The organism is Aquimarina penaris (assembly GCF_040786285.1).
Taxonomy (GTDB): Bacteria; Bacteroidota; Bacteroidia; order Flavobacteriales; family Flavobacteriaceae; genus Aquimarina.
In genome coordinates, this window is sequence record NZ_JBFMKQ010000004.1 from 403,700 (window position 1) to 584,935 (window position 181,236).

General features: G+C 33.5%; 167 protein-coding genes (1 of these 167 running past the window's edge). 80 read left to right on the forward strand and 87 right to left on the reverse strand.

The genetic code is table 11. The features are described 5' to 3' along the window. Window positions 1-215: the 5' portion of a fluoride efflux transporter CrcB gene (crcB, locus tag ABW637_RS18740; protein WP_367586254.1), read on the reverse strand. The gene continues 151 nt to the left of window position 1, outside the view; only the first 215 of its 366 coding nucleotides appear in the window; its start codon is at window positions 213-215; its stop codon lies beyond the left edge, outside the window. Between the two features lie 67 nt (window positions 216-282). Further along, entirely contained in the window at window positions 283-1,317 is a 1,035-nt protein-coding gene (locus tag ABW637_RS18745; protein ID WP_367586255.1) for an SRPBCC family protein, read from the reverse strand. Window positions 1,318-1,409: 92 nt separating this feature from the next. On the opposite strand from ABW637_RS18745, the gene ABW637_RS18750 reads away from it, so the two are divergent. After that, on the forward strand, window positions 1,410-3,455 hold the full coding sequence (locus ABW637_RS18750; protein ID WP_367586256.1) for a dipeptidyl-peptidase 3 family protein: 2,046 nt from the start codon (window positions 1,410-1,412) through the stop codon (window positions 3,453-3,455). 76 nt (window positions 3,456-3,531) lie between these two features. Here the strand turns inward: ABW637_RS18750 and ABW637_RS18755 are convergent, their stop codons facing one another. From ABW637_RS18755 to ABW637_RS18770, 4 genes are all read right to left on the reverse strand, one after another. Further along, window positions 3,532-4,002, reverse strand: a complete 471-nt coding sequence (locus tag ABW637_RS18755; protein WP_367586257.1) for a hypothetical protein — start codon at window positions 4,000-4,002, stop codon at window positions 3,532-3,534. A gap of 104 nt (window positions 4,003-4,106) precedes the next feature. Further along, window positions 4,107-4,733, reverse strand: coding sequence for a response regulator (locus tag ABW637_RS18760; protein ID WP_367586258.1), 627 nt, complete (start codon window positions 4,731-4,733; stop codon window positions 4,107-4,109). Beyond that, a complete protein-coding gene (locus ABW637_RS18765) occupies window positions 4,730-6,577 on the reverse strand; it encodes a sensor histidine kinase (RefSeq protein WP_367586259.1) in 1,848 nt (615 codons plus the stop codon). The genes ABW637_RS18760 and ABW637_RS18765 overlap by 4 nt, the downstream gene beginning before the upstream one ends. A 116-nt stretch (window positions 6,578-6,693) precedes the next feature. Next, window positions 6,694-7,416: a hypothetical protein gene (locus ABW637_RS18770; protein ID WP_367586260.1), complete on the reverse strand. Its 723-nt coding sequence runs from the start codon at window positions 7,414-7,416 to the stop codon at window positions 6,694-6,696. Window positions 7,417-7,838: 422 nt separating this feature from the next. Between ABW637_RS18770 and ABW637_RS18775 the strand changes: the two genes are divergently transcribed. Continuing rightward, window positions 7,839-8,225 (forward strand): pyrophosphohydrolase domain-containing protein, encoded by a 387-nt coding sequence (locus ABW637_RS18775; protein WP_367586261.1) that lies wholly within the window; start codon window positions 7,839-7,841, stop codon window positions 8,223-8,225. Window positions 8,226-8,299: 74 nt separating this feature from the next. Here the strand turns inward: ABW637_RS18775 and ABW637_RS18780 are convergent, their stop codons facing one another. Beyond that, window positions 8,300-9,367: a branched-chain amino acid aminotransferase gene (locus ABW637_RS18780; protein ID WP_367586262.1), complete on the reverse strand. Its 1,068-nt coding sequence runs from the start codon at window positions 9,365-9,367 to the stop codon at window positions 8,300-8,302. A gap of 176 nt (window positions 9,368-9,543) precedes the next feature. Here ABW637_RS18780 and ABW637_RS18785 point away from each other — a divergent pair, with 176 nt between their 5' ends. The 3 genes from ABW637_RS18785 (at window position 9,544) to ABW637_RS18795 (ending at window position 11,760) form a co-directional block, all read left to right on the forward strand. Beyond that, a complete protein-coding gene (locus tag ABW637_RS18785) occupies window positions 9,544-10,047 on the forward strand; it encodes a DUF4920 domain-containing protein (RefSeq protein ID WP_367586263.1) in 504 nt (167 codons plus the stop codon). Next, window positions 10,044-10,733: a tRNA (5-methylaminomethyl-2-thiouridine)(34)-methyltransferase MnmC2 gene (gene mnmC2 / locus ABW637_RS18790; protein ID WP_367586264.1), complete on the forward strand. Its 690-nt coding sequence runs from the start codon at window positions 10,044-10,046 to the stop codon at window positions 10,731-10,733. The genes ABW637_RS18785 and mnmC2 overlap by 4 nt, the downstream gene beginning before the upstream one ends. Window positions 10,734-10,851: 118 nt before the next feature. Beyond that, window positions 10,852-11,760 (forward strand): TIGR01777 family oxidoreductase, encoded by a 909-nt coding sequence (locus ABW637_RS18795; RefSeq protein WP_367586265.1) that lies wholly within the window; start codon window positions 10,852-10,854, stop codon window positions 11,758-11,760. A 54-nt stretch (window positions 11,761-11,814) separates the two neighbouring features. On the opposite strand, the gene ABW637_RS18800 is transcribed toward ABW637_RS18795, so the two are convergent. Further along, a complete protein-coding gene (locus ABW637_RS18800; protein ID WP_367586266.1) occupies window positions 11,815-12,486 on the reverse strand; it encodes a YceI family protein in 672 nt (223 codons plus the stop codon). A gap of 163 nt (window positions 12,487-12,649) precedes the next feature. On the opposite strand from ABW637_RS18800, the gene ABW637_RS18805 reads away from it, so the two are divergent. The 15 genes from ABW637_RS18805 to ABW637_RS18875 all read left to right on the forward strand — a co-directional run bounded on the left by ABW637_RS18805 (window position 12,650) and on the right by ABW637_RS18875 (window position 27,774). Beyond that, window positions 12,650-13,198, forward strand: a complete 549-nt coding sequence (locus ABW637_RS18805) for a nucleotide exchange factor GrpE (RefSeq protein ID WP_367586267.1) — start codon at window positions 12,650-12,652, stop codon at window positions 13,196-13,198. Window positions 13,199-13,204: 6 nt separating this feature from the next. Next, window positions 13,205-14,317 carry a molecular chaperone DnaJ gene (gene dnaJ, locus ABW637_RS18810; RefSeq protein WP_367586268.1) on the forward strand — a complete coding sequence of 371 codons (1,113 nt, stop codon included), beginning with the start codon at window positions 13,205-13,207 and terminating at the stop codon, window positions 14,315-14,317. A gap of 401 nt (window positions 14,318-14,718) precedes the next feature. Further along, window positions 14,719-15,984, forward strand: a complete 1,266-nt coding sequence (locus ABW637_RS18815) for an ankyrin repeat domain-containing protein (RefSeq protein WP_367586269.1) — start codon at window positions 14,719-14,721, stop codon at window positions 15,982-15,984. 53 nt (window positions 15,985-16,037) lie between these two features. Next, window positions 16,038-17,486, forward strand: a complete 1,449-nt coding sequence (locus ABW637_RS18820; RefSeq protein WP_367586270.1) for an ankyrin repeat domain-containing protein — start codon at window positions 16,038-16,040, stop codon at window positions 17,484-17,486. A gap of 122 nt (window positions 17,487-17,608) precedes the next feature. After that, window positions 17,609-18,538, forward strand: coding sequence for an ABC transporter ATP-binding protein (locus tag ABW637_RS18825; protein WP_367586271.1), 930 nt, complete (start codon window positions 17,609-17,611; stop codon window positions 18,536-18,538). After that, entirely contained in the window at window positions 18,531-19,829 is a 1,299-nt protein-coding gene (locus ABW637_RS18830; RefSeq protein WP_367586272.1) for an ABC transporter permease, read from the forward strand. The genes ABW637_RS18825 and ABW637_RS18830 overlap by 8 nt, the downstream gene beginning before the upstream one ends. 4 nt (window positions 19,830-19,833) lie before the next feature. Further along, complete coding sequence (locus tag ABW637_RS18835; protein ID WP_367586273.1) at window positions 19,834-20,730, forward strand: mechanosensitive ion channel family protein; 897 nt, start codon at window positions 19,834-19,836, stop codon at window positions 20,728-20,730. A 46-nt stretch (window positions 20,731-20,776) separates the two neighbouring features. Next, on the forward strand, window positions 20,777-21,676 hold the full coding sequence (locus ABW637_RS18840; protein WP_367586274.1) for a DUF2715 domain-containing protein: 900 nt from the start codon (window positions 20,777-20,779) through the stop codon (window positions 21,674-21,676). Beyond that, window positions 21,676-22,839: a sigma-54-dependent transcriptional regulator gene (locus ABW637_RS18845; RefSeq protein WP_367586275.1), complete on the forward strand. Its 1,164-nt coding sequence runs from the start codon at window positions 21,676-21,678 to the stop codon at window positions 22,837-22,839. Before ABW637_RS18840 ends, ABW637_RS18845 begins: the two co-directional genes overlap by 1 nt. Window positions 22,840-22,953: 114 nt before the next feature. Continuing rightward, the gene (locus ABW637_RS18850) at window positions 22,954-23,475 is read left to right on the forward strand and encodes a hypothetical protein (RefSeq protein ID WP_367586276.1); all 522 of its coding nucleotides are present in this window, start codon (window positions 22,954-22,956) and stop codon (window positions 23,473-23,475) included. A 140-nt stretch (window positions 23,476-23,615) separates the two neighbouring features. Beyond that, complete coding sequence (locus tag ABW637_RS18855) at window positions 23,616-24,494, forward strand: PPK2 family polyphosphate kinase (RefSeq protein WP_367586277.1); 879 nt, start codon at window positions 23,616-23,618, stop codon at window positions 24,492-24,494. A gap of 101 nt (window positions 24,495-24,595) precedes the next feature. Further along, window positions 24,596-25,933 carry a M20/M25/M40 family metallo-hydrolase gene (locus ABW637_RS18860; RefSeq protein ID WP_367586278.1) on the forward strand — a complete coding sequence of 446 codons (1,338 nt, stop codon included), beginning with the start codon at window positions 24,596-24,598 and terminating at the stop codon, window positions 25,931-25,933. Next, window positions 25,930-26,325: a hypothetical protein gene (locus ABW637_RS18865; protein WP_367586279.1), complete on the forward strand. Its 396-nt coding sequence runs from the start codon at window positions 25,930-25,932 to the stop codon at window positions 26,323-26,325. The genes ABW637_RS18860 and ABW637_RS18865 overlap by 4 nt, the downstream gene beginning before the upstream one ends. Continuing rightward, window positions 26,325-27,026 (forward strand): hypothetical protein, encoded by a 702-nt coding sequence (locus tag ABW637_RS18870; protein WP_367586280.1) that lies wholly within the window; start codon window positions 26,325-26,327, stop codon window positions 27,024-27,026. The genes ABW637_RS18865 and ABW637_RS18870 overlap by 1 nt, the downstream gene beginning before the upstream one ends. After that, complete coding sequence (locus tag ABW637_RS18875) at window positions 27,013-27,774, forward strand: hypothetical protein (protein WP_367586281.1); 762 nt, start codon at window positions 27,013-27,015, stop codon at window positions 27,772-27,774. The genes ABW637_RS18870 and ABW637_RS18875 overlap by 14 nt, the downstream gene beginning before the upstream one ends. Before the next feature lie 185 nt (window positions 27,775-27,959). Here ABW637_RS18875 and ABW637_RS18880 read toward each other — a convergent pair whose 3' ends face one another. Beyond that, the gene (locus tag ABW637_RS18880; RefSeq protein WP_367586282.1) at window positions 27,960-28,325 is read right to left on the reverse strand and encodes a hypothetical protein; all 366 of its coding nucleotides are present in this window, start codon (window positions 28,323-28,325) and stop codon (window positions 27,960-27,962) included. Between the two features lie 88 nt (window positions 28,326-28,413). On the opposite strand from ABW637_RS18880, the gene ABW637_RS18885 reads away from it, so the two are divergent. The 4 genes from ABW637_RS18885 (at window position 28,414) to ABW637_RS18900 (ending at window position 31,867) form a co-directional block, all read left to right on the forward strand. After that, complete coding sequence (locus ABW637_RS18885; protein WP_367586283.1) at window positions 28,414-29,784, forward strand: MATE family efflux transporter; 1,371 nt, start codon at window positions 28,414-28,416, stop codon at window positions 29,782-29,784. Window positions 29,785-29,887: 103 nt separating this feature from the next. Continuing rightward, entirely contained in the window at window positions 29,888-30,973 is a 1,086-nt protein-coding gene (locus ABW637_RS18890) for an OmpA family protein (RefSeq protein WP_367586284.1), read from the forward strand. A gap of 73 nt (window positions 30,974-31,046) precedes the next feature. Further along, window positions 31,047-31,274 carry a DUF8828 family protein gene (locus tag ABW637_RS18895; protein WP_367586285.1) on the forward strand — a complete coding sequence of 76 codons (228 nt, stop codon included), beginning with the start codon at window positions 31,047-31,049 and terminating at the stop codon, window positions 31,272-31,274. 17 nt (window positions 31,275-31,291) lie between these two features. After that, window positions 31,292-31,867, forward strand: a complete 576-nt coding sequence (locus ABW637_RS18900) for a phosphatase PAP2 family protein (RefSeq protein ID WP_367586286.1) — start codon at window positions 31,292-31,294, stop codon at window positions 31,865-31,867. Window positions 31,868-31,913: 46 nt separating this feature from the next. Here the strand turns inward: ABW637_RS18900 and ABW637_RS18905 are convergent, their stop codons facing one another. Continuing rightward, window positions 31,914-34,160, reverse strand: coding sequence for a transglycosylase domain-containing protein (locus ABW637_RS18905; RefSeq protein ID WP_367586287.1), 2,247 nt, complete (start codon window positions 34,158-34,160; stop codon window positions 31,914-31,916). Window positions 34,161-34,202: 42 nt separating this feature from the next. Then, window positions 34,203-35,723, reverse strand: coding sequence for a BCCT family transporter (locus tag ABW637_RS18910; RefSeq protein ID WP_367586288.1), 1,521 nt, complete (start codon window positions 35,721-35,723; stop codon window positions 34,203-34,205). 336 nt (window positions 35,724-36,059) lie between these two features. On the opposite strand from ABW637_RS18910, the gene ABW637_RS18915 reads away from it, so the two are divergent. Together ABW637_RS18915 and ABW637_RS18920 are read left to right on the forward strand one after the other, a co-directional pair. Further along, window positions 36,060-36,338: a hypothetical protein gene (locus tag ABW637_RS18915; protein ID WP_367586289.1), complete on the forward strand. Its 279-nt coding sequence runs from the start codon at window positions 36,060-36,062 to the stop codon at window positions 36,336-36,338. 414 nt (window positions 36,339-36,752) lie between these two features. Further along, window positions 36,753-38,021, forward strand: a complete 1,269-nt coding sequence (locus ABW637_RS18920; protein ID WP_367586290.1) for an acyloxyacyl hydrolase — start codon at window positions 36,753-36,755, stop codon at window positions 38,019-38,021. A gap of 5 nt (window positions 38,022-38,026) precedes the next feature. On the opposite strand, the gene meaB is transcribed toward ABW637_RS18920, so the two are convergent. The 3 genes from meaB to ABW637_RS18935 all read right to left on the reverse strand — a co-directional run bounded on the left by meaB (window position 38,027) and on the right by ABW637_RS18935 (window position 40,048). Continuing rightward, entirely contained in the window at window positions 38,027-39,115 is a 1,089-nt protein-coding gene (gene meaB, locus ABW637_RS18925) for a methylmalonyl Co-A mutase-associated GTPase MeaB (RefSeq protein ID WP_367586291.1), read from the reverse strand. A gap of 73 nt (window positions 39,116-39,188) precedes the next feature. Then, window positions 39,189-39,743 (reverse strand): DUF2911 domain-containing protein, encoded by a 555-nt coding sequence (locus ABW637_RS18930; RefSeq protein ID WP_367586292.1) that lies wholly within the window; start codon window positions 39,741-39,743, stop codon window positions 39,189-39,191. Between the two features lie 83 nt (window positions 39,744-39,826). Beyond that, window positions 39,827-40,048 carry a hypothetical protein gene (locus tag ABW637_RS18935; protein WP_367586293.1) on the reverse strand — a complete coding sequence of 74 codons (222 nt, stop codon included), beginning with the start codon at window positions 40,046-40,048 and terminating at the stop codon, window positions 39,827-39,829. 289 nt (window positions 40,049-40,337) lie between these two features. Between ABW637_RS18935 and ABW637_RS18940 the strand changes: the two genes are divergently transcribed. The 5 genes from ABW637_RS18940 (at window position 40,338) to ABW637_RS18960 (ending at window position 45,549) form a co-directional block, all read left to right on the forward strand. Then, entirely contained in the window at window positions 40,338-40,829 is a 492-nt protein-coding gene (locus ABW637_RS18940) for an RNA polymerase sigma factor (protein ID WP_367586294.1), read from the forward strand. Next, window positions 40,813-41,421 (forward strand): hypothetical protein, encoded by a 609-nt coding sequence (locus ABW637_RS18945; protein WP_367586295.1) that lies wholly within the window; start codon window positions 40,813-40,815, stop codon window positions 41,419-41,421. Before ABW637_RS18940 ends, ABW637_RS18945 begins: the two co-directional genes overlap by 17 nt. Next, window positions 41,393-42,775 carry a hypothetical protein gene (locus ABW637_RS18950; RefSeq protein WP_367586296.1) on the forward strand — a complete coding sequence of 461 codons (1,383 nt, stop codon included), beginning with the start codon at window positions 41,393-41,395 and terminating at the stop codon, window positions 42,773-42,775. The genes ABW637_RS18945 and ABW637_RS18950 overlap by 29 nt, the downstream gene beginning before the upstream one ends. 392 nt (window positions 42,776-43,167) lie before the next feature. Then, the gene (locus ABW637_RS18955; protein ID WP_367586297.1) at window positions 43,168-43,806 is read left to right on the forward strand and encodes a hypothetical protein; all 639 of its coding nucleotides are present in this window, start codon (window positions 43,168-43,170) and stop codon (window positions 43,804-43,806) included. 183 nt (window positions 43,807-43,989) lie between these two features. Further along, window positions 43,990-45,549: a leucine-rich repeat domain-containing protein gene (locus ABW637_RS18960; protein WP_367586298.1), complete on the forward strand. Its 1,560-nt coding sequence runs from the start codon at window positions 43,990-43,992 to the stop codon at window positions 45,547-45,549. Window positions 45,550-45,618: 69 nt separating this feature from the next. On the opposite strand, the gene ABW637_RS18965 is transcribed toward ABW637_RS18960, so the two are convergent. Beyond that, complete coding sequence (locus ABW637_RS18965; protein ID WP_367586299.1) at window positions 45,619-45,969, reverse strand: DUF6249 domain-containing protein; 351 nt, start codon at window positions 45,967-45,969, stop codon at window positions 45,619-45,621. A 150-nt stretch (window positions 45,970-46,119) separates the two neighbouring features. On the opposite strand from ABW637_RS18965, the gene ABW637_RS18970 reads away from it, so the two are divergent. The 4 genes from ABW637_RS18970 to ABW637_RS18985 all read left to right on the forward strand — a co-directional run bounded on the left by ABW637_RS18970 (window position 46,120) and on the right by ABW637_RS18985 (window position 49,185). Further along, window positions 46,120-46,707 (forward strand): RNA polymerase sigma factor, encoded by a 588-nt coding sequence (locus tag ABW637_RS18970; RefSeq protein WP_367586300.1) that lies wholly within the window; start codon window positions 46,120-46,122, stop codon window positions 46,705-46,707. Next, on the forward strand, window positions 46,691-47,086 hold the full coding sequence (locus ABW637_RS18975) for a hypothetical protein (RefSeq protein WP_367586301.1): 396 nt from the start codon (window positions 46,691-46,693) through the stop codon (window positions 47,084-47,086). The genes ABW637_RS18970 and ABW637_RS18975 overlap by 17 nt, the downstream gene beginning before the upstream one ends. 75 nt (window positions 47,087-47,161) lie before the next feature. After that, window positions 47,162-48,490, forward strand: coding sequence for a flavin-containing monooxygenase (locus ABW637_RS18980; protein ID WP_367586302.1), 1,329 nt, complete (start codon window positions 47,162-47,164; stop codon window positions 48,488-48,490). Next, window positions 48,490-49,185: a peptidoglycan DD-metalloendopeptidase family protein gene (locus ABW637_RS18985; protein WP_367586303.1), complete on the forward strand. Its 696-nt coding sequence runs from the start codon at window positions 48,490-48,492 to the stop codon at window positions 49,183-49,185. The genes ABW637_RS18980 and ABW637_RS18985 overlap by 1 nt, the downstream gene beginning before the upstream one ends. A gap of 74 nt (window positions 49,186-49,259) precedes the next feature. Here ABW637_RS18985 and ABW637_RS18990 read toward each other — a convergent pair whose 3' ends face one another. The 5 genes from ABW637_RS18990 to ABW637_RS19010 form a co-directional block, all read right to left on the reverse strand. Beyond that, window positions 49,260-51,170: an Ig-like domain-containing protein gene (locus ABW637_RS18990; RefSeq protein WP_367586304.1), complete on the reverse strand. Its 1,911-nt coding sequence runs from the start codon at window positions 51,168-51,170 to the stop codon at window positions 49,260-49,262. 331 nt (window positions 51,171-51,501) lie between these two features. Beyond that, the gene (gene secA, locus ABW637_RS18995; RefSeq protein WP_367586305.1) at window positions 51,502-54,858 is read right to left on the reverse strand and encodes a preprotein translocase subunit SecA; all 3,357 of its coding nucleotides are present in this window, start codon (window positions 54,856-54,858) and stop codon (window positions 51,502-51,504) included. 245 nt (window positions 54,859-55,103) lie between these two features. Further along, window positions 55,104-55,325 carry a DUF2795 domain-containing protein gene (locus tag ABW637_RS19000; RefSeq protein WP_367586306.1) on the reverse strand — a complete coding sequence of 74 codons (222 nt, stop codon included), beginning with the start codon at window positions 55,323-55,325 and terminating at the stop codon, window positions 55,104-55,106. Window positions 55,326-55,462: 137 nt separating this feature from the next. Further along, on the reverse strand, window positions 55,463-56,038 hold the full coding sequence (locus ABW637_RS19005) for a cob(I)yrinic acid a,c-diamide adenosyltransferase (protein WP_367586307.1): 576 nt from the start codon (window positions 56,036-56,038) through the stop codon (window positions 55,463-55,465). A 110-nt stretch (window positions 56,039-56,148) separates the two neighbouring features. Further along, a complete protein-coding gene (locus ABW637_RS19010) occupies window positions 56,149-56,316 on the reverse strand; it encodes a hypothetical protein (protein ID WP_367586308.1) in 168 nt (55 codons plus the stop codon). Between the two features lie 107 nt (window positions 56,317-56,423). Between ABW637_RS19010 and recR the strand changes: the two genes are divergently transcribed. From recR to ABW637_RS19025, 3 genes are all read left to right on the forward strand, one after another. Then, window positions 56,424-57,044: a recombination mediator RecR gene (gene recR / locus ABW637_RS19015; protein WP_367586309.1), complete on the forward strand. Its 621-nt coding sequence runs from the start codon at window positions 56,424-56,426 to the stop codon at window positions 57,042-57,044. Window positions 57,045-57,088: 44 nt separating this feature from the next. After that, window positions 57,089-58,198 carry a glycosyltransferase family 2 protein gene (locus tag ABW637_RS19020; protein ID WP_367586417.1) on the forward strand — a complete coding sequence of 370 codons (1,110 nt, stop codon included), beginning with the start codon at window positions 57,089-57,091 and terminating at the stop codon, window positions 58,196-58,198. A 90-nt stretch (window positions 58,199-58,288) separates the two neighbouring features. Next, complete coding sequence (locus tag ABW637_RS19025; protein ID WP_367586310.1) at window positions 58,289-59,629, forward strand: dihydrolipoamide acetyltransferase family protein; 1,341 nt, start codon at window positions 58,289-58,291, stop codon at window positions 59,627-59,629. 84 nt (window positions 59,630-59,713) lie between these two features. On the opposite strand, the gene ABW637_RS19030 is transcribed toward ABW637_RS19025, so the two are convergent. The 7 genes from ABW637_RS19030 to ABW637_RS19060 are packed head-to-tail and all read right to left on the reverse strand — an operon-like array spanning window position 59,714 to window position 66,759. Continuing rightward, on the reverse strand, window positions 59,714-60,076 hold the full coding sequence (locus ABW637_RS19030; RefSeq protein ID WP_367586311.1) for a hypothetical protein: 363 nt from the start codon (window positions 60,074-60,076) through the stop codon (window positions 59,714-59,716). A gap of 39 nt (window positions 60,077-60,115) precedes the next feature. Then, window positions 60,116-61,276 carry a metal ABC transporter permease gene (locus ABW637_RS19035; protein WP_367586312.1) on the reverse strand — a complete coding sequence of 387 codons (1,161 nt, stop codon included), beginning with the start codon at window positions 61,274-61,276 and terminating at the stop codon, window positions 60,116-60,118. Then, on the reverse strand, window positions 61,269-62,399 hold the full coding sequence (locus tag ABW637_RS19040) for a metal ABC transporter permease (protein ID WP_367586313.1): 1,131 nt from the start codon (window positions 62,397-62,399) through the stop codon (window positions 61,269-61,271). The genes ABW637_RS19035 and ABW637_RS19040 overlap by 8 nt, the downstream gene beginning before the upstream one ends. 5 nt (window positions 62,400-62,404) lie before the next feature. Next, window positions 62,405-63,142 (reverse strand): metal ABC transporter ATP-binding protein, encoded by a 738-nt coding sequence (locus ABW637_RS19045; RefSeq protein WP_367586314.1) that lies wholly within the window; start codon window positions 63,140-63,142, stop codon window positions 62,405-62,407. Continuing rightward, window positions 63,142-64,056: a metal ABC transporter solute-binding protein, Zn/Mn family gene (locus tag ABW637_RS19050; RefSeq protein WP_367586315.1), complete on the reverse strand. Its 915-nt coding sequence runs from the start codon at window positions 64,054-64,056 to the stop codon at window positions 63,142-63,144. The genes ABW637_RS19045 and ABW637_RS19050 overlap by 1 nt, the downstream gene beginning before the upstream one ends. After that, entirely contained in the window at window positions 64,053-64,529 is a 477-nt protein-coding gene (locus ABW637_RS19055) for a thioredoxin family protein (RefSeq protein ID WP_367586316.1), read from the reverse strand. The genes ABW637_RS19050 and ABW637_RS19055 overlap by 4 nt, the downstream gene beginning before the upstream one ends. Window position 64,530: 1 nt before the next feature. Then, window positions 64,531-66,759, reverse strand: coding sequence for a TonB-dependent receptor (locus ABW637_RS19060; RefSeq protein WP_367586317.1), 2,229 nt, complete (start codon window positions 66,757-66,759; stop codon window positions 64,531-64,533). 50 nt (window positions 66,760-66,809) lie between these two features. Between ABW637_RS19060 and ABW637_RS19065 the strand changes: the two genes are divergently transcribed. From ABW637_RS19065 to ABW637_RS19085, 5 genes are all read left to right on the forward strand, one after another. Continuing rightward, the gene (locus ABW637_RS19065; RefSeq protein ID WP_367586318.1) at window positions 66,810-67,496 is read left to right on the forward strand and encodes a metal-dependent transcriptional regulator; all 687 of its coding nucleotides are present in this window, start codon (window positions 66,810-66,812) and stop codon (window positions 67,494-67,496) included. An 80-nt stretch (window positions 67,497-67,576) separates the two neighbouring features. Continuing rightward, window positions 67,577-68,356 (forward strand): exonuclease domain-containing protein, encoded by a 780-nt coding sequence (locus ABW637_RS19070; RefSeq protein ID WP_367586319.1) that lies wholly within the window; start codon window positions 67,577-67,579, stop codon window positions 68,354-68,356. 22 nt (window positions 68,357-68,378) lie between these two features. Next, a complete protein-coding gene (locus tag ABW637_RS19075) occupies window positions 68,379-68,990 on the forward strand; it encodes a fumarylacetoacetate hydrolase family protein (protein ID WP_367586320.1) in 612 nt (203 codons plus the stop codon). After that, window positions 68,991-69,329: an Hpt domain-containing protein gene (locus ABW637_RS19080; protein WP_367586321.1), complete on the forward strand. Its 339-nt coding sequence runs from the start codon at window positions 68,991-68,993 to the stop codon at window positions 69,327-69,329. A gap of 5 nt (window positions 69,330-69,334) precedes the next feature. Further along, entirely contained in the window at window positions 69,335-70,576 is a 1,242-nt protein-coding gene (locus ABW637_RS19085; protein ID WP_367586322.1) for a CinA family nicotinamide mononucleotide deamidase-related protein, read from the forward strand. A gap of 25 nt (window positions 70,577-70,601) precedes the next feature. On the opposite strand, the gene ABW637_RS19090 is transcribed toward ABW637_RS19085, so the two are convergent. From ABW637_RS19090 to ABW637_RS19105, 4 genes are all read right to left on the reverse strand, one after another. Beyond that, window positions 70,602-70,982, reverse strand: a complete 381-nt coding sequence (locus tag ABW637_RS19090) for a hypothetical protein (RefSeq protein WP_367586323.1) — start codon at window positions 70,980-70,982, stop codon at window positions 70,602-70,604. Window positions 70,983-71,124: 142 nt separating this feature from the next. Next, the gene (locus ABW637_RS19095) at window positions 71,125-71,526 is read right to left on the reverse strand and encodes a hypothetical protein (RefSeq protein ID WP_367586324.1); all 402 of its coding nucleotides are present in this window, start codon (window positions 71,524-71,526) and stop codon (window positions 71,125-71,127) included. Window positions 71,527-71,665: 139 nt separating this feature from the next. Further along, on the reverse strand, window positions 71,666-72,067 hold the full coding sequence (locus ABW637_RS19100) for a hypothetical protein (protein WP_367586325.1): 402 nt from the start codon (window positions 72,065-72,067) through the stop codon (window positions 71,666-71,668). Window positions 72,068-72,144: 77 nt separating this feature from the next. Next, window positions 72,145-72,546 (reverse strand): hypothetical protein, encoded by a 402-nt coding sequence (locus ABW637_RS19105; RefSeq protein WP_367586326.1) that lies wholly within the window; start codon window positions 72,544-72,546, stop codon window positions 72,145-72,147. 235 nt (window positions 72,547-72,781) lie between these two features. Between ABW637_RS19105 and rpmB the strand changes: the two genes are divergently transcribed. From rpmB to ftsY, 4 genes are all read left to right on the forward strand, one after another. Then, window positions 72,782-73,021: a 50S ribosomal protein L28 gene (gene rpmB / locus ABW637_RS19110; protein WP_210195611.1), complete on the forward strand. Its 240-nt coding sequence runs from the start codon at window positions 72,782-72,784 to the stop codon at window positions 73,019-73,021. 26 nt (window positions 73,022-73,047) lie between these two features. Beyond that, window positions 73,048-73,230: a 50S ribosomal protein L33 gene (gene rpmG, locus ABW637_RS19115; RefSeq protein ID WP_027395522.1), complete on the forward strand. Its 183-nt coding sequence runs from the start codon at window positions 73,048-73,050 to the stop codon at window positions 73,228-73,230. A 6-nt stretch (window positions 73,231-73,236) separates the two neighbouring features. Further along, window positions 73,237-73,389 carry a DUF4295 domain-containing protein gene (locus tag ABW637_RS19120; protein WP_201922289.1) on the forward strand — a complete coding sequence of 51 codons (153 nt, stop codon included), beginning with the start codon at window positions 73,237-73,239 and terminating at the stop codon, window positions 73,387-73,389. Window positions 73,390-73,516: 127 nt separating this feature from the next. After that, window positions 73,517-74,470 (forward strand): signal recognition particle-docking protein FtsY, encoded by a 954-nt coding sequence (ftsY, locus tag ABW637_RS19125; RefSeq protein ID WP_367586327.1) that lies wholly within the window; start codon window positions 73,517-73,519, stop codon window positions 74,468-74,470. 265 nt (window positions 74,471-74,735) lie between these two features. Here ftsY and ABW637_RS19130 read toward each other — a convergent pair whose 3' ends face one another. Both ABW637_RS19130 and ABW637_RS19135 read right to left on the reverse strand, forming a co-directional pair. After that, a complete protein-coding gene (locus tag ABW637_RS19130; protein WP_367586328.1) occupies window positions 74,736-74,984 on the reverse strand; it encodes a hypothetical protein in 249 nt (82 codons plus the stop codon). Window positions 74,985-75,021: 37 nt separating this feature from the next. Continuing rightward, window positions 75,022-76,188 (reverse strand): hypothetical protein, encoded by a 1,167-nt coding sequence (locus tag ABW637_RS19135; protein ID WP_367586329.1) that lies wholly within the window; start codon window positions 76,186-76,188, stop codon window positions 75,022-75,024. A 107-nt stretch (window positions 76,189-76,295) separates the two neighbouring features. Between ABW637_RS19135 and ABW637_RS19140 the strand changes: the two genes are divergently transcribed. The 3 genes from ABW637_RS19140 (at window position 76,296) to ABW637_RS19150 (ending at window position 80,298) form a co-directional block, all read left to right on the forward strand. Beyond that, window positions 76,296-76,814, forward strand: a complete 519-nt coding sequence (locus ABW637_RS19140; protein ID WP_367586330.1) for an RNA polymerase sigma factor — start codon at window positions 76,296-76,298, stop codon at window positions 76,812-76,814. Between the two features lie 63 nt (window positions 76,815-76,877). After that, window positions 76,878-77,792 carry a FecR family protein gene (locus ABW637_RS19145; protein ID WP_367586331.1) on the forward strand — a complete coding sequence of 305 codons (915 nt, stop codon included), beginning with the start codon at window positions 76,878-76,880 and terminating at the stop codon, window positions 77,790-77,792. A gap of 34 nt (window positions 77,793-77,826) precedes the next feature. Beyond that, window positions 77,827-80,298 carry a TonB-dependent receptor gene (locus tag ABW637_RS19150; RefSeq protein ID WP_367586332.1) on the forward strand — a complete coding sequence of 824 codons (2,472 nt, stop codon included), beginning with the start codon at window positions 77,827-77,829 and terminating at the stop codon, window positions 80,296-80,298. Window positions 80,299-80,307: 9 nt separating this feature from the next. On the opposite strand, the gene ABW637_RS19155 is transcribed toward ABW637_RS19150, so the two are convergent. Beyond that, window positions 80,308-81,417 (reverse strand): serine hydrolase domain-containing protein, encoded by a 1,110-nt coding sequence (locus ABW637_RS19155; RefSeq protein ID WP_367586333.1) that lies wholly within the window; start codon window positions 81,415-81,417, stop codon window positions 80,308-80,310. A 139-nt stretch (window positions 81,418-81,556) separates the two neighbouring features. On the opposite strand from ABW637_RS19155, the gene rimO reads away from it, so the two are divergent. Beyond that, window positions 81,557-82,858: a 30S ribosomal protein S12 methylthiotransferase RimO gene (gene rimO, locus ABW637_RS19160; protein WP_367586334.1), complete on the forward strand. Its 1,302-nt coding sequence runs from the start codon at window positions 81,557-81,559 to the stop codon at window positions 82,856-82,858. 12 nt (window positions 82,859-82,870) lie between these two features. Here rimO and ABW637_RS19165 read toward each other — a convergent pair whose 3' ends face one another. From ABW637_RS19165 to ABW637_RS19195, 7 genes are all read right to left on the reverse strand, one after another. Continuing rightward, on the reverse strand, window positions 82,871-83,302 hold the full coding sequence (locus tag ABW637_RS19165; protein WP_367586335.1) for a response regulator: 432 nt from the start codon (window positions 83,300-83,302) through the stop codon (window positions 82,871-82,873). Between the two features lie 3 nt (window positions 83,303-83,305). Then, window positions 83,306-84,784 carry a sensor histidine kinase gene (locus ABW637_RS19170; RefSeq protein WP_367586336.1) on the reverse strand — a complete coding sequence of 493 codons (1,479 nt, stop codon included), beginning with the start codon at window positions 84,782-84,784 and terminating at the stop codon, window positions 83,306-83,308. Between the two features lie 288 nt (window positions 84,785-85,072). Then, window positions 85,073-85,243: a hypothetical protein gene (locus tag ABW637_RS19175; protein ID WP_367586337.1), complete on the reverse strand. Its 171-nt coding sequence runs from the start codon at window positions 85,241-85,243 to the stop codon at window positions 85,073-85,075. 666 nt (window positions 85,244-85,909) lie between these two features. Continuing rightward, complete coding sequence (locus tag ABW637_RS19180) at window positions 85,910-86,365, reverse strand: tRNA (cytidine(34)-2'-O)-methyltransferase (protein ID WP_367586338.1); 456 nt, start codon at window positions 86,363-86,365, stop codon at window positions 85,910-85,912. A gap of 26 nt (window positions 86,366-86,391) precedes the next feature. Beyond that, on the reverse strand, window positions 86,392-86,916 hold the full coding sequence (locus ABW637_RS19185) for a hypothetical protein (RefSeq protein ID WP_367586339.1): 525 nt from the start codon (window positions 86,914-86,916) through the stop codon (window positions 86,392-86,394). A 57-nt stretch (window positions 86,917-86,973) separates the two neighbouring features. Then, a complete protein-coding gene (locus ABW637_RS19190) occupies window positions 86,974-89,145 on the reverse strand; it encodes a M3 family metallopeptidase (protein ID WP_367586340.1) in 2,172 nt (723 codons plus the stop codon). A gap of 1 nt (window position 89,146) precedes the next feature. Further along, window positions 89,147-91,627: a M14 family metallopeptidase gene (locus ABW637_RS19195; protein WP_367586341.1), complete on the reverse strand. Its 2,481-nt coding sequence runs from the start codon at window positions 91,625-91,627 to the stop codon at window positions 89,147-89,149. A gap of 126 nt (window positions 91,628-91,753) precedes the next feature. Here ABW637_RS19195 and bshC point away from each other — a divergent pair, with 126 nt between their 5' ends. Then, window positions 91,754-93,349 carry a bacillithiol biosynthesis cysteine-adding enzyme BshC gene (gene bshC / locus ABW637_RS19200; protein WP_367586342.1) on the forward strand — a complete coding sequence of 532 codons (1,596 nt, stop codon included), beginning with the start codon at window positions 91,754-91,756 and terminating at the stop codon, window positions 93,347-93,349. A 112-nt stretch (window positions 93,350-93,461) separates the two neighbouring features. On the opposite strand, the gene ABW637_RS19205 is transcribed toward bshC, so the two are convergent. Next, the gene (locus tag ABW637_RS19205; RefSeq protein ID WP_367586343.1) at window positions 93,462-94,034 is read right to left on the reverse strand and encodes a pyridoxamine 5'-phosphate oxidase family protein; all 573 of its coding nucleotides are present in this window, start codon (window positions 94,032-94,034) and stop codon (window positions 93,462-93,464) included. 154 nt (window positions 94,035-94,188) lie between these two features. On the opposite strand from ABW637_RS19205, the gene guaA reads away from it, so the two are divergent. From guaA to ABW637_RS19225, 4 genes are all read left to right on the forward strand, one after another. Continuing rightward, on the forward strand, window positions 94,189-95,721 hold the full coding sequence (gene guaA, locus ABW637_RS19210; RefSeq protein ID WP_367586344.1) for a glutamine-hydrolyzing GMP synthase: 1,533 nt from the start codon (window positions 94,189-94,191) through the stop codon (window positions 95,719-95,721). Between the two features lie 51 nt (window positions 95,722-95,772). Beyond that, window positions 95,773-97,953: a LysM peptidoglycan-binding domain-containing protein gene (locus ABW637_RS19215; RefSeq protein ID WP_367586345.1), complete on the forward strand. Its 2,181-nt coding sequence runs from the start codon at window positions 95,773-95,775 to the stop codon at window positions 97,951-97,953. A 423-nt stretch (window positions 97,954-98,376) separates the two neighbouring features. Then, a complete protein-coding gene (locus ABW637_RS19220; protein ID WP_367586346.1) occupies window positions 98,377-98,913 on the forward strand; it encodes a DUF922 domain-containing protein in 537 nt (178 codons plus the stop codon). A 24-nt stretch (window positions 98,914-98,937) separates the two neighbouring features. Then, on the forward strand, window positions 98,938-99,156 hold the full coding sequence (locus ABW637_RS19225; protein ID WP_367586418.1) for a DUF3820 family protein: 219 nt from the start codon (window positions 98,938-98,940) through the stop codon (window positions 99,154-99,156). A 1-nt stretch (window position 99,157) separates the two neighbouring features. Here the strand turns inward: ABW637_RS19225 and ABW637_RS19230 are convergent, their stop codons facing one another. After that, on the reverse strand, window positions 99,158-99,670 hold the full coding sequence (locus tag ABW637_RS19230) for an SRPBCC family protein (RefSeq protein ID WP_367586347.1): 513 nt from the start codon (window positions 99,668-99,670) through the stop codon (window positions 99,158-99,160). Window positions 99,671-99,868: 198 nt separating this feature from the next. Between ABW637_RS19230 and ABW637_RS19235 the strand changes: the two genes are divergently transcribed. Beyond that, entirely contained in the window at window positions 99,869-101,440 is a 1,572-nt protein-coding gene (locus ABW637_RS19235) for an amidohydrolase family protein (protein WP_367586348.1), read from the forward strand. Window positions 101,441-101,492: 52 nt separating this feature from the next. On the opposite strand, the gene lysA is transcribed toward ABW637_RS19235, so the two are convergent. Then, window positions 101,493-102,725: a diaminopimelate decarboxylase gene (gene lysA / locus ABW637_RS19240; RefSeq protein WP_367586349.1), complete on the reverse strand. Its 1,233-nt coding sequence runs from the start codon at window positions 102,723-102,725 to the stop codon at window positions 101,493-101,495. A gap of 152 nt (window positions 102,726-102,877) precedes the next feature. Here lysA and ABW637_RS19245 point away from each other — a divergent pair, with 152 nt between their 5' ends. From ABW637_RS19245 to ABW637_RS19255, 3 genes are all read left to right on the forward strand, one after another. Further along, a complete protein-coding gene (locus ABW637_RS19245; RefSeq protein WP_367586350.1) occupies window positions 102,878-103,513 on the forward strand; it encodes an LON peptidase substrate-binding domain-containing protein in 636 nt (211 codons plus the stop codon). Between the two features lie 156 nt (window positions 103,514-103,669). Further along, a complete protein-coding gene (sucC, locus tag ABW637_RS19250; RefSeq protein WP_367586351.1) occupies window positions 103,670-104,863 on the forward strand; it encodes an ADP-forming succinate--CoA ligase subunit beta in 1,194 nt (397 codons plus the stop codon). An 88-nt stretch (window positions 104,864-104,951) separates the two neighbouring features. Further along, window positions 104,952-105,458, forward strand: coding sequence for a cupin domain-containing protein (locus ABW637_RS19255; RefSeq protein WP_367586352.1), 507 nt, complete (start codon window positions 104,952-104,954; stop codon window positions 105,456-105,458). 4 nt (window positions 105,459-105,462) lie between these two features. Here the strand turns inward: ABW637_RS19255 and ABW637_RS19260 are convergent, their stop codons facing one another. After that, on the reverse strand, window positions 105,463-107,067 hold the full coding sequence (locus ABW637_RS19260) for a class I SAM-dependent methyltransferase (RefSeq protein ID WP_367586353.1): 1,605 nt from the start codon (window positions 107,065-107,067) through the stop codon (window positions 105,463-105,465). Between the two features lie 74 nt (window positions 107,068-107,141). Continuing rightward, window positions 107,142-107,408, reverse strand: a complete 267-nt coding sequence (locus ABW637_RS19265) for a DUF1456 family protein (RefSeq protein WP_367586354.1) — start codon at window positions 107,406-107,408, stop codon at window positions 107,142-107,144. Window positions 107,409-107,492: 84 nt separating this feature from the next. Between ABW637_RS19265 and ABW637_RS19270 the strand changes: the two genes are divergently transcribed. Both ABW637_RS19270 and ABW637_RS19275 read left to right on the forward strand, forming a co-directional pair. Beyond that, window positions 107,493-107,894, forward strand: a complete 402-nt coding sequence (locus tag ABW637_RS19270; protein ID WP_367586355.1) for a TerB family tellurite resistance protein — start codon at window positions 107,493-107,495, stop codon at window positions 107,892-107,894. 629 nt (window positions 107,895-108,523) lie between these two features. Beyond that, window positions 108,524-108,958, forward strand: coding sequence for an Hsp20/alpha crystallin family protein (locus ABW637_RS19275; protein WP_367586356.1), 435 nt, complete (start codon window positions 108,524-108,526; stop codon window positions 108,956-108,958). 71 nt (window positions 108,959-109,029) lie between these two features. On the opposite strand, the gene ABW637_RS19280 is transcribed toward ABW637_RS19275, so the two are convergent. Both ABW637_RS19280 and ABW637_RS19285 read right to left on the reverse strand, forming a co-directional pair. Then, window positions 109,030-109,788, reverse strand: a complete 759-nt coding sequence (locus ABW637_RS19280; RefSeq protein ID WP_367586357.1) for a LytR/AlgR family response regulator transcription factor — start codon at window positions 109,786-109,788, stop codon at window positions 109,030-109,032. Window position 109,789: 1 nt separating this feature from the next. After that, complete coding sequence (locus tag ABW637_RS19285; RefSeq protein WP_367586358.1) at window positions 109,790-110,869, reverse strand: sensor histidine kinase; 1,080 nt, start codon at window positions 110,867-110,869, stop codon at window positions 109,790-109,792. Between the two features lie 260 nt (window positions 110,870-111,129). On the opposite strand from ABW637_RS19285, the gene ABW637_RS19290 reads away from it, so the two are divergent. Both ABW637_RS19290 and ABW637_RS19295 read left to right on the forward strand, forming a co-directional pair. Further along, window positions 111,130-113,514 (forward strand): TonB-dependent receptor, encoded by a 2,385-nt coding sequence (locus tag ABW637_RS19290; protein WP_367586359.1) that lies wholly within the window; start codon window positions 111,130-111,132, stop codon window positions 113,512-113,514. Between the two features lie 26 nt (window positions 113,515-113,540). Continuing rightward, a complete protein-coding gene (locus ABW637_RS19295; protein ID WP_367586360.1) occupies window positions 113,541-114,080 on the forward strand; it encodes a DUF1569 domain-containing protein in 540 nt (179 codons plus the stop codon). A gap of 70 nt (window positions 114,081-114,150) precedes the next feature. Here the strand turns inward: ABW637_RS19295 and ABW637_RS19300 are convergent, their stop codons facing one another. The 3 genes from ABW637_RS19300 to ABW637_RS19310 all read right to left on the reverse strand — a co-directional run bounded on the left by ABW637_RS19300 (window position 114,151) and on the right by ABW637_RS19310 (window position 116,086). Continuing rightward, window positions 114,151-114,777 carry a DUF2306 domain-containing protein gene (locus ABW637_RS19300; RefSeq protein ID WP_367586361.1) on the reverse strand — a complete coding sequence of 209 codons (627 nt, stop codon included), beginning with the start codon at window positions 114,775-114,777 and terminating at the stop codon, window positions 114,151-114,153. Window positions 114,778-114,864: 87 nt separating this feature from the next. Continuing rightward, window positions 114,865-115,332, reverse strand: a complete 468-nt coding sequence (locus tag ABW637_RS19305) for a GNAT family N-acetyltransferase (RefSeq protein ID WP_367586362.1) — start codon at window positions 115,330-115,332, stop codon at window positions 114,865-114,867. 40 nt (window positions 115,333-115,372) lie between these two features. Beyond that, window positions 115,373-116,086, reverse strand: coding sequence for a helix-turn-helix domain-containing protein (locus ABW637_RS19310; protein WP_367586363.1), 714 nt, complete (start codon window positions 116,084-116,086; stop codon window positions 115,373-115,375). A gap of 175 nt (window positions 116,087-116,261) precedes the next feature. Here ABW637_RS19310 and ABW637_RS19315 point away from each other — a divergent pair, with 175 nt between their 5' ends. Then, a complete protein-coding gene (locus tag ABW637_RS19315) occupies window positions 116,262-118,418 on the forward strand; it encodes a molybdopterin-dependent oxidoreductase (protein WP_367586364.1) in 2,157 nt (718 codons plus the stop codon). Window positions 118,419-118,474: 56 nt separating this feature from the next. Here ABW637_RS19315 and ABW637_RS19320 read toward each other — a convergent pair whose 3' ends face one another. The 6 genes from ABW637_RS19320 to ABW637_RS19345 form a co-directional block, all read right to left on the reverse strand. Continuing rightward, window positions 118,475-118,819 carry a 5-carboxymethyl-2-hydroxymuconate Delta-isomerase gene (locus ABW637_RS19320; RefSeq protein ID WP_367586365.1) on the reverse strand — a complete coding sequence of 115 codons (345 nt, stop codon included), beginning with the start codon at window positions 118,817-118,819 and terminating at the stop codon, window positions 118,475-118,477. A gap of 215 nt (window positions 118,820-119,034) precedes the next feature. After that, entirely contained in the window at window positions 119,035-120,054 is a 1,020-nt protein-coding gene (locus tag ABW637_RS19325) for an adenosine deaminase (protein WP_367586366.1), read from the reverse strand. Between the two features lie 31 nt (window positions 120,055-120,085). Continuing rightward, window positions 120,086-122,092: an excinuclease ABC subunit UvrB gene (gene uvrB, locus ABW637_RS19330; RefSeq protein ID WP_367586367.1), complete on the reverse strand. Its 2,007-nt coding sequence runs from the start codon at window positions 122,090-122,092 to the stop codon at window positions 120,086-120,088. A gap of 49 nt (window positions 122,093-122,141) precedes the next feature. After that, entirely contained in the window at window positions 122,142-124,964 is a 2,823-nt protein-coding gene (locus tag ABW637_RS19335) for a T9SS type B sorting domain-containing protein (RefSeq protein WP_367586368.1), read from the reverse strand. 26 nt (window positions 124,965-124,990) lie between these two features. Then, window positions 124,991-125,827 (reverse strand): ABC transporter permease, encoded by an 837-nt coding sequence (locus ABW637_RS19340; protein WP_367586369.1) that lies wholly within the window; start codon window positions 125,825-125,827, stop codon window positions 124,991-124,993. 4 nt (window positions 125,828-125,831) lie between these two features. Then, a complete protein-coding gene (locus ABW637_RS19345; RefSeq protein ID WP_367586370.1) occupies window positions 125,832-126,731 on the reverse strand; it encodes an ABC transporter ATP-binding protein in 900 nt (299 codons plus the stop codon). Between the two features lie 146 nt (window positions 126,732-126,877). Here ABW637_RS19345 and ABW637_RS19350 point away from each other — a divergent pair, with 146 nt between their 5' ends. Further along, a complete protein-coding gene (locus tag ABW637_RS19350; RefSeq protein WP_367586371.1) occupies window positions 126,878-127,945 on the forward strand; it encodes a hypothetical protein in 1,068 nt (355 codons plus the stop codon). 55 nt (window positions 127,946-128,000) lie between these two features. Here the strand turns inward: ABW637_RS19350 and ABW637_RS19355 are convergent, their stop codons facing one another. From ABW637_RS19355 to ABW637_RS19380, 6 genes are all read right to left on the reverse strand, one after another. Continuing rightward, window positions 128,001-128,774 (reverse strand): TSUP family transporter, encoded by a 774-nt coding sequence (locus tag ABW637_RS19355; protein ID WP_367586372.1) that lies wholly within the window; start codon window positions 128,772-128,774, stop codon window positions 128,001-128,003. 6 nt (window positions 128,775-128,780) lie between these two features. After that, a complete protein-coding gene (locus ABW637_RS19360; protein ID WP_367586373.1) occupies window positions 128,781-129,839 on the reverse strand; it encodes a nucleoid-associated protein in 1,059 nt (352 codons plus the stop codon). A 70-nt stretch (window positions 129,840-129,909) separates the two neighbouring features. Further along, window positions 129,910-130,425, reverse strand: a complete 516-nt coding sequence (locus ABW637_RS19365; RefSeq protein WP_367586374.1) for an IS1096 element passenger TnpR family protein — start codon at window positions 130,423-130,425, stop codon at window positions 129,910-129,912. A gap of 42 nt (window positions 130,426-130,467) precedes the next feature. Continuing rightward, window positions 130,468-131,484, reverse strand: a complete 1,017-nt coding sequence (locus tag ABW637_RS19370) for a COX15/CtaA family protein (RefSeq protein WP_367586375.1) — start codon at window positions 131,482-131,484, stop codon at window positions 130,468-130,470. Window positions 131,485-131,701: 217 nt separating this feature from the next. Next, on the reverse strand, window positions 131,702-133,129 hold the full coding sequence (locus tag ABW637_RS19375; RefSeq protein ID WP_367586376.1) for a CCA tRNA nucleotidyltransferase: 1,428 nt from the start codon (window positions 133,127-133,129) through the stop codon (window positions 131,702-131,704). Window positions 133,130-133,137: 8 nt separating this feature from the next. Beyond that, entirely contained in the window at window positions 133,138-133,707 is a 570-nt protein-coding gene (locus tag ABW637_RS19380; protein WP_367586377.1) for an L-threonylcarbamoyladenylate synthase, read from the reverse strand. Between the two features lie 331 nt (window positions 133,708-134,038). On the opposite strand from ABW637_RS19380, the gene ABW637_RS19385 reads away from it, so the two are divergent. Further along, window positions 134,039-134,998 (forward strand): hypothetical protein, encoded by a 960-nt coding sequence (locus ABW637_RS19385; protein ID WP_367586378.1) that lies wholly within the window; start codon window positions 134,039-134,041, stop codon window positions 134,996-134,998. Between the two features lie 147 nt (window positions 134,999-135,145). Here the strand turns inward: ABW637_RS19385 and ABW637_RS19390 are convergent, their stop codons facing one another. Beyond that, window positions 135,146-136,132, reverse strand: a complete 987-nt coding sequence (locus ABW637_RS19390; RefSeq protein WP_367586379.1) for a glycosyltransferase — start codon at window positions 136,130-136,132, stop codon at window positions 135,146-135,148. A 95-nt stretch (window positions 136,133-136,227) separates the two neighbouring features. On the opposite strand from ABW637_RS19390, the gene ABW637_RS19395 reads away from it, so the two are divergent. From ABW637_RS19395 to ABW637_RS19405, 3 genes are read left to right on the forward strand one after another with little or no spacing between them, the layout of a single operon-like run. Then, window positions 136,228-137,334, forward strand: a complete 1,107-nt coding sequence (locus ABW637_RS19395; protein ID WP_367586380.1) for a glycosyltransferase — start codon at window positions 136,228-136,230, stop codon at window positions 137,332-137,334. Continuing rightward, complete coding sequence (locus tag ABW637_RS19400; RefSeq protein ID WP_367586381.1) at window positions 137,334-138,131, forward strand: glycosyltransferase family 2 protein; 798 nt, start codon at window positions 137,334-137,336, stop codon at window positions 138,129-138,131. The genes ABW637_RS19395 and ABW637_RS19400 overlap by 1 nt, the downstream gene beginning before the upstream one ends. Before the next feature lie 5 nt (window positions 138,132-138,136). After that, window positions 138,137-138,934, forward strand: coding sequence for a lipopolysaccharide kinase InaA family protein (locus ABW637_RS19405; RefSeq protein WP_367586382.1), 798 nt, complete (start codon window positions 138,137-138,139; stop codon window positions 138,932-138,934). Here the strand turns inward: ABW637_RS19405 and ABW637_RS19410 are convergent. The 3 genes from ABW637_RS19410 to ABW637_RS19420 all read right to left on the reverse strand — a co-directional run bounded on the left by ABW637_RS19410 (window position 138,909) and on the right by ABW637_RS19420 (window position 141,699). Beyond that, a complete protein-coding gene (locus ABW637_RS19410; protein WP_367586383.1) occupies window positions 138,909-139,676 on the reverse strand; it encodes a glycosyltransferase family 2 protein in 768 nt (255 codons plus the stop codon). The two genes, ABW637_RS19405 and ABW637_RS19410, sit on opposite strands and share 26 nt — an antisense overlap. Before the next feature lie 71 nt (window positions 139,677-139,747). Then, window positions 139,748-140,812: a glycosyltransferase family 9 protein gene (locus tag ABW637_RS19415; RefSeq protein WP_367586384.1), complete on the reverse strand. Its 1,065-nt coding sequence runs from the start codon at window positions 140,810-140,812 to the stop codon at window positions 139,748-139,750. A 71-nt stretch (window positions 140,813-140,883) separates the two neighbouring features. Beyond that, a complete protein-coding gene (locus ABW637_RS19420) occupies window positions 140,884-141,699 on the reverse strand; it encodes a 2,3,4,5-tetrahydropyridine-2,6-dicarboxylate N-succinyltransferase (protein WP_367586385.1) in 816 nt (271 codons plus the stop codon). 128 nt (window positions 141,700-141,827) lie between these two features. Here ABW637_RS19420 and ruvX point away from each other — a divergent pair, with 128 nt between their 5' ends. The 9 genes from ruvX (at window position 141,828) to mazG (ending at window position 151,220) form a co-directional block, all read left to right on the forward strand. After that, window positions 141,828-142,238 carry a Holliday junction resolvase RuvX gene (gene ruvX, locus ABW637_RS19425; RefSeq protein ID WP_367586386.1) on the forward strand — a complete coding sequence of 137 codons (411 nt, stop codon included), beginning with the start codon at window positions 141,828-141,830 and terminating at the stop codon, window positions 142,236-142,238. Between the two features lie 33 nt (window positions 142,239-142,271). Further along, the gene (gene def, locus ABW637_RS19430) at window positions 142,272-142,862 is read left to right on the forward strand and encodes a peptide deformylase (RefSeq protein ID WP_367586387.1); all 591 of its coding nucleotides are present in this window, start codon (window positions 142,272-142,274) and stop codon (window positions 142,860-142,862) included. 76 nt (window positions 142,863-142,938) lie between these two features. Next, window positions 142,939-143,358, forward strand: a complete 420-nt coding sequence (locus ABW637_RS19435) for a DUF5606 family protein (RefSeq protein WP_367586388.1) — start codon at window positions 142,939-142,941, stop codon at window positions 143,356-143,358. Between the two features lie 205 nt (window positions 143,359-143,563). Beyond that, entirely contained in the window at window positions 143,564-145,204 is a 1,641-nt protein-coding gene (pyrG, locus tag ABW637_RS19440) for a CTP synthase (RefSeq protein WP_367586389.1), read from the forward strand. A 92-nt stretch (window positions 145,205-145,296) separates the two neighbouring features. Next, window positions 145,297-147,195 carry a membrane protein insertase YidC gene (yidC, locus tag ABW637_RS19445; protein WP_367586390.1) on the forward strand — a complete coding sequence of 633 codons (1,899 nt, stop codon included), beginning with the start codon at window positions 145,297-145,299 and terminating at the stop codon, window positions 147,193-147,195. Between the two features lie 142 nt (window positions 147,196-147,337). Further along, a complete protein-coding gene (locus ABW637_RS19450) occupies window positions 147,338-148,033 on the forward strand; it encodes a toxin-antitoxin system YwqK family antitoxin (protein WP_367586391.1) in 696 nt (231 codons plus the stop codon). Window positions 148,034-148,136: 103 nt separating this feature from the next. Then, entirely contained in the window at window positions 148,137-149,324 is a 1,188-nt protein-coding gene (gene mnmA, locus ABW637_RS19455; RefSeq protein WP_367586392.1) for a tRNA 2-thiouridine(34) synthase MnmA, read from the forward strand. A 168-nt stretch (window positions 149,325-149,492) separates the two neighbouring features. Further along, complete coding sequence (locus ABW637_RS19460; RefSeq protein ID WP_367586393.1) at window positions 149,493-150,437, forward strand: NAD(P)H-dependent flavin oxidoreductase; 945 nt, start codon at window positions 149,493-149,495, stop codon at window positions 150,435-150,437. Window positions 150,438-150,446: 9 nt separating this feature from the next. Then, complete coding sequence (gene mazG, locus ABW637_RS19465; RefSeq protein ID WP_367586394.1) at window positions 150,447-151,220, forward strand: nucleoside triphosphate pyrophosphohydrolase; 774 nt, start codon at window positions 150,447-150,449, stop codon at window positions 151,218-151,220. 71 nt (window positions 151,221-151,291) lie between these two features. Here mazG and ABW637_RS19470 read toward each other — a convergent pair whose 3' ends face one another. The 9 genes from ABW637_RS19470 to ABW637_RS19510 form a co-directional block, all read right to left on the reverse strand. Beyond that, window positions 151,292-154,738: a starch-binding protein gene (locus ABW637_RS19470; protein WP_367586395.1), complete on the reverse strand. Its 3,447-nt coding sequence runs from the start codon at window positions 154,736-154,738 to the stop codon at window positions 151,292-151,294. A gap of 273 nt (window positions 154,739-155,011) precedes the next feature. Continuing rightward, window positions 155,012-155,638 (reverse strand): class I SAM-dependent methyltransferase, encoded by a 627-nt coding sequence (locus tag ABW637_RS19475; protein ID WP_367586396.1) that lies wholly within the window; start codon window positions 155,636-155,638, stop codon window positions 155,012-155,014. A gap of 5 nt (window positions 155,639-155,643) precedes the next feature. Continuing rightward, window positions 155,644-157,977, reverse strand: a complete 2,334-nt coding sequence (locus tag ABW637_RS19480) for a DUF349 domain-containing protein (RefSeq protein ID WP_367586397.1) — start codon at window positions 157,975-157,977, stop codon at window positions 155,644-155,646. Between the two features lie 172 nt (window positions 157,978-158,149). Beyond that, entirely contained in the window at window positions 158,150-158,881 is a 732-nt protein-coding gene (locus ABW637_RS19485; RefSeq protein WP_367586398.1) for a shikimate dehydrogenase family protein, read from the reverse strand. Beyond that, window positions 158,878-159,903 carry a DUF368 domain-containing protein gene (locus ABW637_RS19490; protein WP_367586399.1) on the reverse strand — a complete coding sequence of 342 codons (1,026 nt, stop codon included), beginning with the start codon at window positions 159,901-159,903 and terminating at the stop codon, window positions 158,878-158,880. The genes ABW637_RS19485 and ABW637_RS19490 overlap by 4 nt, the downstream gene beginning before the upstream one ends. Window positions 159,904-159,906: 3 nt before the next feature. Next, window positions 159,907-160,872 (reverse strand): DUF368 domain-containing protein, encoded by a 966-nt coding sequence (locus ABW637_RS19495; RefSeq protein ID WP_367586400.1) that lies wholly within the window; start codon window positions 160,870-160,872, stop codon window positions 159,907-159,909. A gap of 79 nt (window positions 160,873-160,951) precedes the next feature. After that, window positions 160,952-162,340, reverse strand: coding sequence for a tetratricopeptide repeat protein (locus ABW637_RS19500; protein ID WP_367586401.1), 1,389 nt, complete (start codon window positions 162,338-162,340; stop codon window positions 160,952-160,954). 330 nt (window positions 162,341-162,670) lie between these two features. Beyond that, window positions 162,671-163,861, reverse strand: a complete 1,191-nt coding sequence (locus ABW637_RS19505; RefSeq protein ID WP_367586402.1) for an aspartate aminotransferase family protein — start codon at window positions 163,859-163,861, stop codon at window positions 162,671-162,673. Between the two features lie 60 nt (window positions 163,862-163,921). Then, complete coding sequence (locus ABW637_RS19510) at window positions 163,922-165,814, reverse strand: OstA-like protein (protein WP_367586403.1); 1,893 nt, start codon at window positions 165,812-165,814, stop codon at window positions 163,922-163,924. A gap of 472 nt (window positions 165,815-166,286) precedes the next feature. Here ABW637_RS19510 and ABW637_RS19515 point away from each other — a divergent pair, with 472 nt between their 5' ends. After that, window positions 166,287-167,459: a TolB family protein gene (locus tag ABW637_RS19515; RefSeq protein ID WP_367586404.1), complete on the forward strand. Its 1,173-nt coding sequence runs from the start codon at window positions 166,287-166,289 to the stop codon at window positions 167,457-167,459. 80 nt (window positions 167,460-167,539) lie between these two features. Here the strand turns inward: ABW637_RS19515 and ABW637_RS19520 are convergent, their stop codons facing one another. The 11 genes from ABW637_RS19520 to thrS all read right to left on the reverse strand — a co-directional run bounded on the left by ABW637_RS19520 (window position 167,540) and on the right by thrS (window position 180,499). Further along, the gene (locus ABW637_RS19520; RefSeq protein ID WP_367586405.1) at window positions 167,540-168,811 is read right to left on the reverse strand and encodes an adenylosuccinate synthase; all 1,272 of its coding nucleotides are present in this window, start codon (window positions 168,809-168,811) and stop codon (window positions 167,540-167,542) included. Further along, a complete protein-coding gene (locus ABW637_RS19525) occupies window positions 168,811-169,278 on the reverse strand; it encodes a Fur family transcriptional regulator (RefSeq protein ID WP_367586406.1) in 468 nt (155 codons plus the stop codon). The genes ABW637_RS19520 and ABW637_RS19525 overlap by 1 nt, the downstream gene beginning before the upstream one ends. A 30-nt stretch (window positions 169,279-169,308) precedes the next feature. After that, on the reverse strand, window positions 169,309-171,513 hold the full coding sequence (locus ABW637_RS19530) for a RelA/SpoT family protein (protein WP_367586407.1): 2,205 nt from the start codon (window positions 171,511-171,513) through the stop codon (window positions 169,309-169,311). Between the two features lie 177 nt (window positions 171,514-171,690). Then, window positions 171,691-172,923: a M48 family metallopeptidase gene (locus ABW637_RS19535; protein ID WP_367586408.1), complete on the reverse strand. Its 1,233-nt coding sequence runs from the start codon at window positions 172,921-172,923 to the stop codon at window positions 171,691-171,693. Window positions 172,924-173,006: 83 nt separating this feature from the next. Then, window positions 173,007-173,825: a TrmH family RNA methyltransferase gene (locus ABW637_RS19540; protein ID WP_367586409.1), complete on the reverse strand. Its 819-nt coding sequence runs from the start codon at window positions 173,823-173,825 to the stop codon at window positions 173,007-173,009. 42 nt (window positions 173,826-173,867) lie between these two features. Next, the gene (locus ABW637_RS19545) at window positions 173,868-176,630 is read right to left on the reverse strand and encodes a PAS domain-containing hybrid sensor histidine kinase/response regulator (RefSeq protein ID WP_367586410.1); all 2,763 of its coding nucleotides are present in this window, start codon (window positions 176,628-176,630) and stop codon (window positions 173,868-173,870) included. A gap of 6 nt (window positions 176,631-176,636) precedes the next feature. Next, window positions 176,637-177,041, reverse strand: coding sequence for a hypothetical protein (locus tag ABW637_RS19550; RefSeq protein WP_367586411.1), 405 nt, complete (start codon window positions 177,039-177,041; stop codon window positions 176,637-176,639). Window positions 177,042-177,213: 172 nt separating this feature from the next. Next, on the reverse strand, window positions 177,214-177,558 hold the full coding sequence (rplT, locus tag ABW637_RS19555; RefSeq protein ID WP_367586412.1) for a 50S ribosomal protein L20: 345 nt from the start codon (window positions 177,556-177,558) through the stop codon (window positions 177,214-177,216). 139 nt (window positions 177,559-177,697) lie between these two features. After that, window positions 177,698-177,895 carry a 50S ribosomal protein L35 gene (gene rpmI, locus ABW637_RS19560; RefSeq protein WP_025743024.1) on the reverse strand — a complete coding sequence of 66 codons (198 nt, stop codon included), beginning with the start codon at window positions 177,893-177,895 and terminating at the stop codon, window positions 177,698-177,700. A 67-nt stretch (window positions 177,896-177,962) separates the two neighbouring features. Next, window positions 177,963-178,472: a translation initiation factor IF-3 gene (gene infC / locus ABW637_RS19565; protein ID WP_367586419.1), complete on the reverse strand. Its 510-nt coding sequence runs from the start codon at window positions 178,470-178,472 to the stop codon at window positions 177,963-177,965. An 80-nt stretch (window positions 178,473-178,552) separates the two neighbouring features. Continuing rightward, entirely contained in the window at window positions 178,553-180,499 is a 1,947-nt protein-coding gene (thrS, locus tag ABW637_RS19570; protein WP_367586413.1) for a threonine--tRNA ligase, read from the reverse strand. Window positions 180,500-181,236 lie beyond the last annotated feature (737 nt).

Genomic DNA, 181,236 nt, shown 5'->3' on the forward strand with positions numbered 1-181,236 from the left:
AAACCGGTTGCCAAAAGTAAAACAGTATTTTGTGATAAGGAATTGGCTTTTAAGGATAACCCAAGAATGACACCAATTAATAAGCTGCCAATAATATTAACCGTTAAAGTCCCAAAAGGAAAGTTATAAAGGTTTTGATTGAGAAATTTACTAATTAGATAGCGGGCAACACTACCGGTTCCTCCACCAATAAATACTAAAAGTAATTGTTTCATTAATCATCAATTAAAAAAAACTGCATTTTAAACAGAATGGTAAAATGCAGTTTTTATATAGTAATTCCTATTTTATTGGAACATAAATTTCTGTAATCCATTCTGCGGGATTGGGCTGTAATCCCGGGTCTGTTTTATATACTTCAAAAGCAGGAGATTTGGCGTCGGGTTCTAAACCATTATCTGCGATATATTTATATCCTGTTTCCCAAGCTTCCTTCAAGTTAGCATAATCTCCCTTTAATGTTGTCTTAACTACTTTTTGTTTTGGTAAGAAATCACAAAGGATTACACTTTCTTTGGGAGTTACGACTTTTTCTCTTGTAGGTATTGCCGAAGAGAAAATTGTAGTCCCTTGTTCAGGGTTAAATTCGTTATACAAGGTAAACGGCATCCCGGTTTGCGGAAGATTGTTCTGTTTCATATATGTATTTACCGCAGGAAGCATTTGCGCCATCTTTTCTGCCATTCCTGCAATAGAAGATGTTGTAGCAGTATACATGTAAAATCCTCCTTCATGCTCGGTTACACCGTCAACGTTAATAGAGTATTCTTTCATTTTTTCTTTGGTATAAATATCTAGTTTTTCGAGCCCTCTTTGATACATTGGTCTTAGCATTTGCGAAACGGTACTATCTTGTGTAGCCCAGAATGCTTTTTCCATAAAAGACTGTGTGCCCTTCATTCCCCAGGTTACTTTTGTCTTATTGCCTTCAATTTTTTCAAACTTCCAATACACATCACTTTTACTTTCACCCATTGGAGTAACGAAAGTGATATTTTGATCAATACTGCTAAAAGGAGAAGCTTTTTTAGTTTCCATTTTGCCGTCTCCCTGTGTTTCACTTTTCCAACTATAAGAAGCTCCCTCGCCACTGGTTTTTTCTGGATATTCCATAATTAGATCATCAGATTCATCCATCCAAGGACCCCATTTTTCCCAAGTTTTATACTCGTTAATGGTATTAAATAATAGCTCATCTGGGGCATCAATTACTCTGCTTTCTTCAACTTGAAATTCTCCATCGATAGTAGCGACATATACGGCACCACCAATGATGACTAATAATAATAGAAAAAATAAATACTTGATTATTTTCATGTTAGTTAGTTTAGATTGTTTGATTAGCTAATATAACTAATTTTTGCCTCCTTTTATTTTGTTACATTTGTCAAAACAATAAACACTCAATAATGAAACTCAATAGAATATTATTTTTTATTGCTATTACCAGTATGCTAATGGCATGTAAAAAAGATCCTAAAGTACAGGATCAAATTGATCAACAAGAACAAACAACGGTAGAAGAAAAATTTGATTATGTTGTAGAGCAGTTTGCCGACCTTAAAATCCTGAGATATCAAATCCCGGGATGGGATAATCTTACTTTAAAAGAGCAAAAATTAGTCTATTATCTTACCCAAGCTGGTTTAAGTGGAAGAGATATTATGTGGGATCAAAATTACCGTCATAATCTAGTCATTAGAAAAGCCTTAGAAAAGGTATATACTTCATACGAAGGTGACAAAAATTCTAAAGATTGGAAAGCTTTTGAAACTTATGTAAAACGTGTTTGGTTCTCTAACGGGATCCACCATCATTATAGTAATGACAAAATCAAGCCAGAATTTAGCAAAGATTATTTTAGTTCTCTTCTTGCTGCGACTGGTACAGAGGTGTCAAAAGATGCGTATGAAGTGATTTTTAATGACAAAGATGCTAAGAAAGTAAATCAAGCAAAAGGAGTTGATAATGTGGCAATGTCTGCGGTTAATTTTTATGGCCCAGGTGTTACTAATGCAGATGTAGAGTCGTTTTACGGAAAAATGAAGTCTCCTAATCCTGATAAGCCATTATCATTTGGTTTAAATTCTCAGTTGGTAAAAGAAAATGGAACACTTAAAGAAAGAGTGTATAAATCAGGAGGATTATACGGATCTGCTATCGATGAAATTATCAAATGGCTTGAAAAAGCAAAAGAAGTAGCCGAAAATGAGGCGCAAGGGGATGCTTTAGGATTATTGATAGAGTACTACAAAACGGGGAATTTACAGACGTGGGATGATTATAATGTAGCCTGGACTGCAGCAACCGATGGAAATATTGATTACATCAATAGTTTTATCGAAGTATATAATGATCCATTAGGGTATAGAGGTTCTTATGAAACTATTGTAGAAATTAAGGATTTTGATATGTCTAAGAAAATGGCGGTATTATCTGATAATGCACAATGGTTTGAAGATAATTCTCCATTAATGGATGCACATAAAAAAGATAGTGTTGTAGGTGTTTCTTATAAAGTAGTTGCCGTAGCAGGAGAAGCAGGAGACGCTTCACCAAGTACGCCAATCGGAGTTAATCTACCTAATGCCAATTGGATTAGAGCAGCAGTAGGATCTAAATCTGTATCTCTGGGTAACATTATTAGTGCATATAATAATGCAGGAGGTTCTGGTCGTCTAAAAGAATTTGTTCACGATAGTATAGAATTTGAACTAGAAGAAAAGTATGGACAGTTAGCCGATAAGCTACATACTGCATTACATGAAGTAGTTGGTCATGCATCAGGGCAATTGAATCCTGGAGTAGGTGAGACCAAAGAAACGCTTAAGAACTATGCATCTACCATGGAAGAAGGTCGTGCTGATTTGGTAGGATTATATTACTTGATGGATCCAAAATTACAAGAACTTGGTTTAGTTGAAGACTGGGAAAAGACAGGTAAAGCTGCTTATGACGGTTATATTAGAAATGGTTTGATGGGGCAGTTGATCCGTTTAAATCTTGGAGATGATGTAGAAGAAGCTCATATGAGAAACAGACAATGGGTAAGTGCCTGGGCGTTCGAAAAAGGAGCTAAAGATGGTGTAATCGAAAAAGTAACCAGAGATGGTAAAACGTATTATGATATCAAAGATTATAAGAAGTTACGTGATATTTTTGGACAGTTGCTACGCGAAACACAACGTATCAAGTCTGAAGGTGATTATAAAGCAGCAGAAGCTTTAGTAGAAGGATACGGAGTAAAAGTTGATCAAGCAATACATGCAGAAGTATTAAAGCGTAACGAGCAATTTACATCTGCACCGTATAGTGGTTTTGTAAACCCGGTTTTAGTGCCAGAAATGGATGATAACGGAGAGATTACTAAAATTAAGGTAACACAGCCAGAAGATTTTGCTTCTCAAATGTTAGACTATAGTAAGAATTATAACTTCTTACCTGAGGTGAATTAATTTAGGTAAAGATTATATTTTAAAACCTCTTTTCTTAATTAAGAAAGGAGGTTTTTTTAATGAAGTTTTCATTGGATTAACTGGTTACATTAATTTTTATACATTCAGATGATTTGTTTGGTGACTTTGTTCCGCTTGATGAAATCAATTGACCATTTGCCAGAAACATATTTGTGTTCCAGTCTATAGTATTGCCATCCAAAAAATTATAGCTAACTGTTCCAGTAGACGAACAGTTACCTGGAGCATTCGTCCATATAAAACCATTGTTTATCGAGCCTACAATTTCACCATTAACTAGGATTTCAATTTTTGTTATAGGAATGCCATTAAAGGAGTTAAATCGTGCATAAAAGGTAATTTTAGAATATATGCAAGAACCATCATTCTCGTCTGCGTTTGAATTATAATTTAAAGCGTTAGAATCGTTGCATCCTATGACTGCTTCTTCAATAGGAATTGGAGTAGCATCGTCATCATCGTCGCTATTACAAGAAATAGTAGATATTGTTAATAGAGTTAAAAAAAGGATAAGTGATTTTTTCATGATCGTTTGATTTTAGATTAATATGTGTTTAAATTACCTTTAAAAAGAGCACAAAAATATACCCATAGCAGGGTATATTTGTCATTTTTAAGTAGTCTAACTATCTAAAAATCATACTTTTTCTCAATAGCATATCGCAATAATTCTCCTTTGCCATGTAGGTCTAGCTTGCGGATGATATTTTTACGATGTGTTTCTATGGTAGAGACCGAGTTGAAACGGATGGCAGCAATCTCAGATGAGGTTTTTCCCTGTCCGATAAGCTTTAAGATTTCTCGTTCGCTTTTTGATAATACTTGCTTCTTAGAAGGTTGTTTAGCATCTTTTGTAAACAGTGAAGGGTCAAGAGCCGCATCAAAATAAGTTCCCCCTTGTGCGACTTCTTGTATTGCGGTTAAGACTTCTTCTAGCGGAGAGTTTTTAAGCAGGTATCCTGAAGCACCAGCTTCAAGCATTTGTCGTACAGCATCTTCTTGATCAAACATAGAGAAAGCAATGATTTTGGTATGTGGCATTTCTTTTTTAATAATGTTAGTCGCGGCGATACCATCAATTTTTGGCATTCTGATATCCATCAGTACAACTTTGGGTTGTTTTAGTCGTACTATCTTTAATAGTTCTTCACCATCATTAGCCATACCCACAATACTGATCTCTTCTTCGTATTTAAGAAGAAGTTTTACCCCGTCTATTAAAGATTGGTGATCTTCGGCTATAGCTACAGTAATCATATGGGTATATTTATAATGATGTTGGTTCCTTTTCCAAGAGTGGAGTCAATCTCGAAAGTCCCCTCAAGATGTTCTACACGTTTTTCGATAGTTGCTAGCCCCATACCGTCTTTTTCTGGCAATACTTTGGCATCAAATCCTTTACCGTTATCCTCTACAATGATGTTTAATAATGAATCATGATTTGTAAGAGAAATATGAATTTCGGTGGCATGGGCATGTTTGATAATGTTAGTAATTAGCTCCTGGATCATTCTAAAAATAGTAATCTCGAGCGTGTTATCTAATCGTTTTTCGAGCCCATAATCTTGTACTTCGACTAATAACTCATTAGAATTGGATACTTTTTTGGCTAGCTTTTTAATGGCGGGTAATAATCCTTGTTTAGCCATTACACCACTGTTTTTTTCATGTGCTATCGTACGCACTTTTTGATAAGCTTCTTCAAGTAAGTTATCTGTTTTGTTGTATAGTTCTGTTATATTTTTAGTTTCGGAATTGTCTTTATTATTCTTTAAATGCTGAAAATGAAGTTTTACTGTGGCTAATGTACTCCCTAAATTATCATGTAGGTCATTGGCCAAGCGCTGCCGCTCTTTTTCTTGTCCAGCAATCATGGCATCAATACTGGCTAGTTCTTGTTCTTTTAAGAGCTTTTCTGTTTTCTGGATCTCAATTTCTCGTTGCTGTTCTGCAATACGTTGTTTACGCCTGGTATTTTTGTAGATTAATAACGTAATAATCGATCCTAATGCTAATAAAGATATACTAGCGATTAATTGATTTCTGGTTCTTCTTTGTTTTACTTCTGTTTTTAGATTGGTGTTTAGGAGTTGGATGATTTTTTTTTCTTTTTCGGCGGTTTGGTATTTAGTTTGAATTTCAGAAATTTTAGTTTTTTGTACTATTAAATCAAGACTGTCCTCGATTTTTTTTTCGATTAGTTGCATTTTATATGCATTCTTGTAATCATTTAAACTCTTATACCCACTTGTAAGATATTGATAAATACTTAATTGTTCTCTTAAACTTTGATTTGGTATTTTTAATTTTTTTAAACTGTCCAATTTTTTTATTGATTCTTCATACCTACCAATTCCTTGTAGGAAAATTGCCTGATTAATTTCTAGACCTAATGATCTAATTTTACAATATGAGGAATTACACTTGTCATATTCTTTTTTCGCAAGATTATAATATTGTAAAACACTGTCATTTTTTTTTAAAAAAAGCATGTAGTAATTTCCTTTTAATTGGAAAGATTCTCCAAAGGTAATGGGATGGTTGACTCTTTCTGCTTTAAGGAATAAACTATCAAAAAGTGAAATTGAAATTAGTTTTTTTTGAGAATAATTCTCCTGCATTTTTAAACCGATATTCCAAAAAATATATTTGTATTTATCAAAATCATCACAGATGTTTTTTTCGTATCTTTTTAAACTTTCTTTTAATGGCGGTATGTTTTTTTGCGTTTTAAAAAAGTAATCACAAATTCTTCTTAAGGATTCGCTGCTTAAGCACTTGTTTTTGTATTTTTTTGATAGATGATATGCCGTTTCATATTCGCTTATGACATCTGAATCCCTATACTTTAGTTTACTTAGTATATAATCACCTTTATTAATATGATAGATTATGTTTATAAAGGTATTACCTTCTTTACTTTTCCTCAGAGATTTGAAGTTTGAATAAGTGGAATCACTAATCCTGTGATTTTTTAGTTTTTCTAATTGACATTCAATAAAAGCAAATAAGAAAGGCGATTTAATTAGATGTTTATTTCGTTCTAAATAATCTATTCGATGATTCTTTAAAGGAATAATATATTCTTCGATAAAAGTCATTTCATATCTATTCTGACTATAAGAAGGGTTAAGGCTAAAAAGTATCAGAATTGATATGAAATAAAACTTGTTAATATTACATAAATTATACCGCAACTTGAATGTATTAAGTAATATTACATTAGTAAATTTAGAGAACATATGACCCCAGCACAGCAAAACTTATCAATTTCTTTAATAAATTTTTCATCGAAATAAAGAGGAAGGTTTTGAGAATTGATTCTTATAGAATCTAAAGATTCTTTTAAATATTTTGGGTTTATTTCAACCTCAATTAGCTCTTTCTTATTTACTGTTTCACAAGGTTTAGCTATTCTTGTTCTTCCACTTATAGGGCTACTACCTGATGTATTTAGGTCTATAAAAGTTGTTAATTTGTATTTGTATCCCTTATGATTATATAACTCTAAAGTAGGAACTCCTTTAATTTTAAAGAATGAAACCGGGGTTTTGCCAATCGATCTAACAGCAAGATCTAGTTTTGAAAAAGTAAATTTATCTCCTCTTTGAGTACCATCTACTTTGCATAAAATCATAAATGGTATCTTGCTTCGATCTGAACTAATGTGGATCACTTGTGGTTTCTTTTCATTTAAATCAAGGTTGAATCGTAAAGTGCTTTTAAAACCCTTGTTAAAGGTTTTTGGGATACCAGTTTCGTTCAATAAATTTAAAAAATTTGCTTGAAACCCTTTATTTAAAATACAACTGTCTAATTGATTTTTGGTATTATCTAGTTGACTTTTTGCGTCGATTAATTCTTTTTTATACTTGCGATTACAACTAGATAGGCAAAGTAAAAAAAATGTTAGTGCTATAAATGTTAGACATGTTTTCATTTTTATAAATTTTAGTTATTTAGTTACTTCCCAAATCTCTCAAAAAAGAGTATATCAATCCATACCCAATACATGGTATATTGCTTTGTTGACGATAAATGTTTACATGAAATAATTAGACTATAGTCTAAATAGGGGTATAGCTACAATGCAAAGATGCGATAGAAAAAAGGGGTGTGTTATGGTTTACTCAGGTTGTAAATACGTTTTTAACGCAAACAACAATATAATAAAGATAATAAAACCAATTAAAATAAACAGGCTGCCTTTGTAATATTTGCGATGTAGCTTAAGATCCTTTCTGTAGCTAAAAATCATTAGAATGATAAAAGCAACTACAAAAAATCCTGCAAATAGTAACTGGCCCTGACTAAACATATTTTGTTATTTTTACGGCAAAGATAATCTATAAAAATATACTGATGAAGGATAAAATTAGTGCGGTACAAGAATTTCATACGGCGTTTGAGATTGGGTATAAAAATGAACCTATTGCTGATCTGGGAGAAGCAAAAAACACGCTGCGGTTTAATTTAATGAAAGAAGAAAATGAGGAGTATCTAGAAGCAGCACAAAATAATGATTTAGTTGAGGTGGCAGATGCCTTGGGCGATATGCTCTATATTTTGTGTGGTACCATCATCGAACATGGGATGCAGCATAAAATTGAAGAAGTGTTTAACGAGATTCAGCGAAGTAATATGAGTAAATTGGGAGAAGATGGTAACCCTATCTATCGAGAAGATGGTAAAGTGCTCAAAGGGCCAAATTACTTTAAACCCAATATCAAAGAAATTTTAGATCGATAAAAAAATTCCCGAAGAACATTCTTCGGGAATTTTTTATTTGAAAGATTCGTAATTCTGAATTCGTAATTCAAAAACTACACCTTATATCTCCATCCAAAAGAATCCTCGGCTTTATTATATTGAATATCCATCAATGCTTTCTTGAAATGCGAAGCATAGGAGTTTTCTTGTTTTGCTAATTCGTAATGCTCACCTTTATATCCAAAAGCTTTTACAGGGCTTACTACTGCTGCAGTTCCTGCTCCGAAAATCTCTTTCAAGCTACCATTCTTTGCGGCTTCAACAATCTCACTAACTTTTACAGGTCTAACGTCTACCTTAATCCCTTCTTTTTCGGCTAAGGCAATTAAACTTTTACGAGTTACACCATCAAGAATTCGATCACTAATTGGTGCAGTTAATAAGGTGTCATTCACTCTAAAAAATACATTCATAGTACCGGCTTCTTCCATGTATTCATGGGTATCAGCATCTGTCCAAACAATCTGTTGGTATCCTTTCTCTTTGGCGAGTTTGGTTGGATAAAATTGACCAGCATAGTTTCCAGCTGCTTTAGCATATCCAAAACCTCCATTTGCCGAACGACTATATCTTTCTTCAACTAATACACTTACTTCGCCGCTATAGTATGATTGCGCCGGAGAGCAAATAATTAAAAATTTATATTCATCAGCTTCAGATGCAGAAACACTGGCCTGAGTAGCAATCACAAATGGTCGAATGTATAAAGAATTTCCAAAACCTGGCTTAATCCATTCGTTATCTAATTTGAGTAGCGTATTTAATCCTTCAAAAAAGTAATCTTCAGGGAAATCTGGCATTGCTAATCGCTCTGCAGACTTATTAATACGATTATAATTCTCATCTGGTCTAAACAAAAAAGTATCTCCGTTATCATCCTTGTAGGCTTTCATTCCTTCAAAAACAGCCTGGCCATAGTGAAAAACACGTGCAGATGGCTCCATACTCAATGGACCATAAGGAACAATCTTTGGTGTTTGCCATTCTCCATTGATATAATCACAGACAAACATATGATCAGTAAAAATATTTCCGAAATTAAGATTTTCAAAATCTACTTGTCCAATTTTGGACTCACTAACTTTATTAATTTCTAAGGTCTGCGAAATTGTATTTTTCATTTGACATTTTTTAAGGTGATCACAATCTGTTAGTAGTATAAATTCATTGTATTTTGTCAAAAAAAGATATGAATACTAACAACTAATCTTATAATTCACAAAAATACCCTTTTCTGATAAAATAAGAATTTTTAAAATACGTAATTTTACCATCAAAGACCAATAATTATAGAATAATGAATAAAAGCATACTTTTTTTAACGGGATTATTGTTTATAACGACTAACTGTAGAAATAAAAATGAAGTTTCTACATCGATGGATGATATTATGTCAGAAAATTATGATTCTTATGGAGAAGAAATATCTTCTAAAAAGATTTATTATAAAAATCTAATAACCGAAAAGTACGATGATCTTACAGAAGAAGATACAGTAGATGTTGCTTTTACTGGAGTTGTGAATTCTGTTTGTAAGGCTAAGGGATGTTGGATGAGAGTGGCATTGAGTGGTGAGAAAGAAGTAATGGTGAAGTTTAAAGATTATGGTTTTTTTGTTCCAAAAGATATTGAAAATGACACCGTAATTATTGAAGGAAAAGCATTTGTGAGCGAAATATCTGTCGAAGAACAACGTCATTTTGCAAGTGATGCAGGAAAATCTGAAGATGAAATTGCTGCGATTACTCAGCCTAAGAAGACCTATTCTTTTATAGCAGATGGTGTTTTGATTAAGAAATGATGGAAAACCAATTAAAACGAGAAATTATTACTACCGCAGATGGTTCGACAACAATTCACTTACCAGAGCTGAATGAACAGTACCATTCTAAACATGGCGCTATTAATGAAGCAAAACATGTGTTTATTAAAAATGGTTTTGATTATGTTCTAGGTCTAGGTGTTTTAAAGAAATTGAATATCCTTGAAATAGGTTTCGGAACAGGGCTAAATGCTTTTATCACCTTTCTTGAAGCAGAAAAAATTAATCAAAAAATTCATTATGTTGGAGTAGAGGCGTATCCCGTTGCGTTTGACGAGGCAATTTTAATGAATTACTCTGCAGAACTTTCAACCGAAGAAAAAGAACCAATATTTGAGTTATTACATCAATCTGCCTGGGAAGTTCCATTTGAGATTTCTCCTGATTTTGTGCTTACCAAGCGCAAACAATTTTTTGTTGATATCGAGGATAAAGATATCTTCAATCTTATATATTTTGATGCTTTTGGAGCTAGAGTACAACCCGAACTTTGGACAGTAGAAATCTTTCAAAAGATGTATAACGCGCTTCAGCCAAAAGGGGTTCTAGTTACGTATTCGGCAAAGGGTAGTGTAAGGCGTGCAATGCAAGAAGTGGGTTTTCAGGTAGAACGACTTCCTGGTCCTCCCGGTAAACGAGAAATGCTTAGAGCCACAAAAGTGTAATTTAAAACGTTGTATTTTTTTACTTTCTTTTTTATAAGATGATGAACGATTGTTAAACCTATAATAAAGAGATTGTTTTTGTTATAAGGTGATGGTATTTTGCACCAAATTATAATAAATGAAGGTTTTAATTACTGGTGCCACAGGATTAATAGGCCAGGAAATTGTAAGGCTATGTCATCAATCTGATATTGATGTAAATTATCTTACGACCAGTAAAAATAAACTAAGTACTACTTCTAATTATTCCGGTTATTTCTGGAATCCTGAAAAAAATGAAATTGATGTAAAATGCTTAGAGGGTGTTGAGGTCATCATTAATCTTGTTGGAGCAACAGTGGCAAAAAGGTGGACATCGACACATAAAAAAGAGATCCTAAATAGCAGGATAGGGACCGCTAGTTTACTTTTAGAAACCCTAAAAAATGTAAAACATTCTGTTCGGCATGTCATTTCGGCAAGTGCAATAGGAATCTACCCTGATTCCTTTCAGAATTATTATATGGAGGATTCTCCAGAACGAGATACAAGCTTTTTAGGACAAGTAGTCACTAAATGGGAAGATGCTGTTCTTCAATTCAAAACCATAGGAATTGATGTTAGCTTATTGCGTATAGGACTTGTATTGTCTGATCAAGGAGGAGCGTTTCCGAAAATAGCAAAACCAATTCAATATGGTTTTGGAGCTTTTTTTGGTAACGGTAAACAATGGCAGAGCTGGATACACATTCAAGACCTTGCTAGAATGTTTATGTATGTAATGCATGAAGAATTGAACGGAGTTTTTAACGCAGTAGCACCTAATCCGGTTTCTAATAAAAAATTGACCCGAGCTATAGCAGAAAAGTTGGATAAAAAAATAATCCTTCCTAATGTACCGAGGCTTACTTTACAATTGTTTTTAGGAGAGATGCATATTCTTCTATTCTCTAGTCAGCGTGTTTGTAGTAATCGAATTTTGGCATCTGGATTTGAGTTTCGGTATGATAATATCGTTTCGGCAATCGATGCTCTTATTTCAGAATAATCAAAAAAAACCGACACATAGTTGCATCGGTTTTTTAGTTTATTGTAGAGAGGATTAAGCTTTTTTGGCTTTTACACTAATTTTTAATTCTATATCATCATTGATGAATTTATCCCCTAGGTTTTCAAATATTGATTTTGAAGCATAGTTTACACCCCATTCTGTACGATTAATAGTAAATACTTCTGTACTTAATGTCATCGTATCTCCTTCTATAGAGGTGCTTGCAGGAAACGAAATATTCTTTTCGATTCCTTTTATAGTAAGATTACCTTCTAGATAAGTTTTTCCTTCTTTTTGAGTAATTCCTGTAATTTCAAAAGAAGCTTTTGGGAATTTAGCAACATTAAAGAAATGATCTTCTTTTCCTTCTCCTTCACCTCTAAGATGACCTTCAAGTCCTGTTTTTTCTTCACCTTCAAGATCTGTGACATTAATCGTGGTCATGTCAATCATAAAAGACCCGCTCTCAATTTTTCCTTCTTGCGTTTTTACAGTTCCTTGTTCTAATTGTATGGTACCTGTATGTTTGCCTGCTGGTTTTGATCCAGTCCATTCTATAATACTAGATGCTGGGTCTACAACATAAGAGATAGCTTCTGCAGTAGCTTCTTTAACTTCTTCGGCTGTAGCAGCTTCGGTTTCATTCTTTTTTTCGCTTTTACAGGAAAAAGCAGTCATCACAAGTGCCATTATGATTAGTGTATTGATCAATTTGATTTTCATAGATAATAGTTTACTGGGTTTTTAAAGGGATCAAAATTATTTTTTTGTGAATGAAACACTCTTAAATATATACTAAAATATTCCTGTGACATTATGACATTAATTCAAAAATGGCAGTACTTTTGCTACTTCAAAATCAAAACTTATAAAAGGTACGAGTTACATGAGTAAGAAGAATAAAAATACTGAAGATGTAAAAGATCAAGTAGAAGAAATACTTGATACTCCTGTTGAAGAAACAGAGAAAGAAACAGAAATAGTAGATGTAGAAACACAGCTTAAAGAAGAATTAGAGAAAGAAAAAGATAAATTTTTAAGACTTTTTGCTGAGTTCGAAAATTATAAAAAACGTACTTCTAAGGAGCGCATAGAGTTATTTAAGACAGCAAGTCAGGATGTTATCCAATCCATGTTACCTGTGTTAGATGATTTTGATCGTGCATCAAAAGAAATAGAGAAATCAGAAGACAAAGATCTTATCAAAGGAGTAGAACTTATTCATAATAAACTGAAGGAAACTCTGAAGAGTAAGGGATTGTCTGAAGTCGAAGTTGGAGCTGGTGATGCTTTCAATGCTGATGATCATGAAGCAATAACACAAATCCCTGCTCCTAGTGATGATTTAAAGGGTAAGATTGTAGATGTTATAGAAAAGGGATATAAACTGGGAGACAAAGTTATTCGTTTTCCTAAAGTAGTGACTGGTCAATAATACATTATGAAAGAAGATTTTTACGACATATTAGGGATAAGTAAAGGTGCTACTGATGCAGAAATCAAAAAAGCATATCGTAAGAAAGCTATTGAGTTTCATCCTGATAAAAATCCAGGAGATAAAACAGCTGAAGAAAAGTTTAAAAAAGCAGCAGAAGCTTATGAGATTTTAAGTGATCCTGATAAAAAAGCTCGTTATGATCAATATGGACACCAAGCTTTTGAAGGCGGTGGCTTTGGTGGTGGCGGTGGCATGAATATGGATGATATATTCAGTCAGTTTGGTGATATCTTTGGCGGTGGCGGTTTTGGTGGCTTTGGCGGTTTTGGCGGAGGCGGAAGACAACGCCGTGTTAAAGGAAGTAATCTTCGTATTCGGGTTAAGCTTACCTTAGAAGAGATCGCAAATGGTGTAGAGAAGAAAATCAAAGTAAAACGAAAAATTCAAGCTCCGGGTACTACCTATAAAACTTGTGGAACATGTAATGGTACTGGACAAGTTACCAGAATCACCAATACAATTCTCGGAAGAATGCAAACTGCAACCACTTGTTCTACATGTGGAGGAGCCGGACAGTCTATTGATCATAAACCAGCAGATGCAGATGCTCAAGGTCTAAGAGTAACAGAAGAAACCGTAAGTATAAAAATCCCTGCAGGAGTAGAAGAAGGAATGCAGCTAAAAGTATCTGGAAAAGGTAATGAAGCTCCGGGTAATGGTATTGCAGGAGACCTTCTTGTGGCTATAGAGGAGCAAGATCATCCTTTTTTACAACGAGAAGGAAACAACTTGCACTATGACCTGTATATAAGCTTTTCTGAAGCGGCTTTGGGAGCATCCAGAGAGATTGATACCGTTTCGGGTAAAGTACGTATCAAAATTGAAGAAGGTGTGCAAAGCGGTAAAATCCTGAGATTACGAGGAAAAGGTATTCCTAGTATTAATGGGTATGGTAAAGGTGATCTTTTGGTACATGTAAATGTCTGGACACCAAAAACATTAAATAAAGAACAAAGAGAGTTTTTCGAAAAAATGGCCAAAGATGATCACTTTATGCCAAATCCTGATAGTGGAGAAAAGTCATTTTTTGAAAAAGTAAAAGATATGTTTTCTTAATAAATTCGGGTAATTTATCATATGATGAATCATTTGTTTTTATTAACTTTTGATTAAGAAAAATTCGTATATTTGAATTATCACTAATCTATTTAGTGATAATTTTTCTTTTTCATAGCAATTTTTTTCCCATCCTTAATACTTGTATTCAGGGTGGGTTTTGTTTTTTATTAATTTTTTAAACATACAAATAGTGCTATTTATGTCGCCAATAAATAGTAACTTACATATATGATAATTACTGATGTAAATTGAATATAATATTCATTCTTTTACAGATTCAAAAAGAACAATTAACGTAAATGGTGTCATTTAGACCATGAGAAACAAATAAGGGCAGATTTCAATCAAAAACCCTCCCAATTGCAGGATAGAAGTATTAAAATACCACTCAAAAATAAATGAAATACTTAAAAGAATCTAAATATATTTGGGACAAATTTGTGCCAACCGAAGGAAAAGCCGATACTGTACAAGGAGAGTTATTGCGATCGTTGGAGAAATTACGTTGGGAAGCTCAAAATAATGGAAATAAAAATTGGGACGAACGTTTTGAAGATTTTGCAGATTATATAAGCGATACCTTATGTACTTCAGGAATATTTAATGATAAGGCACGTATAGAGATCCAAAGAAGTATTGATTGTATCAAAGATTTTGAATATCCAGAGGTAAAAGATGATATCTATGACTGTATATCTGATTATATAGTAGAATGGTATCTGGATATGAATGGAGAGATTCCTGAGGAGGCAAGAACAAAACAAGATGAGGGGGCTTATTTTTTTAGGTTTGAAAAAGTATTTAAAATAGTAAATAAAATATTACTTCCAAAATCAGATTTCAGAGAATCAGAAATGTTTCCAGAAGTTATATTAAAATTTCCATGTAAAAAATGTAATGAAACTAATGAAGTTAAGATTATACCTTTTAAAACAGGAACCTCTTTAGATATATTGACTCAAAAAAAATTAATAAGTAAAGAAGAATTGATTAAAAATGGAGTGGCTAAATCTGCTGCTAAATTTCAATCACATTTGGGAGAGTTAATATTTTGCAATCTTCCGGCCTTATATGAAGGTTTTAAGTGTAGTTCTTGTAGTGAAACGTATCTTATAGTATTTGGATCTGGAGAATCGCAACCAGGAAGAATGACTTGTCAAATATCAGGAATATGGAAAGTCGAATTTGATGATATTAATTTGGAAGCGCTTAAAGAAGAAATTTTTGGGCACTTGATATATAAAAGAGATACAGAACTTAAGAAAATTCTTGAAAAATATCCTGCTCGTATTGATGAGTTTATAAAAAGTGGTTATAATGGTCTTATGCATGCGGTTATTGATAACAATATTGAAATAGTAAAACTCTATTTAACGTATGGAGCAGATCCAAACCTTAAAGATAAAACCAATGATTCTGCACCTCTTCATTATGCCGTTGACAGGCATAATTATGAAATCGTCAGGTTACTATTGGAGTATAAAGCCGAAGTAAATTCACTGGATTCTTATGGCAATAATGCGTTATTTGCAGCATTAAAAAGTAGAAATGAAGGACGAGAAATTATTGATCTTTTATTAGAGTATGATGTAGATAAAGCGCATAAAAACCACTATGGGAATAGTGCAGAAGATCGTGCCAAACGGTTTAAATTTAAGCTCTAATCCTGTGCTAACCTAAAAAATGATGCTTTAAATACAGCTTAAAATGGGTGTCCATGAAGAATACAAACTTCTTTAAACTTGCTATAAAAAACGATGAACTGGTAAAGTTTGCAATGGGAGAAGATACATATTTTATCCAGGACAGAGAATATGATGAACATTCTGTTGTTGGTTCTTGGAATACGTATGTTTTACCTTATTTTAAGAATAATAAGAATGATTGTATAAAAAATGTGAGGTTGATGTTTTCTCAATTGTCTAAGGCTGATCAGATATCGATTTGTGTCAAAGTAGAAAAGTTACTTTATCATTTGTATGTGTATTATTACTTTAAAAGTAAAGGAGATATCAATTTTTCAATTGATGATATTGAAGAAGTTATACTAATCGAAATAGAAAAATGCAGAAAGAATATTCAATTTGCAAACGATACTGCAAAATTAAATGGACTTATTACTTCAGTTCAAGCTGTAAAAAATAAAGGAGGTCTTTTAGGATATTCATTAGAGATTGTAAAATTGGATTATGAGGCTTTCTATAAAGCAGTGTATAAGAATGATGTGAATAGTGCTACCAAAATGATTGAAAAGGGCATTGATGTAAATAAAAAGAATGAATTTGGAAAAGCTGCTTTACATGAAGTTGTTATGAATGGGCAATTAAATATGGTCAAATTGCTTCTAGAATCTAAGGCAGATATTGATGTATTAGATGATCAAAGTTATACCCCGATTCATTATGCAATTTCTGGGAGTCGTCCAGAGATTTTAGAGATATTAATATCCCAAGGCGCTAGCTTAAGTTTCAAAGATTCATACGGCAATAATTTAATTTCAATAGCAGTTAATGGGTATAGAGAGGATGATAGTATTATTAAAATACTATTAAAAAATAAAGTAGATCCAACTATTCCCAATTATTATGGAAATGACACCTTAGGTCAGCTAGAGATGCCAAAAAATGAAAAAATTAGAGTGTTGTTTTCAAAATGGGGTAATTTTCAAACATATCAAAAAAATGAATATGATAAGTTACGCGTTGCTATTTCTAAAAATGATATCGATACAGTTTCAGAGTTAATTCGGCAAGGAATTGATATTAATGAATGTACTCAATTTGGTAATACTGCTTTACATTCGGCGATGCGAGATGATCGTCTTGATATTGTAAAATTGCTTATTGATTCGGGAGCCGACATAAATATGTTGGATACTGAAGGGTATAGTTCTTTATATTTATCGGTTTCAAGAACACTTCCAGAGATTTTAGAAGAACTTATAAAGAGTGATGCAAGCCTAAATTTTAAAGGCCCTGATGATTATTCACTAATTAAAACTGCAATTATGCGATATCAAGGAGATGATCGCATTATCAAAATATTGATCAATAGTAAAGCGGTTCAAGTATTAGTAAACCAAAAAATAAAAAAAGAAATAATTAAATTATTAAAAAAAGCGAAAAACAAAAATATTAAACCTTTGTTTGCTCAATGGTTAGATTAATACTAATTTTTTTTGTTTTATAGGAAAGTTATTATATCAATATTTAATAATTATTAGCATAAGTTTTTAAGTTTTCGTATCATTCGGGTTTCATATAAATTATAACAATATCATTAGTATTTATGACTAATCTTTTAGAGGTCAGGCAAGCCACAAAACGATTTGGAACCTTTACAGCTCTTAATGATGTATCCATACAGGTGCCAAAAGGGAGCATTTTTGGATTATTAGGACCTAACGGAGCTGGTAAAACAACATTAATCAGGATTATCAATCAAATTACATTACCCGATGAAGGAGATGTATTACTGGATAATGAGCTGCTAAAACCAGAGCATATTAAAGATATTGGATACTTACCCGAAGAAAGAGGACTTTATAAGTCTATGAAGGTTGGTGAGCAAGCTTTGTACCTGGCACAGCTAAAAGGACTTAGTAAGAAAGAAGCTAAGGAGCGTCTTAAATATTGGTTTAATAAATTTGAGATTGCCCATTGGTGGGATAAAAAAATACAAGAACTTTCTAAAGGGATGGCACAGAAAGTTCAGTTTATAGTTACCGTACTTCATAGACCTAAACTTTTAATATTTGACGAACCATTTAGTGGTTTTGATCCCATTAATGCAAATGTGATTAAAGATGAAATCCTACAATTGCGTGATGAGGGTGCAACCGTAATATTTTCTACCCATCGCATGGAAAGTGTTGAGGAATTATGTGATCACATCGCATTGATCCATAAATCAAAAAAAATAGTAGAGGGTAAGCTCTCTGATATTAAAAGAGAATATAAATCCAATACCTTTGAAGTTGGACTTTTAACCGAGAATAATAATGGTTTGTATCAAACTCTTAATGAAAAATTTGAAATTATTCCTGCAGATTTTAGAACTATAGATGAGCAATTGAAAGTAAAAATAACCTTAGACCAAAATATGTCATCGAATGAGTTGTTATCATACTTGTCGGATAAAGCCCAAGTAATGCGTTTTAATGAAGTAATACCAACAGTCAACGAAATATTTATTAAAACGATCACAGACAATGAGTAATCTAAAACTAATTATAAAAAGAGAATTCATAGCTCGTGTACGCAACAGAACATTTGTTGTCATGACTTTTTTAAGTCCTTTGATTTTTGTGGGGATGATATCATTAATTACATGGCTGGCAACTCTAAATAATGACGAGACGAGGGAGATCGCTTTTTTTGATGAAACGGGTGTGTTTATTTCAGATCTTAAGAATTCGGATCAAATAAACTATATTAATTATAGTAATCTAACGTTAAACAATGCTAAAGATTCGGTAGTACTTAAAGAATTATATGGATTACTATATATTCCTAAAAAACAATCCAATCGAGAGCTGGCAGAATCTATACAATTTTATGCAGATGAAGCACCTAATATTTCCATTCTCAATGATATAGAAGAGGTAATTGCTGGTAAGTTAACCAATCAAAATTTTGAAAAAAAAGGATTGGATCTAAATGTGATTGAAAATTCTAAAGCCAACGTTAGTATTCAGATCGAGAACTTTTCTGGGGAGAAGACTTCAAAAATGTCTAGCTATGTAAAAATGATTTTTGGTGGAGCAGCGGGGTATTTACTTTTTATGTTTGTTATTATTTATGGTAATATGGTGATGCGATCCGTTATAGAGGAAAAAGCAAACCGTATCATCGAAATTATTATTTCTTCCGTAAAACCTATGCAATTAATGATGGGTAAAATTTTAGGAACATCTTTGGCAGGAATTCTTCAATTTGCTATTTGGATACTATTAGGAGGTGTTTTGTTAACTATAGCAACCTCTTTTTTTGGGATAGAACCACAACCAGTGGGTATAGAGCAATCTTTAGCTATGCAAGAAGGTAACCAACAAGAAATACAGCTAGTACTTCAGGACATCTTGAAACTTCCGTTAGTGACTATGGTGATATCATTTTTAATATATTTTATAGGAGGATATTTTTTATATAGCTCGATTTATGCTGCGATAGGTGCGGCCGTAGATAGTGAGACAGACTCTCAGCAGTTTATGTTACCCGTAATTTTACCACTGATGTTAGGGATTTATGTGGGGTTCTTTTCGGTAATAGAAAACCCTCATGGTACGGTCTCAACCGTATTTTCTATGATACCTTTAACGTCACCAATTGTAATGCTAATGCGTATTCCTTTTGGAGTAAATTGGTGGGAAGTTGTGATTTCGATTATTCTTTTAATAGGAAGTATCATATGTATAACCTGGTTAGCAGGAAGAATTTATAGAGTTGGTATTCTTATGTATGGAAAAAAACCAAGCTATAAAGAACTATTTAAGTGGTTAAAATATTAATATCATGATATTTCAAGAAGAAATCACAGAGCAGGTAAAGGATGTAATCCAAAAAGACATTTGGGGAGCAATTAAAGATTTTTTAGGGTACGAAATCTTTCATTTTGGCACAGAACACCCGATTGTACTCACAGTACAATTACTATTGTTTGTAATAGTAATTCTTTTAATGACCTCTTATGCATTAAAAGTCTTTAAAAGAATCATTACCAGAAAACTTCAGAGTGAGGATAAACTAAAGTTTGAATCTATATTCTCATTCTTGAAATATTTTGTGTATATCATTGTTATTTTTGGTGCGCTAGACGGTATCGGATTCAATATTACCGCAATTTTCGCAGCATCTGCAGCATTATTAGTTGGTGTTGGTCTTGCACTACAAACTTTTATTCAGGATATCTTATCAGGAATTTTTATCTTTATGGATCAAACGGTACATGTTGGAGATATTATAGAAATAGAAGATAAGGTTGGACGCGTAGAAGAAATTAAATTGAGAACTACCAGAGCGGTTACCATAGATAATAAAGTACTTATCATACCCAACCATAAGTTTATGACATCGTCGCTTTATAATTGGACACAGAACGGAAGCATGACAAAAGAGTCAATTAGCATTGGCGTAGCATATGGTAGCGATACTCAATTAGTAAAAGATTTATTGATAAAAGCTGCATTGTCTAATGATAGTATTTTAAAAACCCCTGCACCTTTAGTACTATTTACAGATTTTGCAGATAGCTCATTAAATTTTAAATTGATATTTACAATGAGTGATAGCTTTCAGGCGGGAATTCCTAAAAGTGAAATACGATTCGAGATAGATCGTTTGTTTAGAGAGCATAATATTAGTATTCCATTCCCTCAACGAGAAATCACTATCTTAAAAGAAAAAGAATAACACATAAAATAGCTATCAAGAGCCAAATAACCGATACTTCCCAAAAATGAGAAACAAGGATCTAATTTTAATATGCATATTCATCTGTGCTATTTGTAATATAAGATCCCAGGAAACAGATTTAGCAAGGATCGAATACGCCTATATTCCGCAAGCAAATAGTGACAATGTGTATAGTCGTTTTAGAATTTCTGCAAACTATCCCATAAAAATGAAAAAAAAGGGATCGTATTTGGTTATCTCGCCACAATATCGATATAATAGCCTAAGCCTAAAGGATGCACTGATATTTGAGCAAGGGGGTGACCTAAATGCTTTTCAGACGTTCGGAGTAGAATTTGGATATACTTTCAAGATGAAAAATGACTGGAGGTTTGGAGCTAAATTAGGATCTCAAATCTCATCGAATTTTGAAGGTTCTGGTGTCGAAAGTGATGATTTTAGGTATTCTGTATCGCTATATTTAGTGAAGAGTTATAAAAACCAGCAAGCTCCAAAAACTGCTAGATTAATACTTGGTTTGAGATATGCAGTACCCGCAAGTATTAATTTTCCGTTACCGATTATTAATTATTTTAAAAGATTTCATCCGAGCTGGTCGTATTCTGTGGGTACACCCAAGACAAGTATAAAATATTTTTTTAATGAGAAAAATACACTTCAGGCCTTTGTAGGACTAGATCGATTTTATGGTAATTTACAGAATAACAGGGCGTTTGTAGATGAAAACGGAGAAGTTAAAGTTGCAGAAAATGCATCTATGCTTAATGTTATGGGAGCATTAGGCTATCAATACTATTTTACGGAACACTTATTGTTCTACACATATGCAGGATATACATTAAGTAATGAAATTCGTTTACGAGATGATAAACAAGAAAATGTATTAACCATCAACAATGGTAATACATTCTATTTTCGTAGCGGAATTAAACTAAAAATATAATGGCAAAAATATTAGTAATCGAAGACGAAGCAGCAATCCGAAGAGTTTTGGTTAAAATCCTATCTGAGGAAAGTGATAAATATGAAGTTTTTGAGGCCGAAGATGGTCTTGCCGGAATAGAGAAGATCAAAACTGAAGAATATGATCTGGTATTGTGCGATATTAAAATGCCTAAAATGGATGGAGTAGAGGTACTTGAAGCCATAAAAAAGATAAAACCCGAAATTCCAATAGTAATGATTTCTGGTCACGGAGACTTGGATACAGCTGTTAATACAATGCGACTTGGAGCCTTTGACTATATTTCTAAACCACCTGATTTAAATCGTTTACTTAATACCGTACGTAATGCGTTAGATCGAAAAGAACTTGTTGTAGAAAATAAAAGACTTAAGAAAAAAGTCTCTAAAAACTATGACATGATTGGAGAGTCTAAAGCTATTTCTGATATTAAAGATATTATCGAAAAAGTAGCTGCTACAGATGCTAGAGTTTTGATTACAGGACCCAACGGTACAGGTAAAGAATTGGTAGCGCATTGGATTCACCAAAAAAGTGAGCGATCTGTAGGACCTATGATAGAGGTTAACTGTGCAGCGATACCGGGAGAATTAATAGAAAGTGAGCTTTTTGGTCATGTAAAGGGAGCATTTACATCGGCTAATAAGGATAGAGCAGGTAAATTTGAAGCTGCCAATGGTGGAACAATTTTTCTAGACGAAATTGGAGATATGAGCCTTTCTGCACAAGCAAAAGTGCTAAGAGCATTACAAGAAAATAAAATACAGAGAGTTGGTAGCGATAAAGACATTAAAGTAAATGTACGAGTAGTTGCTGCAACAAATAAAGATCTTAAAAAAGAGATAGCCGAGAATAAATTTAGAGAAGATTTATACCATCGTTTGGCAGTGATCTTGGTTAAAGTACCCGCACTTAATGAAAGAAGAGAAGATATTCCTCTATTGGTTGATTATTTTACTAAAAAAATCTCTGGGGAACAAGGATCTCCTATAAAGTCATTTTCAGCGAAAGCGATCAAACAATTGCAACAATATGATTGGACAGGAAATATCAGAGAATTACGCAATGTTGTTGAACGTTTGATTATCCTTGGAGGAAAAGAGGTAAGCGAAGAAGACGTGAAACTTTTTGCAGCAAAATAAATGCTATACTTACATTAAGGTAGTTTATGATCTACATCGAGGAGTATATTTTTTTAACCAACTCGTGTAATGAATAAATCTTATATTGCGACCAAAGTAAGATAAGCCCCATTGATGAAGAAAATTCTGTTTTCAATTTTAGCATTGTTTTTTGCAATACATAGTGCTGCCCAATATGACCCAGGTGCCGTAAATTACGGTGTTGTAGCTATTAAAAATTTTGGACTTGAAAACGAAGCAGGACTTGGTGCCCGAGTAGAGTACGCCTTTAATTGTTATACGACATTTATTGGAGAGTATAATCGTTCATTTGCTATAGGAGCAGAAGATACTTACGAAGGATATAATGAATTAGCAATAGGTGTAAATTTAATTTTATTTAACTGGTACCCAACTACAATTACTGCAGGTATGGGGTACATAGGTAATGATTCGGGTATTTTTGAAGATATCGAAGACCAAGCTTTTCTTGGTATTAGAGCTGGTAATTTTAATCATGGAGCCCAAATTAAAATCAGAGCCTTACATCAGGTTTCTACACCAGTACATATTTTTGCAGAACTCAATGTGAAAAGTTTAGGAAGACGATATGACACTTTTCTGATCGGATTTAGCTATGATTTTGATGCTCGATAAATCATATTGATTTATGTACAAGTAAGATTTTTATGTAGTATTTACATGAGTAATCATGATACTGTTATTTAAGAAGATACTAAAGTTTTCCTGTAAATAGAAAACTTTAGTATCTTTCGAAGTATAACACAAATCACATTATGAATACGATACATCCCAAAGACTTTAAAGTCTCTTCATCTATAGAATTATCCAAAATACCTACCACATATGACCTTGATGCCAGTGAGAAAAAAATAGAAAATGAACTTGAAGAAGTGCGTGAAAAGCTGGGAAAACTTCAAGATACATTATATGCGCATGGCAAATATGCAGTTTTAGTTTGTTTGCAAGGAATGGATACCTCGGGTAAGGATAGTTTGATTAGAGAGGTTTTTAAAGATTTTAACACAAGAGGAATTGTTGTACATAGCTTTAAAGTTCCTACAGAATTAGAGTTGGGCCATGATTATTTATGGCGCCATTATATAGCCTTGCCACAACGCGGTAAATTTAGTGTCTTTAACAGAACACATTACGAAAACGTATTAGTAACTCGTGTACATCCAGAATATATAATGGGTGAAAATATACCCCATATAGATAGTGTTGAAGATATTAATGATGAATTTTGGGAAACACGTTTTGAACAGATAAGAAATTTTGAAAAACATTTAGCACAAAACGGGACATTGATCTATAAGTTTTATTTACACTTGTCTAAAAATGAGCAAAAAAACAGATTGCTTCGTAGATTAGAGAAAAAAGAAAAAAACTGGAAATTTTCTGCGGGAGATCTTAAAGAGCGAAAACTTTGGGATCAATATCAAAATTGTTATCAGGATGCCATTAACAGAACCTCAGAGGAACACGCACCATGGTATGTGATCCCGGCAGATGATAAGCCTACGGCTAGGTATATTGTAGCAAGAACATTATATGATACTTTAAAAGAGTATGATGATATACAAGAGCCAGAATTGGATGAAAAAACAAAAGCAAATTTAGGTTTATATAAACAACAGTTAGAGAATGAATAACGCTAAAACCATATAGGTTTATAGTATAATTGATGAAATAAAAAAACGCAATGTCAAAAAACATAATCCCCTTTCTTTTTGCAATTCTATCATTGAATTGCATGGCACAAAACGAAGTAAAAGAAGATGCTACAATACTTAAAAAAATATACGACACTTCATTATTGAATGGCAAAAGCTATGATTGGTTAGATTATCTATCCAATCAGATAGGAGGAAGGTTATCGGGTTCTATAAACGCGCAAAAAGCTGTAGAATGGGGAGAAAAAGAATTGAAAGAATTAGGAATTGATAAGGTTTGGTTGCAGTCTGTGATGGTGCCTAAATGGACTCGTGGTGTAACCGAATTTGCTTTTATCGAGACAGAACCAGGCAAAACAACAAATGTGCCTATTTGCGCATTAGGAGGCTCGGTTCCTACGCCTATTGGAGGAATTAAAGCCCCTATTATTGAAGTACAAGGATTAGAAGATCTTAGAAAATTAGGAAGTGACGAAATTACCGGAAAGATGGTGTTCTTTAACCGGCCAATGCAAGCAGATCTAATAGAAACATTTAGAGCGTACGGAGGTTGTGTAGATCAACGATATTCTGGCGCTGCAGAAGCGGCTAAATATGGAGCAATAGGAGTCATCGTGCGTTCTATGAATCTGCGATTAGATGATTTACCGCATACTGGCGCCATGAGTTATGGGGATTTGCCCGATATGGATAAAATTCCTGCAGCGGCAATTAGCACCAATGGTGCTGATTTATTAAGCTCTATGCTGAAACTCGACCCTAAGATCAAGTTTCATATCAATATGAATTGCCGTACATGGAAAGATGTAGAATCTTTTAATGTTATTGGGCAAATTACAGGTAGCGAATTCCCTAATGAATATATGGTCGTTGGTGGTCATCTGGATTCATGGGATTTGGGAGACGGTTCTCATGATGATGGAGCAGGAGTAGTACAATCTATGGAGGTATTACGATTATTTAAAGAAATTGGATATACACCTAAGCGATCTATTCGAGTGGTATTGTTTATGAATGAAGAAAATGGATTACGTGGAGGTAAAAAATATGCCAAGGTTGCTAAAAATAAAGGTGAAAATCACGTGTTTGCCCTAGAAAGTGATTCGGGAGGTTTTACACCCAGAGGCTTTTCTTTTGATTGCGATGAAGCAAACTTTAAACAAGTACAAAGTTGGAAATCATTATTTGAACCATACCTGGTACATTATTTTGCCAAAGGCGGAAGTGGTGCAGATATAGGCCCACTTAAAAAGGATGGGATCGTACTTGCAGGATTACGACCAGATTCACAACGTTACTTTGATTATCACCATGCCAAAAATGATACTTTTGATGCCGTTAATAAACGAGAACTAGAATTAGGTGCAGCCACTATGGCAAGTTTAGTATATCTTTTCGATAAATATGGGGTGAAATGATATTAAGAAGAGCTTGTATATTCACTTTTATCTTAACACTATTATCTAGCTGTGATCCGGCTAAGAAATTGATTATTAACAATAAAACTACTAATGAAATAAGTCTTAAAATAGTAAGTGATACCGAAAATAGATTACCTGTTGTTAGTGAAACTGACACACATGATTACTTTTTAAGACAAAGCGGTAAAGATTCTAAAGCACTTTTTATATATAAAATGGGTACTTGGGGAAAACAAGAATTAGATTCAATTAGGGAAACAATAGTAGAGGTTAAGGTTTTTACGTTAACCGATACGTTATCTTATAAAACACAAGCAGAGTTAGCCTCGATAGTATCTATAAAAAGAAAAGGGTTGTTAAAAAGTGTTTTAAAGGTAGTGATAAAGTGATGAATGAAAATTTACTTGGCGTACTAATACTAACGCTATACTTTTCTCCTGTATTCTATCAATTAGTCATAGTTATTAAAGAATATAAAACAGGGAATAGGAAACCATTTAAAAGGCTTCGTAAGTTTTTGGAAATAAGCTTTTTAGTTCTTATTCCTTTGGTTATCATATTTGGAGCTATAAGCCATACCAATTATTTTAATTATGAAAAACCCATTACATATGATGAAGTTGATCGAATTACCTTTGAGAATTTTAGAGGAGTAGAATTCTTTAAAAAATCCTTGTATGGTAATGAACATTTTGCTTATGTGGTGACAACAATAGAGAGTGAGATAGAAGGTAATGAAGTTACGGTTCAGTCTTATTTTCATCCTTCACGTTCATTCGTTTATAATTCACACTCTAATAGTAAAGAATTATTATCGCATGAAATATATCATTTCAAAATAACGGAGTTATACGCCCGAAAAGCAAAGCAAAGGTTATCTAGACTTGAGACTAATGATTCGAATATTATTAAAGAAATAATTGATAAAACTTGGATTGAAGAAAGAGATTATCAGAAAAAGTACGATTATGATACTTTTCATAGCTACGTTTTTAGCGAGCAAAAAAAATATGAAAAAGTAGTAGATAGTTTACTAAATTTGCTTTCGAAATATGAAAAACCAAAAATTACTATTAATGGCAAAAATTAATATTTTTATACTAGCATTTGTTTCTTTGTTTCTAGCAAATTGTAAAACTGAAAATGAAAAATATCCAATAGATAAACGATATTGGGATACGATGGATTATGCAAATGTTATACGTGAATTGAAATATGGTTATGAGCCTGACGAGAAATTGCCAAGTTATAGTGATCCCGAAAATAGGATAGTATTTGAAAAATTGGTGGATCAACAAAATTTCAAAATTGTATTGGATGATAATGAGCTGGGAAAGAAGCATAGAAATGAAATTTCGTCTGATTTCTTTATGCGTTGGAAAGACATGAATAGTATTTATAGAAGCACAGATAGGAAAGATAATTACATTTATGATAGAGAATTAATTAAAGTTTGGCATTTCGGTTTAAGTCTACAATTAAGGTATTTTAAACTAGGGAATGATGTGATCATCGAAAGCTCTGATGATCCAAATTCTGGTCAGGCCAGTAGAGTAATCAATTCTAATAAAAGAACATTGGTAGGTAATTTTAATTATTATCTTGATGAAATTAATGATGAAAAAGCTTTTTCTGACGAAGGGAAAGAATTGCTTAGTAATGGGATTGATCTATATTTCACAGAATTAATAGAACTATATCCAAAAGCTAATTATAGTGGAATGCTAAAAAAAATTGAATTGATGCAAAAGAAGAGTAAGTCTGAAAGTATAAAAACATCTTTAGACAAACTTAAAAAGTTAATAGAATCAAATAAAGATCAGAATAATAGTTTATAAGTTTTTCGCCTCAAATCTTAAACTCGATAGGGAAGGAGTTTTTTCTGAACGATAATCTATATTAAAAATAAGCAATCAAACCACCCCATTCATATCATCAATATTATATATTAATAAAGTATACAAAGTTTGGTAGAAAACAAATTTATAGCCTTAGTTACGATTTAGAGTGTAAAATAGAAGTCTTAACAAGCAAAATCCCCACCACAAAACACTGCCATGTAGATAACAGCTGCAATACCAACAAGAATATCCAGGATGGGTAAGCTTGCAAATACTATAGCTAAAAGATGTTTCTTTCTCATGAATAGTATCCAGGCAACGATGATACTTATACCTGTTATAATGGGGTAGGCAACTAGAGTAATGACTAAGGTAATTGTAGGAATACTATCTTCGGATCCAGGGCTATCAAACATCATAGCAGACATCATAATCATTGGGAGAGACGGTAAAACAAGAATCCCAAAAATAACACTAGCTACAATAAGATAAATTCGGGTGTTGTTTCTTTTTTTGATTTCAGTTTCAGTAATAATAGCTTCTGACATACATTTAGAATTAAAGAACGTTAAATATACGATAAGAATATTTTAGTTTATTTTGGTTCTAATACCTTTACGTCTTCAAAACCAAAAAATGCTAGATCAATACACTAAAGAATTTCGATATAACCTAAAATTGGCAGCTCCGGTAATGATGGGCATGTTAGGACACACACTTGTGGCCCTGGTAGACAATATTATGGTAGGTCAATTAGGAACTGCAGAATTGGCAGCGGTATCTTTAGGTAATAGTTTTATGTTTATAGCCATGTCGTTGGGTATTGGATTTTCTACGGCGATTACCCCTTTGGTAGCAGAAGCAGATGCAGAGAACAATTTTAAAAATGGTAAATCGGCTTTTAAACATGGATTGTTTTTGTGTACTACGCTGGGAATCGTATTGTTTTTAATGATTCTTTTAGCAAAGCCATTGATGTATTTAATGAAACAACCAGAAGAAGTGGTTGAGTTGGCTATACCGTATTTGGATCTGGTGGCTTTTTCTTTGATACCTCTAATCGTTTTTCAGGCATTAAAACAATTTTCAGACGGTTTATCAATGACCAAATACCCTATGTATGCCACTTTGATTGCCAATGTAATTAATGTCGTATTGAATTACCTTTTGATTTTCGGGAAATTTGGTTTTCCAGAAATGGGAATTGTAGGAGCGGCTATAGGTACATTAGCTTCTCGATTTGTAATGGTTATATTTTTATGGATCTTGCTTAACAAGAAAGAAAAATCCAATGGGTATGTTACTCAAATTAAGTTTTTTGTTCTGGAAAGCAAAATGATCAAAAAGATCCTAGAATTAGGTTTTCCTTCATCACTGCAAATGTTTTTCGAAGTAGCCATATTTACAGCCGCCATATGGTTATCTGGGATTTTAGGTAAAAATCCGCAAGCAGCCAATCAAATTGCATTAAATCTATCTTCGATGACCTTTATGGTAGCTATGGGATTAAGTGTCGCAGCGATGGTGCGAGTTGGTAATCAAAAAGGGCTGCAGAAGTTTAAAGATTTAAGAAGAATAGCAATTTCAATCTTTCTGTTGTCATTTTTGATAGCAACAGTTTTTGCAATCATTTTTATTTTGTGCAATCAAATGCTGCCTATGATCTATTTAGATGTTAATGATGCAACGAATCTAGCAGACAATACCGAGGTAATTAGTATTGCAGCCAAACTTTTAATTATAGCAGCATTATTTCAAATATCAGATGCAATACAAGTAACTGTATTGGGAGCACTAAGAGGGCTTCAGGATGTAAAAATCCCAACGGTAATTACATTTGTAGCGTATTGGGTGGTGGGATTTCCTATTAGTTATTACTTAGGATTATTTACAGAATATGAAAGTTCAGGAATTTGGATTGGGCTATTAGCCGGGCTAACAACTTCGGCATTATTGTTGTATTTTAGATTTAATAAGTTAACAAATCGTTTAATCAATAGAGGTTAATTATTCGAAAAAAATAAAGAAGAAATACGTTTAACAGACTTATTACGTTTATTTGGTATTAACGAATAATTAACTATCTTTCCAAAAAAACAGAACACAAAAAATGAGAGTCCCAAATTCTAAATTTTGTCTACTGCTGATTGCCTTTACAGTAGCGTTTACGCAAAGTGGTAAAAGCCAAAACTTCGAACACAGTATCGCCCAGAATTTAATCCCAAACCCTAGTTTTGAGAATATCAATACGACCATTAGACGTATGGATATGGAAATGCAAAATTTTGGGATTATGAAAGATTGGAAACCCTCTATCAATACCCCTGACGTATACCACCCAGGATTAGAATCGGTTAGGTTTATTCATAAATCACCAAATTTTTTAAAACAGTTTGGGGCGCAAGAGCCAAAAACTGGAGAAGGGAAAGTGGGAATGTATATTGCAGGAGGAATGCATAAAGAAGGAGTAACTGCTAAGCTAAAGCGACCATTGGGAGCAGGTAAATATTATTATTATCATATGTATGTCTCTCTTGGAGAAGGAATATCTAATTCATGTACCTCTTCTATAGGAGCTTATTTTAGTGCCAGAGTTCCGAGAATATCGGCCACATCAAAACTTCCTTTACATGTAGAATCTTCTAAAATGGTTTGTAATACTAAAGGCTGGACCAAAGTTTGTGGAGTATATAAAGCAAAAGGAACCGAAAAATATATCTCTCTTGGGTATTTTTCAGATAACCCAAAGGGAAAATCTGTAAAAGGTAGTAAATATGATACAGGGTATTATTTTGTAGATGATGTACTGCTTATGGAAATGAAAGCTCCAAAAAACCTTGTTGCAGGACAAGTGTGTAATATGGCCCTTGATTTTTCACCCATTGATTTTTTGATTGGTGAGAGTGAAGCATATACAGAAATCAAGAAAGCATTGGATTCTTATATCCAGTATGTAACTATATTTAAAGTAAACACCGTTAAAATTATTGGTCATGCCGATGATGCAGGTTCTAGATTCGAAAATGAAATCATGTCTGCTATGAGAGCTAGTAATGTGAAGAAATATATGGTTGAAAAAGGAGTTGATGAATCTTTAATCGAAATTGTTGCTGCCGGAGATACGTCTCCCGTTGTTACCACAGGTTCTGATTTAGATCCTGACTCTAATAACAGGGTAGAGATTAAAATTAAATAACAGTTCGATAATAATGTTCTGGTTTGCCCAAAAAGATAGTACCTTTGAACCTTTATAATTTTAAGTATTCATTATGGGCTTTCCAAAATTCTTATTAGGAGATAATACTGATTATCCAGAAGCTATATTTGTTGTACATACAGAGTTTCCCAGGTTTATTATTAATTTGGAAAATGACGAAGTAGAATGGCTTGAGGAGTTTGATCAACATGATGAAAAAGAGCTTCAGAGTGAGGCAGAGAGCCTTTTTCAAGCGGCAAATGACTTCTATGACCGCGAGATTGAACGCTACGATGACTAAAAGATTTAACTTGACAGATGGAAGAACTCATACAACTAGATAAAGATCTTTTTTTATATCTCAATAATTTAGGAACTTCTTCATGGGATTGGTTTTGGTTGTTTATGACCGAAAAGTTATATCAAATCCCTTTGTACCTGGTTTTACTATTCTTTTTTTATAAATACTTTGGGATACGAGGTACGATAATTACTTTACTCGTTGTTGCAGCTCTTATTGCTGCTTCAGATCAATTATCAAATTTGTTTAAAAATGTTCTTTTTATGAGGCCCAGGCCCTGTAGGGCAGATGGAGTAGCAGATTTCACAAGATTTATTGCAGAACGTTGTGGGCGTCATGGGTATTTTTCGGCTCATGCAGCAAGTTCTATGGCATTAGCATTCTTTACGGGATTAGCTCTTCAAAAACACCTTAAATATATTTTTCCATTTATGGTAGTATGGTCTATTGTAGTAAGCTATAGTAGGATCTATGTTGGAGTACATTATCCTGGCGATATTATCACAGGAATGGCAATAGGTATTCTATTAGGATTGGGAGCGTTTAAACTTCATACATACCTTGTTCAACGGTATGGAAATGTAATAAGTTAAACCTTTTTAGGTTAATCAAAGATGCTTTCACCTTCTTTCATAAAATTTACTTTTCACTTTTAAACTTTTTCTTTTTCTTCTTTTTGCCAAAAAGCCGTTTTAAAATGTTGTCTCTTTTTTCTGATTTACAGTCCAAATCTTGCAACACTTCTTCAGATGGTTCTTCAAATTTACTTTTTGTAATAGGGTCAAAAGTGGCATCGAGATTCATTTTTTGATACAATTTTGCGAAAATGGGTAGCGCAGTATTTGCACCTTGACCTAAAGCTGTAGTTTTAAAACCAATATTGTAATTATCATTTCCGACCCAGCTTACTGTCACAAGTTGGGGTGTGATACCAACAAACCAGCCATCTTTGTTATCTTGTGTTGTTCCTGTTTTACCAGCGATATCATTTTCTAACTGGTAGGTAGTTCTTAATCTGGTAGCAGTACCTTGTTCTACAGTAGATTTCATCATTTCTAAAAGCACTTGTCTTGTGTAATTGCTATAGGCGGGTGTTTCTGCAATTACAGGGCCAAAAGAGGCAATAAGGTTACCGTTTTTATCTTCAATTTTAGATATATAATAGGGTTTTACTGCTTTTCCATTATGAACATAACTGGCGTAAGCTCCCGCTAGGTCTTTAATCTTAATACCATCTGTACCTAATGCCATAGCAGGTTTTTCTGAAAGAGTATCAGTAATTCCTAACTTTCTAACCTGATCAATCACTTTTGGAATACCTACTTCATTTAAAACTTTTACAGCAATCGTATTCACAGAAGTACTCAATGCTTTTTCTAAAGTAAAGTTAAGGTGAGGATCCTCTTCTTCTGATGAATTTTTAGGAGTCCAGTTATCCAAATTGGTATATGTGATTTCTTTTGTCGAAAAATATGTACAAGGTTTCATACCATTTTCTATAGCCGTGGTGTACACAAAAGGTTTAAATGTAGAACCTACTTGCCTTTTGCTTTGCGATACATGATCATATTTAAAATAGCGATAGTCAATTCCGCCAAGATATGCTTGGATTGCCCCTGTAGAGGGTTCTATAGCAATCATTCCTGCATTAAGAAACTTGAGATAATGCTGAAGACTATCCAGTGAAGATACTTTTACCGTGTTATTTCCTGCCCATTCAAACAATTCTATATCCTTTTTTATAGAAAGAGAATCCTTAATTTGATCTTCGGTGAATCCTTGTTTTTTATAGTTCTTATAAATATCAAGACCTTTCATAGCTTTCTGTACAAGGCCTTTGTTGTTTTTCCATGGAGCGGCACCGCCATACGATTTTTCATAATCGTTTTGTAAGGCTTGCATGTGTTCTTTCATAGCTTCTTCAGCCAAAACCTGCATTTTGTAATCTAATGTAGTATGAACAATTAATCCATCATTATGTATATCATATGTTGTACTATCGGGTTTTTTATGTTTTTTTAAAATTTCGGCGAGCTCTTTTTTTACTGCTGATCTAAAGTATGGGGCCAATCCAAGGTCGTGATTAAAGTATTGATAGTCTAAAGCGATACTTTGACTCATGGTTTGATCTGCCCGGTTAGTGCTTATGTACTCATATTTGACCATTTGTTGAAGGACAACATCTCTTCGCAACTGACTTCTTTCGGGGAAAAGTCTGGGATTATAACTATGATTGGCTTTTAGCGTTCCGATAAGTGTGGCGGCTTCAGAAAGTGTTAGTTTGTGAGTCGGTTTATTGAAAAACTTTTGAGACACACTTTCAATTCCGTAGGTGTTATCAGGAAAAGGAACTGTATTAAAGTAAAGCGTAAGAATTTCTTTTTTTGAATATATATCCTCTATTCTTTTTGCAACGAAAGATTCTTTTAGTTTATTAATCACCGTAGTAAACATGCTATACTTTTTTCTTCCGAATAGGTTTTTGGCAAGTTGCAGTGTTATTGTGCTTCCTCCTCCAGAAGATTTATCTTGTAGTAATATCGTTTTAAAAAATACTCGTAACAGACTTTTGTTATCTACACCATCATGCTCATAAAAACGTACATCTTCGGTAGCAATCAATGCATCGATAAGATGTTGAGGTAAATCTTCATAGGTTATAGGCTGCCTGTCGTAAATGTAGTACTTCCCAATTAGGTTTCCGTCTTTGTCCAATACCTGAGTTGCTTCTGCTTGTTTTAAGGAGCTTAATTCTTTTTTATCAGGCAATTTTCCGAAAAAACCAAAATATATACTTGCATAAAAGCATAGAAAGGTCAACAGCGTTACTCCGAATACAAGTAGCGACCATTTAATCCATCTTTTTTCTATAAGTTTTTTTATCATAATCATATTATCGACATACATAACGTCGAAAGTGACATATTATTAAGTAGAACCGATTTGTTGTTTCTTTCTAAAATCGTATATAAAAAGAATTATCATTACTACCATAAGTAATGAAAAGGGTAGAGAAGTAATAATAAGAAGTTTTTGCATTGCTATCAGGACATTAATATCTGTTTTTGCATTTCCTAATAAAATGATCCCAATCGAAAAAATAGTAAGAATAATGCTCCATAAAAGACGGTGTCGTTTTGATGGTTGTTGTTTTCCACCATCTGTAAACATACTAAGTACAAAAATGGCTGAATCTAATGAGGTAACCAGAAAACTTATAAGAAGTAAAATAGTTAACGTATTTATAAACCCTTGAAAGGGGTAGTTTTCAAAAAAAATAAAAATTGAACTAAATACATTATCAAATTGCCCTTGGTAAGAACCAAAATTTTCGATGATAGCAAAAGCCGATTGCCCAAAGGTTGTAAACCAGAAAAAAGTTCCTAACGAAGGTATAAGTAGCACACCTAATATAATTTCTCGAAGAGTTCTTCCTTTCGAAATACGAGCAATAAATATGCCGGTAAAAGGAGCCCATGCTAACCAAAACGCCCAATAGTAGTATGTCCAATCTGTAAGAAATGCTTCACCAGGGTCATACTGTCCATAGGCCAGACTTAATGGGATAAAATCAATAATATAATAATACAATGAAGTTGAGAATTGACTAAATATGGATAAAATATCACTTTGCAGAAGCACAAAAAACAAAAGAGCAATGGTAATATAAATGTTCCAGGTAGAGATTACTTTAATTCCTTTGTTTACACCTCTAAAAGCAGATATAAATGCCAAAACCGAAATGATGAGAAGTACTATAATGGTTCCTTTAAGACCGAAATCTTCTTGTAGTAAGTGTGTAAGACCTCCTTCGATTTGAGTAGTACCCAACCCAATGGCGGCTACAAGTCCAAAGACAGTAGTAAGGATAGCAAGTACATCAATACTACCAAAAATAAACTGCTGCGGTTTTTTTGAAGTTACTAGACGTTCAACAGATGAAAAGGCACTACTAGAGAGTACTTTTTTGGATTGCACAAAGAGATAATATCCCACCGCGATTGCAAATACAGCATAAAATGCCCAAGCCGTAAAACCCCATTGATAAAAGGTGTATTCTAGAGCAATGGTTCCTGAGTCGGTTTGATTATTGATAGGAGGGTTACGCATCATAAAAACAGGTTCCTGCACTGCACGAAGCAAGATTCCTGCGCCCATCCCTGCACTATATAACATAGATATCCATGCTAAACGAGAAAATTGTGGACGATCGGTGTCTTTTCCTAATCGATGTTTTCCCCAGCTAGAAAGTGCCAACACTATTAAAAGTAATACACAAAGTAATCCCAGCCAAAGATAAAACCTACCAAATCGCTGGCGTATATATACCGAAAAGGATTCAATCCCATTATAGGTTTCTAATGTGAAAACATATAAGAAAAATGAGAAAAAGAGCAGTATACCTAATGAAATATAGAGTAAACTATTTTGTTTAAGATTTAATTTCATGAGCTATTGCGCTTACTAAGTGAAGTTTTTATGCAGTATCACTTTCGATTGATTATAAATGTCCAAAAAAGTTTTGAGAATAGATTGCTAACCATAGAAAAGTTTTGAGTTTTTTAACAAGTAAAAACTCTAAAAAAATATTTATTTTTTAAGATTGATTTCTCGAAAGTTTCATTTTTTTTAAATAAACTTGTAGTAGCATAAGATTAGATTATGCTCTATACCCGAATTGAACGTTACTTGGGGTTAGTTAGAAAGATACACCCCAAGGTTTGTATTGTAAAATGTTGCTTCTGCGCATTTCTGATAGATATCACTAACTAAACCTGCAAACCCATGAGAAGAGTAATTGTTGACTACAAAAAATTGAATAAAAATATCTTAAACCTTCTTGTAGAAAAATTTCCTGATGGATATAATGATAGAGATATTGTTTCTTTTAAAAACCATCATAATGAAGCCATTGAAGCTGTAGAAGTAAAAACAGTCGATACAATTTATCTGGTTAAAATAAGTAAAAGATTAGCAGATTCGATGCAGAGCTTTGAAAACCCTATAATGGATGTACCTACAGGCGTAAGTAAAGAAGATGTAGGAGAAATTGAAGATAAATAGTTTTTCTACTCTATAAAATAGCAAGTCTTTGATAACTCAAAACTAAAAGTAGTTTTTTGGGCCTAGGCTTGTATATATAAATAATGGCGAATTTCATTAAATATATTAGCCGTGATAAATTACCCGTTAGAAGGTTTCCTTTTTTAAATTCATTTATAGCTTGATCAAATCAAATCTTTTTAATATCAAAAAACGTTTGTCTTTTACTTAATAATAAGCAAATACTAACGTAAAATTAAAATAATTTTAGTGAAAATGTTATAGATATGTTAAATATTGCTTTATTTGTAGTTTTTACTTCTACCAATAGAAGGGTATAGCACGTATGTTTTTGGTATACCTATAGAAGTATAGATTATAAACAAATAACTTGTAAGTAAGGGGAAATTCTTATGAGTTAGATAAAGGGAATACATGAAGTATTTGGAATACTACTTGTTCTTGTTTTTTGCAGGGGTGCAAATGTATGGGCAAACATCTACGAGCAAACATGAGAGTACAGTTTATATTGTACCAGAGGTTTTATTCGGAAAAACCATGGAGGCTAATACTGATTTTCCAGAAACAGATCCTCAAAAATCCTTTTTCATTAGTTTCGGTGGATATAATACTATGGTCGATGAACAATGGACAATTGGGTTGAGTTATCCAAAAACCGGTATTTCTTTAGGGGTAACCGATTTTGGGAATACCGAAAAAATAGGGTATGCCTATACACTAATGCCCTTTATTGAAACTGGATTATTTAGAAAAAAATCAAATAGATGGAATTTGAATGTCGGTATGGGAGCGTCATATATCGATACACAATTTGATCCAGATACGAATCCATTTAATAAGGCGATAACAACACAATTTAATTGGTCATTTAGATCGTTTTTCTACTATGATTTATTAAGGAGAAAGTCCATACGTTGGCGTTTAGGATTAGGATATACTCACTATTCTAATGGTCATACACAATTACCCAATCAAGGATTAAATTCATTTTTGCTTAGTTTATCATCAAGTATTGGGCAGGAGCGAGAAAGATCTGATGAATATGTAAAAGAAAAAAAACAAAATAGAAGTAGATCGTCACAAACATATTTTTCTTTAAGAACTGGTATTGGACAAAATGTCCTTTCTCGTGTTTTTAACGATAAAAAAGAAGTGTATTCGGTAGCATTTTCTGCAGGTAAGGTTATCAACAGAAATTTTAAGTTTGGAGTAGGAATGTATTATCGATTTTATGAACATTATTATGATCATATTAATGAAGATAAAGAATTAATAAGGGATCAGGTACCTTATTTTAAAGAAAATATATATCGATATGCTACAAATCTTGGAGCTTTTGTGACTACAGAGCTTTTTGTAGGACATTTTGGAATCGAATTTGATATGGGCATAAATATTCATAAGCCTTTTTATAAAATAGACTGGCAACTTAGTCAGGGGTTTTTCTACAATGGAGAATATGCTAAACTTGGAGAATTAAACTCATACTATAAAGTAAAACGAACTGTGTCTAGTAGATTAGGGATAAAATACTATTTATTTAATACATATACATTGAATAGAAATAACTTCTTCCTTGCTGCACATATTAATGCAAATTTAGGACAAGCCGACTTTTCTGAACTTAGTTTGGGTTATGTATATCGTTTCAATTTCAAAGAAAGAAAAAGAAATAAGAGTTAATTTATCTACTCTTTTTCTCTTAATTCTTTACTTAATTCTAATAAATACCTGGCCGCAGCAAAGGGGGTTATTTTATGCTGTTGAACAGCTTCGATTTGTGAATTTAACGCAGCACGTACTTTAGGGTGGTTATAGAAATTACTTTTTAATTGTTCTTCAATGGTTTGTAGTAGCCAAAATTTATTTTGTTGAATTCGGTTGTCCTCAAAAAAACCATTTTTGGCCGTGATATCGAGATATTTTAAAATTAAGTCCCATATTTCTTCAATACCTTTTTCTTCTAATGCACTACAAGTCATCACCTCAGGAGACCAACTATTCTGGTTAAGTGGGTATAGATGCAATGCTTTTCTGAATTGATTTTTTGCTTCTCTGGCCCGTTTTAGATTATCACCATCGGCCTTATTGATTACTATCGCATCTGCCATTTCGATAATACCACGTTTAATCCCTTGTAGCTCGTCACCTGCTCCGGCAAGTTTTAACAATAAAAAGAAATCTACCATACTGTGTACAGCGGTTTCACTTTGTCCTACTCCCACAGTTTCAATAATGATAATATCATATCCGGCTGCTTCACAAAGAATGATTGATTCTCTGGTTTTTTGTGCAACTCCACCCAATGAATTCCCCGAAGGAGAAGGTCTGATAAATGCATTTGAAGATCTGACCAACGATTCCATACGGGTTTTATCTCCTAAAATACTACCACGTGAGATTGTGCTACTTGGATCTACGGCTAAAACCGCAACTTTTTTACCTTTTTGAATAAGCAGACTTCCTAATGCTTCAATGAATGTGCTTTTTCCGACTCCAGGGACTCCTGTTATTCCTATTCTTACCGAATTATTGGCATAGGGGAGACACTTTTCGATAAGTTGTTGAGCTTTTTTAGTATGGTTATGTTGTGTACTTTCAATTAAAGTAATGCCTCTACTTAACGCTGTGGTATCTTTAGAAGTGATAGCTTTAAAAATAGTATCTACTGATACTTCTTTTTGTTGTAGTTGTTTAAATCGACCAATAGCTTGGTTATTAGTACTCGAAGGTACTTTTGAAGTTGGGTTAGTATGTTTGGTCTTATCTTTAGGCACAGAATAGCTTTATGACAAAGTTAAAAATTACTTTTGGTAAACTTATTATCGTTTAGCAATAGAATATGTTGTTTTAAATTTTTATAGGAACTGCTATAGCAGTCTTATCCCATGCCAGATAGAGTATTGTAAAATCATTTGCATTCTCAAAATAAATAGAAAATTGCTCTTTTGTATTTAGTAATGGTAGTACAGGGACTTCTACAATAAGGGCATCAAAAGCGGGATCTCTTTTTACTGTACCATCCATATGTACTCCCCAGTCATACTCTTTACTATTAAAGATAACTTTCCATGACTTAGGGTTGGGTATAGTCCATAAGGTATATGTTCCCGCTTTAAGTGGTGTGCCGTCTATATGCAGGTCTTTGTCGGTTGTAAAAGTAGTGGCTTCATTGGCCCCAGTTCTCCATACTTCGTTGTACGGAACTAAGTTTCCAAAAATTTCTCTATCTTTTTTATATGGGCGATTGTAAAATACAGTAAAAGTAGCATCTTTAGCCGTGTGTGTAATCGTTTCTTCTGGGCTATGCTTTTTAGTATTTTGTTTCATGATAAACATGCCTGCAAATCCAATGATAACTAATCCCAATATGATAATAACGGTTCGTTTTAATAGCTTTGGCATAATACATGTTTTTGATATCGAAAGATAGTTTTTTTCGATATCAAAAACATATAAGTACATTTTTAATTACTCATAAAATAAATTTACTCAGTTAATTGAGCAATGTTCATCACATTTACTGCGCATGTATTTCTAAGAGTGGTTAATACGTTGTGTACAGGTTCAGAAAAATATTTTTTCTCAATTAGATTGTCAATATGATTTATCAACTTATTAGTACAATCTAAGTTTTTCTCTAAAAGATTAAAAACATCTTCTACCTCTTCATGATTACGATAGTCGTAACCTTTCTTTAATTTTTGCATGGTTAATACTGGTTAATAGATTAATAAAAGTCGTTGAATTAGTATCATTTTGATGAAAAAGCTTACTTTAACAATAGTTAATTTCATATTAATTATTTGATATTCAAATGATTGTTGGATTTAAAGAGTTTTTATCTATAATTTTGCAACAAGAGAAATACAATTTCGTCTATATAGATGAATAAAGATTTAAGATTGTTTTAAATAAGAATCACTAACCAAAAGTTAAAGAAGTTTGTTACAAAGCGAGCTAATAGAGTTATGTAGAGCTAACGATCGTAGGGCTCAGATGAAGCTTTATAATAAGTACTGTGATGGTATGTATTATGTGGCATTACGATTCCTTAAGGATTCCTTTGAGGCAGAGGAAGCTATGCAAGAATCTTTCATTAAAGCATTTAGTAGGTTACACCAATTTACTGGTGATGTAACTTTTGGCGCCTGGCTTAAGCGAATTGTAATTAATAAAAGCATAGATATGCTAAAAGCGAAGAAGATGAATATGGTGGCTATTAATGAACAAGTGATGACTACTGTAGAAGAACAGAACGATTGGTCGGTTTCTGATTCTGTTACAGTAGATGAGGTAAAAAATGCAATCGAAAGATTACCAGAGAAATATAAATATGCAGTTATGTTATTTTTAATAGAAGGGTATGACCATAAAGAAATAAGCGAAATATTGGATATTACTCCAGTAGCGTCACGAACACTAGTTCATAGAGGTAAAAAACAGCTTCAGGATCAACTAAAACATTTGAGAGATGGCACAAGATATTAGAGAGCTATTAAAGCAAGATAAAAAGCTTCCTTCAGAGCGAATAAAAGAAGGTCACCAACAGCGATTTATGGATAGGTTGGAGGAAGAACTTCCTGTAAAAACAACAAAGAAGATTAATTATTCATGGCTCAAGATTGCCGCAAGTGTAGTTGTTATTCTCTCAGTTTCTATGATGACATTTAATCAGTTTCAGGGGGATACATCGAATACAACTGATGTTGTTGATAATACAGAAGTAAAAAATTCTATGGTGGTATTAGATAAACAATCTTCTCCTTTGGCAGAAATATCCCCAGAGTATGAAGAGGTCGAAAATACCATATTAACAAGTATAAAATTCCAATTGTCTCAAATAACTGTAGATGATACCAATAGAGAATTGGTAGAAAGTTTTATGGCGCGGTTAAAAAACCTGGATAGTGAATACCAACGACTTAACAAAGAACTTATGGAAGTTGGGCCAAATCAGCAGAGTATAGAGGCAATGATAGAAAATTTAAAGTTGAGACTTAGTCTATTAAATAGATTAAACGATAAATTAAAAGAATTAGAAAAAATAGCGAATGAAAATTACGATGAAATACAAGCTTAGTATTGTTGCATCATGTATGTTATGTTGTGCAGGGCTATTTGCGCAAGACAAGCAGAATAAATTAAAAGAAAAATTTAATGTAAATGCAGATGTAACGGTTAACCTTAACACTAGTCATACTAATGTTGTCTTTGAAACATGGAATAAAAATACAGTGGAGGTAGAAGCTTTTCTTGAAGGTGATGATCTTACTGATGAAAATAGTAAGCGAATTCTTGATAGTTGGAAAGTTAATGTTTCGGGGAATAGTAATGATATAATAATCAATTCTGCAGCAGGAAATTTATGGGCTGGAAGTGTTACTGCAGCTAATGTAAGAATTAGCAAAGAAGAGTTAAGAATGTTGGGGCCAGCTATTGCCAATATGTTAGGTCCTATTATGGAAAACATAGCGAATAATCCAATGCCTAATGCTCTTTCAAAAGATTTTTCAAATGTTAGCGTAAATGCGAATAAAAAAAGTAAAGGTGAAGAAAAGTATATCCAACAATGGGAGAATCAGATACGTGAGAAGTTTAGCGATGATATAGACCAAAAGAAGCAGTTATGGGCTAAACAGTTTGAAGATAAACCAAATAAAGTATCTGGTCAATTGGGGATACGTGTTGAAACATGGGGACAGCAGTATGGAAAACAAATGGAGGCTTGGGCTTCTCAACTAATAAAAGATATTGAAGGCCAACCAGCCGGAACTGCTAATGTTACAGTATATCGCTATAGCGCTGCCAAAAAAAGCATGAATACGGGTGGGAATAAAATTATTAAAGTACGCATGCCTGTAGGTGCTAAGTTGAAACTTAACATTCGTCATGGTGATGTGCAATTGGCAGAACGTTCTAAAAATGTCAAAGCCTCTTTATCACATACTAAACTTTCGGCCAATATTATTGATGGAGACCAAACCTTTATTAAAGCTTCGTATTCTCCTGTTTTTGTTCGTCAATGGAACAATGGTCGACTTGTAGTAAATTATGTAAAAAACTGTAGAATACAGAATGCTAAGAATCTTTTAGTAAATGCAGATTCAAGCAATATCTATATTCAGGAATTAGAAGAAAATGGAGCGATTTCTGGAAGCTTTGGAGTAATTACAATAGAAAACCTTGGTGAGACTTTTTCTACCTTAGATTTAGCAGTTAAAAACAGTGATTTTAAATTAAAATTACCTAAAACGGCTTTTAATTTATCCTATAGTGGGGCGCAAAGTATAATCTCTTTGCCTAAAACCCTAGAAATAAATACAAGAAAGAATTTTGGAAACGTATTTATAAATGGATTTCAAAATACACGTAGTACCGATAAAATGATTACAATTAATGCTAAATATAGCGAAGTTGTATTACATAGTAAATAGATAGTTTTTTCATAGTAATTGTAGTGTTAATTATAAAAAAGCTTCATTGGTTGATCAACTAATGAGGCTTTTTTAGTACAACTTAGTGATCCTTTTCTTCACATTTAATTAAGAGTAAAAAGTAAGAATAATTGTTTATTAAGTTATTTCATCTGGAAAACAATGCTTTTTGTCTGTTGTATCAAGAGATTTTTAAAAATAAAACACTTGTAATCAAGAGGTTAGGTTGTAAAACGTTAAAAATTAACATTTTTTGTGTCTTTTGTCGAGAATCAAAAACACTTGATCTAAAAGTCTGGCTTTTAGTTTGTTTAACAACAATTAAATAATATCATTGTATGGTAAAACCGTAATAAAGGAACTAAGAACCATTATTATAAAGTATGAAGAAGATGAAATCAATTGCATATATATTTAGTTTATTATTTTTTGTTGCTAGCTATGCGAATGACAATGACCAAACTCTTGAAGTAGAGAAGGATGGTTTGTTAGTTATGGTTATGAATTTTGAAGAAGGTGATAAAATTAAATTGTTTGAAGTTGAGACTGGAGATCATATTTTATCTAAGACGCACAACGAGATTGATTTGAGTCAATTGCCTATGGGATCTTATTTACTTGAGAATAGTGAAGGGAAATCTATAGTTATTCAGAGATTAGAAGATGAATTAAATATAGATGGTGTTTTTGATATTGTAAATGATGAGTTTGTTTTAGAGAGAGATAGTGAAAGAGTTTATGTGTCTAGTGAGGTAGATGTAGAGGAAGAGTTCGTTAATTACTATGAGCACACACAAACAGGTTTATTAGAGATTACAAGAGATGGAGATATAGTTACTGTTGTTGATTTTGTTGAAGGAGATAAAATTAAATTATTCGAAGTAAAGGATACAGTACATATTTTGTCTAAAACAGAAGGTTACGTTGATTTAAGCCAACTTCCTACTGGTGTTTATGTGTTAGAAAACAATAAAGGAGAATCTGTGGTTGTAGAGAAATTTGTAGACAACGACCAAGTTGCAGATATGTAAAATAAATAAAATAATAAAAAAGGCCTATCCATATTTGGATAGGCCTTTTTTTATGCTCTTGATGTACGTAGAAAGTACATATCGATTTATTTATGTTTCGTAGAGTTTGCGTAAAGCAATAGATCTTTTTAACGCTTTGGCATGAGGTTTGTTTAAGTGATTGGAATAAAAAACAATCACACAATGAAAAAACAATTATTTATTTTAGGGGCTTTAGTTTTAGGATTTGTTACATCAAGTTGCAATAGTGATGATGATGTAGGTAATGGTAATCTTTCTCAACAGCAAGAATCACTCAAAATACTTTCATTTGAGTTTTTAGCAAGTAACAATGATAACTTGCAAGAGGATGTAATTGCGACCATAGATGAAGCAAATAAAACTATTACAGCTGTTTTACCAGCAAGTACTTCATTAACATTTTTAGAGCCAACAATTAAAGTGTCAGAAGGAGCTAGGATATTCCCTGGCGAAGGTTTTCCGGAAAATTTTACTCAACCTGTAGAATATAAAGTTACCGGTGATGGTTTTAGCGAATCAACATATACAGTTACTGCTATATTAGAGGATAATAATGAGAGTAAAATAATTAGGTTTGATTTCGATGTGGATAGAAATCCATCTGCAAATCTTAACGAAGATGTATTTGGAATAATAGAAGATAATACTATCACAATAGAATTTCCTTCTGAAGCCAATATTTCGGCATTGATTCCGACCATCGAACTTTCTTCGGGTGCTACAATTAACCCTGGGACAGATATAACGCAAGACTTTACGAATGGATTAACATATACGGTTACTGCTCAAGACGGAGTTACAAAAACTGAGTATAGTGTCGAAACTTATAAAGATGCGATCTCTAAAGTTACTTTTACCATCAATGGTGAAGAATATAATGCTACTATTAATGGGCAGGATGTTAGTTTGGAATTGCCAACGGGTACCGACCTTGATAATCTAACGCCTATAATTGAAACTTCAAACGGAATTACGGTGAGCCCTGTGAGTGGCCAGGCTCAAAATTTTAATGAGTTACTTATTTATACCATTACAAGAAATGATGGCACCACCCAAGAATATAGATTCGATATCTATATTGAAGATAGTCCTAGAAGTGATAGGGCAGTTTTGGTAGAGTTTTACAAGGCAAATTTTAAGTTGGATAATCTAAATTTACCGGTTGAATATCTTAGAAATTGGGATCTCAACGCTACAGAAATAGATAATTGGAGTGGTGTTACTTTGAATAGTTCGGGTAGAGTAGTTTCATTTAGTATTGCGGCGGCGGCTCTTGTAACTGTTTATGAACTTCCAGAGAGTATAGGTAAATTGTCTATGCTTGAATCTTTATCGATTATTTCTTCAAAATTAAGCGAACTCCCTGATGGGATTAATACTTTGAGTAATTTAAGTTTTTTAATATTGATAGATAATAGATTAACCTCATTGCCATCAACATTAGATGGGTTAAATCAATTAACATTATTAGATTTAGGGCAAAATAATATCCAAACGATACAGGTAGGAGTATATAGACAGTTAATAAACTTAGTTTCTTTAAGATTAAATGATAATAACATATCAGAAATACCAAGAGCATTAGGGGATTTAAGAACTAGTAATTTGGGAACACTTGATTTGAGGGGGAATCCAGTTACGAATATCCCAAAAGAGGTATGTGAATTATTTGATAATCCAGATAATCTTAGGCTGGATGAAGATGATATATGCGAAGAGTAATTAGTTAAAACTACAGATAAAAAAAACACCGATATGCAATCGGTGTTTTTTTTGTAATCCAGGAGCAATTTATTTATCTAGATTTTTGGTCATATTGAAGCCAACAAATAATCCTGCTCCAGCCATTAAGAATATAGTTCCAGGTTCGGCTATACCGTTCTTTACACCAATTACTTCTGTTAAAATCCCTGCGATAAAAATACCAAGTCCAATTCCCATTAATAATAGTGAGAAATTTAGAATAAATACTTTCCATAATGGCGTTACTCTTTTTTCTTTGCTACTATAAAAGATAGAAGCATCTGCTCCCTTTTCGATTAGGGCTAACCGTTCTTTGTTTCTGGCAGATACAAATAGATATACTATTCCGAAAATACTACCAAAAAAAGTTATGGGTATTAGAATTTCTGGTCCTTGCATAATTTAATTTTTAAATGATTAATACTGTTCGTTTTTCTATTAAGACGATATCTTAGTTAATCAGGTTACAAAAAAGTGATAAAAAAATATTTTGTACTTTTTAGAAAGAATAGTGTAACCTATAATTATATAGTGTCGTCTTATGTATAAATGAACCATCAATCAGATCAATATTATATCAATCAAGTTCTAGAAGGGCAGATAAATGCTTTTTCGATCCTTGTTGAGCGATACCAGACATTAGTATATACGGTAGTATATAGAATGGTAAAAAATAAGGAGCAAGCCGAAGAAGTTGCGCAGGATAGTTTTATTAAAGCATACGAATCATTAAGTAAATATAGAGGAGATGCAAAATTTTCGACATGGTTGTATACCATAGCCTACCGAAAAAGCCTGGATATAATTAAAGCTAATAAGCGAATGATGACATCAGAACTTATTGAAGATATACATGAAGGAGAGATAGCGCTTGTTAATGATGCGTTGAGCTATTTACAAGCTAAAGAAAGAAAAGAAATTATCTCAGATAGTATAATGAAGCTTCCCGAAGATGAAGCAGTTATCGTTACTTTGTATTATTTTGAAGAAAAAAGTGTAAAAGAAATTGTTGAAATAGTGGGTTTAACCATAGATAATGTGAAAGTAAAATTGTATCGAAGTCGAAAAAAACTTTATTCGATATTACAACATCATATATCACCAGAATTAAGTAGTAAAAATGGAAGAGCAATATAAAGATATAGAAAGATTGGTAAAAGAAGCAGGATTGAATACTCCTCCTTCTGATTTTTTGCAAAATGTGATGAAGCGAGTTGAAGTTGCTCAATCTAAAAGTACATTTGCATATCAACCGCTTATTTCTAAAAGCACTTGGGTTGTTATTAGTTTAATTGCGGTAGCAGTAATTTTTGCATTAACCTTTTTACCCCATACAACCGAATCTGTGTCTAGAACTATTGATTTTTCCATTTTAAATTCAATAAATATCAAAAATCCAATTTCTGGATTAGTACTGCCTAAAACAACTATTTATGGTGTATTGTTTTTAGGTATCCTGTTTTTTGTGCAAGTTACTCTGCTCAAAAAGAGGATTGATAGAAGTTTTTCTATTTAACGTTTCAAAAAATATTTTTTAAACTGCGGTACATTTTCTATTTTACATACATATTAATTATAGGGAAGCAGTTGTATGCAAAAAAGAATATGTATAATTGGAGCAGGGCCAAGTGGAATCACTGCACTCAAAAACTTAAAAGATAAAAATTTAGAGGTCGTTTGCTATGACCGTAATAAGGAAGTAGGTGGTAACTGGATTTATTCTGAAGACGAAAGCCATTCTAGTGTTTTTGATACTACGCATATTATAAGCTCAAAAACATTATCTCAATACGAAGATTATACCTTTGATGATTTTGATAAAACCGTAGCAGATTATCCTTCTCACGATGAACTTAGAAGGTATTTTCAAGCCTATGCAAAGCATTTTGACTTATATCCATGTATAGAGTTTGAAACGTCTGTAAAGGACTGCAAAAGGATAGGGACTAATAAATGGCACATTACCATACTACAAAATGGAAAAGAAAGAGAAGAGATTTTTACTGATCTTGTAGTTTGTAATGGTCATCATTCGGTACCTAGAATGCCACAATACCCAGGTAATTTTTCTGGAGAATTTATGCATTCTCATAACTATAAAAAAGCGGCACCCTTCGCAGATCAAAGAGTTTTAGTGATTGGAGGTGGTAATTCTGCCTGTGATGTAGCAGTAGAGACTAGCAGAGTGAGTAAAAAGACTAGTATAAGTTGGAGAAGAGGGTATCGTATTATCCCTAAATTCTTTTTTGGAATACCATCGGATATCGTTGGAGCACGTTCTTCATGGTTACCTATCAAAATCAGAAGTTGGTTGAATGATCGATTACTAACGATTATGTTAGGCAAAAACAAACTGTATGGACTACAGGAGGTAAAGACTAAATTCGGACAAACGCACCCAACAATTAATGATGAATTACTCTATAAAATTAGACATGGTAAAGTACATCCTAAAGTAGATATCGAAAAATTGGAAGGAAACACTGCCTATTTTAAGGATGGGACAAAGGAAGATATTGATGTAATTATTGCTTGCACAGGATATGTTCTGAAACATTCTTTTTTTGAAGAATCATTTATAAACTATAGTGATGGTCCGGTACCATTATATTTAAAGATGTTTCACCCCGAGTATCATGATGTGTTTTTTGTGGGTATGTTTCAGCCATTAGGATGTATTTGGCCGGGATCAGAATTGCAAAGTAAAGTTTTGGCCAATTATTTGGCTGGAGAATGGAAAATGCCTTCAAATATAAAAGCATTATGTAAAAAAGAAGTTACAAACCCTCATTACAAGCAGATAAATACACCCAGACATACGATTACAGTAGACTATCACGCTTTTAGAAAAGCATTACTAAAACAGTTACCTAAAAATTGGAAGTCTAAACAATCTAAACCTATTTCAAAAAGTGCTTAATGAAGAATAACCATTTTTCTGAGTTTATCTCTAAGTTATCACAAAGTTTTATTCCGGTAGTGTCTTCAGAGTTTTCTAAAGAAGAATATATTTCTATAGATTTATCCGAAAACAATAAACATTTAGAAAGTATAGATGTATCCTCTTCAAAGGCATTTGAGAATCATATTACTGCGTATTTGAATAAAAATAATGCAAAAGTAGCTTACGGTGGATATAATGAAGTAAGAGGTATGTATAGAAGAAGTGCACATTTTAATCAACAAGATCCCGAAACCGAACGTAATATTCATTTGGGGATTGATGTATGGTGTGATGCAGAAACCGAAATATTGGCTCCGTTAGATGGGAAAATACATAGCTTTAAGAATAATAATAACTATGGAGATTATGGTCCTACAATCATTTTAGAGCATATATTTAACGAGGTAACTTTTTATACCTTATATGGTCACTTAACCATAGATTCTCTTTCTAATTTGAAGGCTGGTCAAAATATATATGCTGGAGATTGTATCGCATATTTAGGAGATGCATCGGTAAATGGTGATTATGCGCCTCATTTGCATTTTCAGATCATTAAAGATATGCAAGGCTATACTGGAGATTATCCAGGGGTGTCTAGCAAAAAAGATTTAGATTTTTATCTTCAAAATTGTCCTGATCCGAATCTTCTACTAAAAATTTATAAATGATTAAAAAAATAAGCTTCTATAATCAATATCGCAGATTATAGAAGCTTACTACTAACTTACTTTTTTTGCCTATACTAGTTTAAAATTATTTGGTCTTCACGTAAAGGTGCAGTTTTTGTAACTCCAAAGCCTATATCATTGGCAATAGTTAAATTAACATAATAGAGCAAAAAATCATTACTGTTATTAACTATAAGAGAAACATCGATAGTTACTTCACCATCATCTGGCATGGTGAAAACTATTTGATTTGTTTCGATGTTTATGTTAATGTAATCCAGATCCGGATCATCAAACCAATATGTAACAGTATCGCCAATCTGTTGTTCGGGGGTGAGTAATTCTTGGCCATTTTTATCTTTTACAGAAAAAGTACTTTCTAAATAAGCAGAATTCGGATCTATACCTTGTGCTAACTCTGCAAAACCATCAATGCTTAATGTAACTTTTGAGTTTGCAGTAGCTTTATAAATACCAGTAACTTCATCATATGAGGTAGGATCTTGTACGACTACAAAATCTCTTACTGTTGTAATAGAATTGTCTGCTACAGAGGTTATTATTACACTGGCATTTCCTTCCCCAACAGCTTTTGCAAAATTACCGGCATAAATTTCTATAACATTTGTATTTGTAGAGGTAAAGATAATTTCTTGGTTGGTAGCATCTTCAGGTTCTATTCTTGGATAGATATTTCGTGATTGACCTGTAAATAAGGAGAGTGGGTTGTCATAGAAAAATACAAAATTACTAATAGGGATTGGTGTCTGGACTATTCGTAGCATTACGCTTGCGGTTATATTTGCATCAACGGTTGATGTAACTGTAATAGCAACTGTACCTTCTTTTAAGCCTGTTACGGTACCGCTATTATCAACAGATGCAATAGAAGCATCACTAGAGCTGAAGGTAAAACTATCATCTGCAGAGCCTCCTTCTATGTTAAACTTATTCACTTGTATTGTTTTAGAATCCCCTATTAGTAGCGAGGATCTTTTTGGTTGAGCCGAAATAAATTTTGCGTCTATAGGTCTTCTATCTGTAACTGTTAATTCTATAGACCTAGTTACACTTGGGTCGTCAACAAAAGTTGCGGTAATGATTGTGACTCCAATATTTTTGGTATTTATATAACCTGATTTATCTACTACAGCTATATTATCGTCACTACTTGTCCAGGTTAAATCTACGGCATTTGCATTTGCAGGAGAAAATATAGGGATTAATTGTAGCCAATCGCTTGCAGGATAGCTTGTAGATGCTCCTCGATAAAACGTAAAACTTGTTAATGGTATTTCGTCAGAATTTGGTAAAGTGGTAAACTCAAAATCCAGTGCAGCTGATTTTTGATTTGTACTAATAGCCAATAGAACACCTTTATAAAGTGTTTTGGGTTCTAGATCTTCAAAAGTAAAAGTAGTAGTAGTTAGGCTACTGGTTACTAAATCTCCTTCTAAATAGATATTGTATGTAATTTCTGATCCATCGCTTATTGTGGCAGTATCCCAGTTTAATGTTGCTCCAGTATTTGTTACATTGTTTACATTGATGTTCGAAATCTCGGGTGTAGGTGCATCGGGATTCGAAAATTGTTTGGTTCTAACAGTAAAAAGTATTGGAGACAATCCCGTAGCCATTTTAGTGTTGGCAGCTTTAGAAGAGGTTTTCTGTATTTTAGGTACAATACGACCAGAATATTCTGTATTAGCCTCTAATTTGGTCAAAGTGTAATCAGTGTCTTTATTACTGTCTTTTATTTTGGTATCCCCTAAAAAAATATCATACACTATGGTTTCATTATTTGGCCCCGTAGCAGCTTGCCATTTTAGGTCTACAAAATTAAATGAAATGTCATTGTCTTCAAATTGAATGGTTGGGTTCTCAGAACCTTCGATACCTGGATTTTGAAGAACTGGATCATCGTCACTACAGCTAATTGATAATAATAATGATAGAAAAAAAATTGATCTAGTAATGTATTTCATAGTAGTTAATTTTTGTGTTTATCCCCTAAACACTTTTGTAAATAAATGATTGTATGTGAATTTTGATTAATAGTATCCAACTTTCCCTTTTTAAATACTATTGTAGATTAAAATCAACGTTATATGAGTTGCTTTATTGTTTTTTTTGTTAAAAAGGGTAAATATATAGGAATGTCATGCATATCAACAAAGTAATGTTCTTGAGATTTATAAATCCGTACTGATATATTCGTATGTTTTATGCATCTGTTATGACTTTTTATTGATATTAAAAATAAAAAAAACCTGAAGTACTACTTCAGGTTTTTTATTCTTGACATTCAATGTAGTCTTATTCATTTACCAATACCCATTCTCCTTTTTGGATTAAAGGGATGGCTTGTTTGTATTTCATAGTTTTATTTTCACCACTCATCACATGTTTGATGGTTACTTTATCATTACGACCAATTTTTGGTTGTTCTCTAACGATAGTCTCGGTGACTTGTTGATGCCCTTGTGTCTGCCCTGCAGCTCTGTTTTGAGCAGCACGCTCATCCATATTAGGGATTTCTTCTTTAGAAGTTTCGAGCTTTTCTTTTCTGCGCACCTGGCGAGCTTCAGATATGTCTTGCGTATTACCTGTTGGTAATTCTCCTTTAAATAAGAAAGAAATCACATCCTTGTTAACGTCATGGATCATAGATTTAAACAATTCAAATGCTTCAAACTTATAAATCAATAAAGGATCTTTTTGTTCGTGAACGGCAAGTTGAACACTCTGTTTCAATTCATCCATTTTACGCAGATGCGTTTTCCATGCATCATCAATGATGGCAAGTGAGATGTTTTTTTCGAAATCTGTAATTAATTGCTTTCCTTCGGTCTGGTACGCTTTTTCTAGGTCGGTGGCAACATTTAGGCTTTTTACACCATCTGTAAACGGAACCAGGATTCTTTCGTACTTGCTAGATGGATCTTCATATACCTGTTTAATTACAGGATAAGCAGCTTCAGCATTTCGCTTCATCTTATCTTGATAGTGTTGATATGCTGCTTTATATACTTCGCCTGCAATTTTTTGCTGATCCATTTTTTCAAAATCAGCTTCAGAAACAGGGCTACTCATCGAGAAATAGCGAATCAACTCAAACTCGAAGTTTTTAAAATCCTGAGTTATTTTGTTGCCTTCGGTAATCACTTCGGCAGTATCATAGATCATATTGGCAATATCTACTCTTAGACGTTCTCCAAATAATGCATGATATCGACGTTTGTAAACCACCTCTCTCTGTGCGTTCATCACATCATCATACTCTAGTAATCGTTTACGAACTCCAAAGTTATTTTCTTCTACTTTTTTCTGAGCACGTTCAATAGATTTAGAGATCATCGAATGCTGAATTACTTCACCTTCTTTTAATCCCATTCTATCCATCATCTTAGCGATACGCTCTGAACCAAATAAGCGCATTAGGTTATCTTCTAGAGAAACATAGAATTGAGAGCTTCCCGGATCTCCTTGTCGACCTGCACGACCACGTAACTGTCTGTCTACACGTCTTGAGTCATGACGCTCGGTACCAACAATTGCTAAACCGCCAGCAGCTTTTACTTCGTCTGATAATTTAATATCGGTACCACGACCTGCCATGTTGGTGGCTATGGTTACCATTCCGGTATTACCAGCTTCAGCTACAATATCAGCCTCTTTTTTATGTAGTTTCGCATTTAGTACATTGTGTGGTACTTTACGAATAGTAAGCATGCGACTTAATAATTCAGAGATTTCTACCGAAGTAGTACCAATAAGTATTGGTCTTCCTGCTCTAGAAAGCTCTGTAACTTCTTCGATTACTGCATTGTATTTTTCACGTTTAGTTTTATATACTAAATCCTCTTTGTCATGTCTTGCAATAGGGCGATTTGTTGGGATTTCAACTACATCTAGTTTATAGATTTCCCAAAGTTCTCCTGCTTCTGTAACCGCAGTACCAGTCATACCTGATAATTTGCGGTACATTCTAAAATAGTTTTGTAGAGTAACGGTAGCAAAAGTTTGGGTGGCATCTTCAATCTTTACATTCTCTTTAGCTTCAATTGCCTGGTGTAGCCCATCACTGTATCGACGACCATCCATAATACGACCGGTTTGCTCGTCAACGATTTTTACTTTATTGTCCATTACCACATATTCTACATCCTTCTCAAACAATGAATATGCTTTTAGTAATTGACGTAATGTATGTATGCGTTCACTCTTTACACTATACTCTCTAAAAAGATCTTCTTTCTTTTCGGCTTCTTCTTCTTTAGATAATCCTAAATTTTCGATTTTAGCGATTTCCATACCGATTTGTGGTAATACAAAGAAATCTGGATCATCTTTACCTGATAGATATTCTACACCTTTATCGGTAAGATCGATTTGGTTGTTTTTTTCTTCTATAACATAATACAGGTCTGCATCAATTTTATGCATCTCACGGTTATTATCCTGCATATAGAAGTTTTCGGTCTTTTGCAGAAGTAGTTTTACTCCTTCTTCACTTAAAAACTTAATTAAAGCCTTGTTTTTAGGAATCCCTCGATATACCTGAAGTAATTTGAAACCTCCATCTTTGGTTTCTCCTTCTTTGATTAATTTTTTAGCTTCTGCAAGAACCGTGGTAAGATATTTTTGTTGTACCGAAACGATATCCGAAATTTTTGGTTTTAATTCATCAAATTCGTGTATGTCCCCTTTGGGTATAGGTCCAGAAATAATTAGAGGTGTACGTGCATCATCAATTAATACAGAATCGACTTCATCGATAATGGCATAATTATGAGGTCGTTGTACTAGGTCTTCAGGAGCGTGAGACATGTTATCACGTAGGTAATCAAAACCAAATTCGTTATTAGTACCATAGGTAATATCTGCATTATATGCTGCTCTTCGTTCTGCAGAGTTTGGTCTATGATTGTCAATACAATCTATGGTTAACCCATGAAATTGAAAAATAGGTGCCATCCATTCACTATCACGACGAGCAAGATAGTCGTTTACGGTTACTAGATGTACTCCATTACCCGATAAAGCATTTAGATATACAGGTAGGGTAGCTACTAACGTTTTACCTTCACCTGTTTGCATTTCTGCTATTTTACCTTGGTGCATTGCGATACCACCTATAAGCTGTACATCGTAGTGAATCATATCCCATTTTACCTCTTTACCAGCTGCATCCCAGCTAGTAGCCCAAATGGCTTTGTCATCATCTAGTGTTATATAATCTTTTGTGCCAGAAAGCTCACGATCATAGGTAGAAGCTGTAACTTCTATAGCGTCATTATTAGTAAAACGTTTGGCTGTTTCTTTAACAACGGCAAAAGCTTCTGGAAGAATTTCATCTAATATCTTTTCGGTAGCTTGATATGCTTCGTCTTTCAGTTTGTCGATCTCTACGTAGATATCTTCTTTTCTGTCAATATCTTCAACGGCATTAGCTTCGTCTTTAAGTTTTTCAATTTTCGCGTTAATCTCAGAACGAGCTTGATCTATTCTATTTTTAAACTCAATAGTCTTAGCTCTTAATTCATCATGCGAAAGTCCTTCGATTGCTTTTTCAGCTTGTTTGACTAATTCAACTTTTGGTTGAATTTCTTTTACGTCTTTTTGGGACTTATCCCCAACAAATACTTTTAATACAGAATCTAAAATTCCCATAATTATGGATATATATTTTATCGAGATTTTTCAAATCTAATGGCATGAAGCAATTAAATTGGTTATTTCAACCTATTGGTATGTAGGTGTTTTTGACCCTAATTGTTTAGGGTTTATATCATCTCTGGCCATAAAGACCTTAGTTATACAATACTTAGTGTGCTATACTGTATATAGCACATTTAATGGCGTAATTTACGCAAAAAAAAAGCCTCTTTCGAGACTTTTAATACTATATTAAATATTTAATATTCATCCTCATTCCAAAGATAATCTTCATCTGTAGGATAATCAGGCCATATTTCATCTATCGAGTCATATGAATCCCCTTCATCTTCAATAGATTGTAAATTTTCTACAACCTCCAGAGGTGCTCCAGTACGAATTGCATAATCTATTAATTCGTCTTTTGTAGCAGGCCAAGGCGCATCGCTCAAATATGATGCTAATTCTAAAGTCCAATACATATGTTTACTGGTTTAATTTTTTGCAAAAATAATTTTTTAGTTTAAAAAGTCAAGTAAAAAATTAATTATTTAGACAATAATTATAAGAACGTGAATTTTTTTTATATTCTCTTACTAATTTTATAGCTCTAAAATCTTTAAGAATTCTTTGAAGGAATCCACTTAATTTCATCTGCTTTAAGATCGAGTGACAATTTTCGTGCCAGTACAAAAAGATAGTCAGATAGTCGGTTTAAGTATTTCAAAGTAGTTTCTTCGAAAGGCTCTATTTCATATAGGGCAGTGGCTAAACGCTCAGCTCTTCGGCATACACAACGAGCAATGTGACAGAATGACACCGTTTGATGTCCTCCAGGTAATACGAAATGAGTCATTGGTGGTAAAGATTCGTTCATTTTATCGATTTCTTTTTCGAGTAACTCGATATCTTCATCGCTTATGGTTGGAATGTTTAATCTTTTCTGTCCACTTTTTAAGATCGCTTTTTCGGGATCTGTTGCTAGCACAGCTCCAGCGGTAAATAACTTATCTTGTATAATGACTAATATGTCTTTACTATGCTGATCAATCTTTTGATCCCTTATCAACCCAATATGAGAATTTAATTCATCGACAGTGCCATAACTGTCGATGCGAATATGGTGTTTAGGGACTCTGGTACCACCAAATAAGGCTGTGGTGCCTTTATCTCCTGTTTTTGTATATATTTTCATGTGTTTATATTTATTGTTTTATAGGTCGGATAGAATGGCATAGTAATTATTCCGGTTAGTATTGAAATTCTTATAGTATGTTTATTTCATATGAAATTGGTGTTTCAGGCCTATTTTCTTTCCTTCTTTTTTAAATAATTATTTTTAAAGTTTCGTTTTTTACGACCATACAGCTTGTCTTTATTTCGTTTTGTGTTCCATGATACAGCTAGAAATAAGATAGCGATTCCTATAATCATTAAAATAAGCTGGGTTTCTTCAGAAAGAGAATCAAACATTATTTTTATTTTTAGAGTAAAAGTAGAAAAATGCTTTTAATTGCATAATAAGATTAACTTGGTATTTGCAAAGTGAAGTATATTAAAAACATTAAATTTGCTGTGCTATGGAATTCTCATCAAAATTATTAGAAAATGCAGTGTACGAAATGTCACAGCTACCCGGAATAGGAAAGCGAACTGCATTACGTTTGGTTTTACATCTATTAAGACAACCTAAAACCCAAACAGAACATTTGGTGACCGCCTTAGGTACATTACGGCAAGAAATTAAGTTTTGTAAGAAATGCCATAGTATAAGTGATGTAGATACTTGTGTTATATGTAGTAATTCTAATCGAATTCAGGACATAATTTGTGTAGTTGAGGATATTCGTGATGTAATGGCAATCGAAAGTACAGGTCAATATAAAGGTTTATACCATGTTTTAGGAGGTAAAATAAGCCCCATGGATGGCATAGGGCCACAAAACTTAAATATAGGCTCATTGATAGAAAAAGTTAAATCTGGAGAAGCGAAAGAACTAATATTTGCACTTAGCGCAACTATGGAAGGTGATACTACTAATTTTTATATCTACAAACAATTAGACGGAGTAGAAGTCAAAACCTCTACAATTGCTCGAGGAATAGGGGTGAACGATGAGTTAGAATATGCCGATGAAATTACACTAGGAAGAAGTATTGTAAATCGAATTCCTTTTGAAAATGCATTAAAAAACTCTTAAATTCCTGATCGTAAACAACTTATCTTCTGAAGCTATCTGTAATCATAGTAAATTATAATGTTCGATTTTTTTTAGAACAATGTATATTGAGTGTGCGTGAGGCTATTGCATCTTTGGATGCAGAGATTATTGTAATAGATAATAATTCTACAGATGAGAGTTATGCGATACTCAAGAATAGGTTTTCTGAAGTGATTTTTGTTAAAAACAAAAAAAATGTTGGTTTCGCAAAAGCGAATAATCAAGGTGCCTCTGTTGCTAAAGGCGAATATTTGTGTATTCTAAATCCAGATACCGTTGTAAAAGCTGATACGTTTATCAATAGTATAGCCAAAGCAGAAAATCTACCAAATGTAGGTTTAGTTGGTCCAAGGTTGATTGACGGTAAAGGAAATTTTCTTCCTGAAAGCAAACGCAATATCCCATCACCTTTAACCTCTTTTCGAAGGCTTTTTAAAGTAAAATTAGGGATAGTTAAGAGCTATTATGCAGATCACATCCCCGAAACCGGAATTGGAGATGTAGACATTTTGGTAGGAGCTTTTTTTATAGTAAAAAAAGAAGTGTATCAATCAGTGGGTGGATTCGATGAAGATTACTTTATGTATGGAGAAGATATTGATTTGTCATATAAAATTAAAAAATACGGGCTTCAAAATTATTATTTAGGAGGCTTAGTTGCGGTTCACTATAAAGGAGAAAGTATGGATCGTAATGCAACTTATATTAGGCTTTTTTATGGTGCTATGCGCTTGTTTTATAAAAAACATTTCAAAAGCAATATGATACTTGATTTCATGGTCTCTATGGCAATACGTATGGTATCTATCATACAGTCCTTGCGAAATTATAATAAAACAAAAAGAAGAATAGATCAGTACTATTTAATTTCTGAGGATAAGGTCTTATTTGAAAATATTTCTTCTATATTGGATAAGAAAGTTGAGATATGTAGTGCTATAAAACAAGAAGATTTGGGAGATCAAAATATCGAGATTATCTTTGACAATAATTATTGCACTTTTGGAGAGATCATTAATCAGATGCAATTACTGAAAGGAAATACGGTTACCTTTAAAATAAGACCTAAAAATTGCAACTATATTCTAGGAAGCGATTTTAATGATGGAAAAGGAGAAGTATTGATGTTTTAAATAAACTTTAGTAAATAAAAACTAATTTTTGAGCTAAGTTTTAATTAAATTCGCAAAAAAAATAACATACAAACACTTTTAATTAAGGATATGGCAAAATTCGAGCTTAAACTTCCAAAGATGGGTGAAAGTGTTGCAGAAGCAACAATAACAACTTGGTTAAAAGAAGTTGGAGAAACTATAGAACTAGACGACGCAGTTGTAGAAATTGCAACAGATAAGGTAGATAGTGAGGTACCTAGTGAAGTAGAAGGTGTACTATTAGAAAAGCTTTTTGAAGTAGATGATGTAGTTCAAGTAGGGCAAACCATTGCGATTATAGAAACAGAAGGTGAAGGAGGAGTAGAAGAAGCTTCTGTAGGTACAACGATTGCAGTTGAAGAAACTCCTAAAGAGGCAGCAGTCATAGAAACTCAAATAGCAGAAACTGCTGAAACAATAACAACAGGTGGTGCAACCGATTTCTCGGAAAGTAGTAAGTTTTACTCTCCGTTAGTAAAGAATATTGCGGCTGCAGAAAGTGTTTCGTTAATAGAACTAGAGGCTATTCAGGGAACAGGCAAGGACGGTCGTGTCACTAAGACTGATATTCTTCAATTCGTTGAAGATCGTAAGAATGGTAAGGTTGAAACTCAGCCCGTAAAAGAAGAAGTAAAAGTAGCACCAGCTGCGTCTCCCGTTAAAAAAGAGGTTTCTAAACCATCGCCAGTAGTAGCATCAGGAGAAGATGAGATTATCGAAATGACCAGAATGGGTAAGCTTATTGCACATCATATGGTAGAATCGGTGCAGACCTCTGCTCATGTACAATCTTTTATCGAAGCCGATGTAACTAATATCTGGAATTGGAGAAAAAAGGTAAAAGCTGATTTTATGAAGAGAGAAGGAGAGAACCTTACATTTACTCCAATCTTTATGGAAGCTGTTGCAAAAGCAATACGAGATTTTCCGATGATTAACATTTCTGTATCGGGAGATACAATTATCAAAAAGAAAAACATAAACCTTGGTATGGCAGCAGCCTTAGCAGATGGTAATCTTATAGTACCTGTCATTAAAAATGCAGATCAATTAAATTTAGTGGGTATGACTAAAGCAGTTAATGATTTGGCTGGTCGAGCACGTAATAATGCGTTAAAACCAGATGATATTCAAGGTGGGACGTATACGGTAACTAATGTGGGTACTTTTGGTAGTATTATGGGAACACCGATAATCAATCAACCACAAGTTGCGATTTTAGCACTTGGAGCTATCAGAAAAGTTCCTGCGGTTATCGAAACGCCAGATGGTGATTTTATAGGCATTCGTTATAAAATGTTCTTATCTCATTCTTATGATCATAGAGTGGTTAATGGAGCACTTGGAGGGCAGTTTGTGCAACGAGTAAAAGATTATCTAGAAGCTTTTGATGTGAATAGGGAATTCTAGGAGGGTAAAATATAAATGTTAAAAAACCACAGTTGCTATGCTGTGGTTTTTTTAATGTAGCGGTAGTATGTAGTACATAGAAAATTAGTTAATACTATCCCTCTTTTTTAACTCTCTGCTTCGTTTTACATCAATAGTTTCTAATTCGTCATTTATAATTAGATCATAGGTGTAATTAGATTCTACATCGGTTAAAGGAATAAGAATAAGCATCTGTACCTTACTTTTTGCCGGAATCTTTTTAATAATTGGTCGTTGCGCACTTCTACGGTATCCGGTTGGGTTTACTTTTAAAAACACGCTCTTTTCGGCATTTGTATCATTTTGAACATACAGAATAGTTCGCTTTTTCTGTTTTTCCTCAACTAATCGAACTGGCTTTTCTTGAGAATAAGATAAAAAACCAACCAATAAGATAGCGAATAAGATTACAGTGTTTTTTTTCACGAAAATGGACAATTACTTTTTCCTATAAATATACCAATTTTATCCTCTGAAAAGAAAGAACCGATCTTTCATGTTTTCAATTTCTGCATTCTTATTGGTTAGTATATAATCAATAGCTTCAGAGGTAAATTTTTCTCCTTTTTGGGTGAGTGAAACAATATCATTATTAATAGTGATCATATTGTTTTTCGTAGCCAAATCTAATACAGATTTAGACCTTACCTTTTGCCAGTTTATATGCTCATTTAGGTGTTTTACATGTCGTTCTTCTTCCTCTTGATGATTTCCTAAATGAAGGAGAAAAGTAAGTAAAGAGACTTCTATACGTTGTTGTTTTTGTCGATAAAGTACTGAGAATAGTCCTTTATTAGGGGCGAATAAATAAACGAATAAGAAAATTAACCCCAATACTGTGGTCATAGACCCCGAAATAGAAGTATCTAATCCATGAGCTACCCAATATCCAATAATGGCACTACTAACTCCAAATAATATGGCTAATAACAACATCTTTTTGAGATCGTTTGTTAGTAGATATGCGGTGGCAGCTGGTGCAATCATTAATGCAATAACTAAAATAGCTCCTACGGCATCAAATGCTCCAACGGTAGTAATTGAGGATACAGTCATTAATCCATAATGCATGATAACTGGGGATAGACCTAATGCAGAGGCAAGTCCGGCATCAAAGGTGCTCACTTTTAACTCTTTAAAAAAGGCAAAAAGCAACCCTAGAGTGATCAATAAAATAGTACCAATGATCCATAAGGACTTAGGACCAATATCTGTTCCTCCTAAAATTAGTCTGTCAAAAGGGGCAAAGGCAAGTTCTCCTAATAAAACGGCATCGATATCTAAATGTACATCATTTGCATTTTGTGCAATAAGGATTATTCCTATACTAAAAAGTGCAGGGAAAACGAGTCCAATAGCAGTATCTTCCTTAACTAATCCTGTTTTTTGAATGAATTCTACTAGTACAACCGTGAGTACTCCGCTAGCTGCCGCCATGATAATAAGCAATGGAGATGATAAATCATGAGTAATAAAAAAACCGATTACGATACCTGGTAAAATAGAATGACTTATGGCATCTGTTATTAGAGCCATTTTTCGCAAAACTAAAAACGTGCCAGGAATAGCGCATGCTATAGCGACTAAACTTGCTATTAATTGTATTTCTATCTGTGCGCTACTCATCTTTATTGCTGGTTAATTGATTATACAAGTTGGCTGCAGTTTGATATCCTGATGCTGTCATAGACCACATATTACCTTGTATCTTAACATAGTCTTTGTCTTCTAATTTTTGAAGTGATTTTCTTGTGAACCCTTGAAAATTATTAAGAATTTTAATGGCATGTGGATGTGCAATATCTTCATGTGTTTTAGCAATGTTATACATAAATGATAAAGTCTTATGTAATTGAAGATCATTTCTGTTTTTTCTAAATCGTATTTCTCGAAACAGTAACCCACGTCCTGGAGAAAAGATAAAAGAAAATAATACAAATACACCTGCAACCAAAACAATTACAGGCCCAGTTGATAGATTGTTATGACTAGCACTAATTGCAGTACCTACGACACCGGATAACGCTCCAAATATAGCGGCCAAAATTACCATGATACCTAGGCTATTTGTCCATTGTCTTGCAGCTGCTGCAGGAGCTAATAGCATAGCACTCATTAATACTACTCCTACGGTTTGTAACCCAAGAACAATAGCAATAACAATAAAAGATGTAATAAGAATATCTAAAAACCGAGTATTAAACCCTAATGTTTTAGTGTAGTCTGCATCAAATAGCAGTATTTTGAGTTCTTTCCAGAATAATAGCAGAATCACTAGGCTAATACTGGTAACAATAACCATAAGCCATACATCGCTTTCTAAAAGGGTAGCTGCCTGACCAAAAAGATAACTTTCTAAACCAGCCTGATTGGCATTTGGCATTTTCTGAATATAAGTAAGTAATAGCATTCCAAAGCCAAAAAACAAGGATAAGATAAGTCCAAGAGCAGTATCAGATTTAAGGTGTGTATTTTTAGTTATCCCTCTAATCCAAAAGGTTCCAATTAATCCACTTATAAGTGCACCTAATAAAAAAATAGAACTATTCTTGGTGCCAATGATTAAAAAAGCAATAGCTATGCCTGGTAGGGCAGCATGAGAAATGGCGTCTCCCAATAGACTTTGTTTTCTTAACACAGCAAAACTACCTAACATACCGCAGATTGCACCGAGCACCGCTGTGCCTAATGTTATTGTGCGTAGCGTATAATCGGTAAAAACAAGCTCTATGTATTCTTGTAAATTCATAACTACTACTGATTTACAGCTACTTTATAATTAATTCCGTAGGTTTTGGTCAGGTTATCATCATTGAAAATATCTTTAACGGGTCCGGTAGCAATCTTTTTTACATTTAAGAATGTAACCCAATCAAAATATTCTGGCACGGTTTGTAAGTCGTGGTGCACTACAATTACAGTTTTTCCTGCTTTCCTGAGTTCCTTGAGGATATTAATAATCGCTTTTTCGGTAGTAGCATCTACTCCCTGAAAGGGTTCATCCATAAAATAGATTGCTGCATTTTGCACCAAAGCTCTTGCTAAAAAGATACGTTGTTGTTGGCCTCCCGAAAGTTGACTGATTTGTCTGTTTTTAAAAGCAAGCATTCCTACTTTTTCCAGAGCTTCTAGAGCAGCTTTTTTTTCTTTCTGACCAGGTCTTTTGATCCACCCTAAGCTTCCATAGGTACCCATCATGACGACATCTAGGGCAGTGGTAGGGAAATCCCAGTCTACACTTCCTTTTTGAGGAACATAAGCTACCAGTGATCGCTGTTTCTTATAGGGTTTGCCATAGATTTGTACACTACCGGCAATAGGGTTAATGATGTCCAAAATCGATTTAATCAGAGTGGATTTTCCTGCTCCATTTGGACCTACGATTGCCATAAGGACACCTTCGGGAATAGCAAGGTCAATATCCCATAAAACAGGTTTGTAGTTATAGGCTACTGTGAGGTCATCTATCTGAACAGCGATTTTATTTTCCATTATTTCAATGCGTTTATAATCGTGTTTACATTGTATTCGAACATACCGATATAAGTACCTTCTATAGTTCCAGCATTACCTAGAGCATCAGAGAATAGTGTTCCTCCGATAGTAACTTCATGATTTTTAGATTTTACTGCAGCTTGTAAAGCTTCTATAGTACGCTTAGGAACCGAAGTTTCAACAAAAATAGCTTTCACTTTGTTTTCGATAATAAAATTAGCCAATTTTTGTACGTCTTGTACTCCAGCTTCAGTTGCTGTTGATAATCCTTGTAGACCTACTACGTTGAACTCATATGCTTTTCCGAAGTAGCTAAACGCATCATGTGCAGTAACCAAAATTCGCTTTTCTTTTGGAAGAGTAGCAATTGTCTTTTTCAGTCTATCTTCTAATTTGTTAAGTTTTGCCATATATGCTTCGCTATTAACCTTAAAAACTTCTGCATTTTTTGAGTCTATAATCACAAGCTGATTAGTAACAAATGTTGTTATTAGTTTCCAATTCTGAACAGTAAACCAGATATGCGGATCATAGTTAGAAGCGAAATAGTCTGATCCTATTAATGTCCTTTTATCTAAGCTTTCTCCTATAGCAATAGTTTTAATATCCTGATGCTCCATTTTTTCGAATACTTCAACTAATTTTCCTTCCAGATGTAAACCGTTATAGAAAATTACATCGGCATTCACTAATTTAGTTACATCACCTTCACTGGCTTTATATAAGTGTGGATCGACACCACTACCCATGAGTCCCTGTACTTCGATTGCATCGCCACCGATATTTTTAACCAAATCGGTAATCATAGAAGTGGTGGTTACTACATTGAGTTTTTGATTTTCTTCTTTTGCTTCTTTTTTACAAGAAAATATTAGCGTAAAGATTATTATGAATGATAGTATTTTTTTCATGAATCATTAAGTTTCTCTAGAATTTGATTTAATTGTTTAGTGTTTAAGTATGATGAATGTTGAAAAACAATTTCATACTTATCATTTAATATAGTTAAAGTAGGATAAGAAATTTTGTTATTGATCATGCCTAACTCTATGGCTAACTGGTGGACGCCTGTCTTTTTTCCGTTGGGGATATATTTAAACTCACGTTCTCTAAAAAAAACAGTTTCTTGGTTTTCTGCATTAAATGAAATAAAATAAAAATCATTATTAAGCTTGTTAATGATTTCCGGATTTTTAAATGTTGAGTTTTCCATACTCTTACAATACATACACCAATCGGTGTGTATAAAAATAATGATGAATTTAGGATCTTTATCGACAGTCTGTTCTATAGATTCAAAATCCTGTTCTTTTATCTGCGCAGAAAGTACGTTGCTTATAATTAAAAAGCTAATAAAGAATAATATTTTTAGATACAACTTCATGCTACAATAATGTATATCGCAGACCTAGAAAACCTCGTATACCCTGATTTGAAGCGTAGATATAGGTGGTGTCAAATTCATCTCCAAAAGGATTGTTTGCTCCTGCGATTAAAAACGGGTTACCTTGACTTGGGGTCCAGTCTAATAAATTTTTTACTCCTCCATATATTTCAAGGTTATTTTTGGATTTATAAGTGGCTTGAATATTTTGGATGCTAAACCAGGGAGACTCATCTCTTCTTGGATCGTCTAATCCTTGTACAGGTAAACGCATCGGTCCAAATAAATTACCGGTATAGTCAAACGATAATCTAGCCGATGGGATGGAGTAGGTAACTCCCCAATTTCCACTGAAATTTTCAGTCAAAATTTGTCGACTTTTTATGCCATCTTCCTTGTTAGATACATCCATCAAGCTCATTCCTGCTAGTGCTTTTAGTCCATTTCCTAAACTTACATCTGCATTTAGACTAATTCCTTGAGAAATTGCATATCCATTAAGGTTGCCATATCGTATTTCATTTATACTAGTTTCATAGTCTGGTATAATAGCATTTGTGAAATGCGTATACCAAGCTGATGCATCTAAGGTTACAAAAGCTCCACTGTTAAAATATATTTTTTTCAGATAATTTATATTGATATTATAGGATTCTTCTGGGTCTAAATCTTCCTCGATTACTACATTTCTGGATCCCGTTAATGCGGCATGTTCTTCAGTAAAAAGATTAACAACTCTAAAGCCCGTTCCTGCATTAAGTCTAAAAATATTTTTCTTGTTAGGATTCCATTTATAAGCAAGTCTTGGAGTAAATATAGCTCCGTGTCGATCATCCAGGTCTAATCGTGAACCTAATAGAAGTTTATGTTTTGGGGCTAACGTTATTTCATCTTGTATAAATACACTTGGAATTGTTATTTCTTCTGGGTTATTGCCTGCTAAGTTTTCGGTAGCTGGTGTATTATCATCATAGAACTGGTATCTCATTGCAACTCCCGCAAGTAGGTCATGATTTTTTAAGGGTTTGTCCCAGGTAATCTGAGAAAACCCGATTCGCTGTTGAGCTTGATAACTCGTTGTTCCGTAAAAAGAATTTTGATCGTGATCTGTTAGTGAAAATGATAGATTGACAGATTCTTTAATGGGTAACTCGTAGTTTCCTAATAGCTCATATCTGGTTGTGTAAATACTTTCTCCATATATCTCATCGCTACCTCTAAATGTTTTGTCCCAGTTGTTTTCTCCACCCCATCGATCTTCATAATAAAACCTTGCAGCAATCGAAAAAGCTTTGTTACTTCTTCTTTTAAAGTTCCATTTATTAAAAATTGAAATACGATCTTGTAATGTAAGATCAGTAAAACCATCGTTATTTTTGTCTATGATTTCATCGTAGTAAAAATAATTAGCTCCAAGAATCGTAGTTGCTTTTCCGATATTTCCTTTTATTCCAAAATCTATACTGGTTTCGCCCCATCCTGTTGCAAAAACATCGGTGCTTAACTCTGGAGCAACCTCAGGGTTTTTGGTAATAATATTGATAAGCCCGCCAACAGCTTCGCTACCATATAGCGAAGAGGCTGGTCCTTTTACAATTTCGATTCTGTTTATTAAAGAATTAGGAATACCCGACAGGCCATAAACGGTTGATAAACCACTTACGATTGGCATTCCGTCTATCATAACCAAGGTATAAGGCCCTTCTAAACCATTAATATGTATATCTCCGGTGTTGCATATACTACAATTAATCTGAGGGCGAACACCATTTACATTTTGTAATGCTTCAAAAACACTAGGAGTAGGATTTTTTTTAAAAAAGGAAGGCTTGTAAATCTCAACAGGAACCGGGCTTTCAGATCGTATTACAGGTTTAAGTGTCCCAGAAATAACTATTTCGTCTAACGAAGACCCTTGTGTAAGGGCAAGGGTTATTTTATTTTCTCCCTTATTAATGGTAATCTTTTTTTTAATAGAATTATATCCCGTAAAAGAAGCTATAACTTTATAAGTTCCAGTTGGGATGTTAGTGATATTGAAAACTCCATTTTCATCACTTGAGCTTCCTAATGAAGTTCCTTCAATAAATATATTGGCAAAAGGAAGTGGTCCATTGTCATCATATATCGTCCCTTTTAATAGTCCATTTGTATTCGTTTCTTGAGAATGTGAATAAAAAAAACTTAGGGAACTCAAAAAAGTAAGTAAGATGATTCTTCTTAATTGCATTAGGTTTAGTAATTTTGTTTATTATTGTCGCAAAACTAAAAAAGTTAGACATGACTAACAAATTAAATTTGAATAATTTAACAAAAAGTGAAGAAGATTACTTAAAAGCTCTTTTTCAGTTGCTTGTAGAGGGTAATTCTCCTAAGGTTGGTAATAACCAGTTAGCAGAGTATCTTAAGGTGTCTCCGGCATCAACAAATAATATGATTAAGAAGTTGAAGGTTAAAGAATATGTGGTGAGCGAAAAATATGGAAAACTTGATTTAACAGATGAAGGTAAGTCTATTGCGGTTAGATTGATTCGTAAACATAGATTATGGGAGACATTTCTTTGTGATTATTTGAACTTTACCTGGGATGAGGTTCATGAGGTTGCAGAACAGTTAGAACATGTAAAATCCCATAAATTGATCAATGAATTAGATCGATTCATGGATTTTCCCAAGAAAGACCCTCATGGTGAATTGATTCCTGGTGCAGATGGTGATTACTCGATTTTACCTAAGGTAATGCTGTCTTCATTATCAGAAGGAGATGTTTGTCAATTAGAAGCTGTAAATGATGGATCGGTTAATTTTTTGAAATATGTTTCAGAAATAGGTTTAGTATTGAGTAGTGAGATAAAAATTATTGAAATAAGAGAGTTTGATAAATCTATTCGGATAGAGTTTAATAATGGGATAGAAACTGTAACACGTAAATTTGCTGATAATGTATTTGTTAAGAAGATCCTGTAATTTTGTAAATGTTAAAATAGAGTTAGGCTATAACAATGTTAAAGAATAGCTGTTATCTTTGGGTATCACACAATCAATTTATGGAGCTTAATTTAAAAAAGCCGATATGTTTTTTCGATCTTGAAACTACCGGTGTAAATATTTCTAAAGATCGAATTGTCGAAATTTCTATTCTAAAAATATTTCCAAATGGTACTCAGGAAAGTAAAACCTGGTTAGTAAATCCTGAAATGCCTATTCCTCCAGAAACTACCGCCGTACATGGTATTGATGATGCTAAGGTTGCTAATGAACCTACATTTAAACAGCTGGCGACTAAAGTTAGTGAAATGATCAAAGGATGCGATCTGGGAGGGTTTAACTCTAATAGGTTTGATATCCCTTTATTGGCAGAAGAACTACTAAGAGTAGGACTCGATTTTGATATGAAAAATACAGTTGCAGTTGATGTGCAAACCATTTATCATAAAATGGAAAAAAGAACATTATCAGCGGCTTATAAATTCTATTGTGACAAAGATTTAGAAGATGCTCACTCTGCCGAGGCAGATACTAATGCTACATATGAGGTTTTAAAAGCTCAACTGGATCGATATTCTGAATTAGAAAATGATATTAAATTTTTAGCAGACTATAGTTCTCGAAAACAATACGCCGATTTTGCTGGTTTTATTGCTTATGATGATAATGGGAAAGAAATCTTCTCCTTTGGTAAACATAAAGGTAAGTTGGTAGAGCAGGTTATGGATGATGAGCCGGGATATTTTGGATGGATACAAAATGCAGATTTTCCCTTATATACTAAAAAAGTTCTTACTGCAGTTAGACTTCGTAAACTGAATAATAGTCTAAATTTATAACCTCTAATAGCATCTTTACCTAATGAAACTTATTTGTATAGGACGTAATTATACAGATCATATCGAAGAACTGGAAAATGAAAGACCAACGGATCCTGTGGTTTTCATGAAACCGGATACTTCAATCTTATTAAAAAAACAACCTTTTTTTATTCCCGATTTTTCTAACGACGTGCATCATGAAGTAGAAATATTGGTAAAAATCAAGAAGGTCGGAAAATATATTGATAAAAAATTTGCTCATAAATATTATGATCAAATCGGTTTAGGAATAGATTTTACTGCTCGTGATCTGCAAAGTAATTTAAAAGAAAAAGGATTACCATGGGAGAAAGCCAAGGCCTTTGATGGTGCTGCTGTTATTGGTAATTGGGTTGAAAAAGATAAGTTGGGTGATGTTAACGACATTGATTTTCATTTAGAGAAAAATGAGGAAATTGTTCAGCAAGGAAACACCAGATTTATGTTATGGAAGATTGATGAATTAATAGAATATGTTTCAAAATATTTTACTTTAAAGATAGGAGATGTTATATTTACAGGAACACCTGCAGGTGTTGGTCCTGTAAAACCAGAAGATATTTTGACAGGATATATTAGCGACAAACAAATTTTTTCAATAAAAGTAAAGTAAATGAGCAAAGGATATAGTTTAAAAAATGTAGATGAATTATCTGGTGGCGATAATGAGTTTATAGCTGTGTTAGTACAAACTTTTTTAGAAGAAATACCGCCAGATCTTGATAGCATGGTGCAAGCTGTAGAATCAGATAACCCACAAATGGCATATCAATATGCGCATAAGATGAAACCTAATCTTCAATTATTTGACATTGATCTTTTATCACAGATTAAACAGATAGAGGCATGGTCTAAGACAAAAAAAGCTAAAGAAGAAATAAAGCCTGTTCTTGATCATATTGTGGTTACTGTAAATGGTGCTATTGAGAATTTGAAAGCCGATTTTCAATAAACTGTATGCTGGCGGAAATAATTACCATAGGAGATGAAATTCTTATAGGTCAAATTATCGACTCTAACTCTGCTTTTATTGGCAAAGCGCTCAACAAGATAGGTGTCGATGTCCTTCAGATTACTTCAATACGTGATGATAAACAAGATATTTTAAATGCTCTAGAAGAAGCTCGAAAACGAGTAGATATTATACTGCTTACAGGTGGTCTTGGACCTACAAAAGATGATATTACGAAGCATACTTTTTGTCAATATTTTAACGATGATTTAGTGCAGAATGATGTAGTACTAAAACATATAGAAGAGTTATTTGCGAAATATATTTCTACACCGATTTCTGATATTAATCGTCAACAAGCATTAGTGCCTGGTAAATCTACTGCTCTAATGAACCTTTACGGTACTGCTCCTGGAATGTGGATGGAGCAAAACGATAAAGTGTTTATATCTATGCCTGGAGTTCCTTATGAAATGAAAGGTTTAATGAAAAATGAAGTGCTGCCCAGGTTACAAAAAAGATTTGATAGACCGTATATCATCCATAAAACCGTACTTACCTATGGTATGGGAGAAAGCGCAATAGCTGCAAAAATCGAAGATTGGGAGGATAACTTGCCGTCATTTATTAAGTTAGCATATTTGCCTAATCTAGGTAGAGTGCGATTACGTCTTTCGGCTAGAGGAAAAGATAAAAAACTTCTTGAAGATACTATCGAAACTAGAGTAGAAGAACTTCAACGAATTATTGGAGAAATTATAGTGGGGTATGAAGAAGATGAGACGATAGAAGTAAGGATAGGTCAATTACTAATTAAAAAAGGTAAAACACTCTCGGTAGCAGAAAGTTGTACAGGAGGTAAAATTGCACAATCTTTTACTAGAAATGCAGGGGCATCTGCGTATTTTAAGGGAGGAGCGGTTACTTATGCCACGCAATCTAAAATTGATGTTCTGGGGATAGATGCAAGTGTTGTTGATAAACATACGGTAACTAGTGCAGAGGTGGCAGAAGCTATGGCATTAACTGTTAGAGAGAAGTTTAAATCAGATTACGCAATTGCAACTACCGGGAATGCAGGACCCCAAAAAGGAGATGGCGATGTAGAGGTGGGAACCGTTTTTATAGCTATTGCTACTCCAGATACAGTTTTTTCGAAAAAATATGTATTTAGCAATCTACGAGAGAAAACAATTGGTAAAGCAGTAGTTAAGGCGTCAGAAATGCTGCTTGATGAATTAATGTAGATGTTTTTAATAGACTATAGGTTATTTATCCATTGGATGCTTCAGCTACACTATTAAATTGTTTAAAGGGTATTTTTACAAAGCGTTTTTCAATTTCAACATTTATAGTGCTTGTTGTAGTATAAGTAACTACGGCAAACCCTTTAAAATTAGGCATGTCTATACCTGGGCACTGTAGGTGGTTTAAAGGGGAGATTGCATAGGAGTTTATTCTGTTTGAAATGTATCCAAAAGATTTTTCGTTGCCATAATGCTTATTAATCAATGGAATTAATTTATTGGTTTGTTCTAAATTGACTTTGGCTCCTTCTATGATCTCTGCAATAATATATTGATTATAAAAGTAGTACGTACCTATGTTCGTAATATATTTTTCTAATAAATAATCTGTTGTATCGCTTTTCATTATTCTAGATTTTGGGATATATGAATTTACTAAAGAATTACAGGTATAATTCTTCTTAATCTTGCTACTTTAAATTAGGTTTTAAGAAGTTCGATGAAAGATTTTTCGCGAAAATATTATAAAAACAACTTACCTACTCGCTTTAATCTGGAGTAATTATTTCTTCTGTCCAACGAATGGCATCCTCGAGATTGTTAAAAATATTTGTAGGTATATTTAGGAATGACTGTTCTAGTTTTGCAACTCCATTATTAATAGAATTATAGCTAACAACACCATACCCTTTTAGATTAGGAAACATTTTTGAGGATTTAAAGTGCCCAGTAGGGCTAATAGAGTAGGAGTTTATTCTGTTTGAAATATATATAAAAGGAATTTTTTTTCCATAATATTCATTACACAGCTCAAGTAATCTGGTAGCATTGTCATAATCGAAAATAATACCTTCTTTCATTTCAGAAATCACAAAATTCTTATAAAAAGAAACAGATCCAATATTTAGATCATGCTTTTTAATTAAATTTTTGGTACTACTCTGGATCATTTAAAAAAGTTGTTAGCTAACTAATATACAATATAGTAGCGAAAAAATCAAAAATCTCATAATTTGTTTTGCCTTGAACATCTTTGTTAATTAAAGAAAAGAAGAGAAAAAATAACATACAATGAGTAGCTTTTTACAATCAATCTGGTAAAATTAATTTTTCAACCCATTCAATTGCGTTTTCTAAGGTATAGAATATTTCGGATGGTTTACTTAAAAAAGCTTTTTCTAGTTCGGCAACTTTATGACTTACAGGGTTGTGAATAACCACTGCGACTCCTTTTAGGTTTGGAAACAATTCTTTGGATTTCATATGAGCCGTTGGCTCAAAAGAATAGGAGTTTATTCGATTTGAAATGTAAACAAATGGAGTTTTGTTTCCATAATAATGTTTGCCAAGTTGAAATAACTTTGTCGCTTTTTCAAAATTAAAAACAATTCCTTCGTTTATTTCGGTGACTACAAAATTTTCATAAAAATAGACAGAGCCAATATCAAGAACATGCTTCTTGATGAGCTTTTTATTAATCTCTCGGGTCATAATATATAAGTTGGTAGATCCAAGATAAACTAATGAATGCTAAAAATCAATATTTAAAGATTTTTCTGAACTCTCGTTTACTTTACTTCAGTCATTTTTTTAGACCAGATAATCCCATCTTCTAGGGTATCGAAAACCTCTGTTGGGATATCTGCGAATGTTTTTTCAAGACATGCTATTTTATGATTCACAGGATCGTATGTGACTATTGCGTAGCCTTTAAGATTAGGGAATTTTTTTGCTGACCCATGAATTCTGGTGGGTTTAAAAGAATATGAATTAACCCTGTTAGAAATGTAAACATAAGGAATCGTACCTTTGTAATATGTTTCGATTAGCTGATATAGTTTCTTTCCGCTTTCAAAGTTAAGGTCAGATCCTTCGTTAACTTCACCAACAACAAAATTTTCGTAGAAATAAAATATTCCTATGTCGATTTCATGCTTTTGGATAAGTGATCCTTTAAAGTTTTCAACCATTTTGATGGATTTGTATTGCTAAAATATATAATAAATATGAAAATTTATGGTTTGACCATATGCATGTTGAGGTAAATGTTTTTTTGCGTGAGCAAAACCTCCTAATTTTCGTTTTGAGAGACAGGAAACAGGGAAAATAAAAAAACAGAAAAAATTACTAAACTATTATTGGTGGTTCACTAAATAATTCGTTAATTTGCACCCTGTTTTGAAATAATACCAAAATTAAGAAGAGATGTCAAGAGTTTGCGAGCTTACAGGTAAAAAAGCAATGGTAGGAAACAATGTTTCTCACGCGATGAATAAAACAAAACGTAAATTCAATGCGAATTTGATCAAAAAGCGTTTTTATATTCCAGAAGAAGATCGATGGATAACACTAAAAGTGTCTACTTCGGCATTAAAAAATATAAATAAGAATGGGATCTCTGCTGTTTTAAAAGAAGCAAGAGCTAAAGGTTTTTTAACTAAATAATTTCCCCTTTTTAAAAGATACTACAAATGGCAAAGAAAGGTAACAGAGTACAAGTAATCTTAGAATGTACAGAGCATAAAGCTTCAGGTAAACCTGGTACATCACGATATATTACAACAAAGAACAAAAAGAACACTCCGGATAGAATGGAAATAAAGAAATTTAATCCTATTCTAAAGAAAATGACTGTTCATAAAGAAATTAAATAATAAGACATGGCAAAGAAATCAGTAGCATCGTTACAGACAGGGTCAAAAAGATTAACTAAGGCCATTAAAATGGTAAAATCTCCTAAAACTGGAGCTTATACTTTTGTCGAGTCTATCATGGCACCAGAGGCTGTAAATGACTTTTTAAAGCAAAAGTAGTTTCCCTTTTAAAATCTTTTAAAAAGAAGCCGTTTCAATTGTATTGGAATGGCTCTTTCTTTTTATATTTAGGTAGTCTAATTAAGCGAATTCAATTTTTGAATTTACAGTATATTGAATAATAGAAATGGGAATTTTTAAGAATATATTTTCTTCAGAAAAAAAGGAAACACTAGATAAAGGATTAGAAAAATCTAAAGCAAGTTTTTTTTCTAAATTAGGTAAAGCAGTAGCCGGTAAGTCCAAGGTTGATGATGAGGTGTTGGATGAACTTGAAGAGGTGTTGGTCTCTAGTGATGTTGGGGTAAAAACCACCATCAAGATTATTGAAAGAATAGAGAATCGTGTAGCAAAAGATAAATATTTGGGAACAGAAGAGTTGAATCAAATATTACACGAAGAAATAGCTAATTTACTCTCAGAAACTAATGTAGGTGAAGCGGTAGATTTTGAAATCCCTAAAGACAAGAAGCCCTATGTTTTAATGGTTGTTGGAGTTAATGGAGTGGGTAAAACTACGACTATTGGCAAGCTGGCACATCAATTTAAAAACAAGGGATTAAAAGTTGTATTGGGAGCAGCAGATACGTTTAGGGCAGCTGCTATAGATCAATTACAGGTGTGGGCAGATAGAGTTGATGTTCCTATTGTTAAACAAGCTATGGGAAGTGATCCCGCTTCTGTAGCATTTGATACCTTGCAATCTGGAGTCAATCAAGATGCAGATGTTATCATTATTGATACGGCAGGACGATTACATAACAAGGTTAATTTGATGAACGAATTAACGAAAGTAAAACGAGTGATGCAGAAGGTCATTGGGGATGCTCCACATGATGTATTACTTGTTTTAGACGGATCTACAGGTCAGAATGCTTTTGAACAAGCAAAACAGTTTACAGCGGCTACAGAAGTTACTTCGTTGGCAGTAACAAAACTAGATGGTACGGCTAAAGGAGGAGTGGTTATTGGTATTAGTGATCAGTTTCAGATTCCTGTAAAGTATATTGGAGTAGGAGAAGGTATAGAAGATCTTCAAGTGTTTAATAAATATGAATTTGTTGATTCCTTTTTTAAATAAACACAAAAAAACCTTCAAAATAATTGAAGGTTTGTTCCCCAATATTACACAACCTTTGTTATAAATAATTCCCGTTTCACAAAGATTGTGTATAGGGATTGGTTAGCTTGTTTTTATTAGTATTAGAAAAGTCATAAAAACACAATAGACGACTAAAAATGCTCCGCTGATTAGAATTCTGTATTTTGACATTGTTTTGATTGGCTTTGACATGAGTTTGTGATATTCGTAACCATTTGTAATGCGTTATGCATTTTTTATTTAATTACATTAAATAATGTTTGTCGCTACAACTTGGCAATCTGTATGATAGAGTATTCTGTTTTACATCTTCTGTAATAAAAAAGGATAGCGCAGTACTTTTCCTTATGGTTAGAAATACCTCTGTATTTATAGTCGCATTCGTACTATCTATTTTATTTGATTTTTTCTTAGATGTAATTACTAAGGTGATAAAAAATAATACAGCAATAATGAATACTATACTAAACGCAGTTTTTAGGGTATTTCTCATAGTTCTGGTTTGTTTAGGGCATTATGATAATATTACATTATTTCGATTTAAAAAATAACTGATCTTTACTTATACCGTCATCTTCTCTTTCTAGTTGTATTTGGTTTTCTTTTACTTTTTTTATGTCCCAGATGGTATTAAGTTTGTCTAAAGGTGCTTCTGTACCAAAATCAAAATTTACTTCCATTTTTCCTTCAGAAGTAGTAGATACAGACCAAGTACCATTAGTGATCTCTCCAGTCACTTCATTCTCAATAACCACAGTGTTGTCACTAGAAAAGTTGAATACAAAGTCTTTGTAATTTTTTGATTCATTGCTTTCGTTATCCTTATACTTTAGGATCTCCCATGTTCTATTTGTGATGGTTTCTGAGAAGTTACTATCGTTGTCATCGTCATCGTCATCGTTGTCATCATCATCATCGTCGTCGTCATCATCGTCGTCATCATCGTCGTCATCATCATCATCGTCATCATCATTATCATCGTCGTCATCATCATCATCATCATCGTCATTACAATCATTGTTTAAAGCAGCTTCAATAGCATCTTCTAAACCATCAAGGTCATCGATGTTAATTTCGGATCCATCAGAAAGAATAACCGTAATCGGAAAGCTAATATTTACAACATCTTCTTCATCAATATTTTTGATGAACAGATATAGGTCTTTATCGTTTTGGAAAGTTACTGTAGTAATTAATTCACTTTGAGTGTCAAAAGCAGAAGCAGAAAAAGGATACTGGTAATCGATACATGCAATGTGCTCATCATCATCACTATTATCCTTACTATCACAATCGTTTACAAGTTGATTCAATTGATCACTAGTGGTTACTATATTTTCAGAAAAATTGGTAAAAAGCACAGTGATCGGGAAACTAAAAATAATCTCATCCGAATCATCAAAAACATCTTCTAATGATTCTAAATCTTCTTCAGAATTAATTGCAATTTCTTGTCCATTTGCGGTGATTGTGTATGGCAATATAATGCTAAAACAACTTGAATTATCAATGCTATCATCTATAGATCCATCATGAGAAGTGGTGCGTAACATTAAGTTTGCGACCTTAGAGTTTACCTTTAGAGATTGGTTGTCTGGAGCTTGAGTTAATTCGTCTGACTCGCTTCTACAAGAAGTAGTAAATACCATTATAGATACTATAATAAGGAGTAGAATTGAATTTGTTTTGATGTTCATAGGGTATAATTCTTTCACAATAATGGGTATAATTATAACAACTAACATATAAAAAATCCTTTTTTCTTTTTCTTTTTTTTACATTTAACCTTAACAAAATCGTCATAATGCCAAAAGACTTGCATGAAAATGTCTGCGAGGAAGAGATGTTTTCGAAGCTCTATACTAAGTATTCAAAAGATTTATACAATTACCTTTATTATACATATGGAGAATCATTAGGTCCTAATGATAAAATGCAGGATGCCTTCATTAAATTATTGGATAATTGTAAAAAAGTAACTCCATCTAAAGCAAAAGGATTTTTATTTAGTGTTGCAAAAAATATGATGCTTAACGAGATTAAACATCAAAAAGTTGTCTTAAAACACAGGGAGATAAAACCAAAAGAATACACCAACGAGTCTCCCGAGTTTATAATTGAGCAAAAACAATTTTTACAGAAATATCAAAATGCACTAGCTAAATTAACAGAAGACCAAAGGGTCGCTTTTTTGTTAAATAAAGTTGAAGGTAAAAAACATGCCGAAATAGCCGAAATGTTAGGGGTTACAAAAAAAGCTGTAGAGAATAGAATCTATACTGCTTATAGAAAACTTAAAAGTGAAATTGAAGGATTTGAATAAATTTCAAATTATTTAAAGGAAAAACAAAAACTTAGTTGTTTTATATATAGAAGAACTTTTATAATGGATAAAGAATATCTTATAAAAAAATGGTTAGCAGATGAATTAACAACATCTGAAGCTAAAGCTTTCGAAGAATTAGATGATCATAAAATGCATTTAAAAGTTCTTGAGGGAGCTCAGTATTTTAAAGCTTCTGAGGTTTCTAAGGTTGCCAATCTGGATACGTTTTATAAGAAAATTGAAAATAATAATGCACCAATTGCCAAGAGTAGAGCCTGGTATACTCCTTTTTTAAGAGTAGCAGCTATTTTAGCGGTAGTATTTGGAGTTGGATCACTTTTCTTTTTAAATACTGGGTCCAGTATTAGCTCTATGGCTAATGAAAAAATTTCTTTAGCATTGCCCGATGCATCTGCTGTGGTATTAAATGCAAAATCAGAAATAGTATATAATAAACGTAATTGGAATGACAAACGAGAAGTAGTTCTTGATGGTGAAGCTTTTTTTAAAGTAGCCAAAGGATCAACCTTTGATGTAATCACTGATGCCGGTAAGGTAAGTGTTTTGGGAACACAGTTTAATGTCAAAAATCGTAAGGGATATTTTGAAGTACAGTGTTTTGAGGGGTTGGTAAATGTGCAATACGATGAATACTCTAAAAAATTACCAGCAGGATCTACTTTCAAGGTTGTCGAGGGAGTTGTTACTACAGATGTTACTTCTAATACCGAGCCACAATGGATTAATAATATAAGTAATTTTAAAAGTGTTCCATTTCATGAAGTTATTCTTGAATTTGAAAGACAGTATGATGTTGTTTTTTCGTTAGAAAATATAAATACTTCGCGTATATTTACAGGAGGGTTTGTTCACACAAATTTAGAAGATGGGTTAAAATCCATAACTTTACCTCTAGATCTGGAATATAAAATTGACTCAAAAAAGCATATTACACTATATAAGAGTAAATTATAGTCGGCAAAATATTGCTCTCATATGGCTATTTCTTGTGTTTTGTGTTTTTTCTTCTGGTGCGCAAGAGGTAAATGATAAAACAATACCTCTGGTAGATGCCATTTCTAGTATAGAGGGGCGGTTTCAATATAAATTTACGTTTGCAGACGATACTATCGAAGGTGTCTTTATAGCACCAATTCAACATAAGCTTTCTTTTGAACAAATTTTAGAATTTCTAGAGCTACAGACAGGTTTAAAATATAGTGTGCTGGCTAACAATTTTGTGTCAATTAATAAAAAAAGTAGTTCTTTTATAATTTGTGGTAATCTTAAGGATACATATACTAAATCAGCACTAGAAGGTGCTACTATTCAAGGAAAAAAGTCTTCTGCCATAAGCGACAAAGATGGGAAATTTGAACTCGAAGTATTTACATCCACCGAAACTATAATTATAGGGCATTTAGGATATGAGACCGTTTATCGACTTGCTGATACTTTTGTAATTGATGACTGTTCAGAGATTTATATGGAGCCTAAAACCGAAGCGTTATCCGAAGTAATACTTCATAATTATATCACCAAAGGTATTGATAAAGCTAATGATGGAAGCTTTCAAATAGATTATAAGAATTTCGGAATTCTTCCTGGTCTTATTGAAACAGATGTTTTACAAACTGTACAGGCATTATCTGGTATCCAAAGTACAGATGAGACCGTTTCGAATATAAATATTCGAGGAGGGACTCATGATCAGAATTTAATACTCTGGGATGGGATAAAAATGTACCAATCTGGACATTTTTTTGGATTGATATCGGCAATTAATCCTTTGATTACAAGAAAGGCAACATTACTAAAAAATGGTACTAGTCCAGAATTTACAGATGGAGTTTCGGGAACCATTGTTATGAATACGGATACAGCGATTAATGATCGTTTTGGAGCAAGTTTGGGACTAAATATGATTAATGCTGATGCTTTTGCAGATATTCCTTTGGGAAAGCAATCGTCATTACAAATCACAGGAAGAAAATCAATTAGAGATATCGCAGAAACACCAACATACTCGCAATACTTTAATAGAATATCTCAGGATAGTGAAGTTGATGAACAAGAATTATTAACTTCTGATATTGGTTTTGATTTTTACGACATTAACTTACGATGGAATTATAATATCACAAATACAGACAAACTAAGAGTTAATTTTTTAACGATCAATAACGAACTTGTTTTTACAGAAAATGCTACTATAAATAATATCTCGCAATCCAGGCAAAGTAGTTTAATACAAAGTAGTCTAGCTGGTGGAATATGGTATCAAAAACAATGGAATGATAAACTAAGATCAATTTTGCAGATATACGAAACTGATTATAGTCTTAAATCTATAAACGCTAATCTTCAAGAAGAGCAACGTTTTTTACAAGAGAATAAAGTTTCGGAAACTGGAATAAAATTAAAGGGATACTATGATATCACCGAAAAGGTAACCTTGCTCAATGGTTATCAATTTATAGAAACCGGGATTTCTAACCTCAATGATATAGATACACCTGTTTTTAGAGAGAAAAGAGATAGAGTTATACGTACACACAGCTTATTTTCTCAAGTGCACTATGCGCCCCAAAAAACCACCTCTTTTAACCTTGGGATACGCTATAATTATAATGATAAATTTAACACTCATATTATTGAGCCAAGGCTAAGTTATAACCAAAAAGTTCTTAAGTATTTTAATATTGAACTATTAGGAGAATTCAAACATCAAAACACCTCTCAAATTATAAATTTTCAGAATGATTTTTTGGGTATAGAAAAGAGAAGGTGGATTTTGTCTAATGATAATGATATCCCGGTAGTTAAGAGTAGACAAGCTTCCTTGGGTATACAATACAGTAGATTTGGTTGGTTAATAAATGCAGAGGGGTACTACAAAAAAGTAACAGGTATAACGGCTAGAAGCCAAGGGTTTCAGAATCAATACGAGTTTGTAAGATCGATAGGTGATTTTACCGTAAAAGGTCTGGATTTCTTGTTGAATAAAAGGTATAAAAACCTGAGTGCATGGATGAGCTATTCTTATGCGTATAACACATATACCTTTGAAGCATTTGATGAACGAATATTTCCTAACAATGTAGAAATTAAGCATGCCGTAACCTTAGGATCTTCGTATTCTTTTCGTGATTTTAAAATCTCTGCAGGTCTAAACTGGAATTCGGGTTTACCTACAACCAGACCATTGCCCGAAGATCCTATTTCTGGGGATCAAATTAATTATCAAGACTCAAATAGTAGTAGGTTGGATGAATACTTTAGGTTAGATATCTCGGCTACCTATGATTTTAAAATTAGCAGCAAAATCAAGGCCCATACCGGAATATCTATCTGGAATCTTACAGATAAAGAAAATGTGATTAATACATACTACCAAATTAATCAGCAAAACCTACCTCAAGAAGTAGTTGAATCATCTTTAAATATTACACCTAATGCTACGTTTAGGGTGTCTTTTTAGAGGTTAAGATTAATTAATAAGTAAATTAATTCTTTCCCATAATTCGTTATCAAAACTTGAAGGGCCTAATAGGGTTTCTCCTGCATCTTCTCCCATTCTTACAATAACTAAGTTTTGACTTGGAACCACATATAGTTTTTGATCATTAGCTCCTAATCCGGCAATAAGGTCATCGGGGGCATTTGGTATAAGTTTTCCAGAGAATGGCATTTGGGCTGCAGGAGGTATAAAACTACTTTTTCCATTCAACCACCATAAATATCCATAAGAAGGATTTAGATCTTGAGAAGTAGTTGTCATATCATCAAAGTAATTTGGATCCGAAAGTAATGCTTCTTTATCCCAGGTACCTTCGTTTAGGCTTAATAAACCAAAACGAGCCATGCTTCTTGCTGTACTATAATATATGTTGACATATCCAAAACTCAACCAGGTACCGTTCATGCCTATTTTATTTCTTATTTTGGAATTAAAATAACTATCAAATTCTTGATTTACTGCATCAGAAATTATATCGGTCAGCAAGGTATATCCGGCATTATGATAATACCAGAAATTATCAGGCTGGTTAAGATATGTGAGACAATCTATATCGGTACAGTTTAGATTAGAAACATTATAATCAAGTCCTGTGGTCATGGTTAAATGATTCTTAATTGTGATAGCGTTTTCCTGTTCTGGTGTAATCATGGCCCATCCTGCACCCAAATATGTATTTGAAGCTTCGGTAATTGATAATAGACCCTCTTCTTGGGCAATGCCAACGGTGAATGCGGTTAAAGTTTTTCCAGCAGAAAACCATGGATTATCATCTTCGGCTGTTGCGCCATTAAAATATTTCTCAACAACGATTTTACCATTTTTTAGAATAATAAAGGATTTTGTCGCTTTTTCTTCCAGGAAATTATAAAGTGGCTCCTCATTATTCAGATTCCACCCCAAGTCTGATATTGACGTTGTTTCCCAATTGTTAGAATTTATCGGAGGAAAATATAATCCAGTTGCATCCGTAGGATCGGGATTGCCCGAATTTGAATTATCTTCTGAATCAGAACTACTATCAGAACATGAAATACTTAAAATAAATAACAAAAGTAAGGGTACAAGAATCTTGTTCATAATATGGGGTTTGTAGATTTGGACTACACAATATACAAAAGGTTTAATAAAGGCTACATTATTAATATTTATAGATATTAGATTTATAGTCGATACTTTACTTAATCATTGTATCTTTGCACACCTTTATTGAAAAGATATGAGAACGAAGACTTTAAAAAAGAACAAGATCAATGTTGTAACACTAGGTTGTAGTAAAAATGTTTACGATAGCGAAGTGTTAATGGGGCAATTACGGGCCAATAATAAAGAGGTTGTTCATGAAGAGGAAGGAAATATCGTAGTGATTAATACTTGTGGTTTTATTGCAAATGCAAAAGAAGAGTCTGTCAATACGATTTTAGAATACGTACAGAAAAAAGAAGAGGGAGATGTTGATAAAGTTTTTGTTACTGGATGTTTATCAGAAAGATATAAGCCGGATTTAGAAAAAGAAATTCCTGATGTAGATCAATATTTTGGAACCACAGAACTCCCGGGATTATTAAAAGCATTGGGGGCTGATTATAAACATGAATTAATAGGAGAACGTTTAACCACAACTCCTAAGAATTATGCATACCTAAAAATTGCTGAAGGCTGCGATCGACCTTGTTCATTTTGTGCAATTCCGTTAATGAGAGGAAAGCATAAATCGACACCAATTGAAGAGTTAGTTGTAGAAGCTGAAAAATTAGCTGCCAACGGAGTTAAAGAAATAATTCTGATTGCACAAGATCTTACATATTATGGGTTAGATCTTTATAAGGAAAGAAAATTAGCAGATTTACTTAAAGAATTGGTTAAAGTTGAAGGAATCGAATGGATTCGTTTACATTACGCATTTCCTACGGGATTTCCTATGGATGTATTAGAGGTCATGAAACAAGAGCCAAAAGTATGTAACTATATCGATATTCCGCTTCAACATATAGCAGATCCTATTTTAAAGTCTATGAGAAGAGGAACTACTAAGGCAAAAACCACTAAACTTTTAGAAGAATTTAGACAAGCTGTACCAGAAATGACTATTCGTACTACGCTTATTGTTGGTTATCCCGGAGAAACTCAAGAAGACTTTGAAACGTTAAGAGACTGGGTCAAGGAGATGCGTTTTGAACGATTAGGGTGTTTTACCTATTCTCATGAAGAAAACACGCATGCTTTTAATCTAGAAGATGATGTTCCCGAAGAAGTAAAAATGCAACGCGCCAATGAAATCATGGAAATCCAATCACAAATTTCCTGGGAACTGAATCAACAAAAAATAGGGCAGGAGTTCGACGTCATTATTGATCGTAAAGAAGGACAATACTTTGTGGGAAGAACAGAATTTGACTCTCCAGATGTTGATAATGAGGTGCTTATTGATGCTTCTGAATTCTACCTAAAAACAGGTGAGTTTGCTACAGTAAAAATAAATGAAGCAGAGGATTTTGATTTATATGCAGAGCCTATATAACTACATACTATGTTAGTTTAAAATTGGAAAGTAATTTTTAATCGCACTCTCTAGTTTCTCAACAGTTAGCGGTTTTTTTAGGTACATGTTAATTTCGGGAATTTGATTCGCAGCATTTTCATCGTCTGGATTTATGCTGGTGGTAAGCATAGCGATTACAATTCTATCTTTTTGTTTTTCAGGTAATTTCTTGTATTCATCAATAAAATCCCAACCATTCATGCCCGGCATATTGATGTCAAGAAATATGATCCCTGGTCTGGGGTATTCTTCCATAGGATGCTGGCTCATCCCTCTAAGATAGCTTAACGCTTCAGTAACAGAGCTGTTCACTTTGATGGCGACATCTAGGTCTGCACGCTTTATTACTTTTTTATTTATAAAATTAGTGATCTTATCATCATCCACCAGGATGATACAATCTAAACCGGTTATCTTTTTCATGTGTTAAGATTTTATTTTGGTATTAATGGTAAAGAAAAAAGAACTTCCTTCTCCAGGTTTAGATTCTACCCATATATCTCCATCATGTAATTCGACGATTTTTTTACAATGAGATAAACCTATACCTGTACCAGAATATTCTTCTTTAGAATTTAATTGTTGAAAAATGGTAAAGATTTTTTCTGAAAATTTCATATCCATCCCAATCCCATTATCCTCAATCTTAAATTGCCATGCTTTAGGTTGCTTGTGTGCAGAAATTTTGATTACAGATTGTGCCTCTTTTTTTCTAAACTTAATTGCATTATTAATCAGATTCTGAAACAGTAATCTCAACTCGGTTTGATACCCCAAAAGAGTGGGTAATGTATCAATTTCGAGATTTGTATTGGCTTCAGAAATAGAAGAAGCAAGATCCTCTTTTACAGCTTTTATAAGTTCATTACAATCTATTTGTTCTAGTTTTGATCTTTGTCCTAAGCGAGTGTAATCCAGTAAAGCAGTGATTAATTGTTTCATGCGATCTGTAGATTCATTTAAAAAAGAAAGCGAATCTCTTCCTTCTTGATCTAGTAAATCTCCGTACTCTTCAATTAATATTTCGGTTAGACCAGTGATGGATTTTAGTGGTTCTTGCAGATCATGTGATGCTATATATGTAAACTGCTCTAACTCTTGATTTTTATGTTCTAATTTTTTGGTATATTTTCTCGAATTTTCTTCAGCTTTTTTTCTTGCGGTTATATCAATAACCGATGCGAGTACCATTTGACCATCAGATGTTTCCATAGGATTTAGACCAATTTCAACAGGGAATCTATTAGTATCTCTATCTATAGCATATAGATCTCTTCCTGATCCCATTGATCGAACTTCTGGATTTTTTGAAAATTCTTTTCGATACTTTGGATGATTTCCTCTTATTTCATTCGGAATCAAAATCTCTATTTTTTGCCCAAGAAGTTCCTCTCTACGATATCTGAATAATTTTTCGGTTTGTGTATTTACAAGTCGTATTACCCCTTTTTTATCAACTAAGATCATAGCGCTAGAAGCAGATTCTACTACCAACCTGAAACGCTCTTCGGCTTTTTTTCGCTCAGAAATATCAATAATAGAGGCTAATACTAAATTGCCATCTACAGTAACAATAGGGTTTAACCCAATTTCTACCGGAAACTCAGTTTTGTCTTTTTTTATAGCATAAAGTTCACGGCCAACACCCATCATCCTTGCCTTTGGGTTTTTAAAAAAGGAGTTAAAATGCCCCGGATGTTGTGATTTAAACCTTGCAGGGATTAATATTTCTATTTCCTGACCAATAATTTCTGCACGTTCATATTGAAATAATTTTTCAACAAAGGCATTGGTATATGCTATTTTACCTTTCTCATTAACAAGAATTAAGGCATTAGGCGAGGCATCTACCATAACCTGAAAAGTAAGCTCGGTGTGCTTGTATTGGGGCGTGGGTATACTCATTAAAATTAGTTTTGACGTTAATAAAAAAACTGACTAAAAACTATTTTTGACGATGGTTACATGAGTAATTACGTATCGAAGATAATAAATATTAACAAATTATTTATACGGTTTTCCGCAATCAATTTGGATTATGTATGAGTTTGATGCCAACAAAAAAAAGGAAGCTCAAGATGGGCTTCCTTTTTTAATCTATAATAGGGTCTTTTATTTTAGGGCTAACTCAAATGTAAAGAGAACTATTACGATTTGGGGTTGATAATGTAGCAGTAGTTCTTCTGCGTTAAATTATAAACCTCTGTTTGGGTCATTATACTCATCGATAATTTTTTCTTGATCAGTGTCAGGACCGATAGTCGTATCATTTTCTAGAGTTACGGTTTGCTCATCAAATGATTCAGATTCACAAGAAAATAAAGTCACACTAAGGATAAGTAGGAAAGATAATTTTTTAATCATGTCTATAAATTTAAGTTTGTTTTTTATTCGTTTAAATCGGCGGCAAATGTATGTAAAAAAGGATCACGAAATCACAATTTATTTTTAAGGAATTGGCTATAAAACGAAGGTTTAAGAAAAGGTAAATTGAACATCCTTTAAAGGATGTAAGGTGGTTTTTTTCAATTCAACAATGGCTTGAAGAAATCAGGTTCGATTTTATCAATTTTTAGGAGTTTTTATTGAATAATTGATAATTCTAAATTTGTTAAAATAACCTTAATAATTAACAATTAAGTAACATTAGAGCCTATTTTTATGTTATTTTTATTGATATTTCAATAAAAATCAATTTTTTGTATCAAATTAACATGATAAAAAGCAAATAGGATTGGTCTTGTTAAAGATTAAGGATGCACTAAATTGATATGGTAATTTTAAGCCTAATTTGGTGCTAGTTTTTGAGTTTTTTTATCGTTTTTGAGGCTAATTTATCGATATAAATTTGTTTCAACCCACAAGGTTTTGGACTATTCTGTCTTGGGTATTCCTAAAACATATAAAATTTCACTTGGTTTTCCTTTGGGTATATCAATTTCCCAATTGAAACTGTCGGTATTATGTAATGTAGAAATCATTTCATGTAATTCACTTTTAGGATTAAGGTTCGGGATTTTCGTGACAATCCTATATGGATAAAGACCTTAAACCTTCATATACTACAATACTTACAGCATTGGCTAAATTTAAGCTTCGTATATGTTCGTTGTATAAAGGGATTTTATATGTTCTATCTTTATGGGTTTCGATAATATGTGATGATAGACCTGTAGATTCTTTTCCAAATATAAGATACATATCGTCCTCATACTCGATAGACCAATGCGTTTTGTGACCATGACTAGAAAAAAATGCCATTTTCTTATCTTTATTTATGGCAAAAAATTCTTCTGTACTATCATAAATCTTTAGTGAGATATGTTTCCAATAATCAAGTCCGGCGCGTTTTAATCTCTTGTCACTTAACTCAAAACCAAAAGGTTTTACTAAATGTAAATTTGATCCTGATGCTAAACTTAACCGACCAATATTACCCGTATTCGTATGTATTTCAGGTTCTATAAGAACAATATTATATGCCATTATTTATGATGTCTTAAAGAGGGTCTTTAATTTTTAGACTGGTTTTCTTTACTGAGATACCTATTTGGTATTTTGTTATCTTCAGTTTCATTAGTGAATGTGGTACTTGCTATCCACCATCTATCATTTGCATATATCAATTGATAGCTATTAATGCCTCTTTTTTCATAGGTTCCGATGAGATTTTTACAATAATAACTCTGAAACACATTTGCGATTCCGTTGTATTCATTAATCGTTAATCCTAGTGATATTTCTTCAAAACCATCTCTTTTGTATAAAGGCCCCACATTTCTTACGAATTCTTCTAAATTCATTACTCGTATCTGTTTTTTTGGTGGCGCTTTCCGGTTGATAAAGATTTTTTGTGCCCTTGGTAAAAACAAGCTTCTATATTCATCCCAATTTCTTGGTTCATCTTTTGCACCTGATATTAATTCTATCATCTTATTCGTAATGCCTTCAATTGATTTGACAGAAACAGTGTCTATTTGAGCATTTCCGAAAAAGGAAATCAATAGGAATATTGTGACTATTATATGTTTTTGCATTGTATTAAATTTTGATTATTTCTTTTTAGCAGCTTTGATTCTCCTCTAGAGTTAATGTTATTTAAGATTTGGAACCGGAAATCCTCTATCTCTCATTAATGCTTCGATCTTGGCATCACGCCCTCTAAATTTTCTATATGCATCTGCCGGGTCCATCGCATTACGAGGTGCAAAAAGGTATTTAACTAATTTAGAAGCTACTTCTTTGTCATAGAACCCACCCGGAGCTTCAGCAAAGGCCTCTGCTGCATCTGCAGTAAGTACATCGGCCCACATATAGCCATAATATGCTGTAGCATATCCTTCACCAGAGAATACATGCCCAAAATGTGGTGTACGATGACGCATTACCAATTCTTTTGGCATTTTTAGTTCTGTCAGGGTTTCTTTTTCGAATTTGTCTACATCTAAATTGGTAGGATCTGCTAAATGAAATTTCATATCCATCAGGGCAGAAGCAAGGTATTCTGTCGTACCAAATCCTTGATTAAAGGTAGCTGCTTTTTTTACTTTATCTATTAATGCTTTTGGCATTGGCTCACCGGTTTTGTAATGCACCAGGTAATTATCAATTACTTTATCGGTAGATAACCAACGTTCTAATAATTGAGATTGAAATTCGGTATAATCACGAACACCATTGTTTAGTGTTGGATATCTCACTTCTGAAGCAAAAAAATGTAGTGCATGTCCAAATTCATGGAAAAAAGTAGTCGCATCATCCCAGGATACTAAAACGGGTTCTCCCGGTGCTGGTTTTACAAAATTAGAGTTGTTTGATCCCAGTACAGTCTTTTTACCATCAAAAGTAGTATGACTTCTATATGTATTTGCCCATGCGCCAGAGCGTTTTCCGGTTCTGGCAAAAGGATCCAGGTACCAGAGCCCAATATGTTCTCCAGAAGTTTTATCATTTACTTCCCATACTTTTACATCTTCATGAAATACGGGTACTTTACCTTCTTCAACCGGGGTGAATTTAAAATTGAACAACTCTCCCGCGACAAAGAACATAGCTTCTCTTAATTTATCTAATTGCAGGTATTGTTTTACTTCATCAGAATCCAGGTCGTATTTCTTTTTTCGCACTTTTTCTGCATAGTAGCGATAATCCCATGGCTCTATAGTGATAGTATCTTTATTGGCATTTGCCAGGGCTTGCATATCTGCGACTTCTTCTTTTACACGAGCAATAGCAGCAGGCCAAACGGCATTCATTAATTTCATGGCATTTTCTGGGTTCTTTGCCATTCTATTTTGTAATCTCCAGTCGGCAAAATTATCATACCCTAATAACTCTACTCGTTCTTTGCGCAGTTTTAGGATTTGAGTAATATTATCATTGTTATCGTGTTTGTCACCATTATCACCTCTAGAATAATAGTTTTCCCATACTTTTTTTCGTAATGCTCTCTCATTAGAATAGGTAAGGAATGGGGCCATAGAAGAACGAGTATTAGTTACGGCATATTTTCCTTCATGACCACGGTCTTTTGCTGCTTTTGCATAGGCATTTATCAAAGACTCAGATAGACCACTTAATTGATCTTTAGTTACATAGGTTACATATCCTTCTTCATCTGCTAATATGTTATTAGAGAAATTAGTGTACAATTCTGATAGCTCTTTATTAATTTCGGCATAACGTTGTTTTTTTTCTTGATCCAATTCTGCTCCTTTCATGGCATAATCTTCATAAATCAATTGTACAACTCTTTGTTGATCTTCTTCTAATGGAGTTTTTAAAGAGTTTTCATAAACGGCTTTTATTCGTTGAAATAATTTTTCGTTTTGAGAAATCTTTGATCGAAATTCAGATAATTTGGGAGCCATTTCTTTTTGAATTTCCCTGAATTCTGGAGAAGACATATTACTTCTTAAAATTCCATAATATGTAAAAACTCTATTAAAATCTGCTCCAGATTTTTCTATTTCTACAATAGTATTCTCAAAAGTAGGAGCTTCTGGATTGTTTGCGATAGTATCTATTTCTTTAAGATTGATTTCCATCGCTTTCTGCAAAGCAGGTTTTACATCTGTAATATTTACCTTATCAAATGCAGGAGTACCACCATAGGGCCCTTCCCATTCTTCTAATAATATATTCGATATGTTTTCAGATGTATTTGTCGTCACAGTTTCTTTCTTTTTTTGAGTACAACTTGTAATAAATACAATAGCAGAAAGTAGTATTGTTTTCAATGTTGCTGGGATGTGTAAATTAGCCATTTTAAAGTCTAAATTTGTTGTTGTTAGTTAAAAAGATAGCGTTGGCAAAGAAGAGCTTTCCATTTTGCCAGAAAGATCTAAATAGTGGATTGTCTACCATATATATAATGCTTCCGTTACCTATGTTTATTTCGCCAAAAACCAAAGAATTATTGAGGCCTTTTAATGCCTCTTTACCTGCGAAACCAGAAACGTTTTGAGGCTCTTCAATATAAGCAATATTGTACCCATTTTGAAGTAGTTTGTATGCGTCACTTCCCAATTTTAAACTAAAATAGGTGTCGTCATATCCAAAAGCCATAGGATGAGAAGCATCTACTTTGGTTTTAAAAATACTACCTGTAATAAAATCTTTTACGCTTTCACGTTCTCGTTGATCATAGGGTGTGCGATTGCCAATAGAATCTTTTTTCTTTTCTTCGGGTTCGTTTTTCTTTAATTCAAAACCATCTTTATTAGCAAAAATCTGTAATGCATTAGCAATAGCAATGATTTTCCCTCCTTTTTGAATCCAATTTTTGAGGGTTTTTAATGTTTCTTCTTTAATTTGACCATCATAATATCCATTAGGTATAATCAATACATCGTAGTTCTCTAAATCGACTTTTTCAAAATAATTGCTATTTATAGATGTGATAGGAAATTTTAGTTGCTGTTCGAAGAAATGCCATATTTCGCCATAGCTTAGAGAGGATGTGTAATTTCCTTTTAGAACAGCTATACGCTGATTGTTGATCAGTTTTACATCAGGAGATCCAAAATCTACTCCACTTGTAGCAAAACTACTTGGAGCTGGATACAGTTTTCGACGATGCTTGTTAGCAAGTTCGGTTACGATCTTATCATAATCTTTATTTTTACGATTGTCACTTTTGGTAATGATAAGACTACCTTTTTTGAAACGATCACCATTGTTCGAAAAGTTTTTTTCGCTAAAACGAACTCTTATATTGTGTTTCAATAAATCTGCCATAAAAGTTGCATCATCAAGGCTGTTCCATTTTGTGATATATCCTGCCCCCGAAGGGTTTACGGTGTTGTTTATAACGTTCTGTTTTTGAGTGCCATTTATAGCAATCAATGAAGTAGATGCAATAGCTTCTAACCCATATGCATGAGGTACACTCCAGGCTGTTATGTCATAGGTAAGGGGGTTGCTTAATTTAGCATTGGGTTCAAAAAGTACTTTAATCATCTTGCCTTTGGGTTGATTAGTGTTCACAACCAGTGCACCATTAGCATTTATACTACCTGGTTTATTTCCTCTAAAATTAAACCCCGAAACTTTTGAAGTGTTTGTAAAACCATACTTTATGTCGTGTTTGTCAAGCAGTTTGGTAAGTGCATTAATTTTATCAGATTCACCGGTTAGTACATAACTTTTATACTTTAAATTACTGTTGTTAAAGAACTTTTTAAATTCTGTGTTAAGCTTTGCTGCATTTTTTGAAGAAATCTCAACGGTAGATAACCCTGTTGTAGTATGATGTAATGCCCTGTCCTTTAGAGTTAAAATATACCCTTCATCGGTTTGGATACCCAATCCTGCACGACCATGACCAGCTTGTTCGTAGGTCATACCGATCGCTCCCATAAATGTGGGGTAGGTGTCTCCATAACTTGGGTATAATAAATCAAAACGCTCTCGAGTAAAGAATAGCCATCCTTCAGCATCAAAATATTTTGCATGATTTTTACCAATCTGTGTTTGGAAATCGCGTTGCCACGAAGTAATGATTTCATGAAACGGCTCGGCAGCTGGTGCAAAATAATAGGGCTCGTTGATACCTTGTTCATGAAAATCTACATGTATATGTGGCATCCATTGGTTATAAATTCTTAAACGTTGCTCAGACTCAACCTGGGTAGCCCAGGCCCAATCTCTATTAAGGTCAAAAAGATAATGATTAGGTCTTCCTCCTGGCCAGGGTTCATTATGTTCGGTTGCATTTTGATCTGTATTATACGGAGTTGCCTTTATTTGGTTGTACCAATTCACATAACGATCTCGACCATCTGGATTAATACAAGGGTCCATGATTACTATTGTGTTTTGTAACCAATCTGATTTTTTAGTAATTAATTCATATATCGTTTGCATGGCAGCTTCGGTACTAGAGGCTTCATTACCGTGCACATTATAGCTTAACCATACAATTGCAGTTTGCGGAGAAGAAGCACCTTCAATAATACCGGTATTTTTAAGATGCTCTAATCGTATGGGTTCAATATTTTTCAGATTTTCTTCAGAAGAAATTATGGCATAAGTTAAGGGGCGGCGCTCATTTGTTTTTCCGTAATTAGTATAGTTCACCATACCAGAGTTTTCGGCCACATGCTCAAAATAATGCACTACATCTGCATGGCGTGTAAATTGATCCCCAATTTCATAGCCTAAAAATTCTGAAGGTGATTGTAAACTGCCCTGTGAATAAGAAAAAAGCGTAACTATGACATAGAGTGAGAAGAGTAATTTTTTCATTGACTGATTGAAATTTTAAAAATGAAAAATACCGAGTTAAATTTAGGTTATAATCTGTATTAACTAAAATTTAGGATTTACAATCACAATCTAATGTATATTTAACCTCTAAAAAAAGAGTAGTATATGCCTAGTGACTGTATTCCGTTTAGAGATACGAATTACTTTTCATCCCTTATTTGTGATTATTTAGATCAAAAAGCTGAATTAAAGCCATTTTATAATCGTTTTCCGAAAGTAGAAAATTTTGAAGCTCAGATACTAGAGAAACAACAATCATTTTCTAATGAAAACAGGAAAATTCTTGTAAATGCTTTAAATAGTCAATATCGCAGTACTAATTATTCTGAAACAACTAAGAAAAACATAGAATCTTTAGCACAGACTTCTACATTTACAGTGACTACCGGGCATCAATTAAATCTTTTTACCGGTCCGCTATACTTCTTATACAAGATTGTTTCTACTATAAATTTGACCAGAGAATTAAAAGAAAAGTATCCGAATTATAATTTTGTACCGATCTATTGGATGGCAACAGAAGATCATGATTTTGATGAGATTAACTATTTTAACCTGTTCGGAAAAAAAATACAATGGAATCGTAAGGATGGCGGTGCAGTAGGAGTTTTTGATACCAATGGGTTAGATAAGGTGTTTGATATCTTTTCTTCTGAAATCGGTTCTGGACGTAATGCAGAACGATTGAAATCACTTTTTAAAGAAACTTATCTTAAGCATAACAATCTAGCTGAAGCTACCCGATATCTTGCAAACGAACTTTTTGCAGACTATGGTTTGGTCATTATTGATGGTGACGATAGAGAGTTGAAACGCCTTTTTATTCCATTTGTTGAAAAAGAATTGGTAGAGCAAACATCATACAATACGGTATTGCCAAAGGCTCAAAAACTAAAGGACACAGGGTATAAAATACAGGTAAATCCGAGAGCGATTAATTTATTCTATTTAGCCGATGGTTTAAGAGAACGAATTATAGAAGAGGACGGAAGTTATTTTGTAAACGAAACAGAAATAAGTTGGAGCAAAAGTGAGATAGTAAAAGAACTCTATGAGTTTCCAGAACGATTTAGTCCTAATGTGATGATGCGTCCCTTGTATCAAGAAGTGATCTTACCTAATCTTTGTTATATCGGAGGAGGAGGAGAGTTGGCCTATTGGTTTGAACTCAAGGATTATTTTGATGCTGTACAGATTCCGTTCCCAATGTTGCTACTACGCAACTCGGTGTTGATACAGACTAACAAACAAGCAGAAAAGATTAAAAAACTGAATGTATCTGATACAGAATTGTTTCTAAAACAACATGAATTGATCAATCATAAGGTGAGACGAATATCGAATATCGATATCAATTTTGATCCACAACGGGCCCATCTAAGGGAACAATTTGAGGAAATGTATAAACTCGCAGAACAGACCGATGTTACTTTTGGTAATGCAGTAAAGGCTCAAGAGGTAAAGCAGCTCAAAGGATTGGATGTTTTAGAAAAACGTTTGTTAAAGGCACAAAAACGAAAGCTAAGTGATCATGTGCAACGATTAACCACGATTCAGAATGAATTATTTCCTAATCAAAGCTTGCAGGAGCGTACCATCAATTTCTCAGAAATGTATTTGGAGTATGGTGAGGAGTTGATCCCAACTTTGATTAAACATTTAGATCCGTTGAAAGGTGAGTTTCTAATCGTGAGCTCTTGATCAATAATAATTAATTCAAGCTCTAGTTCCGTTGGATGCTGCCCTATAGCATTAAGAGATACTTTCCATTTTTCTTCATATATAGGGAAGTCTTATTATTTTATGATCACATTCATGGCACTAGATACGTACCCTTCCAATCGTTATTTTGTTTTCGAAATAAAACACGAATGTGATTAGGTCTGTTTAAACGTAGATATTCAATTTTATCTGGAATCAATTTAATAGCAGTAAAGAAATGTTTTTCCTCTAGAAAATCTATTTTTTCGGGGTTTCTGATCTCTTCTCCAGGAGCTAATTTTGTAGTGTACTCCTTTTTCGACTTCTGCGGAATCTGTTCCCAAATATTTTTTAGTGTTTCATCGTCTGTTACAATTTCGGCTTTGGCTCTTATCGATAATTGTATTAGTCTTTCGTTATCTAAAAAAAGAAGACTTACAACATTGTGTTCATGAATATGAGTAATTTTTTTTGACCTTTTGTCGGTATATATCGTTAAATTTAATTGGTCATCTATATCTCGTAGGACCACAGTTCGTAATCTCGGCCTGCCATTGATCCCCGATGTTGCAAAAGTGAAATATCGAAAAGGATGCTCTGAACTTTTAATTGCATTTCTGAGGTCATTTACGATTGTAGAGAAGATAATTTCAGTCATTGGTGTAATGATTAAGGTTGGTCTCATAAAGTTAATCATTTTAATAATGAGTGTCAAAAAACTAGCTTAATTTCATATTGTATTTTGAATTTTTTTTCTTTTAGAAATAGGTTTGTATATAATATTGTAAAATTATTCCTTTCAGGATTTCGGGGGTAGAAATTAAATTTTATTTTTGCCTATGCAAAACAACAAGGTACTTATTTTAGACTTCGGGTCACAGGTAACACAACTTATTGGGCGTCGCGTTAGAGAGCTCAATATCTATTCAGAAATACATCCATACAATAAACCTCCACAGGATATTGATAATTATAATGCTGTAATATTGTCGGGTAGCCCATTATCCGTTAGAGGCGATAATGTAGCGCATCCAGATCTTACCGAGATACGTGGTAAAAAACCACTATTGGGTATTTGTTACGGTGCGCAATACCTAGCACATTTTGGGGGCGGACAAGTAGCAGAATCTAATACCCGGGAGTATGGGCGTGCAAACTTGTCTTATGTTAACAATAATGAATTGTTTCAAAATATTTCAGAAGGTTCGCAAGTTTGGATGAGTCACAGTGATACCATAAAAGAATTACCAACCAATGCTAAGCTTTTAGCAAGTACTCATGATGTAGAAAATGCAGCGTTTAAGATTGATGGTGAAGAAACCTATGCGATTCAATTTCACCCAGAAGTATATCACTCCAAAGATGGTACACAACTCCTGAAAAATTTCTTAGTTGATATCGCCGGTGTTGCTCAAGATTGGACTCCAGATTCTTTCGTAGAAGAAACAGTGAATAGCTTAAAAGAGCAGTTAGGTAATGATAAAGTAGTGCTTGGGCTTTCTGGAGGTGTGGATTCCTCGGTTGCGGCTATGTTATTGCATAAGGCTATTGGTAAAAACCTTCATTGTATTTTTGTTAATAATGGTTTGCTTCGTAAAAATGAATTTTCTACAGTGTTAGATCGCTATGAAGGAATGGGGCTAAATGTAAAAGGAGTAGATGCTTCGGCACGTTTTTTGGATGCTCTTGCAGGAGAAAGTGATCCGGAAAAAAAGCGTAAAGCTATTGGGCGAGTGTTTATTGAAGTTTTTGATGATGAAGCACATGCTATCGAAGATGTTAAGTGGTTAGCACAGGGTACTATATATCCAGATGTGATAGAGAGTGTCTCTGTAACCGGTGGTCCAAGTGCTACGATCAAGAGCCATCATAATGTGGGTGGATTACCCGATTATATGAAACTAAAGATAGTTGAACCATTAAAGATGCTATTTAAAGACGAGGTACGTCGTGTTGGAGCATCTATGGATATGGATAAAGAGTTACTAGGTAGGCATCCATTCCCAGGTCCAGGGTTAGCTATTCGAATATTGGGAGATATAACCAGTGATAAAGTTCGTATTTTACAAGAAGTAGATGCTATTTTCATCAACGGCTTAAAAGAAAATGGTTTATATGATAAAGTATGGCAGGCAGGGGCAATTTTATTGCCGGTTCAAAGTGTCGGAGTAATGGGAGATGAGCGAACATATGAGAATTGTGTGGCCTTAAGGGCGGTAGAAAGTACAGATGGAATGACTGCAGATTGGGTGAATCTGCCTTATGAATTTTTACAAAAAACTTCTAATGCAATAATAAACCGGGTAAAAGGCGTTAATAGAGTAGTATATGATATAAGTTCTAAACCACCCGCAACTATAGAGTGGGAATAGAACCATATTAAATTATGATTTTTGGAGTCAGGGAATAAAAAAAGAAATCAAATGAAAAAGTTGTTGTTAATCTTTTTATTGTTAATCATAGGCAATTCTGCTTTTGCACAACAATATAAGAGTCATAAAGTTGCCAAAGGTGAAAATGTGTATAGAATTGCTAAGCGCTATAACACAACACCAGAGGCTATATACCGAATTAACCCTACCGCCAAGGATGGAATTAAAGAAGGAGAGATCCTGGCTATCCCAGTGACAAGTGACGAGGAGTACAAAACACATATTGTTGAAAAAGGAGATACTGTTTACAGCCTTTCTAAAGAATATGGTATAACCACAGAGGCTATATATATCCTTAATCCAGAAGCTGTAAATGGTATTAATATAGGCCAAATTCTTAATGTAGGTAAAGTAGAGAAGAAAGATCCTACTAGTATTGATGGGGTATCAGAAGAAGGTAAAGATTCAGTTTTGGATAGCTTAAAAGCAACCTCAGATGAACGTAATGTAATTCGTTTTATAACCCATAAAGTAAAACGAAAAGAAACTTTATATGGCATAGCAAAAAAATATAAGATTACTGTAGAAGATATAAAAAAGCATAATAAGAGATTGTATTCTGAGCAGATTAAAAAGAAGGATAAGGTTAGAATACCTTTTTATGCTGATGGTCCAGCTATAAAAGACGCTGTTAAAGACACTGCAGTTACTAGATTGACTACTACAACTCAATATAGTATTAAGCCAAAAGATACAAGATATGCTATTGCAAGACGACATGGTATCACTATTGGTGAGTTAGAGAGACTTAATCCTAATATGGATACTGATCTTCCGGTAGGAATGCAAATCATAGTACCCACTTCTGTTTTTGTACCATTAGGTCAACAGGCAATTGAAGATGGATTAGAACTTTATCAAGTGCCTCCAAAAGAGACGATCTATAATATATTACGCGTTACTGGGATTTCTTCGGATTCACTATTTAAGATGAACCCTTATCTGATTCAAGAAGGTTTAAAAGAGGGTATGGTATTAAAAGTTCCCAAAATGAATAGAACTGTCGATACTATAGCTGTGCCAAAAATCTCAAAAACAGGATTAGTAGATTTACAATCTATGCTGTATAATTTTAAACCCAAGAAGATAGCCGTGATGTTACCTTTTAGTCTAGACACTCTAAATCTTAATGCTAGACAGCAAACCGAAGAGTATTTAAAAAATAAACAAAGCCTTCGAATTTCACTTGATCTTTATAGTGGGGTTTTGATAGCTATAGACTCTGCAAGAACCAAAGGGATCACAACAGAACTTAATGTTTTTGATACACAAAAGAATAAAAATAAGAATCATATAAAAGATTTAATAGACCAAAATAATTTTGATACTACTGATGCTGTTATTGGTCCTTTGTATCAATCTAATTTAGAAACAGTTGCCGAAGAGCTTAAGAAGTATAATACACCTGTGTTTTCTCCAGCTTCAAGAAAAGAATCGACCATGTATGATAATTTCTTTCAAACCAGGCCTTCAAATGTGATGCTTCAGGACAGGATTCTGTCTTTTGTAGAAAAAGATTCGACTGATAAAAATATTATAATCATAGTACAGCAGGGGAAAAAACATGAAGAAATTAAAAACAAACTAATTGCTAAATTTCCTGAAGCTAAAGTTGCTCAAATTGAAGAAGGGAATTACCTATATGAAGTTCGTCTTAATAAAGTTTTAGACAATAAAAGACCTAATTGGGTTTTTCTGGAATCAAATGATGTAGCTATGATAAGCAATGTTATTCCTCTACTCAATGCTAAATCCGAAAGTCATAAAATAACCTTATTTACTACAGATAAAAATAATGCTTTTGATGATGATAATATTAAGAATGAACATTTGTCAAAACTGCATTTGCATTATCCATCCATGAATAAAGAATTTAATGATGCTAATGAGGACAAGGATGAAAAGAAAATATCACCGTTTGTAATGAGGTATCGAAAAGAATACGGTGTAAACCCAAGTAATTGGGCGGTACGTGGTTTTGATATTACTTATGATATTTTAATGCGATTAGGAACTGCAGATGACCTTTATCATGCGGTTTCTTTTGAGGGGACAACAGAGTATGTGGAGAGTAAATTTAATTATGATAAAAAGGTTTTAGGTGGATATCATAACCAAGCTGCTTATCTTATTAAATTTGATGATGATCTAAAATTAATCGTAGTAGATTAGTTTTTTTTATAGCGAGTAAACTTTTGATAAATAACTCAAAAACAAAAAAATATAAAAGAGATATTGGTGTTACTTGGGGAAATTTAAATTTAATGCCAAATAAATATTGATTATTTATAGAAAAAAAAATAATTTTCTATATCTTTGATATTCTTAAGGTTAGCTTTTTTTTCTGATAGTTTGTTAGGAAATGAATTTTCCTTGGCACTATAATTGATTATAATAAGTTGTGTGGAATACAATGAAAAATAATCCATATTTATGTCCTAGAAATTATGTGTAATTTAAAAATACGTGTATATTTAGGATCAAAATGGTAACACTTTTTTAAGAAATGTTAACAGTATTTGCCCCATATTGTTGCTTTGAGACCTTAAAAACAGTGAAAAAATTGACTTTTGGTTGGGCATAATTGTTACAATTATGATTAAATACTTTACTATTATTTTATTTCTATTTTTTGCCAATAATAATGGTTATGTTGGAAAGTTCTCATATACAGAAAGAAGTGAATTAGCATGGTCAGATTTTAGAGGCAGACCAGAAAGTAGTAGTACTTATGATGCTAGTGTAAATACTGGAATAACCTACCAATGGTCATATGGAAAAGATAAAGGCGATATTGAATTAAACTATCAAGTAGATAGTTTTTGTTACCCTTCGCTATCCTGGGTTAAAAGAGGACAAATGTCCGAGCACCTTCTCTCTCACGAACAACTACACTTTGATATTTCAGAATTGCATGCTAGAATAATGAGAAAAAGGTTGAAAGAATACAAGCCTGGAGGAAACATAAGAAGAGATCTCAATAAAATGTATAAGTTAGTAGAGAGAATGAGAATCAATATGCAGGAAAGATATGATGAAGAAACAGGTCACTCTAACAATCAAGCCAATCAAAAAAAATGGGAGAAAAAAATACAAACATTAATGTGGTATTATAGAGATTATCCAAAATAATCATTTTTTCTTCTTACAGTGGATATCCAGCTTCAAAAAGATTTTCTTATAAAGTTAGCTCATACCAAAATGCCTTTTGGTAAATATAAGGATAGGTATCTAATCGATATTCCAGAATACTATATAGTTTGGTATCATAATAAAGGGTTTCCTAAGGGAGTACTCGGGCAACAATTACAAACAGTTTATGAGCTCAAGTTAAATGGACTAGAACATCTAATACGGAATATCCAAAAATTATAATCTACATGTTTACAAATTGGTACCCTGCCAATTCATTTTCTTTTAAGTTAATTTCTGTTTCATTTAATAAGATTCCGTGTTCGATATAAGCTTTTAAGTTAGCAAGCCAAAACGTCCATCCATTACTACATCCAAAATGTACTCTCAGCTTACTTTCGTCGTCTGTCGGGATGTCAAATTGTGTAAGAGTAACGATAGTTACATTGTTTTTCTTTTCTAATACTATAGACACCTTAGAAGTTTCAAAGGTGATTTCGATATGATCTTTTCCATTAGCTTCAAGGACTTTTCCATCTTCTTTTCCATCCCAATTATGCCATTGCCATGTATACGTATCTCCCTTTTGAATATGTTCTAATGGTTTTCTAAGTTGTCCTGATGAATTTTTGTATTCTGCATTTTTTAAAAACCATGAAGTGATTCCGTGTTGAGTAGCCCATAGGTCATATAATTTTTCAACTGAAGTATTGATGTAAATCTTCTTGGTAAACGAATTCCATTCTAATTTTTCCATGACTAGATAATTTGATTAGATGTATCCCTAAAAATAAGAAAAATGTATCTTAAAATTAGTTAAACATCTGAATATCAAATTTAATTCTCTCAAAAGTTTGACAGTGAGCTAAATTAATTCTTGGTGTTTGTTTAAAGTTTTGTTAGAGGTCGTACAGATCATTAAGGAATTTGTATTTTGTAATAAACTAACAAGACTATGAATATTAGTACACTGGCTATTAAGGTGCTGGCTTTATCTGTTGTCATTCATTTGCAGGCATATTCGCAAGATTATAGAGAAGGGCCTTTTACTCAACTCATTATAAGGGGAGTTACTTTAATCAATGGTAATGGATCGCCTCCTCGGGGTCCGGTTGATATTGTAGTAGAGAAGAATGTAATTAAAGATATTGTTGTTGTAGGATATCCCGGAGTGACAATCAAACCTGATAAACGACCCGTTTTAAAACCTGGTGGTAAAGAACTTAATGCCGAAGGGATGTATCTATTGCCAGGATTTGTAGATATGCATGGACATATTGGTGGAGTCGCTCAAGGAGCGGATTCAGATTATGTTTTTAAATTATGGATGGCACATGGAGTGACCACGGTTAGAGAACCAAGTGGAAGAGGTATTGATTGGACAATGAAACTGAAGCGATCTAGTGCGAAAAATGAAATCATAGCACCTCGCATCTTTGCATATACAGGATTTGGTCAAGGGAGTTCTGAGTCGATAAGTACACCAGAAGCAGCAAGGAAATGGGTTCAAGACAATGCAAAAAAAGGAGCAGACGGGATTAAATTTTTTGGAGCGGCACCAGAGATAATGGCCGCAGCCTTAGATGAGAATAAAAAATTAGGATTGCGTTCTGCATGTCATCATGCACAAACAGATGTCGCACGTTGGAATGTTCTAAACTCTGCCAGAGCTGGACTTACGTCAATGGAGCACTGGTATGGGTTACCCGAGGCTTTGTTTGAAGATAAGACGATTCAACATTACCCCTTAGATTATAATTATCAGAATGAGCAACATCGATTTGAAGAAGCGGGGAAACTGTGGAAACAAGCCGCGCAACCTTATTCTGATCATTGGAATAAAGTAATGAATGAACTTTTAGAACTGGATTTTACTTTAGATCCTACATTTAATATCTATGAAGCGAGCAGGGATTTGCAACGAGCCCGAAGAGCAGAGTGGCATGAAACCTATACGCTTCCATCTTTATGGCGGTTTTACCAACCTAGTAAAATCTCACACGGTTCTTACTGGCATGATTGGGGTACAGAACAAGAAGTTGCCTGGAAAGAAAATTATCAATTATGGATGACCTTTATTAATGAATATAAAAATAGAGGAGGGCGAGTAACTGTAGGTTCCGATTCTGGTTTTATTTTTCAATTATATGGTTTTGCTTATGTAAGAGAGTTAGAATTACTTAGAGAAGCCGGTTTTCACCCATTAGAAGTAATTAGGGCGGCAACTTTAAACGGAGCAGAAGCTTTGGGTGCAGGGGATAGAATAGGGTCTGTTGAAGTAGGAAAATTAGCAGATTTTGTATTGATTGATCAAAACCCGCTTAAAAACCTAAAAGTACTTTATGGTACAGGTGCTATTCGATTAACAGATACCAATGAAGTAGTGCGAGTTGGGGGAGTTAAATATACGATTAAAGACGGGGTAATTTATGATGCTAAAGCGCTACTTAAAGATGTGAAAAATAAGGTAGATGCTGCTAAGAAAAAAGAGGATTTTTCTATTCTACAACCGGGTGTGAAGGAATAAAAAAATGCGCCAAATTCTACTTTGACGCATTTTGTAGTATACTTAAAAGATGTTATGATATATCTTCGGTAATTTTTGAGAATATATCTACATCTACTTGATTTTTGGTAAGGTCTTCAAAGGTCTCTCTCTTACGAATAAGATGAGCTTCTCCGTTATGCCATAATACTTCCGCAGGGCGGAAACGAGAATTATAATTACTTGCCATAGAGAAACAATAAGCACCTGCATTTTTGAAAGCAACAATATCACCTTCGGTAATCTCAGAAATCCTTCTGTTAGTAGCAAATGTGTCTGTTTCACAAATATATCCTACCACAGAGTAAAATCGTTCTCTACCTTCTGGGTTAGATATGTTTGTAATTTCGTGATGCGAATTATATAACATGGGTCGTATAAGGTGATTAAAACCACTATCGATTCCCGCAAAAACTGTTGAGGTGGTTTGTTTTACCACATTTACATTAGCTAAGAAATACCCAGCCTCACTTACCAGAAATTTACCCGGTTCAAAACCTAAGGTAAGTTCTTTGCCATATTCTTTACAAAAAGCATTAAAGCGTTTAGTGAGTTTTTCACCAAATTCTTCAATGTTAGTTTCTATATCTCCAGGCTTATAGGGTACTTTAAATCCACTACCAAAATCTATAAAATCCAAATCTTTGAAGTTTTTAGCGGTTTCAAATAAAATTTCGCTGGCATATAAAAAAACTTCAACATCCAGGATATCACTACCTGTATGCATATGGATTCCGTTTATATTCATCCCTGTGTTTTCCACAATTCTAATGATATGAGGAATTTGATGAATTGAAATGCCAAACTTGCTATCAATATGTCCAACAGAAATATTACTATTTCCACCGGCCATTACATGAGGATTAACTCGTATACAAACAGGTACTTTAGGGTGTTTTGTACCAAATTGCTCTAATATCGAAAGATTGTCAATATTGATTTGCACTCCCATCGCAGCAACCTCTTCAATTTCTTCTAGAGAAACACCATTAGGAGTAAAAATTATATCGCTTGGTAGTACACCTGCCTGTAATCCAAGTTTGACTTCTTGAATCGAAACCGTATCTAATCCCGCGCCTAAAGAATTCATTAGCTTTAAAATAGCAAGATTTGAAAGTGCTTTTACAGCATAATTAAGCTTTACCCGTTTGACTTTTTTAAAGGCGTCAAAAAGGCGATTGTACTGTGAGGTGATTTTCGCAGAGTCGTATACATAAACAGGACTCCCGAACTTTCTTGCTACTGCTAATAAATTTTCATTTTCCATCGTGTCACGAATTTAAGCCTACGAAATTATCAATAAAATCAGAGATATTAATGTCTTATAAAGAAAAAATCTACTACAACGATAGAATTTGAGATTTTTAACTTGTGTTTAATGGAAAAAACAAGGTTATTTAGTAATTTTAATAAAAAAACATGTTACCTCTATTTCCTTTACAAGCAGTGGTTTATCCGGGAGAACGTCTACCATTGCATATTTTTGAGAAAAGGTATCAGCAATTGATCGATGATTGCGATCAAGAAGGTATTTCTTTTGGAATACCTACATATATTGATAAGCAATTAGAATATGGCACAGAGGTTAAACTTCGTAAAATAGTCAAAAAGTACCCCGACGGAGAAAGTGATGTAGTATGTCTGGGGACAAGAATTTTTAAAATCAAGAATTTTTTTCAACAATTTCCTGGTAAGCTTTATGCTGGTGGCGAAGTTGAGTTTCTTACCGATAGTGATAGTGGAGCAGAAGAGCTTCAGGAAGAACTACTAAAAAATATTGCAATTTTATATGTTGAATTAACCATTGATAACCCTCCTGTATTTAATATCCCATTTGTTAGTTATCAAGTAGCGCATAAGGTGGGTTTAACGCTGCATCAAGAATATCATTTGTTAAAACTTCGTAGTGAGTTAGAGCGACTCAATTATCTTATAGGGCATCTCAAAATAACGATTCCAGTAGTAAGAGAGATGAATAAAGCAAAAGAAGTGATTAAGATGAATGGTCACTTTAAAAACTTTGATCCCCTAGATTTCGAAGACTTTAAAATATAAGAAATTGGCTCGTATCTTTTTGATCAATTTTTGAAATACTTTCGTCTATTTTAAATGTTAAATATCTTCGATGTTTTTTAATGCAAAAGATTGGCACAGTAACTTCACTTTTCCTATTTTTGGGACTCCTATAAAAAAGGCAAAAAATATAATAGTATGAATTTACACGAATATCAGGGTAAAGAGATATTAAGCAGCTTTGGCGTGCGTATTCAGCGCGGTATTGTGGCGCAAAATGCTAATGAGGCTGTAGCAGCAGCAAAACAACTTACGGCAGAAACCGGAACAGGTTGGCATGTTATAAAAGCACAAGTGCACGCAGGTGGACGAGGAAAAGGTGGCGGAGTAAAGCTTGCTAAAAACCTTAAGGAAGTAGAAGAAATTGCAGGCCAAATTATTGGAATGAATTTAATTACTCCTCAAACTTCAGCCGAGGGTAAGAAAGTTCACCAAGTATTGGTAGCAGAAGATGTATATTATCCTGGTGATAGTGAACCAGATGAATTTTATATGTCTGTGTTGTTAAATCGTACTTCTGGGCGTAATATGATCATGTATTCTACAGAAGGAGGAATGGATATTGAAACTGTTGCAGAAGAAACACCTCATTTGATTTTTACAGAAGAGATTGACCCATCTGTTGGATTACTACCTTTTCAAGCACGTCGTGTGGCATTTAACCTAGGGTTGAGCGGTGGAGCATTTAAAGAAATGACCAAATTCGTAATGGCATTGTATACAGCTTATGATAAGTCTGATGCCTCATTATTTGAGATTAACCCGGTGCTTAAGACTAGTGATGATAAAATTATGGCTGTAGATGCCAAAGTTACTATAGATGATAATGCACTATATCGCCATAAGAACTATGTTGATATGCGAGATATTCGTGAAGAAAACCCGATCGAAGTTGAAGCTAATGAAGTAGGTCTTAATTATGTAGATCTTGATGGTAATGTTGGTTGTATGGTTAATGGAGCAGGTCTGGCAATGGCTACAATGGATCTTATTAAACAAGCAGGAGGTGAGCCAGCTAATTTCCTTGATGTAGGAGGTACTGCTGATGCTAAACGTGTAGAAGAAGCATTTAGAATTATCTTGAAAGATGATAATGTAAAAGCAATTTTGATTAATATTTTTGGAGGAATTGTTCGTTGTGATCGTGTAGCCCAAGGAGTAGTTGATGCTTATAAAAATATGGGAGATGCTATAAAAGTACCTATTATTGTTAGATTACAAGGTACTAATGCAGATATCGCAAAAGAGCTAATCGACAATAGTGGGTTGGATGTGCAAAGTGCAGTTCAATTTCAGGAAGCTGCAGATAAAGTACAAGCAGTATTAGCATAATAAACTAATAGATTTTTTAGTATATATCAGAAGCGATCTTTATTAAGGTCGCTTCTTTTTTTTTAGCAAATTCTAAATACATAATGGTATGAATGAAAAATTGAAAGAAATAGTTGATACATTAAAAATGGAACCTCACCCTGAAGGTGGTTTTTATAAAGAAACATATAGAAGTAATGGAGTCATTCCTCAAAATACTTTAGATAAAGAATTTACAGGTGATCGTAATTATTGCACCGCTATTTATTTTTTACTTACTTCAGAAAATTTTTCAGCTTTCCATAGAATAAAACAAGATGAGATTTGGCATTATTATAGTGGATCTTCTTTATATGTTCATGTAATTAATCCAGACGGAAAATACAATAGATTTACAGTAGGTATGAATCTGGATAGAGAAGAATTACCTCAACTAGTCGTTCCGGCAGGGTGTTGGTTTGCATCTAGTGTAAAGGACACTAATAGTTATTCTTTGGTAGGTTGTACTGTATCTCCTGGTTTTGATTTTGATGATTTCGAATTAGCAGAAAGATCTACTTTGATAAAAGAGTTTCCGGATCATAATGAGGTGATCACACAATATACCAGGGGTTAATTTTTTATTTTCCGATCAGATAGTTAATGCTCACTGTGGCTAAATCTGAATTGGGAAACTTAGAAAAATACTTTTCATCACTTTGTAGGCCTACTTCTTGAATTACTTTCAAAAAAGAATCAATTTCAAGGATGTATTGGTCAGAAAATCCATGAGTTGCATCATATGCGCTGGCAGCAGTCTTTCCAAGGTTTTTAGCGGTGAGATCAGGAGCGATAGTGTGTAGCTCAATCACAATTAATCCAAATTTTTCTATATGGGGTCTCCATTTTTTTAAATGATCTTTTAAATTACGCTCTACATTATCATTATGTAATCGTTTACCTCGATAAGCAAAAGCTCCTGTTGATTGGCTTGGTTTATCTAATATTGATGTAGGGGCGTCCCATATTCTATTGTGGTCCAGAAATGTTCTTACAGATAATAAATCCTTCAGTTCAATTTTATAATTTTCTTTAAGATCCTTTTGAAGCAAATCAGGATCACTAATATCGCCCCAAATTACTTTTGCCCATATATCTGCTTGGATAAGGTTGGCTCGGGTAACTTTTAGGGCAGCTTTATTATAGTCTGCACCCACAAGAAATAATGGATGATCATCAAGATGTTTTCCTCGTAATGTTTTTGATTCGATAACTTCAAATAGATGTACTAAAAACGCCCCGTTACCACAACCCATATCTAAAATACCTTTGGGTTGTTCTTCTAAAGGTTTGTTGAATAGACTAATGATGATTTCATCAATTTTTTTGAAGTAAGTAGCATGTGCACCTCCGCTTCCCCATACATTCATTTCTCGATCTACATGAGTTTCATTTTCATTTTTCGAATTCCATAATACATTTGGATCACCATATAACAACATGTCCATTTGTCTAAACATAGGAATGTATGAAACCGTTACGCCATATGCTGAAGCTCTTTTGGCAAAGAATAATCCTTTTTCTGTAAACGTATACGTACTATTGGACTTACTAAACCACCCTAAATAACTTAAAAAAGTAAGAATTTTGTCAAAACTCTCTGGATGATGATGATATTCATCTGCGCTAAAAGAGGCTTCCATGAAATATTTATGAAACATACCTCCCATACCAAGATGAACCGTGGTTGGGCCTACTAGAATACCTTCAATATGCTTTAGAATTTGATTTAGGATCTGATCGGTTTTAGGGTTAGAACTTGGTTCTAAATCAAAACGAGTTTCATATTTTTCAAATAATTTTTCGAGCTTATGAAAGGGCTCTAATTCGAATTTACGAGGATGAAATTTCCCTGAATATTGTAATAGATCAATTACATCTTTGTATACATGAAAATGGGTAAATGCTGTCTCAGAATATGGGTTAGTACTGATAGTAACTTCTGTTTGATCAACGGTGTAGTTTAGCCAACCTTGAGAACTTAATATTCGTAATGCAACATTTAGATATCCTTCGTTGGCTTTACAATCAATTGCGATTTGAGAAATGGATGCTTCTTTGTTTTGGAGTAAATAATCAGTAACCCCATTTTTGAAAAGAGAGTATGCCACCGGAGCTACGGCTATTCCATCCAGATGGCGAAAAAGCTCTTCGCGATATACTTGTTTTTCGGCAGGTGTAAGCATAAATACTTAATTGAGTTGTTGTATGGTTGATTCGTTTCAACCAAATTAAGCATTTATTTTTGAAGTTTATGTTCTTATTTTGTGTTCTTCTCGGGTTTTGGTTTTTCATCTTTCTTTGGCATTGGGCCTCTAAGATGAATAATGAGTCCATTTAAAAAATTACGAAGGATTTGATCACCACACTCCATGTATTTTGGGTGGTTTTCGTTCCTAAAAAATGCACCAAGTTCACTTTTAGTTACTTTAAAATCTACCAGTGAACATATTTTTATAATATCATCATCTCGCAATTTATGAGCGACTCTTAGCTTTTTGAAAATATCATTGTTTGTTAAACCCATGTTGCAAAGGTATGCTTTGTAAAGAGAATGTTGTTCATTATAGTTTGAAATTTGTTATTTTCGACAAAAAAAGTAATTGGTTTAATGTATAGTAAAGAAGAAAAATTGAGTTTGCTTTCTGAAATGGTGCAATTTGCAAAAGCAGATAAGCAGTTTAAAGAACAAGAGTATAATTTTATACTTGCCGTAGCGTCCCAATTGGGTGTTACCAAAGAAGAGATAGATATTTTGGTTAAAGAGGAAGTGGATAAAAAAAACCTACAACCCGAATCACAACGAATACTTCAATTTCACAGGTTAGTATTACTTATGAATGTAGATCAAGAGGCTTCTCTCTCAGAGATTCATAAAATAAAAGAAATAGGATTGCAAATGGGGTTGCGCCCCGAAGCAATTGATGTTGTTTTAGAAACAATGCATGATTATCCAAATAAGGTAATCCCTCCTAAAGAGTTAGTTTCAATTTTTACCCGTTTTTATAATTAATATTTCCTACTAAATTGTACACTAATAGTTAGTTTGTTTTTACTTGTAGATAAGGTTTTTTTAAGAGGATTAAAAATTAATTATAAGACCTAAGTGATTGTAAATGTGTTTTTTATCGACTTTAGTTACTTGTTGTCGAAATGTTGGGGTGCTAAAAACGAAATATTGATGAATAGTATTTCTAGATGTATTTTCTTTAGCATAAATAAAGCAGATTTTTAATCGCATTATTTGAGATCTTATGTTTAATCTTAAAAAATAAGGGTATGAAATTTTTTTACGGAATACTATTTATTGATCTTAAAGCATTTAGAGCGTTTGTTCAGGATTTGCCTGCAGCTTGTAGTAATGCCATTCACAGGTAATTTTATTGGTAGTGTGCCAATAAAATAATGTGACCTAATTTTAAAAAGGATATTTTAAAAGTGGAGATAGTTAAACAGTCATCCATTTTTAAACTATCCTTTTGTTTTTTGTCAAACTTTGTCACTAAAAACAATGTAAAACTGTCTTTTTGGCATTATTTTATTAGTGATTAGTGTCATAATGACATGTTTTTAGGATTGGAACTCAAATTGCTATATAGAAAGTGAACTTAAAATTAAGATTAACTTTTAAAAAAATATACAATGAGTTTAGTAAAAAGAACAGACAGACTACCTTTCCTTTTTGATGATTTCTTCACTACCGATTGGTTAGGAGGAACTACAAATGAGAATAAAATTGGCTTCAGCACTCCTGCGGTTAATGTACAAGAAACAGATGATAGTTTTGTAATCGAGCTTGCAGCTCCGGGGTTTGCTAAAGAAGATTTTAATGTACAGTTGGATAATGATGTTCTTACGATTTCTTCCGAAGTAAAATCAGAAAAAGAAAGTGAAGAAAAAGGTAAATACACCAGAAAAGAATTTAACTACAGTACATTTAAGAGGTCGTTTAACTTACCTGATACTGTAGATGGAACAAGAATTGAAGCTTCTTATGATAACGGACTATTATTGGTTGCGTTACCCAAAAAAGAAGAAGCAAAAGTACAACCTAAACGGTTGATTGAGATTTCATAAGTTGATTTGAGATTTTATTTAGTTAATTAATGTTGAGAAAACACCCTTTATATAAAGGGTGTTTTTTAGTATTATAAATCTAACCATTTTTTAAAATTAGAAGTTCGCTCTCTGGATACTATGATTTGCTCTTCGTCCCGAGGTTTTAGCTTCAGCAATAATCGACTATTAAAATAACTATGGATTTCGATTACTGCCTTAACAGAAACCATATATTTTCTATTAATTCTAAAAAAATGAACAGGGTCTAAAATTTCTTCTAATTGATCAATAGAATACTCTATGGGATATTGTTGTCCGTTATACGAATGCAAGAAAATAATACCATCATGAGATTTGAAATAGGCGATATCTTCTACATTAAATGTATTAAAATGATTACCTACTTTTATCATAAAACGCTTTTTGTATTCTTTGTTGAATAACTTTTTTATACGCTCCAACTGATCTTGATCTATTGGTGGAGTATTATCAGTATGATTTTTACGATATTTTGCTAATGCATTCTTTAAATCCTTTTTATCTATGGGTTTTAATAGATAATCCAGACCATTGTATTTAAAACCTCGTATTGCATATTCATTATAGGCAGTAGTAAATATAACTGGGGGATGATCCTCCAAAAAATCCAGAATATCAAAACCATATCCATCATTAAGCTGAATATCAAGAAAAATAAGATCCGGTAATGGGTTGTTGTCAAACCAAAGACGTCCATTTTCGACAGACGTGATCTGACCGGTTATTTCTATTTCTGGTGCCAACTCTGCAATAAGGTTAGCTAGGCGTCTAGAAGCAATATTTTCGTCTTCAATAATTACTGCGGTCATCTCAGGAAACTTTTACGATAGAAACATCTTTGATATCTTTTGTTAAAAGAGGAATGGTAACTTTAAAAAAACCATTCTCGGTTTCTATCTTTACTTTTTGATTTGCATAAAATGCATATCTCTTTTGTATATTTTTTAGCCCTAATTTTGTAGACTCCTCCTTTTGTTGTCTTACATGTAGATTGTTCTGTATTACCATACTATTTTTATCCATAGAAAAAATACTAATTTCCAGTGGCTTTTCTTTTGAGTAATAATTATGTTTTAGTGCATTTTCAACCAACATTTGTAGAGTTAGTGTAGGGATTACATATTCTTTTGGGTTAATAGAAATATGTGTAGTAATACTTAGCGCTCCTTCATGTCTCACATTCATCATAAAAATGAAAGAATCTAAAAAGTTAAGTTCTTTCTCGAGGCTAACCAAATCTTCTTCTCTATGGTCAAGAATATATCGATAGCACGAAGCTAATCGAGATACAAAATCTGAGGCTAAATCTCTGTCTTCATACATTAGAGATGTTAATGTATTTAGGCTATTAAATAAAAAATGTGGGCTTATTTGATTTTTTAATGATTTATATTTTGAAGTCATGGCCTCTTTTTTAAGCTTATTCATCGTATTTTCTAACTCTTTTTTCTGTTTAAGTGCATAGTAAAACATGTTTAAAAGAATAGCTGCAAACCCCAAAACAGTAGCTCTAAAAAAGTCGATTCTAAATCGTAGCCAGGGATCATCGGCATCTATTTGACATATGTGTTCTAATTCAAAAATTGCAACATAATAAAGTAATGCTGCAACGGGAAGAACAATTAGTAAATTGATTGCTAAAATTTTAAAACCATTGGATATGTCTAAACTTCTGTCAATGTTAGAGTTTAATTCGCGGAGTATCAACCAATCATTGGTTTCCCATGACAACATAAGAAGAAAAAAAGCGCTGAAATAATAAAAAACAGCAGGTGCATCAAGAAAATTGCCATCATCATCATGATTTATAGTCAGTTTTACTAAAAAGTAAATCACATTAATGATAAGAAAGCGGATTGCAAATTTTTTTATGTATGTTTTTGAAATCATATACAGTACTAGCAATTAGTATGATAAAGATACATAACAGATATGCAAAAATCGTTTACAGCTATATTCAATTGTCATATTAAGGGTTGAATTGTAACTAATTTGACCTGACTTGAAAAATTCACGTTCAAGATGTATAAATAGTATTAAAACAGATATTCATCATTTCAAGTTAAAAACTGGCGGTTCAGGATATTCTATTTTCAATCTTTTCAAGATGTGTGCAGTTTTGGATGAAATCTTCAAAATCCAATACTATTATGAAAAAGATTGTTTTTATCTTATGTATTTCAATAACATACATTGCAAATGCCCAAACTGGCGTAATTAAAGGGACTATTATCGATAAGCAGTCAGAAATTCCTTTGGTTGGTGCTACTATAGAATTATTAAATGTAGAAGAACCTAATGGAGTGGTTGCAGATATTGATGGTTACTTTACCTTAGAGGCTGTTCCGCTGGGTCGTCAAACAATACGGGTGAGCTATATTGGTTTTGAATCGGTGACTTTGCCTAATATTGTAGTCACTTCGGGTAAAGATGCCGTGGTGAATGTCCCGCTTATCGAAGCTTTTGATCAGTTAGATGAAGTGATTATTACGAATAGTAATGCAAAGGCAAAAGCCATTAACAAATTGGCTTCGGTTTCTGCCCGACAGTTTGGTGTAGAAGAGGTAACACGTTTTTCTGGGGGTAGAAGTGATGTTGGCCGATTAGCAGCAAATTTTGCGGGAGTATCAGCACCAGATGATAGCCGTAATGATATCGTTGTACGAGGCAATTCACCAGTAGGATTGCTGTGGCGATTAGAAGGGGTGCCTATTCCCAGTCCAAACCATTTTTCGACAGCAGGGACTACAGGAGGGCCTGTATCTGCATTAAACCCAAACCTTTTGAAAAATTCAGATTTTATTACCTCTGCCTTCCCTTCAGAATATGGTAATGCCATTGGAGGTGTGTTTGATCTTGGTTTTAGAAAAGGAAACCAGGACGATTATGAGTTTACAGGGCAAGTAGGAGTTTTTACAGGAGTAGAAGCTATGGCAGAAGGTCCTTTGGGTAACAACAAAGGTTCTTTTTTGGTTGCCGGAAGATACTCTTTGATTAGTTTAATTGGAGGTGGAGCAGGTGGAACTTCGGCAACACCAAATTATAATGATATATCTTTTAATGTTGATCTTGGAAAAGGAAAACTAGGTAATTTTTCTGTATTCGGAATTTTAGGGAATTCAGATATAGAGTTTTTAGGAGATGATATTGATGAAGATGATCTTTTTGCTGCCGAAGATGAAAATACTTTTGTAGAATCAGGTTTTGCGGTTGTAGGGTTAAAACATCAAATCAATATAGGTAAGAGCTCTTTTTTAAGAACAATTGTTTCAGGTTCATATAGCTCTAATGATTTTAAAGCTGATCGTTTTATTAATAAAGATACTCCGCAAGAAAGAATCATACGATATACTGAAGCCGATAATAGAGAAACGCGTTATTCATTATCTACACTTTTTAATTCTAAATTAAGTAATAAAAGCACCTTAAGAACTGGGATTTTAATAGAAAATTTTGGTGTAGAATTACTTGAACGTGATCGCGAAGAACAACCAGATATTAATGGTGATGGTGATCCAGATTTGTTTACATTTAGAGATATTGACGAAGATTTAAGTATTGTACAACCCTACATCCAAGGGCAGTTTAGACTTACAAAAAATCTTACACTTAATGCCGGTGTCCACAGTCAGTATAGTACATTAAATGAACAATTTGTTTTCGAGCCAAGAGGAGGATTATCATATAAAGCAGGCCGAAACCATAGTATTAGTTTAGGATATGGGATACATCATCAACCGGTTTCTTTACCACTACTGTTTTTAAACGAGGAAATCAATGGTGAATTGGTGCAAACCAACCGAAATCTTGATTTTGTAAGGAGCTCCCATTATGTTTTAGGGTATGATGTGCGCATTAGCAAAGGTTGGAGAGGTAAAATAGAAGTATACTATCAGGATATAAGCAATGCTGCTGTAGAATCGTTTTCGTCTAGTTATTCTTCGTTGACCGAAGGAGCCGACTTTGGGTTTGAAAATGATCGAGTATCCTTAATTAATGAAGGAACCGGTTTTAATCAAGGGGTCGAATTAACTCTAGAGAAATTTTTTAGCAAAGGATATTATGGTTTATTAACCGCTTCTTTTTTTGAAAGTAAATATGAAGGTAGTGATGGTATAGAGCGTAATACACCTTTTAATAACGGTCAGGTGGTTAATTTTTTAGCAGGTAAAGAATTTAAAATGGGCAAGTCTCAAAAAGATGTACTGTTTTTTGATACACGAGTTACATTTTCTGGCGGAAGATATTTTACTCCCGTTGACCTAGAAGCTTCTCAACAAGCTGGATTCGAAATCTTACAAGAAGACGTTGCCTTTAGTGAACAGATTGATGATTATTTTAGATGGGATGTGAAATTTGGATATAAAATAAATAGTAGATCAAAAAAGCGTTCACATCAATTTTATGTGGATTTGCAAAATATTACGAGTAATGAAAATGTGTTTACAAGACGATATAACAGAGTAACAAATCAAGTCGATCAAGTTGATCAGATTGGATTCTTTCCTGATTTTGGGTATAGATTTCAGTTTTAACCCCATAGATATTTAAAATCAACATCATGAAAATAATAATAACAACAACCCTTATCTTAAGCCTTATTATCATAGGTGCTGTTAGCGTATTTGATCAACCTTCAAAAGATAAATTTATGACCAGTGAATTAAATAAAATAGAACATTACCTTATCCATAGAGATAGCCTTAATAAAGAAGTTTCTAAAGTGGCCGTAGGATGGCACCTTGATCATAGCTTAAAAGTTATAAATGGGATTTGTGATTCCTTGCAAATATCAAACCCGGAAGCATATAAAAGAAAATTTAATATAGCTCGTACATTTTCTTTTACTTTTGGGTTTATACCCAGAGGTAGGGCACAATCACCCAAGTCGGTATTACCACCCGATACTATAAAAACTGATGATATTGTTTCTCAATTGGCAATAGCCAGAGATAAATTAATAAGTTTAGAAGCTATTGATGATAAGTCTAATTTTAAACATCCGGTTTTTGATCAATTAAATAAAAAACAAGCTAAACGTTTTATCGAAATTCATACTCGCCATCATTTAAAAATTGTAAAAGATATCTTGAAAGAATAAACGGGTAACAACTTATATATGGTATATGTTTTTATGACTTCAGATAACTCAATTTCACAAGGTGAAATAATTACACCATTTTCTGTTTTCTGATAATAAATTCGGCGACCAACAAATTGGGGGCCCAACATAGCCAAGCAATGATTTTGTATGCCGGAATGAAATCCATTGCTAATCCTCCTAAAAAGATAGGCATATAAATTCGTAAAGTTACAGCAGCAAAACACAAAGCATAACTACGTATCATCCAGTGTTGATGCTTTTCTATATCCTTGTTTTTAATAGATGTGTACGCTTTTATGGTTGTAAATAGCCAAAGTATTGCCAGAATTCCGAAACCAATAGTGGTGATAAAACCTCCTTCAGCAAAAAATGCGATACATAAGCCGGCAGCTCCACTACACATCACCGAAATAATATAGATTTTACCAAGAATTCTATGAAGACGAAGCCATTTCATTCTCAATTTTTTAAAGAATTGAGAAAATCCACTGATAAGAGCAAGTCCACCAAGGAAAATATGCGTATAGAAGGCAATAAGATAAAACAAACTATCTAATAGTGCAGAAGATTTACTGCCCAATAAACCATCATTATAATCTAAACCAATAAACCTAAGTGGGTAAAGTCCAATAAATATGGCAAATATTGCCATAAAAACATATCCTGTAGAAATTCGTATCTGTTTACTATTCATTTTAGAATTCAATTTATAACTAAAAGATAAGCGATATGACTTTTTGTTACAGTTTTTGTGTATAAAGGTTATTGTAGGTTATTTTTTTCAGTTTAACTTCTTCCAAAATACGACTTTATCATCTCTCTCTGCATAAAATTCTCTGAGTACCGCTTCTTGCGTATAGTTACATTTTTTATAGAATTCTCTAGTCAATTTATATTCGTTAGTTCCTGATGTTTCTACAATTAGAATTCTATTCCCATTTTTTCTCAGTAAATTTTCAATGTAATTCATCATTTCTTTGCCTATTCCTTTACCCTGCGCATTCTTTTCAACTGCAATTGCATACAGATTATAAGTTCCTTCTGTAAGTCTTTCGGGAGCGCAGTAGCCTAAAGATATTGGTGTTCCTTTGTTTGTTGTTGTAAACCAAATATCTTTTGAGGAGGGGTTGGTTAGGTAATCAGATATCATATCATCCAATAATTCTGATGGAAATAATTCACTTGAGTCTAAGACTGATTTCAGTGCTGGTATATCTTCTTTTTCGATTTTTCTAATTCTTTGTTTCATTGCTTATATTTTAGAGACAAAGGTATTGTGATAAAATCTTTTAAAATTGTAAGGTTCTGCTATTGTAGGCCTTTGATGGAGTAATTCCCAATACATTTTTAAATGCATTACTTAAGTGAGCTTGATCAAAGAAACCACTTTGAAGAGATGCTTCGGTTAGGGTTACCCCTTCGTTTAACACTAAATGAATGGCTTTTTTTAATTTACTCCATACCAGGTATTTCTTTATAGAAATTCCTATACTCTCTTTGAACAAATGTGATAACCTACTTTCAGATAAGAAAACTTTAGATCTTAATGTAGAAATCATAGTATCATATTCTAATTCATCATTTTCAAGAATTTCAAGGCATTTTTGAATTCTTTCATCTTTAATTTGTTTTAAATCTCTGCGAGTGGCAAATAGTTCTATTTCCTTGAATAATTTAGAGTTTTGACTATTATCTTTATTAATAAAAACACCATTGTTTAGTTCTATCCCAAGTTGATTTAAAAATGTACTTAATAATTCGTTATAGCCTTCTACCATTAATAATGTGGCTGTGCAATTTTCAGAAATTACTTTATGTTTTGTATTAGAATCAATGATTGCAAAAGCTACATTTTCTTCTTTTTGATTACCACTTTCTAATGAAAAAAATCCGTTCGATGCCATAATGATTTCTACAACAGGGTGTGAATGATGATCTGAATTCAAATCGTCTATTTCGAATTTATAGATCCCTTTTTTTATGTCAAAATCTAATACGTTCATTTAGATTTTTTAGTTTAGAATTACATACAGCAATAGCATGATATACAAGAGTACATACTATATTGTTTGTAGCTATTCGTAAATATAGTTATTATCATTTTATATGCGATAGGGATATACTAAAGACTTTTTCTTACATTTAGTAAGACAATACATACTCTAAAACCAAAATCACATGGATACATCTTCAGCGACTTCCCCAACAAAAAAGTATACTCATTATAGGGTTTGTAACTTCTGTGAAGCCATGTGTGGACTAGAGATAGAACACAACGGTAAGCAGGTACTAAGCGTAAAAGGAGACGAAAAAGATCCTTTTAGCAAAGGTAGTATATGCCCAAAAGGCGCTGTAATTGCCGAGATGTATAATGATCCTGATCGGTTACGAAAACCCTTGAAAAAGACAAGTTCGGGTTTTGTAGAAATTGACTGGGAAGAAGCTTTAGATATTGTAGGTGAGCGACTTAATGCAATTAGGAAAGAACATGGTAACGATGCAATTGGGCTTTATTTTGGTAACCCTACAGTACATAACTATGGTGCTATGATGTATGTAGCTGACTTAAAAAAAACAATACGTTCTAAAAATAACTATAGTGCGACCTCGATGGATCAGCTGCCACACCATTTTGCTTCTCATTTTATGTTTGGTAACGGTATGATCATGCCGATCCCAGATATTAATAGAACCGAATATATGATTATTATGGGCGCCAATCCATCGGCATCTAATGGTAGTATCATGACAGCAGCTGGAGTACAAAAAAGATTAAAAGATATCCAACAACGTGGAGGTAAATATATTGTAATCGATCCCCGAAAAACCGAAACCGCAAAATCAGCAGATGAGCATTTGTTTATTCGGCCGGGTACCGATGTGTATTTCTTGCTGGCGATGTTGCATATTATTACCACAGAAAAAAAATACAACCTTAAAAAGTTAGCATCTCATGTCGTAGATCTTGATAAAGTAATATCAATGACAACTCCTTATACCCCCGAAAGTGTTGTATCAATCACAGGAATCTCAGTAGAAGATATTAGGCGCATTACCAACGAATACTTAAATACCGAAAAAGCAGTATTGTACGGTAGAATGGGAGTGAGTACTCAACAATACGGAGGATTATGCAATTGGCTTATTAACCTGATTAATATTTTAACCGGAAATTTGGATAGCGAAGGTGGGGCAATGTTTACAAACCCGGCAGTACCGATGGTAAAAAATAAAGTAGGGCATACGCCATACAACCGATGGAAAAGTAGGGTACAGGGCTTACCAGAATTTCAAGGTGAATTGCCTGTGTCTACGATGGTAGAAGAAATCATTACCGAAGGCAAAGGCCAGATAAAGGCAATGGTCACCCATGCAGGTAATCCAGTACTCTCATCTCCCAATGGGGGTCGTTTAGATAAAGCATTAGACCAATTAGAGTTTATGGTTTCTATAGATATATACCTCAATGAAACCACCAAGCATGCAGATATCATTTTGCCACCAACAACAGGGTTAGAGGTTGATCATTATGATCTTATCTTTAATGCCTTTGCCGTTTCTAATAACGCAAAATTCTCTGAAGCACTGTTTCCTCCTAAGGAAGGTCAATTACACGACTGGCAAATCTTCAAAGGACTAACCAAACGATTATCCAAAAAGAAACTACCATGGTTATATAGAATTAGTACACCAAAATTATGGCTCAAATTAGCCTTGCTAAATGGCCCCTATGGTAGGTTTAGTAGTATAAAACGATTATTTACAGGGCTTACCCTTGGTAAGATTAAGAGATCGGTACACGGTATAGACCTGGGGCCACTAATCCCAATGTTTCCGAAGTTGTTAAGAACCAAAGACCAAAAGATTCATCTGGCGCCGTCCTTATTTTTAGAACAATTAGAAGAGTTACATGCTGAGTTCTCTAAGAGCAAAGATACATTAGATGATAATGAATTTCGCCTTATCGGAAGAAGACATTTGAGAAGCAATAATTCCTGGATGCATAATGTAGATAAGCTCGTAAGTGGTAAAAACAGATGTACTGTAATGATGAATATTCATGATGCCGAGCGATTAGGGTTCAAGGAAGAAGATGAGGTTATGGTAAAATCAAGAGTAGGCGAGATTAAAATTCCGATAGAGGTGACCAAAAATATGATGCCTGGCGTTGTAAGTATTCCTCATGGATTTGGGCATACCAGAAAAGGATCTCAATTAAAAGTAGCTGAAGCCAACGCTGGAGTTAGTTTTAATGATATTTCAGATCATAATCGAATAGATGGCTTAACCGGCAATGCTGCATTTTCTGGACAAATTGTACAAATTATTAAGTAATTACCATAGTAATAAAAATATTTAGCTCATTTTTATAGAGGATACAAAGTTTTAAATTATACCATGGATTTATTACAATATGATGATTTTTCAAAATCTCGTATATTAATAGAAAGGATAGGTACTTCGGGGAACATGGACTTAAGTACGCTCACAATTTTTATTGAAAGATCGGCTTTTTGTTCGTTAGTCCTGCCTTCCATGATATTACCAAATACATGAATAAAATCATCTTGAGTGCCTCCGATAGAATAATATTTAAAGGGATTGATTCTTACTTTGATATCACCCTCTGCAAAAAGATGAGTGGATTCTGCAGCAGCATAGACAGCTTTTATAATTTCTTGTGGTGATTTTAACTCAATAATATGTTCTGAGCAATCTAATACGAAATGTGGCATGTTTTTTTACTAGTTTCAGTTACGGTGTATTATTATACAACTTTTGTGTATTTAATATTCAAATTCTAAAAATGGTTTTATAGTATTCAGTTATTAGTTTACAGTTGGCAGTCATTAACTGCATACTGTAACTGCCTACTTACATCTTAAGATATAAAACGAATTGTATTCATTATTCAAAAACCAATATAGGCTCTTAATGTATATTGATTTGATTAATTATTCTGAAAATAAGTGTCAATTTTTGCAACCATATGGTCTTTCTCTTGGTCTGTTAACCAACTTGCTTTAAAACTGTTTTTTGTAAGCTCGGTGATTTGCTGTTTCGAAAGATTAAGTGCTTCGGCTATACCGATATAGTTTTCATTCATATACCCCCCAAAATAGGCGGGGTCATCAGAGTTAACGGTTGCCAAAAGCCCCAGGTCCAACATCTTGGCTATCGGGTGATCTTTTAGGTCGGTTACTACTTTTAGCTCTAGATTAGATAAAGGGCATACGGTAAGGGGCATTTGTAATGCAACGAGTCGTTCAACAAGTTTATCATCGTCTAAACAGCGATTACCATGATCGATTCGGGTTACTTTAAGCAGATCCAATGCTTCCCATATATATGCTGAAGGGCCTTCTTCTCCGGCATGTGCTACTGTTATAAAACCTTCTTCTCTGGATTTAGCAAAAACACGTTCGAATTTAGAAGGAGGATTTCCTATTTCTGAAGAGTCTAAACCAACAGCACTAATCCATTTTTTATAAGGCAAGGCTTCTTCAAGTGTTTTAAAAGCTGAAGCTTCATCAAGATGTCTTAAAAAAGACATAATTAGTTTAAAACTGATACCCAGTTGTTCTTTACCATCCTCAAGTGCACGATGAATACCTTTAATGACAATGTCAAAAGGGATTCCACGATCAGTATGTGTTTGTGGATCAAAAAATATTTCTACATGTACCACATTTTGTTCGTGAACTTTAGTTAAATACGCCCAGGTAAGATCATAAAAATCTTGCTCTTCAATAAGTACATTAGCCCCGGCATAATAGATGTCAAGAAATTCCTGAAGGTTATTAAAACTATACGCCTTCTTCAATTCTTCTACAGACGCATATTTTATTTTCTTATTATTTCTTTTTGCAATTTCGAACATCAATTCGGGTTCAAAAGTTCCTTCGATATGCAGATGAAGTTCTGCTTTAGGAATGCCCTCTATAAATTTTTTGATTGAAGTGGTACTCATATAATTTTAAATTCAGTCATATTAATAAAAACTACACTTTTTGATCCTGTATTTTTCCTTGTAGCATTTTGATCTCATCACGTAAGCGTGCGGCAGTCATAAAATCGAGTTCTTTGGCTGCTTTTTCCATTTCCTTACGCACATTTCTAATTCGGGTTTCTAGTTGTTCTTTGGTATAGTATGCCGTTTCTTCTTCAGCGGCTTGTAGCGAAGGAGCAGCTTCAAATTGGTAAGGCTCTACTTTTTTACCGGCAAGTGCACTATCTAGGGATTTTTTAATTGCAGCGGGTGTAATACCATGCTTGGTGTTGTAGGCAATTTGTTTTTCTCGTCTGTATTCTGTTGCGTCTATAGTTTTTTGCATACTCACCGTAATCTTATCAGCATACATAATAGCTTTACCATTTACATTTCGCGCAGCTCTTCCGACCGTCTGAACTAATGATCTCTTATTTCTTAGGAAGCCTTCTTTATCGGCATCAAGAATGGCTACTAACGATACTTCGGGTAAATCCAGCCCTTCACGAAGTAAGTTTACTCCAATAAGTACATCAAAAATACCTTTTCGCAGATCCTGCATTATTTCTACACGTTCTAGTGTATCTACATCACTATGTATATATCGGCAACGTATATCAATCCTGGTCAGGTATTTAGTTAATTCTTCTGCCATTCTTTTAGTTAGCGTAGTCACCAGGGTGCGTTCGTCTGCCTCAATTCGTTTTTGCATCTCTTCGATAAGATCATCGATTTGATTAAGGCTTGGTCGAACCTCTATTACCGGATCTAGTAATCCTGTTGGGCGAATGATTTGCTCTACAAATGTTCCTTCACTCTTTTGCAATTCATAATCTGCCGGCGTAGCACTAATATATATTACTTGATTTTGTATCGCTTCAAGTTCTTCAAATTTTAAGGGTCGATTATCCATCGCAGCAGGAAGTCTAAATCCATATTCTACCAGATTTTCTTTTCGTGAACGGTCTCCGCCATACATGGCATGTGTTTGCGGTATGGTTACGTGACTTTCGTCTATGATCATAAGATAATCGTCGGGGAAATAATCAAGTAAGCAAAATGGCCTTGTACCGGGAGCTCTGCCATCTAAATAGCGAGAATAATTCTCGATTCCCGAACAGTATCCTAATTCTTTAATCATTTCCAAATCAAAATTAGTGCGTTCTTCTAATCGTTTTGCTTCAAGATGTTTTCCTATCTCTTTAAAATATTCTACTTGTTTTCCCAGGTCGAGAGCAATTTGATCAATGGCATTATGCAATATTTCGGGTGAAGTGACAAACATATTAGCTGGATAGATATTCAGTCGATCATATTTTTCAATAATTGCATTCGTTTGAACATTAAATGCTTCTATTTCTTCAATTTCATCACCAAAGAAGTGTACTCTAAATGCATCATCTGCATAGCTGGGAAAAATATCTACGGTATCTCCTTTTATTCTGAAATTACCATGTTTAAATTCGGCTTCGGTTCTAGAGTATAAACTTTGTACTAATCTATGTAATAAGGCTGTTCTTGATACGAATTGTCCTGACTGTATTGAGATTACATTTTTTTGAAATTCTGCAGGATTACCAATACCATATAAACAGGATACCGAGGCAACTACCAAAACGTCTCTTCGTCCCGAAAGAAGAGAAGAAGTAGCGCTTAACCGCATTTTTTCTATCTCCTCGTTAATAGAGAGATCTTTTTCGATATACACACCCGAAGTAGGAATATACGCTTCGGGTTGGTAATAATCATAGTAAGAAACAAAGTATTCTATTGCATTTTCAGGAAAAAACTGTTTAAACTCAGAATATAATTGAGCGGCTAATGTTTTGTTATGTGCTAATACCAAAGTAGGACGTTGTACTTTTTCAATTACATTGGCGGCAGTAAATGTTTTACCTGACCCGGTAACACCTAATAATGTTTGGTATTTCTCATTAGATTCTATACCCTCTACTAATTGTTTTATCGCTTCGGGTTGATCACCTGTTGGTTTGAATTCTGATTTTAATTCGAACTTCATGGATATTCTTTCTTTTTCACAATAAAGATACAGAATACGGCGAATAGATTTATCGAATCAAGGAGAAACTTCCGGTAAGAATTCGACCATTATCCAATTCAACACGATACCAATATTGACTAGCGGGCATCAATCTACCATTAAAGGTACCATCCCATCCCACTCCACCAGCTCTTAGCTGCTTTATAAGCTTTCCGAAACGATCAAAAATAAGAATTAAAGAGCCATTCATAATCTCGGTAGATATGCCTTCTACGTTCCAGGTTTCATGAAAACCATCACCATTAGGAGTAAAATACCCCGGAAAACCAACCACCGAAATATCTTCGGTTACCACAGGAATACAACCATTTTTATCTCTAACATAAACGGTATGAAACCCAGGGGGTACATTAGTAAAAATCGGACTGTCTTGATACGAACTTAAAACTTCTTCTATCTCGATCGCATATTCGTAATTACCAAGTCCTTCTGCATTAATAGTGACGACATTGTTATCTGTACCATCAATAATATCTACAGATGTTATCGTAGCGATACTGGAGGTTACTACTTCTGCTGTTCTTGTTTTAGAACAACCCGTTAGAATATTGGTAATCTCTGCAGTATATATTCCTGCCTGAGTGACAGAGATAATCTCTGTTGTTTCGCCTGTAGACCATAAAATAGCAAAATCACCAGGATCATTATTGGGCTGTATACCAGAATCAATTTCAATAGCGCTTTGATTTTGACATATAAAATATTGTTCCTCTTCTTCGATATCTGGTAATGGGATTACAAATAATTGTACAGTACTAATTCCGAAACAATCTCCGCCATTTTCAACCTTAGCATAAACAATATCGTCTCCTTGAGAATTTTGCGTTGGATTTGTATAGGTTGTTATTGGGTTTCTATTAAGTAATGCATCTTCTGTATTTTCAAAATAATTTATTGTGAGTCCAGGTGTTGTTATACCAAATAACACTTGTGGATTAGCTTCAGAAAGATTAAAAATAGTAAAACCATCTTCGGTTCCATCATCATCACATGCTCTCAATTCTGCATCACTTACATTGGTAGTACTTACCTGCAAAGTGAGTGTTGAAATACTAAAACAATTGGTATTGTCATTGTTTATTACTCTAACATATAACTGCTGATTGTTTTGGTTGTTTTGAAAAGTATCAATATTAGTAATTACTGGAGATCCAGCTTGTGCCGAAGGCATATCAAGGAAAAATTGAGTAGAAAAATCGATATTACCACCCGTAAGCTGATCGTTTGCGAAGTTTAAATCAAATAATGTGATATTGTCTCCTATAGTTTGATATGCATCACATTGTATTAATGATGATGGTATAATGGCTGGTACCTCATAAAAGGTCGCATTGGCTACACCAATAAGAGGGCAGCTACCATCATTTAGGTCAACTTCTAGTCTATAATTAGCTGTTGTTGTGATATCTAAAGAATTAGTTGTATTTGCTATTTGAACATCATCTATAAACCAAGTATAGGTAGCGCCAGGAATGTTTTGATACGTTAATTGATAAGTATCACCCTCACAAAGAGGTAGATTTACATCATTTGGATCTCCCATGTTTATGATGTCAATAGTTTGCGCAAAAATAGATTGAATAAAAGGAGGGAGCCCTAATTGCGCATTTCTAGAACCATCTACATTGACCAGTATACTTCTTTCATTGTAAATTATGCTTGATGCCGGATCTTCAGGGTTTTCTATAGCTCCTAAGTAATTGCCTATTTGAGCATTAAAATCCAATAAGGTTCTATAGATTTTGCCATCAGGGCCCAATTGTATAGCTCCTGCGGCGAAAGAAGAAATTTCTTGATTAATTTGATTGCGAATCCTGGTTCCACTTGAAGCAATTTGATTATCGGGTAATGATAGATCATATTGTGTTAAATAACTTTGTCCATTTCCGGCTGCACCAATATCATATGTGGCATATAAACGTTGTCCGATTTGAGAGAATTCTATTCCGTAGGGAGAATCAATATTACTTAATTCGATTTCATTACTTACTTGTCCGGTTATATTATCAAAATTATAAAGTAATACGCTACCCATAGCATTTCCTCCGGCGATTGTTGCGAAACCAAAATGAGCTACCGCTAATTTGTTTCCCTCTGGAGAAGCTTTAATGTACCCTAAAGCATTACGACGATATCCCGAAACCGGAACTGTAACACCAACTCTGGAGGTAACAGGTGTAGGATCTACGCCAGTCGAATTAATTCTAAAGGTATAGAATGTATCTACAAAATGGGTAATGACCCAAAACGAATCACAATCATCACTTTTTACTGCGGTAATTTTTTCTGAACATTTATATAAACTTTCCAGACTATTAGATGTGTCATAGGTGATTAAAGGAATGTTTTTTTGTGTGCTTACCACATCACCATTTCCTCCATCCAAGGATATATCTACAATAGAGTACATGAATCCATCATTAACTCCGTCACCATCAGTTGTACCTGCATTATTATCTGCATTAAAGTGATGCGGTTCATCTACAGTGAAAATAATATACAGATTAGGATTGTTGGGTTGAGGGACAATCAAGGCAGATGAGGTACTAGATGGATCTCCTTTTAATCCAATACCATTAGGCATAATAGTATGAGATTTGTTCCATACTGTAATACCATCAGTATAAAAAAGTAAATTGCCGGTAACATCAGATATAGTAGTGCACCCTTCTAGGGTATTTACTTGTCCATTGGTGAGTGCTGTAGGAGGCGTAGTATTAAAACTGATCCCTGCATTTTGTCCAAAGTACCAATTGTTAGCTTCTCCTTGACCTAGAATTGGTAAGGTATAAAACAAACAGGCAAAAAAAACTACATATAAATATCTCATCTAATAAGCCATGAAGCCCAAAGATATTATAAATCTCTCTTTTTGAGCAATCGATAAGAAAGAATGACAAAAATAGCAGTCCAAACTAACACGATTAAAATTTCATACCAATGTACTAGATAATCCTTTTGAAAGTTTTCTCCAAGTTGATTAACTGCCGATTGGATAAAATTTAATCGACTAAATGGTTCGATAATAAGGTTGTTCATTGATTCTAATGGAAAGAATTGTACAATGTTGTCTGCTATGTCTGTTCCTTTGAATAGTTTAAATTTGAGTAAAGCGTAGACTATATTTTCAAGAATCCACCAAATAAATAGAAATCCTAATGCAAAAGCAGAGCGTTTTACAAAAACTCCTAAAAACATACAAAAAGCAAAAAATCCTATTAGTTTAACAAAGTAAGCTAAAACATATTCTAGATCTGAAAAAACAATCGATAGCTCATTATAATCAGAAAAGCTTAACCCTAGAATAAGAGATACACAAAACAAAAATAGCGTTGAAGCAAAAGCATATACAACAACAGTCAAGAATTTGGATCCAATAAACTCTTTTTTGCTTAATCCATCGATCAAATTTTGTTTTAGTGTTCTATGGCTATATTCATTTGCCATCATTGAAACGATTACAATCGCTAAAAAAAGCTTAGCCCATGATACAATATATGTTGTGAAATGCCAGATATATGGAAAGTTAAAAATACCCTGATCCGCAATTCTGAATTTAATACCAGCAAAATTAAATTCTATTGAAGCAATTAACGCGACGAAGGTAAAAAGAACAAAGTACGTTATTGTGATTACCTTTGCCGCTTTATTATATTTAAATTTCTGAAATTCTATATTAAGTAGTCGTAACATGGTTCTAATTTAAATTATTGGTTAGTTGTAAAAATTGTTCTTCGAGGCTTTCTTTTCTTTTTACAAGATGTGTAAGAACAATACCTTCTTTAAATAATTGTCTGTTAAGACTTTCTTCATCCAATTCGTGGGCTAAAAAAGCAGTAATTTTATCATCTTCTTCTTTGAAGCTTTTAAAATCCTTATGAGCGGATAACCATTTTTTGAGAATAGAATTTTGATTACTCTTTAATTCGAAGAAACCATAACTTGCATTCATCTCATCTACAGGGCCTGAATATAATTTGATTCCTTTTCGTATAATAACTACATGTGTACAAACTTTCTCGACTTCATCAAGAAGGTGAGAAGCAAGAAGAATAGTAGTCCCTTTTGAGGCAATTTTTTTTATAATTTCTCTAATCTGATGTATTCCTTGTGGATCTAAACCATTTGTAGGCTCGTCCAGGATAAGGATTTCAGGATCATTTAATAGGGCAGAAGCAATAGCTAATCGTTGTTTCATTCCTAAAGAAAATGTTCTAAATTTACTATCCTTACGTTCTAACAATCCTACGATTTCAAGCTTTTCTTCAATTTTTTCTGAAGACACTTCTTTAATCTGGCAAACTAGTTTCAGGTTTTGAACTGCTGTCATATATGGATAAAAATTTGGACGTTCAATAATAGCTCCTACCTTTTTAAGCGCATCATGAGTTGAGGTGTTTCCATCAAACCAGGTAAAATCTCCAGAAGTTCTATTAACCACGTTGAGTACGATACCCAATGTAGTTGATTTTCCACTTCCGTTAGGGCCAAGAATACCATATACGTTCCCTTTTTTGATAGTAAAAGATAGATCCTTTACGGCTGTTATCGGACCAAATTTTTTGGTAAGATTTTTTAACGTGAGAATAGTTTCCAATTGTTATTGTTTTGGAGGTTATATTAAACAAGACGAAAAGTACGGCTTTTTGTTACAAAAGTAGTTGATGCTTATGAGTTGATTATTGATGTTTTTAGTGTTTCAAGATTGTTATTTGTAAATTGCTTGCCTTATTGAAGTTTGTTATGGAAGAAAAGTTAATGTCGAAAAAGAAGCCGACCTATCCAATAAATGATCAACTCGATGCATACTTAAAAGAATGTAATCGGAAAATTAAAATCCCTGTGTTTTATGATGATTTGCTTAGGTTTTCGGGATCGATAGTGGTATATGATAGTAATGATGAAGATACACTATGGGTGCGAGTATACTACGAAGAACATGAAAGACCTGAGATAGAATCTAGTCTCAAAAAAGTGTATACTATTTTGCATTCTGATGGAAATGAAGATGCTATAGAGTTTTTAAATATTGATGCCATTGACTATTGCACCTTTGGTAATTCTAAACCCTTTAGAATAAAAGTTAGGAATATTTTAAATGACAATTACACCTACATTTATGTTAAGAAAGCCGATGCTTCGCGTATTTATGGTTTAGAATTAGAACATATGTTCTCTCCAAATCGAATTAACTTTTTAGTGTACAAAAATACATTGATAGAAGAGCATATTGCAGGAATACCAGGAGATGTATTTATTAAAGATTTTTTACCGGATCTAAGTGATCAGGCAAAATCTCAAATAGCTAAAGAATTTGTAAAATTTAATGAACGTTGTCAAATGCGCCTGTTGGGTGATATGAGGTCTTATAATTATGTGATTATTCCTATACATGATTTTGATCATGTAGAATATAAGATTAGGGCCATTGATTTTGATCAACAATGCTTTGAAGGAAAGTTAAAAGTCTATCAACCTCAATTTTTTAAAGAAAATTTTACGATGGTTGATGTTGTAATGAATAAGCTACAGCCTAGTTCTATCGAACAATATAAAAAAGAAGAACGTTCTGTTTTGGCTAAACGTATCTTAACATCAAGATCACGTTATGAAAATTTGGTTGAATGCATGTGTGCAGATCATATTTCTACCGAAGAGAATTTAAAAGAACTACGAGAGCATTTGTATAATTTTACACTGGATCTAAAGTTTCGTCGAAGTCAATCTATGGGAGAGGTTTTAAAAACGGCAATGGATTTTGTGAGGCGTAATTATGAAAATGTAAATATGAAGAATTTGTTGGATAAATAATCATATACGAATTTGTAACAAAAACTACTTCTTGATATTTGAGTTAAAAAAGATGCTACAAAATACCGATGCCAAGTAGAATAGAAAATACGATTAATAAGATACCAACAATAATCTGGATCGTATTTATAGTAATTTTCTTTAAAAACTTATTTCCAAAATAGGCCCCAATAAAAGCCATCAAAGTGGCAGTAGTGAGCATAGTGTAATTTAAATCATTGCGTAGTTGCCAGAGATCTTTAGCATATATAGTAATTCTTGAAATATCTATCAAGCAAGCAATAGTTACTCCTGTGGCAATAAAAGCTTCTTTACTAAGTCTTGCTCGTATTAAAAAAGCGGTTCGTAATGCACCTTGATGGCCGGATAATCCTCCGAAAAAACCACTTAATGCCCCACCCAAGGGTAAAAATTTAGTATCAATCTCAAGTCTTTTTAATCTTGGAATAAGATCAAAAAGCGAAAAGAAAATCAATAAAGTAGCGATGCATATTTTTACGACTGTAATCTGATATACGTTGTCTGCAATAGAATAGATGTATAATGGTTTTATATCTGTAAGCGTTCCTAGTAAGTAGGCTCCTAAAAAAGCAAACAAAATAGCAGGTATGCCAAATCGTAGTACAGTTTTTATATTCGCTTTTTTACCGATCAAAGTTAATTTAAACAGGTTATTAAGCAAATGAACAATAGCAGTAAGCGCAATAGCAATATCAATAGGGAAAAATAATGCAAATACCGGCATAAGTAAAGTGCCTAATCCAAAACCAGAAAAAAATGTTAATCCCGATCCTAATAAGGCGATAATACCAACCAGAATATAATCCACTATATATTAAGTTTTTTGTTCCTTGTTAAAGTACACAAGGTAGTAATACATTTGTTTTTCTTCATCCCAGCCTTTTTCGACAAATTTTTCTGCAGACTCTGGGTTTATGAAATCCATTTTGATCTGAACGTTAGTATCCAGGTTGATTACGTTTTTCATTTTTTTACGAGCAGCAGTAACCGCGTTATTGGCAATAGGGAAGTTGGTAAGATCCTCAATCTGATATTTAGGTGCTTTTTCTACTTTATAATGTTTAAACTCGGGTATTAAATCTGGATTGTCGATTACATCATTTAAAAAAGCGGTTTCTTCAAACTCATCATTTTTTGCAAAGTGATTTACCGCACGGTTCATAAACATCACTTCTTCTTTTTTATCTTCTGCTGGTAACACTACATCTTTTGCAAAATCCTGGCAGAATTTCATATACTTTTTAGTGTAAAAGTTTTCATCTGCAAAAGCTTCAACGCCAAGGAAATTTTCTAACCAATATTTGGTATCATATCGATTAGAATCAACAGAAAGAACTTTATACCCTTCCTCTTTTTTGTGATTAAAAACGAGACATCCTTTATCTAGCTTGTTAAGGTTAACGCCTTGCTGAATTAGTAATTCGATATCAGACTCTTTTTCTTCAAACTGAAGAAAATCATGCTTCAATTCGGATTTAAAAATCCCAATGGCAGCAACTTTTTCATTATCAATAGTTACATTGTCTAGATACGTGACGTATACTTCTCCGCTTTTAATATGTGGATGATTAGATTGCTCATAAAGTAATGATGCAATTCGCTTTGATTTTTCATGAACCGAAGATGGATTCTCAAAAATTTCGGTTACAATCTTATATAATGGATTAAATTCTATATCTACTTCATTCGCAAATTGAAAATAATTTTCTTCTTTCTCTCTAAAAGGTTTAAAGAAATATTCTTTCAGAATAGCAGTAAGTTCATCATTAACCTGGTATGGTGATTCTGATAGAAATATACTTTCGCCTTTGTTCTTGTTTCCAACCTTGTGAACAGAAAGCGATTCGATTTGGGTACTATATAGGTTAATCATAATTCTAAGTTTAAAAGCTACAAAGTAGCAGTGTTACATTGTGTGTTTGTGGTTATTTTATTTTGGGATTTTAATTCCAATGCTCATCAAATCCAAGATCGTCATATTCATCAAGATCCATAAAACCTTCTTCTTCACCTTCATCAAAATCATTAGTGTCATCAGCCTTAAATTCTTTGTCAGGTGCTTCATCTGGTAATTGCCCATGAACGAACATTATGTTAGGGTATTCCATACCACTTTCATACTCTGCAATTTCTGCTAATTCAACCAGAAATGTCCACATGCTTAAGAAATCATAAATATAAATTAGTCTTGGAGAGGCTTCATGAACGACATCAATAAGAGTGGTTTCATTCATTAATTTAACTGCCTGGCTTCCGTCGCTCATGTCAAATAATGAAATTTCTTCGCCTTGATTCCATTCATCATCACTTATATAAAAAGAAGCCATTTCTGTGCCATCAAAACCGAAGGATTGAGTAATCACATTATGAAATTGCTCTAATGTAGCATCTTGCTCTATTTCAATATCTCTAAATACATCTTCTTCGGTATCTAGTATAATTCTGAAACGGTAAATCATTCTTAACTATTTTGGAAATGCAAAGATACTATAAATGCATTGTTATTTACTAAAACGATGTAATGAAAAAGTCATTGCACCAAGTAAGAAAAAAGCAGTAATTTGATGTAATATACCAAGTACTATGGGAACTCTATAAATTAGGGTAAAAACGCCAAGAAAAAACTGAAGACCAACTATAATTAATAATATGTGTAACGATTTTGTTTGTAGATCACTTTTCTCGATGCGCTTACCTCGATACCATATCAATAGTATGAGCGCAACAACTATATAGGCCAGGTAACGATGTATAAACTGAACACCGCTTTTTCCTTCTACAAAATTCATTATCACCGGAGACTGTTCTATATAAACAGATTCGTGAATTAGCGCTCCGTCATTCATGAGTGGCCAATGATTATGTAATAAGCCAGCATCAAGACCTGCAACAAAAGCTCCATAAATAATCTGAATGAGGAGAATTACTAACCCCCATCGAACTAGATTTCTAAACTTTATATCAATTACTTTTTTAGTTGGATATATGAGATCTAATGCTACCCAAAATGTATAGGCAAAGGTGATAAATGCGGCGGTTAAGTGCATTGCAAGTCTATAATGACTTACATCGGGTCTGTCAATCAACCCGCTTTTAACCATAAACCACCCAAGAAACCCCTGAAATCCCCCTAATAACATTAATATGATGGATTTTCTTATGGTAGGCTTAGTAAGTTGTTTTCGTATTAGGAAATATAAAAATGGGATTATAAATACTACACCTATAAACCTGCCTATAACGCGATGTAGCCATTCCCAAAAGTAAATGTCTTTAAAATCCTCTAGAGTAAATTGATTATTTATCTTTTGATATTCTGGATATTGTTTATATAGCTCAAATGCATCATTCCATTCTGTTTCATTCATAGGAGGAATAGTGCCCGAAATTAATTTGTAATTAGAAATAGATAGACCAGAATGTGTAAGTCTGGTAATGCCACCTATTACCACCATAATAAAAATTAATAAACACCCTGTGAGTAGCCAGTATATTACTTTTTTATTGTCTTTTTTCATAAATTAATTTCATTAACGTCATTTCCATGAAAACGGAAATCTTTTTATGCTTCCCTCTATGTTTTTGGATTCCAGCCTACGCTGGAATGACAAAAAAAAGTTATTTTCACCATCAACCATCAACCATCAACCATCAACCATCAACCATCAACCATCAACCATCAACCATCAACCATCAACCATCAACCATCAACCATCAACCATCAACCATCAACCATCAACCATCAACCCTCAGCCCTAACTCTTTTCCTTTACGAAGCATAAATTGATAAGCCTTATCATGCTCATTAGGGATTTCTCCTTCAAGAATTGCTTCTTTTATTGCTTCTTTTATAATTCCTATCTCCCGGGAAGGTTTTATATTAAAGGTTTCCATGATCTCTTCTCCGGTAACTGGTGGTTGAAAATTTCGGATATGATCACGTTCTTCAACTTCTACCATTTTTTGTCTTACAATCTTAAAATTGTTGTGGTATTTCTTGAATTTTTTAGGGTTTTTAGTGGTAATGTCTGCTTCACATAGAGTCATTAATTCCTCTATGAAATCACCTGCGTCAAATACTAATCTTCTTACTGCAGAATCAGTAACATCTGAAGCAATTACAATGGGGCGCGAACTCATTAATACCATTTTCTGAACAAATTTCATCTTTTCATTCAGCGGCATTTTTAATCGCTTAAAGAGTTTAAATACCATTTTTGAACCTACAAATTCATGTCCATGAAATGTCCAACCTACTTTTTTACTAAATTTTTTGGTTGGAGCTTTACCGATATCATGTAATAATGCAGCCCATCGTAACCATAAATCATCAGTATTTTCTGAAATATTATCAACTACTTCGAGTGTATGATAAAAGTTGTCTTTGTGGCGCTGCCCTTCAATTTCATCAATACCTTTCAAGGCAATTAATTCTGGAAGAATATATGCCAAAAGCCCAGTTTTTTCAAGTAATTTAAATCCAATAGATGGTTGTTCGCTTAGCATGATTTTATGCAACTCATCTACTATTCTTTCTTTGGTAATAATCTTTATTCGATCTTTATTTTTGGTGATAGCCTTTAGGGATTTCTCTTCAATTTTAAATCCTAACTGCGTTGCAAATCGAATTGCTCTCATCATTCGCAACGGGTCATCAGAATAGGTGATGTCTGGATCTAGAGGGGTGCGAATTATCTTTGATTTTAAATCATCTAGCCCGTTAAAGGGATCTAATAAATCTCCGAAATTTTCTGATGCTAAGTTTAGTGCAAATGCATTTATAGTAAAATCCCTCCGGTTTTGATCATCTTGTAAGCTTCCGTTTTCTACTATGGGATTACGACTATCATCAGAATAGGATTCTTTACGGGCTCCTACAAATTCTACTTCAATGTCATCGGTTTTGAGCATTGCAGTACCGTATGTTTTAAAAACCTGTACTTTTGGCTTATCTGGTAAAAGATTTGAGACTTCTTTGGCCAGTTGTATTCCGCTCCCAATAGCAACAATGTCGATATCTTTTGCGGTTCCTCTTTGTAATATGTGATCCCTTACAAATCCTCCAATCACATAACTATCTAATTGAAGAGTTACTGCTGCTTTGGCAATAGTATTAAAAATTGGGTGTTGTAAGGCTTCTTTGTAATTTTTAGCTTCCGACATGAATCAATTTACTTCCGTATAATTTTTACAGTGCTATCACCTCCGATCTTAATAATCGAAGAAGGTTTTGCACCTTTATTTTGCAGTGGCAAATTTACAACATAGTCTACGCCTTCCAAAATAGTGTTAGATATTTCTTCAAAATTTTTAGGAGATGGTTTACCACTAATGTTTGCAGAAGTAGATATAATGGGTCTTTTAAATTTTCGTATTAATTTTCCGCAAAAAGGATCTCTTACTACACGAATCCCTAATGTATTATCTTCTGCAATAATATTTTCTGCAACTCGTAGTGGTCTATCATAGATTATGGTAGTCGCTTTTGTTGCATATTTAAGTATGTCGTAGGCAACTTCTGGTATTTCTTCTACGTATTGCTGCAGCATTTTAAAATCACTTACCAGACAGATCATAGTTTTACTCTCTGCTCGTTGCTTAAGTTTATATACCTTCTCTATAGCTCCTGGGTTTGTAGCATCACAACCTATACCCCACACTGTATCTGTAGGATAGAGAATAAGTCCACCTCTTTTAAGTACAGTGATTACTTTTTCTATTTCTTCTCTGTGATCAGTCATTAGATTATTTTTTGCAAGTGTCAAAAATACAAAAGAACATGAAGCTTTCATCTTTATAATGGTAAAAGAATGTATTCTAATTTGGGTTATGAATTTTATCACATGTTTTAGACCAATAAAAGTGTGTAAGGTTCATTTGTTTTATAATACTTAGTATGAGTTTTTATTGCCATGAATTCCCTGAAAACCAACTGTGTTTTCACTGAAAACCAACTTAAGCTACTTGATTTTCGATTGTAGAGTGTACTACATTTGCCTCGAACAAAAAACAAAATAAACGGACTTTAACATCGCTTTAAAGTTTTTACTTTTTAATCTTAAACTATTAATAATGAAAAAAAATGTTTTTTTACTGCTTATACTTGCAGTAACAATTTCTTGTCAAAAAGACAGTCCAGAATCTTTTACTGAAGCTACTGATCAAGAATCTAATGTTGAGTTTAGTCCGGAATTAAAATCAGGTAGATTTTCTTTTAAAAACTGGGAAGAATTTAATGGCTTTTATATGAGTCTCGTTAATTTAGACTCAGATGAGTTGGAAGCAAAATCTTTTTACACTACCGAGAAGGATGATATGGAAATTTTACCGGCAATTCAAGGAATTTTAAATGAAAATAATGAGTTTGAAGTTGCTGATCAAATTATCTGGTTTAACGAAGGGAATTTTTATGAATTGGATAGTGAAGTTAATGGTATAACTCAAAAAACTTCTCCAAAAGATCTTAAAGAAATTGGTTCTGTATCTTATACGCTTGTAAATAATGGAGAAACGAGTAATGATGAAACAGAAATAGGTCTGGCAAAAACAGTTCCTGTTGCAAATCAACATCAATTTTGGAAACAAAAATATATTGAAAAGTGTGGTAGTGGTAAAACTCAAGGGAGGTCACCTAGAAAATTTAAATATGTGCATGAGGTTTTCGCACAATATTTATCCTTAGGTTATATTAGACAATATTCATTGCATCTACGTGTAAAATTAGAGTATAATTATAGACGTAATCGTTGGAGATTATCAGGAGAGAGAAGAGAAATTAATATTAATATTACAAATAATTCCTTTTTAAGAAATCAGTTCGGACAGGTTAGTAGTTCTTATCCAAGTGATATACAACGTTCTATTGTGTTTTCTAGTGGTTGTTCTTCTCATGTAAATAGATTTCTGAATTCTGTTGAGGCTCCGGGACTTATACCTAATGCGTATTGGGATGTTAATGTAAGTGGAAGAATAGTAGAAAAAATGTTAGGTGATGATGAAAGAAATCGCTGGACAGATCGAATCTCGTGGTAGATTTCATCGAGTATGAAATCAACCATTGATTACACTCAAAAATAGGCTAATTATTTTTTAAAGCGGAATTTCTTGTATTCGATTTTCCGCTTTAAATTTAATATGAATTCTTATCAATATAGCTTTTCTCTGTTTCTTAATTAGCTATTATTTAAATTTAGGAATTGTATTTTCTGCATCAATATATTTAGGGACTTCAGGATTTAAAGTTTCTCCCGAAATAACTTTTTTATATAACTCTAGATATTTTTCTGTCATAACTTTAGAGTTAAAATACTTTACAGCGTGATCATGACATCGTTTGGGGTTATAGTCAAATTCTTTAATAGCTTTAGCAATTTCATCAGAGCTTGTTCCTGTAAATCCAACTTCCGGGGTTATCAACTCTTCTAACGAACCGTTTTTAGTTCCAAATACGGCACAACCTGCGTACATACTTTCGGTAATTGCGATGCCAAATGGTTCGTGCCAAACTACAGGAAAAACTAAAGCTTTCGAATTCTGAGCAACTTTCATTTTCACATCATTTTCGACCATTCCGTGAAAAATGATATTTGGATTTAGAATATATTTTAACCCTCTTTTAATATTGCGAGAATCCCATCGTTTTCCTCCCATAACGTGGAGTTTATTTCCGGATTTAAGGGCAATTTTTGCGGTTCCGAATAGATTTTTTACTTTCCAGGAGGCTTTGGCCAGAAAGTGGAGATACGTTCTTTCGCTACTCAAATCAGGATCTGGGTAATCATCCCAATCAATCCCATTATATACAAATGCAGATGAACCATATCTTTTTGCATGATTTTTTGATACAAAAACCATGTTTTTATCTAATACTCTTTCTGGAGCCGGGTTGCCTTCCATGGTAAAAATATAAGGTTTGCCCACCGTTTCATGTAGTGAATAAAAAAGATGAACAACATCTACATCCTCTGGTATCTGGCTCTGAAAATCTTTTTCTTCATCATAAGGTATAACAGTTGCAAAATCAGAATATGAACCTTTTTTTGTTAAAAAATACACTTCGTGTCCCATCTTAACTAACTCCTTCCCTAAACCCCAAATAACGCGCTCAGTACCTCCATATTTTTTTGCTGGGAGAGTAGCAGTTCTGTCTTCGATAAGTATTTTCATTTTTTGTTTAAAATTTATATTAAATGTTATTTTTGTTATCCCTATTAAAAAATCTAAATTACTATATATTTGTCGATATATCTATAAGATAATTTATGAAAGTTTTACATGTCTCTGGAGCTAGAAGTTGGGGAGGAAATGAACAACAGTTATTATATTTGGTAGAGGAACTAAACTCATACGGAGTTGAACAGTCTTTATTTTGTTTTGAAAACACTCCTTTAGTCGAAAAAATTAAGGGGCAAAATATTACTATCATTTCAATCCCTTATATAAAAGCTCGTAAGAAGGGGTATAGAAAACAATTGAAAAATGCTGTAGCGGAACACCGGTTTGATCTTCTTCATTTACACACTAGTGATGCAGTTACAGGATATATGATAACCGACCTTTTACATAAGCTTAAAGTGAAAGCAGTTTTTTCAAAAAAAGGTATCGGAAGTAGCGTTAGCTTTTTGAGTAAGCTTAAGTATAATTATAAGAATATTCATAAGGTTTTATGTGTGTCTAAAATTGTTTCTGATTATTTTAAAGGGGTGTTGTATACTAAAAACCACACTAAGCTGTGTGTAGTTTATGATGGGGTAAAGGTGAATGATCAAAGTGAAGAGGCTATCCCGTTTCATAATATCAGAAAAGAATTGAATCTTGCTGAAGATTGTAAAATCATTGGTAATATAGCAAACCATACTAAAGCTAAAGATCTTAAAACCTTAGTAAAGACTTTGGATATTATAGTGAATAAAGAAAATAGGAAAGACATACACTTTGTTCAGATTGGTGAGTTTTCAAAACGAACCCAAGAACTTAAAGATATGGTTTTAGAGTATGGGTTAGAAGATTATATATCGTTTATTGGTTTTAAAAATGAAGCAGCATCAATTTTACCTCAATTTGATATATATCTTATGACATCTGAGCGAGAAGGTGGGCCGACAACAGTTTTAGAAGCATTTTATAAGAAAGTGCCTGTGGTTTCGACTAAAGTTGGGATGGTAAACGAAGCGATAGAAGATGCTGTAAATGGGTTTATTGCACCAGTTGGAGATTATGAAACACTTGGAGAAAAGATATTAATATTACTTCAGGATGATACGCTAAGAAACTCTTTTACTAAAATCTCTTTTAAAAGACTTATGGATTCTTATACCACAAAACACTTAGGGATAAACACATATAATGTATATAAAGAAGTCGTTTAATGATAGTTAAATCAGCACTTATTATATCAACATATAATTGGCCTGAAGCACTTTCACTAGTACTTCAGAGTGTCATTAAGCAAAGCTTGTTGACAAACGAGGTCTTGATAGCAGATGATGGTTCTGATGATCAAACCCGAGATGTAATAGAAAGATTCAAAAAACAAATAAACGTACCTGTTAAACATGTATGGCACGAAGATTCTGGGTTTAGGAAAGGAAAAATTTTAAATAAAGCTATCGCATCTACAGATGCAGACTATATTATCGAAGTTGATGGAGATTGTATCTTGCAAAAAGATTTTATTAAAGATCACCTTGGTTTTATAAAAAAAGGTGTTTTTCTTTATGGCTCTAGAGTAAATATTCAAAAAGACTATTTACCAACATTGTTTAAAAAACAAAAAACATCTTTTAACCTTTTGTCAACAGGTATTAAAAAAAGGACTAGAGCAATACGAATTCCGTTTTTAGGATACCTTTTTACCTCTAAATCAAAATTGTCTAAGAAGGTAAGAGGGTGTAACATATCTTTTTGGCGAGAAGATATAATCAAAGTAAATGGCTATAATGAATCTATTGAGGGCTGGGGTAGAGAGGATAGTGAATTGATTGTAAGGATGTTAAATAATGGTTGTGTGGGTAGGAGATTACGATACCGAGGGATAGTGTATCATATTTGGCATCATGAAAAATCTAGAGATAAAGTTAAAGAGAATGACGAAATTCAAAGACTTTCGCAAGAAAAGGATTTAATTTGGTGCGAAAATGGAATAGATAAATACAGTAACAATTAAAAAAGATGCAAAACCGATTTGTAGTACATTCTTCTCAAACTCTTCTCAAACCTGAGATAAGAAATGCAATTGACAATTTTGAAGCGTATGAAGATATTCTTGGAGAAGCTGAGCGTAATGTGATAAAAATTGTCACCATTAATGATAAAAAGTACACCATTAAATCATTTAAAGTGCCTAATATTATTAATCAGGTCGCATATCGTTTTTTTAGAAAGTCAAAAGCCGAACGATCTTTTTCTTACGCTAATAAATTACTTAAGTTAGGGATTAATACACCATTTCCTGTAGCATATGATTTATATATGTCTTCTTTCTTATTTAAAAGAAGTTATTATGTTAGTGACCTTGTAGATTGTGATTTAACATATAGAGAATTAACTACAGATTTTTCTATTCCTGATTATGATAAGATCCTTAGGGCGTTTACTCGATTCACCTTCAAATTACATGAAAAAGGAATAAACTTTTTGGATCATTCTCCTGGCAATACATTAATAAAAAGAGAAGGGGATGGGTATGAATTTTATTTAGTAGATCTTAATCGTATGCAATTTGGAGAAATGGATTTTAATACCAGAATTAAAAATTTTGTAAAGCTTACTATTCATGAATCGATGGTAAAAACAATGAGTAATGAGTATGCTAAATGCACTGGTGAAGATGAAAAAAAGATATTTGATCTCATGTGGAAGTATACCAGAGAGTTTCAGCATCGGTTTTATCGAAAAATTAGACTTAAAAAAAGGATATTTTTCTGGAAAAAAAAGTACAAAACTATTCCTTCTGACTCTCCGATTTAATTAACTCTCTTAATTTGATATACTTCAGAAAAGTTAAATGTGCCGTCTGAATGCAAATAACAAATCCATTTAGACCATCAAGAAATCCCAGTCGTAAGAAATAGGCCTTGAAAAATGCCCAGGTTGGATTAAAGAAAATTTTCCAGAGTGTTGCTTTTTTTCCTAGCTCATGATAAGAATGTGCCGATATTGTCGAGAATTTTTCAATTTGCGAATTGTAGGCACTATAGGTAGGGTAGTTCCAATGCAGGATATCTCCTTTTAGTTTTCCACAGTTTTTTGGGTTGTATAATTTGTAAGAATCATGAGGGTTAATACCTTTCCATTCTCCTTTCCCTTTTTTGAAAGCCCTTAGTTTTTTATCAGGATACCAATCAGAATGATTAATCCATTGTCCACAAAAATTATTATAGCGATTCATGTAATACCCATCATGAACCCAATTGGATTTTAATTGTATTAAAGTTTTTTGAAGCTCTGGTGATAAGGCTTCATCTCCATCAAGCGAAATAATATGATCGTAAGAAGCTTGTTCTATTACAAAATTCTTCTGCTCTTTGTATCCAAGAAATTTTTGTTTAACAAATTTAACGTTATATTTTTTACAAATTTCTTCGGTTCTATCTGTCGAAAAAGAATCTACAACGACAATCTCATCAACTACTCCTTGGAGCGATGCAAGACATTCTTCGATTTTTCTTTCTTCATTATATGTAATAATAACTCCAGAGAGTTTAACCATAAGTTGAGTTGATTTTGTGAGTTATGCGTATAAAAATAGGTATTTTTTAAAGTATTGGTGTTTCATAAGATCTATTCTATAGTTTGAATTAAATAATTCCTGAGTTTAGGGATAATTAATTCTGAAGAAAATTCCTTATATAAATCTAATGCTTTATCCTTCATGTTTTTAGGTGATACGTTGCCATATAATTCTGGTTTTACATCTATTAAATGTATAGAATCGTGTTCAATTCCATCTTCAAACATATTCCAATCTTTTTTTATAATCCATGGAGAAAAAATGGTAAAAGAAGGGACATCAATTGCTTTAGCTATGTTTACGGCTCCACCTTCATTACCAATTAGCATGTTGCAGTGGGATAGAATTGCAATAAACCCTCTTAAACTCTTTGCGTATACGTTAAAATGTATGTTGTTTTGCGTTGCCGGATATGTGAGATCATAAATGGCTTTGGCATCTTTTTCCTGACTAGGCATATAATTAAAAAGAACACTGGCTTTTGTTACAGAAACAATTTCATCAATTACTCTTGCCATATCTTTAAAAGGGAGTGTTTTTATCGGCTCACTACCTAGTACACTAATCATTACTATAGGCTTTTTTGTTTTTATTCCATTGGATTCTAAAAACTCTTTAGCTCTTTCCTTTTCTTCCTCTGTAAGCCATATTTTTGGTCTCAAAATTTCTGTTGCGATTCGATCTTCAGGAAGGACTAATCGTAACCTGTTTTCTATAGAAGTACTGGCGTTAGTTATTGGTTTAGTTTTTCTATGAATAACTTTGGTGTATAACAACTGCGTGTACCACTTATAAAAAGATACTCTTTTTGGAGCTCCAGAAAATAAGGTGATCAGATTACTTTCTAGTTTTCCGAAAGCATCTATAACAAGATCGTACTTAGTTTTTCTTATTTGTTTCAAGAACAAGAAAAATGCTTTTTTGCTATCCCGATATTCTTGTTTAAACTCTATAATATTATCAAAAAAAGAGTTGTTCTTGACTACAGGTATAGTATTAGAGTTAATTAAATAATCAATAGTAGCATCAGGATACTCTTTTCGTAGAGTTTCGCATATGATGGTGCTTGTGAGAACATCACCAATCATTTTTTGTTGTATGACTAATATTTTCATAAACTATTGATCAAAAGAATTGAGTTTGTCTCGGTTTGTTTCAAGACAAACTCAAATTTTAATACCTTCTATTAAACGGCTACATCATATTCGCGAAGCGCATCATTAAGAGAAGTTTTTTTATCTGTACTTTCTTTACGTTTACCAATTATCAAAGCACAAGGTACATTATATTCACCAGCAGCAAATTTTTTAGTATAACTTCCAGGTATTACAACTGATCTGGCAGGTACCACTCCTTTTCTTTCTACTGGAGTGTCACCGGTTACATCAATGATTTTAGTAGATGCTGTTAATACTACATTTGCACCTAGGACAGCTTCTTTTTCTACTCGTACTCCCTCTACTACAATACAACGAGAGCCTATAAATGCACTATCTTCAATAATAACAGGTGCTGCCTGTAAAGGTTCTAATACACCTCCAATACCAACACCTCCACTTAAGTGTACATTTTTACCGATTTGGGCGCAACTACCTACTGTAGCCCACGTATCCACCATTGTTCCTTCATCTACATAAGCACCAATGTTTACATAACTTGGCATTAAAATAGTGCCTGGAGAAATATATGCACCATGGCGGGCAACAGCATTAGGTACTACTCTAATTCCCTTAGCTTCGTATCCTTTTTTTAATGGAATTTTATCATGATACTCAAAAATACCTGCCTCGAGAGTTTCCATTTTTTGAATAGGAAAGTATAATACAACCCCTTTTTTTATCCATTCATTCACTTGCCATCCATTCTCTGTGGGTTCTGCTACTCTTAATTTTCCTGCATCTAATAAATTAACTACTTCTCTTATGGCATCTTGGGTAGTTGATTCTTTTAAAAGCTCTCTATTATTCCAGGCTTTTTCTATGGTTTCTTTTAGTTGGTTCATTGATTAAAAATTTTGGTAAAGATACTAGCTTAACTCAAAAAACATATCGATTTGCAATATTTTAGGAAACCATTAATAAATAAGATGTTTATTTGACATAATATCATATTTTTGCAGAAAATATATAGATGGCACGGATTTTGGCAATAGATTATGGAGGTAAACGTTGTGGTATTGCAGTTACAGACGAGTCCAAAATAATTGCTTCTGGATTAACTACAGTTGATACTAAGAATCTATTGTCTTGGTTAAAGGAGTATGTGTCTAAAGAAGTTGTAGAGCTTTTTGTGGTTGGAGAACCTAAAAGATTGCATGGTGAGCCTTCAGAAAGTGAAAAGCTAATACAGCCTTTTTTAGAGAAATTAGCTAAAGAATTACCCGAGATACCAGTAAAAAGAATAGATGAACGTTTTACATCTAAAATTGCGTTTGATACTATGATTGCTAGTGGTATTTCAAAAAAGAAAAGAAGAGATAAAGCATTAGTTGATCAAATTAGTGCAACAATAATATTGCAAGATTATCTTTATAATTTATAATTATACAGTATTAAATAGAAATTATTCATTGATATGATTTTTCCCATTGTAGCATACGGTGACCCGGTATTGAAGAAAAAAGCAAAAGAGATAGAGAAAGATTATCCTAAACTCTCTGAGCTTATTGAGAATATGTTTGAAACTATGTATAATGCCCATGGTGTTGGATTAGCAGCACCTCAAATTGGTCTTCCTATACGTTTGTTTCTTGTAGATGCAGAACCTTTTTCTGAAGATGATGAATTGTCTGACGAAGAGGCAAATGAGTTGAAAGATTTTAAAAAGGTGTTTATCAATGCAACCATTCTCGAAGAAACTGGAGAAGAGTGGGCTTTTACCGAAGGATGTCTAAGTATTCCTGATATTAGAGAAGATGTGTTTCGTAATGAAACCATTACGATTAATTATTTTGATGAGAATTTTGTTGAACATACAGAAACCTATGGCGGTTTGGCTGCAAGGGTAATTCAGCATGAATACGATCACATAGAAGGAGTTTTATTTACAGATAAACTATCCAGCTTAAAAAAACGTTTAATAAAAGGAAAACTGGCAAATATTTCTAAAGGGAAAATTAATTCAGAATATCGAATGCGTTTTCCTTTGATAAAAAAGGGTAGATAATTAAATTTTTATATTGGTCAATGTTTGATTTTCTGAAACGAACTACAGATATTTGCCAACTTTGAATAATATATATATGAGCTTAGATAAAATACTAGCAATTTCAGGTAAACCTGGGTTATATGAATTAAAAACACAAACCCGAAGTGGATTTGTAGCAGAATCTTTATTAGACGGAAAGAGATTGTCGGTAAGTATTAGACATAATGTTAGTGTACTTAGCGAAATTGCAATTTATACATTTACAGAAGAAGTTCCGCTAAAAGATATTTTTAGAAAGATTCAGGAAAAAGAAAATGGAGAACAGGCTATAAGTCATAAAGAGTCTAAGAATAAATTAGAAGACTATTTTAGTGAGATACTACCAGATTATGATGAAGATAGAGTATACGCTAGTGATATAAAAAAAGTGATACATTGGTATAATATTCTACATTCTAAAGGCATAACAGACTTTTCAGAAAATGAAGATAATGCTTCAGAAGAAGAGGAATAATAAAAATGTAATTTTAAAAAAGCAAAATCCTGGTATGCACCAGGATTTTGCTTTTTTAATAGGGTCAATTCATTATCAGTTTTTAGGTTGTTAAAGGAATGTGGGTAAATTGCATAAATATTGCTTAATTTTCAAGGTACCAATTCATGACTTCTTTGTATTTTTGCGCAAAATTTAAATACAACCTTACAAATATTTAGTGTACATGGCTAATACCAAATATGTTTTTGTAACAGGAGGCGTTTCTTCTTCCTTAGGAAAAGGAATTATAGCAGCCTCTCTTGCAAAGCTACTACAAGCAAGGGGATACAGGGTAACTATCCAAAAATTAGATCCATATATTAATGTGGATCCAGGAACTTTAAACCCTTATGAGCACGGTGAATGCTATGTAACAGATGATGGAGCAGAAACAGATTTGGATCTCGGGCATTATGAACGTTTTCTAAATACACCAACTTCACAAGCTAATAATGTGACCACAGGTAGAATTTACCAAAGTGTAATAGAAAAAGAACGTCGTGGAGAGTTTTTAGGAAAAACAGTTCAGGTAGTTCCTCATATCACTAATGAGATCAAAGAAAGAATCCAGATTTTAGGAAAAAGCGGTAATTATGATATCGTAATTACAGAAATTGGAGGTACCGTTGGTGATATAGAATCATTACCATACATAGAGGCTGTAAGACAATTAAAATGGGAGCTTGGGGATGCAAATGCTTTGGTAATTCACTTAACGCTAATACCTTATCTTTCTGCTGCCGGAGAATTAAAGACAAAACCTACCCAACATAGTGTAAAGACATTAATGGAAAGTGGGATTAAAGCAGATATCTTAGTTTGTAGAACTGAACACGAATTATCAGATGATTTACGAAGAAAACTTGCACTTTTTTGCAATGTTAGACAAGAAGCTGTTATTGAATCGATAGATGCATCTACTATTTATGATGTTCCTAACTTGATGTTAGAAGAAGGACTTGATGCTGTTGTGTTGAAACAATTGGTGCTAAGAGATGATAATATCCCAGATTTAGAAAATTGGAATAAATTTTTAGAGCGACATAAAAATCCAAAGTGCGAAGTAACTATTGGGCTTATTGGGAAGTATGTCGAACTACAGGATTCTTATAAATCTATTCTTGAATCATTTATTCATGCAGGTGCAGAAAATGAAGTAAAAGTCAATATAGTTAGTATACATTCTGAATATATTGATGATAAAACTATAGAAAAGAAAATCGCTCATCTTGATGGAATTTTGGTAGCACCAGGATTCGGAGAACGAGGGATAGAAGGAAAAATAAAAGCTGTGCGGTTTGCCAGGGAGAATAAATTACCTTTTTTCGGTATTTGTTTAGGAATGCAAATGGCGGTAATAGAATATTCCAGAAATGTTTTAGGCTTAAAAGATGCTTGTTCTGTAGAGGTAGATGAAAACACTACTCATCCTGTTATTGATTTAATGGAAGAACAAAAAAATATTACTGATATGGGAGGAACCATGCGATTAGGTTCCTGGGATTGTGAATTGGCCGAAAATAGTAAAGTATTTGATGCTTATGGAGAAAAACAAATTGCAGAACGTCACCGCCATCGTTATGAATATAATAATAAGTATAAAGAACAACTAGAAGGTGCAGGTTTAAGAACTACAGGAGTAAACCCAAAAACTGGACTGGTAGAGATCATAGAAATCCCTGATCATCCATGGTTTGTTGGTGTGCAATATCATCCAGAGTACAAGAGTACTGTTGCTAATCCACACCCATTATTTATAGCGTTTATAAAAGCAGCTGTAGAATATTCGAAGAATAGTAAAAGTGCCAAAGTGTCACAGGGATAGTAATTGGCGAGATAATTGACATTAAAGAAAACATAAATAATCTTGAAAGCCTTTCTGTAGCAACAGATAAAGGCTTTTTATACGTATAGTACATGGAAGAAAAGAAGTTTGACCTTAACTCGATAATTGGATTTGCACTTATTTTTGGAATCATCGTTTGGATGTTCTATATAAATCAACCAACCCCAGAAGAGATTGAGGCAGAAAAGGCCAAAAAAGAACAAGTAGAAACAAAGGAGAAAACAGAGAAGAAAAACACCACAGATTTTGTAAAAGAAAGCGAGGCTATTGTGGTTAATCCTCAGGATTCTGTAGCGTTATCCAATGCAAAATCTCAATTGGGGGCATTTGCATATTCGGCTAGTTTACCTTCTGCGAAAGAAGAGTTTACTAAAGTCGAAAATGAAGTTTTAAGCCTTAAAATAAATAATAGAGGAGGATATATATCTGAAGCGTTATTGAAGAATTTCAAAACATATGATTCGGTTCCTGTATATTTAATCAAAGACGGAAAGAACGCTTCTTTCAATATTAATTTTGGTACTACAGATAATAGAATTCTAAATACAAAAGATCTGTTTTTTGAACCTACAGTGACCAAAAATGGAGAGAATACTGTTCTATCTATGAAACTAAAGGTTTCTGATTCTAAATTCTTAGAGTATAGATATGAGCTAAAGCCTAATGAATATATGGTCGATTTTACGATTAGGTCTCAAGGGTTACAGCAAGTAATTAATAGTAGTCAAACGGTAAACCTGGATTGGAAACTTCAAGGAATACGACATGCTAAAAGTGCAACATATGAAAACAGATATACTGAGATTTCGTATGAATATGATGGAGATAAAGATGATTATTTAGGGCAAGGCGAGTTTGCAGACGATGAAGAAGAAAATGTGAGTTGGATAGCATTTAAACAACATTTCTTTACTTCTGTTCTTTTGACAGATTCACCATTCAAAAAAGCATCTTTTACATCTAAAAATTTAGCTGGCTCTACCGATTTAGATGATAAAGAGATAAAAGTAACCAAGGAGTTTACAGCATCAATGCCTCTAGAACTGCAAGGAGGAGAGTTAAATTATGCTATGGATTGGTACTATGGTCCAACCGATTATAAAATTTTAAATACTTATAAACGCAACCTAGATGAAATTGTACCCTTAGGTTGGGGTATTTTTGGAGTAATAAATAGATATTTATTTATTCCGTTTTTTGCATTTTTAAGTGGCTTTCTACCTTACGGTATCGCAATTGTAGTTATGACTATTATTGTGCGTATTATCTTATCACCGGTTACCTATAAATCATATTTATCTCAGGCAAAAATGAAAGTTTTACGCCCAGAGATTACTGAGATTAATGAAAAGCATAAAGACAATGCAATGAAGAGACAACAAGAAACAATGGCTCTTTATGGTAAAGCAGGTGTTAACCCGATGAGTGGTTGTTTACCAGCGGTAATGCAAATCCCTGTTTTCTATGCTTTATTCAACTTCTTTCCAAGTGCATTTCAGTTACGACAAAAGAGTTTCCTATGGGCAGATGATTTATCGAGCTATGATACCATAGCCGAGTTGCCATTTACGATTCCTTTTTATGGAGATCATATTAGTTTATTTCCAATATTGGCATCGGTAGCTATATTTATTTATATGATGATGACTACCGGGCAAACGATGCAAACGCAACAGCCGGGAATGCCTAATATGAAATTTATCATGTACCTGTCTCCATTAATGATGTTATTCTTCTTTAATAATTATGCCAGTGGATTATCATTGTATTATTTCATTTCTAATCTGATTACAATAGGAATTATGTTAGTCATCAAAAATGTGATTATTGACGATGACAAAATCCATGCAAAGATTCAGGAAAATAAGAAGAAACCTAAAAAGCAAGGTAAATTTCAGAAGAAAATGAAGGAACTGATGGAGCAAGCTGAAGAACAAAAAAAGCAACAGCAAAAACCAAAAAAGAAATAGTTTCGTAGATATGTATATAAAAAAAGCTCCTTTTTCAGGAGCTTTTTTGTATTTTGAATTACTTTTATATTTTTATAAATAGAAAATTGGTATACTTTTTGGAAATCACATTCGTTGAAATAATGTCCCAAATTATATAACTATGCGAAGTACATTTTTATTTTGTGTTTTAATTTTTGCCTTTTTTTCGGGTTTTAGTCAGAAGTATAATCAGTATGATGCCGAAGGAAAGCGACATGGAAAATGGAAAAAAAAATACGAGAATACCGATCATATTCGGTATGAAGGAACTTTTGATCATGGAAAAGAAATAGGAGAGTTTAAGTTTTATAAACCTAGTAGCGACGGATCTCCTACGGCAATTAAAGTGTTTTCTAAAAACAATGATACTATATTGGTAAAGTACTTTACCAAAAAAGGGAAAATAATAAGTGAAGGAGGAATGATCGGTAAAGATCGAATAGGATTATGGAAATATTATCATAATGACTCCAAGAAGATTATGATGACCGAAGAATATCAATCAGGGAAACTACATGGAGAACAGCTTACTTATTTTGATAATGGTCAACTCACAGAAAATAATTCCTATATAGAAGGTAAAAGAGAAGGCAAAAGAATTATGTATTCTGAAGATGGAATAAAGATCAAAGAATTTACCTACGAAAATGATCAATTGCATGGGATTACTAAATATTTTGATACTAAAAAAGGCGAACTAATTATCGAAGGAAATTATAAGAGAGATCGCAAAGATGGTATCTGGAACTATTATGAAAATGGAAAACTATCAGAACAGAAATTATTTCCTCTGCAACAAGGAGCAAATGATAATTGATTTATGATATAGAGATATAGATAAAAACCATAAAGCAATGCATAAGCGTTGCTTTTTTTATTTCTTATTTTTGCATAAGAATTAAAGATTAAAGTATTTTTTGATGAAGAGAGTAATCGTTGGATTATCAGGAGGAGTTGACTCTAGTGTTGCTGCATATTTGCTAAAAGAGCAAGGATATGAGGTGATTGGATTGTTTATGAAAAATTGGCATGATGATTCGGTAACTATTTCTGATGAGTGCCCTTGGCTTGATGATAGTAATGATGCATTATTAGTAGCAGAAAAATTAGGGATACCTTTTCAAACCGTTGACCTTAGTGAACAATATAAAGAACGTATTGTTGATTACATGTTTAATGAATACGAAAAAGGCCGTACGCCTAACCCAGATGTTTTATGTAATCGCGAGATTAAGTTTGATGTATTTTTAAAAATTGCTTTATCTCTTGGTGCAGATTATGTGGCTACCGGGCATTATTGCAGAAAAGATACCATTGTAAAGGATGGAAAAGAAATCCATCGTTTATTAGCGGGAAAAGACCCAAATAAGGATCAATCGTATTTTTTATGTCAGTTATCTCAGGATCAATTGGCAAAAACGCTATTTCCGGTAGGAGAATTGTTAAAACCAGAAGTTCGCGAAATTGCAGCAACACAAGATTTGGTGACTGCCGATAAAAAAGATTCTCAAGGGTTATGTTTCATAGGAAAAGTTCGACTGCCAGACTTTCTACAGCAAAAGCTACAACCAAAACAAGGAGATATTATAGAAATTGCTTCTTCCGAAGATAAATACCTACGTGAAGTACCAGAATTTATATCTAAAAAGGAAGAGTTAGAATTTCTTTCAACAAAATATCAATATGATGTTAATGACGGGAAAGTGGTGGGTAAACATCAAGGAGCACACTACTATACTAAGGGCCAGCGTAAAGGTTTGGCCGTTGGCGGTACACCAGAGCCACTTTTTGTAATAGAAACAGATGTAGAAACCAATACAATTTATACTGGGCAAGGAAAAAGTCACCCCGGTCTATACCGAAAAGCATTATTTATCACGAATGAAGAATTGCATTGGGTACGTGAAGATCTTAGGCTACAAATAGATGAAGAACTCGAGGTAATGGCAAGAATTAGATACAGACAACCCTTAGAAAAGGCAACATTATATCAAGTAGATTCTGGGATGTATGTAGTTTTTGAAAATGGGCAAAGTGCAATAACCGAAGGGCAATTTGTCGCTTGGTATCATGATGATGAATTGGTAGGATCTGGAGTAATTTCTTAATAAAATACTACTGGAGTAAGTATTTAAATTCACTATCAAAATAGTAAACCGAATTAATCCTGCTCTATAGCGGGATTTTTTTTAATATACTATATATTCGATTTAGTTATATATTAATTTAGATTAGCTTTGTGAAGCTTTACATATTTTTGACTTATACTAAAATTAATGAATAAAATAAAAGATCTATTTAACATACAATACCCAATCATACAAGGTGGAATGATATGGGCAAGTGGTTGGAAGCTTGCAAGTGCAGTTAGTAATGCCGGAGGACTAGGGCTCATTGGGTCTGGTTCTATGTACCCAGATGTACTTAGAGAACATATCCAGAAATGCAAAAAAGCTACCGATAAACCGTTTGGGGTTAATGTTCCAATGTTATACCCTAATCTCGAAGAAATTATACAAATCATTATAGAAGAAGGGGTTAAAGTTGTATTCACTTCTGCAGGAAATCCAAAAACATATACAGCATATCTTAAAGAACAAGGAATCACAGTTGTGCATGTAGTAAGTAGTCTTAAATTTGCTTTAAAAGCTCAAGATGCAGGAGTTGATGCAGTGGTAGCAGAAGGTTTTGAAGCGGGAGGGCATAATGGTAGGGATGAAACCACTACGCTTACATTAATCCCAATGGTTAAAGAAAAGATCAGTGTTCCGTTAATTGCAGCAGGGGGTATCGCAACAGGTACAGCAATGTACGCAGCAATGGCACTGGGTGCAGACGGGGTCCAGGTAGGGAGTCGTTTTGTTGCAAGTAATGAAGCATCATCACATATCGATTTTAAACAAATGGTAGTAGATGCTAAAGAAGGCGATACGCACCTTACTTTAAAAGAGCTAGCACCCGTTCGTCTGCTTAAGAATAAGTTTTATTATGATGTGGCTAAACTATATTCTAAAGGACCTACTGTTGAAGAACTGAAGGATTTATTGGGTAGAGCTCGAGCGAAAAAAGGAATGTTTGAGGGTAATCTCGATGAAGGAGAGCTCGAAATTGGACAAGTATCTGGATTAATTCATGATATCAAACCAGCTGCAATTATCATAGAAGATATGATTAATGAATTTAGAGTTACTAAGAAAAAAATGGAACAAGTTTCTATATAAATACCAGATATGAATTCTAGAGAAGAACAGCTTAAGGCTTTTGATAGAGTATTGACCATAATGGATGAGCTTCGAGAGCAGTGTCCTTGGGATAAAAAACAAACGCTGCAATCATTAAGACATCTAACCATAGAAGAGACATATGAGTTAGGTGATGCTATTTTGGATAACGATCTGAATGAAGTGAAAAAAGAGCTGGGAGACTTGCTTTTGCATATTGTTTTTTACGCTAAAATCGGTAGTGAAACGAAAGATTTTGATATAGCAGATGTGGCAAACGAAATTTGTGAAAAACTAATCAATAGACATCCACATATTTATGGAGATGTAAAGGTTGCTAATGAAGATGATGTTAAACGCAATTGGGAAAATCTTAAACTAAAGGAAGGGAAAAAAAGTGTCTTAGAGGGGGTTCCGAAATCATTGCCAGCACTAGTAAAAGCAAGTAGGATTCAGGATAAAGTAGCGGGTGTAGGCTTTGACTGGGAAGAGCCTCATCAAGTCTTTGAGAAACTTAAAGAAGAACTTGAAGAATTACAACATGAGATTAAAGTGCAAGATCAGGATAAAATAGAATCAGAATTTGGCGATGTCCTTTTTTCTATGATCAATTATGCACGCTTTCTTAATATCAATCCTGAAGATGCCCTAGAGCGTACTAATAAAAAATTCATAAAACGGTTTCAGTACCTGGAAGAAAAGGCTAAAGAAAACAGCAAAAGCCTAAACGATATGACATTGGCCGAAATGGATGTCTTTTGGGAAGAAGCAAAAAAAATATAGCTAAAAAAATTACCCATCTATACAAAAGTAAAAGATGGGTAACTTGATATATATAATTAAGGGGCGATTCTTTAGTTTTTAACCAATTTCTTGACTTGAGTATTGCCGTCTATCGAAATTCTACAAAAATAAATACCTGAGGTATTTAATATATTGCCTTTGTTTACACTAAAAGTATGTTTTCCTTTATCTACTATGTCTTCGTAAATAGTATTAGTAGCTCCGTAAAGATTTACAATATCAATTTGTACTTTACTCTTATCTTTTTGGGTATGCCATACTATTGTAGAGTTTTCTGAAATCGGGTTTGGATATATCGACATACCTGGATCTACAATACCAACTTCTACAGTGTTACTAGATCTGGCAGCAACAGGTTTGTCATCATACCAAACACCGTTGTAATACCAACCATTTTTACATCGATTAAGGTCTGGTGTTTTTGAAGATCCATTATTACTAAAAATTATATTTGCACAGGATGTGTTGGTAAATGTATAGCGATGCCATCCATCGGTATCTGCAGTCATAGATTCTCCTGGCCATGTTGTTGTTATATTAGACGGAGTAACATTCCAGAAGTATATTTCTGGAGAAGTATAAGAGTCGGATTTAAAGTAAACAGTTAATTCTTGTGATTGCTCTGGATTGCTATCATACCAAGTACCATTGTAATACCATCCGTCTCCGCATCTATTTAAATCTTGGGTTTGATTAGTGCCATTATTACTAAAGATAAGGTTTGTACAGTTTACATCATTTAATGTATATGTAAACCAGCCATTACCAGCATCTGTCATAGATACTCCTGGCCAACTAGTAGTAGTTGTACCCGGGCTGGTATTCCAAAAATAGAGGTTAGGATTTGGTAATGAACCTTTATAATATATAGTCATTGAGTTAGTTGAGGTAGAAAAAGTAAATGTATTACTAACTATATTGGAGCTTAACCCTTCAGAATCGTAGGCAATTGCCTTAACTGTTGTGTTTTGAGTTAATGCTATTGGAGAAGTGTATAAACTTGATGATGTTGTTGGCTGCTCTCCATTAAGTGTATAGCGAATAGTAACTCCTGAAGGATTATTGTCGCTGGCATTCAAAGTTATTGATATGGTCTCACCTTCAGAAAAAGAACCTCCCTCGGGAGACATTGTAAGGGTAGGGGGAGTATTTGTAGTATTCCCTGGTTGGGTGTCATACCAAATTCCGTTCTCATACCATCCATCTCTATTTCTGGAAAGGTCGGGAGTTTTATTAGCGCCATTATCACTAAATAGTAAATTAGTGCTATCTACTCCTTCAAAAATGTATTCGTACCACTCTGTGTTATCAATTTTAGTCATTTGGGGACCTGGCCAATTACTTGGTGGTAATACATCAGGAGATTCATTCCAGTAATGAACATTTACTTGCGACCAATTAGACGGTTTCTTATAATAAACACGCAAACCTTCAATGGGGCCTATTGTATAGTTTTTTGTAGAGATCTGGGAAGCTGCACCATCTTTGTCATAAGCAATAGCCTTTATTGTGGTGGATTCGGTAATTGTAAAAGAACTAGTATATCTTGCACTTGCTGTATTTGGAGTGCTACCATTTGTTGTGTAATATACCTCATATGGTGATCCAGCTCCTCCGGCACCTTCCATAAAAATCTGAATCGGGTTTTCAGACTGGTTGTTGTTCGGGTTGATTATGGCAATAGGATTCGTAGGTCCATTTACGCAATTTTCAAAAAAGCCACCACCGCAACCTCCTAATAATCCGGGTCCGTTTAGTACATAAATCCCTGCAGAACCAGAAGTGACATTAAAATTTAAGTTACCATTGGTAACAACGATTTCTCTACCAGTAACTGCATCACGATAGATTCCGTTTGTCATACCGGATATTGAAAAAGAAGCACCACCATCTTTGGTAAGTCCTACTGCGACTTCACTGTTTTGATGTGTTCTACGATACGCCACTGCATTTCCAGGAGCATCTTTCCAATTCCAAGCGCCTTTTTGTAATGCAGGAACAGCTTTACGTATTGCATTTAGTTTTTTGATATGTTGATATATTTTGTGACTCGACGCCTGATCTATAACATCACCGTAATACGCTCTACCAGTTTCATTAATGGATTTCTGAATACCAGATGCATCATGAATATCATTAAATTCTCCTGCTTTAAAACGCATTTCGGTGCCATAATATACCGTTGGAATTCCTCTCCAGGTAAACATAAAATTCATACAAGCGGCAAGATTCTCATCAGAGCCTCCGTAGCGTCTGTTCCAGTCGTTGTTAGGACCAAAGTCATGATTATCAAGCCAGGTAACAAGAGTTGAAGGATCACTATATAAATGATCATATCGGGATGCAGCCTTTACTGTAGGAAAAGATTGCCCTTCTTCAAAAGTTCCATGAAATGTAGCTTCTCCAAAAAAATCTATAACTGCTAGATCCACTGGAGCCGAATTGTTCACTGCGCCTCTCCAGGTATAATAATGCGGGTTGGTTTCATCCACCGGGTGTAGTTCATGACGTTTTTGAGCAACCTCACCAAAAATAAACAAGTCTGGGTTTACGGCTTTAAAAGCATCATAAAAGTAAAGTATATCTTCTCTACTCATATGTTTCACGGTATCCCATCGAAAAGCATCTACTCCCATATTAATAAAAGTGGTATATGCATTTACCAGGTAGTCTCTTACTACTTGACTGCCTGTGTTTAGATCCGGTGTGTCACCGGCCAAAGCTCTGTTTTGTAAGTTTTCAACATCATCAAATCCTTGAGCAAAACCGTTGCCAGAGTGGTGATACCAATCTGGGTCAGAAGTATCGACATAGTTCTCTTTCCCAGGAAAATTATAGGCTTCTAAGTTTTGATTATACGGTGCCGGCATTTTTGCAAGATTTGCCCTGCTCCAAATTAGGTTATCATCTGGATTAGGGGTTAATCCATCATATTCCCAATTTGGATTGTCAGGAGCATACCACGAGGCAGTAGGATCAGTGTTGTATTTTATTTCTGCTACATCCTTTATACCAAATCGACCAGAGTGATTGGTAACGATATCCAGAACAATTTTCATATCACGGGCATGAATCTCATTGATAAGATCTTGAAAAGTAGCCCCTGGTGATTCTAATCTTGGATCGACTCTGGTGAAATCCCAGGCATGATACCCATGATAATCCAAAGGACTTCTATTGTGCACAATTGGAGTGATCCAGATTGCTGTAAAGCCTAGGTCTTTTATGTAATCTAATTTTTGAATCAGCCCTTTAAAATCACCTCTCCATGTAACATCGTTAGGGTCGGTAATGGTGGGGTTTATAGTTGGATCGGGGTTGAAAGAAGACCATTCTGTGGGGGCATTGTTAGAAGAATCCCCATCAAAGAAACGGGTAGTCATTAAGAAGTAAATAGTTTCTTCTCTAAAATCTGTTTGACTATTTGCTGATAGTGGAAAAAGAGATAGAATACCTGTACTTATAATCCCTAATACGGTAAGTAATAATTTTTTCATTTGTGTAAGCCTGTGTTAATGTGAATTTAGATGACTATAGATAAATTGTGATTGTGTGAAAAAAACGAATCTATACTTATAGATAATTTATCTTTTTAATAATTTTTTTGCTGATATTGCAATTTAAGTAAATTCTTACAAGGACTTTTAGTAGAAGATTTCCGAAAACGTTTGAGTGTTAATAAATCATTAACATAAAATTGATTTTTACTAGTAAATAAAGATTCGTGTGGTATAGTAAACTCAGTTATGCTATATAGTAAGCTATATCTGTCACTTAGTGAAGATGATGAGGTCATTAGCGACTTCTATAGTTTTAAACTTAAATTTTTGTTGCACCCAATGTAATGTATCGTAAGAATAAAAAAACACATGTGTAGCATCATTTTTATACCACCAAGAATCAAAGTTAATGGATTCATCATGCAGATTGGTCTTGCAAAATAAAATACCGCCCTTATGTAATAGAGAATGAAGTAGTTTAAATTCTTTTGTAGGATTATTGAAATGTTCTATCACTTCGCAACAGGCTATATAATCGTATTTTGTTTGAAGTGCATTATTATCTGGATCAAAAAATGGATCATAAGTGGATATATTATATCCCTTTTTTTGTAATTGATATGCGATAACAGAATCCTTACCAGAACCAAAATCAAGACCCTTGTGATTTGATTTGTATTTTTCGTTTATCGCATTTACTATTGGAGATACAAATTTTTGATAGCCTAAATCATGTACATCATTTTCATGAAGTCGGTACCGTTCTTTTTCAGCTTCAGTAGAAAGGAAATAGATTGAATCTAATAAAATCCCTTTGCATTGTGGGCATTTATAATATTTTCTATTGTGAGCTTCAGAATATAATATAGTTTCTGAGCCACAAAGCGAACATTGCATAAGGATTACAGTTGTTTGATCTTTAGCAGTTTAGCTTTCCAAACTTCAAGATTTTCTTTGTGCTTTTCAATGTTTTTTTGTACTTCTTGCACTAAAGGATTATCGTCTTTGGCGTTTTTAAAGAATTGAAGATTATTTTCTAACTGGCGAATTTCTCCCTTAACATCGTCAATCTTTTTACGAATAAAACTCCGTTCATTTTGTAGAGCTCTATTATCACTCTGATTGGATAAAGTACTTAGTTTATTATCGTATTTGATAAGTTCGGTTTCTTTACGACTTAAATTAAGTTGTTTAAAAAGGTCATCTAAAACTCTGTTGTATTCAGATTCAATGTTTTTCTTTTTGTAAGGTACTCTACCTAAGGTTTTCCAGATTGCAATATTCTCTTTTATAGTATTAAGATCTGCCTCGGTATCACCAGAAAGCTTTAATTCGTTCAGAGCTTCTATATGAGCTTGTTTTTTCTCAAGAGATACAATTTCTTCCTTATTTGCTTCATTTCTTTCAGCATGTAAACGGTCAAAATATGAATTACAAGCTTCTTTAAACCTTTTCCAGATTCGATCACTATCCTTACGTGGCACATGACCAATTTTCTTCCAATCTGCCTGAATCTTTTTCATTAAAGGAGTAGTGGCAGCTAGGTCATCACTATCCTTATTGTCCTCGGCAATTTTGATCAGTTCCATCTTTTTATTTAGATTCTCAAACTGTTCTTTTTTAAGACCTTTGTAGAACGCGTTCTTATTTCGATTGAAATCTCGAACTGCCGTTTTAAATAGACTCCAGGTTTCCTCATTTACATTAGAGGGAACTTTTCCTGCTTTGAAGAAGCTTTCTCTTAGTGCTTCAATTTCTTTTATTTTATGTTGCCAACCACTATGGTTTTTGGGATGATCTGAGCTTACATCTATTATTTTGGCAATAATTTCCTTTTTAACTTCAAAGTTTTTATCATAGACCTTATCTAACTCTTTAAAATACTTTTGTCGATTTTCATGTATCTGTTTAGTAAGGGCGCTAAATTTCTCCCAAATGGGTTCTCTGTACTCTTTTTCAACAGGTCCTAGGTCTTCTTTCCACATTTTGTGAAGCAATTGTAACTCCCTAAAGGCTCTGTTTACATCGGTTTCTTGTGCAAGTTCTGTAGCACGCTCAATGATCTTAAGTTTTTGCTCCAGATTGTGCTTAAAATCAAGGTCTCTAAACTCTCTGTTTAGGTGTAAGAAATCATAAAAATTCTCGGTATGATGATGATATGTATTCCAAACCGTATTATATTTATCTCTAGGGATTGGACCTGCATTTCGCCACCTTTCCTGAATACTTTTAAAATGATTATACGTTGTGTTGATATTCTCATCTACATTGAGTAGACCTTTTAACTCTTCAATTAATTCTAATCTTTTGTTGAGATTTTCTTGAAGATCTTTTTTTAGGTTTTGATAGTATGAATTGCGGTTTTCTTTGTAATCAAAATAAACCGAATTAAACTCTTTTTTTATTGGTGTCGAATAGTAGAAATCAATGATATCTCCTCCATCTGCTAAAAACTCTTCTTTCTTTTGTTCTACTTCTTCGTTGAATTTTTCATTAAACTCACTCTTAATTTCTTCAACATGCTCCTTAATCGTCTGTATTTTTTCAGTTTTAATAAGGTGTCGAAGCTCTTTAATGAGCTCTTCTTTGCTCATGGCATGATAATCCTTCTTTTCAATATCATGGCGCTCTATTGTACTTTCATCCTCACTATGCTCAGCAACAGCGTCGTTCATTTGATTTTGAACATGATCTTCTTGTTCTGAAGCAACTTCTTCGTTAGAAACACTAGTCTTTTGTATGGTTTTTTCTACTTCAGGTTCTGAAAGATCTTTTTGAGAGTCACCAGCTTCATCTTCAGTATGCTCAGCAACAGCGTCGTTCATTTGATTTTGAACAGGATCTTCTTCTGAAGTAACTTCGTTTTCAACTTCTTCGTTAGAAACACTAGTCTTTTGTATGGTTTTTTCTACTTCAGGTTCTGAAAGATCTTTTTGAGAATCACCAGCTTCACCTTCTGTATGCTCAGCAACAGTCTCATTCATTTGATTTTGAACAGGATCTTCTTCTGAAGTAACTTCGTTTTCAATTTCTTCATTAGAAACACTAGTATTTTGTTCTACTTCAGATGCTGAAATATCTGTTTTAGAGTCACTAACTTCAGTATCTTGGGGTTTTGATTCTGGTTCGTTAGATTCTTGATCATTTATAATAGAATTTTCAGACTTGGTTTCTAAAGTTTCTATTTTATTCTCGTTGTTTCCATCTGCCTTAGGCAGGTTATCACGTGTTGACATTGTGTGAACGTTTTTGTTTGTCTGAGCTATACCACTTGTTAATTTCTGAATTAACAGGTATAATCAATGACTAAGATACTAACATATTAGAAAACCTCAAAGTTATTAAGGCCTTTTAGGAACTTCTTAAATCCAATGCAGGTAGAAGTTTTAGTGAAAAAGGAAGTAAAGATTAGCTATTCCAGATTTCCCAGGCTTTTTCTGCTTGTAAAATTAACATTTGTAGTCCATTAGAAACTTTAGCTCCTTTTTTTAACCCTTTTTTCATAAAAGTAGTTTGATCCGGGTTGTAAATTAAATCATATAGGACATGGTTTTCGGTAATATATTCATAAGGTATATTAGGGTAGTTTTCTACTTTTGGATGTGTACCTATGGGAGTACAATTGATTATTAATTTATATTCTCCTATGATATCTTCGTCAAGATCATTATAACTAAGTTCATTAAAATCAGGATTTCTGGATACAAATGTATAGCGTATATCCAATTGATTTAATGCATAAGCAATAGCTTTTGATGCACCTCCTGTGCCTAAGATTAGTGCTTTTTTTATGGTTTCGTTTAGTAATGGTTTTAATGATTCGGTAAATCCATAATGATCACTGTTGTACCCTGTTAATTGTTGGTTTTTATTGAATTTAATGACATTTACAGCTCCTATCTCTTTAGCAACAGGATCAAGGTTGTCGAGATAAGAAATAACATCTTCTTTATATGGAATAGTTACATTAAGACCTTTGATATTAGTGTTTTCTGTGACTTGTTTTAACTCTTCAATTTGCTTAAGATCAAAGTTATTATATTGACAGTCTATGTTTTCTTTTTCAAACTTTTCTGAAAAATAGTTTCTAGAAAATGAGTAGCCGATGTCTCGGCCAAGTAAACCGTATATTTTTGTCATTTCGAATTTTTTAGTGTCCTTTTACCATACCATTCTAACCATAAAACGATGATAATTCCTACGATAATAAAAAAGATCCCGATATAAGTTTCAATAGCCAAGAAATCTGGAAAATAACGATCGTAATTGTCTAATATAGGATTCCCTTGTGCATCAATTTGCTTGTTTCCAAGAGTATCAAGTCTGTATATTTTATTTTTCCATGGCCAGACGACTCCTAATGAACCCGTAATAAACCCAATTATTGAAGCAAAGGTTGCTGTTTTATAATGTTTTAAGACATACCCTAAAAAATGTGATAGTGTGACCAGACCTGTTAATGATCCTATGCTAAACACCACAAGCACTTTTAATAGCCTAATTCTTTTAACATTCTCCAAAAAAGATAGATCCCAACGTATCAAATCGGCTATAGTATCATATAAGGCATTTACCGAATCTACAAGAAGAAGCACATAATTTCCTAATAAAATTAAAATAAAAGAGCCGGATAACCCTGGTAGTGTCATGCCAGATACGCCAATGATTCCACAAATAAATACAAACCAAAGGTTGTCGTTTTCTTTGGCCGGATCTAATAAGCTTATACTAACGCCTGCTATAGTGCCAATGGTGATTAAAAAAATATTTCGCTTACTCCAATCATCGAAATCTTTAACAATATAGTAAATGGATCCAACGATCATCCCAAAAAAAGATGCCCAAACATATAATTCGTAATGAATAATGAGATAATCCAAAATTTTAGAAACACTGAAATAGCTTATTAGCATTCCCAGGATGAGGAGCCCAAGAAATTTACCATTAATGTATCTCCAGAAACTGTTAAACCTAAAATTGATAAAAAGTTTAAACGCTTTTAGGTTTATTTTTTGAAGTGAGTAAATAAACTCTTCATAAAAACCTGCCACAAAAGCAACCACACCACCAGAAACTCCAGGAACTTTGTTAGCAGCCCCCATGGCAAGACCTTTAATAACAAGGAACATCTTATCTGTAAAAGTTCGGGTACTTTGTTGCATACGTTAGTTTGCTTTTTTCATAGCAAGGCGCTCTAAGATAAGAATTAATAGAAAACCTGAAGCCGCAAGTAATAAAACCCATATAAGATTTGGATCTCCTTCGAATTGCGTTGGAGAGATACTTTTTTCTATGAATGGGACTTGTAGCCCTTCAGAATTTGTTCTCCAGGAGAGTGTTTTTTTCCATGGCCATATTTTATTAAGTGATCCAATCATAAAACCAGTTAATATAGCCAGAGTCATGTTTTTATGATTTTTGAACATCCAATTTAGGATTTTAGAGAACAATTTTAGGCCGGTAATTGCTCCTATACCTATAAACATCAACTTTATCATTGCTTGCCCTAAAAGATCAAAATCCATTGAAAATAGCCCTTCTCGAAGCTGGTTAAGAATATCGATAAATGTTTGGTAGGCTCCTAAAATGAGCAGTATAAAGGCTCCTGATACCCCCGGTAATATCATGGCAATAATGGCGATAAAGCCACAGAAAATAAGATATAAATTACTATCGGGAGATGCTACAGGTTCTGCAATAGTAATGAAATATGAAATAATTGCGGCCACAAGGATACCAATATATATTTTAGGTTTCCATTGAGTAATTTGTTTTCCGATGTAAATAATACTTGCCACCACTAATCCGAAGAAAAAAGCCCATAATAGTAATGGTTCATTATGAAGAAGCCATTTTATAACTTTAGAAAGCGATAGAATGCTTATGGTTATTCCTAAAAAGAGGACTGATAAAAAAGAAAGATTATAGACTCTCCAGGAGGTTAAAAAACCTTCTTTTTTCCAAACAGAAAAAAAAGCAAGATCTAGTTTGTTAATGGTTTCTATTAATTCTTCATAAATCCCAGAAATAAAAGCTATTGTACCCCCTGAAACCCCAGGAACCACATCGGCAGCTCCCATTGCAAGACCTTTTACAGAAATTACTAGGTAGTCCTTAAGACTTCTTCGCATTCGTGATGTTTTTTAACGATTTGTATTCTAAACAAATGTATGCAAAACTTAATAGAAAAAAAGCAGTCTTTTTTTGAAATTATTTATACTCTGAGATAATATTTCGAACCAAAGTAAGATTGAAAACTTTTTCAAAAAGTTCTTCCAATACGATATGATACTCATAATCTTGCTCTAAGGCTTTTCTGATATGGTATTCTCCCTTTTCAAAATCTTGTTTTTCGTAGTATATCCCGGCTAATCTGTATTGGATTTCTGGATTTTCTGGATAAAATTCGATAGCTTGATACAAACTCTGTACGGCAGCGTCAGATTCACCTAGAAATCTTAAAATATCAGAACGATTTAGCCAGGTTTCTAATTCATAGTTACCTAATTCTAGTGCTTTACGATAGCCTCTTTCTGCTTCTTCAAAAAAAGCTAATCGATTATTTATTTTAGCATATCGTTTCCAGTATAATACATTTTCCCCATCAATATTGATGGCTTTGTTTGTATAATATAGTGCTTTCTGGTAGTTGCGTTTACGCAAATAGAAATCAGTTATTGCGATCCATCCTTTATCCAGTAATGGATCTTCATGTACTGTTTTAGAATAATGCTGAATGGCCAGGTCATCATTGCCTAACTTTTCAAAGCATTTTCCTATCCTTAATAGCGCAAATGAAGTAGGATCATCCAACTCTAAAGTAATGCGATAATTTTCTATAGCTTCATTATATCGTTTCAGTTTTTCTAATACTTTGCCTTTCTCTAGATATGCACCAATGAAATATTCATCGCTAATGATAGCAAAATCAAAAGCAGCTAATGCTTTTTTATATTCTTTTAGGTCGAAATATTGTTTACCCACCTGATGCCATGCAACTTCGCAATATGGATTTTTATCAAGAAACATGTTTAGGTATTCAATAGCTTCTTCATGTTGCTCTAAGAAATCAAAACAATATATGATATTGTATAAAGCAGAGTAGTCTTGGTCATCTGCTTCAAGACATCTCATGAAATTGATTTTCGCATTTTCAAAATCATCCATGAAAAGATATTCCATTCCTATGAGAGAATACACATCTGCAACATCATTGGTGTAACTAAGGGCCATCATGAGTAACTCGATAGCCTTAATATGGTCATTTTGTTTGGATAAGATATTAGCCTTTTGAATATAAATCTCTTCATTTTCTGGCTCTAAGGCGTGTAATTGTGCCAAAAGTGTATCTGCCTTTTCTAAACGATCTTCAAAAACTAAAACTTCCACTTGTAAAAGCTTTAGGTTTACAGAAGATGGATGTTGAGAAAGGCCTAAAGAGATGGCTTTTTTTGCTTTGGCAATTTTTCCGTTTTCCAGGTAGTGATGAATAATAGATTCAAACTCATCAGAATCAAAAAATTTAACGTCATTAGATCTCAGCATAGACTCGTAACGAGTAATCGAGAAATTATTTTCTTCTTCGCGGTTAAACTTCATACACGTTGATTATATATGCGGAATAAATTATATAAGTAAGGTTAATTTCTTTTTTGTTTTTCCCAATACCTTAGCATAGTGAAATATACCAGTACTCAATTTACTTTCGCATTATTGATTTCCTCTGTATTAAAATTACAAATGAAAATGAATGATTAAACTTCAGAAATCAATTGTTTTTAACAAACTAATTAACAAAATGTATACCATTAATTATTAATAGTATACGGTTGTCTTATTTAATAAGCCGCTACTTGGTTTAGGATGCGGAAATGTGAAGATTATCTACTAAATATAAGGTTTTTTAATCAGAATCCAGTTATGAATACCCTATTTTTGAAGTCCTTTTACTTCATCTAAGACATCCAGAATGATGTCACATCCTTCTTTAATTTCTTGTTCGGATATAGTGAGAGGTGGTGTAATACGTATAGCTTTGGGCTCAAAAAGTAACCAAAATAGGATTAAACCTTTGTCCTGGCATCTTGTTATAATTTCATTCGCTATTTCTGAAGAAGGAGTAATAATTGCTAACATTAATCCTAATCCTCTTATTTCTGTAATTAAAGGATGCACTAATAAGGACCGAAATATTTTTTCTTTTTTTAGCGAGGCTGCCATTACGTCACTGTCGGTGATTTCTTGTAAAGTTGCCAAAGCGGCAGCTGCAATTACAGGGTTTCCTCCAAACGTTGTGATATGCCCTAATTTTGGGTTATCCTGGAGTTGATCCATCATGTTTGATGAAGCTGTAAAAGCGCCGATAGGTAACCCGCCACCCATACCTTTTCCCATGACCACAATATCCGGGATAATATCATAGTTTTGAAACCCAAATAATTTGCCTGTTCTACCAAATCCGGGTTGTATCTCATCCAGTATCAAGAGTGCCTCAACTTTATCACAGCGTTCTCTAATTTTTTTTAGATAACCATTCTGTGGTTCGATAAACCCTGCACCGCCTTGTATAGTTTCAAGGATTACCGCAGCAGTTTTTTCTGTAATTTTATGTATATCTTCTTCTGCATTAAAAGTAATAAAACATACGTCTGGGATTAAAGGCCTAAAGGCTCTCTTGCGTTCTTCATAACCCATTACACTCATTGACCCCATGGTATTACCATGATAGGCGTGCTTTGCAGAAATAATTTGGCTCCGGCCTGTAACTCTACGGGCTAATTTTAAGGATCCTTCGATTGCCTCGGTACCAGAATTGGTTAAGTATGTTTTTTCTAAAGGATCGGGGAGGTGAGAAGCTAATAGTTTGGTAAGCGCTACAGCAGGTTGTTGGATATATTCTCCGTATACCATAACGTGTAAGTACTTGTCTAATTGTTCTTTTACGGCATGTACAACTTTCGGGTGCTTGTGCCCAAGACTGCAGGCTGATACTCCGGCTACAAAATCCAGATATTTTTTTCCGTTAGTCGAATAGATATAACTTCCTTCTGCATGAGAAACCTCCATTGCCAAGGGATGCGGAGTAGTTTGAGCTTGATATTTGAAAAAATCTTTTTTCAACAGTGTTTCCCGGTTAATTTTAAAAATAGATTTTGATTAAAAAAGAAGAAGTATTTACTTTTATTCTTTTCTATCTTTAGTATTGATGCTATCCTTTAATTTTTCATTTGGATGCTGTAGCGTAGTTACCGTTATACTATCTCTTTGTTTTGCGGTACGACTAAGATCGGGATCTATAAAGGATGTCTTTTTTTTAATTTTTTTCTTTTCAGAATTAATACCCTCTTTTATATCTTTTTTAGGGATAATAGAATCCAATTGTTCATTAGATTCTTTGAGTTCTGCATCCTTAAGTTCTTGCTCTAACAGGCGAGAACCTTCTGATTTATTATCCTCGATACGTTTTATTGTTTCTTCATCAAAGAAATCTTCTTCGTCTTTTGGTAATGGGATTCCCTTTATTTTAGTTAGTTTGGGAGGAGATTCTCCCCTAAAAAGGTCTGCTTTACTATTAATGCGCTCCTCTCCGCGCCAATTCAACCCAGAGAGTTCTCGTGCATTTTTTGGTAAATCTATTTCCCGATATAAGGTACCATCAATATTTTGATAGTAATATACATCTTCTATCTCTCGGTCGTTAAGAAGTAATTTGATCGAACTAGAAAGGACTTTATTGATACCGATTAATTTTAGTTCGCCCTCGCTTTCGCGTTGATAGAAAATGGTCTCGGTATTCTTATCAATATCTACCTGATAGATTTCATTATCTTTAAATAAACCATAGAGTATTTGGCCTTTTATCTGATTAAATCCGGCTTTTAGAGTGTCTTCCTGTACAAGAAACGCATTTTGATACACAATAAGTGAATCTAATTTTTCTGTTTCTGTATTTGAAATGATTTTTATAGTATCTCCGGTCATTTGATTTCTTTGCGCCCAAATAATAGGCTTTCCAATTAGTTTGGTATAGCCGGTGGTTTGATCTACGTTAATAGAATCACTCTTACCACTCATATTACTTTTATAGATTCTTACATCATAAAACCCTTTCATTATTCTACTTTCTGGTTTCCCTGTAACCATTAAAGTGTCACTATGTATATATATAGAGTCTTTTTCCTGCAAAGTAGCTGCTAAAGCTCTTTTGGTAATAAAAACAGAATCTTTGTCTTTAAAAACTTCGGCGTAATGACCAGTAATAATAGAGTTGTTAGCAGTGTCTAATACTTTAATATTGTTGGTTGCCGAAGCAAACTGAATCGCACTATTATAAAATATACTATCTCCAAATACAGTACGCTTATCGTAGTCAATTCGTGCATTTTTTATAGCATATCCAGTTTTAACTTTGGTGTCATAAAATCCACGTTCACAGTATAGTGTACTTTCTTTTCCTTTAACAGTAGATGGCCCATAAAGATAGAAATGATCTACATCAGGAAAATAATCCAACCGGTCAGAATCAATATTGTTTTCAGGGTTTACAACTTTTACATTAGTGTTGAAAGAAAATTGATTGCGATCCATAAAAAAACGACCAATTTTACTAGTTAGGGTATTGTTTGCAGAATCTTTTACAGTTCCTCCACTACGATAATATGCTTGTTGTTTTAATCGATCAAAGAATAAAGTATCTGTACTTAATGTGTTAGAACCGGTTTCCATAAATACCTGATCACGAGCATATGCAAATTGTGTATTGCCATTATATTCTGCATACTTACTTTTTAGGGTAAGTGAGTCTCCTTGTTTTATGATTACATTACCTAATGCTTTAACAAATCTATCTTCGCTATAGTGCACCGCTTGATCACACCATATTTCTACGCCTTCATGTTGCATATACACTTGTTTATCCACTTTAGCGAGAATTGTTGCGCCAGGAAATCTATTCTCATCTTTAATCGTACGATCAGATTGAACTTTTATTTCTTTTCCCTCTTTTTCTTCTTGTGCAAAGGTAATTACAGAAAACAGGAAAAAGAATAGTATATAAAACGCTTTGTTTTTCAAGTGTATCAAATTTGTATGCAAAATAACGAAAATTGTATCTAATGATTGTAGAGGTTCGTATAAAATAAAATCCTTATCTATTGTAAATACTTAAATGCATATTTAATGTTGCAAAGCTTTGTGGTATAATCATGGGTTTTCGATATTGAGGTCGTTTTGCACAAGCTTTTTAAACTGATAAAAAGTAAATAAAAATTAGTCAGAATACAACTGTAAATGATGATGTAAAATAAACTTATATAATAATTTCGATTTTTTTAACAGTTTATGTGCTTAAGCATCAGTAAATTGTGCCTTGAAAACAACAAAAACTACAATCAGTGCTATGGGGATAGCATTTGATTAACACTTTATTTTTATTTCAATGTATTTGTAAGGCCTTTAATATATAGGCCTAAGGGTATATAATATGGTTATATTAATAAGTAAGAAAGATTTTAAGTAGTAACACAAAACATCAAAAAATTAGTAAATGGTATTGAAAAAAAACCTTTGGGGGCTGTTTTTTTTCTTTTTTTGGGGCACAATATTTTCTCAATGGGAACAGTTAGAAAGAACAAATGACATTTTTATCGAGTACGCTTTTGTTGATACTCATAAAATGCACTTTAATAGAGTAAACGATTCATATTTAGATTATAATGAAGTTCTAAGTAGAGAAGATGAGTATAATTCTTTATTGGACACTCTTACGATAACAGAAGAAAAGTCGGAAAAATTTAAGATCAACTTTTTGAATATTAACTCAGAATATTCAGATTATGCTCCTAGTTTTTATGAAGGGGAATTGGTATTTGCTTCGTCTAGGAATGTTAATAGTATTTCTAAATCATTTGATGAAGTAAGTAATCAACCATTTTTGGACTTATATACCACCGCAAAAAAATCTGATAAAGAAAAAATAAGGAAGTTAAAGGGAAGCATAAATACAAAGTTTCATGAGTCCTCTGCAACCTTTAGTAAGGATAGAAAAACAGTTTATTTTACAAGGAATAATTATTCAAAAAGAAAATCCAAAGCAAATATAGAAGGTAGTGTTTTGTTAAAAATCTATAGAGCGAGATATGTAGACGGGAAATGGAAGGATATAGAAGAATTACCATTTAGTAGTGATGAATATTCGATAGCTCACCCAACATTATCTCCTGATGGAAGATTTTTATATTTTGCCAGTGATATGCCAGGAAGTTTTGGTAAATCGGATATATATGTCGTAAAAATAAACGAAGATGGTAGTTTTGGAATTCCTGAAAATCTTGGGGATCGTATTAATACTTCGGGGCGAGAGACTTTTCCTTACATAAGCGATAAGGGAAAATTGTTTTTTGCAAGTGATGGCCATAAGGGGATGGGGGGGTTGGATATTTTTATGACTATTGATAATTATAATGAAGATGTTGAAGTTTATAATCTAGGAGAACCAATTAACAGTCCAGAGGATGATTTTACATTTATTATCAATGAAGAGCATAAAATAGGTTTTTTTGCGAGCAATCGTAAAGGAGGAAGAGGAGATGATGATATTTATGGTTTTAGACAACTAACGTCATTTCCTGAATACCATAGGAGTAAACAAAAAACGATCAAAAAGATAGAGCGAATTATGGATATAAAACCTCACGAAGAGGGAGTAACTTCATTTTAGTTTTCTTTTAGGAAAATATAGACCAAAAAAAGCTACCAACAAGGTAGCTTTTTTTGGTCTATATAGTATTTTTTATAGTTTTATCTGTGGATAGTTTGCGTTCTATCCGGTCCTACAGAAACAATAGTTATTGGTGTTTCTAGTTCTTTTTCTAAAAATGATATATACTCATTTAATTCTTTTGGTAATTGAGCAGCTTCTGTCATGCCTGTAAGGTCTTCAGACCAACCCTTCATCTCTGTATAAATAGGCGTTACATTTTCTGGTTCTATGTTGTAGGGTAGATGAGTAATTGTTTTACCTTGATATTTATATGAGGTACATATTTTTAAGGTTTCAAAACCACTAAGTACATCACCTTTCATCATCATTAGTTTTGTTACGCCGTTTACATGCACAGCATATTTTAGGGCTACAAGATCTAACCATCCACATCGTCTTGGTCTACCGGTTGTGGCTCCAAACTCATGACCTACACGTGCCATAGTTTCTCCATCTTCATCAAATAATTCTGTTGGAAATGGCCCACTACCCACTCGAGTAGTATATGCTTTAAAAATCCCAAAAACATCTTTGATTTTATTTGGAGCGATACCTAAACCAGTACAAGCACCTGCAGCAGTAGTATTTGATGAAGTTACAAAGGGATAGGTTCCAAAATCAATATCTAATAATGATCCTTGTGCTCCTTCGGCCAGAATTGTTTTTCCTTCTTTCTGAGCTTGATATAAATATTCTTCACTATCAATAAAAATAAGTGATTTTAATACTTTTACAGCTTCAAAAAATTCACGCTCTAATTCTTCTAAATCGTATTCGATTTTAGCATCATAGAAATCGATCATCGCCTCATGCTTATTTGCCAGGTTTCGATAGCGTTCTTTCCAGTCACTTAATTCTAAATCCCCTACACGAATACCATTTCTACCGGTTTTGTCCATATAAGTTGGACCAATACCTTTAAGGGTAGAGCCAATTTTTGCTTTTCCTTTTGAAGCTTCAGAAGCAGCATCTAAAATTCGATGTGTAGGAAGAATTAAATGTGCTTTTCTAGAGATTAATAATTTAGATTTGTAATCTAAATCAAATTTATCCAGATTGTCTAATTCTTTTTTGAAAATCACAGGGTCAATAACTACGCCGTTACCTACTAAATTGATGGCTTTGTCATGAAAAATACCACTAGGAATAGTGTGTAATACATGTTTGATTCCGTCAAATTCTAAAGTGTGACCTGCGTTAGGACCGCCTTGAAATCTTGCTATTATATCATAATCTTTTGTAAGAACGTCTACAATTTTTCCTTTACCTTCGTCTCCCCATTGAAGACCAAGTAATAAGTTTACCGCCATTAGTTGTCTTGATTAGTTGGTTTCTTTTTAGTTCCGTAGAAATACAAAGAGTGATTTGTAATATCTACATTAAAAATTTCTTCTATCGTTTTTTTTATCGATTGAATTCTGGGATCACAGAATTCAAGTACCTCCCCAGTATCGGTTAAAATAAGGTGGTCATGTTGCCTATCGAAATATGATTTTTCATATTGAGCTTGGGTTTGCCCAAACTGGTGCTTTCTAACCAGTTTGCATTCTAACAAAAGCTCAATTGTATTGTATAACGTTGCACGACTAACTCTGTAGTTTTTGTTTTTCATTTTGATATACAGTGATTCTATATCAAAATGTTCCTCACTTTCATATATTTCCTGAAGTATGGCATATCGTTCTGGTGTTTTTCTATGTCCATTTTCTTCTAAGAAACTGGTAAACACGTTTTTAACGATGTTTTGATCGCTTTGTGTGGTTGCTTTAGTACTCATACGTTTAAAAAAGCAAAGTTACATTATTTTTTATTCTCTAACCACTTTATCAATACCACTTATTTTTGAAAGATTTTTCATGACTGTTTTCAGGGTGTTTTTATTCTTAACACCTACTGTTATTTTTCCTATAAATACTCCATCATTAGTATCAAAGTTCATACTATAAATAGCAAGGTGCATATTGTTTGAGATTACTTGCGTAACTTCATTTACAACTCCAATGTTATCAATACCATTAAGTCGTATAACCGCTTTAAACTCTTCTTGGCTAGAGTCTATCCATTTGGCAGGCATAATTCTATAGGCATAATTACTTTGCAACTGCAGCGCATTAGGACAATTCTTTTTATGCACTTTTATGCCTTCATTTACTGTGATGAATCCAAATACATTATCTCCAGGGATAGGGTTACAACAATTAGATAACTTATATTCTAGTTTTTCTGAATCTTTACCAAATACGAGTAAATCAAATTTAGAGGTAATTTCTTCTTTATTAACATCTTTAACATTTCCTCTACGAATTCTATTCTTGATAAAATTCATGAAAACATTACTTCGGGTGTTGGCAAACTCTTTGATTTTTTGATTATCAATAGTTCCTATTCCCACTCTATAAAAAAGGTCTAAACTTGTTTTTAATTTAAAATATAATACAAGCTCATTAACGACCTTTTCACTCATTGTTATTTTTTGAGAGCGTAGCTTACGTTTTAGTATAACTTTTCCGTCTTCTGCAATTTGTTTCTTTTCGTCTCTTAATGCAGATTTGATTTTTGCTCTTGCCCTGGCTGTTGTTGCATAATCTAACCAGCTGGATGATGGTTTTGATTTGGTTGACGTAATGATCTCTACCTGATCTCCACTTTTGAGTTCATGACTAAGTGGTACTAATTTTCCATTTACTCTTGCCCCTCTAGTTTTTAGCCCGACTTCGGTATGTACACTAAAACCAAAATCAAGAGCTGTAGCTCCTTTTGGTAGAGATTTTAAATCTCCTTCTGGAGTAAAAACAAATATTTCTTTAGCATATAAGTTTAGCTTGAATTCTTCGACGAAGTCTACTGCATTGGATTCAGAATTCTCCAGTGCTTCTTGTAGTCTATTTAACCAACCGTCTAATCCTTGATCTTGCTTTTCTTCGGTATTTTTATATTTATAATGTGCCGCATATCCTTTTTCGGCTATTTCATGCATGCGCTCACTTCGTATTTGTACTTCGACCCATTGGCTATCAGGGCCAATAACGGTTATGTGTAAGGCTTCGTAACCTGTGGATTTTGGTTGAGAGATCCAATCCCTTAATCGAATAGGGTTGGGTCGGTAATAGTCGGTTACTACCGTGTATATTTTCCAGGCAATAAATTTTTCATTTTCGAGATCAGATTTGTAGATGATACGTATTGCAAATTTATCATAGACTTCATCAAAAGAAATATTTTGTTTTACCATTTTTCGTCGGATAGAAAAAATGGATTTGGGCCTCCCTTTTATTTCATAATTTAAGCCTTCTCTGTCTAATCCAACTCTGATCTGATCCGAGAATTTTTTAATATACTCATCCTGATCTTCTTTACTTTCTTTAATTTTTTCAAAAATATCTTTGTATACTTCAGGTTCAGTATATTTTAATCCAAGATCTTCTAATTCTGTTTTAATGTTGTATAGGCCAATTCTATGGGCCAGAGGAGCATAAATGTATAAGGTTTCGGATGCTATTTTTACTTGTTTATCTGGCCTCATGGCATCCATCGTTTGCATATTGTGTAAACGATCGGCGATTTTAATGATAATAACTCGTACATCATCATTAAGGGTAAGCAGCATTTTTCTAAAATTCTCTGCTTGTAAAGAAATATCCCTATCTTTTTTTAGGGAAGATATTTTGGTAAGTCCATCTACGATGCGAGCTACGGTTTCGCCAAACATTTGCTCAATATCTACCAAGGTGTATTCTGTGTCTTCTACAACATCATGAAGTAAAGCTGCTGCAATAGATGTTGCATCAAGTCCAATTTCACTTGCTACAATTTTTGCAACTGCAATGGGGTGAAAAATGTAGGCTTCACCACTCTTGCGTCGTTGATCTTTATGTGCATCAACGGCAATATCAAATGCTTGGCGTATAAGTTTTTTATCTTCTTTGGTAAGATCTCTGTAACTAATACGCAGCAATTCTTTGTATTGCTTAGCTATCTGTTTGTTTTCTTCCTCTATAGCAGCTTCGGTCATATCACAAAGTTTATAAGAAAGCCCTATTTTGTATCGTGTGCGTCCCCCTTAATGATATTAACTAGAGGTCAAAAATTATGCCTTAAGTCGATATCTGTGACAAATTATCCTAATCTGTCAATAATAATTAAAAGTACAATTAAGAATTGTAACCACCAAGTACTTATATAATGGATTTTATTTTCTAAGTTTTTTGATTCTTTGTAATAGTGTAGGGTGAGAGTAATGTATGAAAACCATTGCAGGGTGAGGGGTGAGGTTGCTTAGATTGTTTTTTGAAAGTTTTTTTAGACTATTTATTAAAGCTTCATTATTGTAGGTGTTTTTTGCATATTCATCAGCTTGATATTCAAATTTTCGGGATACTAGATTCATTATTAATCCTGTAACTTCAGAAATAGGGCTGTATAATATTCCAAAAGCTATTAATCCTATATGAAAAGAAGGGACTTGTACTCCAAGTGCTTCAGAAAGAAGAGGGTTGGATATAAAAAGCGATAAAAACCATAAGGTTAACCCAGTAAGAGCGATTGATAATAGTAGATTAACAATGACATGTCTTTTTTTATAATGCCCTACTTCATGTGCTAGTACAGCAACAATTTCTTCATTATTGAGGTCCTTAATTAGGGTGTCATAAAGCGTAATCCTTTTTTCGCTACCAAATCCCGAAAAATAAGCATTTGCTTTTGTACTTCTCTTTGAACCATCAATCACAAATATATCTTTTAGTCTGAAGCCTACTTTTTTAGAATAGTCATTAATAGTGTCTCTAAGTTCACCCGGTTCTAAAGGGGTTTGCTGGTTAAATATAGGAACAATGAGTTTTGCATAAAACATGTTCATGGCAACTGTAAAGATGGTTACTAATCCCCAGGCATAAACCCAAAAAGATTTTCCTGTAAGCTCATAAAACCAAATGATTAATGCCAAAAGTCCACCACCAACTATCATCATCATGATGATACTTTTTATCTTATCAATAAAAAAAGTTTTGATGGTAGTTTTATTGAAACCGAATTTCTCTTCGATAGTAAAAATTTTATAGTAAGCAGCAGGTGTAGAAAGGATATCGCTTCCAATCATTATTATTCCAAAAAAAACAAGTCCAACGATTACAGAATTATCTGATATGGATCGAGCTACATTATCTACCCATGCAAAACCATCTAAAAAGAAAAAAAGAAGCATAATGCACAGAGAAACACTCGAAGAAACTAATTTGAATTCGTAGTTGGCTCGTTTATAGGCAATGGATTTTTGATACTCTTCTTTTGGATAAACATCAGAAAGTTCTTCCGGAATCTCATCATTATAATGTCTTGCGTTAAGAATATCTAATAACGAATCTATTAGAAAAACAATAATAATTATGGCTATTAGTAGGTAAAACAGGGAGTTTGGGGTCATTATTTTAAAGCAATTAGTTCGATCCTTTGGGGTATGAAAGAATGGGTAATATACTGATTTTAAATTTATTTTTGTTACTATTTTTAAATCTTTTGATTTACGAAATCCCGCTGACGTTTTGCTTCGAAAATTAGAATTCCAGCAGCAACCGAAACGTTCATAGAGTCAATCACACCGCTCATTGGAATTTTAATGTTTTGATTGGTGTTGAGTAAAAAATCCTCACTTAAACCGGTTGCTTCTGTACCAACGACAATGGCAGAAGGTTTAGTATAATCTTGAGTGTAATAATTTACAGAGGCCTGCAAAGCAGCACCGTATATGTTAATTTGATGTTTTTTTAGAAAATTTATGATATCCAAAGAGGTGCCCGTAGCAATAGTATTTGTAAATAAACAACCAACGCTTGATCGTATAATATTGGGGTTATACATGTCTGTTTTTGGATTAGCAATTAAAACAGCATCTAATTGAGCCGCATCAGCAGTACGAAGTAAGGCTCCAATATTACCGGGTTTCTCTGGTGCTTCAGCAATAAGAATAATAGGGTTTTTAGAAGGCAATACAAGGTGTTCTATGTCTAGATCTTTAGATTGTGCTATGGCCAATATACCTTCTGTAGTGGTTCGGTAAGCAAGTTTTTGGTAGATATCTGTTGTAATTTCATACAGTTCAATTTGATTACTGCAACTTTTGATTATGGATAAAATTTCTTCGTATGAAATAATGGAGGGGCAATAGTATAGTTGTGTAACAGTATATTTTCCTTCTAAAGCCAACGTAATTTCGCGTTTGCCTTCAATGATAAAAAGACCTTCTTTTTTTCGAATTCTGGATTTTTCTTTAAGCTGGGTAAGAAATTTTATTTTGGTATTCTGTAAGCTTTTGATTTGATTTTGCATAAGTGCAAAGATAATAATAGCGTAATAGAAAATATCTTCTTTTTATGTATTTAAAGAGGTTAACTCCTTTATTGACTGCTTGATTTCTTCTATTATTTTTGAGTAGGATTGATCTAATTTTAAAAATAGTTCTGAAATTTCACCCAATTTCCCTTCTTTTGATAGATGTTCAATTTTTTCTAAAATGGCTGATTCTTCTTGCAAGCCTAATGTTTTGAAACTGGACTTAAGTTTATGAGAAACTTCTTTAATCAATAATCCGTTTTGATTTTCGATGGCATTTCTTAACCTGTTATAATCTTCTGGAGTTTCTTCTATAAATATTTGAAGTACACTTTGAATAATTTCATGATCATTATCAAAGGTTTTTCTTAAAAATGAGAGGTCACAATTTTTTTTAGTAGGGAGGTTTAGTGTATCCTCTTTGGTAAATGATGATTTAGTGTTCTGAGAGGTTTTTGGTCTTAGACTGTATAGTATTTCTTCTAATGCTTCTTCGCTTATTGGTTTGGTAATGTAAAAGTTCATCCCAGATTCTATGGCTCTCTTTTTAGATTCTGGAAACACATCGGCAGAGCAGGCGACAATAGGGATCTGATTAATTTTTGGATTCTCTGATTGTCTAATTTGTTCTGCGGTTTCTGGACCATCTAATACCGGCATGTGCATATCCATAAGAATTAGGTCGTATGTGTAATCTTTAAGTTTTTCTAAAGCGATTTTTCCATTTTCTGCTATATGTGTATCAATATTCCAATTAGAAAGCAATTGTGCTATGAAGAATTGATTCATTTTATTGTCTTCTACAACAAGAACTTTCATCCCTGATAAGATTTTAGCGTTTTCGATGGTAGACGAAGTTTCACTTATTTCGGAAGATTTTAAATTGCTTTTTGAATATTGTATAGAAAACCCAAAAGTAGATCCTATTTCTGGTTGACTCTCGGCGTGTAGTGTTCCTCCTTGTAGCTCTATAAGTTGTTTAGAAATCGAAAGCCCAAGGCCTGTACCTTCTCTTTTATTTTTTCCGGGCTTATGTACTTGATAAAAACTTTCAAAAATAGTGGCTAATTTATCCTCAGGAATTCCTACTCCAGTATCTTTTACCGAAAAATGGATAGTAATAAACTCGTTATCCATCTTTTCAGTTTTTACTTGTGTAATTATTTTCCCTTTTTGAGTGAATTTTATGGCATTTCCTAGTAAGTTGATTAAGATTTGATTTAGTCGTAACTGATCTCCAATAATAAATTTGGGTACAGATGGATCAATATGCATCTGATATTCTAATCCCTTTTCATCAGCCTTTATCTTAAAACCTCTCGATATATTAGAGATAAGTTCTCTAATATTGAAGTCTGTATTGTGAAGTGTTAGTTTCCCGGCCTCAATTTTAGAGAAATCAAGAATATCATTAATCAGCACCAAAAGGTTTTCTGCAGAGAATTGAATACCATCTAGATTTTTTTTATCCACCTTTGGATTGTTGAAATCGCTTTTTTGTAAGATTCCTGTCAACCCTAAAATTACATTAAGGGGTGTTCTGATCTCATGACTCATATTGGATAGAAATACAGACTTGGCCTTTGCAGATTTTTCTGCAAATACTTTGGCTTCTCTAATTTCATTATCAATGATTCGCTTGTTTGTAATATCTCTAAAAAATGCATTGAATAGATAATCGCCTTTAGTTTCTATAGCGATGATAGTTAATTCTACATAGACCGACGTGCCATTTTTTCTGGTTACAGAAGTTTCAACACGTTTATTGATTAATTCATCATCTCCTGTTTTTATATAATTGCTAAAACTTCTTTTTAGCTCTTGTCTAAGCTTGTATGGCACAAGAGGGTAGAGGCTTTTTCCTATGGTTTCCTCTCTTTTTAATTCTAGTATATTCTCTGCTTGTTTATTCCAGTTAAGTACAGTTCCTTGACTATTTACTAAGATAACCCCGTCCATTGCGGTTTCTAAAATTGTAGTTTTTAGATGCTCACTATGTTTTAATTCATCTTCTACTTTTTTACGTTCAATAATTTCTTCGGTCAGTCTTTCGTTTATTTCTTCAAGACTATATAGTTGCTTTTGAAGCATCTTAAGCATTTGCTGCTTACTAGGGAAATTAATAAGGTCTTTTGCAAGAATTTCTTCAGGGATTACATTTAATGTCGCTGTAAAAGAATCGAGAAGGTGGTATGATTGAAAGTGTTTTTTATAAATTAATAAATAAATATTGGTGATTGCATTTATCCCTAAGCTATTTTTTATTTTAAAGAAAATCTGATTAGAAAAGTCTAACAAATTTGCTCGCTCTTTTATTAAATCAATAGTTTGGAAATCATATGGGGTGTCTAAGTATTTTTTAATCTTTATAATTTTGGGATCACTATAACTACCAATTAGTTCTGATGACTTCTCTAAAACTTGCATAAGAAAAACTCTGCACAGTATTAATTCTTGTTTTTTTAAAGGCTCGAATATCAATCTAAAATTGGTGTATTTAAACAATGAACTATATTTTAGAAAGATTAGATCATGTATAGATTGTTTATTAAGGCGGCTTACTGTATTTTTTTCTGTAATAAATTCTTCTAGAAGCAGATATAATTCTGGTAACGCTTTTATTTTCTTGTTAAGCGTAGATCCTTTAAATACTTTAATTTTTGTTTTTAGATTAGTGGCATTAGAGGGTGTGTCAATTTTGTTCCATAAAAAATCAATAAGAGTAATGATTTCTTGCTCTTCTTGATCTTTCGGAAAATCGGCTGTTTTAGGGGATAGTATTCTTTTAAGCCAATTAATCATTATGTGTTATATTTTACTGGCCTTGTATATTTTGTAAAAGCCTAATGCAGATAAGCCCCATGTTAATATTAAGGCAACAAACCAAATGTAATTACCGGCTTTATCTCCAAACACATTATTAAAAATATTATACCCAAAAATATGTGCTATTTGCATATGAAGATGTCCAAGAGCCATAACTACAAAGCCCCAGGCCAGCATCGTCATACCTGATCCAAATTTACCGCCTTTTAACCTTGTAGCGGTAAGAAAGCTAAAAATGAGGGCAATGGCAAGAAAAGGCATTTCTAGTAAACCAAAAATTTGTTCAGCTCCTAATTGAGCTCCAGAATGTGCGTTATGATCTTGAGCAATTAATGTATCACTCATTAAAAATAATCCCAATGTAAGTAAGAGGTAGTTTCTTTTCATATCTATTCAAATTTCTTAAAAATAACGATAAAATGCGGAAAAACCGTATTTTTAACAGATTAAATACAGTTTTTATCGACAAAAAGTCACTTTGTTAAAAAATGAGAACAAAAAAATCCCGCCTTTAGAGCGGGATTTTTATATAAGTGAGATTGTATTATTTATTAAAAGATTACTTTACTTTTTCTACAATAGCTTTGAAAGCTTCTGGGTTGTTCATTGCTAAATCGGCAAGAACCTTACGGTTTAGCTCGATATTATTAGCTTTTACTTTTCCCATGAATTGAGAATAAGACATCCCGTGTAGACGAGCACCCGCATTAATACGTGTGATCCATAAAGCACGGAAAGTTCTCTTCTTATTTCTACGGTCTCTATAAGCATATGACATTGCTTTGTCAACCGCATTTTTTGCTACTGTCCAAACGTTTTTACGACGTCCAAAGTAACCTTTAGCTTGCTTAAGAACTTTTTTTCTTCTAGCTCTTTTTGCAACAGAATTTACTGATCTTGGCATAATTTTAAATTTTTTAGTAGTAGGCGACCGATAATCGGTTCTTGATATTTTTATAATTTATAAATCTACATTCGTAAATCAATAATCATAATGGCCTAACTCCTGGGTTTATAATAATTCTAACCTGATTAAAAAGTGATTACTTTAAACGTAACTGCTCTTTAATACTATTTTCATCGCTTTTATGCACTAACGTTGAGTGCGTTAAAGCTAGCTTACGCTTCTTAGATTTCTTTGTCAAAATATGACTCTTAAAAGCGTGCTTTCTTTTGAGTTTACCAGTACCGGTAAGCTTGAAACGCTTTTTTGCACTGGATTTTGTTTTCATTTTAGGCATTTGATCCTTGTTTTAATAATCTCACTTATTATCGTCATAATTACTGATACCAGCAATTATATATGTTCTATTTTTTTGGTGCGATAAACATAATCATACGTTTACCTTCCAGTTTTGGCATTTGTTCTACTTTGCCATACTCTTCTAATTCTTGAGCAAGTCTAAGTAGTAAGATTTGACCTTGGTCTTTATAAATAATGGAGCGACCTTTAAAGAAAACATACGCCTTTAGTTTGGCACCTTCACTTAAGAACTTGATAGCATGTTTTTTCTTAAATTCATAATCATGCTCATCGGTGTTGGGTCCGAATCTAATTTCTTTAATAACAACTTTAGTGGCCTTAGATTTTAAGGCTTTGTCTCTTTTCTTCTGTTCATATAAGAATTTTTTATAATCCATTATCTTACAAACAGGAGGTACAGCTTTCGGTGAAATTTCTACAAGATCTAATTCTTGCTCTTCGGCAAGTTGTAATGCTTTTCTGGTTGGGTATACACCAACTTCTACATTGTCACCTACAAGACGCACTTCTTCAACACGAATTTTATGGTTGATTCTGTGAGCATCTTCTTTGATTACTCTTAGTGGTTTTTGAGACCTTCTTCTTCTTATTGCTATGACTTAAAAATTTAAATTAAACTTATTTTTTATTGTACTTATCCGTTAAACGGTTTTAATGTTCTATTAATCTCTTCTTTAACGATTTTAGAAAACTCTTCAATAGATATTGCGCCTAAGTCCTCTCCACCATGTTTACGAACAGATATTGTATTGTCTTTTGCTTCTTGTTCCCCTACTATGATAATATAAGGAAATTTATTCATTTCTGCTTCTCTGATCTTTTTACCAATCGTTTCATTTCTATGATCCGCAAGGGCGCGAATTTCGTCATTTTCTAACAAATTTAAAACTTTTTCAGAGTATTTTTCATATTTCTCGCTGATAGAGAGTATAATAGCTTGCTCTGGCATTAGCCAAAGAGGGAAATTACCTCCAGTATGCTCTAGCAATATAGCGATAAATCTTTCCATACTTCCAAAAGGAGCTCTATGAATCATTACTGGCCTGTGTAATTCGTTATCGCTACCTTTATAAGTGAGATCAAAGCGCTCTGGTAAGTTGTAATCAACCTGTATAGTTCCTAATTGCCAACTTCTTCCAAGCGCATCTTTGACCATAAAATCAAGCTTAGGACCATAAAAAGCAGCTTCACCACTTTCAATTACATAATCTAATCCTTTGTCTTTGGCTGCACTAATAATGGCATTTTCAGCTTTTTCCCAGTTAGTAACGTCTCCTATATATTTGTCGGGATTATCTAAATCTCTTACAGATACTTGTGCTGTAAAATTTTCAAAACCTAAAGATCCAAATACATACAGTACTAGATCAATTACTTTTTTAAATTCTAGATCCAATTGGTCAGGCGTGCAAAAAATATGAGCGTCATCTTGAGTAAACCCTCTTACACGGGTTAATCCATGCAATTCACCACTTTGTTCATATCTATATACAGTGCCAAATTCGGCATAGCGCTTTGGTAAATCTCTGTATGACCATGGTCCGCTATTGTATATTTCGCAGTGATGAGGGCAGTTCATTGGTTTTAAAAGAAATTCTTCACCTTCAGCTGGAGTATTAATCGGTTGAAAGCTGTCTTCTCCATACTTAGCATAATGACCAGAAGTTACATACAGTTCTTTTTGTCCTATATGAGGAGTCATGACCATTTCATAACCAGCTTTTTTCTGTGCCTTTTTCAAAAATTGCTCCAAACGATCGCGTAACGCTGCTCCTTTAGGTAACCATAAAGGTAATCCCTGACCTACCTTTTGAGAAAATGTAAAAAGGTCTAGCTCTTTTCCAAGCTTTCTATGGTCACGTTTCTTTGCTTCTTCTAGTAATTCTAAATATTCTTTTAGCTCTTTTTGCTTCGGAAATGAAGTTCCGTACACACGAGTAAGCTGAGTGTTGTTCTCATCGCCTCGCCAATATGCTCCTGCGACACTCATGATTTTTACGGCTTTAATAATCCCTGTGTTAGGGATGTGGCCACCACGACATAAATCAGTAAAAGTATCATGGTCACAAAAAGTTATGGTGCCATCTTCTAAGTTTTCGATCAGCTCAACTTTATATTCGTTTCCTTCTCCTTTATATTTAGCTAGCGCGTCAGCTTTAGAAATCGACCTCATTTTAAAGTCATGCTTTCCTCTCGCGATCTCTAGCATTTTATCCTCGATCGATTTAAAATCTTTTTCAGAAATCGTTTTGTCTCCAAGATCTACATCATAATAAAATCCATTATCAATGGCAGGACCAATAGATAATTTAACTCCAGGGTATAATTCTTCTAGAGCTTGGGCTAAAACATGAGAAGTAGAATGTCTAAAAGCTGTTTTGCCTTCATCATCTCTCCAGGTGAATAAAACAAGATTACCGTCGGTGGTTAATTCTGTAGAGGTTTCGATAGTAGTTCCGTTAAATTTTGCAGAAATCACATTTCTGGCAAAACCTTCACTAATATCTTTTGCAACATCCATAGCACTAACAGTACTATTGTATTCTCTAACCGAACCATCCGGTAATGTAATCTTGATCATCTTTATTGTAATTAAAGCAGCAAAGATAATACGATATTAAAATCCAGACAATAATATAGTATATATTTAATGGATTAATTATATATGAAGTAGTAAAGGCTTTAAATGATGGGGATTCGGGATAAAAAAATATCCCGACCGTGCTTTACGCTGTATCTTTTTTTTAAGCGTATGCTTAGCTTGCCGAAGTATATGGTTTTTAAAAAAAAGGATGCCGCTTCAATCACTATCCCTTCTTTCAATTTTTTTTTTGGTGTGTAAAGTGTATGTTTTAAGGGTGTTGCAAAAAGATTAGAAAAAAGATTAAAAAAGGTGTTGTTGGATTAAAAAAGGGTTGTATGTTTGCACCCGCAAAAAGGGGGTTCTTTTTGCGATGTTCATTGAGAATTTAGGGCTTGGCTTACTCAGAAAAACTTTTTTCAAAATAATTTTCAAAAAGTTTTGGTGGTTTAAAAAGGGGTTGTATATTTGCACCCGCTTTGAGAGATAAGCGACGTTCATAGGAGTATTAATTACGATGGTTTGGGAGTGTTTAGGATACTTTTTTAGGGTTCGATTCCTTAGGTAATAGCAAGAGTAGGGGGTACTATTAATAGTGGTTATTCTTTACTAATTAAAAGTTCATTGATATATTGATTGACAGCGCGTATTAAACTAGAGATAGTTTATACAAAGAATAAAGACTAGAGACATCATAGAGATACGATTATAATTCCGTTGTATTGTTTTGAATATTA

Excerpts from the sequence above, each read along its gene's own strand:
- ABW637_RS18745 (WP_367586255.1), bottom strand. The coding sequence starts at position 1,317 with ATGAAAATAATCAAGTATTTATTTTTTCTATTATTATTAGTCATCATT.
- ABW637_RS18750 (WP_367586256.1), top strand. The coding sequence starts at position 1,410 with ATGAAACTCAATAGAATATTATTTTTTATTGCTATTACCAGTATGCTA.
- ABW637_RS18755 (WP_367586257.1), bottom strand. The coding sequence starts at position 4,002 with ATGAAAAAATCACTTATCCTTTTTTTAACTCTATTAACAATATCTACT.
- ABW637_RS18760 (WP_367586258.1), bottom strand. The coding sequence starts at position 4,733 with ATGATTACTGTAGCTATAGCCGAAGATCACCAATCTTTAATAGACGGG.
- ABW637_RS18765 (WP_367586259.1), bottom strand. The coding sequence starts at position 6,577 with ATGACTTTTATCGAAGAATATATTATTCCTTTAAAGAATCATCGAATA.
- ABW637_RS18770 (WP_367586260.1), bottom strand. The coding sequence starts at position 7,416 with ATGAAAACATGTCTAACATTTATAGCACTAACATTTTTTTTACTTTGC.
- ABW637_RS18775 (WP_367586261.1), top strand. The coding sequence starts at position 7,839 with ATGAAGGATAAAATTAGTGCGGTACAAGAATTTCATACGGCGTTTGAG.
- ABW637_RS18780 (WP_367586262.1), bottom strand. The coding sequence starts at position 9,367 with ATGAAAAATACAATTTCGCAGACCTTAGAAATTAATAAAGTTAGTGAG.
- ABW637_RS18785 (WP_367586263.1), top strand. The coding sequence starts at position 9,544 with ATGAATAAAAGCATACTTTTTTTAACGGGATTATTGTTTATAACGACT.
- mnmC2 (WP_367586264.1), top strand. The coding sequence starts at position 10,044 with ATGATGGAAAACCAATTAAAACGAGAAATTATTACTACCGCAGATGGT.
- ABW637_RS18795 (WP_367586265.1), top strand. The coding sequence starts at position 10,852 with ATGAAGGTTTTAATTACTGGTGCCACAGGATTAATAGGCCAGGAAATT.
- ABW637_RS18800 (WP_367586266.1), bottom strand. The coding sequence starts at position 12,486 with ATGAAAATCAAATTGATCAATACACTAATCATAATGGCACTTGTGATG.
- ABW637_RS18805 (WP_367586267.1), top strand. The coding sequence starts at position 12,650 with ATGAGTAAGAAGAATAAAAATACTGAAGATGTAAAAGATCAAGTAGAA.
- dnaJ (WP_367586268.1), top strand. The coding sequence starts at position 13,205 with ATGAAAGAAGATTTTTACGACATATTAGGGATAAGTAAAGGTGCTACT.
- ABW637_RS18815 (WP_367586269.1), top strand. The coding sequence starts at position 14,719 with ATGAAATACTTAAAAGAATCTAAATATATTTGGGACAAATTTGTGCCA.
- ABW637_RS18820 (WP_367586270.1), top strand. The coding sequence starts at position 16,038 with ATGAAGAATACAAACTTCTTTAAACTTGCTATAAAAAACGATGAACTG.
- ABW637_RS18825 (WP_367586271.1), top strand. The coding sequence starts at position 17,609 with ATGACTAATCTTTTAGAGGTCAGGCAAGCCACAAAACGATTTGGAACC.
- ABW637_RS18830 (WP_367586272.1), top strand. The coding sequence starts at position 18,531 with ATGAGTAATCTAAAACTAATTATAAAAAGAGAATTCATAGCTCGTGTA.
- ABW637_RS18835 (WP_367586273.1), top strand. The coding sequence starts at position 19,834 with ATGATATTTCAAGAAGAAATCACAGAGCAGGTAAAGGATGTAATCCAA.
- ABW637_RS18840 (WP_367586274.1), top strand. The coding sequence starts at position 20,777 with ATGAGAAACAAGGATCTAATTTTAATATGCATATTCATCTGTGCTATT.
- ABW637_RS18845 (WP_367586275.1), top strand. The coding sequence starts at position 21,676 with ATGGCAAAAATATTAGTAATCGAAGACGAAGCAGCAATCCGAAGAGTT.
- ABW637_RS18850 (WP_367586276.1), top strand. The coding sequence starts at position 22,954 with ATGAAGAAAATTCTGTTTTCAATTTTAGCATTGTTTTTTGCAATACAT.
- ABW637_RS18855 (WP_367586277.1), top strand. The coding sequence starts at position 23,616 with ATGAATACGATACATCCCAAAGACTTTAAAGTCTCTTCATCTATAGAA.
- ABW637_RS18860 (WP_367586278.1), top strand. The coding sequence starts at position 24,596 with ATGGCACAAAACGAAGTAAAAGAAGATGCTACAATACTTAAAAAAATA.
- ABW637_RS18865 (WP_367586279.1), top strand. The coding sequence starts at position 25,930 with ATGATATTAAGAAGAGCTTGTATATTCACTTTTATCTTAACACTATTA.
- ABW637_RS18870 (WP_367586280.1), top strand. The coding sequence starts at position 26,325 with ATGAATGAAAATTTACTTGGCGTACTAATACTAACGCTATACTTTTCT.
- ABW637_RS18875 (WP_367586281.1), top strand. The coding sequence starts at position 27,013 with ATGGCAAAAATTAATATTTTTATACTAGCATTTGTTTCTTTGTTTCTA.
- ABW637_RS18880 (WP_367586282.1), bottom strand. The coding sequence starts at position 28,325 with ATGTCAGAAGCTATTATTACTGAAACTGAAATCAAAAAAAGAAACAAC.
- ABW637_RS18885 (WP_367586283.1), top strand. The coding sequence starts at position 28,414 with ATGCTAGATCAATACACTAAAGAATTTCGATATAACCTAAAATTGGCA.
- ABW637_RS18890 (WP_367586284.1), top strand. The coding sequence starts at position 29,888 with ATGAGAGTCCCAAATTCTAAATTTTGTCTACTGCTGATTGCCTTTACA.
- ABW637_RS18895 (WP_367586285.1), top strand. The coding sequence starts at position 31,047 with ATGGGCTTTCCAAAATTCTTATTAGGAGATAATACTGATTATCCAGAA.
- ABW637_RS18900 (WP_367586286.1), top strand. The coding sequence starts at position 31,292 with ATGGAAGAACTCATACAACTAGATAAAGATCTTTTTTTATATCTCAAT.
- ABW637_RS18905 (WP_367586287.1), bottom strand. The coding sequence starts at position 34,160 with ATGATAAAAAAACTTATAGAAAAAAGATGGATTAAATGGTCGCTACTT.
- ABW637_RS18910 (WP_367586288.1), bottom strand. The coding sequence starts at position 35,723 with ATGAAATTAAATCTTAAACAAAATAGTTTACTCTATATTTCATTAGGT.
- ABW637_RS18915 (WP_367586289.1), top strand. The coding sequence starts at position 36,060 with ATGAGAAGAGTAATTGTTGACTACAAAAAATTGAATAAAAATATCTTA.
- ABW637_RS18920 (WP_367586290.1), top strand. The coding sequence starts at position 36,753 with ATGAAGTATTTGGAATACTACTTGTTCTTGTTTTTTGCAGGGGTGCAA.
- ABW637_RS18930 (WP_367586292.1), bottom strand. The coding sequence starts at position 39,743 with ATGCCAAAGCTATTAAAACGAACCGTTATTATCATATTGGGATTAGTT.
- ABW637_RS18935 (WP_367586293.1), bottom strand. The coding sequence starts at position 40,048 with ATGCAAAAATTAAAGAAAGGTTACGACTATCGTAATCATGAAGAGGTA.
- ABW637_RS18940 (WP_367586294.1), top strand. The coding sequence starts at position 40,338 with ATGAAGCTTTATAATAAGTACTGTGATGGTATGTATTATGTGGCATTA.
- ABW637_RS18945 (WP_367586295.1), top strand. The coding sequence starts at position 40,813 with ATGGCACAAGATATTAGAGAGCTATTAAAGCAAGATAAAAAGCTTCCT.
- ABW637_RS18950 (WP_367586296.1), top strand. The coding sequence starts at position 41,393 with ATGAAAATTACGATGAAATACAAGCTTAGTATTGTTGCATCATGTATG.
- ABW637_RS18955 (WP_367586297.1), top strand. The coding sequence starts at position 43,168 with ATGAAATCAATTGCATATATATTTAGTTTATTATTTTTTGTTGCTAGC.
- ABW637_RS18960 (WP_367586298.1), top strand. The coding sequence starts at position 43,990 with ATGAAAAAACAATTATTTATTTTAGGGGCTTTAGTTTTAGGATTTGTT.
- ABW637_RS18965 (WP_367586299.1), bottom strand. The coding sequence starts at position 45,969 with ATGCAAGGACCAGAAATTCTAATACCCATAACTTTTTTTGGTAGTATT.
- ABW637_RS18970 (WP_367586300.1), top strand. The coding sequence starts at position 46,120 with ATGAACCATCAATCAGATCAATATTATATCAATCAAGTTCTAGAAGGG.
- ABW637_RS18975 (WP_367586301.1), top strand. The coding sequence starts at position 46,691 with ATGGAAGAGCAATATAAAGATATAGAAAGATTGGTAAAAGAAGCAGGA.
- ABW637_RS18980 (WP_367586302.1), top strand. The coding sequence starts at position 47,162 with ATGCAAAAAAGAATATGTATAATTGGAGCAGGGCCAAGTGGAATCACT.
- ABW637_RS18985 (WP_367586303.1), top strand. The coding sequence starts at position 48,490 with ATGAAGAATAACCATTTTTCTGAGTTTATCTCTAAGTTATCACAAAGT.
- ABW637_RS18990 (WP_367586304.1), bottom strand. The coding sequence starts at position 51,170 with ATGAAATACATTACTAGATCAATTTTTTTTCTATCATTATTATTATCA.
- secA (WP_367586305.1), bottom strand. The coding sequence starts at position 54,858 with ATGGGAATTTTAGATTCTGTATTAAAAGTATTTGTTGGGGATAAGTCC.
- ABW637_RS19000 (WP_367586306.1), bottom strand. The coding sequence starts at position 55,325 with ATGTATTGGACTTTAGAATTAGCATCATATTTGAGCGATGCGCCTTGG.
- ABW637_RS19005 (WP_367586307.1), bottom strand. The coding sequence starts at position 56,038 with ATGAAAATATATACAAAAACAGGAGATAAAGGCACCACAGCCTTATTT.
- ABW637_RS19010 (WP_367586308.1), bottom strand. The coding sequence starts at position 56,316 with ATGTTTGATTCTCTTTCTGAAGAAACCCAGCTTATTTTAATGATTATA.
- recR (WP_367586309.1), top strand. The coding sequence starts at position 56,424 with ATGGAATTCTCATCAAAATTATTAGAAAATGCAGTGTACGAAATGTCA.
- ABW637_RS19025 (WP_367586310.1), top strand. The coding sequence starts at position 58,289 with ATGGCAAAATTCGAGCTTAAACTTCCAAAGATGGGTGAAAGTGTTGCA.
- ABW637_RS19035 (WP_367586312.1), bottom strand. The coding sequence starts at position 61,276 with ATGAGTAGCGCACAGATAGAAATACAATTAATAGCAAGTTTAGTCGCT.
- ABW637_RS19040 (WP_367586313.1), bottom strand. The coding sequence starts at position 62,399 with ATGAATTTACAAGAATACATAGAGCTTGTTTTTACCGATTATACGCTA.
- ABW637_RS19045 (WP_367586314.1), bottom strand. The coding sequence starts at position 63,142 with ATGGAAAATAAAATCGCTGTTCAGATAGATGACCTCACAGTAGCCTAT.
- ABW637_RS19050 (WP_367586315.1), bottom strand. The coding sequence starts at position 64,056 with ATGAAAAAAATACTATCATTCATAATAATCTTTACGCTAATATTTTCT.
- ABW637_RS19055 (WP_367586316.1), bottom strand. The coding sequence starts at position 64,529 with ATGAAGTTGTATCTAAAAATATTATTCTTTATTAGCTTTTTAATTATA.
- ABW637_RS19060 (WP_367586317.1), bottom strand. The coding sequence starts at position 66,759 with ATGCAATTAAGAAGAATCATCTTACTTACTTTTTTGAGTTCCCTAAGT.
- ABW637_RS19065 (WP_367586318.1), top strand. The coding sequence starts at position 66,810 with ATGACTAACAAATTAAATTTGAATAATTTAACAAAAAGTGAAGAAGAT.
- ABW637_RS19070 (WP_367586319.1), top strand. The coding sequence starts at position 67,577 with ATGGAGCTTAATTTAAAAAAGCCGATATGTTTTTTCGATCTTGAAACT.
- ABW637_RS19075 (WP_367586320.1), top strand. The coding sequence starts at position 68,379 with ATGAAACTTATTTGTATAGGACGTAATTATACAGATCATATCGAAGAA.
- ABW637_RS19080 (WP_367586321.1), top strand. The coding sequence starts at position 68,991 with ATGAGCAAAGGATATAGTTTAAAAAATGTAGATGAATTATCTGGTGGC.
- ABW637_RS19085 (WP_367586322.1), top strand. The coding sequence starts at position 69,335 with ATGCTGGCGGAAATAATTACCATAGGAGATGAAATTCTTATAGGTCAA.
- ABW637_RS19090 (WP_367586323.1), bottom strand. The coding sequence starts at position 70,982 with ATGAAAAGCGATACAACAGATTATTTATTAGAAAAATATATTACGAAC.
- ABW637_RS19095 (WP_367586324.1), bottom strand. The coding sequence starts at position 71,526 with ATGATCCAGAGTAGTACCAAAAATTTAATTAAAAAGCATGATCTAAAT.
- ABW637_RS19100 (WP_367586325.1), bottom strand. The coding sequence starts at position 72,067 with ATGACCCGAGAGATTAATAAAAAGCTCATCAAGAAGCATGTTCTTGAT.
- ABW637_RS19105 (WP_367586326.1), bottom strand. The coding sequence starts at position 72,546 with ATGGTTGAAAACTTTAAAGGATCACTTATCCAAAAGCATGAAATCGAC.
- rpmB (WP_210195611.1), top strand. The coding sequence starts at position 72,782 with ATGTCAAGAGTTTGCGAGCTTACAGGTAAAAAAGCAATGGTAGGAAAC.
- rpmG (WP_027395522.1), top strand. The coding sequence starts at position 73,048 with ATGGCAAAGAAAGGTAACAGAGTACAAGTAATCTTAGAATGTACAGAG.
- ABW637_RS19120 (WP_201922289.1), top strand. The coding sequence starts at position 73,237 with ATGGCAAAGAAATCAGTAGCATCGTTACAGACAGGGTCAAAAAGATTA.
- ftsY (WP_367586327.1), top strand. The coding sequence starts at position 73,517 with ATGGGAATTTTTAAGAATATATTTTCTTCAGAAAAAAAGGAAACACTA.
- ABW637_RS19130 (WP_367586328.1), bottom strand. The coding sequence starts at position 74,984 with ATGAGAAATACCCTAAAAACTGCGTTTAGTATAGTATTCATTATTGCT.
- ABW637_RS19135 (WP_367586329.1), bottom strand. The coding sequence starts at position 76,188 with ATGAACATCAAAACAAATTCAATTCTACTCCTTATTATAGTATCTATA.
- ABW637_RS19140 (WP_367586330.1), top strand. The coding sequence starts at position 76,296 with ATGCCAAAAGACTTGCATGAAAATGTCTGCGAGGAAGAGATGTTTTCG.
- ABW637_RS19145 (WP_367586331.1), top strand. The coding sequence starts at position 76,878 with ATGGATAAAGAATATCTTATAAAAAAATGGTTAGCAGATGAATTAACA.
- ABW637_RS19155 (WP_367586333.1), bottom strand. The coding sequence starts at position 81,417 with ATGAACAAGATTCTTGTACCCTTACTTTTGTTATTTATTTTAAGTATT.
- rimO (WP_367586334.1), top strand. The coding sequence starts at position 81,557 with ATGAGAACGAAGACTTTAAAAAAGAACAAGATCAATGTTGTAACACTA.
- ABW637_RS19165 (WP_367586335.1), bottom strand. The coding sequence starts at position 83,302 with ATGAAAAAGATAACCGGTTTAGATTGTATCATCCTGGTGGATGATGAT.
- ABW637_RS19170 (WP_367586336.1), bottom strand. The coding sequence starts at position 84,784 with ATGAGTATACCCACGCCCCAATACAAGCACACCGAGCTTACTTTTCAG.
- ABW637_RS19175 (WP_367586337.1), bottom strand. The coding sequence starts at position 85,243 with ATGATTAAAAAATTATCTTTCCTACTTATCCTTAGTGTGACTTTATTT.
- ABW637_RS19180 (WP_367586338.1), bottom strand. The coding sequence starts at position 86,365 with ATGGCATATAATATTGTTCTTATAGAACCTGAAATACATACGAATACG.
- ABW637_RS19185 (WP_367586339.1), bottom strand. The coding sequence starts at position 86,916 with ATGCAAAAACATATAATAGTCACAATATTCCTATTGATTTCCTTTTTC.
- ABW637_RS19190 (WP_367586340.1), bottom strand. The coding sequence starts at position 89,145 with ATGGCTAATTTACACATCCCAGCAACATTGAAAACAATACTACTTTCT.
- ABW637_RS19195 (WP_367586341.1), bottom strand. The coding sequence starts at position 91,627 with ATGAAAAAATTACTCTTCTCACTCTATGTCATAGTTACGCTTTTTTCT.
- bshC (WP_367586342.1), top strand. The coding sequence starts at position 91,754 with ATGCCTAGTGACTGTATTCCGTTTAGAGATACGAATTACTTTTCATCC.
- ABW637_RS19205 (WP_367586343.1), bottom strand. The coding sequence starts at position 94,034 with ATGAGACCAACCTTAATCATTACACCAATGACTGAAATTATCTTCTCT.
- guaA (WP_367586344.1), top strand. The coding sequence starts at position 94,189 with ATGCAAAACAACAAGGTACTTATTTTAGACTTCGGGTCACAGGTAACA.
- ABW637_RS19215 (WP_367586345.1), top strand. The coding sequence starts at position 95,773 with ATGAAAAAGTTGTTGTTAATCTTTTTATTGTTAATCATAGGCAATTCT.
- ABW637_RS19220 (WP_367586346.1), top strand. The coding sequence starts at position 98,377 with ATGATTAAATACTTTACTATTATTTTATTTCTATTTTTTGCCAATAAT.
- ABW637_RS19230 (WP_367586347.1), bottom strand. The coding sequence starts at position 99,670 with ATGGAAAAATTAGAATGGAATTCGTTTACCAAGAAGATTTACATCAAT.
- ABW637_RS19235 (WP_367586348.1), top strand. The coding sequence starts at position 99,869 with ATGAATATTAGTACACTGGCTATTAAGGTGCTGGCTTTATCTGTTGTC.
- lysA (WP_367586349.1), bottom strand. The coding sequence starts at position 102,725 with ATGGAAAATGAAAATTTATTAGCAGTAGCAAGAAAGTTCGGGAGTCCT.
- ABW637_RS19245 (WP_367586350.1), top strand. The coding sequence starts at position 102,878 with ATGTTACCTCTATTTCCTTTACAAGCAGTGGTTTATCCGGGAGAACGT.
- sucC (WP_367586351.1), top strand. The coding sequence starts at position 103,670 with ATGAATTTACACGAATATCAGGGTAAAGAGATATTAAGCAGCTTTGGC.
- ABW637_RS19255 (WP_367586352.1), top strand. The coding sequence starts at position 104,952 with ATGAATGAAAAATTGAAAGAAATAGTTGATACATTAAAAATGGAACCT.
- ABW637_RS19260 (WP_367586353.1), bottom strand. The coding sequence starts at position 107,067 with ATGCTTACACCTGCCGAAAAACAAGTATATCGCGAAGAGCTTTTTCGC.
- ABW637_RS19265 (WP_367586354.1), bottom strand. The coding sequence starts at position 107,408 with ATGGGTTTAACAAACAATGATATTTTCAAAAAGCTAAGAGTCGCTCAT.
- ABW637_RS19270 (WP_367586355.1), top strand. The coding sequence starts at position 107,493 with ATGTATAGTAAAGAAGAAAAATTGAGTTTGCTTTCTGAAATGGTGCAA.
- ABW637_RS19275 (WP_367586356.1), top strand. The coding sequence starts at position 108,524 with ATGAGTTTAGTAAAAAGAACAGACAGACTACCTTTCCTTTTTGATGAT.
- ABW637_RS19280 (WP_367586357.1), bottom strand. The coding sequence starts at position 109,788 with ATGACCGCAGTAATTATTGAAGACGAAAATATTGCTTCTAGACGCCTA.
- ABW637_RS19285 (WP_367586358.1), bottom strand. The coding sequence starts at position 110,869 with ATGATTTCAAAAACATACATAAAAAAATTTGCAATCCGCTTTCTTATC.
- ABW637_RS19290 (WP_367586359.1), top strand. The coding sequence starts at position 111,130 with ATGAAAAAGATTGTTTTTATCTTATGTATTTCAATAACATACATTGCA.
- ABW637_RS19295 (WP_367586360.1), top strand. The coding sequence starts at position 113,541 with ATGAAAATAATAATAACAACAACCCTTATCTTAAGCCTTATTATCATA.
- ABW637_RS19300 (WP_367586361.1), bottom strand. The coding sequence starts at position 114,777 with ATGAATAGTAAACAGATACGAATTTCTACAGGATATGTTTTTATGGCA.
- ABW637_RS19305 (WP_367586362.1), bottom strand. The coding sequence starts at position 115,332 with ATGAAACAAAGAATTAGAAAAATCGAAAAAGAAGATATACCAGCACTG.
- ABW637_RS19310 (WP_367586363.1), bottom strand. The coding sequence starts at position 116,086 with ATGAACGTATTAGATTTTGACATAAAAAAAGGGATCTATAAATTCGAA.
- ABW637_RS19315 (WP_367586364.1), top strand. The coding sequence starts at position 116,262 with ATGGATACATCTTCAGCGACTTCCCCAACAAAAAAGTATACTCATTAT.
- ABW637_RS19320 (WP_367586365.1), bottom strand. The coding sequence starts at position 118,819 with ATGCCACATTTCGTATTAGATTGCTCAGAACATATTATTGAGTTAAAA.
- ABW637_RS19325 (WP_367586366.1), bottom strand. The coding sequence starts at position 120,054 with ATGAGTACCACTTCAATCAAAAAATTTATAGAGGGCATTCCTAAAGCA.
- uvrB (WP_367586367.1), bottom strand. The coding sequence starts at position 122,092 with ATGAAGTTCGAATTAAAATCAGAATTCAAACCAACAGGTGATCAACCC.
- ABW637_RS19335 (WP_367586368.1), bottom strand. The coding sequence starts at position 124,964 with ATGAGATATTTATATGTAGTTTTTTTTGCCTGTTTGTTTTATACCTTA.
- ABW637_RS19340 (WP_367586369.1), bottom strand. The coding sequence starts at position 125,827 with ATGTTACGACTACTTAATATAGAATTTCAGAAATTTAAATATAATAAA.
- ABW637_RS19350 (WP_367586371.1), top strand. The coding sequence starts at position 126,878 with ATGGAAGAAAAGTTAATGTCGAAAAAGAAGCCGACCTATCCAATAAAT.
- ABW637_RS19360 (WP_367586373.1), bottom strand. The coding sequence starts at position 129,839 with ATGATTAACCTATATAGTACCCAAATCGAATCGCTTTCTGTTCACAAG.
- ABW637_RS19365 (WP_367586374.1), bottom strand. The coding sequence starts at position 130,425 with ATGATTTACCGTTTCAGAATTATACTAGATACCGAAGAAGATGTATTT.
- ABW637_RS19370 (WP_367586375.1), bottom strand. The coding sequence starts at position 131,484 with ATGAAAAAAGACAATAAAAAAGTAATATACTGGCTACTCACAGGGTGT.
- ABW637_RS19375 (WP_367586376.1), bottom strand. The coding sequence starts at position 133,129 with ATGTCGGAAGCTAAAAATTACAAAGAAGCCTTACAACACCCAATTTTT.
- ABW637_RS19380 (WP_367586377.1), bottom strand. The coding sequence starts at position 133,707 with ATGACTGATCACAGAGAAGAAATAGAAAAAGTAATCACTGTACTTAAA.
- ABW637_RS19385 (WP_367586378.1), top strand. The coding sequence starts at position 134,039 with ATGAAAAAAAATGTTTTTTTACTGCTTATACTTGCAGTAACAATTTCT.
- ABW637_RS19390 (WP_367586379.1), bottom strand. The coding sequence starts at position 136,132 with ATGAAAATACTTATCGAAGACAGAACTGCTACTCTCCCAGCAAAAAAA.
- ABW637_RS19395 (WP_367586380.1), top strand. The coding sequence starts at position 136,228 with ATGAAAGTTTTACATGTCTCTGGAGCTAGAAGTTGGGGAGGAAATGAA.
- ABW637_RS19400 (WP_367586381.1), top strand. The coding sequence starts at position 137,334 with ATGATAGTTAAATCAGCACTTATTATATCAACATATAATTGGCCTGAA.
- ABW637_RS19405 (WP_367586382.1), top strand. The coding sequence starts at position 138,137 with ATGCAAAACCGATTTGTAGTACATTCTTCTCAAACTCTTCTCAAACCT.
- ABW637_RS19410 (WP_367586383.1), bottom strand. The coding sequence starts at position 139,676 with ATGGTTAAACTCTCTGGAGTTATTATTACATATAATGAAGAAAGAAAA.
- ABW637_RS19415 (WP_367586384.1), bottom strand. The coding sequence starts at position 140,812 with ATGAAAATATTAGTCATACAACAAAAAATGATTGGTGATGTTCTCACA.
- ABW637_RS19420 (WP_367586385.1), bottom strand. The coding sequence starts at position 141,699 with ATGAACCAACTAAAAGAAACCATAGAAAAAGCCTGGAATAATAGAGAG.
- ruvX (WP_367586386.1), top strand. The coding sequence starts at position 141,828 with ATGGCACGGATTTTGGCAATAGATTATGGAGGTAAACGTTGTGGTATT.
- def (WP_367586387.1), top strand. The coding sequence starts at position 142,272 with ATGATTTTTCCCATTGTAGCATACGGTGACCCGGTATTGAAGAAAAAA.
- ABW637_RS19435 (WP_367586388.1), top strand. The coding sequence starts at position 142,939 with ATGAGCTTAGATAAAATACTAGCAATTTCAGGTAAACCTGGGTTATAT.
- pyrG (WP_367586389.1), top strand. The coding sequence starts at position 143,564 with ATGGCTAATACCAAATATGTTTTTGTAACAGGAGGCGTTTCTTCTTCC.
- yidC (WP_367586390.1), top strand. The coding sequence starts at position 145,297 with ATGGAAGAAAAGAAGTTTGACCTTAACTCGATAATTGGATTTGCACTT.
- ABW637_RS19450 (WP_367586391.1), top strand. The coding sequence starts at position 147,338 with ATGCGAAGTACATTTTTATTTTGTGTTTTAATTTTTGCCTTTTTTTCG.
- mnmA (WP_367586392.1), top strand. The coding sequence starts at position 148,137 with ATGAAGAGAGTAATCGTTGGATTATCAGGAGGAGTTGACTCTAGTGTT.
- ABW637_RS19460 (WP_367586393.1), top strand. The coding sequence starts at position 149,493 with ATGAATAAAATAAAAGATCTATTTAACATACAATACCCAATCATACAA.
- mazG (WP_367586394.1), top strand. The coding sequence starts at position 150,447 with ATGAATTCTAGAGAAGAACAGCTTAAGGCTTTTGATAGAGTATTGACC.
- ABW637_RS19470 (WP_367586395.1), bottom strand. The coding sequence starts at position 154,738 with ATGAAAAAATTATTACTTACCGTATTAGGGATTATAAGTACAGGTATT.
- ABW637_RS19475 (WP_367586396.1), bottom strand. The coding sequence starts at position 155,638 with ATGCAATGTTCGCTTTGTGGCTCAGAAACTATATTATATTCTGAAGCT.
- ABW637_RS19480 (WP_367586397.1), bottom strand. The coding sequence starts at position 157,977 with ATGTCAACACGTGATAACCTGCCTAAGGCAGATGGAAACAACGAGAAT.
- ABW637_RS19485 (WP_367586398.1), bottom strand. The coding sequence starts at position 158,881 with ATGACAAAAATATACGGTTTACTTGGCCGAGACATCGGCTACTCATTT.
- ABW637_RS19490 (WP_367586399.1), bottom strand. The coding sequence starts at position 159,903 with ATGCAACAAAGTACCCGAACTTTTACAGATAAGATGTTCCTTGTTATT.
- ABW637_RS19495 (WP_367586400.1), bottom strand. The coding sequence starts at position 160,872 with ATGCGAAGAAGTCTTAAGGACTACCTAGTAATTTCTGTAAAAGGTCTT.
- ABW637_RS19500 (WP_367586401.1), bottom strand. The coding sequence starts at position 162,340 with ATGAAGTTTAACCGCGAAGAAGAAAATAATTTCTCGATTACTCGTTAC.
- ABW637_RS19515 (WP_367586404.1), top strand. The coding sequence starts at position 166,287 with ATGGTATTGAAAAAAAACCTTTGGGGGCTGTTTTTTTTCTTTTTTTGG.
- ABW637_RS19520 (WP_367586405.1), bottom strand. The coding sequence starts at position 168,811 with ATGGCGGTAAACTTATTACTTGGTCTTCAATGGGGAGACGAAGGTAAA.
- ABW637_RS19525 (WP_367586406.1), bottom strand. The coding sequence starts at position 169,278 with ATGAGTACTAAAGCAACCACACAAAGCGATCAAAACATCGTTAAAAAC.
- ABW637_RS19530 (WP_367586407.1), bottom strand. The coding sequence starts at position 171,513 with ATGACCGAAGCTGCTATAGAGGAAGAAAACAAACAGATAGCTAAGCAA.
- ABW637_RS19535 (WP_367586408.1), bottom strand. The coding sequence starts at position 172,923 with ATGACCCCAAACTCCCTGTTTTACCTACTAATAGCCATAATTATTATT.
- ABW637_RS19540 (WP_367586409.1), bottom strand. The coding sequence starts at position 173,825 with ATGCAAAATCAAATCAAAAGCTTACAGAATACCAAAATAAAATTTCTT.
- ABW637_RS19545 (WP_367586410.1), bottom strand. The coding sequence starts at position 176,630 with ATGATTAATTGGCTTAAAAGAATACTATCCCCTAAAACAGCCGATTTT.
- ABW637_RS19550 (WP_367586411.1), bottom strand. The coding sequence starts at position 177,041 with ATGAAAAGAAACTACCTCTTACTTACATTGGGATTATTTTTAATGAGT.
- rplT (WP_367586412.1), bottom strand. The coding sequence starts at position 177,558 with ATGCCAAGATCAGTAAATTCTGTTGCAAAAAGAGCTAGAAGAAAAAAA.
- rpmI (WP_025743024.1), bottom strand. The coding sequence starts at position 177,895 with ATGCCTAAAATGAAAACAAAATCCAGTGCAAAAAAGCGTTTCAAGCTT.
- thrS (WP_367586413.1), bottom strand. The coding sequence starts at position 180,499 with ATGATCAAGATTACATTACCGGATGGTTCGGTTAGAGAATACAATAGT.